The sequence below is a fragment of the Chryseobacterium arachidis genome, assembly GCF_900129245.1.
GTDB classification, from domain to species: domain Bacteria; phylum Bacteroidota; class Bacteroidia; order Flavobacteriales; family Weeksellaceae; genus Chryseobacterium; species Chryseobacterium arachidis.
Map to the genome: position 1 here is coordinate 343,274 of NZ_FQUT01000002.1, position 209,472 is coordinate 552,745.

Annotated in this window: 185 protein-coding genes, 1 tRNA gene and 1 pseudogene (1 of these 187 running past the window's edge); 105 read left to right on the plus strand and 82 right to left on the minus strand. The window is 35.3% G+C overall.

Annotated elements, in window-relative coordinates; genetic code table 11:
* A protein-coding gene (gene mfd, locus BUA89_RS05335) for a transcription-repair coupling factor (protein ID WP_072953775.1) crosses the window boundary here: on the minus strand, positions 1 to 2,045 show its 5' portion. The gene continues 1,327 nt to the left of window position 1, outside the view; 2,045 of the gene's 3,372 nt are visible here — the first part of the coding sequence; its start codon is at positions 2,043 to 2,045; its stop codon lies off the left edge, out of view.
* Between the two features lie 255 nt (positions 2,046 to 2,300).
* Here mfd and BUA89_RS05340 point away from each other — a divergent pair, with 255 nt between their 5' ends.
* From BUA89_RS05340 to BUA89_RS05435, 20 genes are all read left to right on the plus strand, one after another.
* Positions 2,301 to 2,690 carry a hypothetical protein gene (locus BUA89_RS05340; protein WP_072953777.1) on the plus strand — a complete coding sequence of 130 codons (390 nt, stop codon included), beginning with the start codon at positions 2,301 to 2,303 and terminating at the stop codon, positions 2,688 to 2,690.
* 249 nt (positions 2,691 to 2,939) lie between these two features.
* Positions 2,940 to 3,182: a hypothetical protein gene (locus BUA89_RS05345; RefSeq protein WP_072953778.1), complete on the plus strand. Its 243-nt coding sequence runs from the start codon at positions 2,940 to 2,942 to the stop codon at positions 3,180 to 3,182.
* A gap of 128 nt (positions 3,183 to 3,310) precedes the next feature.
* Entirely contained in the window at positions 3,311 to 4,810 is a 1,500-nt protein-coding gene (locus tag BUA89_RS05350; protein WP_072953779.1) for a GH3 auxin-responsive promoter family protein, read from the plus strand.
* 69 nt (positions 4,811 to 4,879) lie between these two features.
* A complete protein-coding gene (locus BUA89_RS05355; protein WP_072953780.1) occupies positions 4,880 to 5,242 on the plus strand; it encodes a hypothetical protein in 363 nt (120 codons plus the stop codon).
* Positions 5,243 to 5,334: 92 nt separating this feature from the next.
* Entirely contained in the window at positions 5,335 to 6,570 is a 1,236-nt protein-coding gene (locus tag BUA89_RS05360) for an MFS transporter (protein WP_072953782.1), read from the plus strand.
* Positions 6,571 to 6,661: 91 nt separating this feature from the next.
* Positions 6,662 to 7,324: a hypothetical protein gene (locus BUA89_RS05365; protein WP_072953784.1), complete on the plus strand. Its 663-nt coding sequence runs from the start codon at positions 6,662 to 6,664 to the stop codon at positions 7,322 to 7,324.
* Between the two features lie 29 nt (positions 7,325 to 7,353).
* Entirely contained in the window at positions 7,354 to 9,447 is a 2,094-nt protein-coding gene (locus BUA89_RS05370) for a T9SS type B sorting domain-containing protein (RefSeq protein WP_072953787.1), read from the plus strand.
* An 82-nt stretch (positions 9,448 to 9,529) separates the two neighbouring features.
* A complete protein-coding gene (locus BUA89_RS05375; protein ID WP_083531611.1) occupies positions 9,530 to 11,872 on the plus strand; it encodes a T9SS type B sorting domain-containing protein in 2,343 nt (780 codons plus the stop codon).
* A 159-nt stretch (positions 11,873 to 12,031) separates the two neighbouring features.
* Positions 12,032 to 13,627, plus strand: a complete 1,596-nt coding sequence (dnaB, locus tag BUA89_RS05380) for a replicative DNA helicase (protein ID WP_072953791.1) — start codon at positions 12,032 to 12,034, stop codon at positions 13,625 to 13,627.
* A gap of 200 nt (positions 13,628 to 13,827) precedes the next feature.
* Complete coding sequence (gene rnhA / locus BUA89_RS05385; RefSeq protein WP_072953793.1) at positions 13,828 to 14,304, plus strand: ribonuclease HI; 477 nt, start codon at positions 13,828 to 13,830, stop codon at positions 14,302 to 14,304.
* A 163-nt stretch (positions 14,305 to 14,467) separates the two neighbouring features.
* On the plus strand, positions 14,468 to 16,723 hold the full coding sequence (locus BUA89_RS05390; protein ID WP_072953796.1) for a T9SS type B sorting domain-containing protein: 2,256 nt from the start codon (positions 14,468 to 14,470) through the stop codon (positions 16,721 to 16,723).
* Positions 16,724 to 16,844: 121 nt separating this feature from the next.
* Positions 16,845 to 19,106, plus strand: a complete 2,262-nt coding sequence (locus BUA89_RS05395; protein ID WP_072953799.1) for a T9SS type B sorting domain-containing protein — start codon at positions 16,845 to 16,847, stop codon at positions 19,104 to 19,106.
* Between the two features lie 131 nt (positions 19,107 to 19,237).
* On the plus strand, positions 19,238 to 19,864 hold the full coding sequence (locus BUA89_RS05400; protein ID WP_072953801.1) for an NAD(P)H-dependent oxidoreductase: 627 nt from the start codon (positions 19,238 to 19,240) through the stop codon (positions 19,862 to 19,864).
* 30 nt (positions 19,865 to 19,894) lie between these two features.
* Complete coding sequence (nadB, locus tag BUA89_RS05405) at positions 19,895 to 21,466, plus strand: L-aspartate oxidase (RefSeq protein WP_072953803.1); 1,572 nt, start codon at positions 19,895 to 19,897, stop codon at positions 21,464 to 21,466.
* Between the two features lie 14 nt (positions 21,467 to 21,480).
* Entirely contained in the window at positions 21,481 to 22,113 is a 633-nt protein-coding gene (locus BUA89_RS05410; protein WP_072953804.1) for a hypothetical protein, read from the plus strand.
* 10 nt (positions 22,114 to 22,123) lie between these two features.
* Complete coding sequence (nadC, locus tag BUA89_RS05415) at positions 22,124 to 22,984, plus strand: carboxylating nicotinate-nucleotide diphosphorylase (RefSeq protein WP_072954294.1); 861 nt, start codon at positions 22,124 to 22,126, stop codon at positions 22,982 to 22,984.
* Positions 22,985 to 23,194: 210 nt separating this feature from the next.
* A complete protein-coding gene (locus tag BUA89_RS05420; RefSeq protein WP_072953805.1) occupies positions 23,195 to 25,771 on the plus strand; it encodes a TonB-dependent receptor in 2,577 nt (858 codons plus the stop codon).
* 94 nt (positions 25,772 to 25,865) lie between these two features.
* Positions 25,866 to 26,297: a hypothetical protein gene (locus BUA89_RS05425; RefSeq protein WP_072953806.1), complete on the plus strand. Its 432-nt coding sequence runs from the start codon at positions 25,866 to 25,868 to the stop codon at positions 26,295 to 26,297.
* A 31-nt stretch (positions 26,298 to 26,328) separates the two neighbouring features.
* The gene (locus BUA89_RS05430) at positions 26,329 to 27,321 is read left to right on the plus strand and encodes an aspartate-semialdehyde dehydrogenase (RefSeq protein ID WP_072953807.1); all 993 of its coding nucleotides are present in this window, start codon (positions 26,329 to 26,331) and stop codon (positions 27,319 to 27,321) included.
* A 205-nt stretch (positions 27,322 to 27,526) separates the two neighbouring features.
* Complete coding sequence (locus BUA89_RS05435; protein WP_072953808.1) at positions 27,527 to 28,522, plus strand: cation diffusion facilitator family transporter; 996 nt, start codon at positions 27,527 to 27,529, stop codon at positions 28,520 to 28,522.
* Positions 28,523 to 28,524: 2 nt separating this feature from the next.
* On the opposite strand, the gene BUA89_RS05440 is transcribed toward BUA89_RS05435, so the two are convergent.
* From BUA89_RS05440 to xrtF, 3 genes are all read right to left on the minus strand, one after another.
* Entirely contained in the window at positions 28,525 to 28,800 is a 276-nt protein-coding gene (locus tag BUA89_RS05440; protein ID WP_072953809.1) for a hypothetical protein, read from the minus strand.
* A gap of 232 nt (positions 28,801 to 29,032) precedes the next feature.
* Entirely contained in the window at positions 29,033 to 29,470 is a 438-nt protein-coding gene (locus BUA89_RS05445; RefSeq protein ID WP_072953810.1) for an exosortase F system-associated membrane protein, read from the minus strand.
* Positions 29,457 to 29,987 (minus strand): exosortase family protein XrtF, encoded by a 531-nt coding sequence (gene xrtF / locus BUA89_RS05450; protein WP_072953812.1) that lies wholly within the window; start codon positions 29,985 to 29,987, stop codon positions 29,457 to 29,459. The genes BUA89_RS05445 and xrtF overlap by 14 nt, the downstream gene beginning before the upstream one ends.
* A 48-nt stretch (positions 29,988 to 30,035) precedes the next feature.
* On the opposite strand from xrtF, the gene BUA89_RS05455 reads away from it, so the two are divergent.
* The 6 genes from BUA89_RS05455 (at position 30,036) to BUA89_RS05480 (ending at position 33,977) form a co-directional block, all read left to right on the plus strand.
* Positions 30,036 to 31,052 (plus strand): aminoglycoside phosphotransferase family protein, encoded by a 1,017-nt coding sequence (locus BUA89_RS05455; RefSeq protein ID WP_072953814.1) that lies wholly within the window; start codon positions 30,036 to 30,038, stop codon positions 31,050 to 31,052.
* Between the two features lie 44 nt (positions 31,053 to 31,096).
* A complete protein-coding gene (locus BUA89_RS05460) occupies positions 31,097 to 31,243 on the plus strand; it encodes a GxxExxY protein (protein ID WP_378127239.1) in 147 nt (48 codons plus the stop codon).
* Between the two features lie 43 nt (positions 31,244 to 31,286).
* Positions 31,287 to 31,697: a RapZ C-terminal domain-containing protein gene (locus tag BUA89_RS05465; RefSeq protein ID WP_083531612.1), complete on the plus strand. Its 411-nt coding sequence runs from the start codon at positions 31,287 to 31,289 to the stop codon at positions 31,695 to 31,697.
* Between the two features lie 276 nt (positions 31,698 to 31,973).
* Complete coding sequence (locus BUA89_RS05470) at positions 31,974 to 32,687, plus strand: nucleotidyltransferase family protein (RefSeq protein ID WP_072953819.1); 714 nt, start codon at positions 31,974 to 31,976, stop codon at positions 32,685 to 32,687.
* A gap of 8 nt (positions 32,688 to 32,695) precedes the next feature.
* A complete protein-coding gene (locus tag BUA89_RS05475; RefSeq protein WP_072953820.1) occupies positions 32,696 to 33,448 on the plus strand; it encodes an LOG family protein in 753 nt (250 codons plus the stop codon).
* 58 nt (positions 33,449 to 33,506) lie between these two features.
* Positions 33,507 to 33,977, plus strand: coding sequence for a DUF6702 family protein (locus BUA89_RS05480; RefSeq protein WP_228420524.1), 471 nt, complete (start codon positions 33,507 to 33,509; stop codon positions 33,975 to 33,977).
* 277 nt (positions 33,978 to 34,254) lie between these two features.
* On the opposite strand, the gene BUA89_RS05485 is transcribed toward BUA89_RS05480, so the two are convergent.
* Positions 34,255 to 35,676, minus strand: coding sequence for a M949_1556 family lipoprotein (locus BUA89_RS05485; protein ID WP_072953824.1), 1,422 nt, complete (start codon positions 35,674 to 35,676; stop codon positions 34,255 to 34,257).
* A 25-nt stretch (positions 35,677 to 35,701) separates the two neighbouring features.
* Positions 35,702 to 38,554 carry a carboxypeptidase-like regulatory domain-containing protein gene (locus tag BUA89_RS05490; RefSeq protein ID WP_072954297.1) on the minus strand — a complete coding sequence of 951 codons (2,853 nt, stop codon included), beginning with the start codon at positions 38,552 to 38,554 and terminating at the stop codon, positions 35,702 to 35,704.
* A gap of 250 nt (positions 38,555 to 38,804) precedes the next feature.
* On the opposite strand from BUA89_RS05490, the gene BUA89_RS05495 reads away from it, so the two are divergent.
* The gene (locus tag BUA89_RS05495; protein ID WP_072953827.1) at positions 38,805 to 39,995 is read left to right on the plus strand and encodes an endonuclease/exonuclease/phosphatase family protein; all 1,191 of its coding nucleotides are present in this window, start codon (positions 38,805 to 38,807) and stop codon (positions 39,993 to 39,995) included.
* A gap of 50 nt (positions 39,996 to 40,045) precedes the next feature.
* A complete protein-coding gene (locus tag BUA89_RS05500; protein ID WP_072953830.1) occupies positions 40,046 to 40,468 on the plus strand; it encodes a DUF6146 family protein in 423 nt (140 codons plus the stop codon).
* A gap of 54 nt (positions 40,469 to 40,522) precedes the next feature.
* Here the strand turns inward: BUA89_RS05500 and BUA89_RS05505 are convergent, their stop codons facing one another.
* Both BUA89_RS05505 and rho read right to left on the minus strand, forming a co-directional pair.
* Positions 40,523 to 41,119 carry a superoxide dismutase gene (locus BUA89_RS05505; RefSeq protein WP_072953833.1) on the minus strand — a complete coding sequence of 199 codons (597 nt, stop codon included), beginning with the start codon at positions 41,117 to 41,119 and terminating at the stop codon, positions 40,523 to 40,525.
* Between the two features lie 435 nt (positions 41,120 to 41,554).
* On the minus strand, positions 41,555 to 43,390 hold the full coding sequence (gene rho, locus BUA89_RS05510; RefSeq protein WP_072953835.1) for a transcription termination factor Rho: 1,836 nt from the start codon (positions 43,388 to 43,390) through the stop codon (positions 41,555 to 41,557).
* 146 nt (positions 43,391 to 43,536) lie between these two features.
* Here rho and BUA89_RS05515 point away from each other — a divergent pair, with 146 nt between their 5' ends.
* Both BUA89_RS05515 and BUA89_RS05520 read left to right on the plus strand, forming a co-directional pair.
* Positions 43,537 to 43,926, plus strand: a complete 390-nt coding sequence (locus BUA89_RS05515; RefSeq protein ID WP_072953837.1) for a DUF4293 family protein — start codon at positions 43,537 to 43,539, stop codon at positions 43,924 to 43,926.
* Between the two features lie 306 nt (positions 43,927 to 44,232).
* A complete protein-coding gene (locus BUA89_RS05520) occupies positions 44,233 to 45,153 on the plus strand; it encodes a M28 family peptidase (protein WP_072953840.1) in 921 nt (306 codons plus the stop codon).
* A gap of 33 nt (positions 45,154 to 45,186) precedes the next feature.
* On the opposite strand, the gene BUA89_RS05525 is transcribed toward BUA89_RS05520, so the two are convergent.
* From BUA89_RS05525 to BUA89_RS05535, 3 genes are read right to left on the minus strand one after another with little or no spacing between them, the layout of a single operon-like run.
* On the minus strand, positions 45,187 to 45,480 hold the full coding sequence (locus tag BUA89_RS05525) for a hypothetical protein (protein WP_072953842.1): 294 nt from the start codon (positions 45,478 to 45,480) through the stop codon (positions 45,187 to 45,189).
* Positions 45,481 to 45,483: 3 nt separating this feature from the next.
* Complete coding sequence (locus tag BUA89_RS05530) at positions 45,484 to 46,029, minus strand: hypothetical protein (RefSeq protein ID WP_072953844.1); 546 nt, start codon at positions 46,027 to 46,029, stop codon at positions 45,484 to 45,486.
* 10 nt (positions 46,030 to 46,039) lie between these two features.
* Entirely contained in the window at positions 46,040 to 48,877 is a 2,838-nt protein-coding gene (locus BUA89_RS05535; protein WP_072953846.1) for a hypothetical protein, read from the minus strand.
* Between the two features lie 206 nt (positions 48,878 to 49,083).
* On the opposite strand from BUA89_RS05535, the gene BUA89_RS05540 reads away from it, so the two are divergent.
* Together BUA89_RS05540 and BUA89_RS05545 are read left to right on the plus strand one after the other, a co-directional pair.
* The gene (locus BUA89_RS05540; RefSeq protein ID WP_072953874.1) at positions 49,084 to 50,922 is read left to right on the plus strand and encodes an ABC transporter ATP-binding protein; all 1,839 of its coding nucleotides are present in this window, start codon (positions 49,084 to 49,086) and stop codon (positions 50,920 to 50,922) included.
* Positions 50,923 to 50,945: 23 nt separating this feature from the next.
* Positions 50,946 to 51,293, plus strand: coding sequence for a DUF1801 domain-containing protein (locus BUA89_RS05545; protein WP_072953875.1), 348 nt, complete (start codon positions 50,946 to 50,948; stop codon positions 51,291 to 51,293).
* A gap of 7 nt (positions 51,294 to 51,300) precedes the next feature.
* Here the strand turns inward: BUA89_RS05545 and BUA89_RS05550 are convergent, their stop codons facing one another.
* The 6 genes from BUA89_RS05550 to rsfS form a co-directional block, all read right to left on the minus strand.
* Entirely contained in the window at positions 51,301 to 51,714 is a 414-nt protein-coding gene (locus tag BUA89_RS05550) for a hypothetical protein (RefSeq protein ID WP_072953876.1), read from the minus strand.
* An 84-nt stretch (positions 51,715 to 51,798) separates the two neighbouring features.
* Positions 51,799 to 52,452, minus strand: coding sequence for a phosphatidylserine decarboxylase family protein (locus BUA89_RS05555; protein ID WP_072953877.1), 654 nt, complete (start codon positions 52,450 to 52,452; stop codon positions 51,799 to 51,801).
* A 4-nt stretch (positions 52,453 to 52,456) separates the two neighbouring features.
* Positions 52,457 to 53,329 (minus strand): phosphatidate cytidylyltransferase, encoded by an 873-nt coding sequence (locus BUA89_RS05560; RefSeq protein WP_072953878.1) that lies wholly within the window; start codon positions 53,327 to 53,329, stop codon positions 52,457 to 52,459.
* 24 nt (positions 53,330 to 53,353) lie between these two features.
* Positions 53,354 to 53,935, minus strand: a complete 582-nt coding sequence (locus BUA89_RS05565; RefSeq protein ID WP_072953879.1) for an LUD domain-containing protein — start codon at positions 53,933 to 53,935, stop codon at positions 53,354 to 53,356.
* 136 nt (positions 53,936 to 54,071) lie between these two features.
* Entirely contained in the window at positions 54,072 to 56,084 is a 2,013-nt protein-coding gene (gene ftsH / locus BUA89_RS05570; RefSeq protein WP_072953880.1) for an ATP-dependent zinc metalloprotease FtsH, read from the minus strand.
* Positions 56,085 to 56,100: 16 nt separating this feature from the next.
* A complete protein-coding gene (gene rsfS, locus BUA89_RS05575) occupies positions 56,101 to 56,469 on the minus strand; it encodes a ribosome silencing factor (RefSeq protein ID WP_072953881.1) in 369 nt (122 codons plus the stop codon).
* A gap of 86 nt (positions 56,470 to 56,555) precedes the next feature.
* On the opposite strand from rsfS, the gene BUA89_RS05580 reads away from it, so the two are divergent.
* A complete protein-coding gene (locus BUA89_RS05580; RefSeq protein WP_072953883.1) occupies positions 56,556 to 57,272 on the plus strand; it encodes a biotin--[acetyl-CoA-carboxylase] ligase in 717 nt (238 codons plus the stop codon).
* Here the strand turns inward: BUA89_RS05580 and BUA89_RS05585 are convergent.
* The 4 genes from BUA89_RS05585 to BUA89_RS05600 are packed head-to-tail and all read right to left on the minus strand — an operon-like array spanning position 57,266 to position 60,649.
* Positions 57,266 to 58,378 carry an LptF/LptG family permease gene (locus BUA89_RS05585; protein ID WP_072953885.1) on the minus strand — a complete coding sequence of 371 codons (1,113 nt, stop codon included), beginning with the start codon at positions 58,376 to 58,378 and terminating at the stop codon, positions 57,266 to 57,268. The genes BUA89_RS05580 and BUA89_RS05585 overlap by 7 nt on opposite strands.
* A 31-nt stretch (positions 58,379 to 58,409) precedes the next feature.
* Positions 58,410 to 59,543 carry a tRNA guanosine(34) transglycosylase Tgt gene (tgt, locus tag BUA89_RS05590; protein ID WP_072953887.1) on the minus strand — a complete coding sequence of 378 codons (1,134 nt, stop codon included), beginning with the start codon at positions 59,541 to 59,543 and terminating at the stop codon, positions 58,410 to 58,412.
* Positions 59,544 to 59,549: 6 nt separating this feature from the next.
* Positions 59,550 to 59,936 carry a DUF4296 domain-containing protein gene (locus BUA89_RS05595; protein WP_083531622.1) on the minus strand — a complete coding sequence of 129 codons (387 nt, stop codon included), beginning with the start codon at positions 59,934 to 59,936 and terminating at the stop codon, positions 59,550 to 59,552.
* A complete protein-coding gene (locus BUA89_RS05600; RefSeq protein WP_072953891.1) occupies positions 59,933 to 60,649 on the minus strand; it encodes a polyprenol monophosphomannose synthase in 717 nt (238 codons plus the stop codon). The genes BUA89_RS05595 and BUA89_RS05600 overlap by 4 nt, the downstream gene beginning before the upstream one ends.
* A 178-nt stretch (positions 60,650 to 60,827) precedes the next feature.
* Here BUA89_RS05600 and BUA89_RS05605 point away from each other — a divergent pair, with 178 nt between their 5' ends.
* The 4 genes from BUA89_RS05605 to BUA89_RS05620 all read left to right on the plus strand — a co-directional run bounded on the left by BUA89_RS05605 (position 60,828) and on the right by BUA89_RS05620 (position 64,682).
* Entirely contained in the window at positions 60,828 to 61,394 is a 567-nt protein-coding gene (locus BUA89_RS05605; RefSeq protein ID WP_262487535.1) for a DUF4271 domain-containing protein, read from the plus strand.
* 12 nt (positions 61,395 to 61,406) lie between these two features.
* Positions 61,407 to 62,147, plus strand: coding sequence for a uroporphyrinogen-III synthase (locus tag BUA89_RS05610; RefSeq protein ID WP_072954300.1), 741 nt, complete (start codon positions 61,407 to 61,409; stop codon positions 62,145 to 62,147).
* Positions 62,148 to 62,293: 146 nt separating this feature from the next.
* Complete coding sequence (locus BUA89_RS05615; RefSeq protein WP_072953895.1) at positions 62,294 to 64,345, plus strand: S9 family peptidase; 2,052 nt, start codon at positions 62,294 to 62,296, stop codon at positions 64,343 to 64,345.
* Complete coding sequence (locus BUA89_RS05620; RefSeq protein WP_072953896.1) at positions 64,338 to 64,682, plus strand: hypothetical protein; 345 nt, start codon at positions 64,338 to 64,340, stop codon at positions 64,680 to 64,682. Before BUA89_RS05615 ends, BUA89_RS05620 begins: the two co-directional genes overlap by 8 nt.
* A gap of 173 nt (positions 64,683 to 64,855) precedes the next feature.
* Here the strand turns inward: BUA89_RS05620 and BUA89_RS05625 are convergent, their stop codons facing one another.
* Positions 64,856 to 65,287, minus strand: a complete 432-nt coding sequence (locus tag BUA89_RS05625; RefSeq protein ID WP_228420526.1) for an SRPBCC family protein — start codon at positions 65,285 to 65,287, stop codon at positions 64,856 to 64,858.
* Between the two features lie 261 nt (positions 65,288 to 65,548).
* On the opposite strand from BUA89_RS05625, the gene BUA89_RS05630 reads away from it, so the two are divergent.
* From BUA89_RS05630 to BUA89_RS05690, 13 genes are all read left to right on the plus strand, one after another.
* Positions 65,549 to 67,096, plus strand: coding sequence for a sensor histidine kinase (locus BUA89_RS05630; RefSeq protein WP_072953900.1), 1,548 nt, complete (start codon positions 65,549 to 65,551; stop codon positions 67,094 to 67,096).
* Between the two features lie 93 nt (positions 67,097 to 67,189).
* A complete protein-coding gene (locus tag BUA89_RS05635; RefSeq protein ID WP_027380477.1) occupies positions 67,190 to 67,876 on the plus strand; it encodes a response regulator transcription factor in 687 nt (228 codons plus the stop codon).
* A gap of 78 nt (positions 67,877 to 67,954) precedes the next feature.
* On the plus strand, positions 67,955 to 68,596 hold the full coding sequence (locus tag BUA89_RS05640; protein ID WP_072953902.1) for a hypothetical protein: 642 nt from the start codon (positions 67,955 to 67,957) through the stop codon (positions 68,594 to 68,596).
* Between the two features lie 20 nt (positions 68,597 to 68,616).
* On the plus strand, positions 68,617 to 69,312 hold the full coding sequence (locus BUA89_RS05645; RefSeq protein WP_072953904.1) for a hypothetical protein: 696 nt from the start codon (positions 68,617 to 68,619) through the stop codon (positions 69,310 to 69,312).
* 142 nt (positions 69,313 to 69,454) lie between these two features.
* The gene (locus BUA89_RS05650; RefSeq protein ID WP_228420527.1) at positions 69,455 to 69,712 is read left to right on the plus strand and encodes a hypothetical protein; all 258 of its coding nucleotides are present in this window, start codon (positions 69,455 to 69,457) and stop codon (positions 69,710 to 69,712) included.
* Positions 69,713 to 69,779: 67 nt separating this feature from the next.
* A complete protein-coding gene (locus BUA89_RS05655) occupies positions 69,780 to 72,470 on the plus strand; it encodes a TonB-dependent receptor domain-containing protein (protein ID WP_072953908.1) in 2,691 nt (896 codons plus the stop codon).
* Between the two features lie 265 nt (positions 72,471 to 72,735).
* The gene (locus tag BUA89_RS05660; RefSeq protein ID WP_072953910.1) at positions 72,736 to 73,602 is read left to right on the plus strand and encodes a helix-turn-helix domain-containing protein; all 867 of its coding nucleotides are present in this window, start codon (positions 72,736 to 72,738) and stop codon (positions 73,600 to 73,602) included.
* A gap of 90 nt (positions 73,603 to 73,692) precedes the next feature.
* Positions 73,693 to 74,112, plus strand: coding sequence for an OsmC family protein (locus BUA89_RS05665; RefSeq protein WP_072953912.1), 420 nt, complete (start codon positions 73,693 to 73,695; stop codon positions 74,110 to 74,112).
* A 354-nt stretch (positions 74,113 to 74,466) separates the two neighbouring features.
* Positions 74,467 to 75,072 carry a TetR/AcrR family transcriptional regulator gene (locus BUA89_RS05670; protein ID WP_072953914.1) on the plus strand — a complete coding sequence of 202 codons (606 nt, stop codon included), beginning with the start codon at positions 74,467 to 74,469 and terminating at the stop codon, positions 75,070 to 75,072.
* Positions 75,073 to 75,082: 10 nt separating this feature from the next.
* Positions 75,083 to 76,351, plus strand: a complete 1,269-nt coding sequence (locus BUA89_RS05675) for an acetyl-CoA C-acetyltransferase (RefSeq protein WP_072953916.1) — start codon at positions 75,083 to 75,085, stop codon at positions 76,349 to 76,351.
* An 8-nt stretch (positions 76,352 to 76,359) separates the two neighbouring features.
* Positions 76,360 to 76,785, plus strand: coding sequence for a PaaI family thioesterase (locus BUA89_RS05680; RefSeq protein WP_072953919.1), 426 nt, complete (start codon positions 76,360 to 76,362; stop codon positions 76,783 to 76,785).
* Positions 76,785 to 78,026 (plus strand): beta-ketoacyl-ACP synthase II, encoded by a 1,242-nt coding sequence (fabF, locus tag BUA89_RS05685; protein WP_072953921.1) that lies wholly within the window; start codon positions 76,785 to 76,787, stop codon positions 78,024 to 78,026. The genes BUA89_RS05680 and fabF overlap by 1 nt, the downstream gene beginning before the upstream one ends.
* A gap of 197 nt (positions 78,027 to 78,223) precedes the next feature.
* Entirely contained in the window at positions 78,224 to 79,336 is a 1,113-nt protein-coding gene (locus tag BUA89_RS05690) for a TlpA family protein disulfide reductase (protein WP_072953923.1), read from the plus strand.
* Between the two features lie 42 nt (positions 79,337 to 79,378).
* Here the strand turns inward: BUA89_RS05690 and BUA89_RS05695 are convergent, their stop codons facing one another.
* A complete protein-coding gene (locus tag BUA89_RS05695) occupies positions 79,379 to 80,134 on the minus strand; it encodes a murein L,D-transpeptidase catalytic domain family protein (RefSeq protein ID WP_072953925.1) in 756 nt (251 codons plus the stop codon).
* Positions 80,135 to 80,263: 129 nt separating this feature from the next.
* The gene (msrB, locus tag BUA89_RS05700) at positions 80,264 to 80,707 is read right to left on the minus strand and encodes a peptide-methionine (R)-S-oxide reductase MsrB (RefSeq protein WP_072953927.1); all 444 of its coding nucleotides are present in this window, start codon (positions 80,705 to 80,707) and stop codon (positions 80,264 to 80,266) included.
* 244 nt (positions 80,708 to 80,951) lie between these two features.
* On the opposite strand from msrB, the gene BUA89_RS05705 reads away from it, so the two are divergent.
* On the plus strand, positions 80,952 to 82,196 hold the full coding sequence (locus tag BUA89_RS05705; protein WP_072953930.1) for a DUF445 domain-containing protein: 1,245 nt from the start codon (positions 80,952 to 80,954) through the stop codon (positions 82,194 to 82,196).
* Positions 82,197 to 82,507: 311 nt separating this feature from the next.
* On the opposite strand, the gene BUA89_RS05715 is transcribed toward BUA89_RS05705, so the two are convergent.
* Together BUA89_RS05715 and BUA89_RS05720 are read right to left on the minus strand one after the other, a co-directional pair.
* Positions 82,508 to 83,545, minus strand: coding sequence for a quinone-dependent dihydroorotate dehydrogenase (locus tag BUA89_RS05715; RefSeq protein ID WP_072953934.1), 1,038 nt, complete (start codon positions 83,543 to 83,545; stop codon positions 82,508 to 82,510).
* Between the two features lie 574 nt (positions 83,546 to 84,119).
* Positions 84,120 to 84,815: a pseudouridine synthase gene (locus BUA89_RS05720; protein ID WP_072953936.1), complete on the minus strand. Its 696-nt coding sequence runs from the start codon at positions 84,813 to 84,815 to the stop codon at positions 84,120 to 84,122.
* 255 nt (positions 84,816 to 85,070) lie between these two features.
* On the opposite strand from BUA89_RS05720, the gene BUA89_RS05725 reads away from it, so the two are divergent.
* Both BUA89_RS05725 and BUA89_RS05730 read left to right on the plus strand, forming a co-directional pair.
* On the plus strand, positions 85,071 to 86,612 hold the full coding sequence (locus BUA89_RS05725) for a glycine--tRNA ligase (RefSeq protein ID WP_072953938.1): 1,542 nt from the start codon (positions 85,071 to 85,073) through the stop codon (positions 86,610 to 86,612).
* Between the two features lie 296 nt (positions 86,613 to 86,908).
* Positions 86,909 to 88,435 carry a hypothetical protein gene (locus BUA89_RS05730; RefSeq protein ID WP_072953941.1) on the plus strand — a complete coding sequence of 509 codons (1,527 nt, stop codon included), beginning with the start codon at positions 86,909 to 86,911 and terminating at the stop codon, positions 88,433 to 88,435.
* A gap of 23 nt (positions 88,436 to 88,458) precedes the next feature.
* Here BUA89_RS05730 and BUA89_RS05735 read toward each other — a convergent pair whose 3' ends face one another.
* A complete protein-coding gene (locus BUA89_RS05735) occupies positions 88,459 to 89,757 on the minus strand; it encodes a M48 family metalloprotease (RefSeq protein WP_072953943.1) in 1,299 nt (432 codons plus the stop codon).
* An 84-nt stretch (positions 89,758 to 89,841) separates the two neighbouring features.
* Here BUA89_RS05735 and BUA89_RS05740 point away from each other — a divergent pair, with 84 nt between their 5' ends.
* A complete protein-coding gene (locus tag BUA89_RS05740; protein WP_072953945.1) occupies positions 89,842 to 90,975 on the plus strand; it encodes a serine hydrolase domain-containing protein in 1,134 nt (377 codons plus the stop codon).
* A 171-nt stretch (positions 90,976 to 91,146) separates the two neighbouring features.
* Entirely contained in the window at positions 91,147 to 91,758 is a 612-nt protein-coding gene (locus BUA89_RS05745) for a YdeI/OmpD-associated family protein (protein WP_072953947.1), read from the plus strand.
* Between the two features lie 37 nt (positions 91,759 to 91,795).
* On the opposite strand, the gene BUA89_RS23365 is transcribed toward BUA89_RS05745, so the two are convergent.
* Together BUA89_RS23365 and BUA89_RS23370 are read right to left on the minus strand one after the other, a co-directional pair.
* Positions 91,796 to 92,488: a DinB/UmuC family translesion DNA polymerase gene (locus BUA89_RS23365; RefSeq protein WP_317043380.1), complete on the minus strand. Its 693-nt coding sequence runs from the start codon at positions 92,486 to 92,488 to the stop codon at positions 91,796 to 91,798.
* 144 nt (positions 92,489 to 92,632) lie between these two features.
* Positions 92,633 to 93,040, minus strand: a pseudogene (locus BUA89_RS23370) (Y-family DNA polymerase); the annotation flags it as partial.
* A 530-nt stretch (positions 93,041 to 93,570) separates the two neighbouring features.
* On the opposite strand from BUA89_RS23370, the gene BUA89_RS05755 reads away from it, so the two are divergent.
* From BUA89_RS05755 to BUA89_RS05765, 3 genes are all read left to right on the plus strand, one after another.
* A complete protein-coding gene (locus BUA89_RS05755; protein WP_072953949.1) occupies positions 93,571 to 97,242 on the plus strand; it encodes a FliH/SctL family protein in 3,672 nt (1,223 codons plus the stop codon).
* Positions 97,243 to 97,307: 65 nt separating this feature from the next.
* On the plus strand, positions 97,308 to 98,522 hold the full coding sequence (locus BUA89_RS05760) for a hypothetical protein (RefSeq protein WP_072953951.1): 1,215 nt from the start codon (positions 97,308 to 97,310) through the stop codon (positions 98,520 to 98,522).
* 77 nt (positions 98,523 to 98,599) lie between these two features.
* A complete protein-coding gene (locus BUA89_RS05765; RefSeq protein ID WP_072953953.1) occupies positions 98,600 to 99,259 on the plus strand; it encodes a hypothetical protein in 660 nt (219 codons plus the stop codon).
* Between the two features lie 90 nt (positions 99,260 to 99,349).
* Here BUA89_RS05765 and BUA89_RS05770 read toward each other — a convergent pair whose 3' ends face one another.
* The 5 genes from BUA89_RS05770 to dinB all read right to left on the minus strand — a co-directional run bounded on the left by BUA89_RS05770 (position 99,350) and on the right by dinB (position 107,182).
* A complete protein-coding gene (locus BUA89_RS05770) occupies positions 99,350 to 100,372 on the minus strand; it encodes a tyrosine-type recombinase/integrase (protein ID WP_072953956.1) in 1,023 nt (340 codons plus the stop codon).
* Between the two features lie 6 nt (positions 100,373 to 100,378).
* A complete protein-coding gene (locus BUA89_RS05775; protein WP_072954302.1) occupies positions 100,379 to 101,368 on the minus strand; it encodes a tyrosine-type recombinase/integrase in 990 nt (329 codons plus the stop codon).
* A gap of 7 nt (positions 101,369 to 101,375) precedes the next feature.
* On the minus strand, positions 101,376 to 102,599 hold the full coding sequence (locus BUA89_RS05780) for a site-specific integrase (protein WP_072953959.1): 1,224 nt from the start codon (positions 102,597 to 102,599) through the stop codon (positions 101,376 to 101,378).
* A 356-nt stretch (positions 102,600 to 102,955) separates the two neighbouring features.
* Positions 102,956 to 106,015 carry a DNA polymerase III subunit alpha gene (locus BUA89_RS05785; RefSeq protein ID WP_072953961.1) on the minus strand — a complete coding sequence of 1,020 codons (3,060 nt, stop codon included), beginning with the start codon at positions 106,013 to 106,015 and terminating at the stop codon, positions 102,956 to 102,958.
* 18 nt (positions 106,016 to 106,033) lie between these two features.
* Positions 106,034 to 107,182 (minus strand): DNA polymerase IV, encoded by a 1,149-nt coding sequence (gene dinB / locus BUA89_RS05790; RefSeq protein WP_072953964.1) that lies wholly within the window; start codon positions 107,180 to 107,182, stop codon positions 106,034 to 106,036.
* Between the two features lie 61 nt (positions 107,183 to 107,243).
* Between dinB and BUA89_RS05795 the strand changes: the two genes are divergently transcribed.
* From BUA89_RS05795 to BUA89_RS05800, 3 genes are all read left to right on the plus strand, one after another.
* Complete coding sequence (locus BUA89_RS05795) at positions 107,244 to 108,017, plus strand: XRE family transcriptional regulator (protein ID WP_072953966.1); 774 nt, start codon at positions 107,244 to 107,246, stop codon at positions 108,015 to 108,017.
* 37 nt (positions 108,018 to 108,054) lie between these two features.
* Positions 108,055 to 108,276 (plus strand): hypothetical protein, encoded by a 222-nt coding sequence (locus BUA89_RS22885; RefSeq protein ID WP_143152267.1) that lies wholly within the window; start codon positions 108,055 to 108,057, stop codon positions 108,274 to 108,276.
* A gap of 120 nt (positions 108,277 to 108,396) precedes the next feature.
* Positions 108,397 to 109,002 (plus strand): alpha-ketoglutarate-dependent dioxygenase AlkB family protein, encoded by a 606-nt coding sequence (locus BUA89_RS05800; protein ID WP_072953968.1) that lies wholly within the window; start codon positions 108,397 to 108,399, stop codon positions 109,000 to 109,002.
* A gap of 784 nt (positions 109,003 to 109,786) precedes the next feature.
* On the opposite strand, the gene BUA89_RS05810 is transcribed toward BUA89_RS05800, so the two are convergent.
* The 7 genes from BUA89_RS05810 to BUA89_RS05840 are packed head-to-tail and all read right to left on the minus strand — an operon-like array spanning position 109,787 to position 120,610.
* Positions 109,787 to 111,523, minus strand: a complete 1,737-nt coding sequence (locus BUA89_RS05810; RefSeq protein WP_072953973.1) for a hypothetical protein — start codon at positions 111,521 to 111,523, stop codon at positions 109,787 to 109,789.
* Complete coding sequence (locus BUA89_RS05815) at positions 111,516 to 113,132, minus strand: hypothetical protein (protein ID WP_072953975.1); 1,617 nt, start codon at positions 113,130 to 113,132, stop codon at positions 111,516 to 111,518. The genes BUA89_RS05810 and BUA89_RS05815 overlap by 8 nt, the downstream gene beginning before the upstream one ends.
* Positions 113,133 to 113,174: 42 nt before the next feature.
* On the minus strand, positions 113,175 to 114,131 hold the full coding sequence (locus BUA89_RS05820; RefSeq protein ID WP_072953977.1) for an HNH endonuclease family protein: 957 nt from the start codon (positions 114,129 to 114,131) through the stop codon (positions 113,175 to 113,177).
* On the minus strand, positions 114,124 to 116,241 hold the full coding sequence (locus BUA89_RS05825) for an AAA family ATPase (protein WP_072953979.1): 2,118 nt from the start codon (positions 116,239 to 116,241) through the stop codon (positions 114,124 to 114,126). The genes BUA89_RS05820 and BUA89_RS05825 overlap by 8 nt, the downstream gene beginning before the upstream one ends.
* Positions 116,238 to 117,596: a hypothetical protein gene (locus BUA89_RS05830; RefSeq protein WP_072953981.1), complete on the minus strand. Its 1,359-nt coding sequence runs from the start codon at positions 117,594 to 117,596 to the stop codon at positions 116,238 to 116,240. The genes BUA89_RS05825 and BUA89_RS05830 overlap by 4 nt, the downstream gene beginning before the upstream one ends.
* A gap of 6 nt (positions 117,597 to 117,602) precedes the next feature.
* A complete protein-coding gene (locus tag BUA89_RS05835; RefSeq protein ID WP_072953983.1) occupies positions 117,603 to 119,606 on the minus strand; it encodes an ATP-binding protein in 2,004 nt (667 codons plus the stop codon).
* A gap of 14 nt (positions 119,607 to 119,620) precedes the next feature.
* The gene (locus tag BUA89_RS05840) at positions 119,621 to 120,610 is read right to left on the minus strand and encodes a DNA-methyltransferase (protein WP_072953985.1); all 990 of its coding nucleotides are present in this window, start codon (positions 120,608 to 120,610) and stop codon (positions 119,621 to 119,623) included.
* A gap of 619 nt (positions 120,611 to 121,229) precedes the next feature.
* Between BUA89_RS05840 and BUA89_RS05845 the strand changes: the two genes are divergently transcribed.
* The 12 genes from BUA89_RS05845 (at position 121,230) to BUA89_RS05900 (ending at position 134,283) form a co-directional block, all read left to right on the plus strand.
* Complete coding sequence (locus BUA89_RS05845) at positions 121,230 to 121,730, plus strand: M15 family metallopeptidase (protein ID WP_072953987.1); 501 nt, start codon at positions 121,230 to 121,232, stop codon at positions 121,728 to 121,730.
* Between the two features lie 187 nt (positions 121,731 to 121,917).
* Entirely contained in the window at positions 121,918 to 122,955 is a 1,038-nt protein-coding gene (locus tag BUA89_RS05850; RefSeq protein WP_072953990.1) for a patatin-like phospholipase family protein, read from the plus strand.
* A gap of 66 nt (positions 122,956 to 123,021) precedes the next feature.
* Positions 123,022 to 123,252, plus strand: a complete 231-nt coding sequence (locus tag BUA89_RS05855) for a hypothetical protein (protein ID WP_072953992.1) — start codon at positions 123,022 to 123,024, stop codon at positions 123,250 to 123,252.
* A 107-nt stretch (positions 123,253 to 123,359) separates the two neighbouring features.
* Positions 123,360 to 123,605, plus strand: a complete 246-nt coding sequence (locus BUA89_RS23075; protein ID WP_178362433.1) for a hypothetical protein — start codon at positions 123,360 to 123,362, stop codon at positions 123,603 to 123,605.
* A gap of 269 nt (positions 123,606 to 123,874) precedes the next feature.
* Positions 123,875 to 127,978, plus strand: coding sequence for a hypothetical protein (locus BUA89_RS23080; RefSeq protein WP_072953997.1), 4,104 nt, complete (start codon positions 123,875 to 123,877; stop codon positions 127,976 to 127,978).
* 16 nt (positions 127,979 to 127,994) lie between these two features.
* On the plus strand, positions 127,995 to 128,327 hold the full coding sequence (locus BUA89_RS05870) for a hypothetical protein (RefSeq protein ID WP_072953999.1): 333 nt from the start codon (positions 127,995 to 127,997) through the stop codon (positions 128,325 to 128,327).
* On the plus strand, positions 128,324 to 131,098 hold the full coding sequence (locus BUA89_RS05875; RefSeq protein ID WP_072954001.1) for a hypothetical protein: 2,775 nt from the start codon (positions 128,324 to 128,326) through the stop codon (positions 131,096 to 131,098). Before BUA89_RS05870 ends, BUA89_RS05875 begins: the two co-directional genes overlap by 4 nt.
* Positions 131,099 to 131,115: 17 nt before the next feature.
* Complete coding sequence (locus BUA89_RS05880) at positions 131,116 to 131,466, plus strand: hypothetical protein (RefSeq protein WP_072954003.1); 351 nt, start codon at positions 131,116 to 131,118, stop codon at positions 131,464 to 131,466.
* Positions 131,467 to 131,907: 441 nt separating this feature from the next.
* On the plus strand, positions 131,908 to 132,831 hold the full coding sequence (locus tag BUA89_RS05885) for a helix-turn-helix transcriptional regulator (RefSeq protein WP_072954005.1): 924 nt from the start codon (positions 131,908 to 131,910) through the stop codon (positions 132,829 to 132,831).
* Positions 132,832 to 132,885: 54 nt separating this feature from the next.
* Positions 132,886 to 133,518: an energy transducer TonB gene (locus BUA89_RS05890; RefSeq protein ID WP_228420529.1), complete on the plus strand. Its 633-nt coding sequence runs from the start codon at positions 132,886 to 132,888 to the stop codon at positions 133,516 to 133,518.
* Positions 133,519 to 133,521: 3 nt separating this feature from the next.
* Entirely contained in the window at positions 133,522 to 133,953 is a 432-nt protein-coding gene (locus BUA89_RS05895) for a nucleoside deaminase (protein WP_072954007.1), read from the plus strand.
* 150 nt (positions 133,954 to 134,103) lie between these two features.
* Positions 134,104 to 134,283, plus strand: a complete 180-nt coding sequence (locus tag BUA89_RS05900; protein ID WP_072954009.1) for a hypothetical protein — start codon at positions 134,104 to 134,106, stop codon at positions 134,281 to 134,283.
* 34 nt (positions 134,284 to 134,317) lie between these two features.
* Here BUA89_RS05900 and BUA89_RS05905 read toward each other — a convergent pair whose 3' ends face one another.
* Positions 134,318 to 135,076: a type III pantothenate kinase gene (locus BUA89_RS05905; RefSeq protein WP_072954012.1), complete on the minus strand. Its 759-nt coding sequence runs from the start codon at positions 135,074 to 135,076 to the stop codon at positions 134,318 to 134,320.
* A 160-nt stretch (positions 135,077 to 135,236) separates the two neighbouring features.
* On the opposite strand from BUA89_RS05905, the gene BUA89_RS05910 reads away from it, so the two are divergent.
* Entirely contained in the window at positions 135,237 to 135,854 is a 618-nt protein-coding gene (locus BUA89_RS05910; protein WP_143152268.1) for a hypothetical protein, read from the plus strand.
* A gap of 40 nt (positions 135,855 to 135,894) precedes the next feature.
* On the opposite strand, the gene BUA89_RS05915 is transcribed toward BUA89_RS05910, so the two are convergent.
* From BUA89_RS05915 to BUA89_RS05930, 4 genes are all read right to left on the minus strand, one after another.
* Positions 135,895 to 137,736 carry a M1 family metallopeptidase gene (locus tag BUA89_RS05915; protein WP_072954016.1) on the minus strand — a complete coding sequence of 614 codons (1,842 nt, stop codon included), beginning with the start codon at positions 137,734 to 137,736 and terminating at the stop codon, positions 135,895 to 135,897.
* 135 nt (positions 137,737 to 137,871) lie between these two features.
* The gene (gene rnpA, locus BUA89_RS05920; RefSeq protein ID WP_072954018.1) at positions 137,872 to 138,246 is read right to left on the minus strand and encodes a ribonuclease P protein component; all 375 of its coding nucleotides are present in this window, start codon (positions 138,244 to 138,246) and stop codon (positions 137,872 to 137,874) included.
* Between the two features lie 114 nt (positions 138,247 to 138,360).
* Positions 138,361 to 139,086, minus strand: coding sequence for a tRNA threonylcarbamoyladenosine dehydratase (locus BUA89_RS05925; RefSeq protein WP_072954020.1), 726 nt, complete (start codon positions 139,084 to 139,086; stop codon positions 138,361 to 138,363).
* Positions 139,079 to 139,705, minus strand: coding sequence for a TatD family hydrolase (locus BUA89_RS05930; RefSeq protein WP_072954022.1), 627 nt, complete (start codon positions 139,703 to 139,705; stop codon positions 139,079 to 139,081). Before BUA89_RS05930 ends, BUA89_RS05925 begins: the two co-directional genes overlap by 8 nt.
* 97 nt (positions 139,706 to 139,802) lie before the next feature.
* Between BUA89_RS05930 and BUA89_RS05935 the strand changes: the two genes are divergently transcribed.
* From BUA89_RS05935 to BUA89_RS05985, 11 genes are all read left to right on the plus strand, one after another.
* Positions 139,803 to 140,432 (plus strand): TetR/AcrR family transcriptional regulator, encoded by a 630-nt coding sequence (locus BUA89_RS05935; RefSeq protein ID WP_072954024.1) that lies wholly within the window; start codon positions 139,803 to 139,805, stop codon positions 140,430 to 140,432.
* A gap of 103 nt (positions 140,433 to 140,535) precedes the next feature.
* Positions 140,536 to 141,531, plus strand: coding sequence for an outer membrane protein assembly factor BamD (locus BUA89_RS05940; RefSeq protein ID WP_072954027.1), 996 nt, complete (start codon positions 140,536 to 140,538; stop codon positions 141,529 to 141,531).
* 41 nt (positions 141,532 to 141,572) lie between these two features.
* The gene (locus BUA89_RS05945; RefSeq protein ID WP_034681463.1) at positions 141,573 to 141,896 is read left to right on the plus strand and encodes a DNA-directed RNA polymerase subunit omega; all 324 of its coding nucleotides are present in this window, start codon (positions 141,573 to 141,575) and stop codon (positions 141,894 to 141,896) included.
* Between the two features lie 122 nt (positions 141,897 to 142,018).
* The gene (gene coaBC / locus BUA89_RS05950; protein WP_072954029.1) at positions 142,019 to 143,221 is read left to right on the plus strand and encodes a bifunctional phosphopantothenoylcysteine decarboxylase/phosphopantothenate--cysteine ligase CoaBC; all 1,203 of its coding nucleotides are present in this window, start codon (positions 142,019 to 142,021) and stop codon (positions 143,219 to 143,221) included.
* Between the two features lie 36 nt (positions 143,222 to 143,257).
* A complete protein-coding gene (gene porD, locus BUA89_RS05955) occupies positions 143,258 to 144,166 on the plus strand; it encodes a type IX secretion system protein PorD (RefSeq protein ID WP_072954031.1) in 909 nt (302 codons plus the stop codon).
* 62 nt (positions 144,167 to 144,228) lie between these two features.
* On the plus strand, positions 144,229 to 145,878 hold the full coding sequence (locus BUA89_RS05960) for a DNA repair protein RecN (protein WP_072954033.1): 1,650 nt from the start codon (positions 144,229 to 144,231) through the stop codon (positions 145,876 to 145,878).
* Positions 145,879 to 145,908: 30 nt separating this feature from the next.
* On the plus strand, positions 145,909 to 146,415 hold the full coding sequence (locus tag BUA89_RS05965; protein WP_072954035.1) for a hypothetical protein: 507 nt from the start codon (positions 145,909 to 145,911) through the stop codon (positions 146,413 to 146,415).
* A 114-nt stretch (positions 146,416 to 146,529) separates the two neighbouring features.
* Entirely contained in the window at positions 146,530 to 147,993 is a 1,464-nt protein-coding gene (locus BUA89_RS05970; RefSeq protein WP_072954037.1) for a DUF5687 family protein, read from the plus strand.
* 1 nt (position 147,994) lies between these two features.
* Positions 147,995 to 148,717, plus strand: a complete 723-nt coding sequence (locus BUA89_RS05975) for an ABC transporter ATP-binding protein (RefSeq protein WP_072954039.1) — start codon at positions 147,995 to 147,997, stop codon at positions 148,715 to 148,717.
* A 21-nt stretch (positions 148,718 to 148,738) separates the two neighbouring features.
* Positions 148,739 to 149,662: a Dyp-type peroxidase gene (locus BUA89_RS05980; RefSeq protein ID WP_072954041.1), complete on the plus strand. Its 924-nt coding sequence runs from the start codon at positions 148,739 to 148,741 to the stop codon at positions 149,660 to 149,662.
* Between the two features lie 97 nt (positions 149,663 to 149,759).
* Complete coding sequence (locus BUA89_RS05985; protein WP_072954042.1) at positions 149,760 to 150,392, plus strand: NAD(P)H-dependent oxidoreductase; 633 nt, start codon at positions 149,760 to 149,762, stop codon at positions 150,390 to 150,392.
* A gap of 136 nt (positions 150,393 to 150,528) precedes the next feature.
* Here BUA89_RS05985 and hemE read toward each other — a convergent pair whose 3' ends face one another.
* The 6 genes from hemE to hemA are packed head-to-tail and all read right to left on the minus strand — an operon-like array spanning position 150,529 to position 155,722.
* The gene (gene hemE, locus BUA89_RS05990) at positions 150,529 to 151,566 is read right to left on the minus strand and encodes a uroporphyrinogen decarboxylase (RefSeq protein WP_072954043.1); all 1,038 of its coding nucleotides are present in this window, start codon (positions 151,564 to 151,566) and stop codon (positions 150,529 to 150,531) included.
* Between the two features lie 41 nt (positions 151,567 to 151,607).
* Entirely contained in the window at positions 151,608 to 152,291 is a 684-nt protein-coding gene (locus tag BUA89_RS05995; RefSeq protein WP_072954045.1) for a uroporphyrinogen-III synthase, read from the minus strand.
* A complete protein-coding gene (locus tag BUA89_RS06000; RefSeq protein ID WP_072954047.1) occupies positions 152,291 to 152,947 on the minus strand; it encodes a peptidoglycan recognition protein family protein in 657 nt (218 codons plus the stop codon). The genes BUA89_RS05995 and BUA89_RS06000 overlap by 1 nt, the downstream gene beginning before the upstream one ends.
* A 2-nt stretch (positions 152,948 to 152,949) precedes the next feature.
* Positions 152,950 to 153,531, minus strand: a complete 582-nt coding sequence (locus tag BUA89_RS06005) for a DUF1287 domain-containing protein (protein WP_072954050.1) — start codon at positions 153,529 to 153,531, stop codon at positions 152,950 to 152,952.
* Positions 153,532 to 153,552: 21 nt separating this feature from the next.
* Complete coding sequence (hemC, locus tag BUA89_RS06010; RefSeq protein ID WP_072954052.1) at positions 153,553 to 154,461, minus strand: hydroxymethylbilane synthase; 909 nt, start codon at positions 154,459 to 154,461, stop codon at positions 153,553 to 153,555.
* Positions 154,448 to 155,722, minus strand: coding sequence for a glutamyl-tRNA reductase (hemA, locus tag BUA89_RS06015; RefSeq protein WP_072954054.1), 1,275 nt, complete (start codon positions 155,720 to 155,722; stop codon positions 154,448 to 154,450). The genes hemC and hemA overlap by 14 nt, the downstream gene beginning before the upstream one ends.
* Positions 155,723 to 156,119: 397 nt before the next feature.
* Between hemA and BUA89_RS06020 the strand changes: the two genes are divergently transcribed.
* The 6 genes from BUA89_RS06020 to BUA89_RS06045 all read left to right on the plus strand — a co-directional run bounded on the left by BUA89_RS06020 (position 156,120) and on the right by BUA89_RS06045 (position 162,477).
* Positions 156,120 to 157,145: a rod shape-determining protein gene (locus BUA89_RS06020; protein ID WP_027381028.1), complete on the plus strand. Its 1,026-nt coding sequence runs from the start codon at positions 156,120 to 156,122 to the stop codon at positions 157,143 to 157,145.
* A 28-nt stretch (positions 157,146 to 157,173) separates the two neighbouring features.
* The gene (mreC, locus tag BUA89_RS06025; RefSeq protein ID WP_072954058.1) at positions 157,174 to 158,028 is read left to right on the plus strand and encodes a rod shape-determining protein MreC; all 855 of its coding nucleotides are present in this window, start codon (positions 157,174 to 157,176) and stop codon (positions 158,026 to 158,028) included.
* The gene (locus tag BUA89_RS06030; protein ID WP_072954062.1) at positions 158,021 to 158,527 is read left to right on the plus strand and encodes a rod shape-determining protein MreD; all 507 of its coding nucleotides are present in this window, start codon (positions 158,021 to 158,023) and stop codon (positions 158,525 to 158,527) included. Before mreC ends, BUA89_RS06030 begins: the two co-directional genes overlap by 8 nt.
* Positions 158,524 to 160,569 (plus strand): peptidoglycan D,D-transpeptidase FtsI family protein, encoded by a 2,046-nt coding sequence (locus BUA89_RS06035; protein ID WP_072954064.1) that lies wholly within the window; start codon positions 158,524 to 158,526, stop codon positions 160,567 to 160,569. The genes BUA89_RS06030 and BUA89_RS06035 overlap by 4 nt, the downstream gene beginning before the upstream one ends.
* The gene (gene rodA / locus BUA89_RS06040; protein ID WP_072954068.1) at positions 160,566 to 161,795 is read left to right on the plus strand and encodes a rod shape-determining protein RodA; all 1,230 of its coding nucleotides are present in this window, start codon (positions 160,566 to 160,568) and stop codon (positions 161,793 to 161,795) included. Before BUA89_RS06035 ends, rodA begins: the two co-directional genes overlap by 4 nt.
* A gap of 106 nt (positions 161,796 to 161,901) precedes the next feature.
* Entirely contained in the window at positions 161,902 to 162,477 is a 576-nt protein-coding gene (locus BUA89_RS06045) for a pentapeptide repeat-containing protein (RefSeq protein WP_072954072.1), read from the plus strand.
* A gap of 102 nt (positions 162,478 to 162,579) precedes the next feature.
* On the opposite strand, the gene BUA89_RS06050 is transcribed toward BUA89_RS06045, so the two are convergent.
* The 7 genes from BUA89_RS06050 to BUA89_RS06080 all read right to left on the minus strand — a co-directional run bounded on the left by BUA89_RS06050 (position 162,580) and on the right by BUA89_RS06080 (position 174,043).
* Positions 162,580 to 163,293 (minus strand): C40 family peptidase, encoded by a 714-nt coding sequence (locus tag BUA89_RS06050; protein WP_072954075.1) that lies wholly within the window; start codon positions 163,291 to 163,293, stop codon positions 162,580 to 162,582.
* Between the two features lie 305 nt (positions 163,294 to 163,598).
* Positions 163,599 to 164,705, minus strand: coding sequence for an efflux RND transporter periplasmic adaptor subunit (locus tag BUA89_RS06055; RefSeq protein WP_072954077.1), 1,107 nt, complete (start codon positions 164,703 to 164,705; stop codon positions 163,599 to 163,601).
* A gap of 25 nt (positions 164,706 to 164,730) precedes the next feature.
* Positions 164,731 to 168,000 carry an efflux RND transporter permease subunit gene (locus BUA89_RS06060; protein WP_072954081.1) on the minus strand — a complete coding sequence of 1,090 codons (3,270 nt, stop codon included), beginning with the start codon at positions 167,998 to 168,000 and terminating at the stop codon, positions 164,731 to 164,733.
* A 32-nt stretch (positions 168,001 to 168,032) separates the two neighbouring features.
* Positions 168,033 to 169,424 (minus strand): TolC family protein, encoded by a 1,392-nt coding sequence (locus BUA89_RS06065; protein WP_072954084.1) that lies wholly within the window; start codon positions 169,422 to 169,424, stop codon positions 168,033 to 168,035.
* An 80-nt stretch (positions 169,425 to 169,504) separates the two neighbouring features.
* Positions 169,505 to 170,854, minus strand: coding sequence for a sensor histidine kinase (locus tag BUA89_RS06070; protein WP_072954088.1), 1,350 nt, complete (start codon positions 170,852 to 170,854; stop codon positions 169,505 to 169,507).
* On the minus strand, positions 170,851 to 171,543 hold the full coding sequence (locus BUA89_RS06075) for a response regulator transcription factor (protein ID WP_072954091.1): 693 nt from the start codon (positions 171,541 to 171,543) through the stop codon (positions 170,851 to 170,853). The genes BUA89_RS06070 and BUA89_RS06075 overlap by 4 nt, the downstream gene beginning before the upstream one ends.
* A gap of 304 nt (positions 171,544 to 171,847) precedes the next feature.
* Positions 171,848 to 174,043 (minus strand): glutamine synthetase III family protein, encoded by a 2,196-nt coding sequence (locus tag BUA89_RS06080; RefSeq protein ID WP_072954094.1) that lies wholly within the window; start codon positions 174,041 to 174,043, stop codon positions 171,848 to 171,850.
* Between the two features lie 384 nt (positions 174,044 to 174,427).
* Here BUA89_RS06080 and BUA89_RS06085 point away from each other — a divergent pair, with 384 nt between their 5' ends.
* The 3 genes from BUA89_RS06085 to BUA89_RS06095 all read left to right on the plus strand — a co-directional run bounded on the left by BUA89_RS06085 (position 174,428) and on the right by BUA89_RS06095 (position 177,425).
* On the plus strand, positions 174,428 to 176,119 hold the full coding sequence (locus BUA89_RS06085; protein ID WP_072954097.1) for a DUF6909 family protein: 1,692 nt from the start codon (positions 174,428 to 174,430) through the stop codon (positions 176,117 to 176,119).
* Positions 176,120 to 176,285: 166 nt separating this feature from the next.
* On the plus strand, positions 176,286 to 176,756 hold the full coding sequence (locus BUA89_RS06090) for a DUF1572 domain-containing protein (RefSeq protein ID WP_072954101.1): 471 nt from the start codon (positions 176,286 to 176,288) through the stop codon (positions 176,754 to 176,756).
* Between the two features lie 60 nt (positions 176,757 to 176,816).
* A complete protein-coding gene (locus tag BUA89_RS06095) occupies positions 176,817 to 177,425 on the plus strand; it encodes a DUF4126 domain-containing protein (protein WP_072954308.1) in 609 nt (202 codons plus the stop codon).
* Between the two features lie 12 nt (positions 177,426 to 177,437).
* Here the strand turns inward: BUA89_RS06095 and meaB are convergent, their stop codons facing one another.
* Positions 177,438 to 178,478: a methylmalonyl Co-A mutase-associated GTPase MeaB gene (meaB, locus tag BUA89_RS06100; protein ID WP_378127148.1), complete on the minus strand. Its 1,041-nt coding sequence runs from the start codon at positions 178,476 to 178,478 to the stop codon at positions 177,438 to 177,440.
* 388 nt (positions 178,479 to 178,866) lie between these two features.
* Here meaB and BUA89_RS06105 point away from each other — a divergent pair, with 388 nt between their 5' ends.
* Both BUA89_RS06105 and BUA89_RS06110 read left to right on the plus strand, forming a co-directional pair.
* On the plus strand, positions 178,867 to 179,157 hold the full coding sequence (locus tag BUA89_RS06105; RefSeq protein ID WP_072954108.1) for a c-type cytochrome: 291 nt from the start codon (positions 178,867 to 178,869) through the stop codon (positions 179,155 to 179,157).
* Positions 179,158 to 179,180: 23 nt separating this feature from the next.
* Positions 179,181 to 179,471: a cytochrome C gene (locus tag BUA89_RS06110; RefSeq protein WP_072954112.1), complete on the plus strand. Its 291-nt coding sequence runs from the start codon at positions 179,181 to 179,183 to the stop codon at positions 179,469 to 179,471.
* 184 nt (positions 179,472 to 179,655) lie between these two features.
* On the opposite strand, the gene BUA89_RS06115 is transcribed toward BUA89_RS06110, so the two are convergent.
* The 9 genes from BUA89_RS06115 to BUA89_RS06155 all read right to left on the minus strand — a co-directional run bounded on the left by BUA89_RS06115 (position 179,656) and on the right by BUA89_RS06155 (position 186,429).
* Positions 179,656 to 180,648, minus strand: coding sequence for an enolase C-terminal domain-like protein (locus tag BUA89_RS06115; RefSeq protein ID WP_072954116.1), 993 nt, complete (start codon positions 180,646 to 180,648; stop codon positions 179,656 to 179,658).
* Positions 180,649 to 180,651: 3 nt separating this feature from the next.
* The gene (locus BUA89_RS06120) at positions 180,652 to 181,251 is read right to left on the minus strand and encodes a hypothetical protein (protein ID WP_072954120.1); all 600 of its coding nucleotides are present in this window, start codon (positions 181,249 to 181,251) and stop codon (positions 180,652 to 180,654) included.
* 25 nt (positions 181,252 to 181,276) lie between these two features.
* Complete coding sequence (locus tag BUA89_RS06125; protein WP_072954124.1) at positions 181,277 to 181,792, minus strand: tetratricopeptide repeat protein; 516 nt, start codon at positions 181,790 to 181,792, stop codon at positions 181,277 to 181,279.
* Between the two features lie 12 nt (positions 181,793 to 181,804).
* Positions 181,805 to 182,476, minus strand: a complete 672-nt coding sequence (prfH, locus tag BUA89_RS06130; protein WP_072954127.1) for a peptide chain release factor H — start codon at positions 182,474 to 182,476, stop codon at positions 181,805 to 181,807.
* Complete coding sequence (locus BUA89_RS06135; protein WP_072954131.1) at positions 182,455 to 183,042, minus strand: primosomal protein N'; 588 nt, start codon at positions 183,040 to 183,042, stop codon at positions 182,455 to 182,457. Before BUA89_RS06135 ends, prfH begins: the two co-directional genes overlap by 22 nt.
* A gap of 6 nt (positions 183,043 to 183,048) precedes the next feature.
* Positions 183,049 to 183,594, minus strand: a complete 546-nt coding sequence (locus BUA89_RS06140) for a nucleotidyltransferase domain-containing protein (protein WP_072954136.1) — start codon at positions 183,592 to 183,594, stop codon at positions 183,049 to 183,051.
* Positions 183,595 to 183,772: 178 nt separating this feature from the next.
* Positions 183,773 to 185,164, minus strand: coding sequence for an RtcB family protein (locus tag BUA89_RS06145; RefSeq protein WP_072954140.1), 1,392 nt, complete (start codon positions 185,162 to 185,164; stop codon positions 183,773 to 183,775).
* Between the two features lie 10 nt (positions 185,165 to 185,174).
* A complete protein-coding gene (locus BUA89_RS06150; RefSeq protein ID WP_072954143.1) occupies positions 185,175 to 185,663 on the minus strand; it encodes a hypothetical protein in 489 nt (162 codons plus the stop codon).
* A 31-nt stretch (positions 185,664 to 185,694) separates the two neighbouring features.
* Positions 185,695 to 186,429: a hypothetical protein gene (locus BUA89_RS06155; RefSeq protein WP_072954146.1), complete on the minus strand. Its 735-nt coding sequence runs from the start codon at positions 186,427 to 186,429 to the stop codon at positions 185,695 to 185,697.
* Positions 186,430 to 187,058: 629 nt separating this feature from the next.
* Here BUA89_RS06155 and BUA89_RS06160 point away from each other — a divergent pair.
* The 3 genes from BUA89_RS06160 to BUA89_RS06170 are packed head-to-tail and all read left to right on the plus strand — an operon-like array spanning position 187,059 to position 190,305.
* Complete coding sequence (locus BUA89_RS06160) at positions 187,059 to 188,498, plus strand: DUF4836 family protein (RefSeq protein WP_178362434.1); 1,440 nt, start codon at positions 187,059 to 187,061, stop codon at positions 188,496 to 188,498.
* Positions 188,491 to 189,138 carry an ATP-binding cassette domain-containing protein gene (locus BUA89_RS06165; RefSeq protein WP_072954152.1) on the plus strand — a complete coding sequence of 216 codons (648 nt, stop codon included), beginning with the start codon at positions 188,491 to 188,493 and terminating at the stop codon, positions 189,136 to 189,138. The genes BUA89_RS06160 and BUA89_RS06165 overlap by 8 nt, the downstream gene beginning before the upstream one ends.
* 6 nt (positions 189,139 to 189,144) lie before the next feature.
* Entirely contained in the window at positions 189,145 to 190,305 is a 1,161-nt protein-coding gene (locus tag BUA89_RS06170) for an ABC transporter permease (RefSeq protein ID WP_072954154.1), read from the plus strand.
* Positions 190,306 to 190,342: 37 nt separating this feature from the next.
* Here the strand turns inward: BUA89_RS06170 and BUA89_RS06175 are convergent, their stop codons facing one another.
* The 11 genes from BUA89_RS06175 to BUA89_RS06220 form a co-directional block, all read right to left on the minus strand.
* On the minus strand, positions 190,343 to 191,308 hold the full coding sequence (locus tag BUA89_RS06175; protein WP_083531616.1) for a M28 family peptidase: 966 nt from the start codon (positions 191,306 to 191,308) through the stop codon (positions 190,343 to 190,345).
* 44 nt (positions 191,309 to 191,352) lie between these two features.
* Entirely contained in the window at positions 191,353 to 191,844 is a 492-nt protein-coding gene (locus BUA89_RS06180) for a hypothetical protein (RefSeq protein ID WP_072954157.1), read from the minus strand.
* A 69-nt stretch (positions 191,845 to 191,913) separates the two neighbouring features.
* A complete protein-coding gene (gene scpA / locus BUA89_RS06185; RefSeq protein WP_072954160.1) occupies positions 191,914 to 194,031 on the minus strand; it encodes a methylmalonyl-CoA mutase in 2,118 nt (705 codons plus the stop codon).
* Positions 194,032 to 194,273: 242 nt separating this feature from the next.
* Positions 194,274 to 196,319, minus strand: a complete 2,046-nt coding sequence (locus tag BUA89_RS06190; protein WP_228420531.1) for a prolyl oligopeptidase family serine peptidase — start codon at positions 196,317 to 196,319, stop codon at positions 194,274 to 194,276.
* A 152-nt stretch (positions 196,320 to 196,471) separates the two neighbouring features.
* The gene (locus BUA89_RS06195; protein WP_072954167.1) at positions 196,472 to 198,205 is read right to left on the minus strand and encodes a thiamine pyrophosphate-dependent enzyme; all 1,734 of its coding nucleotides are present in this window, start codon (positions 198,203 to 198,205) and stop codon (positions 196,472 to 196,474) included.
* Positions 198,206 to 198,404: 199 nt separating this feature from the next.
* Positions 198,405 to 198,818 carry a hypothetical protein gene (locus BUA89_RS06200; RefSeq protein ID WP_143152270.1) on the minus strand — a complete coding sequence of 138 codons (414 nt, stop codon included), beginning with the start codon at positions 198,816 to 198,818 and terminating at the stop codon, positions 198,405 to 198,407.
* Positions 198,819 to 198,865: 47 nt separating this feature from the next.
* On the minus strand, positions 198,866 to 200,065 hold the full coding sequence (lysA, locus tag BUA89_RS06205; RefSeq protein WP_178362435.1) for a diaminopimelate decarboxylase: 1,200 nt from the start codon (positions 200,063 to 200,065) through the stop codon (positions 198,866 to 198,868).
* A 153-nt stretch (positions 200,066 to 200,218) separates the two neighbouring features.
* Positions 200,219 to 200,377, minus strand: a complete 159-nt coding sequence (locus tag BUA89_RS23280; RefSeq protein WP_228420530.1) for a DUF5808 domain-containing protein — start codon at positions 200,375 to 200,377, stop codon at positions 200,219 to 200,221.
* 56 nt (positions 200,378 to 200,433) lie between these two features.
* The gene (locus BUA89_RS06210) at positions 200,434 to 201,657 is read right to left on the minus strand and encodes a 3'-5' exonuclease (protein WP_072954176.1); all 1,224 of its coding nucleotides are present in this window, start codon (positions 201,655 to 201,657) and stop codon (positions 200,434 to 200,436) included.
* A complete protein-coding gene (locus tag BUA89_RS06215; RefSeq protein ID WP_072954179.1) occupies positions 201,658 to 202,008 on the minus strand; it encodes a hypothetical protein in 351 nt (116 codons plus the stop codon).
* Between the two features lie 43 nt (positions 202,009 to 202,051).
* On the minus strand, positions 202,052 to 203,578 hold the full coding sequence (locus BUA89_RS06220) for a helicase HerA-like domain-containing protein (RefSeq protein WP_072954182.1): 1,527 nt from the start codon (positions 203,576 to 203,578) through the stop codon (positions 202,052 to 202,054).
* A 254-nt stretch (positions 203,579 to 203,832) separates the two neighbouring features.
* On the opposite strand from BUA89_RS06220, the gene BUA89_RS06225 reads away from it, so the two are divergent.
* From BUA89_RS06225 to BUA89_RS06235, 3 genes are all read left to right on the plus strand, one after another.
* Positions 203,833 to 205,242 (plus strand): MBL fold metallo-hydrolase, encoded by a 1,410-nt coding sequence (locus tag BUA89_RS06225; RefSeq protein ID WP_072954186.1) that lies wholly within the window; start codon positions 203,833 to 203,835, stop codon positions 205,240 to 205,242.
* Positions 205,243 to 205,249: 7 nt separating this feature from the next.
* Complete coding sequence (locus tag BUA89_RS06230; RefSeq protein WP_072954189.1) at positions 205,250 to 205,624, plus strand: rhodanese-like domain-containing protein; 375 nt, start codon at positions 205,250 to 205,252, stop codon at positions 205,622 to 205,624.
* Positions 205,625 to 205,777: 153 nt separating this feature from the next.
* Positions 205,778 to 206,077 carry a thioredoxin family protein gene (locus BUA89_RS06235; protein WP_072954192.1) on the plus strand — a complete coding sequence of 100 codons (300 nt, stop codon included), beginning with the start codon at positions 205,778 to 205,780 and terminating at the stop codon, positions 206,075 to 206,077.
* Positions 206,078 to 206,191: 114 nt separating this feature from the next.
* Here the strand turns inward: BUA89_RS06235 and BUA89_RS06240 are convergent, their stop codons facing one another.
* Positions 206,192 to 206,944 carry a nitrilase family protein gene (locus BUA89_RS06240; RefSeq protein WP_072954195.1) on the minus strand — a complete coding sequence of 251 codons (753 nt, stop codon included), beginning with the start codon at positions 206,942 to 206,944 and terminating at the stop codon, positions 206,192 to 206,194.
* Positions 206,945 to 207,123: 179 nt separating this feature from the next.
* Here BUA89_RS06240 and BUA89_RS06245 point away from each other — a divergent pair, with 179 nt between their 5' ends.
* The 3 genes from BUA89_RS06245 (at position 207,124) to BUA89_RS06255 (ending at position 209,176) form a co-directional block, all read left to right on the plus strand.
* Positions 207,124 to 207,564, plus strand: a complete 441-nt coding sequence (locus tag BUA89_RS06245) for a DUF6646 family protein (protein WP_072954199.1) — start codon at positions 207,124 to 207,126, stop codon at positions 207,562 to 207,564.
* Positions 207,565 to 207,668: 104 nt separating this feature from the next.
* Entirely contained in the window at positions 207,669 to 209,018 is a 1,350-nt protein-coding gene (rseP, locus tag BUA89_RS06250) for an RIP metalloprotease RseP (protein WP_072954202.1), read from the plus strand.
* 81 nt (positions 209,019 to 209,099) lie between these two features.
* Positions 209,100 to 209,176, plus strand: a tRNA-Asn gene (locus tag BUA89_RS06255).
* A 95-nt stretch (positions 209,177 to 209,271) separates the two neighbouring features.
* Here the strand turns inward: BUA89_RS06255 and BUA89_RS06260 are convergent.
* Positions 209,272 to 209,472, minus strand: a 201-nt coding sequence (locus BUA89_RS06260) for a transposase (RefSeq protein WP_143152271.1), incomplete at its 5' end; no start/stop codon positions are given.

Consider the following 209,472-nt stretch of genomic DNA (forward strand, 5'->3'; position numbering starts at 1 on the left):
CCTAAATCTTTAAACTTCACAGAACTGCTCGCTAATTGATGTGTTCCTATAATAATGTCAACTTTTCCTTCTTTTAAAGCCGCCAAAGTTTCAGATTTCTGTTTTGCTGTTCTGAAACGGTTAACATAAGCAACATTTACCGGGAAATCCTTCAGTCTTTCCTTGAAACTTCTGTAATGCTGGAAAGCCAAAATGGTTGTCGGAACCAAAACCGCCACCTGTTTTCCATCTGTCGCCGCTTTGAATGCTGCACGAATCGCCACTTCCGTTTTTCCGAAACCAACGTCTCCGCAAACCAAACGATCCATCACCGTATCGGCTTCCATGTCCTTTTTCACGTCGATGGTTGCTTTTTCCTGATCAGGAGTATCTTCATAGAGGAAACTCGCTTCCAGTTCATTTTGTAAATAAGAATCGGGAGTATACGCAAAACCTTTCGCAGATTTTCTTTGAGCATATAGTTTTATCAAATCGAACGCGAGCTGTTTTACTCTTGCCTTTGTTTTTTGCTTTAAAGATTTCCAGGTTGGCGATCCTAATTTGCTTAAAACAATTTCTTTTCCGTCTGGCCCGTTATACTTTGATATTTTATGAAGCGAATGAATACTTACATATAATAAGTCTCCATTTTTATAAGTTAATTTAAAACATTCCTGAATTTTCCCATCGTTATTCACTTTCACCAATCCCATGAATTTTCCGATTCCGTGATCGATGTGAGCAATATAATCTCCTATTTTAAGAGACATCAGGTCTTTCAATGTTAATTGCTCAGATTTGGCAAACGTATTTTTAGCCTTATATCTTTGGTAACGGTCAAAAATCTGGTGATCGGTATACACCAGAATTTTATGATCATGGTCTACAAAACCTTCGTGAAGTTCAGATTTAAAACTTTTAAAAGGAAGTTCGTGCTCCAGCTCTTCAAAAATCGATTCTAATCTTTCCTTCTGTTTTTCGGTGGAAAAAGAAATCCATGTATCAAAGCCTTCGTTTTGTTTTTCTTCAAGGTCTTCAATTAATAATTCGAAGTTTTTATTAAAAGCAGGTTGTATCGACTGATCGATTTTCATTTCTGATAATTCAATCAAACCCTCAATAGGAATACTTCCGAAATCTACAGTTTTAAATTTTTTATAATCAAATAAAAATTCCTGATCAGAAATAAACAGTTCCTGCGGCGATTGGTGTGCAATATCTTTATTTAACGTCTCATATTTAACCAAAGATTTTTCGTAGAACGTTTTCAGCTTCTGCATTCCGACAATTCCGTTTCTGGAAATCACAAAACTTTCTTTCGGCAACAACTGCAATAATGAAACCCGGCTTCCCGTCACGGTAAAATTCATATTGGAAACCAATTGAAAACCGGTCACTTTATCAATTGAAAGCTGTGTTTCGATATCAAAAGTTTTAATGCTTTCCACTTCATTTCCAAAGAATGTGATACGGTAAGGTTTTTCATTCGAAAAAGAAAAAACATCTACAATTCCTCCTCTCACAGAAAATTCTCCCGGTTCGGAAACGAAGTCTGCCTGCTGAAAATTATAATGATTTAATAATTCATCCACGAAATCAAAATCAAGCTGGTCGCCCACTTTAATATGGTGCGAAATGGCTTTAAAATCTTCTTTTTTCAAAACCTTTTCCGACAAAGCTCCTGCATAGGCTACAATAACTTTTGGAGATTTACTGGATGTAATTTTATTGATAACCTCGGTTCTCAAGACCAAGTTAGCATTCTGCGTTTTTTCAATCTGATACGGTTCGAGATGCGTTGCCGGAAAATACAGAATCTTATCTTTTCCCAGCAGATCTTCCATTTCAGTATTGGCGTATAATGCATCCTCTTTATCATCAACAATATAAAGGACATGTTTTTTTTGAGTAAGGAAAAGCTCTGCCACAAAAATAGAAACCGAAGAACCTGCATTTCCCTTCACAGAAATATGTTGATTATTTTCCAATTGAATAAAAATCTCCTTTCCGAATTCTTTCTGAAGCAAGTCCGGAAGAAACTTTTCGCTGATGGTTTTTAACTGCATAAAATAATTTGGTATAAACGACAAAAGCGATTTCGGGAGTTTTCCGAAATCGTTTGATCTTCACAAAGGTAAGGATAAATATTTTGTCGAAACGAAGATTGCAGATTATTCAAAATTTAAAATAATTCTTTAAAAACCTTCCAAATCTTAATTTTTTACTAAAATTTTAAATTAAAAGTTAAAATAATTCTACAGATACCACATGGCATTTTGTTTGAATATTTTCTCATATCAAACCATTAAAGAAATATTATTATGAAAAAAGTAATTAGAATTTTAGGATTATTCCTTTTGATGTTCTTTGTAGTCACGGCCGTTTCATGTAGTGACGATGACGACCCTGCCAACAACGACTTTTTTGCGGGAACTTATAAAGGAAGTGTATCGTACAACGACAGTGACAATAACATCCAGTCCGACGACGGAAGTGTATTTGTAACCAAGATTGCAAGCGGAACCAAATATAATTTCGCTTTTTCCAACGGGATTCCCGATCTAAACGGGATCGAATTTAATAAGGAAGGGGATAATGTGTTGGTGATGGTAGGATCAACAGCTACATCTTATATCAGAATTGATAACAATGAATTAAAAATACTATACATTAAAGATGGCCGAACGTGGACTGCAAACTGTACGCGTTAACCAACTTTTCATACATATGTTAGGATCTGCTTTTCTTTTTAAGGGAAGCAGATTTTTTGTAAATCAAATGATGATTATTTAAATCAGCCTTGTCAAGGTTTTGAACCTTGACAAGGCTTAAGCCTTAGTCGCCTTCAACATTATTTAATCTTTTTTTAATCTGTAATAAACTTTAGTTAAGTTTCAAAAAGCTATTTTTTCGATCTGTTTTTTATATACCTTTGATTCAACAAAACAAACAAAGTCACTATGAAAAAATTTTTAACAGCAATGTCTATCGTATTAGGATTAGGACTTGCCAATGCTCAGCAAACTGCACCCGCCGCTTCAGCACAGATCACAAAAACAGTAAAGGCTGCCAAACCGGCCGCTCAAACTGCTAAGCCCGCAGCGAAAATGAAGAAGGACGGAACACCCGACAAAAGATATAAGGAAAACAAAAAACTGAAAAAGGACGGTACTCCTGACAAAAGGTACAAAGAAAACAAGTAACTCAACATTATAGTTGTTATTTTCATAATCAAATTTCGAAGAACCGGTGTACACTCATTCATCGGTTTTTTTGTTGCTTATTTCACAAAAAACATTTCAGATTCTTTAGTTATTTATAAATTTGAAGCATGCTAAACTTCCTAAAGAAAAATGCAGCATTGATCTGGGCGAGAAAACACGTTCAGAAAGCTGGAGAATTCAAGAAAAATGCAGAGAAAAATCAAGAAGAGCTCTTATTATCTCTGGTTAAAACTGCCCAAAAAACGCTTTTTGGAAGAGAACATGATTTCGAAAATATTAAATCCGTACAAGATTTTCAGGAAAAAGTTTCCGTTGCAGATTACGAAGATCTGAAACCTTATATTGAAAGGGTAAAGCGCGGGCAGGCCAATATTCTCTGGACAGAAACTCCCGAATATTTTGCCAAAACTTCGGGAACAACTTCCGGTTCTAAATACATTCCTATTTCTAAGGAAGGAATGCCTTTTCAGATTAAAGGAGCTCAGAGTGCATTATTCCATTATATTGCCAAGAAAAATAATGCCGATTTTGTAAAAGGAAAAATGATCTTTTTACAGGGAAGCCCCGAATTAAAGGAAGATTTTGGAATAAAAATCGGGCGGCTTTCAGGAATTGTAGCGCATCATATTCCGAATTATTTACAGAAAAACAGACTTCCAAGTCTGGAAACCAATATGATGGAAGACTGGGAAGCAAAGGTGGATAAAATCGTTGAAGAAACCGAGAAGGAAAATATGACCTTAATTTCCGGAATTCCGCCCTGGCTGATTATGTATTTTGAGAAACTGATTGAAAAACATGGTAAAAAAATCAAACAAATTTTCCCTAATCTTCAATTGATCGTTACCGGCGGCGTTAATTACGAACCGTACCGGGACAAGATGGAAGAATTGTTGGGAGGAAAAGTAGATATTGTTCAGACATTTCCTGCTTCCGAAGGATTTTTTGCGTTTCAGGATGATTATACCAAGGAAGGATTATTGCTTTTAACCAATCATGGGATTTTCTATGAATTTATTCCACTGGAAGAATATGGAAAACCGAATGCGAAAAGATTAACCTTAAAAGACATAGAGCTTAATAAAGATTACGCTTTAATTTTAACAACAAATTCAGGACTTTGGGCATATTCGATTGGTGATGTCGTGAGATTTATTGATAAAAATCCGCACAGAATTCTGGTGAGTGGAAGAACCAAACATTTCACCTCAGCTTTCGGAGAACACGTGATTGCTTTTGAAGTGGAGGAAGCCATCAAATCAGCTTTAGAAAAATATCCCGCACACATTACCGAGTTTCATCTTGCACCACAAGTGAATCCGAATGAAGGGCTTCCTTATCACGAATGGTTTATTGAATTTGAAAAAGAACCGGAAAATTTGGACTTATTTAAAAATGAATTGGATGATCAGCTAAGAAAACGCAATACATATTATGATGATCTGATTTCGGGAAATATTTTGCAGAAGCTGCATATTTCAAGTTTAAAGAAAAATGCTTTTAACGAGTATGCAAAATCTCAGGGAAAGCTTGGCGGTCAAAATAAAATACCAAGGCTTGCTAATGACAGAAAAATCGCAGAATTGTTGGAAATTTATAAACTTTAATCACATTTTTTCAATTCCGGAAACGTATATTCGAAAAAAATTATAAATTTGGAAAACTAAAAAATAATAATGAAAGCATCTGTACTTTTAAAATCATCTTTATTGACCTCTTTATTTGTAATTTCATCTTGTGCAACTACAAAATATTCAGAAGACACTGCAAAAAATGATTATTCTAATCTTGAAGCAGGAAAAATGTATACAGTAAAGATGAAAGATGGCTCAAAAAGCCAGAAAATATTATTCCGAAATGTAGATGGAGATAATTTGATTGGAACTGCCGGAAAAAAAGACAGTACAGTAGTAACAATTTCTAAAGCGGATGTTGCTTCGGTAAGAGACAACAGAAAAGCAAGAATTACAACAGGAGCCGTAATTATTGGAGCTGCAGGAGTGGCAGCATTGGTCTTCAGTGCCTCAAGAGCAGACTAATAGATGTTATCTTTCAGATTCAATTTACTTTATCTTTTAAAATAATATTATATCATAAGCCTCAAATCAATATTTGAGGCTATTTTTGTCGGATGATTTCATTTACTCCGTTAGAGACGTTGAAGAATGTCGAATTCAGAAATCTTCTTACAGGAAGATTTTTTATCGTTTTAGCCTTCAGAATGCTTGCTACTTTACTCGGATGGTGGGTATATCAATTAACAAAAGATCCTTTCTCAATCGGGCTTATCGGACTTTCAGAAGTGATTCCGGCCGTAAGCTGTGCATTATATGCAGGACATGTGATTGATATGAACGAAAAGAAAAGGCTTTTGTTAATCTGCAATTACGCTTATATTTTTTTAATTGGATTATTGTTGATTCCTGCATTTTTTAATGTTGAAATGCATTTTACCGGACACCAGATTACCTATTTTATATATACTGTGATTTTTTTTACAGGAATTGCCCGGGCTTTTATCGGGCCTATTGTTCCTTCCATGATTCCTAAGATCGTAAAAAAGGATAATTTACCTAATGCTGTTACTTTAAATCAGGCCGCATTTCTCGTTTCATCCGTTTGCGGCCATGCTATCGGCGGATTTTTAATCGGTTATTTCGGAATAAAATGGACACTGCTCGTCATTATTTCTTTGATCTTTATAGCATCTCTTTTCTTTTTTCAGTTAAATAAACAATATTCGGAATACAAAAAAGAGAATATTAACGTTATAGACAGTATGCGTGAAGGAATTTCCTATATTTTCAGGACTAAAGAAATTCTGGGAGCGCTGTGTTTGGATATGTTTGCCGTTCTCTTTGGAGGAGCAGTTGCCATGATTCCGGTCTATGCCACTGATATTCTGAAGGTGGGAGCGGAAGGTTTCGGATTATTAAATGCAGCATCTGACATCGGATCGATGTGTATTATTACGATGTTGTCTATAATTCCGTTACGCAAAAATCAGGGTAAAATTTTGCTTGCCGTGGTTACAGGATTTGGTCTTTGCATTATCGGTTTTGGATTATCAACCTGGTACTGGCTTTCGTTTATGTTCCTGGTATTAAGCGGAATGCTGGATGGGATTTCCGTAGTAATCAGAGGGACTATTGTTCAGTTGAAAACGCCGGATCATATCAGAGGAAGGGTTTTGAGCGTGAATTCCATCTTTATTATGTCGAGTAATGAAATGGGACAGTTTGAAAGTGGTCTTTCGGCAAAATTGCTGGGTGTTGTACGCTCTGTTATTTTCGGAGGAACGATGACGGTGCTTATTGCATTAATTGTAGGAAGCACCAATCCAAAATTGAGAAAAATGCAATATTAAAACAATAACTATCAATTTATTAAATAAATCTTAAAAACTTTAAATTAAGTTTAATAATTTTTTATATTTGTAGTATAAAATATTTCCTATTATGATAAAAAAACTATTCATTTTCTTTTCGTTAGGAATGGGCGTTTACAGCTTTGCTCAAACTTCTTATGAAAAGACCTTACCAGCTCAAATTACTAAGTTAGAGTCTGCCAAAAAAACCGGAGAATTTCAGCAGTCTACGGATTATTTTACCAATTACGTTTACAGTCTTTCCAGAGGTACCGAAACCAAAAAAGAAGATTGGAGAGCCTATTACTACACGGCTTTATCACTAGTGAGAAACGAGATCATTTCTCAACGAGAAGGCAATGCGCCAAAAATTGATGAAACATCAGCTTTGGCAGAGAAATATATTGCCGGAATATTTGTAAAAAATCCTAATAATGCAGAAGCAAATATTCTTTTATCACAAATCAATTTATTAAAATCGCTAAACAACCCAACAGGAGGTGCTGCTTATCTAGCGAAAGCAAAAGAATATCTGGCTAAAGCAGAAGCTGAAGACAAAAGCAATCCAAGAATTGATGTAATTAAAGGTGAAATTGCATTAAACTCTCCTGTTAAAAATGGAGGGGATCAGGAATTGGCAAAAAAATATTTCAATTCGGCCTTAGCTAAATTTAAAACTTACAGTAAAAAGTCCAATCTTGACCCAAGCTGGGGAAAAGAAGATACCAACTACTATCTTTCTATTCTTAAATAATAATCATAATCAAGATAAACTTCCCTATTATGAAAAAAATCTACCTAATATTATTACTAATTTTTTCACAAATCTTTTTTGCACAGTCTGATTGTATTACGGCAATTCCTGTATGTGGAAATTCAGACGTATCTTATTTCCCTACCGGTGCAGGTGTTGTAGATGATCAGGTGAATGCTAACGGAAGTTGCTTGCAAGCGAACGAGCACTTCTCCGTATGGTATCAGTTTACGGTTGCAACATCTGGGACTTTAACTTTTACAATTTCACCTCAAGCTCCTTTTACTGCTGATTATGATTTTGCTGTATATGGACCTAACGTAACCTGCGGTACAAAAGGCGCACCAATACGATGCAACTACGCGGGTGCACAAGCTGCTCCCAACCAAACGGGTTTACAGATTGGTTTGACGGCTAATTCCGGCGCTTGGAGCCCGGCACTGAATGTTGTAGCCGGAGAAAGTTATTATCTTATTGTGGATAACTGGTCTGGTGCCAATGCTGCAATGGCTTTTTCAATGACTTGGGGAGGTACTGCTACCTTAACTTCACCATTCAATGACCCTGCTATTCAGCCTAATCCGTTTAACCCTATCGGAATTCCGGGAGCTACACCATCAGACCCGAGAATTATACAGACATGTAATATTAATGCTCCGTACAATTTCCAAAGCCAAAGCGCTGGTCTTATTAATGGTAATCCTAATTTCTATGTAAAATATTATACTTCATCCAACGATGCCTTGGCTGATACAAACGCAATTACTGCACCTATTGTTGTAAATGCTACAGATACATATTATTATACAATTCGTTATCAGGATCCTACCAATCCTAATAATCCGACTAATAAGTGCTTCAACATCAATCAATTTAAATTTAAAGAAGTCCCTTTTAAAGCAAATAATGCTACTCTAACGGCATGTAACAACAATAAAGCGGGGGTTGCAACCTATAACCTTACTGCAACAACATTATATACACCAGACCCGGCGTACACCTATGTTACGAAGTATTACCCAACAATCACGGATGCGAATAACGGAACTAATGAGATTTTGAATCCTGGAATTTACGTTTCAGCTACCGGAGAGGTATATGCAAAAATAACAACCAACTTAGGATGTTCTGATATTGCAAAAATCACTCTAAACTTCTTCCCTGAAGTAGTTGTGAATGATGATGCAGTACTGAGATCTTGTTTCATTGAAGCAAATCCGGCTACGGCAGAGTTCAACCTTACTACGGCAACAGTAACAAGCCAGACGGGTACGAAAACCTATTTCCCTTCTTTAGCTGACGCAGTAGCAGGAACTAATCAGATTCCGAACCCTACCACATACATCTCTCCAAACGGAGTTGCGTTTGTAAAGGTAACCAACGGAAACGGATGTTATGCTGTTGCTAAAGTAACTCTTATTGTACTTCCTCCTGTATATTCTAGTGTTCTTGAAGAAAAGATAATCTGTATGGAAGATACAACAACCTTAGATGCAGGACCTGGGTTCAACGGATACAAATGGAGCACTGGTGCTACCACACAGTCCATCAGCAATGTTTCTGTAGGTACATATTGGGTAGAGCTTAAAACAGGACAATGTATTACAAGACAGACGGTAAAGGTTTATCCTTCAGAGCAACCTGTAATCTCTAATATTGATATTACCAACAACTCTTTCACAGTAAATGTTGTAGGTGGAACTGCACCATACAGTTATTCACTTGACGGAATCACATGGCAGGATTCAAACACATTCAACAATGTACCAAGAGGCGACAATACAGTGTATGTAAAAGATGATTATGATTGTGATCCTGTAATTGTAACTGTAGTCGTTCCAAACATCATCAATGTTATCACTCCGAACGGAGATGGTATCAATGACGTGATCGATTATTCAGCATTGGCAGGCAAGCAAAATCTTGTATTAAGCATCTATGACAGATATGGAGTATTGGTTGGAAAAGCTGATAAAACGACTGGATTTAAATGGGACGGAACAACAGCCGGGACAAAAGTTCCTACAGGAACATACTGGTATTCTGTTACATGGAATGAAAACGACAAAAAAAGCACTCCATTCAAATTCTCAGGATGGGTAATGGTAAAAAACAGAGAATAAATACGATCTACCATAAAGAAAACCGCTTTCTAAAGCGGTTTTTTTCACATAATAAGTTTAATATATTTATAAAATAATCCCAATGAAGAAATTATTAATGTTGGCAGTTTTATTTCTGTCACAAATAGTCTTCTCACAATCCGACTGTATCACTGCAATTCCGGTTTGTGGAAATTCAGATCTTTCATATAATTCTAACAGCTCGGGTACTATTCCTGAACAGACTTCTGCCAGCTGCTTAGCTCTTGAGCATTATTCTGTATGGTACGTTTTCACTGCAGCAACTACAGGAACTATCGAGTTTACCATAACACCTTTCACGGTTCCCGGGGTAACCCATTATGATTATGACTTTGCAGTATACGGACCAAATATTGATTGCACCACATGGGATTTCGGAAACGCAATTAAATGTAACTTCGACGGAACTACCGGGCCTACAGGTTTAAGCTCGACAATTACAGGAGACCAATGGGAAACTCCACTGGATGTAGTGGCAGGGGAAACCTATTATCTTCTTATTGATAACTACATTCCTGGTAACCCTTATGGTTTTTCATTAACATGGGGAGGAACAGCCACTTTAACATCTGCATTTAACGATCCTGCTTTAACGCCAAACCCTTTCATTACCCCAGGTACACCGGCTGCTAACCCTAGTGATCCTAATGAGATCTTCAAATGTGCATTGCCAACCATGTTTGATTTCACTACTTTAACTGCCGGAATCGTTAATGGTAACCCTAATTTTACAGTTAGTTATCATTTGACTCAAAATGATGCCGTTGCAGGAACTGCTCCTATCACAACACCAATTATGGTCAATGGAACAGACATTTATTATTACAGAATAAAATATGAAGATCCGACAAACCCTGCTAACCCAGCAAATGGATGCTTCCAGGTAGGTAGATTTAAATTTAAACAAGGAAATATTGTCGTGCAAAATGCAACACTCACTGCTTGTAACAATAACAATACAGGATTTGGATCATTCGATTTAACATCAGCGAATGTATATAACCCTACAGGTATCACAAAAAAATATTATCCTACATTAGCGGACCTTAATGCGGGAACCAATGAAATCACGAATCCTTCTAATTATTATTCTACAGCTCCAAAAACTGTTTATGTAAAAGTAACAACAAGTGAAGGTTGCGTGGGAAGCTCTCAGATCACATTACAGTTTTTACCACCCCTAACAGTAACCCCTGTTACTCTATTGGCTTGTAACAACAACAATATGGGAACCGGTACTTTTGATCTAACATCAGCAAATGTTTATCCGGCATCAACCAATGTAACGAAGAAATATTACCTTACCCAAGCAGATCTGAATGCAGGAACAAATGAAATTTTAAATCCTGCAGCTTATGTATCAGCTCCAAAAACAATTTACGTAAAAGTAATTACTCCACAAGGCTGTACCGGTTCTAATGTCATCACATTACAGTTCCACCCAGCGGTTACTGTAAACGATGCATCGATCGAAGAATGTTATATTGATACCAATGTAACGTCAGGTTCTTTTGATCTGACTTCAGTAAGTGTAAGTTCTGTAGCCGGTCATACGAAGAAATATTATAAAACTCAGGCAGATGCTATTGCTGCAACGAATGAAATATTAAATCCTGGTGCATATATTGCGACAACAAGTGTTGTCTATGTAAGAGTAATCAGCGAAAACAACTGTTTTGCTATTGCTAAAATAAGTCTGAAAGTTTTACCTCCTGTACAATCTAATGTATTAAAGGACAAAATTATCTGTATTGAAGATACTACTGTTTTAGATGCCGGACCGGGCTTTGCAGCTTATGAATGGAGCACAGGAGCAACGACTCAGTCTATCTCGAATGTATCTCCCGGAGCTTATTGGGTAAAATTAAAAACAGGAAAATGCTGGACTTTACAACAGGTAAATGTAAAAGCTTCTGTACAGCCTGTCATTACAAGCATTGATATTACAAATGATTCTTTCACAGTAATCGTAAATGGAGGAAAAGCTCCTTACAAGTACTCTTTAGACGGGGTCAACTGGCAGGATTCTAACGTATTCACAGGATTGCCGAGAGGTGAAAATAAAGTATACGTAAAAGATTCTTACGACTGTAATCCTATCGATGTTCAGGTAACCGTACCCAACCTTCTGAATGCGATTACTCCAAATGGAGACAACAAAAACGATTATATTGATTATTCTGCATTAGCCTACAAGAAAAACTTAGTGTTCACAGTGTATGACAGATATGGAAACATGCTGTACAAGGCAGACAAAATCAGAGATTATACTTGGGACGGAACTTCCAACGGTAAGAAAATCCTTACAGGAACTTATTGGTACACGATCTCATGGAATGAAAATGATAAAAACAATACCGAAACGAAATACAGCGGTTGGGTATTAGTTAAAAACATAGAATAATTTAGTTTTTAAACCGTTATTTAAATCACCTCAATTCTGGGGTGATTTTTTTATGCACCAAACGAAAGCCCTTCACACCTAATGTTTTAAAACTTATCAACAATAATTCTTGATGAGTCTTTTTTATTTGCTTTTCAAAAAAACTATCTTTGCATCATTATGGCGCAGAAAGAAACATTATCTTCTTTGACGAACGGAAACTTTGCAAGAGAACTCTCCATTGCTGACGGAAAAATGCCTCCCAATGCAGTAGATTTTGAGAGATTAGTAATTGGTACTTTTTTAATTGATAAAAAAGGGCTCGACCATTCTATCGATTTGCTAACCCCTGAAGTTTTTTATGACCCGAGACATCAGGTAATTTTTTCTACCATTTTGAAATTGTATGAAGCCAACCAGCCTGTAGATATCATGACCATCATTCAGGATCTGAAAAAATCTGAAAAACTGAATCAGGCAGGTGGTGATCATTATATTGTTGAGCTTACGATGGGAGTAAGTTCTTCCGCCCACATCGAATATCATGTCCGCGTTATTCTAGAAAAATATATTTTAAGAAGCTTAATTAATGTTTCGGCGAATGTTATCGATTCTTCGTATAAAGAATCAACCGACGTTTTCGAATTATTGGATAAAGCGGAACAGTCATTCTTTGAAATTACCAACGGGACTATCAAAAAAGGGTTCGACACAGCCAATTCATTGGTAAAGCAGGCAATTGAAACCATCAAATCTTTAAAAGATAAAGAAGGACTTTCCGGAGTGCCTTCAGGTTTCAGAGATGTTGACAAAGAAACCGGAGGTTGGCAAAATTCCGACCTTATTATTATTGCGGCACGTCCGGCGATGGGAAAAACCGCATTCCTTCTTTCGATGGCGAGAAATATAGCAGTAGGGCACAAAGTTCCGATGGCTTTATTTTCACTCGAGATGGCTTCGGTACAGCTGATTACCAGAATGATTGCTTCCGAAACAAGAATTTCTTCAGAAAAATTAAGAAAAGGAACATTAGACGATGAAGAATGGCAAAGACTGTTCTCCAATGTCTCCGAATTGGAAAATGCTCCTTTATATATAGACGAAACCCCTTCGCTTTCGATATTCGATTTCCGTGCAAAATGCCGAAGACTGGTAATGCAGCATGGGGTAAGAATAATCATGGTCGACTACCTTCAGCTAATGACCGCCGGTGGTGGCAGCGGAAAAGGAGCCGGAAACCGTGAACAGGAAATTTCCATGATTTCACGATCTCTAAAAGCGATTGCCAAAGAACTGAACGTTCCTGTAATAGCCCTTTCTCAGCTTTCGCGTAGTGTGGAAACACGTCCCGGAAAAAGACCTCAGCTTTCAGATTTGAGGGAATCGGGAGCGATTGAGCAGGATGCAGATATCGTATCCTTCATCTTCCGTCCGGAATATTATAAAATTACCGTTTGGGATAATGATGAAGAAGGACAGGAAACCTCAACAGAAAATCAGGCGGAATTAATTATTGCAAAGCACAGAAACGGTGCCACAGCCGATGTGCGTTTATCTTTCTTAAAACATTTTGCAAAATTCGGTGATATTGAAGCTGCTTTTGATGGCGGCATGGGCGGCGGGTATCCTTCAAATTACGGATCTGCAGAACCTAGCGGTTTTGATAAAATAAAAACCACAATTCAACCGGGAGCGGCGTTCGATCTTCCGGACAGTTCAAAGCTTTCGGGATCTTCGATGAATGATTTTGATGATGATGACGATTTTCCTTTTTAATAATTAAGATTAAGATATAGTTTGAACTTTTGCAAAATCTATAAAAAACTTTTAGTATTAGAGATGCCAGGCTGAGCCTGTCGAAGCCCTTATGATAAACCTTTCGACAATTTCAAGGAAGTAACACGAATACTAACAGCTTAAGAAAGTTTTAAATATCTTTTTAAATTTATCTAAAATTAATTCAATTAAATAAAACCTTGAGAATAGAAATATACACCGACGGAGCTTGCAGCGGAAACCCCGGAAAAGGCGGATATGGAATTCTCATGCGCGTACCCGAAAAGAATTATCAGAAAACATTTTCCAAAGGTTTCAGAAAAACCACCAACAACAGAATGGAGCTTTTGGCAGTCATCACTGCGCTGGAAAAACTGAAATCTACGGATAACGACATCCATATTTATACCGACAGCAAATATGTTTCGGATGCCATTAACCAAAACTGGCTGGCCGGCTGGATTAAAAGAGGCTGGAAAAATGTGAAAAATCCTGATCTCTGGCAAAAATTTGTGGTACTCTACAATCTTCACAAACCAAAAATGCATTGGATAAAGGGACATGCAGGACATTTTGAAAATGAGCTCTGCGACAAGCTTGCCGTAACTGCCGCTGCATCAGCAAATTTGGAGATCGATTCTTACTTCGAGAGTCTAGAAAACAATTCTCTTTTTTAATTTATATTGATCCTAAATTTGGTTAAAACATTTTTAATATTTCATCTTTTAACTTATCATTTATTACAAAATAACCATCATATTCGGTAAAATTAATATTGAATACATATTTATTGCTTAGGATTTAATATCTTTACACGTCTAATTTTAAGTATGTTAATAAATGAATAAAAAACTACTATCTTATTTATCCATTCTCTTACTCTGCTTTTTCGGAAAAAATTCTGCTCAGACCTATCAGCTGACAGGAAATCCCGTATCAACAACAGGATGGACAATGGTTTCTCCCACAGTAGTCGGAACCCCGGCAGATTTCATTCAGCTTACTCCCGATACCAACAATCAGTCAGGATCTATCAGGCTTAATGATCCTATTAACCTGAAATATTGTGATAAGTGGAGAGTTGAATTCGATTTCAGAATGGATTCTAACCAGACTGCCAATGGAGACGGTATCGCGTTCTGGTACCTGCAAAACCCACCGGTAGCCAGTGTATTGGGATCCGGGCTTGGAGTATCTCAAAATGCAATCGGTTTAATCGTAGGTTTCGACACGTACAATAACACAACGACTGCGGTAATGAGTAAAGTACACGTTGCTTACGGGCAGGTTGCCAACACCACCGATAACAACAACGTCGAGTTTTTCAACACGGCAGGAAGCTCTTTCCACTCTCCCGACATGAATACAACACTTCCTTTTCAGGGAACGAACTATAAGCATGTTGAAGTAACAGGAGAAACTATCGCCGGGACTCAAAACTGGATGATCAAGATTACCATTGACGGCACTGTGATCTGTAACCAGTCTTTTGCGCCTGCGGGTGCTGCTGCGGGAATGACGGTGGGATATTTCGGATTTTCAGCTTCTACAGGAGGAAACAGATCGAGACACTCTATTAAAAATGTAAAAGTTTATGTAGATAAAGTTGCTATCAACCAAGCATTAGTAACTGATACTTTCTGCCCTAACCCATCAACAGGACAAGGAACAGTAAATTTAACGACTTATCAGAATCAGTTTGTAACGAACCCAGCAAATTACACATTCTCATACAGTGTTGGAGGAACTGCGATCACGAATCCTACGAATTATCAGTTCAGTGCTAATACATCAGTTTCTGTTTTAATTAAAGATAACTCCGGAATTCTTTGTGATAACCCGGACGGGAAGATACAGCTGAATCTGTCACCATTTACAGCAACACCACAAACCCTTACGGAATGCAATAACAATAATATAGGAACAGCGACGTTCAACCTTACATCTGCGAATGTGGGTGAGCCTGCAGGATCTACAAAGAAGTATTATAAAACATTGGCAGACCTTAATGCTGGAACCAACGAGATAACAAATGCGAATTCGTACCTTTCACAGGCAGGGACCGTATATGTAAAAGTAACTACTCCTCTTGGATGTACAGGTTCTACAACCATTACACTGGCATTTTTCCCACAAATTCCTACGACAGAAGTTACTATGGAATCTTGTTTTATCGAAGGTGCGCCAACAACCGGATCTTTTGATCTTACACAGGCTAATGTAACCACTGCAACAGGCATTACCAAAGTATATTACAAAACTCAGGCTGATGCTTTGGCTGCAACCAATCCGATTACAGATCCACCGACGAACTACATTACAACCTCATCCACTGTTTATGTAAGAATCACCAACTTGGCCAACTGTTTTGTCATTGCTAAAATAAATCTGAAAGTTTTACCTCCTGTATATTCTTCAGTTTTAAGAGATAAGACTATCTGTATTGATGCAACAACAAACTTGGATGCAGGTGCAGGATTTGATTCTTATTTATGGAGCACAGGTGCCACCACACAGTCCATTACAGGAGTAGGTCCCGGACTTTACTGGGTATTACTTAAAACAGGTAAATGTACTGCAAGACAATTGGTAAGAGTAAATGTTGCCGCTCAGCCGGTAATTTCAAGCATTGATATTACGAACAATACCATCTCAATCAATGTAAGCGGAGGAAAAGCACCGTTCCAGTATTCCTTGGATGGAGTAAACTGGCAGGATTCTAACGTGTTCACAGGGCTTGCAAGAGGTGAAGTGGTAGTATATGTTAAAGATTCATACAACTGTACACCAGTACATGTACAGATTACAGTACCAAATCTTATCAATGCCATTACTCCAAACGGTGATAACCTGAACGACGTAATTGATTATACTGCGTTAGCATACAAGAAAAATTTAGTTTTCACCATCTACGACAGATACGGAAACATGCTATACAAAGCAGATAAGATCAGAAACTACAAGTGGGACGGAACAGCAGGCGGCAAAAAAGTACCGACTGGAACTTACTGGTATACCATCACTTGGAATGAAAACGATAAAAACAATACCCAAACAGTTTACAACGGCTGGGTATTGGTAAAAAATATAGAATAATCTTAAAAAGATCACTCCCTGCCGGTGAGTGGTCTTTTTTTAAGAACGCAGGTCTGATAATGTTTATTTTCAGACTCCTGATAACCAATTTTTTTTTATAATAAACTAACCAACCGATCAAATGAAAAAAACACTTCCTTATTTATTTTTTATTTTCATTTGTCTGTACGGGAAATTATCTTCCCAGACATATCAGCTTACAGGAAGCCCGGTGATCAACACTACCGGATGGGATCTTGTTTCCAATGCATCAGCAACCAGTGATTTTGTTCAGCTTACGCAGGATGTAGGAAACCAATTCGGAGTTGTAAAACTGGCAACTCCTATTAATCTTAAATATTGTGATAAATGGAAAGTAGAATTCGATTTCAGAATCGATGGAAACGGAACTACACAGTATGGAAGAGGGGATGGCTTTACATTCTGGTATTTAAGCAATCCCCCTACTGGATTTACCGGAGGTGGTGGTCTTGGGATCCCTTCAAACGCAAACGGATTAATGGTAGGATTTGATATATTCAACAATACCACGGAAGGACAGATGAGTAAAATCCACGTTCTGTACGGAACAAACAACTTACCTGCCGGCAATAACAATATAGAATATAACAACACCGCAGGAAGTACTTTTCACTCTGCAGACTTAAACCCTACGCAACCTTTTGTGGGATCTGCCTACAAACATGTAGAAGTAAACGGAGAAATGGATGCTATTAATCCTAATATCTGGCATATTAAAATACAGTTAGACGGAGTAGTGATCGCAGATCAGCCATTTACCGCATCTGGAGGAGCAGTAGGAATGACTACCGGATATTTTGGTTTTTCTGCAGCAACAGGAGGGGCAAGTGCGAGACACTCTATTAAAAATGCAAAAATCTATATTGATAAAGTTCCAATTTTAACGAATACCATTACCCCATTTGTTTGTGTTAATCCGGCAACGGGGAACGGAACTGTTGATTTAACATCTTTCCAGAATCAGTTTGTAACTACTCCGGCGAACTATCAGTTTACCTACTTCGGACCCACAGGAACACCTATTACGAACCCTACAAACTATCAGTACTCAACAGGAACAACTAACATTACCGTTGTTGTTAAAGATCCATCGTCTACTCTTTGTGATAATGGTGACGGAAAAATTGTGCTTACTCCGAGCCCGTTTGCCGCCAATGATGTTACCTTAACAGGGTGCGACAATAATAACGCAGGAGGAGCTGTATTCAATCTTACCGCTGCTGCACTATCGTCAGTTCCGGGAAGTACCGCTGTATTCTATAATACGATGTATGATCTTAATAATCATCTGAATCCGATTACCAATCCATCGGCCTATCTTTCACCGGCAGCTGTAATATATGCCCAGGTAACTACGCCACAAGGATGTACAGATGTTGCACAGGTGACACTAAATTTATTTCCTGTCGTAGTCGTTCAGGAAGCCACATTGAGATCTTGTGCTATCGAGACTAATCCGTCGACAGCCTTATTTAATCTTACAACAGCTACAGTAACCAGCCAGCCGGGAACCAAGACCTATTTCCCTTCTATGGCCGATGCCCAAAACGGAACCAATGCAATTTTGAACTTCAACAATTACATCTCTCCAAATGGAGTCGTTTATATTAAAGTAACAAATGGCAACGGGTGCTACTCTATCGCCAAAGTTAATCTGATCGTCATTCCACAGGTATTCTCCAATACTTTAGAAGATAAGATCATCTGTATGGAAGACACCACCACTTTGGATGCAGGACCAGGATTCACAGGATACGAATGGAGCACAGGTGCAACAACGAGAAGTATCACCAACGTATCAGTAGGAACCTATTGGGTAAAATTGAAGACAGGGAACTGTATCGCTACACAAACTGTAAAAGTATACGCTTCACAACAGCCTGTGATTACAAGTGTGGATATTTCCAGTACAACTGTAACGGTTTACGTAAACGGAGGAACAGCCCCTTACAAATACTCTTTGGATGGTATCAGCTGGCAGGATTCTAATGAATTTAAAAATATGCCGAGAGGAGACAGCCATATTTATGTGAAAGATGCTTATGACTGCGATCCTGTAAACATCAGCATTGTTGTTCCTAATTTAATTAATGTCATTACACCAAACGGCGACGGAGTAAACGATGCTATCGATTATTCGGCATTGGCAGGAAAACAGAATCTTGTATTCAATGTATTCGACAGATACGGAGCCAAAATTCACCAGGCAGACAAATCTAACCGATACAAATGGGACGGAACCGTGGCCGGCAGAAAAGTTCCTACAGGAAGCTACTGGTATTCTGTTTCATGGAATGAAAATGACAAGAAAAGCACTCCAATTAAATATTCAGGTTGGATTCTTGTGAAAAACAGAGATTAATTTTAATAACCATTCCACATATGAAAAGGATCACTTCAAATTATTTTGGGGTGATCTTTTTTTGTTTAATTTAGAACGAAATATTTCATTTTAAGCTTATTTAATTCGTGTTCAATTCTTAAATTTGGACTATGAATTATTTAGAGGCTTTAAGCAGACGATATTCTGTAAAAAAATTTAATAACGAAATTATTCCTCAGGAAATATTGCACAATATTCTTGAATCGGGAAAATTATCGGCAAGCTCTCTGGGTCTTCAGCCTTACGAAATCCTTGTGGTGGAAAGTGAGGAAATGAAGCAAAAATTAATTCCGGCTTTTTATAATCCGTCTCAGATTTCTACGTGTTCTCATTTAATTGTTATCAATTCTAAAAAAGTAGTTGATGATCATTATATCAACGGATATTTCCGGCACATTTCCAAAGTAAGAGAAACACCGCAGGAAAAACTGGATCTTTTTAAAAACAGCATCAACCAACATATTAATCAAAAAACACAGGATGAAATTTTCAACTGGGCAGAAAAACAGTCTTATATTGTTCTGGCGAATCTGATGTACGCTGCAGCGATAGAAAATATAGACACCTGCCCGATGGAAGGCTTCCGCCAGGAACTGATTGAAGAAATTTTAGAGATCAATCCCGACTTCGAAAAAGTAACCGTTACCCTCGCATTGGGCTACCGTTCGGAAGAAGACCATTTCCAGCACATGAAAAAAGTAAGAAAACCAAACGAAAAATTGTTTAAATTTATTTAATTATTTAGACAATTGTCTTAAACCAAGGATATGATAAAAGCGGATGTATTAGTAATCGGTTCCGGAATTTCGGGACTTTCCTATGCTATAAAAGTTTCTGAGCAGCTTCCTGATGCCAAAATAATCATTGTAACAAAGTCTGATGAAGACGAAAGCAACACCAAATATGCACAAGGCGGTCTTGCGGTAGTTACAGATTCTAAAAATGATAATTTCAATAAACATATCGAAGATACCATGCGTGCTGGAGATGGCGAAAACAAGCGTGATGTTGTAGAAATGGTCGTTACCGAAGCTCCGAAAAGATTCAGAGAAATTGTAGATTGGGGAGCTAATTTCGACATGAAAAACGGTGAATTTGCTTTAGGAAGAGAAGGCGGTCACACCGAAAACCGAATCGTTCACCACAAAGACATCACAGGTTTCGAAATCGAAAGAGCTTTACTGGAAACGGCTAAAAACAGTCCGAATATCGAAATTCTTGATCACCATTACGTCATCGATATCATTACACAGCACCACGTTCCGGGAAAAGAATTAAACGAAGGGGACATCCACTGTTATGGTGCCTATATTTTGGATGAAAAGTCTAAGTCTATTAAAAAAATTACTTCAAAAATAACTTTAGTTGCTACCGGAGGGGCGGGTCATGTTTATAAAAACACTACCAATCCTACCATCGCAACAGGAGACGGAATCGCTTTTGTAGCAAGAGCAAAAGGAAAGGTTTCCAATATGCAGTATTACCAGTTTCACCCGACCGCTCTGTACAGCAAAATGGATGGAATGTTGTTTTTAATTTCTGAAGCCGTTCGTGGTGACGGAGCTAAATTAAGAACAAAAAAAGGCGAAAAATTCATGCAAAAATACGATGAGCGTGAAGAATTGGCTTCCAGAGACATCGTTGCAAGGGCCATTGATGCCGAAATGAAAATCACCGGAGATGAATTTGTAGGCTTAGACTGCAAGGAAATGAATCATGAAAAATTTCTGGAACATTTTCCGAATATTTATAAAAAATGTAAAGATGAAGGAATTGATCCTTTCACACAACTTATCCCTGTTGTTCCGGCTTGTCATTATCTAATGGGCGGAATTGAAGTTGACAGAGACGGGCAATCTTCCATCAGAAATCTATTTGCGGTGGGAGAATGTACGAATTCCGGGCTTCACGGAGCCAACAGACTGGCATCCAACTCTTTGCTGGAAGGTTTGGTTTATGGACACAATGCTGCTATGAAAACCGTTGATCTTCTTAATGAAAATAATTTCAACTTTGATGATTTAAAAGCCGTTCCGGAATGGAATGAAGAAGGCATGAAAATCATGGATGAAATGGTCATTATTTCTTATTTAAGAAAACAGCTTCAGGAAATGATGAGTGATTTGGTAGGAATTGTAAGAAGCAACCGCCGTCTGAATATGGCTTTACAAAAACATCAGGAAATTGCTGCCGCTGTGAATGAAATTTACCACTACTCTATTCTTTCACCACAATTATCGGAACTGAGAAATTTAACAACCGTCGCTCACCTCATAATTATCCAATCTATGGAAATGACGGAGAATAAGGGGGCGTTTTACAATAAAGATTTAGCTTAATTTTCATTAAACAAATGAAACCTCTGAATTTAAATATTCTTACGACAGTCAATATTTTATTCTATTCCAGAATGATATTTTCATTGATTTGCGGTTTTACGTTATTACATTTTTGGGGAAAAGATGGAAAAATTAGCAGCTTTTCAAATCTCGTTATTCTTATCGTAATAATATTTTTAGGACTTCTTTTTGGATTGTATGGAGTAACGTTATTAAAAAAAATTGTTATTCCCAGATCCAAATATCCTTTAGTTTTAAATCTTTTATGCAATATGAGAGGTTTAGGAAAAACAGATTATTATGGAAGTTTAAAATTTGATCTAAATAATATAATTAAAGATAATAAGCTACGCTTAACTCTCTATTATGTTAATAATCCTCAATATCCAATTTTGACATTTAATAAAAATAAAATTCTTTATTATACTCAAGAATATGATTGGGATAATTTTAAATGGAACTATAAAACTATCCCTCAAGGAAGAGGAGAAAAGCAAATATTAGAATTTCAAGGTATTAATCGAAACAACACAAAAATAAAAGACAATATAGATTTTGAAAAAATAGATGCAAAAGAAAATGAAGTTCTTTTACTTTTTATAATTCATGATCTATTGTTTGGAAAAAGATCCTCCTTTTATTATTAAAATTAAAAATATGAAAAGACCATCATACGTTACAGATAAAGTTTTAAAACAGTTCATCAAAAATGCTTTGGAAGAAGACATTCAGGATGGTGACCACTCTACACTTTCTACAATTCCGAAAGAACTGGAGCAAAGTGCAAAATTGCTGGTAAAACAGGATTGTATTCTGGCCGGAGTTGAATTGGCTGAAATTATCTTTAAAACTTTCGATAAAAACTTAAAAGTTGAAACTTTCGTAAAAGATGGGGATGCCGTAAAGGTTGGAGACGTTGCTTTCATTGTAACAGGAAGTGCAAGATCAATTCTATCCACAGAAAGACTGGTTTTAAACTGCATGCAAAGAATGAGCGGAATTGCTACCCTTACGCATGACTGGGATTCCCGATTGGTCGGCACAAAAACTAAACTTTTAGATACAAGAAAAACCACCCCAAATTTCAGAGTATGCGAAAAATGGGCAGTCGCAATCGGTGGGGGAACCAATCACAGATACGGGCTTTATGATATGATCATGCTAAAAGACAATCACATTGATTATAATGGAAGCATTACGAATGCCGTAAAAATGGCTAAAGATTATATCAAAAAAAATAAAAAGAAACTGAAGATCGAAGTCGAAACCAGAAACCTTGAAGAAGTTCAGGAAGCCATTAACGCAAAAGTTGACAGAATCATGCTGGATAACATGGATGTAAAAACTATGAAGCAGGCAGTTAAGATGATCAATGGTATTTGCGAAACGGAAGCATCCGGTGGAATTACCCGTGAACAGCTAAAAGAAATCGCTTCAACTGGAGTTACTTATATCTCTGCAGGCGCATTAACACACTCAGCCTCGAATATGGATTTGAGTCTCAAAGCCGTGAAATAGCATTGAATTTTTAATAAAAATGAAGCCTTTTTGTTAAAAATTCAATAATGTGATTTTTTTCATACGAAATCTCAATTATTATTCAATGCATTGCAAATCAACAAATTAAACCTTATTAAGAACCAGTAAAAATTAACATACAGTTAATATTAGTTAAAATTAATTTCCTCAATTTTGCAGAAAATTTAAATCTAACTATTACTAACGATTATGAAATTAATCAACAAATCGATGCTAACTGCGATAATTACTTTATCTACGGCTAGCGTTTATTATGCTCAACAAGTTCAGGATACGGTATCGAAATCCAAAGACATTGAAGAGGTAGTATTAATAGGGGTAGCGGATATCGCTAAAGATAGAAAGACTCCTGTAGCAGTTTCTACAATCAAGGAAGCACAAATTGTTGAAAAATTAGGAAATCAGGAATTTCCTGAAATCTTAAACACAACTCCATCGGTGTATGCTACAAAAGCAGGAGGAGGTTTTGGAGACTCAAAATTAAATATTAGAGGTTTTAGCCAAAATAACATTGCCGTAATGGTGAATGGTATGCCAGTAAATGACATGGAAAATGGAGCGGTTTATTGGTCTAACTGGGCTGGACTTTCTGACGTAACATCTGCTATGCAAGTACAAAGAGGTCTTGGATCTTCTAAATTAGCTATTGCTTCTGTAGGAGGTACAGTAAACATCTTAACAAGAGCTGCCGACAAAAAACAAGGAGGTATCGTTTCTTTGGGAGTTGGTAATGATGATTATGTAAAAACACTATTTGCATACAATACTGGAAAATCTGCTAAAGGATGGTCTTCTTCATTCTTAATGTCTAGAACGGCAGGTTCTATGTATGCAGACGGAACTAAGTTTGAAGGATACAATTATTACTTCGCTGTAGGATATAAAAAACCTGGAGGAAAACACGATTTTCAATTTACTATTACAGGAGCTCCCCAGTGGCACAATCAAAGATCTTTTGCTATTTCAATTGCAAATTATATCAAATTCAATCCAGACCAAGATGGAACTCCAAATAGAAGATACAATTCAGATTGGGGTTACCTAAATGGAAGAGAATATTCCGCAAGAGTAAACTATTATCACAAGCCAGTAATGTCCTTAAACTGGGATTGGACAATGAATGAAAAGTCAAAACTTAACACTGTATTCTATGGATCTTTCGGGAGAGGTGGAGGAACAAATACAACGGGTACTGCAAATGGAGCAAACATGCAAAGCTTTAGAGACAATACTACCGGATTATATAACTTCGACAACATCTATGCTGCTAACCAAGCTTCAACGCCAGACAAAGGAGTTCTTATAAGAAATGCTTCGATCAACTCTCATAACTGGTTTGGTGTAATTTCAAGCTTTAATCACAAGATTAATGATAACATGAAATTCTCAGCCGGTGTTGACGCAAGATACTATTATGGTTATCACTACCAAGTAGTTAGTGATTTGTTAGGAGGATCAGGATACATTGATAAAAACAATAAAAATAATCCTGTTAATTTAGTTACTGCTACTTCTAAGGCTGAACCAACATGGAATCCTTTCGGAGGTAAAATTAATGATCTTTCTGAAAGAATCGGATATAATAATGATGGTGAAGTATTATGGTATGGTGCATTTGGACAATTTGAATATACAAACGATAAAATTTCTGCTTTTGTTCAAGGGTCAGTTTCTAATCAAGGATTCCAAAGAATTGATAACTTCATTATAGACGGAGTTACAAAATCCAAATTAGGTGAAACAATGAATACCAAAACAGGTTTCAAAAATCTATTTGGTTATAATGTGAAGGCTGGTATTAACTATAATATTAACGAACAACACAATGTATTCGGTAATATTGGATATTATGAAAAGCAACCATTCTTTAACGCTGTGTATAGAAGTAATGAGAATGTCGCATTTAAAGATCTTACAAATGAAAAAATCTTCGGTATTGAGCTAGGCTACGGATTTAGAACATCTAATTTCAATGCAAATGTCAACTTATATAGAACGACTTGGGATGATAGATATCTTAGAAGATCTAGTTTAAGAGATGTTGCAACAGGAAAAACTTTCTATGCTGAAATTAATGGATTGAATGAGCTACACATGGGAGTAGAATTTGACGCAAGTTATAACTTCAACAAATTCTTAACCCTGAACGGTATGTTCTCAGCCGGAAACTGGTACTATAGAGGTAATGCAACTGCAACTTTATTTGAAGACACAAGCAACTTACCGTTTAATTTCCCAGGTACTACAAGTAATGAAACGCAACTATATTTAGATGGTGCAAAAGTGGGTGAGGCTGCTCAAATTACCGCTGCTTTAGGAGCTACAGTAAGACCTGTAAAAAACCTAAGCTTTGATGCAACTTGGAGAAGTACAAATAATCTATATGCAAGTTTAGATACTTATAATTTTGCTATTAAAGCTAATGCTGATAGAGGTACATTGAAATTACCTAACTATAATTTATTTGATATTGGTCTTTCATACAGAATTAACCTAAATAATAAACAACAGTATTTCACAATTAGAGGTAACGTTTATAATTTATTTGATACAACATATATTGCAGAATCAAATACAAGCAACCATGTTAAACAACTGTCTGATTTTACTACAACCACAAGTGGTGGGGTAACAACAACTGCACAGCAAAAGTATGATGCTTATATGAATAACCCAGCTAACTTCTACAAAGGCTTAGATACTTCTAACCAAGTATTCTTCGGATTTGGTAGAACATGGGCAGCAACATTATCATTCAACTTCTAATTATTTAAAACATTAGATTTTATATAGATCAATCCCGGCTTTTCGCCGGGATTTTTGTTATATTTGTGGATTAGAAAAAAAGAAAAAATAGATTATGGATTTTTATAAGATTTTATTGAGTGCACACAAAGGATTTGGGTATTTAGAAATTCTTTTAGTAACCCTTTTTGTGATTGCACTTTTAACGACCATGTTCGGATTCAGTGGAAAAGTAAATAATTTCTTAAAGAAAACTACTCTTTTCACAATGATCTTCTTCCACGTTCAATTCTTATTGGGAATTATTATGTTGGTGATTAACTTTACAAAAGGCCTGGATATGGGCTCAGTAATGAAAAATGCAGATCTGAGATTCCAATATGTAGAACATCCATTTTCAATGTTGATCGCTGCGGTATTAATGACGATCGTTAACAAAAAAGTAAAAGTGAACCCTACCATTTCTTTAGGAATAGTGATTATGGGATTAATCGCTGTAGGCTTATTCGCATTCGCGTTCCCTTGGGCAAGAGTCTTTGGGGCATAAATATATTAACAAATAATTTTTAATTAAATCAATGAAAGTAGCTGTAGTAGGTTCAACAGGAATGGTTGGACAAGTTATGCTTAAAGTTCTCGAGGAGAGAAACTTCCCTATCACCGAACTAATTCCGGTAGCATCGGAAAGATCTATTGGTAAAAAGGTGAAGTATAAACAGGAAGAATTTACGATTGTAAGCATGAAAGACGCTATAGCTGCCAAACCGGATATTGCTATCTTTTCGGCTGGTGGTAGTACTTCTCTTGAATTCGCACCTCTTTTCGCGGAAGTTGGAACTACTGTGATCGACAATTCTTCAGCTTGGAGAATGGATCCCGACAAGAAATTGGTTGTTCCCGAAATCAATGCAGATGTATTGACAAAAGAAGATAAGATCATTGCAAATCCAAACTGTTCTACAATTCAGTTAGTAATGGTTTTAGGACCATTGAACAAAAAATATGATTTAAAAAGAGTAATCGTTTCAACGTACCAATCTGTAACAGGAACAGGTAAAGCTGCTGTTGACCAGTTAAACGGAGAAATCAGCGGAAACGATTCTATTGCTAAAGTATACCCTTACCAGATCTTCAAAAATGCATTGCCACATTGCGACGTTTTTGCAGATGATGATTACACGAAAGAAGAAATTAAATTAATGAAAGAGCCTAAGAAAATTTTAGGGGATGATACATTTAATTTAACGGCAACTGCAGTAAGGGTTCCTGTACAGGGAGGCCACTCGGAAAGTGTAAATATCGAGTTTGAAAATGAATTCGATCTTGATGAAGTAAGAAAAATCTTATCCGAAACTCCGGGAGTTGTGGTCATGGACAACGTGAAAAACAACGAATATCCTATGCCGCTTTATTCCGAAGGAAAAGATGAAGTTTTCGTAGGAAGGATAAGACGGGATCTGTCCCAGCCGAAGACCCTGAATCTTTGGATTGTGGCAGACAACCTGCGAAAAGGAGCGGCTACCAACGCAGTACAGATCGCAGAATATATTGTAGCAAATAACTTAGTTTAAACTAACAAAATAAAAAAGAGTCTCCAAAAGAGATTCTTTTTTTTATCAAATAATTATTCCATTGGGTGAATTTGGCTTTTATAGGTCGGAGTTAAAAAGTCCTGAAGGGACGGCCTTCTAAAGGATAGGATAAAATCCTATCAACATCAGAATTCAAACCCGGCGGCATTACCATTGAATATTCAAAAAAACATTGATCAAAAAAATGACAGCAAAAAAGATCAATAAAGACAAAATCGGATTTCAAAAACTCATCGCAGCTTTTGGAGTGATCCTTTTTATCGGAAAAATTATTGCATGGAAACTAACGGATTCTGATGCCGTTTTCTCGGATGCTATGGAAAGTATTGTGAATGTCATCAGCGCATTCATGGGGCTTTATTCCCTGCACCTTGCCGCAAAACCGAAAGATGAAGATCATCCTTACGGGCACGGAAAAGTGGAATTTGTAACATCAGGAATTGAAGGCGCCCTGATTGCCATTGCCGGCATCATGATTATCTATGAAGGTATTAACAGCCTTATCGTAGGGAAAGTCCTCAGCAAGCTTGATGTCGGAATCTGGATCATTGCTGCCACTGCCGTTATTAATTACCTTTTGGGCTATATCTCCATTAAAAAAGGCGAAACAGAAAATTCTTTGGTTTTAATCTCATCTGGCAAGCACTTACAGTCGGACACCATTACCACATTGGGAGTTGTGATCAGTTTAATTATTGTCTATTTTACTAAAATTTATTGGATCGATTCCGTTGTCGCATTGCTTTTCGGGCTTTACATTATATTCGTGGGGTACAAGATTATTCGGAAGTCTTTAAGCGGAATTATGGACGAACAGGACCCCGAGTTATTAAATGAAATTATCAGAGTCTTGGAAGAAAACCGCCGTACAGAATGGATTGACGTTCACAACATGAAAATCCAGCAATTCGGCGCCAGCCTCCACATTGATGCACATATTACCCTGCCTTGGTATTACAGCCTGCGTGATGCCCACAATGAAATGGAAAAAATGATTATCCTTTTAGCTAAAAATACCAAAAGAAGCGTGGAATTCAATTTTCATATGGACGACTGCAAACCTATCTCCTGTCCGGTTTGCCAGATTGCGGACTGCCCGGTTCGAGAAAAAGATTTTGTAAAAAGAATAATCTGGACTCCGGAAAATGTAACCTGTGCAGATAAACACACGATAGAATAAGTTTATTCTTGAATTCCCAAAGCACTTTTATAAATCCTGATTTCCTTTTGCATTTCATCCAATGCCTCCTTTTTTTCATTCAGCTCCCGGATAATATTGGCGTTTTCATTGAATGGAAGCCCCGCAGGATAATAATTGGTAAGTTCCTTCAGAAAATCATATTCCAAAGCTAAACCGATATTCCACAAAATCCCAAACTGTAACGACGGCTGTTTGAAATAATTTGCCAGAGAATTAGGGATTATCCCCATTCTTCTCGCTACCTCAGCCTGCGTCATTTTCTTCGTTTCAATTTATATTACACCATCTGTTGTGGTTTTTGAAATATCTTGATATTCGATTCGTCAGTTCGAGTATTTTTCGTAGCAAAGCGGAGAAAATGTATCGAGAACCTTTCAATAACAAAAAAAGTAAGTCAAAAGCTCAAGAACTTCTCAATACGATTTTTTTCAAAATCTCGAAGTTACGAACGGATATTATACCTATAAACTATAAATTGAAAAGTATTAGCTAAGTCGTTTTCTTCTCTATATGCTTTCTGTAATAAAACATCGGAATAATCAAGAGTAAAATTAAAGGTTGGATAACAAATCTTCTCATGTAAAAAGAAAAAAGATACCCCATCTCGAATCGGTCGTACACGCAGTACAGGTAGATTGGGAAAGTAATAATAAATATGATGCAGATTAAAATACCTCCCTGAATCGTCCACTGCTTGTTTCTGAACCAAAAGTGGATAATCACACATGAAAAAATAAGATTTAAAGCAAATCTGAAAAGGTGGCTGATGACTAATTTTCCTCCTTCAAAAGCCGGAACCGCAATATCCTTATCAGCTTCGTGGAAATATCCTAAAAAAGGATCATAAAAAAGCCTGTCTTCAAGGACTCTTACTCCTATCAGCCCAAATACACCGAGAATAACCAAAAACCAACTAAGAATTTTCATGTTTTAAGGCAAAAAATTTAATCCATATTAACCAAAGCAACACCACCGTCCCGTAGATGACCGCAGGAAATACGTAGTCGTGAGAAATTTTACTGTACTGGTTGTAATCAATCACCACCACATTAAGCCCAGCGATTCTTACCACATTCATGATGTAAAGCAGCATAAGGCCCCCCAATGCGAAAACAAATGTTTTTTTTCCTTTATAAAATGCGAAGACAAATGCCAGAAAAAGGATCATAACAGAGACCGCATTACAGCCTTCTACCATTACCGTAGGATACGTATTATTGATACGGAAGAAAACCTGCTCTCCTTTTACATCATCATACAAATCTGTAGGATACCCCAGAAAATTCATAATACTGCACACCTGCCCTGCAATGGTTCGGGAAAAAGGATCGAGCCCGGTTCCCTGGAAACTGTTCAGATAAAACTGATAGCCGAAAAGCAACACCAGATAAATGATGATGAAGCGCAGCAAAATTCCTAAAACAGGTTTAAAATCCTTTAGCATAATGCAAATATAGAAATTAGCCCGTAAATTACTATATTTGTTTCATCTATGAATCCTGAAAACGTCCAACGATTTTTTGAAAATTATACCAATAAAAAATCTTCTGAGTTCATCATTTTAGCTCAAAGCGGTTCCGCGAGAGTCAATTTTTTGGCTAAAACAGGACATGAAAAGTACATCATCACGTACAATGAAAATATTCAGGAGAACGAAAGCTTTTTATATTACTCGAAGGTTTTCTCAGATCTACACCTCAATACACCTACAATTTTTGCCATTTCTAATGACAGAAAAATATACATTCAGGAATTTTTGGGAGAGAATACCCTTTCGGAAATTATTGCTAAAGAAAATTTGTCTGAACATGTAAAATCTTTGGTAAAACAAACCCTCGAAAAACTGTATCGTTTACAAATCTCCACACAAGATAAAATTGATTTCAACCAAACTTTCGAATACGAAAGCTATGACGAGCTTCCGGTAACACACGACCTTTATTATTTTAAAAACTTCGTGGCAGATGTTCTGGAATTGGAATATCACAAGTCTACCCTGCTGAAAGAATTCAAGAAAATTGTCAGTCTCATCGAAAATCTTGAACCGAAAGGCTTAATGATTCGCGATTTTCAGGCAAGAAATATAATGGTGAATAACAAAAATGAAGTTTCATTCATCGATTATCAGTCGGCAATGCAAGGTCCGCTGATGTATGATGTCATCTCATTTCTGTTTCAGGCTAAAGCCAATTTCCCGGAAGATTTTAAAAATGAAATGCTTGAATTTTATATTCAGCAGTTTGAAAATAAAGAAACTCGAAATCAACTAAAAGACTCGGTGAAACCCATACAACTGATGAGATTTTTGCAGGTATTAGGCGCCTATGGTTTCAGAGGACTGATTCAGAGAAAGCAACATTTCATTGCAAGCATAGAAAAAGGAATTGAAAACATAACAGAATTTGCCCAAACCTGGGAACACATAAAAGATTATCCCGAGCTGGAAAAAGTGATAGGACAATTGAGTTTGGAGAAAACAAAGTTGAAAATTGAGGAGATATTGAAATAGTAAACCATTAAGATTCTTTTAAGCCGTTAAGAATATTAAGATTTATGACTAAGAAAAAAATTACACAATTATCTTATGAGATTACGGGCTTTGCAATTAAAGTTCATAAAACTCTTGGTCCAGGTCTTCTTGAAAGTGTTTACGAAGAATGCTTAAAAATTGAATTGGTCAGAAATCTTAATAAATCTTAAAACCTAAATAAACCTTAATGGTTCAAAAAAAATAAAAAAGAAAATGCTACACATCGACATACACAGTTTTTCGTATAAGAAAGGAGGAATTCCAAAGGATGAAACAGGAAACGGAGGAGGTTTTACCTTCGACTGCCGCGGAATTCTAAATCCCGGAAGAGTAGAAGAATATAAAATCCAGACCGGAAATGACATCGGAGTTCAGGAATACCTGGAAACAAAAACGGAAATGCCGAAGTTCTTAGAATTAATCAAAAGCTTAGTTTCGATTAATATCGATAATTATCTGGACAGAGGTTTTGAGAATCTACAAATCAATTTTGGATGCACGGGCGGACAGCACAGATCGGTATATTCGGCCATTAAAATTGCTCATTTTATTGAGGAAAAATACGGTGAAAAAGTGGAGATCAGCCTTCATCATGATGAACAGCACCAACTTAATCATCAATAATGAGTAATGTGCAATAAGTAATATTTTTAACTTCGTTAATTATTTACTTGTTATTATTCTTAAAGTCGGTTGTCTTTTTCGTCAGTTCGAGTGTTTTTCATAGCAAAGTGGAGAAAAAATATATCGAGAACAGATTGATCTTCAAAATTACAAATTTCTCGATACGATTTTTTTTAAAAATCTACTCGAAGAGACGAAATGCACAACAGATTTTATTTGTTATTTATATACAACACCGTTTTTATTACTCATTACCAATTACCATTACTCATACATATGAAAGCTCTAATTTTCGCAGCAGGAAAAGGTACAAGGCTGAAACCTTTTACTGATCATCATCCGAAAGCACTGGCAAAAGTGAACGAAGTTCCGCTTTTGGAAAGAAATATTAAATATTTAAAAAATTTCGGAATAAACGATTTTGTCATCAATATACACCATTTTGGAAATCAAATAGTTGATTTTTTAAACCAAAACAATAATTTCGGATGTAAAATAGAAATCTCCGACGAATCCGGAGAACTGCTGGAAACGGGAGGCGGCTTGATTTTTGCTAGAAAATTCCTCGATCATGGAGAAGATTTTCTAATCATGAACGCTGATATCCTGACCAATATCAATATAACAGAATTTGTAGAATATCATAAAAAGATAAAAGATTTTGCTACATTAGCTGTTTCGGACAGAGAAAGTTCGAGAAAATTATTATTCAATGATGATTTGGTTTTAAGAGGCTGGCTGAATGTACAGACCGGCGAACAAAGGCTTGCAGAGTTCAATAAAGGATTCAAGGCTTTGGCTTTTAGTGGCGTTCACTGTATTAATCCTGTTATCTTTGATAAAATAAAAAGAAAGGGCAAATTTTCTGTTATGGAAGAATATCTGGACCTGATGCAGACCGAGCATATCCACGGTTTTGTACACGACAGTATACTGATAGATGTCGGAAGACCGGAATCTATAACAGAAGCCGAAAAACATTTTAAATAATTTTTGCAATGGGAATTGAAGGAACCAGAGACGAAAGTTTGGTAAATCCTGAACTTGATATAAACGAAACGAAACTACAGAACAGCCTGAGACAGAAGAACTGGGACGAAACCATTACCAAAGACAGCTGGATGGTTTTCAAGGTCATGGCGGAATTTGTTGACGGCTATGAAAAGCTGGCCAAAATTGGTCCTTGTGTTTCTATTTTCGGATCTGCAAGACTGAAGCCTCAGAGCAAGTATTATAAAATGGCCGTAGAAATTGCGGAGAAAATTACCAAAATAGGCTTCGGAATCATCACCGGTGGTGGCCCCGGAATTATGGAGGCAGGAAATAAAGGCGCTTTTAATGCCCAGGGAAAATCGATCGGATTGAATATTGATCTTCCTTTTGAACAGCATTTTAACCCGTATATCAATAAATCTTATTCCATGAACTTTGATTACTTTTTTGTAAGAAAAGTGATGTTTGTGAAATATTCTCAGGGATTCGTTGTAATGCCGGGAGGTTTTGGAACTTTGGATGAACTGACGGAAGCTTTAACTTTGATTCAGACCAATAAAATCGGGAAATTTCCGATCGTTTTGGTAGGCTCTGAATTTTGGGGCGGATTATTAGACTGGTTTAAAGAAACCCTGCTCAAAGAAAAAATGATTCATGAGGAAGATCTTGACCTTTATCGTGTGGTAGATACTGCTGATGAAGCGGTAGCACACATTAAAGCGTTCTATGATAAATATTCCGTAAACGTGAATTTTTAATTGGCATATTATTTGTGACTTAAAACAGACAAGCATGATTGTAAATCTATTATTTAAGATGAAAAAATTTTTATATATATCAGGAATTTTAACATTTTTTGTGTTAATGAGTTTTGCGTATGTAGACTTTTTCTCTTCAATGACAAAAGTGGATTATCTTGACGGAAGCAAGACATTGAAGTTCACCACAAAAATGAATACAAATCATATTTCTGATGCTATTAAAATCAATCCTAACACAGCAGGATTTGAGGCAGAAGTAAAAAAATATGTAAACAATAATTTTGATGTGTACGTAAATGGCTCTCCCAAATCGATAACATTCACAGGAAGTCAGGTAAGCGGAGAAACAGTATGGGTGTATTATGAAGCCGGAGGGGTTTCAGATATCAGTACCTTAAAGATTAAAAACACGATCCTTCTAAGCGCTTTTCCTAAGCAGGTAAATATTGTTACTGTTGCTTATAAAGGAAGTCAGAAAGTCATGAATTTCCAGAGAGGAAAAGAAGTCAATGAAGTTTCTTTTTAAAAGATTAACCAATTAATACGAACCACTGCTGTTGCGGTGGTTTTTTATATTGAGTTTTTTAATATGGAAGTATACAAAAGATCAACTTTATTTAATTTATCTTAAACACAAAGTTTACAAAGTTTTTTCTACTAAATGTTTAAGTCTCATCAAGCCGTTCTCATTATAAAAGTTACTCTTATATTATTGCCTTACCTCCCTATTCTTTGAGCGGTTTGTAGATCAAATAAGAAAGACTGCCAAAGGCAGTCTTTCTATTAAATATTTCCAAGTTAAATTAGTTAACAGTAATATCATCTAATTGATATGTTGTCGTAATTCCGGAACTGTTTCCTTCATACTTAAATACTATAAATCCGTTACCTGTAAGAGAAGTAGGCAAACTGTAAGTTCCTGCCGATGTTAAAGTACCATAACCGCTTGTAGGGGTAGTAGGAATTGTAAAATTAGAAGTAATATCATTCAAAGTAGCCGTAGTAATTGAATTTCCAGGAGTATAATTTGTTGTTGTATATACTTTAAGAGCAGCTCCGTTGTAAAAACCTACATTTACTTTAAATGTTAATGTATTCGCCGCCGTAAAGTTTACAGGAACCATGAAATAGTTCGTGTATGGAGTATTTGCCGCCCCTCCATTAGCTGTCAACTGGATATATTTATTAGAGCTGAATGATTTCACCTGCCAATATCTATTACCAACATGTGCATAATTCAGATATTTAGGGAAATTATAATTATCAACAGCATAACCCTCAAAGTTCTCAGTAAATGCTCCTGAATAAGTAAGAGAAGTACCTCCTACAATCCCTTCTTCAAAACGGTCGCTTTTAAAGTTGATATCGCTAATTCCTCTAATTGCTCCTTGGTAAGTTGCATTAAAACGAGTCAAAACAAATGTAATTTCACCGCTCTTATCTGGGATTGGATATGCAGCCGGCTTAAAGAATGCATCTGTTCTAATGATTGACGTCCCCCCATAAATATCAATAATATTTCTGCTGGTATCAATATTATTTCCAGAAATATCAACACCCACTAATGGTTTTCCAATCTCAGTCTTTGTAAACTGCGCATTCTTAACTTTAACTAAAGTATTAATTAAATTACTATTACTGTCATTAAGATCAAAAAGATTTATTTCTCTAGGGACAAGAGTTGCAATTTCAAGACCTGCACCATTACAAACACCAGAAACATATCTACCGATAATAGATTCAGGGATTCTACCGATCGCATAATTAGGATCTTCTACACCAATAGTGATAGCACCCGCCGATTTTCCGATAAGCATTCCGTTTGCTTTAATTCTGATATGAGCTCCTATAGGATAATCTGTATAGTTCATAGACTTATTAAGCCCGATTGTTAAACCTACTGTCGGGTTTTCCGGCTTATCTTGGAAGGTAATTGTCTTATAGAAGTTTCCGTTTTCATCTGAAGAAACTACATATCCGTCAAAAATTACTGCAGGATGAGTTGCATCTTCAGCAGGAATTTTATAAACTGCTCCGGTATACACGTTAGAAGCCGCAGCAGGAGCCAAAGCAACTACATCAGCCATAGACATGGTAGGAGCAGCAAATTTATTATTACATACAATCTCCGGTGCATCCCATTTATCGTCGTGGATACACGAAATCTGAGCAACTCCTAATACAGCAGCTCCCAAACTAATCTTTAAGAAATTCTTTATATTCATTTTTTTTATTTCTATGGGTTATTTTTTAGAATCTAACTTGTAAGTTTACAAAATAAGAACGTCCCTGTGTGTACCAGTATTTTGGTGCAAAATTAGGATATTTGCTATTGTAATCATTTTCAAAATCTACGTTACCGTTTGAACTTCTGATCTGTTCAAAACCTCCTGTAATGTATTTTGTATTATCCAAAATATTATTAACAGATCCTGAAATCAGTACATAATATTTACCTAGCATCCAAGATTTTCCAACATTCGCATTCAAAAAGAAAGATGACGGAAGCTGAACCTGCCTCATGTAACGCTCAACTTTTGGATCATTAAGGTTTACGAAAGGTGTACTGCTGTTGTTATTTTGGATAAACTCGTCTGTTCTAAGGATCGCTGAAGGATCTAGATTGTTATCATCCATATAGTTCCAGCTCGCGCCAAACCACCAGTATTTAGGAGAGTTGTATCTGAATCCCGCAGAAAATGCTTTTTGAGCCGTTCCTCCCACTTTGAAATCCTTGATATACGCAGTTCCTAAATTAGCATAAGGAGCAGCCATTACGTCTGAAGAAATATATACATTCGGGTTGTTGGTATATTTATAATCTCCCCAGCTTGCTACCCCCTGCAATGATAAAGTTGGCAATACCTTAATATCAACACCAAGCTCGGCACCCATGTTACGCTTGTTCACATTAGACATGGTCTGTGTAACAAAGGCACTTGCCGTTTTATCTTCAGTACCACCGGTATCTGCATTATCAACACTGATTGTCAGTCCGTCTGCAAAGAATCTCTGAACGTTTGTATCGTTCTGTGTATTTACAATATAAGCTGTTGCTCTTAATTTTAAGAAAGGCGTAGACATTACATAGCTGATATCATTAGCGCTTACAACTGCATTTTTAATATTCGGTACAGAATAATTATTAGCTCTAGGATTGATGAAAATATCCTCCAAGAAAGGCGCCTGAGAAAAATAAGCTCCGTTGTAAACGAAGAAGTTTCTTCCGTTCAGTCTGTAAATAACCTGCCCTTTTAAACCGTAGTTCAAATAATTAAAGTCTTTGCTTTCCCCAAAAGAGTTATTTGGATATAAATAATTCTGGAACAATCCTTCTCTGTTGGAGGTAGAATATCCGAATAAAGCACTTGCAAAAATATCAAACTGCCCCATAGACATTTTAAGTCCTGGGTTTACTTTTACCTCCTGTCTTCTAAGAATATAATTGTAATTAATCTTATCTCCTACATGCTTTTGAGTTTCAGAATCGTTCATGTTGTAAAATCCTGAAGAACCTCTTTTATTTGAATCTGCAAAAGGGTCAACATTCAAAGCATAGTTAGCTCCTAACAAATCATTAACTTCTCTGTAATATTCAGATTTAAAGTTCTGATAAGAAACATTGAATAAAAATCTGGTATTATCATTAAAGTTATAAGTATAATGCGTTGCTGCATTAAAGATTTTATCATCACTTACATCATTTACCAGGAAATATTTTGCACTTCCGTTTGCACTGTTACGGTTAGCCGCATATAAGCTGTTCCAATTGATTTGAGTTACATCCTGATTGTTATTCATCCAATCAAGATTCGCCTGATCAAAACCTTCTTTTAGTTTTATATATGCAGCAGGATCAGTATTATTATGATAAGCATTGTAAGTAATACTGTTCTGATAATAGCTAGGTAATTTTTTATAGTACGTAGGAGAAGGATTTGTAGCGTTCTGCCAATCTAATCGTGACCCTTTATCTTTTCCGAATTGGTAAGAAACAGCAGTCCATAAGTTAGATTTTTTATTGATTTTCCAGAAATCCTGAAGCTGGAATATCGGCTGGAATCCTTTTCTCACCCTTTCACTTCTTTTTTCACCGTCTTGCCATCCCCAATAAGAGTTATAATGTACCCCTCTGTAATCATACACTTCCTGAGTGCTCGGGCTTGATGTAGATCTTCTGTAAGGAGAAGCAAAAGCATTGAAAGTCATGGTATGGTTATCATTGAATTTCTTTTCAACGCCTAAGTAGGTACCGTAAGCATCATAGAAAGTTCCTTCCTGAATTCCTTCTTCTGCCCATCTTTTAGCACCCATTACCGTAAATGCCCAACCTTTACGACTCATTCCTGAAGTATATCGCAAAGATACCCTTTGACGGTAATTTCTGTTGGTAATAGAATAGGTAGCCTGGAACCCTTTTCTGTATTCGCTGGCTTTTGTATTTTTATAAATTACACCACTGGCACCCCCGAAGGCGTATTCGGATGGTGAGTGATTGGTAGAAATTTCCGGATACCTTACAATTTCATTCAGTCCTCCCCAATTGGAAAAGTCTACATTTCCATTGTCAGATTTCACCATGGAAACCCCGTTCATCATATTTTCAGAAGTTCTTCCGTCGATCCCTCGTGGTCTGAACCAATAAAACCCTAAATCAAAGCTTGCAATTCTGTTGAAAACATCTTGGGAAGACTGTAATAAACCTACTGTAGAAGCTTGTCCGCTATTGCTGTCTTCATCGTCACTGCCTGCATTATCAATAATAGCTAAACCTTGATCCGCGCTTGTAAGTGCAGAATATAGGGTGATAGTTCCTAAATCCTTTTTCTTCTCACTGTCTATTACATCAAACTCCATTACTTTGGTTTCGTAATTTGGTTTTGTAATCACAATTTGATAATGCCCCGGCATCAAGTCTACAAACTGGAAGTATCCAATTTTGTCAGCCGTTACATCATTGTCCTTCCCTTTGAGATCTACTTCTGCCCTTTCGATAGGTTTTCCATCAGCATCCTTTAGATATGCAGAGACTGTTGTCTGTGCAAAATAGTATGAAGCTGGAAGCAAAGTAAATAAAGAGACTAATGATAGTTTTTTAATCATGAGTATATTTATTTTTTTAATACTTTTCCTGTTAATTTTCAACAGTTTAAAAGTTGGGGAGGCAAATTTAGTCAAATTTTACAATTTACAACTTTTTTAACGTTATTTTTTCTTAACACTGCAAGCTTTTAAGAATGATTATATAAAAAAACACCAATACCACAGTTTAAATTTACAAATATTTAAAATATGCTCAATTAAAAAAAAGTAAATTTGCAGATTAAATAATATTAACAATAATGCTAAGAGAATGAAGAAATTTTCGAGTTTATTTGCCATCGTTTTTTCAATAATGGCATTCTCACAACAACAAGGAAAACTGAGAAAGGTAGCTGCTGTAGGCTTTTTAAACGTAGAAAACCTTTGGGATACCATTCGCTCAGCAGATTATATAGACGGAACCAAAGATATCAAGAATCCTGCTTTTCACAGAAGCATCCCTATTGATTCTATTAAATTTTTAGAAGCAGAAAAATACGATGGACCCTGGAGTGATGGTGCTTTAATAGGCAAAAAAGCAGTTAGATATCAAAGCGGTGCAGACGAATTTACCCCCAAAAGCGGTAAAAACTACGGCACTAAAATCTACAAGACAAAATTGGCCAACGAAGCAAAAGTAATTTCCGAAATGGGTGCCCAGTACACTAAAACGGCACCGGCCGTTGTCGGTTTGATTGAGGTTGAAAACAGACAGGTCATTCAGGATCTTGTGAACGAACCTGCATTAAAAAAATATGATTACGGAATTATCCATTACAATTCCTACGATTACAGAGGGATTGATGTAGCATTGATCTATCAGAAAAGAAGATTCACTCCTACAAATTCATTAAAAAAAGAATTAAAAGTTTTTGGTGATGACGGAAAAAGAGAATACACGAGAGACATTTTAGTAGTTACAGGAATGCTGGATAACGAAAAAGTAGCATTTTTCATGAACCACTGGCCTTCAAGAAGAGGTGGTGAAGCGATCTCATTGCCTAAAAGAAATGCAGCAGCAGCTTTATTAAAACAGCAGATGGACAGTGTAAGGGCTGCCGATCCTTCAACAAAATTATTTGCCATGGGTGACTTTAACGATGATCCTGTAAGTTCAAGCTTAAAGAATCATTTAAATGCCCAGGCAAGTCCGAAAGATTTGAGCGAGACCAATCCTTATCTGAACCTGATGTACCCTTTATATAAGAAAGGTGTTGCTTCATTGGCTTATCAGGATGCACCGAATTTATTTGACCAGATTATTGTTTCCAAAAACTTAATTTCAGATCAGGTAACGAAAGAGTATTCTGTATACAAAGCAGAAATTTTTGCTCCGGCATACTTAGTGAATAAAGAAGGAAATTATAAAGGCTACCCTTTCCGATCCTGGAACGGAGACCAGTTTACAGGGGGCTATAGCGACCACTTCCCCGCATTTGTAATTCTCCAGAAAGAACCATAGATAATTTAGGCACTCATTTTGAGTGCTTTTTTATATAAATTGATAAGTTTATGAAAAATATAATCTTCTTATTAATAATTTCTCTTCTTCCATTTAATTGTTTAGCTCAAACTAATCCGAAAAATGATCAGGAAAAATCTGAAATGAAACCTTCAAAAAATGAGGATGGAGAATGGGATCTTACGGTGATCGATACCCAATTTGATAATTTTCTGAACGCTATTGCCAAACCTATCAGCCAATATTCCGAATCGTATTTGAAAACAAGAAACACGTTTTTGGTAAACGAATGGAATTCTTACTATTCTTCAGGACGATACCGAAACATCATCGAATCATCCATTGATTATGATCCGAAAGAAAATTACGGGGTAAAATTTGAATACAAATTGTATCAGGTTTTTGCGTATGTCAACTGGAAATATGGTTTAAAAATGAACGGACTTTCAGGCACCGACACAATAAGGCGTTAAAAACAAAAAGGTTCAGAGCAATTCTGAACCTTTTTGTTTATCAATAGTTAAAAATTATTTGTTGAATAATTCCTCTACCTTATCCCAGTTTACCACAGAGAAAAACGCTGCAACATAGTCAGGTCTTCTGTTTTGGTAGTTTAAATAATAAGCGTGCTCCCAAACGTCAAGTCCTAAAACCGGAGTTCCTTTAACGTCTGCAACAGGCATTAACGGGTTATCTTGGTTTGGAGTTGAAGATACAGAAATAGAACCGTCAGCATTTTTCACCAACCAAGCCCATCCTGAACCAAATCTTGTTTTAGCAGCATCAGAAAAATCAGTTTTGAATTTTTCAAGACCTCCGTAAGCTTCAATAGCAGCTTTCACGTTTCCAACAGGCTCGTTGCTTCCGCCTGGAGTTAAGATTTCCCAGAATAAAGAGTGGTTGAAGTGTCCTCCTCCATTGTTTCTTACCGCCGGTTTATCAGTACCAGTCTGGCAGATTTCTTCTATCGTTTTTCCTTCTAAGTCAGTTCCTTTGATGGCATTATTTAAATTGTCGATATATGCTTGGTGATGCTTAGTGTGGTGGATCTCCATTGTTTTTGCATCAATAGTCGGCTCTAATGCATCGTAAGCATATCCTAATTTTGGTAATTCAAATGACATAAGTTTTATTTTTAATGTTATTACTCAAATTTAGCCATAATTTAACCTATCTTCAAAAAATGAGGATTACTTTAATAAATCTTTAACATTGATATATTGATTTAGAATGAATTAAATTTTTAAATAATGAAGTTGAGGCTGAAAGATGGAGGTTTATTCTTGTCAAATCTTAATAAATATTTTTATAGTCGATAGCCACAAAGGCACAATTTATATAAAAGATACTGCTTTTAAGACGTAAGGATTTTTATCTTCGATAAAATTTAATACTGCAGAAGTTCTCATCAAAATACTCCACGACATTTTAATTATTATTTAAATTAAAAAAAAACAATTATTAAAACTTCCCGCCTCCAACATCCATCTTCCTATCTAAAAAAACCAAAAAGCACGAACATTTACTGTCCGTGCTTTCATTTAACAAAATTAAATTAATTATTTATTCATCGACATTAGGAATTCCTCGTTATTACGGGTACTTCTAATGTTTTTACTTACAAATTCCATTGCCTCTACAGGATTCATTTCAGAAAGATACTTTCTTAAAATCCACATTCTCTGAGAGGTTACCTCATCAAGAAGCAAGTCGTCTCTACGAGTACTTGAAGCTACCAAATCAATAGCGGGATAAATTCTTCTGTTTGCAATTTTTCTGTCTAATTGAAGTTCCATGTTCCCTGTCCCTTTGAATTCCTCAAAGATAACTTCATCCATTTTAGAACCCGTATCAATAAGAGCCGTTGCAATAATCGTTAAAGAACCTCCACCTTCAATTTTTCTTGCCGCTCCGAAGAATCTTTTCGGTTTATGTAGTGCATTGGCATCAACACCACCCGATAAAACTTTACCTGAAGCCGGAGTTACCGTGTTATAAGCTCTCGCTAATCTTGTAATTGAGTCTAATAAAATAACGACATCGTGTCCGCATTCCACCATTCTCTGGGCCTTCGCTAAAACAAGGTTGGCTACCTTCACGTGTTTTTCCGCCGCTTCATCAAATGTAGACGCAATCACTTCTGCATTTACACTTCTTTCCATATCGGTAACTTCTTCGGGACGCTCGTCGATCAGAAGAACCATCATATATACTTCAGGGTGGTTGGCTGCGATAGAATTAGCAATATCCTTCAACAACATCGTTTTACCTGTTTTTGGCTGGGCAACGATCATTGCTCTTTGTCCTTTTCCGATTGGCGCAATTAAATCAACGATTCTTGTAGACATCGTTGAATTATTTCCAGCCAGATTAAATTTTTCTTCAGGAAAAAGTGGTGTTAAATACTCAAATGCAACACGGTCTTTAATGAAAGCTAAATCACGTCCATTAACTTCTGTTGGTCTTAATAAAGAAAAATATTTTTCACCTTCTTTCGGAAGTCTTACGATTCCTCTTACCGTATCTCCGGTTTTCAAGCCGAAGTTTCTGATCTGTGCTGTAGAAACATACACATCATCGGGAGAAGAGATATAACTGAAATCTGATGAACGTAAGAATCCGTAATTGTCCGGTAAAATCTCCAAAACTCCTTCAATACTTACCATTCCGTCGAAACTGAACTCTTTTTTAGGTTCGTGGTGTTCCTCCGCTCTATCAGAATGTTGCTGTTGCTGCTTATTCTGATTTTGGTTCTGATTCGGATTCTGGTTTTGATTTCTATGTTGGTTTCCGTTGTTGTGCGGATTGTTGTGTTGTCCTTTTTGAGATCTGGCCTGATGCTGTTGAGGGTTGTTAGGCTTTTCTTCTGCGGAAGCAGATTCCTGAGAGTCTGTGTTTTTAGGAGCTTCTGTTTTTTCCTGAACGGTTTCTGTATTTCCTGTATTAGCAGGCGAAACTCTTTTTCTTTTTTGCTTAGTCTGTGCCGGTTGTGTTTTTTCTTCCGTCACTACTGCCGATTCAGATTTCGGTTCCTCTGGGTTATTTACATCAGAAACCTCTTTTTCAACTTCTGTTGCAGGTTTTTCTTCTGCTTTTGGTTTCGTTTCCGCCGGAGCCTTTGCTTCCGGTTTCGGCTTTGCTGCCGGTTTCTTGGGAGCAGCCTTTTTAGCAGGAGCCTTCGCAGGTTTTTCTGCTGATGTATCCTCAGTATTCATACTGGTTTCCGTGGTGTTGAAATAATCTTTTGCCACTTTGGGATTTGAAGCCTGAAAGTCAAGAATTGCAAAGATTTTGTCATTTTCAGTGCTGTTTCTTGCCACTTTAACGCCCAAATCTTTCAAGATTTTAGTCAACTCCGTTACGGATTTTGACCTTAACGTTTCAATGTTAAACATATTTAATGTAAAAAATGTAATTAATTGTGAATAAGAAAAGTAAGTCGGGAGACTGTTGTTTTCAAGTACATTCGTATAATGCAAATCTACACTTATTTTTGAATTGTGCAAAATTTATATTACTTTTGCCAAGTATTTAATATTCAATGCTACAAAGAATACAGACTATATGGACTTTTTTAGCAGTTTTGGCTGCAGCGTTCCTATTTATTACAGGGCAGGACGTTATCATTTCTGATAGCCTTCCTTTAATAAATATCGGATGTATTGTCCTTGTTTTGGTTGGATTACTGAGTGTATTCAGCTTTAAAAACAGAAAAAGACAAATTTTGCTGAACAATATCAGCATCATTATAAACGCTTTGTTGATTGGTGTATCAATTTACTGGGTACTAAAATTATCCGGAGGAATCCAAATTCCTGAGAAGGGTATTGAGCCAATTTTCCCATTGATTGCGATTATCTGTCTGCTTATTGCAAACATATATATCAAAAAAGATGAGAGGCTCGTAAAATCTGTAGACAGACTTCGATAACCTTACAACGATTTTTTGAGTGAGAACAGCTTCTTTTTAGGAGCTGTTTTTTATTTTTTGCTCTTTTTTCTGCCACGAATTGCACTAATTTTCACTAATACTTATATAAAAATTATTTCTAAGTTTAAAAAATTATGCGCAATCATCTGCGTTATCTGCTAAATCTGCGAGAATTTATAAAAAAGCCTTGTCAAGGTTTGAAACCTTGACAAGGCTATAAAAATTAGTGCATTCGTGGCAAAAAAGAAATTTCACTGCAACATTTCCGTTTAAACTGCGACAGATTATTTATAAATTTTATTTAAAATGAAAAAACTAACCTATCTTACCTTTTCACTGTTCTCCATTTTCTCTTTTGCACAGGAGGTTTCAAAAGAAAGACTACATACAGTTTTGGAAACCTTGGCTTCAGACGAAATGAAAGGCCGGGAAATCGGAACCACTGAAAATGATAGTGCCGCCAATTATATTGCCAAACTTTTCAAAGAAAACAATTTGGAGTACTGCACGGGAAATTCTTATTTAGTTCCATTTGATTATAAAGGAAAAACAGCTTATAATGTTTGTGGTGTTAAGAAAGGAAAAACCGATAAATATTTAGGCTTTTCCGGACATTTCGATCACATCGGAATGAGTAAAGATCCTAAAGACAATATCTACAACGGGGCGGATGATGATGCCAGCGGAATTACAACTTTGGTAGGAATTGCAGATTATTTCAAAGATAAAAAACCGGATTTCTCAATGGTTTTCATGGCTTTTAATGGAGAAGAAAAAGGAATGTTGGGTTCAAAAGCTATTTCCAAAGATCAAAATCTGGATAAAATTTATAATAACATGACTACCCTTTTCAATTTTGAAATGGTGGCAACAGAATCTGCATTCGGCAAAAATGCTTTATTCATGACGGGTGATGAGTTTTCTGATCTGGATGAATTATTCAACAAAAATGCAGCGAACGGTTTAAAAATAAATCCGGATCCTTATGCTTCAGAACAATTATTTTACAGGTCTGATAATGTAAACTTCGTTAAAAAGAAAATCATTGCACACTCTTTTTCAACGGTTGATATGACGAAAGTAACACATTATCACCACGAAAATGATGATATTAATGTTGTAGATTTTGATAACTTAACGCAAATTGTAAATAATTTCGGAAAGACTTTAGAAAAACTGAATCCGAAGAATTTTACTCCGAAATATAATGAGAAAGTGAAATTTTAAATAATTAAAACCGCCAAATTGGCGGTTTTAATTTTATCTGGGATATCTTCCTGATTCGTACTCTTTTATATAAAACTCAAGATTATGAGCAGTTCCAAATTCAATTATTTTTCCTGTTTTATTTTCAACCAAAAAAGGTGCACTTCCTAACAGTTTGTAAATTGAGTTTTTAGTCTCATAATAAATTTTGGAGTGATATATGAAATATATTCCGTAAGGCTTTTTAATCATTAGTTCTTCTGGAGCAATTAAAGTTTCCCCTACTTCGTCTTCAAGACTCGTAACATAATCATTTGCGATTTTTATTATTTCTTTTTCTGTAAGCATATTTTATCTCATATGTATATGATACTTATCATTGACTTTCAATCTAAAGCTATTTCCTGTAATTTCAATAAAATCAATAGGGCTATTATTCAACGTATATCTTGTTATTGAACCATTATCTGTTTTTTGATATGTTTTTCCTTCCAATTCATTTTCAATAATCTTAGAGACGTCAATATTTTTTTTAAAATTAAAAATTCGATCACTTGTATAACTGTAACCGTCCTTGTCTTTTTTTGATTGTTCTTTAAGAGTCAATATATCTTTTCTTATAAAATATTTTCCATCAACAACAGAGTAATTATTTATTATTTGTATATGATCTGACGCCTCACCATTGGAAAGCCATCCGAACCAGTAATTTTTTGGATAATGATCTTTATAACAAATAATGTAAAACTTAATTAACTCATCTGTTGAACAGATTTTTAAATATTCTTTACATTTAGCATATTCGGGTGCCCATTGTTGTTGAAAAGGATCTATTTTCCCTAACCATTTATATGGGTTAGGTAACCATAAAAAATCTAATTTTAAATTTGATATCATTATTTATATTTTATTTATTAACATATTTCGAATATTCGACATAGGGTTCCATTTTTTTCCATAATTGCTTGAATGCCTTTCCTTCATTTAAACTTGCACCTAAAACCTCCTGCATCTGTATCATATCCCACAATTCTTCTACAACCTTATCTGGTAGCCCCAAGTTCTTCATAGAATATACTGTTCCTGTCGGTCCAAATGCTCTAATTTCCAAAAGCTCACAGGTAATAAACATCCATATATCTGCTAAACTTAGTCCTGATCCATTAGGATGGAAATGTGTTATTTTAGAGCCTTTAAAATATGTACTAGGAATATTGTCCCAAACTATATAATCTGGAAACTTTTCTCCAACATGTCTTTGTTTTATATTTCTTGCATTATTTACAAGCAATCCGTCTTCCTTTGTTATTTTCTTAGCAATAATTTCTTTTTCAAAATCCTTAATTATCTTGGTTACTCCATCTTCAACACTTGAAACAGTTTTAGCGAAAATGGAACTGTAATCTTCAGTTTCTCTTAGAGTTTTAATCAGTTTATCAAGATAAACTTCTATCTTCTTTCTTCCCCTAACTTTATTAAGGATATTATTAATGAAATTTCCAACCTCTTCTTTACTTCCAGACTTTAATACAATTCCTTTATAAATTGTAGATACATCGCCTTTTATATTTTTAATAAAAAGTAAACCGGCATCCTGTAAACGAAAAGCTCCCTTGTATAATTGTCCAAATTCAACTGCACATTTTCTATACCTTACAAGTTGTAATCCTGATTTACAAAAACCTTTTATGTTTAACGAATATACAGATTTCAATAATATATTAGAAAATTTTTCGGCTGGCAACGCTTGTAGCTTAAAAGAATGAAAAATCGGCACCGCCTTTTCCATAATTTGTGGAATCTTTTTTTCTATGGCTTTCACAATTACTGGTCCGGCTGTAGCAAAAGTCGCAATATTATAAAAATTGTCCCATTCCTCTAAAAACTCACGCCCTTCAGTTGTTCTTTCTAAATTTTGCTTAAGCCCTCCTTGTATAGTAAGATCTGCGGTAGCTAAACCTAAATCCGCAACTGCTGCGTATAAAATCATTCCACTAGCTCCTGATTCTATGGTTGCAATACTTCCTAAAATCATCAGAACATCAGTTCCAATACGAATCATTTGATGCACTTTTTGCCATTCTTTCAAATCGCTGGCATGTTTTACAAATAAAGCAGGAACATTACTGATAATGCAATTTTCAAGTACATCACCTGTCTCAATATCATCATGATCCATATATTGAGAAAAAGTAACTATTTCCAAAGGATTATAATAAGATTCTGTAAATGTTACTTCATCATCCCATTCTCCAACGGTCTGAACACCAATATCGGCATCAACATTACCATAAGGAATCCATTCCCTCATTCTATTTTCAAGATAAATCTTATTCTTATGCTCTCCGGATTCTTTATAAAAAATATGACTATCTAATGAATATTCAATTTTATAATTAGTTTGCTTATCAATTAAATCTGTACCTTGAAAAAAATCTGTTTCAATATTTTCGGTATATGGTATTTTTATTTTTGAATCTTGTTCATGATCCTGAAGATGTGCTGTAATGATTGCTACAAATATGGTTTTATTATCAATCCAGTTTCCATAGGAATTTGATGATCCATTCATGACAAAAGCCCTTCCTTTGTACTCACTCTGTCCATCCATGTTTGAATAAATTCTTAAAACCAATTCGGGATCAGGTAGTAATTTATTTAAAATAAAGTTTCCTTTTATTCCTGTAAGTATTCTTATTGCGTAAGAACTTTCATCACGAAAATCCTGAGCAGGAAGAGACCACATGACTGCATTTTTCTTATCTTCCTGACTCAATTTATCATCATAATCCATGAATAGCATAAAATGCTTCCATAAAATTTCATCTGATAGTTTTAGATTTTCGCCATTTACATCAAAACCAGTTATAATAAAATCCGGTACTTTATCATAAAAGAATTTAAGTTGCTCAATCGTTCCTAAACTATTTGCTAATTGTTCAAATCTTTTAAATAAAATTACTTTATAATTGTTATATGCTTTTTCACCATAAACTCTATTTATAAATCGTAAAAAAGTATTGTATGAATCTGTTCTTAAACCAATTGCTTTATATTTATCATCAATATTTACAGTAGTTTCAACAGAAGTTGGATGACTATTCGTTTTAATGAAATCAGCTTGGGAGTAACAAATATAAAATTCATATATAATACTCTTGTTATTGATATCTATACTAATTGTATGTGTATATTTGCTTTTTGTTATATAATCTATGCTTGTATTGATGATAAGCGCCTTTTTCAACGAATCTAAAAACAAACTTTCAGATACATTCGTCAATTCTTCAGAGTTTATCTTTTGCTTTTCGGGACGATGTACAACTTCAAGCGTGTAGTTATTATCTCTTACAACTAAATTATCAGACTTAGCCATTGGAGGAATTCCTTTCTCTTTTTTAAATTCTTGCAATGCCTCTCCAGAAGTATTATATCTGGTAAAATCAAACTTATTTGATATAAAATATGTGGATCTGTCATCTAGGTCTTTAATAAGTTGCTCAACATTCAAATTCTCGTTTCCAAAGAAATCTTCTAAAGTTATTTCCTCTACTCTTTTCCCTCTTATTTGCGCCCAAGTTTTTCTGCTTATATCTTCAAATGATTTGTTGGTATTGTTTTGTAAACTTTTAATTTTTTCAATCCCATTTATTTTTTGATTAAGCAGAAAGTTTTTGTTTATTTCGACGAGAGATAATAATTTCAATTGTTCAGGATCACTCGTATCAAAATCTTCGTAATTCATTTTTCATATTTATTTTGGATTAATAATTTAATACAAAACTATTATTTCAGTGCGCCAAAAGACGTCGCAATATATTTGATGATGTACAATTGAGAAATATTTGTAACAAAACAAGACAAATGCAAACCTATTAAGTAAAGTAAAAAGACAAAGAAAAACGTCTTATCATTTAAATTACGTAATTTTGCTATCCAATTTTTCATTGAATGAACGAATATAAAAAAATACTGAAATTCGCCAGACCGCACCAAAAATATATTTTCGGAAGTTTATTCTTCAACCTATTATATTCTGTGTTTCAGATTGCTTCACTAGGAACGATTCTGCCGGTTTTAGGAATGCTTTTTGGCACTATTAAAAGTGAGAAATTTCAGTCTGCCCCCCTATATTCTGGGGATCTTGTAGATTTATTCAAATATTTAAAAGCATATTCCAATTATTATATTCAATCTTTGGTTGATGATTATGGTACGCTGAATGTTTTGGCATGGCTTTGCGTCATCACAGCGTTTATGTTTTTATTGAGAAACCTTTTCAGATATTTAGGATCTTTCCTTTTGATTAATTATCGCGTTGGTGTTACCAAAGACCTTCGTGGCGAGATGTATCGTAAGGTTTTATCTTTACCCGTTTCATTTTTTACAGAAAGTAGAAAAGGTGACATGATGTCTCGTATGTCTAATGACGTTGGCGAAGTTGAAGGAAATATTTTAGGAAGTTTAGTAGAACTCATTAACGCTCCGTTTATGTTAATCAGCACATTAATAAGTCTTTTTTTACTGAGTACTGAATTAACACTTTTTTCTCTTTTGGTTTTACCAGTAATGGGAACTATGATTGCTTTAATTGGAAAAAGTCTTAAAAAAGATTCTCACGAAGCTCAGAACGAAATGGGAACAATTTTCTCAATCGTTGATGAAACTCTGAAATCGTCAAAAGTAATTAAGATTTTCAGTGCAGAGAAAATTATGGATAACCGATTCATGGGCTCTATGAACAAATGGATCAACAGTTCGATAAGATTAGGCAGAAAAAAAGAATTGGCATCGCCGATAAGCGAATTCCTTGGATCTGTTACGTTCTTAATTATCGCATGGTATGGTGGAAAACAAATTGTCGTAGAACACAGTATTGCTCCCCAGGACTTTTTAGTATTCTTAGGAATGTTCTTCCAGATTTTACCTCCGGTAAAGAGTTTATCACAATCTATTTCTAATGTACAGAAAGGCGAAGCTTCTTTACACAGAGTATTGGAGATTCTTGAAGCCGATGTAAAAATTGAAGAAGTTGCAGAGCCAGTTTCAATTTCTACGCTTGAGAAGCAGATAGAATTTAAAAATATTGGGTTCTATTATGATAAATCTAATTTAATTCTGAAAAATTTCAGTCTTACGATTCCAAAAGGTAAAACTGTTGCGCTTGTAGGGCAAAGTGGTAGTGGTAAAACTACAATTGCCAATCTTTTAGCGCGATTTTATGATGTTTCTCAAGGAGAAATTTTAATTGACGGAATTGATATTAAGCATTTAAAACTAAAAGAATATCGCAAATTGTTGGGTATGGTAACTCAGGAATCTGTGTTATTTAATGATACGGTTTACAATAATATTTTAATGGGCAAACCAGATGCAACGAGAGAAGAAGTAATTGCTGCCGCAAAAATAGCCAATGCAGATTCGTTCATCACCAATCTTCCTGACGGTTACGATTCCAACATCGGAGATGATGGAGGAAAGCTTTCCGGAGGTCAGAAGCAAAGAGTCTCCATCGCCAGAGCAGTATTGAAAAATCCACCGATTATGATTTTGGATGAGGCAACTTCCGCTTTGGATACTGAATCCGAAAGATTTGTTCAGGATGCTTTGGAAAAAATGATGGAGAACAGAACTTCTTTGGTCATTGCTCACCGACTTTCAACCATTCAGAAAGCAGACTGGATTGTGGTGATGGAAAAAGGCGATATCGTAGAGCAAGGAACCCACCAAGAACTTATGACCCAAAAAGGAACCTATCAGAAGTTGGTTGAGCTGCAAAATTTTGAGTAAAACAACTTTAAACACACATTTAAATGAATCCTATACAAGAGTATTTCTACAGAATTGAAGAGCCTGATAGAAGTACTCTTCTTTTTTTGCGCAGAAAAATATTAGAATCAGATACAGAAAATATTACAGAAACACTGAGTTTCGGATTGCCATTCTTTAAATACAAAAAGAAAATGCTGTGTTATTTTTATTTCAGTAAAAAGCATCAAAAACATTATGTAAGTTTTTATCACGGCGATAAACTTGATCATCCGTTACTGCTTCAGGAAGGCAGAAAGAAGTTTAAAATCCTTTTAATTGATATGAATGAGGATTTGCCTTTACAATTGATTTTGGAGTTCATTGATGAAGTGAAAAAGCATATTAAGTAAAAACAGGTTATTTTTTGTAAGAAATATGTAATGTAAAACTGCCTTTATCATATTCTGATAATGAAACAACATTATTAAACTTTCTCTTTGTAATTTTTAGCAGAGAATCCTGTAATATTTTTGAATCTTTTATCCCATAATAATCAAAGATGATATCCCCTTTTTTATGAGCAAAATGATCATAGTTTTTCTCTAAATATGATACATATTCTTTAATATATATTTCTGAAGTCATTTTCCGGCAGCTCCCCGCCAATGAACATTTTAATAAATACTTGCCCTCTTTAAATCTCATTTGAAAAATATTACAGTCATCCGAAATATTTTTTTCTGTCAGAATATAATTTTCCGGCAATCCAATATCTTCCTGTTTTTTACATGCTATAAAAAAGACCAAAAGCAAAATCGTATAATATTTCATCCTGCAATAAAATTTAAAATCAAATATAATAGAAAAGACCACCTCTCCCGAAGCAGTCTTTTAATATTTTCAAAGTTTATAAACTTACTCTTTCATTCTTGCGATTACATCCAAACCACCTTTTGTAATATCCCCGATCTTACATATAATTTCTGTATCCAAAGGCAGGAATACATCCATTCTGGAGCCAAATTTAATGAATCCGAACTCATGTCCTGCTTTTGCTTTATCCCCTTCATTACAATAGAAAACAATTCTTCTCGCCACATATCCCGCAATCTGTCTGAACACTACCTGATGATTGGTTAAACTTTTCACTGCAACCGTTGTTCTTTCATTTTCTGTGGAAGATTTCTCATGCCACGCAACAAGATATTTTCCGGGATGGTATTTCTTATAAATAACTTCACCTGAAACAGGATATCGACAAATATGAACATTCAGCGGAGACATGAAAATAGAAACCTGAATAGCTTTTCCTTTGATAAATTCGTCTTCTTCTACTTCTTTTATCATCACCACTTTCCCGTCAACAGGAGCGATAACGTTTTCTCTGTGTTCTAAAATGTTGCGATCCGGAACTCTGAAGAACCAAAATACTAAGCTGTAAATTACCAATAATGGCAGGATGATCAATAAAGACCACATTTCAAGAAAATAAATAGCCAACGCTCCAAGCACGATAAATGCAATGGTAGCAACGGTAATCGTTCCTTTCGATTCTTTGTGTAGTTTCATGAGATTAAATGAATTTTTCTAAAATAAAGTACAAATATACGACAGGAACGCAAATTAAAAAACTATCCAGCCTATCTAATACTCCGCCATGCCCGGGAATGATATTCCCGCTGTCTTTTACTCCAAAATTTCTTTTCAGCTGACTTTCCACCAAATCTCCCACAGGAGCAAAAGCAGCGACTAGAAAACCTACCACCATCCAGTTTCCGCGAAGATCAGAATGATATTGTTCTACGAAATAAGATAACACTAAAGTAAGAACGACTCCGCCAATATATCCTTCCCAAGTTTTCTTAGGAGAGATTTTAGGCGCCATTTTATGTTTCCCGAAGAATTTTCCCGTTAAATAAGCAAAAGTATCACTGCTCCATATCAGGATGAACAAAAACAATACTTCCAATGAAAAACGGTCATCAAATGAAGAAAACTTAGGTAATCCTAAAGCAAAACTAAAAGGTAAAGCCACGTAAATAACCGTAAAAATAAGTTTTCCGCTGTCGTAATACAATTCGTTTGCGAACTTAAATAAAGTGACCACAGCAATCACAATCAACACCATCGCCAGAATTTCACTTATCCTGAAATCAAAATAGAAACCATGCTGGAAAAACCTTTTTGAAAAAATATAGAAAACAAAAACAATTAACGGGAAAACTACCCATTTTTCATAGCCGTTTCCGAAATTCATGATTTTAAAACATTCCCAAGAACCTACCCCCAGCAACAAAGTAATTAACCCGTAATACAGATATTCCTGCTTCACAAGATTCGGCGAAATACTGTTGATTAGCTGTGCTCCGATCGGCGTGGTACAAAGAATAATGATTGCTACATAAACAATTCCAGATAGCGTTCTTTGAATGAGATTTTTGTCCAAGGTTTTAATTTTAAAAGTTGATGCTTAATCTTCAAGCAGCAATAAAAACAGTTTTGTATTGGTATTGGAAGACGGATCCAATTTCGAGTGACCTCCACTGATAGAAGTAAGATTCTTAATATTTCCGTTTCTTTTTATTTTCCCCATTGCATCATTCAGGTTATTAACAATCTGAGAAACATTGGCCATAATGATAATTTTATTGGGAAGTCTGGAAGAATGGTAATGAAGAATATTATTATGAGAAAGCATAATTCTTCCGTCATAGGCAATCAGGTATTCGCAGGTAATGAAACTTGCATCATTTCCGCTTTGTAACTCTGGAGTATAAGGGGTTTTTACAACGGTTAAGAAATTCTGAAGATCTTTATCCCAACAGAAAACGTTGCTTATTCCTTCTATTTTAATAATTTGATTTAACGTCTGCAATGCTTCTGCTTCATCAGCACAATAATTAAAAAATCCTCCTGAGTGCGTAAACAACTGGGCAAACTTATAGTCGAGATCCGCATTCTTGAGCGAATCTCCTAACTTTTCCAGACTTTGTTTCTCTTCTTCTTCAGGCTGGTTGGTAAGTTTGCTTACAATTTTCTTGAATAAATTCAAAGTAATTTAGTTTTGGTCACTTTATACAAAAATATAAAATTAATCAGATAGAAATCCAAAAACGTGCCGATAAATATTAAAAAACCTGACAATTTTACAACTGTCAGGTTTTGTTTTATTTAAATTTCAAGAAATTTTAAAGTTGAGTGGGGCTTTCAGGAGCCTGAATCTCATTTTCACTTTCTTTCTCCTCAATTTTAATTTCTTCTGTTGGCTCTTTGGCATCAGGAATTGTATTCGTAACAGGTTTCTCAGTTAATTCCGGATCCCATGCTCTTTTCCCGAATACTTCTTCCAGATCTTCACGGAAGATCACTTCTTTCTCCAATAATTTATTAGCCAAAGCATCAAGTTTATCTTTATTCTCAGTTAAGATCTGAATTGCTCTGTCGTACTGATTTTCGATAATTCCTTTAATTTCAGCATCAATTTTCTTAGCTGTTTCTTCAGAATAAGGTTTTCCGAAAGAATATTCAGACTGGCCCGAGCTGTCGTAGTAAGAAATGTTACCAATATTAGGGCTTAAACCGTAAATCGTTACCATTGCCTGAGCTCTCTTTGTTACACTTTCCAAATCTGAAAGCGCTCCTGTAGAGATATTATTAAAGATAACCTGTTCTGCTGCTCTACCTCCTAATGTTGCACATAGTTCATCCAGCATTTGTTCCGTAGTGGTCAACTGTCTTTCTTCCGGCAAATACCAAGCTGCACCTAAAGAACGTCCTCTCGGAACGATTGTTACTTTTAAAAGTGGTGAAGCATGCTCTACTAACCAAGAAATTGTAGCATGGCCCGCTTCGTGGTAAGCAACTCTTCTTTTTTCAGAAGGCTTAATGGCTTTATTTTTCTTTTCAAGACCACCGATAATTCTGTCTACCGCATCAAGGAAATCCTGTTTCGCAACAGACTCATGGTTGTTTCTTGCCGCAATTAATGCCGCTTCATTACATAAATTAGCAATATCTGCTCCACTGAATCCAGGTGTCTGCTTTGCCAAGAAATCTCTATCTACATTTGTATCCAGCTTGATTTTCTTTAAATGAACATCAAGAATCTGCCTTCTTTCATGTAATTCCGGAAGGTCTACGTAGATCGAACGGTCAAAACGTCCTGCTCTCATCAAAGCTTTATCCAGGATATCCGCTCTGTTGGTTGCAGCCATTACGATTACGTTGGTATCTGTACCGAAACCATCCATTTCCGTTAAAAGCTGGTTTAATGTATTTTCTCTTTCGTCGTTTCCGCCTGAGAAGTTGTTTTTACCTCTTGCACGCCCGATTGCGTCAATCTCATCAATAAAGATAATCGCAGGAGATTTAGCTTTAGCCTGAGCAAAAAGGTCTCTTACTCTTGAAGCACCAACCCCCACGAACATTTCAACGAAATCTGAACCTGAAAGTGAGAAGAAAGGAACTTTAGCTTCACCCGCCACCGCTTTTGCCAATAACGTTTTACCAGTTCCCGGAGGCCCTACCAAAAGGACACCTTTAGGAATTTTACCTCCCAGTTTTGTATACTTTTCAGAGTTTTTCAAGAAATCTACCACTTCCTGAACCTCCTCTTTAGCCCCTTCCAAACCTGCAACATCTTTGAATGTTACCTGAATTCTTTCTTTTTCGTCGAAAAGTTTAGCCTTAGATTTCCCTATAGAGAAAATTTGTCCGCCCGGACCTCCTCCGCTTCCCATTTTTCTGAAAAGAAAGAAATAGAATAATCCTAAAATTGCAATCCAGATCAATGCCTGAATAAGAATGCTCACTAACGGACTCTCTCCTTCAGCATAATCCTTTGAAGTCTGCAATGCAGGATTTTGCTTTTTAACTGCATCAAACTTTTCAAGAAATAATCTAAGATCTCCATATTTAAGGCTGTAATCTGCCTTTGGAGCCATTACAAGACTTGAAAAAGGGTTTGCTTTATCGTCTTTCTGTACAGTTGCCGTTTTAGCAGCCTGTGTTAAAAATACATCAGCTTTCTGAGCCTGTTTATCAATTAAAACTCTCTGGACTTTCCCTGCCTGCATTTCTTTGAAGAAACCGTCTTCATCAATAGACTTTGCACCGCTGTCGCCCATAGAATTGGCAACAAAGAACAGCACAAGGACTACGATCATGATGGGAAAAAACCAGTTAAATCCTTTATTGTTCATTTATACTTTTTAAAATTTAATATTCACTTTCAATTTTTGTAATTTTCGCATCTCCCCAAAGTTCCTCGATATCATAATACTCACGAGTTTCTTTCTGGAAAATGTGAACTACAACCGTCACATAATCTACCAAAACCCACATTGAGTTTTCGGTACCCTCTACATGCCAAGGTCTGTCTTTAAGATCGTTTCTTACTTTTTTCTCTACACTACCTGCCAAAGCTGAAACCTGCGTATTGGAGTTTCCGCTGCAAATTATAAACGTTTCTGCTACTGAATTTTCAATGTTAGAAAGATCAAAAATCATGATATCTTCACCTTTTACATCCTGGATAGCCTCTACAATTTTATCTATTAGTGCTTGTTTTTCTGCTGTTTTATTCATTAAAAAATACTATAATCTGCAAATTTATTGTTTTTCTTTTACTTTAGCCTTACTTTTAGCCTTTTAAAGTCTTAAAGTTTTCTTAAATGAGCCAACTATTCTACCTGAAGGAATGTTCTTCTACTAATGACGAAATTGAAAAGTTTTTACTTTACGAAAATTCGGATTTTATTGCAGTACATACATTCAATCAAACCAAAGGTCGTGGTCAATACGGAAATACATGGTCTTCAACGGCTGAAAAAAATCTGGCGTATACTCTTTCTGTAAAGGCTGAAAACTTTACAGTCTCGGATTTTATGTTCAATTATTATACCGCAATTCTCATCCGGGATTTCCTTGCCAATTTGACTGAAAATATAGTGAAAATAAAATGGCCGAACGACATCATCCTTAAAAATAAAAAAATCGTCGGGATTCTGATTGAAAAGAAAAAAATTAATCAACAAAATTATTTCATCATCGGAGCCGGCTTTAATATTCTTCAGAAAAAATTTGATGAAGTGTCTAATGCAAGTTCGCTTCTCAGCCTAACAGGAAAGCATTTTAATCTTGATGATTTTACCTTAAACTTACACGAATTTTTAACGGAAAATCTAAACAAAATTCCTGCTGAACAGGAAATCATGGATCGTTTTAATGAAAATTTATTCCGGAAAGATGAAATTTCTGTTTTCGAATTGGATAAAAAGCGACAAAATGGCATTATCCGAAATGCGGATGAAAAAGGTGAATTGTGGATTGACCTTGAAAATGACGGATTAAAATCCTTTTATCATAAAGAAATAAAGCTACTTTACTGATTCGCCCTTTTGATATAAAGATACGCAGCAAGCGGGAAAAATACAATATTCGGGAACCACATCGCCAGTGCCGGAGACATGCTTTTGTTCTCTGAAACTACTTTTAAAGCCTCAAAAGAGAATACGAAAACGAATGCTAAGGAAATTCCCAAAGCTAGATTAATACCTAAGCCTCCACGTTTTTTCTGTGAAGAAAGCGATAGTGCTAAAAATGTAAGAATTACAATAGAAACAGGCATTGATGTTCTTTGATGAAGCTCATTTAAGTGCGCATTCAGGTTGCTGTTTCCTTTTTCGGTTTCCCTTTTAATGAATTTCACCAATTCAGGTGTTGTTTTATTCTGTCCCAAGAGCTCATTCGGGAAAAGTTCTTCAGGACCGTGACCATAGCTTTTCTTTAAGTCAAAGCCGTTAGCCAGTTTTTCGGTATCGTTTTTATTAATGGTTTTTTCGGTGTAAGAATTTAAGACAAAATTCTTTTTATCTTTATCCCAGAAAACATCAGAAGCCTTCAATTCGTAAGTCATTTTTCTGTTTTTATCAAACTTCTGATAAACGAATCCCGAACCTCTTTTTTCACTTTTATTCCAGGAATTGATGAAAATATATTCTGTTTTGCTAAGTTGTGCTGAAACTGGCGCAGTACCTAATATCTTCTCCTTATTCCCTGCATTATAAGTATAAGCTTCCAATTGGTTTTTCTGAATATTAGCCCATGGAAGTATAAAATGATTGATCCCTAACGACAAAATAGCAATAAACAATGAGGTCAACAAATAAGGTCTCGCAAACCTGTGAAAACTTGCGCCACTACTAATAATAGCAACAATTTCAGTATTATTGGCCATTCTGGATGTAAAAAAAATTACTGAAATAAATACCAAAATGGACAAAAACGTCATTATCAAATTAATAATCCAGAATGGATAAAAATGAATAAGAAAGTACGTAACATTTAATTTTGCATCGACTGCTGTTGCATTTTGAATTCTAGGAATTTTTGCCTGTACATCGATTACCAAAACAACTATAGACAGTAACATTAAAATGAAACTGAATGTCCCAAGATATTTTTTAATGATATATCCGTCTATAATTTTTAGCATTGCATTATTTTTTAACTTGCCATTAATTTATTTAAAGTCTTTGTCTAAGAACCGGAACCACAGAGTTTTTCCACTCGTAGAAATCTCCTGCTAAAATATGTTCTCTTGCGGCTTTTACCAAATCTAAGTAGAATGCCAGATTATGAATTGAAGCAATCTGTTTTGCAAGATATTCTTTAGAAACGAATAAATGTCTTAAATATGCTTTCGAATATTCTCTGTCTACGAAACTTGTACCAAATTCGTCCAAAGGCGAAAAATCTTTTTTCCACTTTTCATTTTTCATATTCATAACACCCTTCCATGTAAATAGCATGGCATTTCTTGCATTTCTTGTAGGCATTACACAATCCATCATATCGATTCCTAAACCAATGGATTCCAGAATATTCCACGGAGTTCCTACTCCCATTAAATATCTCGGCTTTTCTTTTGGCAAAATATCAGTAACCTCATCGGTAATTCTATACATTTCCTCCTCAGGTTCACCTACGGAAAGACCGCCAATCGCGTTACCTTCGGCTCCTGCTTCAGCAATGACTTCCGCTGAAATTTTTCTTAGGTCTGAAAAAGTAGATCCCTGAACAATCGGGAAAAGTCTTTGCTTGTAACCGTATAACTCAGGATTATTCTCTGTCCATTCGATACATCTTTTCAACCAACGGTGTGTAAGTTCCATCGATGTTTTTGCCTGATTGTATTCGCAAGGATATGCCACACACTCATCAAAAGCCATGAAAATATCGGCTCCGATCTGTCTTTGGATCTCCATAGATTTTTCTGGAGAAAACATGTGGTAGCTTCCGTCGATATGAGATTTGAACCTTGCTCCTTCCTCCGACATCTTTCTGCTACTCGCTAATGAAAAAACCTGAAAACCGCCTGAATCCGTCAAAATAGGAAGATCCCAGTTCATGAATTTATGCAGACCTCCTGCCGCCTGCATTGTTTCCATACCGGGACGAAGATATAAATGATAAGTATTTCCCAGAATAATCTGAGCTTTTATGTCTTCTTTTAACTCTCTCTGATGAACCGTTTTTACACTGGCAACAGTTCCTACAGGCATAAAAATCGGTGTCTGAATTTTACCGTGATCCGTGGTAAGTTCTCCTGCCCTTGCCTTTCCCCCGGTGGTTTTTTCTATATTAAAAAACTTTTGCATCTTACATTATCTTACCAGTGCAGGAGCATTTTGCAATTCTCCCACATTATTGTTCTTTTTCTTATCCTTTATATATTTGTCCGCCTTCGGATCTTTTTCCAATATTATCTTTTGGGCGTCTTCAGTAATTCCGTTCATTTTATTTTTAATGACATAATATTTAAAACTTTCGGAATAATCTTTAGAATTAACACCATGCAATTTAAGGATATATCGTGTGCCGGCCTCCATGTTTGAGTTCTGGTACTGCATAACTGCCTGATCATTGATGGCAAGATCCGCCATTATTTCTGCCATTGTATTTTCGGTAATAAGATTTTTGGGCTTACTGATATAGTCTCCTCCGCAGGAAACTAAAAATATCACCATAAAAACGAAGATCAGCTTTTTCATAATCTGTTGATTATTGATTTCCATTTTAAATTTAAAACTCCAAAAACCGCTTCATGAATGATTCCTCCATTCATTTTACTTTCTCCTAATATCCTGTTTGTAAAAATAATGGGTACTTCTACAATTTTGAATCCTTTTTTAAAAGCCCTGAATTTCATTTCAATCTGAAATCCGTATCCTTTTAACTTTACATTATCCAACCCAATCTCTTCCAAAACCTTTCTTGAAAAACATACGAAGCCCGCTGTTGTATCATGAATAGGAAGCCCTAACACAAATCTTACATATTTTGAAGCAAAATAAGAAAGCAAAACTCTTCCCATCGGCCAATTCACTACATTTACCCCTTTTGAATATCTTGACCCGATGGCCATTTCAGCGTGAAGGCAGGCTTCAAAAAGTTTCGGCAGGTCATTCGGATTATGAGAAAAATCGGCATCCATTTCAAAAATATAATCATATTTGTTTTCAATTGCCCATTTAAAACCATGAATATATGCCTTTCCTAAACCATCTTTCACTTTTCTGATTGATAAATGTAAATGATGTGGAAATTTCTTCTGCAAATCCTTTACCAATTCCGCCGTTCCATCAGGAGACGAATCATCCACTACCAAAATATGAAAGTCATCTTCCAATGCAAAAACTGCGGAAATAATATTTTCTATATTTTCCTTTTCGTTGTAAGTCGGAATTATGACCAGTTTTTTCATTTCAGTTTGCAAAGATAGTTTATTTAACCTTTTTATTTTATACAAAATAATCTATAATTTTGCAAAAAAAATCGAGTTGCCGTTATCACAGAATTTTATAAACCAAGTGAGAATCCCCGAAAATAACGATTGGGTGATCTTTGTATTGTTAGGCTGTATCTTTTTATACCTGTTTATGATGAACATTGTAGAGAGAGAGGCAAACCTGAAAGATTTTTTGCTTCAAAAATATTTTGATGCCAGCAATAACCTGCCCAGCTGGGTCATTACCTCGTGTGTAACCGCGCTTACCTTATCCGTCTTAATATCCCAATACATACCTACCGTTCCTAAATATGTGGCAGAACTGCAGATTTTGGGATATCAGCTGAACAAATTTGGATTTTGTTTAATTGCTGTAGCACTTTTTTATCTGGTAAAATCTTCATTAGGCTTTTTATTTTTTCAAAGTATCGGCGACGGAAAAAAATGGACTATTTTTTATTTTACCTCTACAAAATTTTACTTTATCCTGTCTTTTTTACTGATAATTTTATGCGTAGCCCACTACTATTTCCCGATAGACAGAAATAAAATATTTTTATACTATTTGTTTTTCTTTTCTTTTGTATTCATTTTTAAGATTTTTTTCTATTTATTTCACAAGAACAAGATCTTACCTGAAAAATGGTATTATAAATTTTTGTATATTTGCACCCTCCAAATCGCACCAATATTATTGCTTTGGAAACTATTATTTTTTTAACAAATGTCAATGATGAGAATAAAGTCTATATTGGTTTCTCAACCAGCGCCAAGTGAGTCTTCTCCATATCTGGATATAGCGAAGAAGGAAAAAATAAAGATTGATTTCCGTCCTTTTATCCATGTCGAAGGGGTTGACAATAAAGAATTAAGAACACAAAAGATCGACCTTACACAATACACGGGGATTATTTTCACGAGTAAGAATGCGATCGACCACTACTTCAGATTGGCTGAAGAACTTCGTTTTGCGGTTCCTGATACGATGCGATACATCTGTCAGTCCGAAGCCATTGCGAATTATCTTCAGAAACACATTGTTTACAGAAAAAGAAAGATCAGCTTTGGGGAGAAAAACTTCGCAGACCTGCTGCCTCTTTTCAAAAAATTTCCTGGTGAAAAATATTTGTTGCCGTCTTCAGACGTCCTAAGCCCGGATATTGTAAAGACAATGGAAGCATCTAATGTAGACTGGACCAGAGCAATCATGTATAGAACCGTTTGCAGCGATCTGACAGATATTAACATTAAAGATTACGACATGTTAATTTTCTTCAGCCCACAAGGGATCAAGTCATTACAGCAGAATTTCCCGGATTTCAAACAGGAAGAAACAAAAATCGGTGTTTTCGGATCCACCACTTCTGCAGCAGCGGAAGAAGCAGGATTAAAAATCGATTTAATGGCTCCTACAAAGGAAACTCCGTCGATGACAATGGCATTGGAAAAATATATTAAAGCATTACACAAGTAAGGTTTAATACAAAAAATAAAGCAACCGTCTTTTCATACAGGAAAGATGGTTTTTTTTTAAGTAAATTTGAACGAAAATTAATATTGAATAAAATTTTCTTAATATTAATTCCATTCTAAAATTATAAATAGAATTAAAACATTCGAATGAAAGCTCCACAGGCAAAAAAAATAGAAAAAATACTCGAAATACACGGCGACAAAAGGATTGATAATTATTTCTGGCTCAACGAAAGAGAGAATCCCGAAGTCACAAAATATCTGGAAGAGGAAAATGCGTATGCAGAATTCGTGATGAAGGATACAGAACAGCTTCAGGAAGAACTTTTCGAGGAAATGAAAGCCCGCTATAAAAAGGACGACGAATCTCTCCCTTATTTTTTTAATGAATATTGGTACATTGTCCGTTACGAAGACGGAAAAGAATATCCTATTTTCTGCAGAAAACATCACAGTTTAGACAACGAAGAAGAAATTATTCTTGATGTTAATATTTTGGCAGACGGACAAGATTATTTTGAAGTAGGAAGTGTTGCCGTTTCCCCGAATAATGAGCTGGCTTCTTTCTCATCCGACAATGTAAGCCGCAGAATTTACACCATCAATTTTAAAGATTTAAAGACAGGAGAAATCCTTTCAGATACAATCGAAAATACGACAGGAAAAGCAGTTTGGGCAAAGGATAATGAACACGTTTTCTATATCCGAAAAGACGACAGTTTAAGAGCTTTTCAGGTTTACAGGCATAAATTAGGCACAGATTCTTCAGAAGATATTTTAGTTTTCCATGAAAAAGATGAGACTTTTGATGTCAATGTTTTCAAGACAAAGTCTTTGGAATATATTTTCATTGCAAGTTCCAGCACCATTTCGGATGAGCACAGATTTATTCCGGCAGATAACGTTTTTGCAGACTGGAAAATTATTCAGCCAAGAATTGATGATTTGGAATATTCTGTTGAGCACTATGAAGATGAGTTTTATATCATTACCAATGCAGATGATGCTTTTAATTTTAAAATTGTAAAGGCAAAAATCGACCATTGTGAAATGGAAAACTGGGTGGACGTAATTCCTCATCGTCCTGAAGTTTTACTGGAAGGTTTTGAAATATTTAAAAACTATCTGGTTCTTGAAGAAAGAGAGGAAGGTTTATTACAGATAAAAATTATCGACGAAAAAACACAGGAATCGTATTATTTACCTTTTTCTGATCCTACTTATACCGCATACATCGGAACAAATCTTGAGTTTGATACGGAAGTTTTACGTTATGGATACACTTCTTTAACACAGCCAAGCTCGACATATGAATATAATATGAAAGAAAAAACCACCAAGCTTCTGAAACAGCAGGAAGTTTTGGGCGGAAAATTCTTTGCTGAAAATTATATTTCCGAGAGAATCTGGGCTGATTCAAGAGATGGAGAAACAAAAGTTCCTATTTCTCTGGTTTACCACAAAGACACGAAAAAATCTGCAGACACTCCTTTACTTTTATATGGCTATGGAAGTTACGGACATACGGTTGATGCGAGTTTTTCCAATGTAAGATTATCAATTTTAGACAGAGGATTTATTTATGCAATCGCTCACATCAGAGGGGGTGAATATCTGGGAAGAGAATGGTATGAAGACGGAAAAATGTTATTTAAGAAAAATACATTCTTCGATTTTATTGATGCAGGAAAGTTTTTAATTAAAGAGAATTACACGTCTTCTAAACATCTTTATGCGATGGGCGGAAGCGCAGGAGGATTATTGGTGGGAGCCGTGATGAATTACGAACCGACTTTATTCAACGGAATTGTAGCTCAGGTTCCTTTTGTAGACGTAGTTTCCACAATGTTGGATGAAACAATTCCTTTAACAACCGGAGAATACGACGAATGGGGAAATCCAAACGACGAAGAATATTATCATTATATGAAGGAATATTCTCCTTACGATAATGTAGAAGCGAAAGATTATCCGAATACTTTAATTACAACCGGATTGCACGATTCTCAGGTTCAATATTGGGAACCGGCAAAATGGACAGCAAAATTGAGAGAACTGAAAACAGACGACAATCTTTTAGTCTTTAAAACAGACATGAGCGCAGGACACGGCGGTGCGAGCGGAAGATTTGAATCTTTAAAAGAAGACGCATTGGAATATGCATTTCTACTAAAATTAGAAAATAAGAAAAATGATTAACGACGCAGAATATTGGCAGAAAGTACAACAGTTTTTCATTGAAAATTTTGATACTGAAAAAGATGCTCCGATTGAAACCTATCTGTTTTTAATAGGCCTTCAGGAATTGGGAAGCGGTCAGCAGAAATATACGAAAGATGACAAGGTGAATTTAATTCATATCGCCGTTTGCAGATTGTTAGAACCTTTCGGGTATTACAAATTTTCACATTACGACGATGATGGATATCCGCATTTTGAGGAATTGGAAAAACTTCCGGAACTGAAACCGAATGAGCAGCAGATTCTGATGAAAAAAGCGATTATTCAGTATTTTCAGGATGAAGAATTAATTTGAGAATTGATATTTTATCAATAGGAACGGGCTAAAGCCCGTTTTCAATATAACATAAAAAAGCAATCAGCTTTAGCCAAAACTTAAATGAAATCAAAAAATGGAAAGTAAAAAATTACTTTCCATTTTTTATTTATATAATTCAAAAATTTTTAAATTAATTCATTTTAAAATTCTCAAATTAAAATCTCTTCCAATTGATTAAGGCCCATTTTAAAACCTTCCTCAAAGCCCATTTCAAGCATTTGCTTCATTGCCTGTTCAGATTCAAAATGAATGTTGACCGTAACTTTTGCTCCTTCTTCCACCCCTGTAAAGCCAAACAGCCATTTCGATTCAGAAAAATCCGGATTTACGTTTCCATTTTCATCACAGAACGTATCGGTACCGTCAAAACTTCTGTGCTCCATAATCTCTCCGTATTTTACCTGAGCGTAATGCCTTTCTCCTTCGGGACCAATCATTGAATACAACCAAACACCACCTTCCTTAAAATCCTGCCTTTTTGTTTCGCATTTCCACGGTTTTGGCGCCCACCAGTGATCCAGCAATTCGGATTTTGTAAAATAATCCCAGACTTTTGAAACTTCGGCGTCATATATTTTCATAACATATACACTTAGGGAATCAAAATCTTTGTTAAAAATGATTTCAGATTTCATAATAATATTTTGTTTTAAACAAAGCTACTCCATTATATTTTCAGATCACTTTTCTTATGCCAAGAAATTATAAAATTTATAAATAAATGTTAAAAAACACTCTTTTAAGAAAAATTATACAATTTTTTGGCTCGTTTTTTGTTTATCTAGTCTTAAAATATTTAATTTTAACATTCACTTTTTTAAAAAACTCATAAAATAAAGTAAATGAATAATAAATTCATCCCAATAATATCGGTGTTCATGACGATCTCACTGATTGTTTTCGTCACGCTCCAGTTTTATTGGCTGAAAAATTATTATGGTGCCTTGGAACAGGATTTTTCCTCTAAAGTTTATTCTGCACTGGAAAGCACTTCCAAAAGCATAGAAGAAATAGAAGTTGATAAATATTTAAACGTTGATAACAAGGATTTTAGAAAGAATATTCTTGCGAGCAGCAATCAGCCAACACTGACGACTATTCAGCAGGTTGAAGATTCGGGGACACAACGACAAATTATTTATTCAAAAAATATTATTGAAAAAAGTCAGCTTCCGATTTCCAAACAAGGAGATTCGATTAAGCTGACAAAATTATATAGTGACGAAGCCGCTTATAAGATCAAAAGAGACACTACAAACCGCGAAATTCTTACGGCAGACATCAATCAGGATCTGGAAAATGGTGATTATGCCTTAAAAGAATATGCAAAAGTTTATGGAAACAATTTGCCTATCACAAAAAGAGTCGATGAGAAGGTTTTGGATTCCGTTATTGCGAAAGAACTGAGAATCAGAGGAATTTCTGCCAAGTTCGGTTATGGAATAATTGATAAGAATAATAACCTTACAAAAGTGGTCAGCAGTGATTATAAAGAGAAAAAAGAAAATAATACGTACAGTTATCCGCTTTTTACCGATCAGAAAGAAAGAACTTTGTATAGTCTAGCTTTGGTTTTCCCTAAAAAAGATGTCTCTCTGGCAATGAACAACTGGCCGATGCTTCTGGGAACTTTTCTTTCATTATTAACGATTTTAGGTATTTACATTATTTCCATCAATTATATGATGAGACAGAAAAAACTGGCGGAAGTGAAAACAGATTTCATCAACAATATGTCTCATGAGTTTAAAACGCCTTTGGCAACGATTTCCGTGGCAACAGATTCTTTGGCCAACGATAAAATCGCAACCAATCCGGATAAGGTAAAATACTACTCAAACCTTATCAAACAGGAAAATCTGAGGATGAAAAAGCAGGTTGAAAACGTTCTAAATATGTCTAAGCTTGAAAGAAATGAAGTTAAACTATTTTTAAAGGAGGCTAACGTAAGAGAACTGATCAAAAAGACAACCGAATCCTTCAACCTGATTGTTCAGCAAAGAAACGGAAAGCTTACGCAGGAATTTAATGCAACGAATTATACATTTAAAATTGATGAATTTCATATTTCTAATATGCTTGTGAATTTATTGGATAACGCTAACAAATACTCGCCAGAAGCGCCGGAAATCAGTATTAAAACAAGAAACGAAGGGCATTTGTACGTCATTGAAGTTTCCGATAAAGGAATGGGAATGGAAACCCAGAATAAAACAAAGATTTTCGAAAAATTCTTTAGAGAAGAAACGGGAAATATCCATAATGTAAAAGGACAGGGATTAGGACTTTCGTATGTAAAGAAAATTGTAGAACTCCATAAAGGACAGATCATTGTGGATTCGCACAAAGGGAAAGGAAGTACGTTTACGATCAAGCTTCCGATGGCGTAAACAACAAAAACGGCAAATCAATAAACAAAATATAAGAAGAGAAGAGTGACAAGGGTTCATTCTTAATTAAAGAATTTTTAATGAGTTAAAACTATGAGCAACAGAATATTATTAGTAGAAGACGATCAGAGTTTCGGGGCAGTGTTGAAGGATTATTTAACGATAAATAATTTTGAAGTTACTCTTGCCACAGATGGAGAACAGGGATTGAAGGAATTTACGGAAAACGAATTCGACATCTGTATTTTTGATGTGATGATGCCTAAAAAAGACGGTTTTTCTTTGGCTGAAGACGTTAAAAAAATTGATAAAAACACACCAATCATTTTCTTGACGGCAAGAAATATGAGAGAAGATATTTTAAAAGGATATCAATTGGGAGCCGATGATTACATCACAAAACCTTTTGATACTGAATTGCTTTTATATAAAATCAAAGCTATTCTTCAGAGAAGTTCTACCCTGGAAAATGAAGAGCAGGAACAATTTAAGATCAGCAATATCTTCTTTGATTCGATGTTGAGACAATTGAGAGTGGGTGATAATGAATATAAGCTTTCTCCAAAAGAAAACGAATTGCTGAAACTTCTTTGCATCCATAGAAACGACTTCATGCCGAGAGATCTTGCTTTAAGAAAGATCTGGAAAAAGGAAAACTACTTTACAGCAAGAAGTATGGACGTTTATATCGCAAAACTTCGTAAGCTGTTAAAAGATGACGAAGGGTTGGAAATCATCAATGTTCACGGAGAAGGATTCAGGCTTTTGGTGAAAAATTAGTCAAAAAATATCACTATAAATATAAAATTAGCAAAGCAATTAAAAATGTTTTGCTAATTTTGTTTTATACCAGAAGATATGAAGAATACATTTTTAGGCTTAATTGCCATTTCTATATTAACCATTTCTTGTAAAAAAGATGAAAGAGCCACTTATTTGAAGGAAGAAGCAGGTGCACAACAGCCCGCAGTTGCAGTAAATAATGCTCCTAAGGCATCACTTTTTGATCAGGCTGGAATTAAAACCACTTCCAACCCGACTCAGCTAACAACGGTTACAGCTCCGGGAATGAATCCGCCACACGGACAGCCAGGTCACAGATGCGACATTCCGGTAGGACAGCCATTAAGCTCTGCTCCGGCTCAGCAGGGAGCTCAAAATGTAGCCATCAACGCCCAACAGGGACAAACAATACAAATTGACCCTAATTCTTTACAACCCGGAAAATTTTCTGTTGATAAAAACGGAAATCCTAAAGTTGTAAAAACAGCTCCGGGAATGAATCCTCCGCACGGAGAACCGGGACATAGATGTGATATTCCTGTAGGACAGCCGCTGAATAGCAAGCCTGCTCCGGCACCTCAGTCTACACAAGTCGTTGCACAAAATACACCCGCACCCACTCCGGCACCGGCTCCTACCGGACCAAAACCGGCAGTAAACCCTCCGCATGGAGAGCCTTGGCACGACTGTGCGAAGAAAGTAGGAGAAGCTTTGTAGTCAGGTAAAGCAAAAGACCCATGATTATTTATGAGATCGAAAAGGATATCGAAGGAACAATTCATGAAGATATTCTGATGAACAGATTAGATCAATGTATTAAGCCTGTTTACAACAATTTTTTCGGTCTTGAATATCATGCATCTGTAACCTTATACGACAACACATTTCTTCCCTGCGTAGTTTTCAGACATCTCGGAAAAGCAATAGAATTAAAATTCAACAGCTTACATGCAAAGGTTTATCATGGGACAATCCAAAGAACATTATTGCATCAGGATGATGTTCAGAAAGATATTATTGAAAGAATAATTTCTCAAAATAATATCATTGATCTATCGGACATTGTAAAGATTGAAACGTGTGTATATTCTTTCCCCGAAAAACTCAGAAAAATAAAATTTAATCCTACCCATTATTTTCTTGTCAGATTTGATGACGGAAGCTTTGAAAACTTTCGGGGTTCTGAGACAGGATTTTATGAAGTTCCTTTTGGTAAAGAATTTGAAAACATAGTTGAGATATTTAGTTCTACATTAATGCTTCAAAATGGAGATATCATTGAACTGAAAAACTATATGGATTGGAAGAACAATGAAGCCAACTTTAAAAAGATACACTTTGGCAAACCTTTCTTTACCTGTTATTTTGGTGGTTCTCATGAAAAAGATTTTGAAGAAAAGCTGGCCAAAACCCGAATTAATTTCAGAGAATGATCCAGATCAATAACAAATTTCCTACCTTTGCGTCGTGAAATTCATTCAACTCTTATTAATTGTCTTTTGTCTGGGGATTTTTCTAATTCCTAAAGATAATTTCTATACTCAAATTTCACAGGAAACTTGCTGCCAATCCGGAATGGATTGTTGTAAAAACGATCACCATAAACAGCATTCTCAAGACAATCACAACAAAAAAGAACAAAAATCTTCCTGCAATGATGATTGCTGTTCGAGCTGTGTGGCTTGCTATACTTTCATAGAAACTCCGTTTTCAAAGAGTTTACAGTTGGAATATTCATATTACAAATCCAACAAAAATTTACAGTTTGAATATTCTGATCCTCATATTTCAGATCGTTTGAAAGAAATCTGGCAACCGCCGAAAATAGGTTAATTCAATCAACAGGAGTTCATTAAATTTTTAATGGACAGTTTTTTACTTAATCTAAATTTTAAACAAAATGAAATTATATATTTCCAGGATGATTCTTGGTGTATTCTTATTATCTACACAATTTATATTGGCTCAAAATCTTTCTAAAAACCAGTTCAAAGTAAAAGGAAACTGCGAAATGTGTAAAGAAAGAATCGAGAACACAGCTAAAAAAGCCGGAGCAAAAACAGCAAATTATTCAATTGATTTACAAACATTAACCTTAGAAACAGACAATACGATTTCAACAGATGATATCTTAAAAAAAGTTGCTGAAGCGGGTCATGATAATGAAAAATTTAAAGCAACTGATACAACCTACGAAGCTCTTCCGGGATGCTGTCATTATGATCGTGATTTACAGCCAAAAGCTACTGAAAATCATGAACATCACTCAAAAAAAGAGAATGAATTTTATGTAAAAGGAAATTGTGAATCGTGTAAGGCCAGAATTGAAAAGGCAGCCAAAGACGCAGGAGCAGACTCCGCAGAATGGAATGCGGAAAAGCAAATGGTAACTTTAAATTTTGATCCGAAAAAGACTTCTTCAGATAAAATTTTAAAGAAAATTGCAGACGTTGGTCACGATAACGAAAAGTATAAGTCCAGCGATAAAACTTATAAAAATCTTCCTTCTTGTTGTCTTTACGACAGAGAGATTCCTTTGGGAGAAGCTAATCCGAAAGTACATTTCGAAGAAGGTATTCAATCTGAACATTCAGGACATTCTGATCCAGGAAATTCAAATGAAGAGAATCATCAGGATCATCAAAAAATTATTGAAGGAGTTACAGTAACAGGAGGAAAATCCGCAACATCATTAAGTAAAAAAGAAGCCGGATTGGTTTTTAATATTGATAAAAAAGAATTATTAAAAGCCGCTTGCTGCAATTTATCCGAAAGTTTTGAAACCAATGCTACAGTTGACGTTTCTTTCAGTAATGCTGTGACAGGAACAAAGCAACTGAAAATGTTAGGTTTAGATCAAAAATACACGAGCTTAACAAAAGAATTATTGCCTGAAATTAGAGGATTAGCTTCGGCTTACGGATTGAATTTCATTCCCGGAAGATGGATTGAAAGCATTCAATTGACGAAAGGAGGAAGCACTGTGACCAATGGTTACGAAAGCATTACAGGACAAATTAACACGGAATTATTGAAAAATGCAGAGAAACCGGAAACTTCCTTGAATTTGTTTGCTGATTTCAACGGAAGAGCCGAAGCCAATATCACAAGCGTCTCGCCCATCAATGAGAAATGGTCACAAACATTTTTACTTCATGGAAACGGAACTTTTGGAGACACGGACATGAATGACGACGGATTTCTCGACAGACCAAAAGGGACTCAGTTAAATGCAGCTTATCTATTGAATTATAACGATTTGGAAAAATCAGGTTTGGGTTCGCATTTTGGAATTAACTTCATTAAAGACGAAAGAACTTCCGGACAAATCGGTTTTGATAAAAAAACTCCACAAAAGGATCAATCGCTTTACGGTGTCGGAATTGATATTTCAAGATTTCAGATTTGGAATAAAACGGGGTATGTTTTTAAAGGAAAACCTTACCAAAGTTTGGGTTGGATGAATCAATATACGTATCATCAACAAGATAGCTTTTTCGGATTGAGAAATTATTCTGGGAAACAGCAAACCTATTATTCAAATTTAATTTTTGAAAGTATTTTAGGAAATACCAATCATAAATACAAGGCGGGAGCGAGTTTTATGTACGATGGTTACGATGAAACGTATTTAACCAACAATTTTAAAAGAAACGAAATCGTTCCCGGAGCTTTTGCAGAATATACGTTGACAGGTCTAAAATATACTTTGGTTGTAGGAGCAAGAATCGATTTTCACAATTTGGCAGGAACTCAGTTCACGCCGAGATTGAATTTTAAATATGATTTCACACCACAAACTATTTTGAGGCTTTCTGCGGGAAGAGGTTTCAGAACTGCAAATGTTTTTGCAGAAAGTCAGCAATATTTTGCATCAAACAGAAATGTTCAGATTTTACAAAATGGAGGAAATATTTATGGTTTAAAACCCGAAATCGCATGGAATTACGGAGCAAGCTTGCAGCAGGAATTCAAACTTTTCGGAAGAAAATCCACAATTGTTGTCGACTTTTTCAGAACCGATTTCCAGGATCAGGTGATGGTAGATTTAGACCGCTCACCTCAACAATTGACTTTCTACAATCTGGATGGAAAATCTTTTGCCAATTCTTTTCAAACACAATGGGATTTTACGCCTTTCAAGAATTTTGATGTAAGATTGGCTTATAAATATTACGACGTCCAGGCAGATTATTTAGACGGAAGACGTGAAGTTCCATTCATGGCAAAACACAGAGGTTTTGTGAATCTGGCGTATTCAACCAATAAAAATAATAACGGCGGATTCTGGAGTTTTGATACGACTTTAAATTTAGTCGGAAAACAAAGACTTCCGAATACCTCTTCAAATCCTGAAGAGTTTCAGTTACCAACCTATTCTGAATCTTATGCGATTTTAAATGCACAGATCTCAAGGAATTTCAATAAAAAAATCAGAGCGTATTTGGGCGGTGAAAACCTGACTTCTTATTATCAGAAAAACGCGATCGTCGATTTTAAAAATCCTTTCGGAAATTATTTTGACGGCGGAATGGTGTACGCTCCGATCATGAAAGCGAATTTTTATGTTGGATTAGATTTGACATTTTAATTCAACCACAAAAGTCACAAAAGATGTAAACACATTAGTTTATTTAAAGTAAAATCATATTAAATAAAAGAGCACAACAGTTTTTGAAAATCTTTGATTTTCTTCTTTTGTGAACTGAATGTTTTCAGGATTTTTATCTTCTTAAGTTTTCTGATGTTTTTAGAAAAAGCTTTTGTGACTTTTGTGGTAAAAACACAAGCATGGTTTCAATAATTTAATCATTGAGAAACCATGCTTTTTTGTACCTTTATGCTAAAGTAAATCTATGTCACAGACACTTATTTTTGAAGATAATTACAAGAAATTAGGTTTTGAAACTTTTTCTGAAAATAATCTGAAAACCCTTAAAGACACGAAATATAAATCTGAAATCAAAGTTTTCTACGTTCCGGAAGGTTACGAACTGACGGTAGATTTTAAACATTATAAAACAGAAAATCCTGCTTTATTTTTCTTGACCAATCAACATTTGCAGGTTGAGAAAGGCATTAAAGAGTCTAATCTTTTATATTATAACCGCGATTTTTACTGCATCCAAATTCATGATAAGGAAGTTGCCTGTGACGGACTTCTTTTCCATAATGTTTTTGAAATTCCTTTTGTAGAGCTTGATGAGAATGAAAATTTTATCATTAAAAGTTTATTTCAAAGCATCAAAGATGAGTTGGAATGGAAAGATTCTTCCGCCGAAGAAATGATCAGAACGTATGTAAAACAAATCATTATTCGCGCTACTAGAAAATGGAAAAAACAAAATTTAGATAATGATGAAATAAAAATTCCTGGCAACGAACTGGATGTATTCCGGGATTTCAGCCGACATTTGGAAATTCATTTCAGGGAAAAACATAATGTAGCAGATTATGCAGACTTACTTCACATCGCTCCAAAAACGTTAACGCATAAATTTAAAAGTTTAAACCTTGAATCTCCCAACCAGTTTATCATCAACAGAATTTTACTGGAAGCCAAAAGACTTTTATTTTATACCGATAAGCCTGTGAAGGAAATTGCTTATGATTTAGGCTACGAAGATCCGGCCTATTTCAACCGTCTTTTCACCAATAAAATCGGAAGCACACCCACAAATTTCAAGAAAAATTACACTTCAGGAAAAAAGTACAATATTTAAGTCAATTTGTGTATTTATCCGGAGTAATTTCTGATATACCTTTGTCACATCAAAAAATAACAATATTTAAAACAACAAAAAACAATTATTATGAGACGTAACGCAACAGCCGTTTGGAACGGTACCATCAAAGAAGGAAACGGACACATCACTACTCAAAGCACTACATTAAACCAGACTCAATATTCTTTCAACAGTCGTTTTGCGGATGGAGTCGGAACAAACCCTGAAGAATTATTGGCAGCAGCTCACGCAGGATGCTTCACCATGAAATTGAGCGCAGAACTTTCTCAAGCTGGTTATACTCCTGAAGAATTGACTACAAAATCTGTGATCACTTTAGACCCAAACATCGGAAAAATCACAAAATCTGAATTGACTTTAACTGCAAAAGTTCCGGGAATTTCAGAAGAAGAATTTCAAAAATATGCGAAAATCGCTGAGGAAGGATGCCCTGTAAGTGCCGCTTTCAACTTTGAAATTACTTTAGAAGCTACTTTGGCGAACTAAGAATCAAAAAATTAAAGCACAAAGTTTGTCATTCCGTAGGAATCTAGGGGGAATTATTAGAAATATAATTGCAAAAATATCTGCTTAGATTCCTACGGAATGACAAACTAAATGAATAAATTAATGATGAGAATATCATCAATAGGAACGGGCTTTAGCCCGTTTTTTCATTCAAAACCGTCAAATTGGCTTTAGCCAAAACTTAAAAAATCAAAGATTCAACTTAATTAATCTGAACTTTTTAAATAAAATCTTAATGGTTTAATTCAATAGATCAAACAGATAATCGTTAATTGCAAAATAAAATATACCGATTGGTATATTTTTGTATATTTGCATCATAATCAGTTGAAAATGTCAAAAGCAGAAAAGACAAAACAATTCATTATCGAGAAAACGGCATCATTGTTTAATACCAAAGGTTATCTTTCCACGACTTTATCAGACATTGCAAAGGCAACCAATCTCACAAAAGGAAGTATTTACGGAAACTTCGCCAACAAGGATGAGTTGGCCATCGAAGTTTACAAATATAACTCTAGTGTGCTGAGTAAAAATATGTTAAGATCTTTCAGTGATGAATTTCCGACAACGATGGATAAACTTCATGCCTTTGTTGATTTTTACAGAAAAAACTGGCGTTCGGTTTTTTCCAACGGTGGCTGTCCGTTAATGAACGCAGCGACAGAATCTGACGATATTTTTCCAACCCTTAAAAATCAGGTTAAAAAATCTTTTGAAGACTGGTCAGGAAAAATTTCAGCGGTTATTATTCAAGGTCAGAAAAATGGAGATTTAAATGTAAAAGCTAATGCAGAGGAATATGCATCCATTTTCATCATGCTTCTCGAAGGCGGAATTCTATTATCCAAAACAACGGGAGATGAGAAATTTTTAAACCTTGCTTTAGACAGAATCACTCACATGATTGACAATGAATTAAACATACTTCCATCATAAACTTCACGCTATGGAAACAAAAAAAGTGGCAATTGTAGGATACAACAGAATTCCGTTTGCCAGAATGAATACAGCTTACACAGACAAAGGGAATCAGGATTTACTCCTTCCGGCTCTGAATGGTTTGATCGACCGTTACAACCTCAAAGGAAAACTTTTGGGTGAAGTTGCCGGAGGTGCAACAATCAAACATATTTCTGAAAGCAACCTCATCCGGGAAACCGTTATGAATACTTCTCTCGATCCTGCAACTCCCGCTTGTGATTTACAACAGGCATGTGATACAGGAATTGAAGCGGCGGTTTATATCGGAAATAAAATTGCTTTAGGTCAGATCGAAAGCGGAATTGCCTGCGGCGTTGAAGCCATGAGCAATATTCCTTTCGAATCCTCTCCAAGATTAAGAAAAGCTTTATTAAAAGCCAATAAAGAGAAATCTGTCTTTGGAAAAATCAAGCAATTATTGAGTCCGAAACTGAAAGACTGGATGCCGATTCCCTACAAAGGTCAGGAACCGAAAACAGGTTTGGTGATGGGCGGTCACACAGAAATTACGGCAAAATATTACGAAATTTCGCGTGAAGATCAGGATGAATTAGCGTTTAGAAGTCATCAAAATATGGCAAAAGCTTATGATGAAGGATTTTTTGATGATATGATAACTCCGGCTTATGGTTTAGATAAAGACAACAATCTTCGCAGAGATACAAGTTTAGAAAAATTAGCGACTTTAAAGCCAGCTTTCGATAAACAAAACGGCACTTTAACGGCCGGAAATTCAACACCGTTTACCGATGGAGCTTCCGCGGTTCTATTGGCAAGTGAAGAATGGGCAAAAGCGAATAATCTCCCAATTTTAGCCTATATCACTTTCTCTGAAATTGCAGGAATTGAATATGTTGAAAACAAACAAGATTTACTTCTGGCTCCCGTTTTTGCAGCTGAAAGAATGCTAAAAAAAGCAGGAATGAATCTGGAAGATTTTGATTATTTTGAAATCCATGAAGCGTTTGCAGCACAGGTTTTAGCTACATTAAAAATCTGGGAAAATGATGATCTGGCTAAAAAATTCGGGCTGGAAAAAGCATTAGGAAAAGTCGATCGAAATAAACTGAATGTAAAAGGCGGAAGTCTTGCAGTAGCCCACCCTTTTGCAGCAACAGGGGGAAGAATCATCGGAACTTTAGCAAAAATTTTACACGAAAAAGGAAGCGGAAAAGGATTTATCTCTATTTGTGCCGCTCGCGGACAAGGGGTAACGATGATCTTAGAAAAATAAATTGAAATATGGATAGATTAGCACAATTAAAACAATACATCGGGAAAGAATTCACCGAGTCACCTTCACCTTTTATGAAATGGCTGAATCCCATCGTCCTTTCTGTGGAAGAAGGACAATTGGAATTTCAATATACGGTAAGACCGGAATGGCTGAATCCAATGGGAAATCTTCATGGTGGAGTTACTGCAGCGATTTTCGACGATGTGATTGGAGCCACCATGTTTTCTTTAAACGAAAAAACATTCATTGTAACCGTAAATAATACCATTGATTATTTTTCAACTGCAAAAGAAAATGATAATATTGTAGCTGAAACTAAAATCATCAAAAGAGGGAAGCAATTTGTAAACGCGCAGTGCGAAATATGGAACGCAGACAAAACACGCTTAATTGCACGAGGAACCTCTAATTTATTCAAAATCAATAATTAATGAAAAGAGTTGTCATAACAGGTCTTGGCGCAGTGACGCCTTTGGGAAATAATGTTGAAGAATTCTGGAACAACAGCATCAATGGAGTAAGCGGAGCCAATACGATTACGCATTTCGATACAGAAAAATTTAAAGTACATTTTGCATGTGAGGTTAAAAATTTTGATCCGAAAGTTCATTTAACGCACAATGAAATCAAAAGAAGCGATCTTTTTTCACAATATGCAATGTATTCCACAGCGGAAGCATTGAAAGATTCCGGACTGGAACTGGAAAATATGGATCCGTTCGACACGGGTGTGATCTGGGGAACAGGACAAGGCGGAATGTGGACTTTCGAAAGCGAAGTGATGAATTTCGCAGCAGGAGACGGAACACCGAGATTCAATCCGTTTTTCGTCCCTAAATTTATTGCCAATATGGCTTCGGGGATGATTTCTATGAAATTTGGGCTTCAGGGAATCAATTATACCACAATTTCAGCTTGTGCAACAGGAAATACAGCCTTAATGGATGCTTTCAACTACATCAGATTAGGAAAGGCAAAAGTAATTGTTAGCGGCGGTTCTGAAGCGGCAATTTCTCCGGCTTCAATTGGCGGTTTCTCGATTATGAAAGCGATGTCTACAAGAAATGATGACTTTGCAACCGCAAGTCGTCCTTACGATGCAGACAGAGATGGTTTTGTAATGGGAGAAGGTGCAGGAGCTTTGATTTTGGAAGAATATGAACACGCAAAAACGAGAGGTGCAAAAATCTATGCAGAATTAGTCGGGGCTGCAATGACTGCTGATGCCTATCACATGACAGCTCCTCATCCTGATGGAGTTGGCGCGATCAAAGCCATGCAATTGGCCTTAAAAGAAGCGGAAATTAATGTGGATGATATCGATTATATTAATCCTCACGCAACTTCTACTCCGATGGGAGATTTAGTTGAATTAAATGGTATTAATAAATTATTTAAAGGAAGCAAAAATTTAGATATCAGTGCTACGAAATCTATGACTGGTCACTTACTGGGTGCAGCCGGAGCGGCAGAAGCTATTCTTTCCATTAAAGCGATTGAAAATGGAATTATTCCACCGACAATCAACCTTCACAATATCGATGAGAATATTCCGAAAGATCTTAATATTGTTTTTGGAGAAGCTAAAGAAAAGGACATCAATTATGCTTTAAGTAATGCCTTTGGATTCGGAGGACATAATGCGACATTGATCTTTAAGAAGTTTTCTTAAATAACTCTCCCGCGGATTTTGCAGATGATTAGATTTTTTAAAACTCAAACATCTGCTAAATTTGCCTGATCTGTGAGAGAAAAATTTAGTCCTTGAGATTTCCATAAAATAATTACAATCCTTGTGCTATGAGGCACAGGGATTTTTTATGTAATAAAAGTTTTCGTATGTTAGCATATACGCTACAAAATATTTTCATGAAGAAACTACACTATGTTTTATTAATTTTTATTTCAAATTTCATTTATTCTCAAAACAATTTTGAGATTGATCTTATTTCTGATCCATATATTAATGACAGTCTTATTTTGGGAGCTCCGATGACGAGAAAAGGATTTGGAGATCTGTACACATTCGATATAAAACCGAATAAAAATATTTCAAAATTTGGTTCGGATCATTCCCTGTATTTTATAAAAGTTCAAAAAGAAAATCGTATCAATGGCTTTATTGAATACCCTCAACCGGTTGCTTTTGTGTATCTGGATAAGAAGAATAAATCTGCTTTGGGAACAAAAATATTTTTTCTGGAAAAAGGAAAATATAAAATTGATCTGCCACAAGATATCAATTTCTTTGACTTTACTATAGACACCCCAACCAATAAGGAATATAGGGTTTTGCAGAAAGCATTGGAAAAATTTTATGTGAAATCAAACAATCCCTATCAGCAAGACAGTCTGGTAAGTCTGGACAAAAAACAGGAATTTCTTGCGCAATACATCAAACAAAATCCCAATTCGTATGTTGCGTTATGGGAAATTGTAAATGATTATACAATGTACAACTACCACCCGGATTATTTGAAAAACATGAATTTATTTTCAGCAAAATTCAAACAAAACAAATTATACAAGGGCGTCGAATCTCATTTAAAGGCAGAGCAATCAACTTCTATCGGACAAAAGATTCCTGATATTTATTTTGATAAACAGAATAAACTGACTTATGAAGATTTCAAGAAACATAAATTAACTTTTATTGATTATTGGTCTACCACGTGTGCTCCATGCATAAAAGGTATGCCTGAAATCGTGAATCTATATCATGATTACAAAGATAAAAACGTAAATTTTATTACCATTACGGACGAAAGCACCACCAAAAGAATGGAATTGGCTACATCTATTTTAAAGAAAAACAATGCCGACTGGACCAATTTCTTTGATGTGAATAAAGATTTCCAAAAGAAATTAAATGCTACAGGCTATCCTCTCCATTTAATTATCGACGAAAATGGAAAAATAATTGCGAGGATCAGAAACAATATTGAAGAAGCCAGAAGTATCATAAAAGAATACCTACAGTAGTATTTAAAATAAAAAAGCAGTCCGTAACAGACTGCTTTTGTTTTATGCTTTCAACCATTCCGATTTGGAAAGGTAATTCTGATCAGGATAATAAATAAAAAGGCAATTTCTTCCTTTTATTGTATTAATGATCGGTTGCGTAAGATCTCTTGGAACAGCAGGACATCCCCAACTTCTTCCGATCCTTTTATGCATGGCTGCAAATTCTTCACTTACATAATCTGCACCGTGCATGACGATGGCTCTTTTGTAAGCCGCATCATTAAAGCCTTTATCCATTCCCAACAGTCTTAAAGAATACCCGTTGTCACCATTATAAGTAGCATCTGTGATATAAAATCCGAGGCTGCTTTGCAGTGAGCTGTTCGTATTTGAGAAATTAGTGGCAAATTCTTCTCCTGTATTTTTCCCGTGGGCAACAAGAGAGTTGAATAATACTTTTTTTTCTTCTGTGTCAATTACCCAGAGTCTCTTCGTATTAGAAGACATTGAAAAATCGCATACCGTTAAAAGATGAGCGTTTTCGTTAAGCAAACCAGCTTTCTTCAAATTTTCAAAACCTGTTAAAGCTTTGAAGAAAACTTCTTCGTTAAGTTCATGCCCCTTTTCAAATGGAATTGATTTGTACAACTCTTCTGATGAAGATACCGAGTTTGTCGTCTTTTCCGATTTCGCTTCCGCTACTTTCTCTACTTTTTTTGTACTGATTTCGTTCTTCACGATTGCCTTTTTTGGAGACAAATAGAACGAAGTAGTTACCATGTAAACAATACCTAATAAGCTATAAAATCCTTTCATTCACTATTATGTTAAATCCAATTGCGAGGGCAAATTTATAAAAACATACTTACGAAAACATAATAACTCAAAAAAGTTTAACTCAATTTAAGAAACTTTAACTTACTGATATTCTGAAAGAAATACAATTTATTTTTGAGAATCTCCTACAAATTCCAAGCTTATAGAATTCATGCAGTACCGCAGCCCTGTTGGTTTTGGGCCATCATCGAAGACATGCCCCAGATGCGAATCACATCTTTTGCACAACACCTCTACCCTATCCATTCCGTAAGCTAAATCTCTCTTGTAATAAACCCCTTCTTTGTCTGCCTCAAAAAAACTTGGCCATCCGCAGCTGCTCGAAAATTTTGAATCGGAACGGAATAAATGATTTCCACAAACGGCACAATAATAATCCCCCAATTCATCAAAATCATTATACTTCCCTGTAAAAGCTCTTTCTGTAGCAGCTTCCCTTGAGATGGCATATAAATCCGGAGCCAATATTTTTTTCCATTCGTCATTGGAAATATCTAATTTTGAAGTATCTGTTCGGGAATAGTATGGATTGTTTTTTGCTTCGTTTTCCATAGAAATATTTTAAATATTTTTAATTATTTACATTAAACCACAAAAGTGACAAAAGCTTCTATTAAAATTTATTATTTCAAGAATAAGTTCATACAAGAAGAAAATCAAGATTTTTCAAAAATTAATATGCTCTTCTTCTCAGTATAATTTAAACTTTGAAATAAACTTGCAGGTTAAATCTTTTGCGACTTTTGTAATAAGAATAAATCATAAGTTCACCACCAAATTTACTAAATTTGAGCATATGAATGATGAAGCCAAAAGAAAACAGCTAAGAAAATACAAAGCATTCGCCACCGGATTATTCCTGTTGATGGCGATTGTTTTTATCATCACTACGATCTTGCAAAAAAATAACGATTCTCACTGGATCGGTTATGTACGTGCGTTTTCCGAAGCGGCAATGGTAGGTGCTTTGGCAGATTGGTTTGCTGTGACTGCGCTTTTCAGCCATCCGCTTGGATTGCCGATTCCACACACGAATTTGATTGAAAACAGCAAACAGAGATTAGGCGATAATCTTGGAAGTTTTGTGGTCAATAATTTCCTATCGCCACAGAATATCCGGCCTTATATCCAGAAGCTAAAAATTTCAGGTTTTGTAGGAGAATGGTTGGGAAAAGAGAAAAATCAGGAAGTTTTGATTAAAAACCTTTCGGATATTGTTTTAGATATATTAAATAAATTAGATGATGCTACGGTGAGCCAATTCATCAGCAAAAAAGTTTCTGAAATGACCGACGGCATCAAACTCAATAAAATTGTGGGAAATGGAATCGGATATATCTTAGAGAAAAACGATCATCAGAGAATCATTACCAATCTTTCTTCACAGATTAAAAATTATATTCTTGAAAATGATGAAATGATCAAAGACCGTGTGAAAAAAGGCAGTTATACCTTCATTCCGGCTTTTGTCGACAATAAAATTGCAGATAAAATCGCGAACGGACTTTCCGATTTTTTTAAAGAAATTGAAGAAAATCCTGAACATGAACTGAGGCATTTAATTACACAAAAAATCTATGAATTTTCCAACGATTTAAAGGAAGATCCAAAATGGGAAAATGAATTTGCAAACATCAAAAATGATCTTTTAAAAGGTGATAAACTGAGTGAATATTCAAATGACATCTGGATTTCCATTAAAAATACATTGACGAAAGAACTTCAGGAAGACGAATCTTCATTAAAAAATTATTTATCTAAAAATTTGAATGAATTTTCACAAAATTTAAAGACCGACGAAAATCTTCAGAATAAAATTGATGATTGGGTTCGTGTCACTGCTTATAAATATATTCTGAAAAATACCCATCAATTTGGCAACCTCATTAGCTCGACGGTTGGAAACTGGCAGGGAAAAGAATTAAGCAAAAAACTGGAACTGGAAGTCGGAAAAGATCTCCAATTCATCCGGGTCAACGGAACTTTGGTCGGCGGATTAGTCGGATTGATAATTTATACGATTGCTCATTTTTTCCTTTAATAAGTTATTTCTCTTTTAAATAATGTCTTGTCATTCTGAATATAAACTGAAGGTTTACGAACGAAGTTCAGAAGTGAAATGAAGAATCTCTTAATCATAAATCATATTTTCCTTTCGTCGAAATGACAGACGGACAAAGTTTTTGCAATAAAAAAGAGAACTCAAAGCTCTCTCTATTTTTTCTTAAAAGATTGGGATAGAAATCTTCGGTTCCAATTCTCATTTCTTTCATTACAGGAAATAAAAATTTCAATACTGAAATAAGAAATATATTTAAAATGGCTAAGATTATAATATTCATTGCTTGAAAATTATTTTGGTAAACGGCTTGCTCTTTTTAAAATTTCTTTATTGATATCATTAATCAGTTCCGGACCTTCGTAGATGAAACCTGTATATAACTGAACTAAAGTCGCTCCTGCATTCAGTTTTTCGATGGCATCTTTTGCAGAATGAATTCCACCCACTCCGATGATCGGAAAAGCTCTGTTGCTTTTTTCCGAAAGATATTTGATCATTTTTGTGCTTCTCTCACGAATCGGTTTTCCGCTTAATCCTCCATTTCCGATTTGTGCTAAAACTTCCGGTGACGTTTTCAGCCCTTCTCTATTCACTGATGTATTGGAAACTACAATTCCGTCGATCTCCGTTTCAGCAATAAGCTCAATGATTTCGTCTAATTGGTTATTATTCAAATCCGGAGCAATTTTCAGTAAAATCGGTTTCTGTACAGCTTTTGATTGGTTGATTTTTTTAACTTCGGTAATCAGCTCGCGCAGATATTCTACATCTTCCAGTTTTGCATGACTTCCTACATTCGGGCAGCTTACATTCAGTACAAAATAATCTACATAAGGATGTAGCCCTTCAAAACAATCAAGATAATCCTGAGTATAATTTTCCGGCGCCGTATCTGTATTTTTTCCGATGTTTCCACCGATGAGGATTTTTCCTTTGTTTCCTTTCAGCTTTTCGATCGCAGCCTGTAGTCCATCATTATTAAAGCCCATTCTGTTGATGATTCCACCATCTTCAATCAATCTGAATAATCTTTTCTTAGGATTTCCGGCCTGCGCTCTCGGAGTTACCGTTCCGATTTCTACAAATCCAAAGCCTAAATCTCCTAATTCATTAAAAAGAACTGCATTTTTATCGAAACCGGCAGCCAGTCCTACAGGATTTTTAAACTTCAAACCGAAAACTTCTCTTTCCAGACGTTTATCTTCAATGGGTTTTGGGAAAAATAATTTGGTAAGAAATCCAAAATTCTTTAACATTGAAAAAGTAAAGTGATGAACCTCTTCAGGATCGAATTTAAAAAGAATCGGACGAATGAGCGATTTGTACATTGAAAAAAAGTTTTACAAAAATACTCATTTTAAAATTAATGGTTGGTTACCCTATGATATTTTATGAAAAAATGTATTATCAATGGTATCTATAAAACTACATCTTTATAGTCAGTAAAATCTGGGAAATCGTTTTTTGACGCAAAGGTCTTATTCTATAATAATATATAAGTGAGCAAATTAGTAATCAACAAGTTGATTTGATGAAGCTATGTTTTCAAGCTTCGCGAAACAAATTTATTTGTCTTTGCCTTTCTAAAAATCAAAACTTCGGATAATTAAATCTTTGCGTTTAAATTATGAAATGTATTTATAAAACCAAACATCTGCATAATCAGTAAAATCTGCGAGATTATTTTTTGACGCAAAGGTCTTATTCTACAATACACAATATATAAGTAAGCAAAATAGTAATCAACAAGTTGATTGATTGAGCTCTGCGTCGCTTCGAGTAACGAAGCAAAGCGGAGTGTATCGAGAAGTTTTTAGACTAAAGTTCTCGATACATTTTTCTTCATTTTATTACGAAAAACACTCGAACTGACGAAAACTTCCTTACCTCTCAAAATAAAATCTAAGAATATGCACTCAAATCTAATTTCAAAAGATCCCCTACTCTTTTAAACTCATCATCTATAGTAGCATTTACCATAATTCTTTCATTAGAAACAGGATGATTAAAAATCAATTGATGAGCATGAAGAGTCATTTTGTTGATTCCAAATGTCTGCAGCCACAATTTGTTTTGTTTGTTGCAGCCATGCTTCCGGCAACCTAAAATAGGATGCAAAATATGTTTAAAATGCTTTCTCAGCTGATGAAATCTTCCCGTTTCAGGGATTGCTTCGACCAGACAGTATCTTGAAGTCTGATGTTTTAAAAAAGGTAAATCTATTTCTGAAGTCTGCAAACGACGATAATAAGTAACTGCATTTTGCTTGACTTCATTTTCATTCACCAAATCATAATCGATGGTTTCTTCTTCCTTTGCCCAGCCCCGGAGAATGGCGATATATTTTTTTTCGACCACTTTTTCCTCAAATTGAGTGCTCATCATTCTCAGTGTATCTTTATCTAAAGTAAACAATAAAACACCCGAAGTTTTCCGGTCTAAACGATGCACCGGATAAACTTTACGCCCTATCTGCTTCCTCAACTCCTGAATAGCATATGTATCGGCTTCACCTGAATAAAAGGATTTGTGAACCAATAATCCGCTGGGTTTGTTGATCGCAATAAGATGTTCGTCCTGATAAAGAATTTCTAACATGCAGCAAAAGTAGATATTTTCACCCGATCTTTAGCCCTGATTGAGCGGCATGTTTGAGCTTTTTCTTTAGTTTAGGCTGCGGCGGCTTTGCCGCCGCAGCCTAAACTAAAGAAAAAGCGAGTAGCGAAAGCAGGTTCCCGGCTCCTAAAAATTTAAACTATCAATATTTGTCCGCTTCTTAACAGCTTTTTTTGTTGAATTTCATAGAATTGGAATTCAAATTCATATTTTTGCACTTCAGACGTTAAAAAAATTATGGCAAAGCAAGAAGATGTTTTCAAGAAAGTGATTTCTCACGCTAAAGAATATGGTTTTATTTTCCCTTCGAGTGAGATCTACGATGGTTTATCCGCTGTTTATGATTATGGACAAAACGGTGCCGAATTAAAAAATAATATCAAACAATATTGGTGGAAAGCGATGGTACAGCTTAACGAAAATATTGTCGGCATTGATTCGGCAATTCTGATGCACCCAACCACATGGAAGGCATCGGGCCACGTAGACGCTTTCAACGATCCATTGATTGACAATAAAGATTCTAAAAAACGTTTCAGAGCAGACGTATTGGTAGAAGATTACTGCTTAAAAATAGAAGAAAAAGAGAAAAAGGAAATCGAAAAGGCAGCAAAAAGATTCGGTGAGTCTTTCGATAAAGATCAGTTTGTTGCAACGAATCCAAAAGTGTTGGAATACAGAGCAAAAAGAGAAGCGATTCTTTCAAGATTGGCAAAATCTCTTGAAAATGAAGATCTTGCTGATGTAAAAGCTTTAATTGAAGAATTGGAAATTGCTGATCCCGACACTGGTTCTAAAAACTGGACAGAAGTAAGACAGTTCAATTTAATGTTCGGAACGAAATTAGGAGCTTCTGCCGATTCTGCGATGGATCTTTATTTGAGACCGGAAACAGCGCAAGGTATTTTTGTAAATTTCTTAAACGTACAGAAGACTTCCCGTCACAGACTGCCTTTTGGGATTGCTCAAATCGGAAAAGCGTTCAGAAATGAGATTGTTGCAAGACAGTTCATCTTCAGAATGCGTGAATTCGAACAAATGGAAATGCAGTTTTTTGTGGCTCCGGGAACAGAATTGGAATTCTATGAACAGTGGAAACAAAAACGTTTGAACTGGCACAGAGCTTTAGGTTTGGGGGATGAAAATTACAGATTCCATGATCATGAGAAATTGGCTCATTATGCCAATGCTGCAGCGGATATTGAATTTAATTTCCCTTTTGGTTTCAAAGAACTGGAAGGTATTCACTCAAGAACTGATTTCGATTTAAAAGCACACGAAGAATTCTCAGGAAGAAAACTTCAGTTCTTCGATCCTGAAAGAAACGAAAACTATGTTCCTTATGTTGTGGAAACTTCAGTAGGTTTAGACAGATTATTCCTTTCTATTTTCTCTCACTGCTTAAGAGACGAAGTATTGGAAGACGGTTCAGAAAGAACAGTTCTATCTTTACCTCCGGCTTTAGCGCCAATTAAAGCAGCAATTCTTCCATTAATGAAGAAAGACGGTTTAGCTGAATACGCTGAAAAAATCTTTGACGATTTGAAATATGATTTCAATTTATTCTATGAAGAAAAAGACGCGATCGGAAAACGTTACAGAAGACAGGACGCGATTGGAACGCCTTACTGTATAACCATCGATCACGATTCTTTAACAGATCACACCGTGACCATCAGAGACAGAGACACGATGGTTCAGGAAAGAGTTCAGGTGTCGGAATTGAGAAGAATTATCGATGAAAAGACAAGTTTCAGAAACTTACTTTCAAAAATATAGACAGAAAGCCTTGAGAAATCAGGGCTTTTTTGTTGATTTGTTATTTTTAAGTTTTGCCTAAAGCCAATTGTATACATTTTATTTGAGCGAACTAAAGTACGCCCCCTATTGAATTATTGAATACTTTTGATTTTCCTTTATATGTTCTAAAATATTTCCAATTTAATTCAAACTCTAATATGACTAATAGGCTATATTCTTGAATAATTCTCAGCAAAAATTCAGCGTAAAAATATTTTCTTCAAGACATTCAAAATATGAGTTAATTGATTATTTTTGAGACTCAAATTGAAACCATGAAAAAAATAACGTTATTAATGTTTGGCCTTATCCAGACATTCGCATATTGTCAGACACAGGATTTGGCTTCTCTGGCTTCCGGGAAAAACATAGGAATGAATGCTTTGTTTGATACAAAAGATAATCTTTACGGCTATGTTTCTATTTATTCCTATGGAAATACCGATAAAAAAACACAGAAATTTGAGTATGTTATTTTAGATAAAAACCTCAACCCTGTTGCCAATAAAGAATTTGAGGCAGGGCCTTTAGTTTCCAACTATTTCGGGTATGTGGACTTCAAAGGACAAATCATTCTTCGACCTTCGGATTTCCATTATCTGCAGGCTTTTGCCAAAGATGCCGCAGCTCCTGTTTCTATGGTGATCGACCCTAAAACCAATACCGTAAAGCCCAAAGTATATTACGATTATCAGGAAGACGGAACTTTCAAGGAAATCACGCAGCCTAAAACTTTTAAAGAAGAAAGAAAAGAAAACCGTGCGGAGAAAAAGGAAAAAGGCTACAATTATGTTTCTGCTGTCGGAGAAATTAAAGAAGGCGGTTATCTTGCCGTTGAATACAATGATTATGGTAAATATGTCAACAAAAACAGTCTGATAAAATTTGATGATAATAAAAAAGAACTTTGGAGATACAGCTACAATACAATTGGTGATAAAAAAGTATTTTCGGATCTTACCATTCTTGAAAAAGATGAAAACCGACTGTACGGAATTCTAAGAAAAGTAAATGATGACGATAAAACGTTTTCTCTTCTGGTTATTGACATGAAAACAGGGAAAGAACTTTCCAATAAACCATTGACCGGGCTTTCACCGGAAACCATCTATAATATTGATGTCCTTAATTCAGGAGGTGGAAGAATTGATAATGATAAAACATTTGATGACAAAGTGGTTTATTTAGGCAGAAATTATGAAAAAGGAGACAAAGGATTTGCACGTCTGATGCTGGATAAAAGCAGCTATAATGTTGATCTTAAAACATTAAGCTATAAGCCGGATCTGTCTAATCATATTCCAAAATTAAGCGCAGACGGAGGAGTGGAGAACGGATACTATCTTCAGACAAAAGATGTGTATTTCATGAGTGACGGAAGCGTGGGAATTCTTTCAGAAAAGTTCAAGCCGGCAGGGCAGTATAATGCGCCTAAAACGACAGATTTGGTATACATCAATACAGATAAAAATTTCAAGGTAAAAGATGTTCAAGTTTTTGAAAAAGAAAAATCCAAATGGGTAAACAGCGATTATCTTTTTTCTCAATATTTAAATGAAGGCAAGGATGTTGTGTTTTTCTTCCGCGATTATCAGAAAGACCAGGTGACCAAAGAGAAAAAATGGAACCTTTTTATTAATACAATTATCGATGGTAAATTCAAGCAGGAAGTTGTTCCTATTTCGGAAAAGGACAATTACAGCGTAACGCCTTATGTTGCAAAAGAAGGTTATATTTTGCTTCGTGAATATAACGAAAAGGAAAAATTCAACAAAGTTCGTCTGGAAAGACTGAATTATTAAAATGACAGAATCCTGACCTTCGGTCAGGATTCTGTCATTTGATAGTATTCTGCAATATTTTTTATTTCATCAAGGCTCAGATTCCACATAAAGTTCAGGAATTGCTGATAACTTTCACTTTGGTTTTTCGGGTCTACTCTATCCAGATATCGGTTTAAATTATAATTTTTTCTGGCTTCATAAATTTTAGTGAAACATTTCCCGAGCCAGCTTTTATAATATTTTTCCTCTTCATTATCTTGCAAAAACTGCAGACTTACATAAATTCCTACTCCATAATCTTCAGAATGATAAAAATTCGGAAGCGTTTCCATCCTTGCTATTTTCTCCAGTGCGGCATACGACTCTGATGCTTTTTCATCAGCAGCTTCAGTTTTCAGTTCTGGGAAAAGCTTTTTAAGATGATTGATTCTCAACGTAATTTCCGGATGCGATTTTAAGGAATCTTTATCCAGCTTTTCTTTAAAATTATTGTAGTTGTACAGTGAAAAATCCTCTTTTTTCAGCCATTTATCCTTGAATTCCTGCTTGGGAAGATTGAAGTATTTTTTGTAGGTTTCCACTTTCAACTCCCTTGGAGAAATCGTGTCAAAATCTTCAAGCCTTTTTAATGTATTGATGAATTCCGCTTTCTTAAAATCGCTGTTTTTAAAAACAACGTAACCCAGAGAATCTGCCTGCATTTCCTGCTTTCTGTTTTCGGCACCTTTTCGGTAAATTCTGTTTTTCAACACATCAAAAGCCCTCTGATTACGGTTTTCTTTATTTGATTTTATTGTCTGAACCACCACTCTGTCCATCTGATCCTGATCGATGATATTCAAAAAAACTTTCAGGGTATGTTCTGAAATTTTATGACCCAATTCGTGAGAAATGACAGCGGCAAGCTGATCATCATTATTTAGCCAGTTGAAAAGCCCCATATTGATCACAAAGGTTCCGTCTGCAAAACAATAGGCATTCGGTGTATTGTCTTTCGCAATAAGAATTTTTAAATTTTGAGGAATCTGGGGATTATTCTTGCGCAAACGTTCAATTAAGCTTGTTACCTTAGCATCGAATACAGAATTGAAAACAAAGTCTTTTTCTTTTACTTTTTTCTCAAAATCTTTTTCAAACTCTTTATAAATTTTTGATAATTCGTTGCCTCTCTTCCCGGAATAATCGGTTTTGCTTTTTTTAATCAGGTTTTCATTATTGGTGGCAAAGTTTCTCAGAAAATCTTTTCGCTGTGCATAATCTGCCGTATCCATCGGCTTATATATCTGTCCGAAAGAAATTACAAAGGCAGAAAGAAACAGAAAGGAAATTAGTTTTTTCATTATATTTTCATCAAATAACAACAAAAATAAATAATTCGTCTCATGTTCTTAAAATTATTTTAAATTTGTTTAAGACCTGTTCACATGAAAGCTTTAAAATATATCATAGGCGGCGTTGCAGCCACCGTAGCAGTTACTTATATTTTGGGATATGATTATCTCTTCAGCGGCATTTCAAAAACTTATCTTAAAGGAAAGTCGAGTGCATACATTGATGACGGAACACTGTTTCCCAGCAATATCATTGCGACCAGAACCCCGAAACTGTGGACAGAAGATCCTCAATACAATCAAAAGAAACTGCCCGATCTTATTGTTGAAGATTTAAAGAAATCCAAAACGGCTGCCTTTGTGGTTATTAAAAACGGGAAAATCCTGCACGAACAATATTGGGACGGCTACAACCAACGTTCTCCGACTAATTCTTTTTCCATGGCAAAAGCCGTTACCGTCATGCTTTTGGGGAAAGCTTTGGAAGAAGGAAAAATTAAAAATATAGACGAAAAACTGTCTGATTTCTATCCTGACTTCAGAGCAAAAGAATTCGGAAGAGATGTGACCTTAAAAAACCTTGCCCAAATGGAAGCCGGACTCGACTGGAATGAAGATTACAACAATCCGTTTCTACCCAACGCAAAAGCTTACTATGGCAAAAGTCTTGTGAAAGCCACTTTTTCAAGAGATTTTAAAGAACAGCCGGGAGAAAGATTTGAGTATCAAAGTGGTTCAACACAGCTATTGGGTTTTGCTTTAAGAAAAGCTTTAGATCAAACATTGTCCAGTTATTTATCCGAAAAATTCTGGATTCCGCTAGGGATGGAACAAAATGCCAAGTGGAGCACCGACGACAACGGAATGGAAAAAACGTACTGCTGCATTCATTCCAACGCGAGGGATTTTGCAAAATTGGGGCAATTGTTTCTGGACGACGGAAAAGTAGATGATCAACAGATTTTAAATCTCGACTTTATCAATCAGATGAGAACTCCGACGGAAAAGTCTAAGGATATTTATGGAATGGGATTTTGGATTAATAATGATAATCCGATCAAGCATTACTATTTTCTGGGACTTCAGGGGCAATATATTATCATGGTTCCGGAATACAATATGGTGATTGTGAGAACGGGAAGCTACGCGAATAATCCTAAAAACGACCGGGGCAGACCGGATCAGGTAAAGTTTCTGGTGAATGAAACAGTGAAGTTTTTTTCTTAAAATGATTCAATTTTTCCACAGATTTCACGGACTTGTACATTTTCATGTTTATTTCATTTGTAATTTAAAAAAATTATGCTCAATCATCAGTGAAAAAGTGAAATTTATGGGAGAAAAAATAAAAAAATTACTTTATTGAGCGAAAATTAAAAATATGTCATTTTAAGAATCATGGAAAAACACAACTCAAAAGTTGATGAATATATTGAGAAATCCCAAGATTTTGCAAAACCCATTTTAACTTACCTTCGTGAAACGATTCATGAAGCCTGTCCCGAAGCCGAAGAAGCCATTAAATGGAAATTTCCAACCTTTATGTATAAAGGAAAAATCCTCTGCTCAACGGTTTCTTTCAAACAGTACTGCAGCATGGGATTCTGGCTTCATGATGAAATGACCACCCTGAAAAACCTTAAAACGGATGTTGAAAAAACAAATATGTTCAGTCTGGGAAAAATTACCAAAATCGAAGATCTGCCTTCCCAAACTCAGCTGAAGAAAATGATTTTTGAGGCCATGGAACTTACCGACATGGGAGTTACGCTAAAAAAGGCAGCCCCATCGAAAACAGAAATTGAAATTCCCGATGAGTTTCAAAATATTTTACAGCAAAATAAAAAAGCATTGGAAATATTCGAAGCAAAATCGCCTTCATTCCGAAAAGAATACATCACCTGGGTTATTGATGCAAAAACAGAAGGAACAAGAAATAAAAGAATACAGCAAGCCGTCGAATGGATCTCTGAAGGCAAGGGCAGAAACTGGAAATATGAGAAAAAATAAATCTTAATTTAGGAAGCAGCAAATTTAAACTAAATATTTAGTGGAACCGGAAATTGGCCTCTTTTAAGGTATTATTTTTCAGAAAAGCTTCGTATTCAGGAGAAAGCTGTTTTCTCCCAAACGTGTTTTCACCGCTCATACTTCCGAGGCGGACTTTATCTTTTCCGAATTTTTTATTCATCGCATCCATTGCTTTCATTACCGGTAAATGCTGGTTTTGGGTATCTTTTTCAAAAAGATTGATCAATCGTTGATCTTCCGGTACGAAATCATTTACAATAACACCTGCTTTTTTGTAGTGAAATCCTTCTTTATAGATCGCCTCAAACAATTCATTCACCACTCTGCCAATTAAAATAGACGAGTTTGTAGGATTGGGAAGAATCTGAGTTTTGGCATTTCTATATTCCGGCAAATCTTTTCTGAAGCGATTGGTCTGAACAAAAACCGTCACCATTTTACAGCAGGTGTTTTGTTTTCTCAGCCTTTCTGAGCAATACATCCCGAAAGTTTCCACCCGTTCACGGACATCCTCTTTTTTGGTGAGCATTTCCATGAAACTCCTGGTAACCGCAATTGATTTTTTCGGAGAAGGCATATCCAATTCCAGCTGGCGAATTCCCTTTAATTCATTCACCATTCTTACCCCGTGAATTCCCATAATTTTCCGAACCCACATTTCCGGTTTTTGCAATAAATCCCAGGCTTTGAAAACACCGTTGTCGTGCATTGTTGCGGTAAGTCGACGACCGATTCCCCAAACATCACCGATATTGAGCCATTTTAAAGCTTTTTCAATTTTTTCAGGAGTGTCTAAAATATAAACTCCGTTAAACTGTTGAGGAAAGTCTTTTACAATTCTATTGGCAACTTTACATAAAGTTTTAGTTGGCGCAATGCCGATGCTTACAGGAATATTTTCCTTTTCAGCAATCTCTTCCTTTATTTTAAGGCAGTAATCAAAAATATTAATGTATTTAAAGCTTTTAAGGTCTAAAAAAAGTTCATCGATCGAGTAAACCTCATAGTCAGACTTATCCACATACGCTGTGGATATCTCTATAACACGCTGACTTTTAAAATTATATAATTCAAATTTTGCAGAAAAAGATTGCACATTATATTTTTTGAAAAGTTCTTTATATTTAAAAGCCGGAGCCGCCATCGGTATTCCCAGATCCTTCGCTTCCTTACTTCGGGACACAACACAGCCATCGTTGTTGGAAAGTACCACAACGGGTTGGTTTTCGAGTTCCGGATTGAGCGTTCTCTCGCACGAATTATCGAAAGCTTTTGATAAATCAGCTTATCAAAAGTTAATTCTTATCAAAAGTTAAAATCAAAACAAACTAAATGTCAACAACTTAACGCATGTTTTTTTTATATTACTTTTGATAATATAAGAAAATCACTGTCAAATAATCTAATAATTTTCATTTAGTTTGGTACATAAATTTGATATTTATACTTTTTGTTTATACATATATCACGAATCCAACAATAAAAATTTTCGCAGTTAAAATTATAATATTCACAAAAACCACTTTCAAAAACTTGGTTCCAAATTAAATATCAAAATCTCCAAATTTCTTCTAAAATTTTTCAATAAAATCATAACACGACAAGTTCTGTCGCTTCTCTGATGGATATTTGCATTATAGAAAACACAGAAAATGAAACTAGATATTAAAAATTCCGGTGGATATACTTAGCCTGAAAACCACCTAAAAAAATAAGGCTAAAACCTGAAGTTACTCTAATAAAAAGAGCCTTCAAATCTTAACCTTTATAAAATCAAACAAATTTACAAAAATGTCAACAAACAATAATGCGTCACAGACGCTATTCAGATTCGTGAGTTTAAGAAATCCACAGCTTACTGAAACTAAAAGAAGAAATTTAGGATTTATCCATCGCCCTTCGGGAGCAAAAGGTATTTTCGATGATGCTGTAGCATCAAGAGGAAATAAAACCTTAAAACTTCAAGCTTTATCATCTAAAACCTCGGATTTTGCACCTTCAGCTTTTAAAACAGAAAAAGAATTAGAAACAGGAATGTTTGGACATCTTCTAATAATCGGAAGAAAAATATCAAAAAAAGAAACTCTTGCTAAGTGGGATTGGGAATATACTAAAGAATATTATAGCTCCTTAATTGATAGCAACAAGGAACTTACAACAGATGCTATAAAAATCTTCGAACATCTTTGGAATAATCTTACCTATCAGGTTATCACCCAAAAGGATTTTTATGTAAAAGAGGCAATTACCCATATTTTAAAAGCGATTCATATCGGGTTTGCACAGAATATAGAGATCAATGATGATGTTTTAAAAGCTAACGGAACTAAAAAACCTTTGGATAATGCACTTATCGCAAAAATAGTGATGCCTAAAGAATTGTTTTTAGAAGAAGACAATACTAATTCAGGTGTTTCTTTAATTGCAAAAGCAGTTTCCAATGATGCAAAAACACTTTCTGAAAAAGACTCTGAAAGAATAAAATCCAATGCCAAAAACGATTTAGTGGTTACACAAGCTTTGCTGAGAAAGGAAAAGTTAGAAAAGCTGAATTCGGAACTGGAAAAAATACAAAAATCATATCATAAATCCCAATACAAGGCGTATCAAGACAGCCATGCGAGATATTTGGAAGAAAACAGAGAGCGTATGGCAGAATATGAAAAGCTTTCGGAAGAAATAGACCGTCTGATAGACCTAAAAGCTTCTGACGAAGAATTGCAAAAACTGTATGAACGTCTAAAAGAACTGGAAGTTCCTGCATTTGAGTTTTCTTATAAAAATGAAATTAATATCACGGATCTTCAGGGAAAACTCTCTTCCGAATCTTTTGATTTGTTTATGGAGTTGTGTGCTGCTCAGGAAGTGAACGAAGTTTTTTATTCTAAAATTCCGGCAAATGCCAAACAGGAAATTGTTTCTGATACTGAAATGAGAATCGGTGTACAAGCTCTTCAGATTGATGACAGCTACCAAACTTACAATGATGTAATCGCCCATGTTGAGAATAATATAGGGCAAGCGACACAAACTGCATTGGAAAATTCAATTTTGGAGCAGACACAGTACACCAATGTCGGAGGTGCATTGATACCGGTGGGAAGCTCTTTGACAAGAACTCACCTTGCTTATACTTTGGAAGCAAAATGGTATAGATCTGTTTTTGTTCCTAATAACGGATTTATTAATTTTTCTTTTGAAGTTGAAGATGGTTCTTGGGGAGTTGCCAATGCTAAAATTACATTGGAATCCAACACAGGCAATCACGAAGAAACCGTAAGCAATATCAATGTTGTTAACGGTGTAGTAAGTTTTCCTGCTATAATGGTCAATAAATTTTCTTCGATTTCCAAACTGAGAATTGATATTTATTTTAATAACGGAAGAGAAGCCTATCTGGAATTACTAAAAATTCCGAATAATCAGCTATTCACAGGATTGCTGACTTTAAAGCCGGGAAGAGAATTGGAATCTACAGAACAAATTCAGGAAGAAACAAAAAGAAAAAACTTCGGAATTAAAAGATTAGGAATTGCCGATTATCTGAAAGTGGTTCAAAGTGTTCATGCCTATGTTCCGGGAGAAGTCTCGAATATCGAGAATGTTATGGCAAGCGAACTGAGACACAAATCTTCTGTTTCCAGAGAGTATTCTGAAGTTACTGATACAACATCTAAATCAGTAGAAACTGAAAAAGTGTCTGATACTTCCAAAACATCAAGAACAGACATGCAGACAGAAGTTGCGAAGGAACTCGATAAGCAACAGAGCATTACCGCTTATGCTCACTTTAGTTATGATTCGGGATATAAACTGGATATCGGATCAGATTATGCCAACAATACCGCACAGCACGACAGTACGAGACAGGCGATGATGAAATCTCAGGAAATTACTGAGAGAGCGATGGAGCGTGTTCTTACAAAGATTAATGAAGAAAGAGTTCAAAAAATTATCAAAGAATATACAGAAACCAATGTACATGAATTTGATAACAGAGGAAAGGCTTTAACAACCAACGAACCTACACAGCACATCACCGGAGTATACCGTTGGATTGACAAAAAGATGAAGAACCAGATTTACAACTATGGTAAACGAACCATGTTTGAATTTATGGTTCCTGAGCCCGCAAAACTGCACCGTTTAGCATTTGCTGTTTCAAAAGGTCAGACACTTACTGCTCCCATAGATCCGAGAACTGCTCCTGAACCGTGGAATATGGCAAGTCCAAAAGCCGCAACAAAAGAAATGCTGACACATTGGGCACAGATTTATGGTGTTCAGTTAACCGATCTTCCGAAAGATACTGTAGAAGTATATCAGGAAATTAAAGGAGCTCCAAATTCTACAGGTTCATTCGGTGCTGTGGGAACTCCTATTAATATCACACAGAATTATGCTGCTAAAGACATGAAAATCCAGTATTATATGGACAGAAACTCTTTATGGCACAACAGTAATTTCTATTGCAGTAACGGAAAAGGTGGAGAAAGAGATCTGAGCTTTGGCGGCAAAATCAACCAGGGAACGGTTTGGGAAAATGGTTTAAACCTTGCCGGAACTTTCAACTTTTTGTACAGAGGGAGAAATATTGAAGATGTAACGCTGAATGTAACATTGTACTGTAAACTTTCGGATGCCTTTATGCTTCAATGGCAAACTGAGAACTTCAATGCAATTATCAAAGCCTACGAAGAAGCTTACAAGAAATTTTTGGAAGAACAGGCAAGATTGGATGCTGAACAGAAAGAAAAAGAAGCAGAAGCAAAAGATAAGCAAGGAACTTTCTACCGATACATGGAGCATGATGTGCTGAAACACAATTGTATAGCATACTTGCTGCAGGATTACTTGAATGTTCTTGGACAGAACTTTACAGATGGAGACAGAATGGAAAACTTCCAGGTATTCTTAAACGAAAATCTTGATAAATATACTGCTCTTGCAAAGTTTATGGAACAGGCGTTTGAATGGGAAATCATGGATTATACATTCTACCCATATTATTGGGCAAACCGTAAAATGTGGCAGGAAATGTATGTATCAGAATCTGTAGATCCATTGTTCAGAAGTTTTTTACAGGCAGGAATGGCGAGAGTAATCGTAACGATAAAACCAGGCTTTGAGGATGCCGTAAACTTTTTCCTGACAACAGGTAAAATCTGGAACGGTGGCGAAGTTCCTGTAATTGGTGACCCAATGTACATGAGTATTGTAGACGAAATGCGTCAACCTACAGGAGAACCGCAAGGTAAATACTGGATTACCAGAATCCCTACTACGCTGACTATTCTTCAGGACAAATCTACAGGACTTCCGGTAGAGCAACCGCTTCCGATTTTCCCTGAAGATAATCCTGGAAATTGTGAGAATCCTCTTGAATTGGAAACTGAAACAAGTTTTGCTCACAGAGATGTACAATTATCTCATGGTACTGTTGCGGATAGCACATTAGACTAAATTGATCAACGAATGGCGGTGTACTGCCGCCATTTCTATTTTTTTAACAATTAAAATTTGAAAAAATGAGTACAGTAAAAGCATTAGGATTGCCCAATAAAATAAAAGCGTTGGGGCTGGGAAATGCAGAGAATAATATATTAAAAGTAGGGCAAGACAAAAAAGAAGTCTCTGGCAATGATTTTATACCAATTATCAGTTTAGATAAATCATATAAAGATCCTAAGAAAAAATATCGTGCTGTCTATAAAGGAAACGTTGGAGGCAAGAAAACCATATTGTCTGAACACCTAAGTAGTAGAACGCAATTATTAGAAGAAGTGAAAATTACTGTCCCAACAGAAATTAGATTAAATGTAAGCCAGGGAAATTCTAAAGCTAACGATAAGGAAGGAACAGTAACTGTTGTATCCAATGGAGTAATGTTTAATGATAAAGACAACAAATATGATAAAGGAGATTTAAGGTCTAGTTCAATTATTAAAGATGTAAAATATAATAATAGTTTCACAATTCAAGTTAGTCCACAGATGATACAAAAAGGTGCTTACATTGATTTTTTTGCAAATGATGATGATTGGCTATTCTATTCTGTTTCAAATGTTCATTGTGGTCGCATTGCAATCTCAAATACCTCTAATGTGGGTAAAAAACTCACAGGAAATATTGAAAATTCTAAGGTAGCAAGTGAATCTCAAAAATTATCGGATAATTACACGTACAATAATCCAGAAAAGTCTTTTCAGGTAGCAAATATATACCAAAATCCAAAAGGAATGTGTTTTGCAGTTTCTATGGCAAGAGTATCAAAAGCATTTTCAGATGTAGGTATTAATAGTGCAATAAAGGTAGCTACATCAGGTGACGATTATATCTATTCTGGAACGGTTACCAGTAATATCCCAGACAAATACTTCGGATATGGCGTTGGGGGAGCTTTAGCTAAGAATGGATATGCAGACTTGGTAACTACAGAGGAAATTTGGCAAGGCAGATTAGAAGAAGGAGCAATGTTACAATATTGGAATAATCCAAATAAAAAAGATTGGAAAAATTTAAAAGAAGCTATTAAATTCAGTATTGGTAAACCGAAACAAAATTGGCATCCAGATTTTGCTGCTGGACATTCGGTAATATTCAAAGGTTACATTTTTGATGAGAAGGACAACATCGTTGCTTTATGGTGCTACGATTATTCTGGAACTCAAAGAAGATTTGAGAAAGATGATATTGATCATCCAAAACTATTTGTAGGAGCTAATTTAAAAGATAAAAAATAATAATTTTGTTCTGTATTTTAAAATACAGAACATTTTTATATAAAAACGCTTATCTTAGTTTTTAAAATATTTAAGATATGAAAACACTTTTTAAAACCGTTTTGGTAATTCTAGGGTTAATTATATACTCTTGCAATGATAAAAAAGTTCAAAATAAAGAGATCACTTCAAGTAGTTATGATACTCTTGAATCTCCTCCATCCAAACCTGAATACTTAAATGATAAGAAAAAATATGTATTACCTAATATAGCTAATATTACTGTTGAAGACCTTAATCCTGTCTTTTTAGAACTATTAAGAGACAAAAAAATATTAAGAACTGAAAATTTAGATAAAAATAAATCTTTTATTAATGGATCTGCAAGAAACACTTACAATTTATACTACAAAGGGAAATTTCCTGTAAGAGCGGGAGAATATAAAAATGAAGGGGATTTTATGTTATATGATTTTATTTATGCTAATGATAATCAATACATAATTGCTCATGATAATTTGAAAAATGAACTGAAAAAGTTAAATAATAGTAATAATCATGAATATTTTGATTATTTTAAGGGAGTAGGTTTTGTTTATTTTTTTGATAAGGAGAAAAGTAAAATTTCATTAGTTAGTTTTTCAAGAGTTAGTGGAAATCATGAGTATGAAATAATAAAAAAATTTGTGGATAAACATAAAAATGAATTTGATGAAATAATTTTTGCAGATGCAACAAATATTGAAATAATAAATTAACAATAATGCGTTATACTTACTATATTATTAGATATAAAAAAGCTGGTATAAGAGACTGTATAAAAAGAAACTGACGTTTTTCACATTTCTTTATTTTGATAAAAAAATGTATAAAAAATCTATCTCATCATCATTTCCTTCCCAAGAACCAAGTTTTCCTTTTTCTGGGATTACATCTTGGTAAGCAGCTTCAAGAGCATCTCTTTTTTGTTTTGAATCAGCTCTTGCATATCTTTCCGTAGTTTGTACACTTACATGTCCTAAAATATCTCGAATGTAAACAATATTAACTCCACTTTGTAAAAGGTGCATTGCTTTAGAATGCCTAAACACGTGAGGACTAATAATTGAGGGAATCAGTTGACTATTAACTGCTCGAGCACTTTCTGCATATTTCTTTAAAATATAAGTTACACCTGCCGTAGTAAGCTTTCCTCCTCCTCGATTAAAAAATAAAGGGCTAAATTGTTTTTCAGGCCTAAGCAAATGATTCTCTTTAACATATTGTTCTAACAAGTTAATTTGTTCTTTCAGCAAAGGAATGTCTCGTTGCTTATTACCTTTACCTGTTACTCTTATATGATAAGGATATTCAAACCTTACACATGACGGGCTTAAATCTACAAGCTCCTGAACCCGCATCCCACTATCATATAATAGCGCAAGCATAGCCAAGTCCCGTCTAGAAGCCAAAGTTTCCTTAGACGCTTGTTCAAGTAATAAATTTATACCTTCTACAGACAAGTAATTCATTACTTTTGAAAATCCTTTTTTACTTTTAATTGATCGGATATTTTGCCACTCAGCTAATCTATCTGGTACTTCATATTGTAAATATTTACAAAAAGAACAAATGGCTCCGTAACGATTATTTCTTGTTGAAATGGAATTTTTGCAATGTATTTCAAGCCACATTAGGAAATCTTCTATGGATTGCTTATTTAAATGTTTTAATTCTAATTTATGAGGAGGAATACCCTTTACTTTACTCATAAATGTCACCAATAGATTAAAGCTTTTTTTATATGCTTTTATAGTATTGGATGAAGCTCCATAATTTCCAGCAAGATATTTATGGAAAAAACTTTGTAAGTATTTTGCAAAATCTGTCATAGCTAATTAATTTTGAGTGATTTTTGGAAAAATTAAAAATGTCGGATGTTCTAGCTGTATTATTCCAGGAAACATTTCGTTTGTCAGCCTAACATAATTATTGGTTGACCTTGGATCGTTATGACCTAAAAACACAGAAATCATAGGCAATGCACAATAAACATCTATGTTATTACGCACCATCTTTGCCAGGCTATGAACAGCAGCGGTATGTCTTAGATCATGAATTCGTGGAGGATTTCCTCCCGACTTTGAAGATATTCCTGCTGTATTTAAAATTTCACAAAACCAACGTCTAACACTTTCTCCCAGACAGCTTTTTCCTCTTTGTGTAATAAAAAATGGTGACTCAGGTAAAAGAATTTTTTCTATAGGATTTTTGTCTCTAAATTCTTTGTACTGTAGCAATACTGGTAATAACGAATCATTTATTGCTGCGAGTCTTTGAGTATTATTTTTAGAATCGTTTATTACTATTGTTCTTTTCTCAAAATCGATATCTTTATTTTTAATTGCTAATGCTTCACCAATTCTTAGCCCTGTACTATAGAGCAATCGAAGCATTGCCGGCATAGTAAAAATCATGGTTTGTGAATATTGATAACTGATCTTTAAAGAATTTGATAGCAAAAATATAGTTTGAATTTCTTCGTGGGTAAAAATATATGGAATATAATTATTTTTTGCTCCTTTTCTATAGGGAAATGGTACATAACAGTCTATTCCTAAATCACGCATATAATTACCTAGTTGAATCCAGGCATTGTACTTCATGTATAAAGACCGATCACTATCATTAGTTCTGGTTTTTCTCCATTTATTTACAATCTCTTCTCTTATAAAATGGTCTTTCATGTTATAATCATTGCAAAATTTATCGATCTCTAATAAAGTCCATTTAAGTGCCGATGAATTATATCCCTTAAGCCTTCTCTCTTTTAAAAACCCCTGAATATAAGGCGCTAGCTTACTTGTATATACAAATTTTTTATCCATATTTATTTTATTTAAAATTTGCTTGTAAGTAAAAATTATCATCAACCATGGGCACGTCTAAAGAACATTCAAGTAAATTTTCCATACTAATATGTAAATAATCCATTGTTACGCTTGTATTCGAATGCCCTAATGTATCTGAAATTATTGATATTGGAACTCTATTCTTCAATAAGTTTGTTGCTAAGCTATGTCGTAGTGCATGACTGCCGTGCTTTCTAGTACTATAATTAATACTGGCTTTTTTCAAATAATGACGGATATTATTATAAAATGCACCACTTGTCATCGTTGTATATGGGCCAAGCCCTCTCAGAAATATATCCTTTGATTTTATCTTAGGCCGACCATTTTTGATGTAATCAATTAATGCTTCCCCAATATCTACCAATAAAGGTAATTCAATAGGGACTTTTGTTTTGAATTGCTCCAAGCGAATTATATTATTCTTCCAATCAATATTGGAAAATTTAAGATATCTGATATCAGAAGATCTTAACCCCAGTCTAGTTGCTAATAAAATCATAGCATAATCCCTTTTGCCTTTTGATATGGTTCTATTTATACTTTGCTCAAGCCGTAAAATCTCATCAGCTGTAAAGTATGTTTGGATTTCATTTCTTACTCTAATTTTTAAATGATCTAATATCTTTGAAGTGCGACGATCTATCACCCCCTCATCATGAAGCTTTTTTAGTGCTGCCCTTAATATTATTGCACTGTGATCTTTGCAATTTTTTACGGATGACATAAAATCAAGGATTTTTTCAGCAGTAATATCTTTTAATTTTAATATCTTTTCATACTCCATTCGTTCACAAAATTTGTAAAGACTTCGATAATAATTATTTCTTGTATTCGTCTTTAATTTTTTTTCAATGGCATATTTCTCTAAAAAATCTGTAAAATAATAACCTAGCTGCCCTGGAAATGGCGCATCATACTTTGTTCGGGAAATTTTTAATATCCAACGTTCCTGAAGCATCCCATTTAGCAGTGTAACGTAACGTGCATCATAATGGTGGTACTTACGCTTCTTGATAATCGTATTCCTATATTTTAAATAGGTCTCTCCTAATTCCGGTGTATAAATCTCAGTTGATTTTTCTTTCATGTATGCGAGAAGCTTGTTGTATTCTGTAGATAAGCGTTCTGTCATACTGCTCGAATATATATTCTCTTTAATATACGTTTCAAGCTGTGAGTGTAGTTCATGAATGTTTTTGTTCATAAGTATTGATATAAAGTTTAACAATAATTGATTAAGTATTGGAAACTGAGTATCGTTATCACTCTATATCAATTTGATAATTAAATTTTTCACTAAAAATTTAATTAAGATATTTTTTTATTTAGCAATATTTTTTATATTTGCTAAAGAAAATAAGATATAGGGGACAAAAGAATTCTCTTTTTTCCATATAGATTATTACCGAAAAAATCAAAATCTGTTAGTGGCTGAATACTTAACAGATTTTTTTATTTAGACAAACTTATGAAAAAAACACAAAACTCAATAACTTTTTATTAAAAAAAGCCATTTACATAATATATATTATGAATATTATATATATTATGAATATTATGTTATTTTTTATCAAAAGTAAATCTTGGTAATTCAATCTCATGAATTTGCGGATAAGGTTGCCTAGAAGTCATACTTACATCTTCCTTAATCTGTCTATGGATATCATATTGTTTTTCCTTATCATAAGAATAACGTGGATCAGGAATCATTGGCATCTTTGCCATCTTGTGAATAGTAATGGTAGGGAAATGATAATCGACTTCTACAATTCCCAAGAGCAAATAGCAGCCTCCTCCCTGAAAACCATATTGTTTCAGACTGTCTGGAAAATGGGCTGTATCAAAATAATCTCCGTTCGCATCGATCCAGGTCCCGAAATACATTTCTCCTTTTTTCGTCGGGACATGCTTTCTGGCAATAAGGTAAGCCAGCATTTTCACCTGCTTTTTATGGAATTTCAATAAATCATTTACGAAAACAGAACCTCTATATTTGGTCTGTAGCAAATCAAATGGACTACATGAAACTGGAAAACCAATCAATTCAATTTCATCAAAAGCATCCTCAAAATTTTCTCTTTTGAGTTCAGGAAGCTTAAACTCTTGGACAGGTTCTTCAATCAACATTAAACCTCGATTCTCCGGTTTAAAATTCACCAATAATACTCTTGCCTCCACAAGAAGTTCATTTTTTTGTTTCCCTGTAAAGCGAAATGCTCCGATAAAAATTAAGGTCTGAATCGTTTCAATACCTATCGGAATCCGTTTGATAAAGTCTTGTAAAGATTTATAATCTCCATTTTTTTCTCGTTCATCAACAATTCCGTGGGCAATTCTTGTCTCTAGCCCCTCCAAAAGCATCAACCCTAAAAAAATAATTTTATCCTTTAAAGTAGTCTGAAATTCACTTGAATTCACACAAGGCACTTGGACATTTCCTCCCGACATTTTCGCTTCATGGATATATACTTCTGTACGGTAAAATCCTCCCTGATTATTGATTACCGAAACCATAAATTCCAGTGGATAATATACTTTAAGATATAAACTTTGATAGCTTTCCACAGCATATGAAGCCGAATGTGCTTTACAGAAAGAATAGCCTGCAAAAGATTCGATTTGTCGAAATGCTTCAATAGTAAGAGCCTCCGAATGCCCTTTTTCTCTGCATTTTTTAAAAAAATTGGCCTTTACTTCCTGAAGCTTTTTAATGGAGCGACCTTTTCCACTCATTGCTCTTCGAAGAATATCGCCATCAGCTAAAGATAAACCTCCAAAATACTGAGCGATCTTGATCACATCTTCCTGATAGACCATGATTCCGTACGTTTCTTTTAAATTTTCTTCAAAAACAGAATGAAAATATTCAAATTGATTTGGATGATTGTGCCTGAAAATATATTCCCGCATCATTCCACTTTGTGCTACTCCCGGTCTGATAATAGAGGAAGCTGCGACCAATATTCTGTAATTATCACATTTTAATCTTCTTAAAAGTCCGCGCATCGCAGGAGATTCTATATAAAAACAGCCGATAGTTCTTCCGATAGCCAAATATTCATTAGCTTTTTCTTCATCTTTGGAAATTCTCGTATCACGGATATCAACATCAATTCCTCTTGTTTTTTTAATTAGTTCTACCGTATCCTTTATGGTTCCAAGACCTCTTTGAGATAAAATATCAAATTTTTCCAACTTAATATCTTCCGCCACATTCATATCGAACTGAACGATAGGAAATCCTTTGGGCGGCATTTCGAGTGTAGAATAATTGGTGATAGGTTCTTCAGAAATCAAAATTCCACATGCATGCATACTTCTTTGATTAGGAAACCTTTCAATCAGCCTGACATATTTATGGATTGTTTGGACAACAGAATTCGTTTCGTGAACTTCCATTGGCTTTTTCGTCAGGTCGTCCAGCTCATCTTTAGGCAGTCCAAAAGCTTTCCCGACTTCTCTAAATCTTGACTTGTATTTGAATTCCACGTTCGTTCCGCAGAAAGCAACATGGTCTTTTCCGTAACGATTGAAAATATATTCCAGAATTGTATCTCTATTCTGCCAGCTCCAATCAATATCGAAATCCGGAGGGCTTTTTCTGTTAAGGTTTAAGAATCTTTCAAAATATAGATCAAGTTCTAAAGGACATATATCCGTAATCCCGATACAGTAACTGACAATTGAATTGGCTCCGCTTCCACGTCCTACATGCATAAACCCCATTCTATTGCTATATCGCACAATATCCCATGTAATCAAAAAGTAAGAACAAAAGTTGAGTTCATCAATTACTTTCAGTTCTTTCTCTACTCTTATTTTTGCGATTTCATGATCTTTACCATATCGCTTTTTCAATCCCAAATACGCTAATCTTCTCAAAAGCTTTACGTCAGATTCTTTGGACTTAGTATAGTATTGTTTGTTCTTAACTTTTTCAAAATCAAATTCAAAACTACAGGCATGCAGGAGTTTTTTTGTATTTTTTATGATCTCTGGATATCTTTGAAAAGCCTCAATAATTAAATCTTCGGATTTAAAATACTCCGATTTCCCGCAAATATCCTGTTCAGACAATTTTGACAGTAAGGTATTATTATCAATAGCCCTTAGGATTCGATGAAGATTATATTCTTTTTTAGTATTGAAAGTAATAGGATGAAGAACCACCATTTTCGAAACCAACCTATTAAGCTCTGGACGGATCAATAAGTTCAATTGCTCTTCCTGTACTCCAATAAACTCATTTTCTTTTAGCTTTAAAGGAATATTATCTATTGGATAAACAACAAAAACATTTTCAAATACGGGAGCAACTTCAGAAAGCTCACTTCCATTGCAATTATAATCCGTCAACACTTTATTGACTTCACCAATTCCTGAGAACTCTTTTGCAATAGCAATATAAAGAAGTCTATTATCTTTTCTAACTTCAATTCCGGCAATAGGTTTAATTCCTACTTTTTCGCATTCTTTCTTGAAATCATAAATAGCAGTAATTGTATTGATATCCGTCAGTACCAATTCTTTGATACCCAAAGAATGTGCCTGCAGTACCAATTCTTCTACCGATAAAGTACCGTAACGAAGACTGTGGAAAGAATGACAATTTAGAAACATAATAGAAAAGTTTATAAGTTATTTTCCAAAATCAAAACCAGATGCTCTACCGACTGCATCAACGCCAAATCTATTCTTCAAATAATCCATCGTCTGGTATAAACTCATCTGTTCTTCAGTATCTTCAAACAGATTCATCTGATGATTACCGTGAACAAGCCCTGTAAACCGCAATCCAACCAATCTTAATCTCATTCTTCTTGTATAGACCTGATTGAAAAGTTCCAGAGCAACCCTCGAAAGTGTATGATCCGCTGAAGTATAGGCTACTTTATGCTGTTTTGTTTCCGTATCGAAATTGGCATAGCGTATTTTGACAACCACTGTTGAAGTTAGCCATTTTTCCTGTCTTAATTGATAAGCCAATTGTTCAGCCATTCCTGACATCAGTCTTTTCAGTTCCATGATATCCATTGTATCATTGGTAAAAGTTCTTTCCGTTGAAATCGATTTTCTTTCAGAATAAGGAACCACAGGATTCTCATCAATCCCATTAGCCTTTTTCCAAAGTTCTTTTCCATTGACTCCAATCATTTGCTGAAGTACCAGTACCGGCATTTCAGCTAAAGTATGAATGGTGCGAATACCAATCCTTGATAACAATTGAAAAGTTTTATCACCAACCATCGGAATTTTTTTAATAGATAAAGGGTTTAAAAATGGTTGAACTTCCATTTCTTTAATTTCTAGTCTTCCCAAAGGTTTTGATTCTCCTGTTCCAATTTTTGAGACGGTTTTGTTTGTAGATAAGGCAAAGCTTATAGGAAGTCCTGCTTCTTTTTTTACTGCCGCTGCAATTTCCTGAGTCCATTGATAGCATCCGAAAAATTTATCCATTCCGGTAAGGTCCAAATAGAATTCATCGATACTTGCTTTTTCCAGCACAGGTACTTTTTCCTGAATAATTTCAGTTACAGTATGCGATAAATTAGAATACAGCTCATGATCTCCACGAATCACTTTAGCATCTGGGCATAATCTGAGAGCCATTCGAATCGGCATCGCCGAGCGAACTCCAAATTTCCTTGCTTCATAGGAACATGACGCAACCACTCCACGGTCTCCACCTCCTATAATAAGGGGGATTCCATCAAGTTGAGCATTATTACGCCTCTCGCAGGATACAAAAAATGCGTCCAAGTCCATATGTACAATCGCACGATTCACTTTACAAAATTAGATACTATTTGTATCATTTTTTATATATTTGTAGATACAATTTGTATCAATGTCAATTTTTTCAGATAACATAAGGTTTTTAAGAACTCAGAAAAATTTATCACAGCAGGAACTTGCGGATCAAATTTTAATGAGCAGGGTGCGTTATTCTAAATATGAGGACGGACGTTCGGAAGCTCCTTATGAGCTGCTCATCAGAATTTCGAAATATTTTAATTTAAGTATTGATCTGCTTCTTACTGTGGATATTAGGAAATATCCACTAGAAGATGTATTGAAACTACCGGACAACAGGATTGTCCTGCCAGTGGTCGTAGATCAATTGGGAAACAACAGTATTGAAATTGTACCTCAAAAAGCATCCATGGGATACTTGTCCGGCTACAGCGATCCAGAATATATCGAAAGCTTACAGAGAATCTCATTACCTTTCCTTACAAATGGAAAATACAGAGCTTTTCCAGCTCAGGGAGATTCGATGCCACCATTTAAAGATGGCTCTTACATTATCGGAAAGTATGTTGAAAATATTGATGACCTGAAAGCAAATAAAAGTTATGTTTTTGTGACTTTAAATGATGGCATTTCTTATAAAAGATTTACCTCAAGAAATAAGAAATCAATAACTGTTGCTGCTGACAATTCATTTTACAAACCTTATGATATCCCCTTAAGAGAAGTTGTTGAAATCTGGCAATATGCATCAGGAATTTTTCCCGAAGACTTTGAACCTGATAATTTTGAAAACTATAATTTTAAACATATGTTCCTTGAAATTAGAAGAGATATTCAAGAATTAGATCAAAAGCTTTCAAAAAAATAAATCTTTCATATGCAATCATTTATAAAATATTAAGATTATGTTTATCTCTTATTATGATTTTCAGAACTTACCAGACCGTAAGGCGCAATATGATTTTACTATTGCTCATGGACTTTTTATCAATGAACGAATCACTTCCCAATCAAAATATATTCTTTATAAGGTTTCGAGCTTTTCGGTGGAGCTTATTTATGATATCGCTCATGATAAAATCATTAGTATAAACGTTTTTGAAAATAGTTCTTCCCACACAAAGTAAAATCAATTTATAAAAAATCCTGTTCTATTATACATACAACAGGATTAAAAACACAAATGATGAAAAAAAATCCCGTATCAACGGGGTAAAACAAATATAATATTAAAAAAGAATACAGCAATGAGCCAGCTGAGTTTATTTGATACGGAAGAATTTTATGAATTCCCAAAAAATCTTTTGGAATACAAAGAGAATTTTCTAAGCGAGGAAGAAGCTGACCAGCTAAAAAATAAGCTACTGAAAACAGCACCTTGGGAACAACGTACTCAAAAAATGTATGATAAGATGGTATTGACTCCACGTTTGACAGCTTGGTACGACGATACAAAATCTTACAGTTCTGAAGAAAATAGAAAACCGATAAATCCTTGGATTCCTGATCTTTTAGCATTAAAGCAGAGAATAGAAAATGAATTTGGCTATCAATTCAATGGTGTTTTACTGAATCTTTATAGAGATCACAATGATTCTGTTGCTTGGCATCGAGATAAAGAACGCAAATATGGGAAACGACCAATTATTGCTTCAATAAGCCTTGGACAAACAAGAAATTTTGACTTTAGAAAAGTAGATCATCATCAGAGCAAATACAGCCTTCCTCTTCCTAATGGATCATTATTAATTATGAAGGGTGATTTACAAGAGCACTGGGAACACAGAATCGCTAAATCTACTATTCCAATGAAAGAACGTATTAATTTAACTTTTCGTTTGCGAACTACATAATCCAAATAAAGAGTAGCCCTAAAGATGCTTTATTTACAATACTTTTTTATTCTTTAAGAATAGACGACGGTTATTTTTATTATATAACTTTTTAATTTTGATTTTATATATTTGTCTATAAATTAAAATAACGTCAAGCGTAAGCTATCGTTTTGGTACATAAAGCCGCGAACTTTAAAATGATAACCAAAAATGATAGACTTACGCCCATGCTTATACGGCGTGGGCTAAGTCTTTCTGGTTATCGGGTACTTCGCGGCACCTATGTACGGATTGATATTAGTTCCACGCTTTTTATTAAATAGGCATGATACAAATTTTGACCGTTACAACCCAGCAAGAAGAAGGAGGAGCATTATTTCTAAAAATAATTTTGTTCGTCTATTTCATTCCTTCAATGATAACTTTACTACGCCTTCCAGTTCTAAAGTTTAAATTTCTAGTCGTATTATTAATCAATGCATTCTTTGGTTGGACAGTGTATGGTTGGTGGCTGTCATTTATAAAAGCAGTATCTAGTAGAAAAGGATTTTAATGTAAGAATATTAAGCAAGCAATTATAGAATGATAAAGGTAGTTTTAAAAGTATCCGAAAGCGAAATTAATCATATATTACGCAAGCTCGCAAAACTGGGAATTAACAATATAAAAATTAAAAAGAAACGGGAAAAATTAAATCTTTTTCGTTATAAAAACACATTAAAAGATACCATTAATAAGTTGAATGAATGATAATTAAATTTTATATAAGATTAAAAAGTAAGCTTTGACATAAGAATTTATTTTAATAAAAAGTGGCTGCATAATTAGAAAAAAGCACATTTAGCCTCACAAACATTTCATCAAGACTATCATAAATTTGCCAACAAGTATTAGCGTAGTTATTAGAGATGGAATTAGGCTGTACTCCTAAATCTGTCAGCGCTTTATTAAGCCTTGCTTTGGAATCATTTGTTTTATGAGCATCTAACTGTCTAATGCTATTCATAGCTGACAGTTTTAATAATGGATTAAAATTTTTATTTTCTAAAACTCTCCCTACAATAATCTCCTTATTAGTCAAAGGATGTAAACCACTTTCGTCCGCAACTATAATATAAGCTATAATAAGTTCAAGCAACTTTATGCTTCTCAGCTTCTCAGTATCTGAGGCAGGGAAACCTAACATATCTACAATTTTACGTAGAGGCTTTTCTTTCAAATTTTCTCCTAATATGATATATAATTTTTTACATCGGGATATAAATTGTTCTTTAGAAAAGTATTTTAAATCTACATGTTGAGCAATAGCATTAAATTCAGAAAATCCCGACCATCCCGTATATTCAACACGTTCTTCATCCAAACTAATTAAATCTTTTGCTAGATAGTTGAGTTCTAGCAATCCGTTAAATAGATTAGTTAATATTCGTCCAAACAAAAAGAACTTCCTTGTCAAACGTTCTGCTTTTCCAGCAATGTTCTCGCCTTCAATAATTTCGGATGGATGAATCGAAAATTTATTCCAATAGTCAATTACTGTATATCCATTACCTTCGTATAATTTTTTGATTTCAATTTTAATCGCATTTTTTCCAACACGATCACAATGTGTTACTGCCCATTGATTTCTATAGCTTACACTTCCAGACAAAGGATGAACTTCATAATCTTCGTCTGTTTCATATACTGCCAATACTTTATCAGAAACATATACATATTCAAACGGCATTTCATGTCTTGCCCGCCATTCTGTTACCAATCCGTCAATTCCTTTCCAATAGTGCCCTGCAACTGTTTCTTCTTTCTCGTTATTCCCACTATTTTCTAATAAAAGTTTGAAGCCATTTATTTCTAAGCGAGCTGTATCCTTTTTGTTGTCAAATCTGCTAATCCTTATTTCTAATTGATTAAATTCTTCTATAAAGTGTTTTTTATTTTTAAGCAGTGTGGAGATTTCTTCGTCTATTGCGATATCTCTTTTTATGGTGAATATCTGTACAGCAACTTTCTTTCTATACGCTAAATAAGTCTCTAAATAATCTTTTTTAATTTTCACATAAGCATCGGAATAGGTTGGGAATTTATATTCAGAAAGAGGTTTAATTTTTACTACATCATATTCAGGCTCTTTTAAGTCATCCCATAAAATTTCACTATCCAACAAACGTGGTGATAATTTAAAGGCACTTAAAAAGCCCTGATCAACCATGAATGTGCTATGATTACCAGAGCACCAAGAAACAACTAAAGGTTCTGCTTTACTTAGTCCTGAAGATTTAGAAAGATATAATGAAAATGAAGGTTTATATTTATAGCCTTCTCTATAGTATGCTCCAGATAGATTTACATAAGGATTAACATGTGATGATTTTATTTTATTAATTAGACTTGGCGAAACTAAAGCAGTATTGATATTAGTGGTTTCCTTCAATCCATTCTTATCAATTGTTTTAAGCTCTGCAACAGTAATATACTCTCCTGTTTGGGTGTCAAACAGATTTCCTATTAGTTTTGATATAATTTTATCCTTATCAAACATCAATATTTTCAATATTTAAATTAATTCTCTCTGAAAGCATAGAATGAGTAAATTCTCCATATATACCTTCGATAAAGCCCCATTTGAAAAGTGAATTATTGAGATGCAGATGATTACGTCGAATTTCGTCTATGCATCCCCGAATAATTGTTTGATGTGAGATGTTTTCAAAAAAGCTTTCCCATAAGTCTAGAGTTGGTAGAAAATCATACAGATATCTGCATTGGTCAAAAACAAATACATTAGAGTACATCCAAGTATTTTTTGCCTTGTATTTTATTCCCATAGTTTTTTCTGTATGTGCAATATAAGGATGTCCATAGATACCTAATAACAATTCAATTAATAAATTTTTCATTGGTATGTCACATGTCAAATTCATATTTCTATCAAAGAAATCAAGTCTAGTAATTATTTCCTTTAGACCTTCTCCACAAATATTATGAATAAAGGTTTTAAAACCAGAATCTACTTCTTCAAAACGTTTTAATAAGCTACCTATATACAAAGCATCCTCTATTGTCATCTTTTTTCGATTACTATTGATAAACTGACGTAAAGTATGATCCTTGGATAAATTATTATTTATTAACCTAACCCAATTTAACAGTGGATAATCATCAATCGAAAGTATGTAATGCGGTATTTCTTTTAATATCTCATCAGAATTATTTGCATTTATATTATCCGATTTTATAATTTTCAACTCTTTTTGGAGCAACTGTTCATTAAGTAGATGATTGCTTTGAACAGATCCTAAAGAAGATAATTGCCACATTGGAATTATTTCTGATGCTATTGTTGGTATAAAATGTGTTAAAAAAGTATCATAATAAGAGTCTAAATGTTGATTTATAAAACTACTATATAATGGAAATGAAGATGATTTTTCTAATGGACTCATTCCGAATTCATCATCTACTGATGGAACCTCATAAAATTCCTTTGTTGCAAACCAGGTAGCCAATATATCACCCCAATTATAATTATCACCGGGTTCTGCAAAATTTGTAATAAACGTAGATAAGCCCGTTAGTCTTTTATTTACAAAAAGTTGCTTAATTATTTCAAGTGGTGACTGTTGTGTCGAAAGAATTGGAGTACAAGCATCAAAATACACTATGTCAAATTCGTGATTTGTTAATTCAAAAAATTCAGCCAACGATCCACGGTGTAATTTGATGTGAATTTTATTTTCAATTAATGATTTTAATGCTTCTTTATATATTTTCTTATCTGATTCGATAGCCCAGATATTTTCAAGGATAATTCCATTATTACATAAAATTTCTATATCGTTAGATGGCTCTGGTCCAGAAAGATACAATACTTTCAATTCACTAGCCAATTTAGATTTACATTTTTCTTTATAAAATTTTAACCAATTATTTCTTTCACTTGAAAAAAGCCAATTGTATTGATTGATATATTCAAAATTTTTGTTTCCAAGAAATTTGAAGAACATTTTATTAAAATGGTCTGTTATTTTAATAAAATGTTCTTGAGAAACTAGAAAACTACTGTGCCGTTCGTCTGTTAGTGATTGAATAGCATGCTTAACCAGCTTTTCACGAGCCTCATTTTTTAGATTCTGTTTATAAGTCTGCATGATTGAATTTTGTATGAAATCCTATCTAACTAATTATACGGGTTAAATAAATTTTGCCTCGTCAAAATATTTGTCAATTATATACCTTGCTAGAGCTGCATATTCTTGGTCAGGATCTTTATATTTTTTCAAAATTTGCATTTCTTCTCTCATAATGCCTTCGAACCAAGTACGTTTTTCTTCATCTCCCTCAATATTATCATTAAAATTCTTAATCGCATTTTCAACTCTTTTGATTTGAGCTTTTATTTGGATTATTTTCTCAGATCTGGCTATTACCAAATTTAATCGATGCAATGCATAAACTCTAATTGACTCTCCTGCCTTTTGTTGCTCAAGATCACTAAGCCCATCGTTTACTATAATTGCTCCGTTGTCATCATATTTAAAATATCGACTCACATTCGTATCCAGACAAGGGTTAAGCAATAATCTTTCAGTTTCTTCAAGGTTAAAAGCTTGGAGGTATTGTGCTCGATTGGCAAAGTATAAAGAACCATGACTGTGATTTAATCGATGTGTCTCACTAACAAGTGGAAATTGATCAAGCTTACCAAGTACACTTTCTTCAATATCTCCATCATTATTAATTTCATGAGTATTGGTTTGGTTACAAAATGGACAAGCGAATAATAAGTTTTCCCATTCTGCTGCTAACCAATAATAACCAGGTTTTGAAGGTTTAGCTTCTTGTATTTCCCCTTTTGGTCTAAAGTGTTCAATATCGCCATTATATATTGTTATAATCTTACTTTCGCAATATGCGCACTTACCTTGAAACATTTCCAAAAGTGTTTTGCGCACGCATTTATCCTTGTAAACTGAATAGCCTTCTTTGATCCTCGCTCCACGCGCTCCCGTTTTCTTATAAGTTGTTTGATGATTAGTTACATCACTAAAATATAGAATGGCATCTTTTGTTTCTATCACTCCATCACTTTCCGGATCGACATCAGTTTTAAGAATATCTGGACAATCACGCCTTTGTATATTAATCATATGCTTCTAAGTTTAGAGTTTTCCAAACTTCTTTAACCCTGCGAATTGTTTCTGCCTTTAACTCTTCTCTGTTTAAAGGATTTTTATCATAAGCAATCTTTTCGGCTAATAGTTTATCGATAACATGATACAGCAACTCTTCTCTAAGCGACGATCCTAATTGTTGCTTGTTTCTAAGCTCATCTTTTAGCGTGTTTATCTCCCTACGCTCTTCAGGTGTTACATTTTCATTTTTTGCTAACAATTCGTAATACCGATTGAATTTTGCTTCTATCTCGGGATCGACAAGACTGCTTAATCCAAAAAATTCAGATGCTAAGATTTGATCTACCCTTAAGGAAGCAGGGTCGGGTAATTCTGTATTAGAAATAACTTGATTGTCTATATTTCTAAGCAACAATATTTCTTTCCTCTCTGCTCCTCTTAAACAGAGTGGGTGGTGTGTGGAAATAATAAAGTTGATATTAGGAAACACTTCTCTCAGCTGTCTAACAATCCTCATTTGCCACCTTGGGTGTAACTGATTGCCTAATTCATCAATTAACACAATTCCTGACATTACTTTCATATCTGATTGTGCATCAGAAAGTTTCATCATTATATCAATAGCTAGAGTAATGGTACTTTTATAACCATCACTTAATTCTGCAAACAATGTTTCAGAATTACCAAGAACGATTTCTCCATTCTTTATGGAAAGATTAGTGTCTGATTTATCGTGTGGTAATAATTGCTTTATAGAAATAGCTATACGATCAAAAAAATCAACATCATTTCTATGTATTGACCTCAACCATTTAGTTACATCATTTAATGCTTTAGTTGGCTTGAATAGATTTTGATAGCTTATTTTTGAAGTATCTTTTGGTGAACTACTTTCAATCTCATCAACTGAAAGTCGCAATGAACCATAACCAATTAGGTAGGAATTAAAACTACCTGATTGCTCTACCGTACCAGTTTTACGTACCAGTTTAGTGTAGATAATATTTTCGTTGTTTCTTTCTTTGATTGTAATTTCAGCAGTTCGTTTACCTTTCTTAATCAATGATGGAATTAATGGTTCAATGAGCTTTCTGTCTAATTTTAAACCAACTGCAATCGCTTGAAGAATTGAACTTTTTCCTACTCCATTTTCTCCAAGTAAAAACAACCAAGATTTTTTGTTTAACTCGTCTTCTTTAAAATCAATTTTTAAATCATCAATGGATTTAAAGTTTTTGATATGAATGTACTCTATTGGGAAGTAGTCACTTTTTATAAGATCTTTCCATAATCCTTCTCTTTTAGCTGTTTTTTCTTTTTCTCTAAACCAATTATCGTCTGTTTGAAAATCCTCTAAACCGATTATTTGACCTAAAAAAGGCGTAGTATCTAATTCATTTAGTAGTACCCATCTTTTGTAAGAAAGAAATTCTATACTTGGATCTTCAAGCTCATAAATATTTGCAAGATATTTTTTGATTGCATGATTTTTGAGTTGTTCTCCATTAATCAAAGACTCCACTACATCAATAATTTCGCTTCTGGCTTTTCTTCTTCCCTCTATTAAATTTGTTCTATTTAGTCTTAATAATTCGATAGTTTGATTACCTTCATCTGTTAAAGCATCAATATTACCGGAATCACTGTATAAATAGTTTAAATGATTACCAGGTTCATCTAAATACGGATTTAGAAGCATTCGATGTTCTTTTTCATAATCATCATTTTCATTCAATGCTCGTCTCCCTTTTATTGGAAAATAATTTCCTTTATACTGATTGCATTCCTTACAACAATAAATCAAATTATCCCATTCAAAGGTTAACCACCAATATAAATCCTGATGAAATTCGTTTTTATCTCTTACTCCATTATTGGGCCTATATCTATCAACAGTTCCTAATTCTGGGTAATCTATTTTAATCTCGCAATAACCACACTTTCCGTAAAACACTTCATGTAAATATCCTTTAAGCTCTTTATCTATTTCTGCATTAAAAGGCCAGTCGTAACGTTTTTGGCTTCTGTTTTTAGATACAAAAAACTCTTCCATTTTTTCAACAGCTAAATCAACCGTTTCCGAATATAGAAATTCGGGTGCTTTTTGTTTTTCTATCTTAATCATCTTCCCATATTTTTTTTAGCAAACCGTTCCAATATATTTGAACTTGGATGGTTTGTTAGTGATATAAGTTTATTGGCAACGGCAACCGGAATTAGTGCATTTTCGTATATATCACACCTGAGCTTATCTACATTCATAAGTACTTCTTCAATATTTTTTAAATCGGTAATCTCGGGCTGATTGTAGTATGTTATGTGATTTTCTACGGGCAATGTCAGAACATACACTCTTTCATCAAAAGATTTATAAATAAACTTCCCGCTGTAATACGATGTACTGCCGTATTGCTGTTCTTTGTGATTGCCCACTTGTATGTAAGTATAGATATGTTCATTGTTTAGTAGAAAAACTTGACCAGGATTCAGTTTGTCTTTAATTTGTCTCGCATGATCTACAAACGCACCAGAAGTTTCAACTCCAATCAAATTAATCTTATTGTTTTTGTTAAGATAAGTCAGCAAGGCCTGCATTGGTTTATGCATATTAGCTGTTTCTCCCCCAAAACTTAATGGTCCATCTTTTACAAACAAAAACCGATTTACTAACCCGTCCTGAATTTCCAGTAGGCTTTTGATAGTATGGATAATAAAGAAACTTTCCGTAACACTTTCTAAATAAGTTATAATACCTGATGCATCAGCATTTTCAAACTTATCAACTTTCTCAAATAGCCTGAATACATCGGTAATCAATATTTCTTTATTGCATTTATCGTGTGTACACCTCCATGAGTAATTTTTAAAGTCTATTTTGTCTTTCTCTAAAACAATGTTATTAGTTCCACAATGAGGACACTGAGAAAGTTTGTAGTTGTTTTTGGTTGAAGTGGGATTATATTGCTCAAATATAAACCAATACAATGTTGCTAGGATTGATGTTTTACCAGAATGTGTTTTTTTGAAAAATTCGTGAATAGCTTCTCTGACGGTTGTCCGAAAATCAATATCTTTTTTTAGTGCAACATTCTTAGTTGGTAAAACAAATTTTTCTCTTTTTATTTCCTTCAATTTCTTTATGTCAGATGGGGATACAAAAGGCTTCATTTCCATTTCATCTAAATCGGCACTTTTAATAAGCAATGAGCCAAATTGAAAAAAAGTAATTAATGAAGAAGGAAAGGTTTTTTTTACTGGAATAGTTGTGCTTTCTCCATCAACAGCTACAATAAATTCAATAGTATTTTCCTCTGGATAAATAATATCATGCTTAAGAGCATCATTCAATTCAACATCCTCTGCTTCAACAGGAATTTCACAGTTATTTAAATATTGTTTTACTTCCTCATCGTTAATAATGTAACTATGAGAAATTCGGCTACCTCGTTCGAAACTATTATTTGTGTACTCGTTTGACATACTTCTTTAATTAAAAAGTCCGATTTGAACAGGAACAACAAAAGGGTTGGAGTAGGTTTTCATTCGAACAAATCCCTTGTCATTTTTTGCACTAAACTTGATTAAGGCATCTGCAAAATCACTAAAATCATAAAATTTACGTAACTCTTTTACTTCATCTTCATTATTTAAGTGAGCTATAAACCAGTTCTGTGTATTTTTCAAAATGTTTGAGCTAATTGAACTCACTTCTTGTGTAGCGTACACCATTCCTAGGTTAAGTTTAGCACCTTCCTTAGCTATTCTATTATAAATTTGACTTAAATCTTTATCGTCTTTCTTTGGAAAAAGGTTGTGTGCTTCCTCAAAGTAAAACTGGATAAAGTTGTTTGGTTTAGCGTCAATAAAATTACTCATAGATGAATTGAAAATTGCTCTACAAATCTTTTCAGAATATAGATTTTGAATTTCAGGATCTCCTTGAGATAAATCGACAATAACGATTTTACCTTCTCGTAAAAGCTTTTCAATTTCATTTTCAAACAAAATTATGGCAGTTGGAGAATGATACTTAATTATTGGCTTTAGCTTAATGTAGCTGTTTATTGGTCCTTTTTCTCCAGGTTGTCTATACTGAGAAATAAATCTGAGCAAAGCTTTTAAATCGTTATCTGCCCATTCGTGTCCTTTTTTACTTTCATAAGTTTTCAGATAATCCCACTCTTTATAGTTTTTCCAAACCTGGGTAAACCACATTGTTGCTTGCTCATAAGTAATGCCATTCACGGGAGTTATAGAACTACCTTCAAGAATCTGGTCGTCGATACCCTCTGCTTTCCCTTGAAATTTAATGCTATTTGTTCCAGACAAGGGAAATCCAGCTAATTTCAAACAACATTTATAAGCTGCAAGCTTTCTGTAATAATTGGTTAACTCAGAATTGTCCTCTGGTTTTTCTAAATTAACCCCCAGAAAGTCCTCTACATAATCAGACTGTTTTCCGAATTGTTTGAAATAGCCTCTTATCAATTCTTGTCCTGCAATAACTTCTTTATAGAAATTAATTTTCAGTACCTTAAAATTATCTTTCTCCAATACACTATATCTAGCAGTAGCATCATTTTTATATTTTTCGAAAATCGCAGTTCCATCTTGCAAGTTTTTATTGGCATATTCACCATTAATATCAAAAATGATTTGTCCTACTTTTTCTTTAGGAATTTCATTTTCATTATATGGGTTGATATCTTCTTGAAAGGTTCCTGTTGAAGTATTAATCGTAGCTTTAATTGAAAGTTCTTGAGTAGCCTCGATTAATTTTTTAACTGTGTTTGATTTACCTGTTCTCGTCATCCCAAACAATGCAGTTCTTTTTCCCAATATATCTTTAGTGTGCATATATACTTTTTCATCCGTACTTGCACTTTCAGAATAATTCTTTCTGCTTGAACTGTAGCGAACTGTTCCTATTTGAAAATTAGAATCTGGTTTTAATGGTCCATCATTATCCCTAAGATTTACAATATATTTGAGATATTTACCCGATGGTTTATAAACTTTATATAAATGTGGAGAATAAAAATTTTCTAAATCTGCTCCAAACTCTATTTTTTCATCAGCAGTTTTATAAAATGTCCCAAGTATAGAGCATTCCATCCCAGAGCAGCTAAACTCAAATCTGGTAAATTGATCAATTTGCCTATTTTTTCCAGCTGTCTTAAGCTCTTCTTTAAAATATTCTATTCTTGAACTAATTACACTGCTGTCACTTGGAATAGGACAAGGTCTCAATGCTCTTAATAATAATGCTTCATGTACAATTTCTTCTCCAAAGTCGTTTTCATAAAATGCTAATAGAAAACAACCTTGAGCAATACCTCCAACGTTGTATTTCCAATCATCACATGTTAATAGACTTGTTTTGTCGTAGTCTATTTTAAAAGGATTACCTACAAAATTTTTGGAGTCTTTTCCAACCTCAAAAATATCGGTTTTAGCAATTTTTTCAAATTCATCCCTTAAGTTTTCCATAGTTATAGTAGTTTTTATTTTAATGGTGATTTTAAATCAGGATCGCTAAACCTAATAATGGCTTGTTCAATATAGTCTTCTTTAATTTCAAATGATATCCACTTACGGTTTAATTTTTCTGCACAATAACCTGTAGTGTTACTTCCAGAAAATGGATCAAGAACCAAATCTTCTTCATCTGTCAAAAATTGAATAAAGAAATTTACCAGTCCGCCAGACATACGAGCTGGATGTGGCATAATTCCTTTCTCTCTACAAGTTTTTAGAAAGTAGCCATTAGAATTGGTATTTGAAAAACTCAATACACTATGAGGTAATCTAACTTCTCTATTTTCATCCAAAGCTTCCATTTCAAAAAAGTTATGAGAAATACTTCCTCCATTATCTTTTAGAAATCCTTTTTCACTTATTTGATGTTCTGATGGGCGTTTACCGGCATTATAGGATTGCTTTTTTAGCAATTGTTCCATACTTTTACTGTAGGGACGTAATACTTTGCTATTATCTGCTTTTGGGAAATCATTTTTAGCAATCCACCAAACGTGTGTATAACTGTCAACTGTTCGTAATCTATTAACAGTTACCCATTGAGCTGGCGAAGGCAGTTTCGACGGGTTATAGCAAATGAATTCTTGAATTAATCTAAGATTAGCTTCAGGATGCTTAACCATTCCTAAAAGACATTCTAGATGTAATAATGATTGAACAGGTCTCTCTGGTTCCCAAGCATTTCCAATCTCTATGACCAATGAACCATTATCAGCTAAAAGATCGGAAAATATTGGTGCTAATTTTATAAACCAATCTTTATATTCTTCCCCTTTTTCGTTTCCATATTGCTTTTTGTTATTAAGAGGAAATGGAGGTGAAGTAACTATAAGATTTACTTTACCTTTCAATTTGGCTAATTTTTTATCATTTTTCAATAACTCAAGCGAATTCCCTACTATAAGTTTACCAAGCTTGGATTTATATTTTTTATTTTGCTTTATTTCATCTAACATAAAAACCTATTTATAGTATATATTCTTAACTCTCTAAGGTATACTACTTCCTTAAAAAATTATTGATAATTAATTAAAATATTTAAACCTTCAAAATTAAGTAATATAACTTCCACATAATCTAGATATTTGATAATTGTGATTAACTATCAAAAATACCTAAATCTTAAAAAAATTAAATACGGTTTTCCGTAAAATGCAAATTATCGAAAAAGTTAGTAAAAATCCCCTAAAAAAATATCCGTATAAATACGGATAATGTGAAATTTATGGATATCGAAGATTCATTTTAGTTATTATAATCAAAACATTCTTATCACAATCAAGCTTATTAATCAATTGATTAAACAAGAAGTCTTAATCATCTATTGATAATAATTAACTTTTGATAACAGGAAACAAAGAAATTATTGCAGTCGACCGGAGCGTACACGATAAAAAATTTAATTATTTCAATAGACAAAATTATAACTTTAAAAGGAGATCAATACAGTGAAATAAAATTTTAACATTAAATATTACAAACTGATTATCAAACCTTTAATTTATTTTAAATACGTCAAGTTTTGTCGTTCCCGACTCTTAGCTTTGTTTTCCAAAAACACTAAAAATCGACAATATGGACAAAGTGACTTTACAGAGAATTGAAAAACTTCACCATTCAGTAAGAGAAGAAGTGAAGCAGATTATTAAGGAATGCGATGAAGCATTAACGGGAAGAGCAAAGGTGAGAATCACGCAAGGTTTAAGAAGCTTTGAAGAGCAGGAAAAACTCTATGCGATCGGGAGAATTACCTCCGGAAAAAAAGTAACGAATGCCAAAGCCGGACAAAGCATCCACAATTATGGACTTGCCGTGGATATCTGTATGATCATTGACGGAAAAACCGTAAGCTGGGACACCGCAAAAGACTGGGATAATGACGGAGTTGCCGATTGGTACGAATGTGTGAAAATTTTTGCTAAACACGGTTGGGACTGGGGCGGAAACTGGAAAACCTTTAAAGATCTTCCACACTTTGAAAAGAAGAATATTTTAACAAAGAAAGGATTGGTGAAAACGAGATGGAGAACATTGGCTAAAATGCCTAGAGATAAAGAAAATTATTTGGTGATTTAATTCTCTTTTATTTGAATTTATTTTTAATACGACGAGTTTTGTCGCTTCCCCGATCTATCTTTGCTTTAAAGAAACACACCAAAGCAATCATTATAAAAAGTTAAAACCAATAGTCTATTCTTCGGAAAACTATTGGTTTTACTTGTCTAAAATTGCCACACATTTCTTAAAAACCAAGTATAGAAACATGAAAAAGACAACCATTCTTTCTTTGGACGGGGGCGGAATCAGAGGCATTATCACATGCATCATTCTGCGCTACATAGAAGAGCAACTGCAGTTTTATGATAAGCCTGGCGCAAAGCTTGGCGATTATTTCGACTTCGTTGCGGGAAGCAGTACAGGAGGACTGATTGCGTCTATTATTCTATGTCCCGATGAACACCGAAAAGCAAAATATTCAATCCAGAAAGGGCTAGAATTGTATGCTGAAAAAGGTGGCGACATATTTCAGGTTTCCTTTTGGGAGCGTTTGGTGAATCCGTTTGGATTACTGAATGAAAAAATCTCACAGGAAGCACTTGAAAAGAATTTGACTGACTTTTTTGGAAATTTAGAATTAAAAGAATTAATAAAGCCTTGTTTAATAACAAGCTATGACATTGAAAACAGAAGAGCAAAATTGTTCAATTCGTGGAAAGCAAATTTGAGCACCGATAATTTTTATGTAAAAGATGTTTGCAGAGCGACCTCAGCAGCGCCTACGTACTTTTCTCCGGTTCAGATTAAATCGATGTACGGACAGATTTTCAGCCTGATCGACGGCGGAATGTTTGCCAATAATCCGGCACTCTGTGCGTATGCTGAAGCAAGAAAAATCCCTTTTGCAGAAGTACTGAAGAACCATCAGAAAGCAAATCATCCGATTGTAAATGATATGATTATTGTATCGATCGGGACAGGAATTGAGGCAAGACCCTATTCATTTAAAAAACTACAAAAAGCCGGAAAAATCGGTTGGGTGAATCCCATTATTGACATTTTAATGTCAGCCAATGCAGAAACAGTTGACTATCAATTAGGTCAGATGTTCCAGACGTTAGGATTGAGAAATCAGAAAAATTACTATCGACTAAATCCTTCGTTGAAAAACGCTTCCCCCGCAATGGATAATGTAAGAAGATCAAACATTGAAAGTTTAATTCAAGCCGGACTAAGCTATATCGATGATAACAGAGAAATGCTGAACCAGATTGTACAGAAATTAATCAAAAACAAAATATAAGCTTTTAACCTTATAATTAATCAATATAAGCTTTTTTGATTATATTTAAATAGCAAAAAGACTACAATGAATAACAACATGAAGGCAACTTTAGCATCAATTATTATGAGCACATTATTTTTCATCGCTAGTTATTTCATTTTGTATCTTTTATTTGATTATTTCAATCCTCCCATTACAGAAGACGGCCATAAATATATGCCAATCGGAAATGTTTTCTATTCAGGAATTACGGCTTTTACAGCGACTATTTTGTTCTTCATCATCATTAGAAAATATATAAAAAGAAAGTTATAATTTTTTTCTAAAATATTTAAAACACGTCAAGTTTTGTCGCCTTCTGCTCCTATCTTTGGATTATAAACAAAGCACAAAAACAATCATTAAAAACTTAATTATACCATTTGAATTCTACATTGATCAATGCTGGACAGCCGGAAACATGTTCCAATTTTAACACCAAAATTCAGACACAAAACATGGAAACACCCAATCACAATCCAGATATACTCTTTGATGAAGACCTCTACACCATAGAATGGAGCGACATCGAAAACGCAGAGATGGACTATGAAAATTATCTCAACGACATTGAAAATTTCTTCCACCAGGATTTCGAAAATGACATTCTTGAAGAAGAAGTTTATTAACTAAATTTTAAGTACACAGTTCTGTTGCTGTTCGGCATCATCTACCACAAATCCTTTAATGTCTCATCCTTTGAATTCACCATTCACAAAATGCTGGACAGCCGGAACTGTGTTTAAAATTCGACACTAAAATATCACAGAAATAAAAAGAAATATAAACACCAAGGTGGAAAATTTTGTCTGAAAACCACTTGAAAAAAATTACTGACTCAAAGTTTTCTTATAAAAGAAACTTTTAAACAACCTTTTAAAACCAAAACAATCACAAAATGGCAGAAAATGAAAACCCAGCAACGCCGATTGCAGAAAACACACCAACACAAACATTATTTAGATTTGTAAGCTTAAGAAGTCCACAATTATCCGATGAAAAAGAACAGGATAAAAGATTTATCTTTATTCATGAACAAGCAAAGGCCAATGGACACTTTTACATTCCTGTAACTACAGGAACAGGGAGAAAAAGACAGCTTTTATTAACTCAGGCTGCAAGCTATCAATCATCTTCAGAATTTATTTCTAAAAATAACCCGTCTAATAATTTAAATACTTTCAAAACTACTTATAAGGCTATTTATGATTTTGCGGTTTGGTTAGCAAGAAATAAAAATACATGTACTTATGCAGAGTTTCATACTCAAAGAGGGTTAGCTATTACTATAAATACTACATTTCCAACCGTTACTACGCTATGGGATAACCTCATTTATCAAGTCGTTACTCAAAAAGATTTTTATATTAAAGAAGTTATGATGCAGGTGATTTTAGCATTAAGTACATTTCTAATTAGTAACGAGGAAGAAATGAAAACTGTGTTAAATTCAAGAATTGTCCTTCCTAAAGAGATGATGATGGACGATGATGCTTCTCTTACATCAGGTATTGTTTCAAAAGCTGCCGGCAATACAGTAAAGGAAACCGCTCCTACTGAAGAAATGAGAAAGCAGCAGGAAGTGTCTTCCGCAAAAACTAAACTTAGCAGAATTGAAGGCTTAAAGAAAAACCTTGCTGTTATTGAAAAACAGTACAATAAAGAGTATCAGGCAGAATATAAAGCACAGGATGAAGCATATCAGGCAAGAATAGCTCCGATTATGCAGGAGTATAATGCTGCTTTGGCAGCGGCAAAGGAAGAGTATTGCGGCATCAGACCTCCAGGAACAGTATATGATCCTAATGACCCTTGTCAGCAACCCAAAGAGGTTCCTGCTCCTAAACTTCCTGCATTTGAATTTAATTTCAGAGACGAAGTAAGCTCTGAATCTTTAAATCAATCCTTAAAGCCAGAAAGTTTTGATACTTTACTTGATGTTTTGGGGTACACATTCACACCAGAACAGATAGGCGATAGTTTCGCTGCGTTACAAAGCAGCGCTGATCTTGATATATTGCTTGAGGGAAGGAACACTTTTGCTGAACTTCAGGCTGTAATTAATGAAAATGTAGAAAGGCTCAACAATACTATCATTGAAAATACGCTAAATAATGAGGAAACCTACGCCAGTATCGGTGGAGTTATTGTTCCCGTAGCCAGAACAGTTTCAGTTCCATTTACCTATCAGGTTTGTACAAAATTGATGTACAAGCAGTATGTATTGGATTTAGCGTTGAATGTGCCGGATTCATCGTGGGAAGTCAATATGATTTCTTATCAGGTCACTCCTGCCGGAACCTCTACAACAATTGACCAAAGCTATTATGTAAAATCCAGATCCGGAAATACTATTTTCCTGAATGATTTATTCAGTCCAGGATTGGATTTAAATAATGTTCATGACTCCATGTTAAGAGTAAAAGTAGTTTTTACCAACGGACGAGTGACAGAATTTGTAACACCTGTCAGTGTGAGAACCTGTACTTCTGGTAAATTTGAGTTGGAAGTTGAAGAAGGAGAATCTCCGGAAGTCATTATTGATGACGAAAATAACTTTATTCCTTCAGGATTTGGCTTCAAAAATATTGGTATTGCTGATTATCTTAAAGTCGAACAAAGTACTCATGCCTACGTAGAAGGAGAAGTTGCCCACATCGAAAACGTGATGGCCAGAGAATATCGTGAAAAATCTACCCGAAGATTAAGAAGAAGCGAAAATACAACCACAACATCTTCCGATACAGAAAGAGAGCAGCTTACGGATACTACGACAGCCAATCGTTTTGAAATGCAGAATGAGATTTCAAAGATGGCTCAACAATCCAAAGATGCAAACGCGCAAGCCTTCTTTAATACAGAAGGAACAATGGGAACAGTAAATTTTCAGGCCGGTGTCTCCGGCGGATTTGCTAGTCATAATTCAAAAGAAGAAAGTACAAGACAAGCTGTTACACAATCTCAGGACATTACAGCAAGAGCCATGGACAGAATTGTAACTAAAGTACATGAAGAAAGAATTGAGAAAATCATTGATGAATTCGAAGAAACAAATTCTCATGGCTTAGATAACAGAAAGGGTGATAAACATGTTGTTGGCGTTTACAGATGGGTTGATAAACTGATGAAGAATCAGATCTACAACTATGGGAAAAGAATGATGTTTGAGTTTATGATTCCTGAGCCTGCTAAGTTACATTTATTAGGCATGAAGAATGTTAAAACAGCAGATCAAATAGATCTAATAAAACCTGAAGATCCAAGAAAATCCCAGACAATGCCTTTGTCCGATTATTCGGGTTTAGAAAATGAAGCTATTTTAAAATATTGGATTAGTAAATATAATGTAGAAGTTGAATTTCTTGAAAAAGAAATTATCGAAAGTTTCTCGTTTTCAGAAAAAGGTTTGGGACATACATCTAGTGATGAAGGATTTGGAAGATGGTCTGGTTCTTATCATAAGGAAATTGAGCTTAAAGAAGGCTATATGTTGAAAAACTTAAAGGGTCAAATAGCTATGGGACCTCTTCATTGGGGAAGCCACCCATCTGTAGGATATTTTAGCTTACTTGTCTGCGGCACATTGCATAACGTTGGTAATACCAATATTAGTAGTACTTGTACAATTAATTCTTCTTTTGGATTAGATAACGGAATTAGAAAAAATATTGCAATTGCATTAAAATCCTGGGATGTAGAAACAATTTCCGGCTCATTAGTGGCAACTTGTCAACTCACACCTGAAACGAAAAAGCAATGGCAACAAAAAACATTTAAAGCAATTATTGATGCTTACGAAGAAGCGTTAATCGAATACAACAACAAACTTTCTGAAGAGAATAATAAAGCTGTAGTGATTAAAGACTCCAATCCAAATTTCTACAGACAAATTGAAAACACGATATTGCGTAAAAACTGTATCTCTTACATGACAGACAGAGCAACCGGTTCTACCCATGGTTACGGACTTTCAGGATTAACACAGGGAAATACCTTTACTGATTATGAAACCGTTCTTTCTTCTGATTTGGATAAATATACTGCCTTCGTAAAATTTATGGAACAGGCTTTTGAATGGGAAAATCTATCATATTATCTATATCCTTATTATTGGGGAAATAAACAAAACTGGGTAGAGTTATATCAATCAGAAAATACAGACCCTTTATTCCGAAATTTCCTACAAAGCGGTATGGCAAGAGTAGTCGCTACGGTTCGTCCGGGATTCGAAGATGCAGTACAGTTCTATCTGGCAACCGGAAAAATCTGGAACGGCGGCGAAGTTCCTGTCATCGGAGACGAACTTTATTTATCAATCGTAGACGAACTGAAACAGCCAAAAGGAGAAAAGCAAGGAAAGGCTTGGTTAACAAGACTTCCGACAACTTTGAATATTCTTCAGGCAGAAAGCATTGGTTTAAAAGTAGCTCATGCGCTACCATTTACTACAGAAAACCCAAAAGACTTTGAAGTTCCTTCTGAAGTGATTACTGAGGATAAGTTCAATTTTGAGAAAAATGATAGTGTTTTAGGAGGAAATCAATCAGAAGAAAAATGGATTGAAATTACTTTTAATACTATGGATAAATACTTTAATATTGGAGCAATGGATGATGGAGGTGTTTTTCCAAGAGTATATGAATGTTTAGGGAATACTATTACTATTGATAGAGATGCTAGTTGGACCGCAGGGCAGCTTACGACAGTCTTTTATAAAGTTTTAGCTAATGAATTATCATTAATAGATGGTGTTAAAGCAACACCAACTGCAAGTAATGGATTAACATTTAAAATAGATATTAATAAAATTAAGACGTTTGTGTTCAAAAAACCTGATATTGATCATGAATATGGATTGTTAAAATTTATTACAGATGGTGATACCTATCTGAGAATTTTATCTCCAACTATCTATACTGAAAGAATTTTAGATAAAGATAAAATAGCTCTCTCTGTAGGTGATCTTACTGATAAGGCACCTCTTTCTAAGTTTTTACTTTAATTTAAAACTTTTAAGCATGAGCCAAGTTAAACACGAGGCTATCTGGCAGCACGATCAAGTGCTGCCTTATATTCTCACGACTTTAAAAGATAAGGTTGAAGAAATTACTCCTGTGGAAAAAATTTTTCTTTTTGGAAGCAGAAGCAGAGTTCCCCTAGAAAATTGGAAGGAATTGGAAGGGAAAGACTGGGATGTATTGGTTCAGGCCAAATTCAAACTCAAAAATGCACAGGTTCTGGTTGATAAAAACTATCACCTTGATTTGTTGGTTTTGGATGAAGAAAAAATCAAGACTTACTATTCAAACAATCTGAAAATGATTTATCCGGAAAATGAACTCAAAAAATGACAATATCGGCAGAGCCTAAAAACTCTGCCTTTTTTAACCTTAAAAATCACAAAATGAGTTTAGAAATATTAAACAATAAGAATAATAGCTTATTTGATTCTAAAATTTTATCAATTGATAAGCCTTCTGGGATTTTAGAAAATGTTAGAGGAATGAATCTTAATGAAATTTCTTACGAAAACAAATTTGGACTTAGCCAAAAATGTATCGAGACAAAAGATGATTTCTATTCTGAAAACATGGATTTGAATAAGTTATTGAACGATTTAAGCAACCGAACGAATGAGAACTTCTTTTTCTTTTATCAAAAATATGCATTAGTAAACCCAAATGTATATTTAGGAAGTAGTCCGTCAACTATGACTCCTATAACAACTACTTACACCCCACCAAAGTATTTTGAATATATCAAAGGAAATGAAAAAATATCTACCACATTAAAAGTAGAACTCAACAAAAGAGCCTGTTTCATAAACTTGAAAAATTGGGGAACTGTAGTTCATCTCGATCCTGAAAAAGAAGAAATAGAATTTCGTTTAGAATTTGTTTATACCGATTATTTAGATAAAAGAGTTTTTAACACTAAAACAGGGAAATATGATATTGATAAAAAATATAATTCGATTATTATTTCAACTTCTGACACGAATGGCTTCGTAGCACTATCTGAAAAATTAAAACTAGGTAATGATGCAAAAAATGACATCATCACACTCTTTGTAGAAAAAATAAAAAGTACTGAGAATCCAGCTTCTCTAAAGTTTCTATATGAAAAGATGCCAGATTTTGTAATAGAAAATCTACTCTCTAAGTTAGAAGGAAAGTTTAGCAATGAAACGAATATTACCATAAATAAGAAGACTGGTAAAACCAGCTCTTCAAGCTCTGCAGAAAAACTTATTTGGAAACACTTGGAAAAATTGGTCAACGACGATGATCGAGGTCTTTTTAGTTTTACAAGAGATTCTAGCGGAGCCTTATTAAACTTGCTGAAAGTTTTCCGAAAGAGTCAGTTCCTTTTCGAGAGTTTTAAAAATGATCAGGCCTTAGTAAAGCGTATTTTCGAAAATCTGGATAGTACCTCAATAATCAGTGGAAAAGATTGGAGTAACAAAACTTTATTCGCTAATTTTATTACTGCTCTTTGTATTGATAATGCTTTTGAAGGATTAAGAATTCTCAATAAAGAATTTATAATTGGTAAAGATTATTCCGTTTCCTCCGGCAGTATTTTTCAAAGTGAAAAAAACAATGAGTTTTTTCTTCAGCAGTTAAAAAAAACAGTAGAAAAAGTAAATGTCAATGCACACGAATCATTAAATGAATATACAAGAATAAGTCTTCAAGAAGCCGACGAAGGAAATCTTTATCATCCAATGGATATTGTATATATCAATTACGCAGATATCAAAGAGTCTCCTTTTCCGTTTGTATCTGCTATTACTATTAAAGCTTTTGCAGAAGAAAGAGATCAGCAATTAAGAGCAGATGCTTTACGAATAGGTTTTGATGTATTAGCCATTGTTTTAGCAGTCGCATTTTTCCCGGCAGGAGGTGCAGTAGGAATTGCTGCGGAATATATAGGAATTGGCCTTGCCTTAGCAGATATTGGTATTACACTCAAACGAGAAGATATTATGTTGGAATCGGGAGGAAAAGAGTTCTTAGAATACTGGGAAAAAGTCTATTTGCTAGGTGGATTAGCTTTAGCATCTGCTGCTATAGTAGAGCAGGTTTTTGCTAAAAGTGTATTTTGCTATCTTGAAGCATTGAAAAATGCAAGGCCTTTGCCTTTTTTGGAAGCTTACCAAAAAAGCTTGGGCAAAATTCTTCTGGAGCGAGAAATTCTTACATTTGCAGGAAACACATTGAAACCCAGTACAGAAATAAGCATAAATATTTTAGCGTATAACAGTAAGGAAATAGCAAAAGCAACAGGAAATATTTTTGATTCATCTAAAAATTTATTGCCATTATATGAAAAAGGAGCTATTTTAGTAAAAATCGGAGAAAATGAATATGCTTTAGTCTATAAAGGAGAAAAACTGATACAGGCAACCGCTAATGATAAAAAGCTTTCAGAATTTTACCGAAAGCTAAAGAAGAACCAAAAACGGTTGGCTGAGTTTTTAGAAGAGAATAGAGGAGGGAATAACAGTCAAAAATCGATAATTGCAACAGACGATATTGAGAAAGTACAAACTTTTAAGACACTGGAAAATAAATATGCAGGAAAAACCATTGAAAAACCATTTGAAAAATTAAGTGAATTATTGCCTTTGTTTAACCATATCTCAGTAGATAAAGAGATAATTCAAATAGGATTTGAAAATTGTGCTGATGTCGTAGATGCAATAATAAATTTCTTGAAAAATAAGAAAATACGGAAGGCAAATCCATCTGGCTTTGAATCTTTTGAGAAAGTTGCAGCCAAGTATGGAGGAGGTTATTTTCAGCAACTAAATCCAGCAACTATAAATGGAGTTTTTGAAACCCCACTAGAGCGATTGAGGGCATTAATAAAGAATGATGATATAGCTGTTATTTATGGTGTTCATGATTTGAATCGTATAACAAAAAGTACAGAAGGGCACTATTTTATAGGTGTGAAAAAGGATGGAATACTGCATTTATTTGACGGTCAAACCGGAGAATATCTCGAGCTTAGTAGTACAAAGACACCAGAATTTCAAAATTTCATTCGAAGCAAATATCGTAAAGAATTTAAATCCACAGAAGGAGGAGGCTTTAGATATTTAATAGTAAGATAAACAATAAAAAACAATTTATGTTAACAGACCAAGAAATGCTAAAAATAGCAGAACGCTATTTGAAAAGCAAAGGAGAACATTTTGGAGGATCGGATATTGAAGTAGTAATATTGACCGAAGAGACGATCAAAAAACCGTATGGCAATATTTATCGTTATCAATCCAAAGAATATGTATTAACCGGAAATTTTAACAAATCATTGGCAGGACACTCTCCGTTTTTAGTTGAAAAAAAATCTGGCAGGGTAGTTGGTTTTGGTACGGCAGGCTCCTTAGAAAGTTATATAAAGGATTATGAAAACGGTGCATTAGTACCTGCATTAACTCGTTATTGGTATCCTGATGAAGATCGATTTGATTATAAATAAGATTTTACTAAGCTGATACTATTTTAAAAGAAATCATCAATTACTACAATGAAATACTGGCAACTACAAGTTTGTTTGGCAAATGAATTAAATATTTTTGAAAAGTACATTGGAGAATTTGACATAATTAAGAGAGGGCAAGAAACTGTACCAGCGAATATTGTGTTACAAGCTTTATCAGATAGTAAAGAAAATTTAATAATTCTGTCTATAATTATTTAAGATCTTCCATAACAAGTGAAAATTTTCTAAAAGAAACCAACAATAAAATTATAGAAAAAATTACCATTTTAGAAGCTGATAAAAGATATGGTGAGATAATTACAGAAGTTTTTGATTATGATTCAGTAGAATTAAAACAATAAAATTTCCCCACAAAAAAAATAAAACACGACACCTTTTGTCGCATTAAGCCCATATATTTGTCTTAGAAAAATAATTATGAAAAAAGATTTTTACCTGACAAGATATGCCTTAATTATAAAAAGATTAGAAAGTTCTCCGGCTACCTATTCGCAGCTGGAGGACTATCTACTCAACTCTTTTGAATTTCAGGATGCGGATATTAAGAGCTACTCGATCCGTACTTTGCAAAGGGATATCCGGGAAATTTCAGATCTTTTTAATCTTTCTATTCACAACAAAAAAAAGGGTGACAATCGTTATTATATCGAAAGCCGCCCCATCATGGAGGTGGATGAATACAACCAGAAACTTCTCGAATCTTTTCAGGTAAGCAATGCCATGAATACCCATCCGGATTTTGCCGATTTCATTTTTTTTGAAAGCAGAAAGCCAACCGGTGTTGAACATTTTTACGACCTTTTCTTTGCCATCCGAAACAGGAGAATCGTTTCTTTTGAGCATTATAACTATAAAAATAAGCTGATGACCTCGCGAAAAGTTCATCCTCTGGCGTTAAAGGAATCCAAAGACCGATGGTATCTGATTGCGATGGATACAAAAGACAAAATTTTAAAATCTTTCGGACTCGACAGGATTAATTATCTGGATGTCAACGAAAAACAATTCAGAGAAAAATACAAATATAACTTTAGGGAACATTTTAAAAATGCATTCGGCGTCATGAATCTTGCCGAGCAAAAACCTCAGCAGATTATCCTTAAATGCAGCAGACATCAGGGAGAATATATCAGAAGTTTCCCGCTTCATCAGTCACAAAAGGAGACCAAAGAAACGCCCGAAGAAATCTTTTTTGAGTTCTTTTTGCACCCTACATACGACTTTATGCAGGAAATCCTTTCTTACGGAAAAGAGGTACAGGTTTTGGAGCCGAAATCTTTAGTTGAAGACATTCGCAAACATTTGCAGGAATCTTTAAATAACTATTTGGAAAACCATTAATAAGGAAAATATTTTTCAGATTTTTTTGATTACATTTACATAAATATATCAAAAGTGAAAGCCCTTTTTCCTTACATTTTCTGCCTTATTTCTTCTTTATGCTTTTCACAGCAGACGGAAGAATTCAGGTCTATAAAAGGTTACTACAATCAGCACAGATCTATGCTCGGTAAAGAGTTTAAGAAAAAATTTGATGCCGAAGCCGATAACTTTCACAAAGCTTCCATCAAGCTGGATTATATGCTGTTTATGCAGAAAATGGATAGCATCGAGAACATTGCGTTGATAGGTGCTCTTCTGAAAACAAAAAATTTGGAAGATTTAGGGAATCTTAATCTGATAAAAAATAATGCTCCTGTTCAGGCACCCGTTGCTGCTTCTGTTGTCATCGATAAAGCCGCAGATTATCCCGGCGGAATGAATGAACTGAGAAAAGAAGTCGCCGAACTTTTTTATTTAGAAGGAGTTTATTCCGATATAAAAACGGTAAAAGCCAATGTCGCTTTTATTGTGGAAAAAGACGGCAGCATTACCAATGTTGAGGCTCAGGGAGATAATTTTACCTTCAACAGGCAAGCAGAAATTGCTTTATATTCCGTTACCCAAAAATTTACTCCGGCAATCATCAACGGAGGTCCGGTAAGATACCGCTTCAGACTTCCTTTAACCATGAATATTGAAGATTGATACATGTTTACCGACGAATACTTTATGAAAATGGCGTTGTACGAAGCCGAAATTGCCTTGGAAAAAGATGAGGTTCCTATTGGATGTGTCATAGTTTCCAATAACAGAGTGATTGCCAGAGCACACAATCTTACAGAAGCGTTAAATGATGTTACTGCCCATGCCGAAATGCAGGCCATTACTTCCGCAGCTAACTTTTTAGGCGGAAAATACCTAAAAGACTGCACTTTATATGTTTCCTTAGAACCTTGTGTGATGTGTTCCGGAGCTCTTTCCTGGTCGCAGATCTCAAAAGTCGTGATCGGAGCACGAGATGAGCAGAGAGGATTTATCAATAAAAAACTTTCCCTTCACCCAAAAACTGAAATTATTGTCGGAGTTATGGAACATGAATGCTCTTCGATTGTGAAAGAATTTTTTAAGTCTAAGAGATAACCCGGGCAATAATCTATCATTATTTACATCTTATCATTGAAAAGCCAATCCAAACGGATAATAACAAAAAATATAGAAATAATTCTATAATAATCACTTCGTATTGAATTAATTAATATATTTGATTAAAATCAAACTAAAATAATCATTATGAGAAAGTTATCAAGAAAAGAGACTGCAAAAATCAATGGAGGTATTGGAGTTAACCAATGCTACTACATAGATGAGAATGGTGTAAGAAAACTTGGATGCAGAATTGAACCTTGGCAAGATTTTAACGGGGAATGGATTTATCCGCTTCCTGGCCACGATTGTCAATCTTGTTTTTAATTTATAAAAATAGCCAGCCTTTAAGGCTGGTTTTTTATTGATCTTTTCCTAAGAAATACAACCCTTTCAATGTATGAAGCCTGTCCATCACATGGATTTTCTTCGTTAAAGGTTTATACACATGAGAAACACCTCCCGTTGCAACTACAAAACAATCATCATTTACCTCATCATTAATTCTGTCGATGAAACCTTCCACCATTCCTAAAAAACCGTAGACCATTCCGCTCTGCATACAGCTTACGGTGTCTAAACCTAATACTTTTTTAGGTTTTACCAACTCAATTCCGGGAAGCTGAGCCGTCTGACTGACTAAAGAATTTAAAGCTGTAATAATTCCCGGAGCAATAATAACTCCCAATGTTTCACCTTCTTCCGCCACACAGCTTGCTGTAAGTGCCGTTCCGAAATCCAGTACAATTTTCTTTCTGTCCGGATACATATTGTGAGCCGCTACAAGATTAGCATAAATATCGGTTCCCATCTGTTTAGATTTCGCCACAACCCCCGACGGTGTATTTCGGTCTACAATTATAGGATTAAGATCGTGGATCTTTTTAATAGCTGCATTTACCACCTTGGTAAGCTGTGGTACAACGGATCCGATGATCACTTTATTGATCTCTTTAGGCTCTATTTTATAGGTCTGATACAGCATCGACATCTGAACATATAATTCGTCCGGAGTTCTGTAAGGTTTTGTATTGATTACCCAGGAAATATCGCAGTTGTCATCATTAAAAAGTCCGAAACGGATATTGCTGTTTCCTATATTGATTACGATTGAATTCATGTATTCTTCTTTTCGAGAAAGGAAAATTGTTTTCCTTTATTTTAAGGCTCTAAATTTACAGATTTTAACAAAAACAACTCCATTATCTCCCACAAAATTCTTTGTCCTTCTTAAACAATTAATTATATTTAAAAACTCAAAACACTTCAAACCCACTTTCATGAAAAAACTGGTTGTCGCATTATTCATTTTCTTTAGTATTCATACTTTTTCGCAGACTGCTTCGGCCGCAAAGGAAGTATTCGAAAAAATAAAAAAAGAATCGAAGATCGACGGAAATGATAAAACCATCTACAACATCCTGAATGAATTTTATGATAAAAACCTTCAGGCAGAGAACGACGAAATGGGCCCTGATACGGTAGAAAAAATTCAGAAGCTGGCATCTGATTCTGAAACTAAAAACCTGCATATTCTGATGCTTTTCTTAATGTATCAGCAGCACATCAGCCAAACTGCCATGGTAGGTAAAAAACCCAATCCGGAATTTCAGGTGGCAACAATAAAACTGCTGGAAGAAGAAACAAAAAATGTTTACGGAAAGATTCCTGCCATTATCTACATTTACCAATATGAAGCATTAGACAATTCCGATAAAAAAGCTGAGGCAAAAGCTATAGCAGTTCAGGGTTTAAAGGAATATCCGGATTCCGTTCCGTTAAAAGTTTATACCTATATCAGTACAAAAGATCCATCTATTAAAGACGATTTAGTGAAAAACCATTCTAATCACTGGATGGTAAAGCAATTTGATATAAAAAACATAAAAAATCCCTAAAGAAAAACTCTTCAGGGATTTTTTAATATCATGATAAAATTTATTTCACTTCCACAAAATTGTCTGCAGTATTCACATCCGCCATTCTTTGGCTGAAATCAATCCCCAATACCGAAAGCTGATCTTTTGTATAAGGGATCGTAATTGAATATTCCTTCTGTGTCCAAGGCCAGTATGGCATTGTTTTGAACTCGCCGTAAGCATCTTTTTCTTTCCAGCTATGCGTCATATTCAATGGAATCTGATAATTTAATATCTTTTTGTCCTTTGTCATTACACTGAAATCAACCGGCATCGGAACCTGCCCATTATTTATCAAAGTAATGGTTGTAGATTTGGCATCGTATTTCACATCCTTGATTCCATAGTCGATGGTCTTTGTGGTATTGATCCAATAGTTCTGGAACCATTTAAGATCCATCCCCGAAACTTTCTGGGCAATATGCAGGAAATCCCTGTCAGAAGGATGTTTCAGTGCCCATTGGTCATAATATTGCCTCAAAGTCTCTGCCAGATTTTGTTCTCCCATAATATATCCCAACTGAACCAGATACAATTCTCCTTTTACATAAGAAGCATAGGTGTAAGACGTGCCGTTATCATGATGATCGCCCAACCAGATGGCGGGCTCTTCAATACCTTTTTTAATAAAATTTCTGTAGGCGTTGATCGAGTTAACAAACGGATTCGGAAGCTCTTTCTGTGGCGGGAAAAGCTGATTCATTACATAGCCTTCTGCATAGCTCGTAAAACCTTCGTCCATCCAGGGGCGCATCGGTTCGTTGGTTGCCAGCATCTGCTGATACCATGAGTGGGCTCCTTCATGCGCCATTAAGCCCATCAGCCCTTCCATATTTTTAGCTTCCCCTAAAATCATTGTACACATCCCGTACTCCATTCCTCCATCTCCTCCTTGGATAAAGGCATACGTAGGATAAACATATTTTCCGAAGTGAGTATTCATCAATTGGAAATACTTGGTTACATAAGGCTGAGCCTCTTCCCAAACTTTTGTTTTATCGTTATTTTGATATACCAGAAAAACTTTAGGACCTTGTGGAACATCAAAGCTTTTCACAATATAGTCTCTGTCTGCAGCCCATGCAAAATCCAGAATATTTTTGGCAGTCCATCTCCAGGTTGCTTTGTTCTTATCCGACTTTATCTTTGCATTGGCATCGTAGCCTTTCACTTCAGAAGGATTTTCAAGAATTCCTCCTGCCCCAACTATATAATCTTTATTAATTTTAATAGTCACATCAAAATCCGAAAATGGTGCATGAAATTCTCTTCCGATATAGTCGAAAGTTGCCCATCCGTCGTAATCATATTCTGCAATTTTCGGGTACCATTGCGTCATTGTCATATCAACTCCTTCCCTGTTGTTTCTTCCGCTTCTTCTGATCTGCTGAGGGATAACCGCATCCCATTCCAAGGTAAATGAGGTTGAAGAATTAGGTTTAATCGGCTCTGCCAGATACACTTTCATCACAGTCTCCTGAATTTCAAACTTCAGTGTTTTTCCGTTCTGTTTAATCCAGTGAATATTTTGAGCGCCTTCTTCATCTTTCGGAATAGAAGCCAATCTCGAAATTCCGTCTTTCTGCAATCTAGAATCACCGTTTTTTCCCTGTCCGGCAACCCTCTGATCCATCATGGAATTGGGCTTGAATGCATTCCAATACAGATGAAAGTACACTACATTAAGCTGATCCGGAGAGTTGTTGGTATATTCCAACGTTTGATTTCCCTGATACGTAAACTTTTCAGCATTCACATCAATATCCATTTTATATTTCGCACTCTGCTGATAATAAGCTCCCTGCTGAGCCTGAAACTGAGAAATGATAAACGCAAAAATGATTGCAACCGATTTTTTCATTTAAAATTTTATTTTTCTAAAGATAGTAATTAAAACAAAATCTTAATCCGGCACTACAATGATGCCCGACTGAATTTTGTATTCCTTTGATTAAATTTATTTTTAATTGTTAAAACACCGATAAATTAAGATAAATCACGGTTTTTTCTGAGCCTGACACAGTTTTATAAATCGCTCTTCCACCTGTTGATATTTTTGTGGCATTTCGGAAGACGCCCAAAATATCATGGCCATTGTTTTGTCCCCGAAAGCTTCCTTAAAAAGATCTTTGTTTAAACGGTAAGATTCTCTCAAAAGTCTTTTGATACGATTTCTGTGAACCGCTTTTTTAAAGTATTTCTTCGAAACCGAAACGGTAAACTTGGTGTTTTCGACAGGGGCGGTCGGCTTATTTTTAAGGATAATAATCCTCAAATTCCCATTCGTTCTCCATTTACCTTTTTCAAAAAGTAAAGAGATTTCGGTATTTTTCTTGAGTTTTTCGGCTCTGGGATATTTGAAGTTTGTCATTTACGGAGGGTAAATATAGTATTTGTTTTTTATGTTTTTCCCACAGATCTCACAATCTCAGACAAAAATATTTGAGTAATCGTTGAAAACCTGTGGAATTTGTGAAGGTATTTTTTATTTTTTATCCAATAAATGATTGATTACTTCTGCCGCTGTATATAAACCAAAAATCGCAGGCATATAGCTTATCGTGCCATAAAAAGATCTTTTATAATTGGTTCCGTCTGTCATTTTCAGGCTGTCTTCATCCTGGATATCATTGGCAAAAACACAACGAACCCCTTTATCAATCTTTACTTTTCTTAATCTTTTTCTGATCTGTCTTGCCAAATGACAATGTTCCGTTTTGCTGATATCTCTTACCAACACCTTACTCGGATCGGTCTTTCCACCCGCTCCCATTGAACTTACAATTTTTATCCTTCTTCTTTTAGCCGCAATAATTAAGCTTAGTTTTGGAGTTACACTATCGATGCAGTCTAAAACAAAATCAAATTTATCAGAATCAAGCACTTCTTCCATTCTTTCAGGATTCAGAAACTCGTTGATTTTGGTTAATTTAAGATCCGGATTGATGTCTAAAAGTCTTTCGGCAACCACTTCAACCTTATGTTTTCCAACGGTAGAATGTAGGGCTGGTAATTGTCTGTTAATATTGGTAATATCAACGGTATCACCGTCTACGATTGTCATTTTTCCGATGCCGGCCCTAGCCAAAAACTCAGCTGCAAAAGAACCGACTCCGCCTAATCCTACAACCAAAACAGTTGCCTTATTCAATCTTTCTAAACCTTCTTCCTTGATGAGAAGTTCCGTTCTTTCCAACCAGTATTTATCCATTTTTTATCGTCTCTAAATTTTCTACTATTTGTTTATTTAAATCTTCCAAAGAAATTCCCTTTATTTCAGCTGCTTTCAGATACAGTTCTTCGATATTGAAATCGTCATTATCGGTTTCCAGAAAGAATTTGTTTAAAGGAGTAATTTTCAAAGTATTCTGCAAAGATAAATTATACAAAACCGCTTTTCCAAAACTCAGATAAAAATTATTCTTCAATAAATCTTTTGCAATACTTTCCTTTTTATTAAAACCGTGAATAATCATCGGCTGTTCCGCATACTTTTTAAAAGAAATTACTTCATAAAACTTTCGGACACAATGGATGATGACAGGTTTTTTGATCTCATTGGCGATTTTGATCTGTTTTAAAAAAACTTCCTCCTGAATTTTCTGATCAATCTCCACAAAAGAATCCAGACCACATTCTCCGATAGCAAAACAGTTTTTAAACATCATGCTTTGCATCCAGCCAAACTGCCCGTCAATATTATTCACATCAATATCTTTAGGGTGAATACCTATTGAAAACGGAAAATCAGGCGGAATCTGTTCAATATCCAAATTGTAAATTCCGTTTCTGACATTTTTCTTATGATGATGAAAATCAAAAAAATCCATTTTCAAAAATACTGTTTATTTAGATTTAATATAAAATTCTTAAACGAACGTTTATAAATATGTTAAAAATTTCTTAACTTTACTCAAACTGCTCTTCATGAAAAAAAAATTTACAGAAAAACAAATCCATATTTTAGACATTGCCGAAGAGTTGATTGCCAAGAAAGGATATGAAGGAACATCGGTAAGAGATATCTGTTCCAAGGCTAACATCAATGTGGCAATGATTTCTTATTACTTCGGTTCCAAGGAAAAAATGATGTCTTATCTTTACCAATACAGGGTATTGAAAACCAGGGAAACTTTTTCGGAATTTGCAGACACGATTAAAGACGGCAAGCCGGAAATGCAGCTGAAGGAGATTATAAAATACATCGTTGCCCAACTTTTTAAATACAATTATTTTCACGGTTTCGTTACCCAGGAGCTTCGCCATACCGAAAACCTGAAAGACGAACTGCTGGATTTTTATCAGCTTTTTGTAAAAAAACTGGATGATGTCATTAAAAAAGGAGTGGCATCCGGAGTTTTTACCTTTACCCCAAAACCAGAAGATCTTCTTACCACTATTTTGGGATCCACCCTCTTTGTGATCCGCAACAGGAATTTTTATGAGCTTTACGTTCCCAACAAAAGTGAAGAAACCTATTCCAAAGAAGCGGAAAGAAAAGTGAGAATGAATCTTTTAATGACCGTTTTTGCGATTTTAGGATACGCTGCAGACTAAAATTACGTTAAATAATCATAAAAAAAAATCTATTGGCAAAAAAGTTATATTTTTGCAAATTAGTAAATCGGCTGTGTAATCCGAAAACTGTTGAATTTTATATATGAAAAAATATATTTTAGGTATTTTTACTGTAGCAGTATTATCTTCATGCGTAAGCAAGCAGGAAAGAGCAATGAAGAGTGCAGATAAGAATTTCATCTTGAAAGCAGCTAACGACAATTTCGCTAAAAAGAAATGGAAGAATGCTCTGGCTCTTTACGACAGACTTGCCAATCTTGTTGCAGGAACTGATGATTTTCCAAATGTCGGGTTCAATACAGCCTATGCCAATTATTATGATAAAAACTATAAACTGGCAGGACATCAGTTTAAAAACTTCGCTGTAAGCTTCCCTAAAGATCCGCGTGCAGAAGAGGCAGCTTATATGTCCGCTCTTTGCTATTACGAAGGCTCGATGGACTATAACCTGGATCAGTCGACCACACAATCGGCGATTAACGAGCTTCAGGACTTCCTAAATAATTATCCGAATTCGGAAAGATCTAAAAACATCAACACCCTAATTGATGAATTGTCTTACAAGCTTGAGTTTAAAGCTTATGAAAATGCAAGACAGTATTTCAAAATGGCAGAATACAAAGCAGCAAATGTCGCTTTGGAAAATGTATTGGAAGATTTCCCAAGTACAAAACTTCGTCCACAGATTTATGATTATATCGTAAAATCCCGTTATGAACTGGCAAGTAAATCGGTGTATGATCTGAAGGACGAGCGTATCGAAAGCGCATTGGCCTTTACGAGACAGATCGAAAAAGAAATGCCCAATACAGAAGTTGCAAAAACGGCTTTAGATATCAGACAAAAACTAGAAAAAGAAAAGAAAGATTTTGTAGTTGTAAAAAAACAAACTGAAGAAAGAATAGCTGCTTTAACAGAAAGACAGAAAAAACTGGAAGCGCAGAACGCAGATAAGGCAAAAACTGAGCAGCAGGTAAAAGATCAGATCGATGCTGAGAAGAAAGCAATGCAGATCCAGAGGGACAGTGCGGCACTTAGCACCCCTCCACCGGCAGCCACTTTCAAAATTCAAAGATAATTCGTAAATTTGCGAACTTAAATAAAATTAATATTCTCAAAATGAGTGTAAAAGATACAAAAGCAGAAGTAAATACTATTACTTACGATAAGGATAAGATTGAAGACAAAGTAGGCTCAATCTACGAAGCGATTGTTATCATGGGAAAAAGAGCAGAGCAGATCAATGCTGAAATTCGTACAGAACTTCACAATAAGCTAGACGAGTTTGCTGTTCACAATTCTACATTAGAAGAAGTTTTCGAAAACAGAGAACAAATTGAAATCTCTAAACATTACGAAAAACTTCCAAAGCCAACTTCTATTGCTATAGAAGAATGGTTGAACGAAGACGTATACTTCAGAAAAACTGAAGAAAGAAAATAAAAACCAGCTTGTGTTTTTTATATATGAAGGTCATAAGGGAGTAATTTCTTTTATGACCTTTGTTGTTTAAACGGGTTTGTGAGAAAAAATAAGTATTTTAGTATTTTAAAAATTAAAACTACATGAGTCTTTCCGGTAAAAAAATTCTCATCGCGATTTCCGGAGGAATTGCAGCTTATAAAATTCATTTTCTGATCAGGGATTTTGTAAAAAAAGGGGCAGAAGTTCAGGTGATCATAACTCCTGATGCAGAAAATTTTGTAACCAAGTTGAGCATTTCCACTTTGTCTAAAAATCCCGTTTATTCGGATTTTTATGGCGATAACGGAACCTGGAACAGCCATGTGGAAATGGCGCTGTGGGCAGATGTAATGGTTGTTGCACCTTGTACAGCCAATACTTTGTCTAAAATGGTTCACGGAATGTGCGACAATCTGGTGATTGCAACCTATATGTCTGCAAAATGTCCCGTATTTATAGCTCCTGCAATGGATCTGGATATGTATGTGCATCCTTCTACCAAGAAAAATCTGGAATTGGCTGAAAGTTTCGGACACATTATTATTCCTGCAGAAAATGGTGAACTGGCAAGCGGATTGATTGGACAGGGAAGAATGTCTGAGCCGGAAACAATTGCAAAAACTATTGAAGATTTTTTTGATTCAACGGTTGAAAAAACTTTAGAAGGAAAAACAGTTTTAATTACAGCCGGGCCAACCTATGAAGCTATTGATCCGGTAAGATTTATCGGAAATCATTCTTCAGGAAAAATGGGCTTTTCTTTGGCAGAAGAGGCTTCAAAAAGAGGAGCGAAGGTCATTCTAATTTCAGGACCAAGTTCTCAGAAAATCAACAGTAAAAATGTTGAATTGCATCAGGTGACTTCAGCAAAGGAAATGTTATCTAAAGTTTTCGAATTTTATGATACAATAGATATCGGAATTGCAAGTGCCGCCGTTGCAGATTATGCTCCGAAAGACGTTGCGAAAGAAAAGATCAAGAAAAATGATGATAATTTAACCATCGAATTGATCAAAAATCCTGATATTCTCAGAACCATGGGCGAAAAGAAAACCCATCAGTTTTTAGTTGGTTTTGCCTTGGAAACTCAGAATGAAGAAGAAAATGCAAAAGGCAAATTAGAGAAGAAAAACTTAGATATGATCGTCTTAAATTCCCTTCGCGATGAAGGCGCAGGTTTTAAAAATGACACCAATAAAATAAAAATATTTACCAAAACGGAAAAAAAGGAATTCAACCTGAAATCTAAAGATGAGGTTGCAAAAGATATTTTGAATTTCGTTGAGTCTCAACTTTTAAAATAATTTTAATAAATTTCCGTTCTCAATCTTTACTAGAAAATGAAAAAATTTTTAAGCATATTTTTACTTCTGTTTGTATTCAACTTAAGTTTTTCTCAGGAGTTATTAGCAACGGTTCAGGTGAATTCCCAGCAATTAGGAGGAAGTAACCAGGCTGCATACAAAGCATTGGAGAAAAGTTTAAGAGATTTTATTAACAATACGAGCTGGACAGGAAAAAGACTTCAGAATTTTGAAAAAATAAAGTCAAATTTCGCTATTGTCATCAGCGCAAGAGAAGGTAATAGATTTACGGGAAGTATCGTGATTCAGGCAGTTCGTCCTGTTTTTAACACAACGTATGAATCTCCGTTACTGAATCTCCAGGACACACGATTTTCTTTCGATTATGTTGAAAATGAAAATCTTATTTTTAATGAAAGACAGTTTTCCGGTAAGAACCTAATTGATGTTATCAGCTTTTACGTCTATGTCATTTTAGGAATGGATGCAGACAGCTTTCAGTCGATGGCGGGAACGCAGTGGTACCAGAAAGCCCAGCAGATTGCTCAAAACGGAGAATCTCAAAACACTTACGACGGCTGGAAACAGATTAACGAACCGAGAAGCCGCTCTATCCTGATCAAAGAAATCATGAGTCCGAACTGGAGCCAATTGCGGGCGACAATCTATTCCTATCACAGAGCAGGAATGGATAATTTATTCAATCAGGATCAGACACAGGCTAAAAAGGTAATCTTTGATGCATTAATGCAGTTAAAACAATACGAAAATTCTTTCCAGCAGGCTTATTTCTTCAATCTTTTCATGGATACTAAAGCGGATGAGATCTTTAATGTCTTTAATTCCGGAAACAACGGAGGTATCGTTTTGGGTGATCTTAAAAACGAAATGATTATTCTTTCTCCAAAGAATACCGAAGCCAGATGGAACAAATGGAAACAGTAAGTTAACTTGAATGCTGAAATCTAAAGTTCTATATTTGCAATAGCCAAACAATTGCTACACCAATGCTTTCGAGAATTTACATTAAAAACTTTGCGCTGATTGATACCCTTGAGGTATCGCTAAAAAACGGCTTACAGGTCATCACCGGAGAAACCGGGGCGGGAAAATCTATTATTTTAGGGGCGCTCCGACTGATCCTTGGTGAAAGAGCAGATGTAAAATCGATCTCAAAAGCCGAAGAAAAAAGTATTGTTGAAACAGAGTTTTCTCTCAACAATCAGTTCAAAAAATTCTTCATTGAAAATGATCTGGATTATGAACATCAGACCATTATCCGAAGAGAAATTCTGCCTTCCGGAAAGTCAAGAGCCTTTATCAATGATGTTCCGGTAACATTGGATATTTTGAGGGAATTATCTTCTCAGTTAATTGATATCCACTCACAATTTGAGACATCTAACCTTTTTACTTCAGAATATCAGTTTAAAATTATTGACGGGCTTTCTGAAAACAAACAGCTGATCAATGATTATCAGCATGAATTTTCAGACTTTCAAAGCCTGAAAACGCAGCTTAAAAAACTTCAGATACAGCTTTCTGAGAACAGAAAAGAAAGTGATTACAAAGAATTTTTATTAAACGAGCTTGAAGAACTGCATTTGGACAATGTAGATTACGAAGAACTTCAGAATCAGCTTTCCATTCAGGAAAATGCAGAAATGATTTCAGAAAATCTTGCACAGGTTCTGTCGAGATTCCATCAGGAAGAAGTTGGAATTTTATCTTTCTTTAATGAAGCTAAAAATAAACTGTCAAAGATTGCAGAAGTTTCCAGCAGCTTTGCCGAGCTTGATGAAAGGCTGGAAATGGCTTTTGTTGAACTGAAAGATATCATTTCCGAGCTTGAAGATGAAGCAGAAAGAATCGAGGTTAACCCTGAAAATTTAGCTTTGCTAATCGAATTAAACAACAGGATCAATAATCTTTTTGTGAAACACAATGCTGCTGATATTACTGAATTAAAGGAAATCAGAGATCAATTGTCAGGCGAACAGCAAGGCGCTTCAGAATTGGAATCTCAAATCGAAGAGATCGAAGAAAATATTTCCAAAAAAGAAAAAACACTTCAGAATTTAGCCGAAAAACTATCCAAAAACAGAAAAAAAAGCGTTCCTGTTTTCATTAAAAAAGCAGAAACATTGCTTAAAAAACTAGGTCTTGAAAAAGCAAGAGTTGATATCGAACTACAGGATTCTGGAGATTTTAATCAATTTGGAAAAGAAAATATTCAGCTTTTATTTCAGGCGAATTCCGGTTTTCCATTAAAGCCGATTCAAACCGCAATTTCGGGTGGAGAAAGATCAAGAGTGATGTTGGCGGTAAAGAAAATCATTGCGGAAAGTGATGAGCTTCCGACCTTAATTTTAGACGAAATCGATACCGGAGTTTCAGGAAAAGTGGCCGAGGAAATCGGAAATCTGATGCGCGAAATGTCGACAGATATGCAATTGATCGTCATTTCTCACTTGGCGCAGGTTGCTGCAAAAGGGAATAACAATTATAAAGTTTTGAAACAAGACATTGCCGGAAAAACTCAGTCAACCATTGTTCCGTTAAGTGATGCCGAAAAATTAAACGAAATTGCACAGTTGCTTTCAGGAAGTAAGATTACGGAAGCGGCTTTGGCGCAGGCGAAAGAGCTCATAGGATAAACTTTTGATTTTAGATTTACTAACCTCTAAATGGAAAAAAATCAACTTTTAAAATTAATTTATGAAGAAATTGATTTTGTAGAAGGGGAAATTAAAGAAGATAAAATCATTTGGAAGGATATTTTCGGAGGTGAGAATTCTGTTTCCAAATTTAATATCGTCTTTCGAAATAATCAATACGCATGGTATGAAATGAATGAGGTCGGAAATGATAAACTTAAAATAAAAATAAATCCAAATTTTATTCTAGAGTGGAAAGTTCCCGTAAATTCCATGGGGGTTTCTTACAGGGGCTGCAGATTTATAGATTTCTGTCATAATTTTTTAATACTCGTTTATGCAGATAAACATCGTGATCAATTGGTTTTTATCAACACTGAAACATTTACATTAGATAAGATACGTTTAGATCTAGAAAGATTTAGAGTGGAATTGAAATCCGATGAGTTAGTTATAAAAGACTTTTTAAGTGGAAGTCACAGATATTTAATCAGAATCGGTGATGGAAATTTTACGAAGCAAGTCATTACAAGTTAAATGATTTGCAAAATATCTTTAGCTTTCTATATTTTAATTCTAATTTTTGTCAATCGGGACAATTAATTCTGTAACATTTTTATCCTTATATTCACTAATATAAAAAAGATAACAATGTTTATAAAATTCCTGAGACTAGAAATTAAGAGTTTTTTTAGAGGTAGTTCTTTGGGCATCAACCTCGCCATGAAGATCCTGCGCTTTATTGGAATTTTGTATTTCATGGCCTGCCTGGTCGGAGGTGCTTTTCTGGCATTTTACTACATCCGGGAAGAGATGAATATGGATCCTGTTAAAGTCGTTTCAAAATTCTTAATCATCGCCTGGACGGCAGACCTGATCTTCAAATACCTATGGCAGGAAATGCCGACACAAAATATAAAGCCTTTTCTCACCTTGAATATTTCTAAAAAAACATTGGTAAATTACATGCTGGGCAAAACATTCCTGTCCGCTTTCAGCTGGCTGAATTCACTGTTTTTTATCACGTTTTCTGTAATTGCTTTGTTTTATGGGTATAATATTCCGGGTACTTTTGCCTGGCTTGTCGGAGTTTCATTACTTTTTTATTTAAACAATTTTATTAATATTCTTTTTAACGATAAGGAAAATATAGCCATCGCCGTCGGTTGTCTCATTGCAGCTGTGGCAGGATTGGCATATTATAACATTATTCCGGTCCTCAACTATTCCGAGGAATTTTTCTACAGTTTTTATGAAAAACCTTATTTTGTCGTAATTTCCGTTCTCCTGTTTTTTGCTTTATGGAAAGTCAGCTTTAGGCATATTTACCAGGTTTTTTATTTGGATGAAGGTCTGGAAGCAAAGAAAACAGTAGGAAGGACAGAAAATATCGCTTTCCTGAATAAATACGGAGCCATCGGAACTTTCATTAATAATGACATTAAAATGTTGAGACGAAACAAGGTAACAAAAGGGGTTCTGCTTGGAAGTGTCATGTTCCTTTTTTATGGAATGTTGATGTTTTCTTCACCGATCTATAAGACTCCTGCCATGATGATGTTCATGGGACTGTTTGTTACCGGAGGATTTCAATTCATGTTCGGCCAGAGGGTTCCGGCTTTCGATAGTTCTTATTATCCTTTAATGATGACGCTGAATGTGCCTTATAAAGAATATTTAAAGGCAAAATGGTGGCTGATGAATATTGTAACTGTTTTTTCAATGATTCTGGCAGTATGCTACGCCTATTTTGGCTGGAATATGTATCTTACTTTCTTTGCTGCCGGAATTTACAATATTGGAGTGAATTCCCAGTTTACGCTTTGGTCCGGAGCTTTCAACAAAATGCAGATCGATCTTAATGCTAAAGAAAAAAGGTTCGGGCAGAAAAACAGCTTTAATATGAAATCTCTATTGCTGCTGATTCCTAAAATGCTTCTCCCGATGATTGTTTTCGCACTGATGCAGCGCTTCTTCGATATTACAGCTGCAGTAATCAGTATCGCCATTTTAGGATTCATTGGGTTTTTATTAAGAGAAAAGATCTTCGATATCATTGTAAAGCATTACAAAGTAGAAAAATACAGTACATTAAACGCATTCAAAAAAGATTAATATGATCACGATTAATAATTTATCCAAAACTTACGGTAATGCAACCGTTTTACATATAGAAAACCTTGAAATTCCCAACGGTGAAACATTCGGCTTGGTAGGAAATAACGGAGCGGGAAAAACGACGCTTTTCAGCTTAATGCTGGATCTGATTCAGGCGACAACCGGATTTGTAAGCATCGATGGAATTAAAGTCAATGAATCTGAAGCATGGAAAAATAAAGTCTCCGCTTTTGTGGATGATTCTTTTCTGATCGGCTATTTAACACCGGAAGAATATTTTTATTTCATCGGAGAACTGAGGGGGCAGAATAAAGCTTCTGTTGATGAGTTTGTAAAACAGTTCCACGATCTTTTTAATGGCGAAATTTTGAATTCCGGAAAATATGTCCGTGATCTGTCAAAAGGAAATCAGAAGAAAGTAGGAATTGTGGGGGCAATCATCGGAAATCCTGAAATAATTATTCTGGATGAGCCTTTTGCGAATCTGGATCCTTCTACGCAAATCAAGCTTAAAAATTTAATTAAAGAATTATCTAAACAGGATGGCGTGACTTTCCTTATTTCAAGCCACGATCTTTCGCATACAACAGAAGTCTGCAACAGAATCGTGGTGGTAAACAAAGGTCAATTGGTAAAAGACATTCAGACCAATCCGGAAACGCTGAAAGATCTTGAACAATATTTTGCGGATCAGGTTTCTTTTCCTTCTGAAGTTGTTTAATTTAAAATAAAACTGATAATAATGAATATCGAATCTCAAAATGTGACTGATTATCCCAACAGCAATACGATTTTCATGGTTTGGAGATTGATAGATGATCCAAAACTTAAGGGAACTTTCCAGCAATTATGTGCTCTGGTTTTAAATTTAAATAATTCCGTTTTCAACAGGTTTCCCGACAGCAGAGCAAGCTGCGTCATGGGAATTGGCCATAATGCATGGAATATTTTAGATCTTCCAACCCCGCTTCCGAAAGAGCTGGTGAATTTTGAAGAAATAAAAGGGGTAAAACATACCGCCGTTTCTACGCCGGGAGATTTACATTTTCATTTAAGAGCGGATGACAAAAGCATTATTTTCGATATGGCTATTGAAATTTCAAAATTATTAACGCCTGTTGCAGAAAGTATCTTGGAAATTCATGGTTTTAAATATTGGGATGACCGCTCAATTCTTGGTTTTGTAGACGGAACAGAAAACCCGCATAATGAAGACCGTGATTTCTTCGCTAAAGTTGGCGATGAAGATGTGCAGTATAAAGGAGGAAGTTATCTTTTTACTCAAAAATATCTTCACAATATGAATGCCTGGCGAAGCCTTTCCACAGAAGATCAGGAAAAAGTTATCGGAAGATCAAAAGAAAATGATATTGAAATGTCCGATGAGGTGAAGCCTTCAAATTCTCATATTGCTTTGGCGAATATCGGAGATGATTTGAAAATAGTTCGGGACAATATGCCTTTCGGAAATCCTTCTATTGGTGAATTCGGAACATATTTTATTTCTTATGCGAATAGTTTTTCTACTACAAAAAAAATGCTGACCAACATGTTCATTGGCGATCCCGCCGGAAATTATGACCGTATTCTGGATTTCAGCACTGCAGTTACCGGATCGCTTTTCTTTGTTCCGACAAGAAATATGCTGGATGACTTTTCGGGTTAGAAATTTAATTATAGATATTAACAATTTTTCAAATTTAAAAATCTGTAATGGTTATTTATCATGCATAAGCTAATTTTGCGTAGTCAAAATTTAATGTATGGAATTAATTGAAAAACTGAACTGGAGATTTGCTACCAAAGCAATGAACGGTCAGAAAGTACCACAGGAAAAAGTGGATAAAATATTGGAAGCCGCTAGACTAGCACCAACTTCAAGTGGTCTTCAGCCTTTCGAAATCATCGTGATTACCAATCAGGAGATTAAAGAACAGATTAAGCCCCACGCATGGAATCAGCCACAGATCACGGATTGTTCGCACCTTTTGGTTTTTGCAGCCTGGGATAATTATACGGAAGAAAGAATCAATAATATGTTTGATTTGACGAATGATATCAGAGGTTTTAAGAATGAAGGCTGGGAAAATTACAGACAGATGCTGTTAGGTATGTATCCTCAGAGATCTGCAGAAGAAAACTTTACACACGCTGCAAAACAGGCTTATATCGGATTTGGTGCGGCTATTATTGCTGCTGCGTTCGAGGAAGTGGATTCTACGCCGATGGAAGGTTTTGTTCCAGAAGAAGTGGATCAGATTTTAAATTTAAAAGAAAAAGGTCTGAAAAGCGTTCTGTTATTGCCATTAGGTTACAGAGATGCTTCAAACGACTGGTTGGTAAACCTTACGAAAGTAAGAAAACCGAAAGAAGATTTCGTTACAGAAATCAACTAATTATTAATTATTTTACTCATAGAAACAGCCTTTCAGAATTTGAAAGGCTGTTTTATTTTATGGATCAAACCTTATAGGTTTTAAAAACCTATAAGGTTTCTTAAAAAGCTTCTTTAAGATTCATCAAAACCAAGAATTAAAACTGAGTACTCGGTTTCCAATCCACCACCGCTCGGATAAATGCTTCCGCATTTTCCAAAGGAATATTTGGTAAAATTCCGTGTCCTAAGTTGGCAATATATCGGTCTTTTCCAAAACGGTTGATCATTTCTGTCACCATTTTCTTGATGGTTTCAGGTGTAGAATGTAATCTTGCAGGATCAAAATTTCCCTGAAGTGTCATCGTGTGATTGGTCAATGTTCTTGCAAATTCCGGCTTGATCGTCCAGTCAACTCCTAAAGCTGAAACCGGAGACTGTACCATATCTTCTAAGGCAAACCAACATCCTTTTCCGAAAACGACAACGTGAGTTAGTGGGCTTAAAGCTTCAACGATCTGGTTGATATATTTCCAGGAAAACTCCTGATAATCAGCCGGAGAAAGCATTCCGCCCCAGGAATCGAAAACCTGAACGGCAGAAACCCCTTTTTCAACTTTTCTTTTCAGATAAGCAATCGTAGTATCTGTAATTTTCTGCAATAACAAGTGAGCCGCTTCCGGTTGCTGAAAACAGAAAGATTTAGCAATATCAAAAGCTTTACTTCCTTTTCCTTCTACACAATAACAAAGAATTGTCCAGGGTGAACCCGCAAAACCGATCAATGGAATTTCATTGTCTAATTTCTGTAAAGTCAGTTCAATCGCATCAAAAACGTATCCTAAAGTATCATTCACGTCCGGAACGGCAACATTCTGTACATCTTCCATCGTTCTGATCGGATTATCCAACCACGGACCCACGCTTTCCTTCATTTTGAAATCGATTCCCATCGCTTGCGGAACCACCAAAATATCGGAGAACAAAATCGCAGCATCCAAAGGATATCTTCTTATCGGTTGTACAGTGATCTCGGAAGCCAATTCCGGAGTCTGACATCTTGTGAAGAAATCATATTTGTCACGCAGTGCAATGAATTCCGGCAAATATCTTCCGGCTTGTCTCATCATCCAAACGGGTGGTCTTTCTACGGTTTCTCCGCGAAGTGCTTTTAAATACAGGTCGTTTTTAATCATAATATATTAGACTGATATTGCCAAAAAGACAATGTAACTATTCAATTTTTGTTTACAAATTCCTTTTTTATTAAATCCAGAAGAGAGATCAGATTGTTTCCTTCTGAAGTAAAAACCGATTGTGAAGTATATTTTCTCAACTCGCCGGAAGTGGTTTCCCCGATCGAAAAAAGCATCAAATCCTGAAAAGAATTTTGTTTTGCAAAACTACGAACTCCGCTCGGACTAAAAAAGACGGCAGCATGATATTTTTCAGTTATCAACGGATTGATTTCCTCGGTGTTGTAAACCGTAATTTTTTTATACTTGATATTTTGAAGTGGAAGCTCTTTATCCAGCACACTTATAGCTAAATTTCCACAGAAATGCAAAAATGTTTCATACTGACAGTGATGCGTGATGAATTTCGATAATGTTTCGGCATTTTTTAACACTTTAAAAGTTCCGAAGCCGTGTTTTCTGAGTTCGCGTTTTGTTTTTTCGCCCACGCAATAAATTTTATTGTAGTTCTTTGCCGTGAAATCTTCATTAGGTTTAAAACCATTTTTAAAAAATGAGGAAACTCCATTCACGCTTGTAAAAATCAGCGAATAATTTTTTAAATCGAATGGATCTGTTTTGATAGAATTTGTTTTAATTACCTCAATACAATCCGCCAGAATATCTTCTCCCAATTCTTTGGAAATTATCTTTGGATCTATATTTTTGGTAAATAAAATTTTCATTAAGGCTTATCTTTTAAATGTAAATCGGCGACCTGAAGTCTTACTTTATTCATGAACTCTTTTCCGGGATCTTCTTTTGCAGTGAAATAATTAGGATCTGATTCCTTCCAAAGTTTAGAATTTCTGAAAATCCCATATTCTGAATGTCCGATGAGATATTCAATTTTATATTTTTGAGTTAAATATCGCACTAATTGCACATTGGCTGCGATTTGTTTATCTGTGAGTGGTTCTTTTTTGCTTCCGATATTTTCAACTCCGATAGCGCAGTAATTTAATCCAATCGTATGTCTTGCAAATTGTGTCGGTTCCATCAGTTGATAAATGGTTCCGTCCCTGTCAATGATAAACTGCGAAGAAACATTTAATGTACTTTGTTTTTTCAAAGTACTTCTTCCGCTTTCCAGATTTGTTTTGTTAAAATATTTAAAGTTGCTTTCCACATTTCCTCCCGCAGTGTAATGAAGGACGATCATTTTGGGAACAATTGTCGGCGTTTTTTGAACCAAACCATGATGATCTTTCAAATATTCTAAGCTCAAGCGAACTCTCTCCGCAGAATAATTGATAGGCTTATTAATTATTTTGGGTTCGTTTTTTTGTCCATTCACTAAACCTATCATCAATACGAACAAAAAGCAAATAATATTCTTCATATTTATTTCTGATACTGATAATGTCCTGTGATTGTAAATTTAAATAAACAGTCTTCGATAACCTGTCCCGCTCCAATGTTATGTACAATTAAATATCTTTTTCCGTCCGCAGATTTTTTATTGACAACAATTCCGATGTGTGTTAAATTTCCGGGCAAAATCCATGTGACAATATCTCCCGGAACATACAGCTCAGGTTTTGTTTCAATAGATTTTGATTTTCCGAATCTGGTAAAGAAAACCTGAAGGTTGGGAACTCTGCGGTGATCGATATTGGTGTCCGGCTTTTTCAAACCCCAGTTTTTAGGATATTTTGAAAAATTTTTCGCCATATCTTCATGAACTTCCTTTTGCAGATCAATTCCTAATTTTCTGTACGCCCGGATCACAACATCCGTACAAACTCCTTTGTCAGACGGAACGTCTCCATTCGGATATTTTAAAGTGAAATAGGCCGGATCGTAAGTAACCTTATCTTTTGTAAGACTTACTGCCGCGTTAGAAAGTTTTTGGGCAAACTGATTTTGTGCTTTCGAAACAAAAACACATAACATAATAATAAGGACAGTGAAGTACTTTCTCATTATTTTGGAAATTTAAAAGAATTAGATCTGATTTTTAATTTCCGCCATCAATTCTTTTCCGCCGTTTTCAAGAACAGCTTTTGCGAATTTTTTTCCGAAATTTTCTTCTTCATTGTAGACAAAACTTTCATCTGTTGCGATGCAGTTTTTCCCGTCTAATGAACAAAGTGCCGCTTTGAAACGGATCTGATCGTCAAAGATTTCAGCGAAAGCTCCGATTGGTGCTGTACAGCCTCCTTCCAGCGTATTCAGGAAGTTTCTTTCCATTTCTACGCAGATCTGAGTAGGTTTATGATTGATTGAACTTAAAATTTCGTTGATCTCTTTTTTGTCTGAATGTCCTGCAACAGCGATGACACCTTGCGAGGGAGCCGGAATTAAAAACGGCAACATTTCATAATCAATGTCCATTTTCATTCTTTTGATTCCTGCCAAAGATAAAATTGTAGCATCAAAATCACCTTCTTCCAGCTTTTGAAGACGTGTCTGAATATTTCCGCGAATATCTGAAAATTCTGCATGCGGGAAATTTTTAAGCCAAAATGCTCTTCTTCTTAAACTGCTGGTCGCTAATTTAAGCTCGTGGAATTCTTTATTTCTTGCCGATTCTTTTCTGATTAAAACATCCTGTGGAAAATCTCTTTCTAAGTAAGCAACAATTTCTAAATGCTCAGGAAGATTGGTCGGAACATCTTTTAAAGAATGCACAGCGATATCGATCTCGTCATTTAATAATGCGACATCAAGATCTCTCGTAAAAACTCCGGTGATTCCTAATGCGTAAAGCGGTTGAGTAAGATTTTTATCCCCTGAAGAGACGATAGGAACGATTTCCGTTAAATAATTGTTGTTTTGAAGGTGTCTCGCAACTTCTCGAGCCTGCCAAAGTGCCAATGCAGAATTTCTTGTTCCGATTCTAATGCTTTTCATTGAATTCGTTGTTTGGTTGTTCAACTAATATTTCGTGCATTAATTTACTAATTTCTTCGGCTTTTAACGGATTATCGATGATATATTTTGCAAAACGGTTGGTAATTTTCTGGATCATTTTATCCGAAAGTTCCATATCCGTGATGTTTATGTATTTATTTTTTCTGTAAAAATTGTGCATTTCGTTGCGTTCCATATTTTTTAAAACCGCTTTGAAATGGTGAATGTTTGGTGCCAGCTTTCTTTTTTTCTCCCATTCATGAAAGTCTTTCGACATTTCCTTGATTATTTTTTCTGCCTTCGGAATCTCTTTTTCTCTTTGATGAATGGTTTCCTGGATCTGTTTTGAAAGCTCATCAACATCAATCAGGGTTATATTTTCAAGCTCCGTCACGTTTTTATCAACATTATGAGGAATTGAAAGGTCGATCACCAACATTTCTCTTCCGTTGGCAAAGTGGGATTTATTCACAATCGGCTGTTTGGCTCCCGTTGCTACAATCAGAATATCAGTATTGCTTAATTCCTTATCAAAGTCAGCATAGTCGATATGAGGAATATTATATTTCTCTGAGATTTTGGCTGCGGTTTCCTGAGTCCTGTTAGCAATTTTAATTTTTGGCTGATAGACATGCTTTACCAGATTTTCCACTGTGTTTTGTCCGATTTCACCAACACCCAATAAAAGAATATTCTTTTCAGCAATTCTTTTCTGATTGTTTAAAATGTAATGAACCGCCGCATAAGAAACAGAAGCTGCCCCATTGGAAATTCCCGTTTCATTTTTAATCCTTTTGGAGATCTGAATGGCAGAATTAATCGATCTTTCTAAAAAAGGATTCGAGTTTTTTCTCTCCTTCTTAAAACGGGCATACGCTTTTTTGATCTGTCCAATGATTTCAAAATCACCAATGATCTGGCTTTCCAGACCTGCCGCCACTCTGAACAAATGGGTTAGCGCTTCTTCTTTGGTCAGAATATTGGCAAACTGAAGAAAATCCATCAGATTTACTCCGATAGTTTTACAATACTCTTCTGCTACCAAAAGGTAGTTGGGAGAAGTTGTATAAATTTCGGTTCTGTTACAGGTAGAAACCACAAAAGCATCCCCCAGATCTTCATTATGAACCCGGGAAACAAAATTTTTAATATTTTCATCAAAGAAAGCAAACTTACCTCTCGTTTCTACATCAGCTTTTTCGAAACTGATGGAAAGTACGGCAAAATTAGAAGTCTGATGTATATTGGAGTACTGTAACATAAGCGGGGCAAATTTACGCTTTTTTTAGTGAATCGTCTTCTGATACTGTATATGATAATTATCGTAAAAAACTATTTTGGGATGGTTCTAAATAAATTTTTAATTGTTATTAAAGTTAAAATTTTTGCTTCATTTTTAACACTTCAAACTTATCATTAAAATAAAAAGAACATAATTCCAAAAACAACAAAAAGATGCATCTTCAATTTCCTCTCTGTTTACAGGAAAAACGCTTCAATCTGAATTTAAATCAGGCTCTGTAAATACTTAAAGTAAAAGTTAATAACACTACACAAATTTTAATAAAATTTTAACCAAATTATCTGCTTGCGAAATTTCTTTAGACGTCTTAAATTTATATCTTTGTAACTCTTTAAAAAAATCAGAAGTAAAAAGTATGAGTTTATTCGATATGTTTACGCAAGAGATTGCGATAGACCTTGGTACTGCCAACACCCTTATCATCCATAATAATAAAATTGTTATAGATCAGCCGTCAATTGTTGCAATTGAGCGTTCTACGGGGAGACCGATTGCCGTCGGGGAACAGGCAAAACACATGCAGGGTAAAACTCATGAGGATATCAAGACGATTCGTCCGTTGAAAGATGGGGTAATTGCAGATTTCCATGCTTCTGAACATATGATTAAAGAATTTATCAAAAAAATCCCTGGAATTAAAGGTAAATTCATTCAGCCAGCGTTGAGAATCGTGATCTGTATTCCTTCCGGTATCACTGAAGTTGAAAAAAGAGCGGTAAGAGATTCAGCACAGAAAGTAAATGCTAAAGAAGTTCGTTTGATTTACGAGCCAATGGCAGCAGCAATCGGGGTTGGAATTGACGTACAAAAACCTGAGGGTAACATGATCATCGACATAGGTGGTGGTACTACGGAAATTGCTGTGGTTGCTTTAGGAGGTATCGTTTGTGACAAATCTGTGAAAATTGCAGGTGATGTATTCACCAACGACATCGCTTATTACTTGAGAACTCACCATAATTTATACATCGGGGAAAGAACTGCGGAGAGAATTAAAATTGAAGTGGGTTCTGCTGTGGAAGATCTTGATGTGGATATCGAAGATATTCCGGTACAGGGTAGAGACCTTATCACTGGTAAGCCAAAAGAAATCATGGTTGGATACAAAGAGATTGCAAGAGCATTAGACAAATCGATCATCAGAATTGAAGATGCGGTAATGGAAACTCTTTCTCTTACACCTCCGGAATTGGCAGCCGATATCTACAAAACAGGTATTTATCTTGCAGGTGGTGGTGCACTATTGAGAGGTCTTGCGGACAGATTACACAAAAAGACCGGTCTTCCTGTATTTGTTGCAGAAGATCCGTTGAGAGCTGTAGTTCGAGGAACAGGTATTGCACTTAAGAATATGGATAAATTCAATTTCTTAATTAAATAATTTTAACTTTTTACGACTTTATATCTGAATGGGATTTTTGCTGAGATTATTTTCGAAGAATGCACTTTTTGTCTTCTTTATATTCCTGCAAATCATTGCTCTTGTTCTGATATTCTCTAAAAACGCCATGCAGAGATCCTGGATTGCAGGGCAATCGGCCGCGTTGAATTCATGGGTTTCAGGGTATATCGATGAAGGGGTTTCTTATCTTAAATTAAAGCAGATTAATGAAGATCTTGTGGCACAAAACAAGTCTTTGATGGTTGAGCTTTATGGGAAACAGGGAGCAGCAAATCCAAAATTCAGGAAAGTTCATGATACGTTGGGCGGTGGACAGATCTATACATTTGTAGATGGTGAAATTGTTTTCAACAGCATCAACAGAAGAAACAATTATTTTACAATAAACAGAGGGAGAAGAGACGGCGTGTTTCCGCAAATGGGAGTGATGGCTCCGAAAGGTATTGCGGGAATCGTTATTAATTCTACCGATAGTTATGCGTTGGTTCAGTCAGTTTTAAGTGTGAACAGAATCAGAATCAATGCAGCGCTTAAAAATTCGGGATATTTCGGAACCTTAACATGGAACGGAGATAATTCAAGAGTAATGCACTTGGCAGATATTCCTAAATATGTGGCCTTAAAAATTGGTGATACTGTCGTTACAGACGGTAAATCAGCTATTTTTCCTAAAGGCGTTCAGATTGGTACCATAGCGGGGTATTCCGTAGATAATAAAACAGGATTCTGGGATATTTCAGTTGAATTAAGCGAAAAAATGGGAGCTTTAAGTAAAGTTTACGTGGTGAAAAACCTTAAGAAAGCTGAAGTTCAAAAGATACAAGACACAATGCAGGCTGTAATAAAAAAAGAAAATGATTAGCAGGACATTATTTACGGACATATTAATCATGATTTTCTTGGTTGCATTACAAATTTTTGTATTGAACAGAATCACCATTTTCGGGAAGTACACTCCGGTGCTGTATCCTGTGTTTGTCATGTTTTATCCTTTTTTCAGAAATAAATTTCAGTTTTTAGCTTTAAGTTTTCTGATTGGCTTGTCCATTGATATTCTTCTCTATTCGGGAGGGATCAATGCCTTTGCAACAACGTTGATCGCCTATTTCAGAACCTTGATCTTCAGAACTTCTACAGATACTTCTACAGATTTTTTCTCTTTCCAGTCCCTTCAATGGGCGCAGTTTTTGCTGTTTCTGTTCTCGAGTATCTTTTTACACCAGCTTTTAGTACAATATATAGAGTTCTTTAAGTTTAGTAGATTTTTTGAAATATTACTTAATGTATTGGTAACTAGTGTAATTTCGTTTATATTTATAGTTATTTACGCATTAATATTTAAAATCAAACAGAAAGTTTGAACACACGTTATTTAAAAATTTTTTCGGCTCTTGTTGTTATCGCCCTGATATTCGTGGCGAGAATTGCCTATTTACAGCTTTTTACAGATCGTTATGCCTTAAATGCAGCCAATACTTCCATTAAAATTGAATATATCATCCCGCAGCGTGGGGTAATTTTCGACAGAAACGGTAAAATTATGGTAGGAAACCAGCCTGCCTACGAAATTTCTTTTACTCAGGCTTTAATGCGACCTGACTTTGATACATTGGCTTTCTGTAATTTGATGAAAATCACAAAACCTGATTTTATCAAGACGATAAACAATATTAAACAAGAAAAATATTACTCCAAACTAACTCCGATGACTTTTATGAAAAATTTAAGTCGTGAAGATATTGCCAGAGTTCAGGAGATTATATTTAAATATCCTGCATTCAGTATTGTTTCAAGGCCTCAGCGTCAGTATGAAGTCTCCACTTCCGGAAACCTTTTGGGCTATACAAGTGAGGTAAACGAAAGGGAGATCAAAAAAGATTCAGCATACTATTTACCCGGGGATTTCATCGGAAAAACGGGGATCGAAAAGGCCTATGAAAAGGAACTTCGCGGGGTAAAAGGAATGAAATACATCCAGAAAGATATTAAACTTCGAAATGTCGGTTCCTATAAAAACGGTTCTTTAGATAAAGATGTTATTACCGGAAAGGATATTACATTAACCATCGATTATGATCTTCAGAGAATGGCAGAAGAAATGCTGGTGAATAAACACGGTGCAATCGTAGCCATAGACCCGAATAACGGTGAAGTTTTAGTAGCTGCAACAGGCCCTGATATCGACCCGAATCTTTTCACAGGGCCCAACAAGTCTAGAAACTTATATGCTTTATCAAAAGACACAATCTACGAGAACAAGCCGACTTTCGACAGATCTCTTCAGGCGGCCTACCCTCCCGGCTCAACCTTTAAACTGTTAACAGCCTTAGCAGCAATGCAGATGGGCGTGATGGACGAAAATACAATTTTCCCTTGTGGTGGTGGATTTTATTACCGCGGGAAAAGAATTAAAGGTCATGGTGGTGCAGATCCGTTGATCCCTTCTATACAAGTTTCCAGCAATTGTTTTTTCACGTATGCGTTTATTGCGATCATTAAAAAATACCCAAACAATCCTTCAAGAGGAGTTGATGAGTGGAAAAAGATTATGAGCAGTTTCGGAGTCGGAGAATTCCTGAACAATGATTTTGCGGTTGGAGCCAAAGGCAGAATTCCTTCCGGAGATTTTTATGAAAAAAGATTTAAAGCCATGATTAAAGCCAGCGGCTCTAAAAGAACTGACTTTAAGAATTGGGACGAAATGTCTACGGGAGCTATCTACAACGGTATGGGACAGGGAGATGTACTCGTTACGCCGCTTCAGTTGGCAAATTATGTTTCCGCAATTGCAAACAAAGGATGGTATTATACACCGCATATTGTAAAAGCTATCGATGGAAAACCCAATCCGGATCCTAGATTTAAAGTAAGACACCAGACATTAGTTGATAAAAAGCATTTCGATCCTGTATTGAAAGGGATGGAAGCCGTAGTTTTAAGAGGAACAGCCCATAGCCTGAAATCCAATGATTTTACGATGTTGGCTAAAACAGGGACCGCACAGGTTCCACAAGGAAAAGATAATTCTATTTTCGTATTGATTGCGCCTGCCGAAAAACCCAAAATTGTCGTTGTTGCCGTAATGGAACATGCTGGTTTTGGAGCTACCTGGGCAGGACCCGCTTCTACAGTAATTGCAGAAAAATACATTACCGGAGATCTTAAACGTGAAAATCTTTATAAAAAGATGACCGGTGCCAGCTTCATGCCTGAATACAAAAGGCAGTGGATTGCCGATCTAAAAAGGAAAGGCCTTTACAAAGATCCTTCCTTAGACTCTGTAACACGAAAAAGAATAGAAGACAGCCTCAAAGCTGTTAAAGAGCAGAAAGCAAAGCTTCAGAAAAAAATAGACGAAGAAAAGATCCAAAACGCTAAAAAATCAAAACCTGTTAAGCAATGAAATGGACTGAAGGAATAGATAAGTTAGGTCTTGGGTTGTATTTCCTGCTTTGCATGTTTGCAATTGCCAATATCTACAGTGTCGATCAGAAATTAGGAGAAAAACAATTAATTTTCTTCTGTATTTCTTTGTTTGTAGGATTAATCATTTTTGTAGGAAGAAGCAAATTCTTCGAAAACATGTCGGGAATTATTTATATCGGCGGCGTTTTACTGCTAATCGGACTTTTCCCTTTCGGAAAGGAAATTCTCGGACAGAAAAACTGGTACAAATTCGGAAGCTTTACGATGCAGCCCGTAGAATTTGCGAAGATAGGAACCGCATTAATGCTTGCCAATTATGTGTCCGGGCCTGAATTTAATTTAAAAAACAGAAAATCTTTACTCACAACATTAGCCATTGTAGGAATTCCGGCGGCAGTTGTACTGGCAATTCCCGACGTAGGGTCAATGTTGGTTTTTATCGCTTTTTTTATTGCTTTATATCGTGAAGGACTCAGTGGAGTTTTATTTGGAGTAGGATTTCTATTTGCCGGTGTCTTTCTGATCTCATTAGCTGTCAATCCTATCTGGGTTGCCATCACTATTGTTTTGATTATTGGTGGCTATATCGCAATGAACTACTATAAAATGTCCTGGAATGTCATCTCTATCTCAAGTATTGCAGGTTCTGTAATCTTGTTGTGTGGCCTGGCTTTCGGTTCTCCTTATATTTTAGAAAAACTGCCGAAACATCAGAGAGAAAGGATTGAAGTTCTTTTTAAAGGTGAAAAAGCATTCAGGGATACTTCGGGATACAACTTACTATATTCAAAAACTGCGATTGGCTCCGGAGGACTTTTAGGAAAAGGATATCGTGAAGGCTCTGTTACACAGGGCAAATTCGTTCCGGAGCAGGAAACTGATTATATTTTCTGTACCGTAGGCGAAGAATGGGGATTTGTGGGAAGTACCATTTTGATTCTTGCTTACATGATTTTTATAGGACGAATCTATTATCTCGCAGAACAGCAGAAATCCGGGTTTAACCGTGTTTTCGGATATTGCTTTGCCTCGATCCTTCTCATGCACTTTACGATCAATTTAGGCATGGTTATGGGGCTTTTCCCAACGGTTGGGATTCCGTTGCCATACTTTAGTTATGGAGGAAGTTCTTTACTTGCCTTCTCCATAATGACTTTTATTTTCTTTAAATTAAATTATTCGGATAAGAATAGTTTGGTATAAAGGATTGAAGCTGGAAGTTGACAATTACTCTTTTTAAAACTTTACTAAAATCAATCTGCGAAATCAGCAAAATCAACGAGAGAAAATACTTAAATCATAAAACCTTATGAAAGAAGCGTACGTCTTAGATCAGACTTTCGAAAATGCAGATTTTTCCCAAATTCAAAAGGGCGAATACGAAAACTGTACTTTCTTAAACTGCAGTTTTGAATATGCAGATCTTTCGTTTTTTAGTTTTAATGATTGTAAGTTTATCGGATGTAATCTGAGCATGGCAAAACTTGTTTCAACAGCTTTCCGTGATGTCACTTTCAAAGAATGCAAAATGTTCGGGCTTCATTTTGATGACTGCAATGAATTCGGAATGTCATTCCGCTTTGAAGGTTGTTTATTAAACAATTCCATCTTTTACAAAACAAATATTAAAAAGACTTTATTTAAAAATTCAAAATTAACAGAAGTCGATTTTGCCGAATGCGACCTGTCAAATTCCGTATTCAGCCATTGTGATTTTGCCGGTGCTGTTTTCGACAGAACTAACCTTGAAAAAGCAGATTTTAGAACATCGATGAATTACTCCATAGATCCTTCTCAAAACAGGCTTAAAAAGGCTAAATTTTCACTTTCTGAAATCTTAGGTCTTCTTCGTCAGTTTGATATTGAAATCGATAAAAACAGCTAATTACAGAATTTTGAATCCAGACCAATAACAGTCGTTAAACAGTAAAACAAAAAAACCATCAAGAATCTTGATGGTTTCATTATTTAAATCAATTATTTAAAATTAAAAACTTGTTCCGTTCGATGCAGGAGTGGTTGTTGCAAGATTGTTGTAAGCTTCTCCGTTTTCATTGATGACTCTTTTTCCGAATCTGTATTTAGGCCCCCAATAAGAGTCATTCAGTGAAGAAACCATTACCCCTTTTGAAGTAGCTGCGTGAATGAATTTTACTTCACCTTCCTCAGTTACGCTTTCCACGATTCCTACGTGAGAGATTCTTCTTCCGTGAGAAAAGAAGATCAAATCTCCTTTCTGAAGGTTTTCTTTCTCGACTTTCTCTCCTTCTTGAGACTGAGAAGCCGCTACTCTAGGTAAGCTAAGTCCCGCTGCTGCACCGAAAACTGAAAGAACAAAAGCCGAACAATCGATTCCGTTTCTTGTCATTCCTCCATATCTGTAAGGAGTTCCAAGATAAGTTTCGGCTTCAGTTAAAATATTGTCGATTGTTTTATTGTGTCTGATTGCTTTTGCAATCTCAGAATTTTTAATAGAATTTTTTGCGTTTGCTATAGAAGCGGTCTTTTCTGCTATGAATGCGTTGATTAATTTCTGCTTATCCTGCTCCATTTTGCTCATTTCTGAGGAAGCTAGTTTGGCATCTGTTTTGTATTCTTTAGCATAAGTTGCTGGTTTTGAAACTACGTAGTTTGTAACACACGATTGTAACGATACTGTAGACACTAAAGCAACTAAATAAAACAAAACTCTTTTCTTCATATATATTTGATTATCGTGTTAAATAGGATAGTATATTTTCAAAAGCATTACAAAAATATAGAATCCGACCAAAAGAGCCCAGATATGATAATTGTCAGGTTCTTATTTTAACACATTTTAACATATTATTTAGGTATGTTAAAAAAAAACAAACCGCAGCCCCCTATTTTAGGTGTGTCTGCGGTTTTTTTTATTAAGATTCTTTAACATAATTATTATAGATGATTCCTATTAAAGGATTTTTTCTAATTGATGCTAAAGAAAAGCGAGTCCTAAATTTTGTTAATAAAACTTTGATTATTAGCCTATTTAAGCAGTTTAACTCTAATATTCTGTCCATCACGAATTTCTTCGGATGCATTCTTAACAATTACATCATTTGTAGAAATATTTCCGATGACTGTTGTGACTTCTCCATTAGCAATCCCCGCCGTTACAGGAACCCAATGTGCAATGTTTTTTTCAACTTTAATAACGAAAACACCCAAAGTGGAATTTAAAACTGCTGTGGAAGGAACAGACAAAGATTTATTGTTTTCACTTAAAGGTAAAATCACGTTGGCAACCATTCCGGGCAACAGTCTTTTGTCTTTATTATAAACGTCCATTTCCACCCATTGAGAACGGAGTTTGTTGTCTAAAGCTCCTGCAAATCTTGCCACTTTCGCGGTAAAAGTTTCTCCCGGAATAGATTGAATGGAGAATTTAATATCCCCATTTTTATTCAATAATCCAGTATAAGATTCAGGAACATTGACTACCAAACGTAATCTATCCTGTTGAACCAAACTGAACATCGGCAAATCCGAACCTTTTCCCGAAGGTCCTACATAAGCTCCTGCACTCACATTTCTCGTCGCAATATTCCCACTGAATGGCGCCCTGATCTGCAGATAATTTTTAACATCGGCAACTTCATGATAGGAGGCTCTTGCGGCTTCCAGTTGTGCTAAATCCGACTTTTGTGCTGCCAAAGCCTGTTCCAAATCAAGCGCAGAAATCGTTCCCGGAGTTTTGCTGGTTTCTTTTAAACGATCGTATTTCGCTTTACTCGCAATGTACAATGCTTCTTTTGATTTTAAAGCCGATGAAGCCGCGCTTTGCTGAGAATTGATTTCCGGAGCTTCTAGTGTTGCCAATAATTGTCCGGCTCTCACTTCATTTCCGACATCAACGTATAATTTTTTAACGAAACTGCTGATCTTAGCATACACATCAACTTTCTGATAAGGTTGCAATTCACCCGGAATCGCCGTTGATGACGAAAAATCTGCTTGAGAAGGATTCACCGCTTCTATATCCGGAGAAGATGGCTCTGCTAATTTTTTGGCTTCTTTTTTTTCCTCATGTCCGCAACTTTGTAAGCTGAAAACCAATATTGTCGGAATTAAATATTTATATAATCGATTCATATTTTATTATTAATAGTTTAGGTTATTATTTTACAATTTCAGGCATAAAGTGAATACTTTCTTCGTCTTCCGGATCAAGAGAAACACTTTGAGTAGTCGCTTTTCCTTGTCCCCAGGCAAATGCTAACGGAAGAACGAACAGAGCGGCAAAAGTAGAAGCAATCAAACCTCCGATTACAGCTCTTCCCAACGGTGAAACCTGATCTCCGGCTTCTCCCAATCCCAATGCCATCGGAATCATTCCCACAACCATTGCTAAAGCGGTCATTACGATTGGTCTTAACCTCAACGCTGCGGCTTCTCTTGCGGAAAGTAACGCATTTCCGTTATGTTTTCTTAATTGTTCTGCGTTCGTAATCAACAATACGGCATTCGAAATCGAAACTCCGACCGACATGATGATTCCCATGTACGATTGTAGGTTAAGCGTTGACCCACTGATCATTAATAAAGCTAAAGATCCCACCAAAACTGCAGGCGCTGTTGCCAGTACAACCGCAGAAACTTTGAATGACTGGAAATTCGCGGCCAACATCAAGAAAATCACAACGATTGCGATAATTAAGCTGCTTTGTAAACTGCTCAGGGTTTCATTTAAAGTCTGGCTTAAACCAATCATTTGAATATTTAAACCTCTTGGAAGTTCACCCATATTATCAATTACTTTTTGTACATCTTTTGAAGCCGTTCCTAAATCAGTGTGGTTAAGATTGGCAGTCACTGTTAAAGTCGGCATTGCTCCCAAGTTGTCGGTTTCTCCGTAGGTGAAGCTGTTTTTAATGGTTGCAACGTCACCCAAATTCGGTCTGTTGGAGTTTTTCTGCAACGGAATTCCTGCGATTTCTTCTTTGCTGTTCATCTTGTTTTCAGGAATCTGAACTTGCACGTTGTAGCTATAACCTCCTTTTTCATCCGTCCAGATATTTTTTTCGGTAAATCTTGATGAGGATGTTGAAGCTACCAAAGAGCGAGAAACATCGGACATATCAACTCCCAGTTGAGCAGCACGAACACGATCAACATTGATATCCAGCGCGGGATATTTTATAGATTGACCAATCTGAACATCTCTCAAATATGGAATCTTCTTTAATTCTTCTACGATTTTTTTAGCATAATTTTCATTTACGCTTTTATCTCTTCCCGATAGTCTCACTTCAATCGGAGTCGGAGAACCTTGACTCAGAATTTTTTCCGTTAATTCAATCGGTTCGAAAGATAATTTCATGTCAGGATTGATGTTTTTCGCTTTTTCCCTGATTTTATCTTTTAAATCATCCATATTGGTGTGATAATCTTCATTTAAACCAACCTGTAAAACCATTTCATGAGAACCCGCCATCCAGAGGTAAATCGGGCTTACCGAGAAAAGAGTAGGGTGTGTTCCTACATACGCAGAAGTAATGGAAACATTGCCTTTTCCGACAATTTCTTTAATTCCGTCTAATAATTTTAAAGTCTGAAGCTCGGTTTTTTCAATTCTTGTCCCGTCCGGAACTCTCATTCTTACCTGAAATTGTGTTCCGTTCACCTGCGGTAAAACATCTCTTCCGATACTGTTTAGAAATAAAGCAATCATTCCTATCATCAATAATATATAAGCCGAAACCACCATTTTACGATAAGGCATAATTCTGTCTAAAAATTTCAGATAGCGGAACCTTACTTTTTCAAATAAACTAACTTTTCCGTCACGGTTACTGTCTTCATTCTGAAGTAAAATTTCTTTTTGGCTCCAGGTGTCGTTTTCATCACTCAACCCGGCAGCTTTTAATTCTTCGGAATCTGATAAAGTGTGGCCGTCTTTTGCTTTGTGATGTTTCACTTTCATAATCCAGTTGGCCATGATCGGAACGAAAGTCTGTGCAAGAAAATAAGAAACAATCATACTGAAACCAATTGCTAAAGCCAATGGTAAGAATAATGATCCCGGAATTCCGCCCATCGTAAATGCAGGAGCAAAAACCGCCAGAATACAAAATAAGATCAGCAATTTCGGAAAGGCAATTTCTTTACAGGCATCCCAAATGGCGAGAGATTTGGGTTTTCCCATGTCCAAATGTTGGTGAATATTTTCTATGGTAACGGTACTTTCGTCGACGAGAATTCCAATGGCTAGAGCGAGTCCACTCAACGTCATAATATTGATGGTCTGTCCGAAAAGATTTAAAAATAAAACCGCCGAAATAATGGAGGTCGGAATAGTGAGAATTACAATCAATGCTCCTCTGATGTCGCCGAGGAATAAGATGACCATTAATCCTGTGAGAACTGCTCCGATAGTTCCTTCACTCAATAAACTTTTAACGGAATTAATTACATAAGTTGATTGGTCAAATTCAAAACTGACTTTCACATCATCCGGAAGATTAGACTGGATTTGCGGTAACTGCTTTTTCAGATTCTGAACAACATCCCAGGTTGAAGCATCGGCACTTTTAGCAATACTCAAATAAACCGAACGACGGCCGTTCACTAAAGCATAACCGGAAGTCATATCCGCTCCGTCGGTAACAGTCGCAACATCTCTTAAATAAAGATTCTGAACGCTGCCTTTATACAAAGGAATATTTTCAAAGTCTTTTACATTTTTAATCATCGTATTGGTCGGAGTAATGTAATATTTGTCTCCGATTCTTACGTTTCCGGAAGGTGCAGTTTGGTTGTTTAATCTTAATGCTTCTACGAGCTGATCAGGTGTCATATTATGCTGACGGAGCAAATCTGGATTGGCATTAATGACAACCGTACGAATATTTCCACCAAAAGGCGGAGACGAAACAATTCCGGGAATTGAGGTGAATGTCGATCGCACATACACGTTTGCGAGATCGAGCAATTCGTTGTTGGATCTTTTATCACTACTTAAAACCAATTGCCCGACCGGAAGGGTAGAAGCATCAAAACGAATGATAAAAGGAGGGTTGGAACCCGGTGGAAATGCAGCTTGAATTCTGGTTGAAAAAGAGTTCAGTTCTGCTGCAGCTTGGGCCATGTTAGTTCCGGGATAGAAATTAATTTTCATTAACGTCAGTCCCTGTATATTTTTGGTTTCAATACTTTTAATTCCGTTCACGAAAAGGAAAATATTGATGTATTGTTTAGCAAAAAACGCTTCCATCTGCTGTGGGGTATAGCCACTGAATGGGTGGGAAACATAGATTACCGGGAGATCTAGTTTGGGGAAGATATCGACTTTAATGGAGTTTACAGACCGTATTCCGAAGAAAAACAATCCGGCAACGATCACTAAAATCGTAATGGGTTTTCTTAATGCAAATCTTATTAAATTCATTGAGATAATGTTGATTATAATTGATATTAATCTTACAATTCGTTTTCAAAAACAGTGAAGTCACCCAGCGCGGCTGCTTTTAATAATAAAGCATTCCAGACGTTGCTAATGGCGATATCTCTGTCGGTTTCGGCTCTTACCAATGCGTAAATGGCTTGTGATAAATCGACAAGATCCGTCAGACCATTTTTGTATAAAACCGATCTTTGGATGTAAGCGTCATTGGCAGATTTTAACTGAACAGGAACCTGGTCGTACACCGTGATGGCATTTTTCCATTTGTTTTCAGATAAATCCAATTGGGCTTTTAATTGTTGTTCAGCCAAATCATATTCATGTTTTAAACCTTGGCTTACATAATCCTGCGCGCTGATTTCTTTTGATAGTCGATAGGTTCGAGTGAAATTCCACGAAACGCCGAGTCCAAGTAAATAATTGCTTCTCGTCGGATGAATTCCGTCCCAGTAAGATGTGGAATAATCATTCTGATTCTGAGCATAACCGTTTCCAAATCCTGAACCCCTTGTCTGGAATATTCCAACCATTGAAAATGACGGATAATATTGCGTTTTCAGGAATTGTTTTTCCTGTTCGCTTACATTGATTCGGCTTTTGTATAAAGCCAACAACGGATGACTTTCCAAAGAAGAATTAGTTTCAATCGGAAAATCAGTCGGAATTCTTCTTAATAAAGTACTGTCCAGCACAAATTCCTGAGTCGGAATTCCCAACAATTGAGCTAATTTGTTTTCCTGTTCCTGTTCTTTGTCTTTCGCTTTGGTATAGGTGATCATTGCATTGGCATAATCGGCTTTTGCAAGAGATAAATCTACTCCTGGAACGATTCCGTTTCTTTCTTTTACCTCAACAATTCTTCTGATTGTGTCGGTTCTTCCGAGATTTCGTGCATAAGAAAGCTTTAATTTTTTAGCCGCTAAAACGTTTAAATAAGCTGCTGCCACTTTTACTTTGTGCTGGAAAATCTCATCAGACAAATCTTTGGTATCTCTAAGATTTTTGGATTCTGCAACCTTTACCCTTTGCTTGGCTTTTCCGAAAGAGAAAAATTCCCAGTTGACATTGGCCAAGTACAGCGCTCCAAATGCTGCATTCCAGTTTTGTTCAGGCAGTGGAAGCCCTGAAGAGGCAACCCCGTAACCGCCGAATCCGTACAAAGGACCGTTTTGTCCGTTTACTGTTCCGAAATCCTGTTGTAGACTGATGTTGAGGTTGGGCAAATATTGCCGTTTTGCCAGTTCTATCGATTCCTTTGAAGACAATCGGTAAGATTCTTTGGCTTTAATGGTTCCGTAATTTTGAACAGCGGTTTCCAGTGCAGACTGCAGCGTGAGAACTTCCTGCGCTTTTGCTGTGTTGACAAAAAAAACGGATGATAAGGCGAGAATAAAAATTCTTGAAAGCATCTAACGTATTTTTCTTTTTTCAAAGTAAAAAATACATTTTGAAGCAAATTTGAAGTTGAAAAAAATAATACAAACCGCTTTTATTCAGCAAAGTTTACTATTTGCTCTACGCTTTCAAATTCAAGGTTGTTTTCTTCGGATTTATGTAAAATGTAAGGTTTATTAATTTCTTTATGGTCGAAATAAACGGTAATTGAATGCCATCCGTCGGCAAAATCATATTGAACGAGAAAATTATTCACTTCGCAGATTTGTTTTACGATAGACAATCCTAAGCCGATGCTTTCTTGGGACTGGTTACTTTTTTTAAATCTTTTAAATAATTCATTTGTGGGAACATCGGGTGGAAGTCCGGTATTGCTGATCTGAAAGTAACTTTTGGTAAGATTTATTTCAATTTTACCACCTTCCAGATTGTGTCGGATTGCGTTGGAAAGAAGGTTGCTCAATAAAATTTCTGCTAAAGTCGGGTGAATTTTAACATAAACATTCTTTTCGCTATTTCTGTTTAACGTAATATTTTTCAAAGCCAAATGATCGTGATAAGCACACAGCGCTTCTTTTTCAACGGTGCAGAATTTCAATTCTTTATTTGTTAAAAACTCGTTGTTGTTTAATTTTGTTAAAAGAATTAATGATCGGTTGATTCTGCTTAATTTATCAATGGAATTCTGAATGTCTGTTAATAAAATCGCTTGATTTTCATTAATTTCCGTTTCCGCTAATAATTCAATCTTACTTTGAATAATGGCTAAAGGAGTCTGAACTTCATGGGAAGCATTTTCCGAAAATTCCTTAACGGAAGCATATTCTTCCAAGGCTTTATCGGTCATGGTTTTCAGGAATTCGTTTAATTTTTTAAACTCTTTCGTGCTTGTCGGTAAAAGTTCCAGCCTTTCCTTTTTCTGGATACTAAATTTTTGAAGTCCGTCGATCGCGTGGTGGAAAGGTTTTAATATGAATTTAGATAAAATCCTTGCGGTGATAAAAACGATGGCTGTAATTAATAATAATTTCCAGAAAAGGGCGATCAGCATTCCGCCCATAATCTCTTTGGTAGCGGTAATGTAGGTATATGAAGAGATTTTGTAAATCTTGTTATCAATGTTTGCAAAAGAATTGATCTGGATTTTACATTCATTCTTAGAAACGCCATTGTCTTCAAGGCAGGTGTGAATAATTTCCGGTTCCGCAGGAAGATTTTTGCCGTTTAAGACATTAATGGAAATAGGAAGTCCTTGAGTTGAATTCGCCGGGGTTTCTCCTTTTTTTATCTGATTAATTACATAATTATTGACGGTTTTGAGCCTTTCAATCTCAACATTATCCAGTCTTTTTTTGATGCTTGTGTAGGAAATATACATGCTCACAGGAGTGACCAGTAAAATAATGGCGATAAACCAGACCGATATTTTGTTAACTAAATTCATGAACCATTATATTTTAAAGCATTAAACTTGTAGCCCAAACCGTAAATCGTTTCGATGTAATCGTTTCCGTTTGCGGAAGCGATTTTTTTTCTGAGATTTTTAACGTGCTGATAAACAAAGTCAAAATTAGCCAAATTATCCGTATAATCCCCCCAAAGATGATTGGCGATAGATTGTTTCGATAAAACGCGGTTTTTATTCACGAGAAAATACAATAGCAATTCAAATTCTTTTTGAGTGACTTCCAGCCTTGTTTCGTTGATCGAAACTTCGTAAGTGTCTGTATTTAAAATGATTTCATTAAATCTTACTTCATTATAGCCGTCCATTTTATTTCTTCGGTAAACGGCTCTTAATCTGGCGTGTAATTCCGGTAAGTGAAAAGGTTTTGTGATATAATCGTCGGCGCCTTTTTCCAATCCGTTTATTTTGTCATCTAAAGCATTTTTAGCGGAAATAATGAGAATTCCGCTGTTGATCTTTTCAGTTTTGATGTAATTTAAAATATTCAATCCGTTTCCGTCGGGCAACATAATATCCAATAAAATACAGTCATACGAATTAAAGGTAAGGCGTTCTAAAGCTTCGTTGTAACTGTAAGCGCATTCGCAGATATAGTTCTCGCCTTCGAGGTAAAACTCCATGCTTTTAGCGAGTTCTTTATTGTCTTCGATGATCAGGATTTTCATAATTGAAGCAAAATTAAAATTAAATTTTGTATGAATTTTGAAGTTGTGGAAGTCTTTGTCTATTAATGTTTTAAATTAAATTTTAATTTAGTTAAAAGATCCAACGCCACTTCGAGTAAATTTTTGAAAAAAATTGTATCGAGAAGTGATTGGTTAACCAAAGGTTCTCGATACATTTTTCTTCATTTCATTACGAAAAACACTCGAACTGAAGGAAGGTTTGAACATCAAAAAATCATATTAAACAAAACAAAAACTCCCCGATCAATCGAGGAGTTTCACTAATATGGAACTTTACAAAATGCTATTTTGTAAATAACATTTCTCTGTATTTCGTCATTGGCCAAAGTTCATCATCCACCATCATTTCCAGGTCGTCAGAAGCTTCTCTGATGACGTCGAATAGAGGTTTTACCTTGTTGCAATATTCTTCTGCCTGTAATTGGCTTTCTGATGTTGCTTTTGCTGCTTCTCTGGCTTTGATCAAATCTTCAACGCCTAGTTTAATTTTAGATACATTTTCAGAAATGCTCGTAATTAAACTCATCTGTTCTTTTGCTAGAGACTTGAATTCTTTTTCTCCGAAAATATCTTTAAGACCTTTTACGTTCTCGATCAATCTGTTTTGATAATTTAAAGCGGAAGGAATGATGTGGTTTCTTGCGATATCACTTAAAACTCTTGCTTCAATATCGATTACCGTAGAATATTTTTCTAATTTGATCTCGTTTCTTGCCTCAACTTCTCTGTGTGTGAAAATTCCCATTTCTTCGTAAAGAGCTAAGAATTTTTCATCCATTTCCTGCTTCAAAGCTTCAGGAGTGGTTTTCAGGTTATTTAATCCTCTTTTTTCGGCTTCCAAAGCCCAGTCTTCAGAGTATCCGTCTCCTTCAAACATGATATTTTTACACTGCTTGATGTATTCTCTCAATACGTTGAAGATCGCTTCGTCTTTCTTAAGACCTGTTTCAATTAAAGCATCAACTTCTTTTTTGAAATCAGCCAATTGTTTTGCTGCAATCGTGTTCATTACTGTCATCGATTCTGCACAGTTTGCAGAAGAACCTACTGCTCTGATCTCGAATTTATTTCCTGTAAATGCAAATGGAGAAGTTCTGTTTCTGTCGGTGTTGTCCAACAAAATTTCAGGAATTTTGCCAACTACATTTAATTTTAAATCTGTTTTTTCGTCCGGTGAAAGTTTCCCTTCCGTTACTTTTTCAAGCTCTTCCAAAACTCTGAACAACTGGCTTCCGATGAATACGGAAATAATTGCCGGCGGAGCTTCGTTTGCGCCTAATCTGTGGTCGTTGCTTGCAGATGCGATGCTTGCTCTTAAAAGGTCAGCGTATTCGTGAACCGCTTTAATTGTATTAACGAAGAACGTTAAGAACTGTAAGTTTTTCTTAGGATTTTTTCCCGGGCTTAAAAGGTTTTCACCTGTATCCGTTGCTAAAGACCAGTTGTTGTGCTTTCCGCTTCCGTTTACTCCTGCGAATGGTTTTTCGTGGAATAAAATGTGGAAATGGTGTCTGTGAGCGATTCTTGCCATTACGTCCATCAATAAAGAGTTGTGGTCAACAGCAACGTTCACTTCTTCAAACATAGGAGCCAGCTCGAATTGGTTTGGAGCTACCTCGTTGTGTCTTGTTGTTACAGGAATACCCAATTTCATACATTCAACTTCCAATTCTTTCATGAAATTCATTACTCTTGTAGGAATTGAACCGAAATAGTGGTCATCCAATTGTTGTCCTTTCGCCGGAGAGTGTCCTAGCAAAGTTTTCCCTGTTAAAACTAAATCCGGACGAGATTGATACAATGCTGAATCAACTAAAAAATATTCCTGCTCCCAACCTAAAGTAGGAGTTACTTTTGTTACGTTTTTGTCGAAATACTGCATTACGTTGGTTGCAGCTTCGTCTACCGCGTTCAATGCTCTTAAAAGAGGGGCTTTATAATCTAAAGTTTCTCCGGTATAAGAGATAAAAATTGAAGGAATACATAATGTAGTTCCCATAATAAATGCCGGAGATGTAGGATCCCAAGCTGTATAACCTCTCGCTTCGAAAGTGTTTCTGATACCACCATTCGGGAAAGAAGATGCATCCGGCTCCTGCTGAATCAATAAGTTTCCGCTGAATCTTTCGATAGCTCTACCACCCTCAATTGGAGTGAAGAAAGAATCGTGCTTTTCTGCAGTAGATCCTGTTAATGGCTGAAACCAGTGTGTGTAGTGAGTAACTCCTTTGCTCATTGCCCAGTCTTTCATGGCTACCGCAACCTGGTCTGCGATGTGTCTTTGGATTTTACTTCCTTTTTTCACAGCATCCATGATTGATTGGAATGCTTCTTTCGTTAAATATTCTCTCATTGTTTCTTCTGAGAAAACATTCTGACAGAATAATTCTGACAATTTTACAGGAACTTCAACAGAGTTATCTTTTCTAAAGTCCTTGAATGGTAAAGTTTCTAACGCTTTGAATCTTAAAGTTGACATATTAGGTTTAATTTTACGGTGCAAATTTACAAAAAAAATGAATTGAAAATATTTTTACCCTTAAAATTTAAGGGGTGTTGTAGTTTTTTTTAATATAAATTAAATAATTAATTAATTTTTTGCCAGGGGTTGATGTTATTTAGAAAGGCTAAATCTTTAGGAAGGATATTGTATATATATTAAGGTATATTAGAATAATTAAAATTTAATATTAACAAAACTTATTCTGAAAAGTATTTCAATGCATTATTCAAAATCTTAATTTTAAGATCAGAAATAGTAACGAAATTAAATAAATATTTTTAAAGTGTTGATTTCCATATTGATAAATATGTTAAAAATATTTTCCGTAACTTAGCAGACTTTTTATAAATATTTTAATATATGACAAATTCTAGAGCAAGAGAAACCACCGAGGCTATTGAAAGACTATATATATCTATGAGACATTTGTTTTATAGAGGTTTTTTCAAACCGGGCGGAGTTTCGGGAGAAAGCATTAGAAGTTTGTTGAAGACGATCAATCCCGAAATTTACGGCACCATGAGTATTCCGAGCAAAGTGGAACTCGATGGTTTGATGTATGTTTTAGACAGACTTCCAGAAGGTATTGAAGAATGTGCTTTCATTCATTTGACTTCAGATGAAGGTTTTGATAAGGGAAGTTTTGAGCCGATCGTTCCTAAAAAAAGAAGAAGAAACTGTTACAGAATAGACGAACACCAGATGAATATTGAGGTTCTTTTGGGTCGTTCGGAAATTTACGATATTCTTACCCACCTTACCTTTTTATTTATTGAAGCAGATAAAGTTCGTGATCTTGCTTTTATTCAGGATGAAAACTGGAAGCCAACAAGAGCTTTCAAGATCATTGAAGAGGTGGTGAAGGGTGAGAAAAAATTCAGCAGAAGAGAAAAAGAAGTTGCCCTGATTCACTTGTCTTCTTTAATAGGAAGAACTTTTGATGAAACTCTAAAGGCATACAATACTTTTGGTGATGATGAAAATCCTGACCGTTTGTTTAAAATCATCTACAATCTTGCAAAAGTGAGCCTGGAAGATGCAAAACAGACAAGAGAAAGAGAAATTCATTTCAGCGCTATTTTAAAAGAAAGAGTGGGACATCACTATTTTGGAGAAAAATGGGCTAATAAAGTGAAGGAAGTTTTATTTGAAAATAATCTTCACATGAGACCGCTTCACATCATTTCCGCCAATATGCATTCGGTAAAAAACATGCTTTACGCGAATGATGCCTTAAAGAAAAAAGATCATAAAGAGGTAGATTACAAATTGTACGGGGAAATTTCCGATAAAAAAGAGCTTCGTGACAAGGTATCAAAATACGCACTGGACGAAGGAATGATCTATATTAATGATAAAAGCGGAAGTAATATCGATGTTCAGATCATTGATTTAAGCAAAACCAACCTTAAAAACACGCCATTCCACGATATTAAGTTTGGAGGGGACGATGTGATTATGGTTTTCGATTATGCATTCGGAGAACAGGCGTATGAAATAATGGATGAATTGTTAAGACCTTACGAGCATAAAGGTGAGGTATACATGATGAAGGTAAAATCTGTTTCCATTATGGGTAAAGCGGGAATTCTTGCCGGCGGAAAAGGAGATATCATGATTCCGACATCGCATATTTTTGAAGGAACAGCCGATAATTATCCCTTTGAAAACGCCTTAAAGCTGGAAGATTTCCATGATGATGAGCTGAAAGCATTTGAAGGTCCGATGATTACGGTTTTGGGAACATCACTTCAGAACAGAGACATTCTTTCTTATTTTATGAACACTTCCTGGAAAGCCATCGGTCTTGAAATGGAAGGAGCACATTATCAGAAAGCAATTCAGGTGGCGTCGAAAATCAGACATCATATTACTCCGGATCTGTTTGTAATGTATGCATATTATGCTTCGGATAATCCTTTGGAAACGGGAAGTACACTTTCTTCGGGAGGTTTGGGATTAACGGGAGTAAAACCGACATACCTCATCACTTTAAGAATCCTGGAAAAGATCTTACAGAGCGGAAAAAAAGAAGTTTCTGCGAAAAAATAATCTGATTATTTTAAATAATAATTTAATCCTTCAAGGTCTTGAAACTTTGAAGGATTTTTTTGTCATACTAATTTTCTTTGTACTAAACAGCCTTGTCAAGGTTTGATAGAGTCTGTTGCAAAAATTCAAGAATAAAAAATAATTATCTTTAGAAAAATTAAAAACAATGAGCTCAACATCACAATTAGCCAAAAGATTTCGGGAAGTTATACTGGATGGTTTATGGATTGCGAATACCAATTTTAAAGATCAGTTAAAAGAGGTAAACTGGGAGCAGGCAACGGCTAAAATAGGTTCTTTAAATACAATTGCCATGCTTACTTTTCATATTGATTATTATATCGCAGGATTAATAAATGTCTTTGAAGGTGGTGATCTGGAAATAAGAGATCAATATAGTTTCGATTTTCCCCCGATTGAATCTCAGGAACAATGGGAAGGACTTTTACATAAGCTGTGGGAGGATGCCGAAAAGTTTGCCAATCTATTAGAACAAATGCCCGCTTCTAAGATGAATGAAGTTTTCTTTGATGAAAAATACGGAACTTATCTCAGAAATATTGATGGAATGATTGAGCATGCGTATTATCATTTGGGGCAAATTACTTTGATTAAAAAACTTTTATCGGGTTATTAAATATTTTAATAGATGAAAGTATAGATTTTGTAATTTTATAACACAAATCTGAAAATGAATATGTTAGAAAATGTTCCTTTTTTACCTTTACTATTGAGTGCCTTTATAGGAATCGGCTTGGCGGCAGCAACAGGCTTCAGAGTTTTCCTTCCGATGTTCGCTGTAAGCTTAGCGTCCTACTTCAATTGGATTCCTATGAGCGAAAACTTCGAATGGCTGGCCGGACTTCCCACATTAATTACTACCGGAATTGCGACCATTGTTGAGATTTTGGCGTATTATATTCCTTTTGTAGATCATTTATTAGACACCATTTCGGTTCCCTTGGCAACAGTGGCTGGTTCCGTATTATTTGCCAGTCAGTTTGCAGATTTGGGAACATTTCCCCAATGGGCACTCGCTTTGATTGCCGGCGGGGGGACAGCAGCTACAATAAGCTCCGGATTTGCAGGGATTCGGGCAGCATCCACAGCAACTACAGGCGGATTGGGAAATTCTGTAGTTGGAACCACCGAAACAGCAGGTGCTGGATTAATGGCATTTCTGGCAATGGCTGCCCCTGTAATAGCCGCAATTTTCGCTATCGGTATCGTAATATTTGTGATATTTTTTGGGCGAAAAATATGGCGGAAATTTAAAAGTAGGGGAAATAAAGTCAGTGACGTTTAATATTCAGAACCATTACTGCGACAGATCCTGAGATAAAAACTTTTCAACAAATAATTTTGCTTCAGTACTCGGATTGGAAACCATAGTCGAAGCATTTTTTTTGTGCTGAAGATATGCTTCTTCAACGGTATTGCTTTTCTTCATTAAAGACAAAATATATTCCTGAACCCAATATTCAAAGCGTTTTTCACTTTGCTGGGTTCTTACTTCCTCAAATCGGGTGGTTTTCTTTTTAAGGCTGATAAAATCATTTATTTTATCAAAAACATCAGTTAACCCTTCATTATCTAAAGCCGAACCCAGCAAAACAGGAATTTTCCAGTCTTTTTCTTTCGGCGGAATAAAATCTAAGGCTCTTTTTAATTCCAATCTGGTATTTTTTGCTTTCTGAAGATTTTCTTTATCTACCTTATTAATAAAAATTACATCTACCATTTCCATAATCCCACGTTTGATCCCCTGAAGCTCGTCGCCACCGCCAATTATTTTTAAAAATAAAAACACGTCGGTAATATCTGCCACCAAAACTTCCGACTGTCCCACTCCAACCGTTTCAATTAAAATATAATCATAACCTGCTGCTTCACAGATCAACATGGTTTCAAAAGTTGTGTTGGCAACACCACCCAAAAATCCGGAGCTTGGAGAAGGACGAATGAAAGCATTTTCTTCTTTCGCCAGTTCTTCCATTCGGGTTTTGTCACCCAAAATGCTTCCTTTGTTGATTGCCGAACTCGGATCGATCGCCAAAACAGCGACTTTTTTATCATTCGCAATAGCCAATCTTCCGAAATTTTCTATAAAAGTTGATTTTCCTGCACCCGGAACTCCCGTCACGCCCACTCGGATTGAATTTCCCGTGAAAGGCATGATTTTTTTTAATAATTCCTCGGCTTGAAGTCTGTGTTCGGCTTTTTTACTTTCGACTAATGTAATGGCTTTTGCGATCAGGCGCTTGTTTCCTGATCGTATTCCTTCTATTAGCTCTTCTGTAGAAAATTTCATTGATTCAAAAATAAGGATTAAAGAGTGAATGGTCAATAGTGAATTCATTTCATTTGTCAATTTTTTTTAATGCTGAAAATTGACTTTTTTCTTACAAAACTTGCCGTTGGAATTTAAAGGAAAATTCTATGAAGTGATGACTGGAAACCTTAGCCCCGATTGACGCGACATCCTTTTTTTGTAGGGGAAAGAGTAATGGCAAAAAAAGATATAGCAGAAAGCGGGATTAAGCTTCTAAAAACTGTAATGATAAAATTGTTTTAATCACCATTCAAATGGAGTGGGAATTTTCACTCATTTTAAAAATTCACAATTTACAAGTGAAACGGATTTCACGATTCACACTACTATTTATTTGTATCTCTTCTAAATTATCTCCCATTTTAACGACGAGAAAGGGAATTTCCTACATTTGTTTTAATCAAATAGTTAAAACATGAAAAAAGTAATCGCTGTAGCATCATTCACTGCTATTTTGTTGGCATCTTGTACACCAAAAGCAACAACGGCAGCTACTCCGGTAGTTTCTAAATCTACAGCAGAACAGATCGCTCAAGGAAAAACCATCTTCGAAAACTCATGCGGAAGATGTCACAAATTACCGGATCCAACATCTCACAATTCTGTACAATGGGTAGGAATCATGAATTCGATGGCTCCTAAAGCGAGACTTACGGATGAACAACATCAGTGGGTTTACGATTATATCGTTTCTGTGAAGAAATAATTCACTTTAAACAAGATATTATTATGAAAAAACTGATTTTGAGTATGATTCTGGGTGCTGCAGCGATGGTAGTAGCGTGCGGACCGAAAAGTGTAGCCGTAACCGGACCGAAATACACCTCATCTGAACAATTGGCTCAGGGAAAAACTATCTTCGAAAACTCGTGCAACAAGTGTCACAAACTACCCGATCCTGCAAAACACGACGACCAAGGATGGATCAATACTCTTAGCAGAATGGCTCCAAAAGCCAAGTTGAGCGACGACCAGCACCAAATGGTTTATGATTATCTGATATCTGTAAATAAAAAATAGGCTTCTTTTGAAGTCTATTTTTGTTTTGATTCTTCTTTTATATTTTTAACACAAAAAACGCGAAGTTTTTTGATTTTTAATCTGTTTATTTTTCGTTCGCAAGAGCATTTCATTCAGAAAATGAAAGTACCAAGAGAAAAAATTGACAAGTGAAACGAATTGACCATTCACAATTCACTGTAAATTACTTCATTTCAATTCCCAGACCTGGTTTTGGGGATAAAATTATTTTTCCGTTTTCCACAAAATTTCCTGATGCATAATCATTTGAAATTAAATTAGCTCCGTCTAAATCTACATAATCAACGAGACCCGTTAAGACACAACCAGCCGAAATTCCGACGGTGGATTCTGTCATGCAGCCGATCATGATTTTGTAGTTTAATTCACGAGCTTTTTTGATCATTTCTAAGGCAGGCGTTAATCCGCCACATTTCATTAATTTGATATTGATGCTTTTGTAATAAGGAATTAATTCTTCCAAAGAATCAATATTCTGACAATCTTCGTCTGCCATCCAATTGGCAAAACTTTCTTTTTTAAGAATTTTATAGTTGTCAATTGGTCTCGGTTGTTCGAGATAGGAAAATTTTTGAACCTCAACATTATTTTGAAGCCAAATACAATCTTCGTCAGTGAAACTTGCGTTGGAATCTAATGCAATATTTTTGTTTAATTGTAAAAGTTTCTCAACATCAAATTTATTTAAACCTTTGCACTTTACCTTGAATTTATTCCAATCGCTTTTGTTGATTTTTTCGATTTGATGATCGATTTCTCCGACAGAAATGGTGATGGAGCTTTCCACTAAATGATCTGTGGGAATATTATTTAATTCAATAAAACTTTTATTTTCTAACTTTCCGAAAAGATCCCAATACGCACAATCCAATGCAGAAAGCAAGAATGGATGAAGATCTAAATTCAATAAAAATTTAAAAAAATCTTTTGGATGATTGATTTTCTGAGCTTCAATCTGGGTTTGAATTTCTTTTAATTTTAAGACAAAACTTTGAAGATTAATTTGATAATAATCGATCACCACACATTCTCCATAACCTTTACAGTTTTGATGAGATAATTCTATAAGTAATGCTTCTCTTTTATCGTAATTCCCGTAAGCAATTGAAAATGTTTCTTTTAAGCATAGTTGTTTTGTTGTGAAATTTATCTTCATATCTTAACTTACCCAATGATCAAATGACTTTATTTCCTTCCACTCCCCATTGATTTTTTTATAAAGAGCTGTATATCCGGCTGCATCTAAAATTCCACAAGACGTAGAATTTTGAACAACGCACATTGTTTTATCTTTATTAAAAAATGGAACAGAATATGATTTTATACACTTATTTTCATATTTTTTATAAAATTCAGTCCAAAAATCACTGATTTTATTTTCATGCATTTTTTGGAGTTCCTGACCTTCTATACATTTTGACTTACTTCTTATTTTACTTTTATTAAGTCTAAAACTCAAATCTATTTTCTCCTGATTTTTGTAATAAGCAGAATCATTCTCTAAAAAGATAGAGTCATATTGTAAGTCAACACCTAAAGGTTTGGGTTCATTAATATCTTTATTAATTCTAGCAGGAAATAATTTGGTAGTGTAAATAAACCGGTTGGCATCAGCAGTCATACTATCATTTTTAATCAATTGATTTAAGACCTCATATTTCAAATCTAAAGTTTCATCTTTTGGAATAATTTCTTTTTGCTCTTCACTCGTTTTACAGCAAATCAATAGCAATAGAATTACGAATAAATAGTTTCTCATAAATTAAATTTACAAAAAAGGAGACTTATTCCGTCTCCCTCTTCTTTTTTATTTTATTTTTCTTCGGCATTTTTGATTTGATAAATTTCTTACGATCCTTTACCACATTCAAACTATGTTCATTAAAACAATACTTTGCAGCTTCATCCAAAAATTTCAAAGCATTATTAAAACTTCCTCTCTTTTCAGAAAGTAAAGATCTGTAAAACCATAAATTTGATTTATCTATCCCTTTGATTTTCAATGAATATTCGATCAATTTTTCGGCTTCCTGATAATCTTCATTATCCAAAAGACATTTGATGTAATATTGTGGTGTATTGACATTATTCACATCACACAACATTGCTTCTTCAAAATACAGTTTGGCTTTTTCGTAATCAGAAAGCATTTCGCTATAAATTCTTCCCATCAAACATAGACTGTCTGCATCTTCCGGATCGTACGACAGCGCATAATTCAATGCCTCCAGACATTCCGGAAGACTGTATGGATAGTTATCCAAAGCTTCGAAGTAATATTTATTTTTAGTTAAGGTCATTTTTGTAGTTTTTTAATTCGTTTTTGAGTTGATTTCTCTGTTTTTGAAAGATTTTTCCTGATAATTCTTTTTAAAATCTGTTCCCGAAAAAGTACGGATCGGGCTTCCGCGCTGAACATTCAGATGATTGTTCCACGTTTCCTGCATTCTTTTTTGAAGCTGAATAATATTCTGTTCCAAGACTTTTTCTTTCAATCTTGTAATCGACAGTTTTTTATTCTCCAATTGCGAACGAGAATCCTGTACGAAAACACTTTGCCCCGTCGGAACGTGCGTTGCACGAACCGCAGTGTTCACTTTATTCACATTTTGTCCGCCACTTCCCTGACTTCTCGTCGTTTGAAACTGAATATCTTTTTCATTAAAATTGATTTTCTCCAAACCTTCCAGTTCGAAAATTCCGATAAACCAATTGCTTCTTTTATGCAGTTTCCGGAACGTACTCCTTCCTATCCAACAAATGCTTCCTAACCAATTTTTTAAAAATTCATTTACATTTTTTGATTTTAAAAGAAGGGTTACGGATTTCAATGTCAGGTTTTCATCGCCGTTTTCACGGTGGATAATTTCGTAGTCTATTTTATTATTTTTTGCTTCCTCAAGAAAGACCTTCAGTACTTTTGCAACTACCCACTGACATTCCAAAGGTCCTCTTCCCGAGGTTATTTGTATGAGTTTTTCCATTTTTGTAAAATTTTTAAGATTGCCTCTCTATTTTTGGCTTCTTTAATAAATGTTGGTAATCTTTCTACCATCCGCATTCGGTAAGGCAGTCTTGTTCTTAAATCTGATGAAACATAGTTTTCCATTTCTAAAAGATGTTCCCGATTTTTTGCCCAGAATAACTTTCCTTTAAAATCTGTCTGAAAATAATATGGACAGCCAAAAACCGGGTCGTGAATCAAACCTTCTTCCTTTATTGAGCTGTTGAGATATTTCTCTGATTTGGGTTGAATCTGAAAAGAAGAGTCACATTCATCACATTTTACGGCAACATTCTTAGGTTTCTCTTTCAAATTGCCTTGCTCATAGCGAATTGAATGCCCACAAATCGGACAATTGAGTTTCACAAATGCTTTATAAACCACCAAATCCAATCCTTTCTTTTTCAAATTACAATGATTACATTCCAATGTTACCGTTTTATAACTGTGTTCGTTTTTCACGACTGCATCTTCTCCGCAATCCGGACAGACTACGAGAATGCTTTCATGATAACCGAAATATTCTTGTTTATATTTTTTTTTCATTTCAAATTATTTTGGCATTTCGCTTAATTTAGAATGACCAACAGGATTTATTCCTTTCTCCAATAAATCTTTTGCAGCCATCACTGCCCAACATTTATCGCTGGAATGAATGTTTCTGTAAAATGAAAGTAAAACATCTGGTTTAACAACCGTAAATCCGTTTGCTTCAACAGTTTTCAAATCATTTCTTTCAAAGAAATCAATGGTAATCCTGTGAAACTTTCCGTTTTCCATTTCAATTGTCTTCTCATATCTGCGGAAATTTTCTTCACTCGGAAGACGATCGTATCTCGTCCAGACTTTCTGAAAACCCTCCTGCTGAAGAATTATAACAACCTCAGCAACATTTTCTTTCTTTACGAAAACATCAATATCCTTATGATCATGAGCGTGTTTGTATTCCGTATGACCGATTTCAGACATAAAATGCCACGCCCAACCTCCTGAAATAATAACTTTATCTTTTAATTTTTCTAAAATTTCCAGTCCGCTTTTAATTCTAAATTCCGGCCAGACTTCACCGTATCTTTTTGTATTATGTGGTGCTCCCATTTTTTGATTTTTAATTTTTTTGTCATTCTAACGGAGGAAAAATTTCTTTCCTTATTCTTCACTTTTCGCTTTCCTGTTTCAAAATGACTGTTTTTATTAAACCTAACAGGTTTTAAAAACCTGTTAGGTTTGAAGCCAGTTGAAATCTATCAACTAACAACCACAACCCATCAACCATTTATCTATCCATTCTCACAATTCTCGGTTGAAAAGTTCCCAGAATATCCACCAATTCACTTTGAGCGTTCATCACATCGTTGATGTCTTTGTATGCCATTGGTGCTTCTTCGGTATTTCCGCCTATCAACGTGACATTTTTGAGTTTTAATTCTTTTTTAATGTCATTTTGAGTGAACAAACTTCTGCATTCTCCTCTTGAATGCGCTCTTCCCGCTCCGTGAGAAGCTGAATTCAAAGAATCCGGATTTCCTTTTCCGCGAACGATGAAACCTTTTGCCGTCATCGAGCCGGGAATCATTCCCAATTCATTTTCATTCGCGGGAGTTGCCCCTTTTCTGTGAACAATCACTTCTTTTCCGTTGTGAATTTCCTTCCATGCGAAATTGTGGTGATTTTCGATTCTGGCTTTTACTCTTCCTCCGATCGCTTTCACCAATCTTCTGTGAATATCATCGTGGCAAGCTGAAGCGTAATCTCCTGCCAAATTCATGGCCGTCCAATATTCTAGACCTAGATGCGTACTCAAATCCAGCCAGGCAAATTGTTGAGCTTCTTTTGGCAACGGACATTGCTCTGTCGCCACTCTCGAATAATACTGAGCGATTTCCGCACCCAATCCTCTTGAACCGCTATGCGAAAGAATTCCGAGATATTTTCCTTTTGGAAGTCCGATTTGCTCGTCTTCTTCCGTGATTTCCACTTCTCCGAATTCCACAAAGTGATTTCCGCCACCGGAACTTCCCATTTGCTTGATGGCTTTTCCTTTCAATCTTCTCAAAATCGGAATTAAATCAAACGTATCTCTATCGAAAATTTCATGATCGACGTGAGATTTATGCGTTTCGTACATTCCGAATTTTGTATGTTCAGCAAGAGCTTTTTCATATTTATCTCTCGCTCCGTCAAGATATGAAATTGGCGTATCTAAAATACTGAGCGACATTCTGCAACCGATATCCATGCCGACTCCAAAAGGAATCACAGCGTTTTCTACAGCAAGAACACCACCGATTGGAAGTCCGTAACCGCTGTGTGCATCGGGCATTAAAGCACCTTGCGTTGAAATTGGTAATTTCAAAGCCGTGTACAGTTGGTTTTTTGCTTCATCCGAAATATTATTTCCGAAAATATTGAAAGTTGCCCGGCTAGTGTTGAGCATTCTTTTTTCTGTTTTCTTGGATGAAAGCAAGGCTTCTGCAATTTGCCCGAAGGTTAGATCATTTTCGAACTGTTGCGGATTTTGCAGGATTTCCTTTAAAAGAGATTTCACATGATGGATATTTTTCGTTGCAAAATTTCTTTTCATGACTTCCAAAGCGATGTTGACACTCTGATTGTTTGGATAGCCTATTTTTAATATATCTTTTCCTTTAAGTTTTAAATTTCCCATTGTTTTTGTTTTAATGATCTTCCCAGACAACAAGGCATTTTTTATCCTGCCAGAATTTTTCTAATGTCATGTTGGGATTTCCGGTTACTTTAATGGTAAGAGGACTAAGTCTTACACTCAGTTTGTGAGATCTGGATCCATAAGTTCCTATATCTACTACCTCATTACCTTGTAACTCAAGATTTTTATTTTTTAAATATTTATAAATTGCAGGAACTTGTAAATCAGCACCTCCTGTTATTTCCGAATGTGGATTTCTCAGCGTTTTAGCAGTCTGAATGAGTTCTTCCAAATCTTTCGGATAATTGGCAAAATGCTCTTCGTAACTTTTATAATAAATCGTTTCCAAAGCATCTTCCTGTGTGACAAATTCATGATCAATAAAATATCCGATCTGCCAGTTTTCACCATATTTTCGGTTCCATTCCTGTTGGCGTTTCTGCTGCTGTTTTATATTTCCTGCCTTTCCTATTTTACGTTCTACAACTTTCCAAGTCATTTCTACATTTTTAATTGGTATTTGAAAATTGTTATTTATCTATTAACATTTCTGCAATCTCTGTTGCAGACCTTTTGTAATGAAAGTATTTTCTGCTGTTCAGCGGATCACGTTTGTATTTATCTCTCCATTTATCGGATTTACCATATATGTTTTTACAAATAATTCCAGTGACTTTGTTTTGATTTAAATAGGATTCCAATCTATTATATTCTCTTTCTAAGTCTGAATCTAAAGGCTTGTAATGTGTAATGATATTAGGCTTTACTCTTAATACAAATCTCCAGGGTTCGATAAATTCGTAGTATTCTTTGACTGATTTTCTGATTGGGCAATAATCTTCTTTTTTTATAAAGTACTGTCTTTCTCTTTCCGTTAGTCCGAACTTTGGATTGTTCCATTCCCACGGATAAACATTCGCTATTTTTTGTTCTTTCTCTACATAAATTCTTCGTCCGGATTTTCTTTTCCTTTTCAAAAATTTTCGGGTTTCGGAATACATTTCTGTGTTGATTTTCTTTAAAAGTTCTTCAAAGAAATTTCCATCTTTTGAGCGTTGCACATCATCTCTTACAACAAAAAATCTTACAAATCCTTTCTGATAAGGTTTCTCCAAAGGAACTAGTGGAATATTCCTTCTTAATTTCCAAAGTTCTCTACTCCGTTTATACTTTTTCCTGATCTGCTTTTCTACATCTTTTCTTATTATTCTTTTTCTGCTTCTCAGACTCCGCAGTCTGAAAAACATAAGGTTATCTTTTTCCATTAAATTTTGAAATTAGAGGTGAAGCATTAAAAGATTTACTTAAATACATCACGTTAAATCTTACTCAACTAATATTTTAGTCGATTCTATTCAAACCTCATAGGTTTTTGAAACCTATGAGGTTTATTTAAGCGGTAACCTTTTCCTAGCCCCGATTGCAGCGACATCCTTTTTTGTTGCGGCCGCAGCGAAGCGGAGGCCGTAATGAAAAAGATACAGCGGAAAGCGGGATAAAGCTCCTAAAAAACTTTATTCGAAAAGATTCCAAAAAATTTTATAAAAAAGATTTCGGGGAAACTGATTTGAGTTTGAAATATTGCGCAATAAAAAACCCGAAAATCTTACGACTCCGGGTTTTGATATTTCGTTGTACTATTATTCTAAGCGTATACCAAACCACGAAGTCTCGCCTTTGCAAAAGGCAATCCTACTGTTGAATGTAGATTAAATTTGAACATTGCTTCGTTGTTTTTAAATGGTTAAACTTGATTTTCAGCTGCAAAGATATACAATTTTCCGAATATCAAAACTTTTTTTTAATTTTTTGTTATTTCACTCCTAATGAGACATATTCGATTCAAAATGTTATATTTGCTTTCTTATACTTAATAATTATGAAAAACACTTTAATGAGATCATTATTTTACGTCTTTGCATTTGCAATTCTTTTTTCCTGTAATTCTAACAAGAATAATGACATTCTTAACTACACAACTGACACCACATTGGGGCTTTCCCGAGTGAATCTGAAGTCAATTTCAGATAAAATTCCTGTTGACAAGATTTTAAAGGAAAAGAAAGATATCAAAGACGACGAAAAATTTTTTCTACAGTTGGTGAGCAAACCAAAAGAATCCGGAATTGATACGGATAAACCCCTTTATTTTATTATCGATCAGGGTAAATCTACTTCCGATCCTGATGCAAAAGCTTTTTTCTGGATCAGCGATAAGGCAAAATTCCAGAAAAGCATGTCTGATCTTACAAAAAGTAAGGTAACGATAGATGCTAAAGATTATATTTATGTTGACGGAAAATTAACGGGCAGCATCAAAGGTGACTTGGCAATCGTATCAAGTGAAAAATCGTACAATCCTTACGCAGGATACGGAGGAATGGGCGGTTCTGTGGACAATGCTCCGAAGCTTAATGAGAAATATTTTACAGATTTCTGGGCAAGAAAAGGAACGTCAAGCACGACAATTAAAGATCAGGTTAACCAATCTTTAGTTGATAATAAGGACATCAGCGGATGGGCAAATCTGGGTGCTATAGCCAGCTACGTTTCCAAAGGATATATTGAGACACTTGCTGTCAATAAGTTGATCAAAGATTCCGGAATTGGTTTTGATTTTAATTTTGACAAAGGAACTTCTGAAATGGATACGAAAACATTCTTCAACAATGATATGAAGAAGATCGTTGAAAAATATTACGATAAAAATAAAGTAAACTACGATCTTGTAAAAAATGTTGAATTGGATAATGCAAAATCTTTCACAGTAGGATTTTTCAGTTTAGATTTCATGAGATATCTGATCAAAGAAGCTGGTTTTGAAGCTACAGTAAACAATTATTTAGCATCAACAAACAAAACGTTAGAAGATATTACTTCTACATTCACAGGAGATTACGCTTTTATCGATTTTAAAACAACAGCTGCTGCGGATACAATGGAGTATTATCAGCCAAGAAATAATGCATTGGTTTTAGGATTTGATCCAAAGAAAAAAGATAACCTTACCACTCTGCTTCAAGGGCCTATCGGACAAAGCAAGAAATATATGATCGGAGCAAATGAAGTGATCTTTTCCGACGATAATAACGTTATCTATCAGTTCCAGAACAAAAAGGCCGGAAAAAATTCTAAACTTGATAAAAAATCTGGTGTAACAGCTTACTCATGGTCAGACGGACATGATTACAATGAAAAAGAAAATGCGACAGTAAAAGTTGTCAATCTGATTAACGAATCTAAAGAAGACGGCGGAAACCTGGTTTCTAAAACCGTATTTACTTTAGATAAAAAAGACGAAAACTCGCTGTATTATTTGATAATGAATGGATAATATTGTTTTAGAACATATTTCACCAAAATATTTCACTCCCAGAAATATCGAACAATCTGAGATCTGGAACAGAACTGTTTCTTTTCAGAAAGGAAATAAATTCCTGATTGTCGCACCTTCCGGGAGTGGAAAATCTACGCTTGCTACTGCAATTCTGGGTACGCATTTTCAATACGAAGGCAATATAAAATACGACCAACAGGTTGTGAAAAACCTTCATCTTGAGAAAATTGTTGAGCACAGAAAAGACGACGTAAGCCTGCTTTTTCAGGATGTAAGATTAATTAAAAACCTTACCGTTTCTGAAAATATTCTGTTGCGTGTTTTTAATAAAGACCAAAAGAAATTCATTCCTAAAATGGAAGAATATGCAGAAAAGCTGGGAATTCAAAACCTTTTACAGAAAAAAGCGGAAAACTGTTCTTATGGAGAAAGACAGAGAAGCGCAATTGTTAGAAGTTTAATCAATCCTACAGATTTTCTGATCTACGATGAATGCTTCAGTCATCTGGATCTGAACAATAAAAAGATCGCTTTTTCATTGATCAACGAGGTTTCCCAAGAAAGCGGAAGTTCAGTCATATTTTTTGAACTGAATGAATTTCCTTTTGAACATGATTATCAAATTCTTCATTTATAAAAGCGTATGAAGAAGATTTTTAACTCAATCATCCTTTATGCAGGTTTATTTATTGCATTTATTCTGGTGCTTTCCTGCCTGCAATTGTATGAAAATGCCAACAGGCTTTTCGGAAATAAAAGTAGTGACAGCAATTATTGGCTGACTTTCAGTAAAAAAATTACACCTGATAATATCGGAAGAAAAGAACTTCTCGGCTTTAATGAAAATGACATTGCCAAGCTGAAAAAATGGGAGGAAATTAAAAATGTTTATCCTTTTTCGGCTAACGAATTCAAAGCTTCTGCAAACGGCGGCGATTTTATTCCTTTTTATACGGATCTGTATTTTGAAGGACTGGATCTAAAAGCAATTGACGCACCATTAACAGAAGAAGAATTTCAGGTAAAAGGCGACGAAATTCCCATTATTATTTCAAGGGAATATCTGAATTTGTATAACTACGGATTTGCTTTAAATCAAGGCTTACCACAGATTTCGGAAGATTTTGCCAAGAAAATTGAGGTGAACATCAATATTACCGTTAATAAGCAAAACAAAACGTATAAAGGACGAATGGTAGGACTTTCAGACAGGATTCATTCTGTTTTGATTCCTAAAAAATTTCTGGATTCTTTGAATTTGGTTGAAAAACCTCAGCTTGCCAATCAACCGAAAATCTACAATCGTGTTTTGGTTCAGGTAAAAGATTCCGGCGACGAAGGTTTGATCTCGAAAATGAAAGAAAACAATTACGAATCTAATCAGGAAAGCCTGCGTTCTGCAAAGATAAAATCTAAGCTTTTCCTTGTTTTAAAGGCGATTGCGGTTTTAGGGATTTTCATTTTTGCATTATGCCTTTATATTATTGTAAGCTTTATTAAAATTCAGTTTTTAGAAAAGCAGGAAGAAGTTTCCATTAAAAACAGCTTGGGGTATTCTCCGAAAAAGATGGTGAGCGATATCAGCAAACGTTTCAGCATCAATTTAATGATTGTTTTGATTCTGAGTTTAGCCTTCATTGCAACAGGACAGTATTTCCTTGCCAAATCCAATGTTTCAAACGGGCTATTATCAATGTCAATTAATCCATTACTTTGGACGGCAATTATAATAATTCCGGTCTTGGTTTATTTCTTTGTGAAAGAACTTATCTATCGTTGGCTGATAAAATCATGGAAAATATAAATAAGAAGGACTACCCATATTGGTAGTCCTTTTTTAATTATTTCAGATGAATCAAGCTGATAAAAATAGCATCAATTACTTTTGTCATCCTTTGCAAATCGAGCGTTTCTAAAGTATCTGTGGGCTCGTGATAATTTTTATTCCTAAAAAATGAGGTATCTGTGATCATTAAGGCCGGATAATCAAACTTCCAATAATTCAGATGATCGGAAAAATCTACTCCTTTTACAAACTTTGGAGCTGGAAAAGTTTCGGTTTTTATTTGTTTTGATTCCTTAAAATGAGCAATAAAATTTCGCACAAATTTCCCGGAACCACTAAATCTTTTAACCAAAGTAATAAAATTTCCCTTATCTCCATAAATCCATGAAAGTGCACCGACCGGAAAGCTCTGGGAATTTTTTTCATCTTTAAAATAGCCTATCATTTCCACACTTGCCATCCCGTACACCTCAATATTATTGTCTTTAAGATATTTTGCATGGATATAACTGCCCATATTTTCAGTTCTGAAAAACGGCGGTTCCTCCAGCGTATAAGCTACCAGATCAATTCTGTAATTCGTTTTTTGTCCTTTCAGCATTCTGGCTAATTCCAAAAGAGCCGTTACTCCTGTAGCGTTATCATCCGCACCTTTCTGATCCCCACAAACATCATAATGAGCCCCAATAATAATTCTTTTCTGATGTTCGGTTCCAAAAGAACAGATCACATTTTTATAAGTTCTGCCATTCACTTTATACTCCTGAAAAGTAGTTTCATCGGCATATTGATTAAAGTTTTTAAAAATATAATCGGCAATAGAATTCAGCTGTTCCGGATTTTGATGATTCCGAAATTTTGGAGTTTCAACAAGGGCATGCAAATGTTGATTAACTAAATTGATATCCGCCGTGACACTCGTTTTATTCAAATCAACTTTCTCTTTAAAAGTTCCGGACAGAAAAAGCGCTACAAAGCAAAAGCCTACAAGAAGAAAAAATTTCCCTCTCGTAGGCTTCATTATATTTTTAAAATTCATTGTGTATGATAAATGGTTAATTGAGTTTAATCTTTTGAACCCAAATCATCCATCGTATCTTCCATCCCTCTGCTGTTTGGGCTATATGTTCTTTCAGGATCAAGGAAATAAATATTGTGTCTTGCTTTTGCAATGATCCCGTTGTACTCCTGCTCGGTCATTCCATCAGGAATATCTTTCTGCTGATCCGAAGGTTTTCTATATACTTCAAGAGCTCCTTTTTCATCAAGAACAGCTTTTGCCAGTTTTGCTCGCTCGAGGTCATCTGCATAGACAACAACATTGCTTTTCCCGACACTGTGTGTTCTGTAAGCATTCAACATTTCGGCGTCGTGGGCAAAAACATAATCAAAAAAACCTTTCGTCTGCGCGTCTTCCTGATAATCATCAAGTCCCGTTTCAACATTTGATCTGGAAACAATAATATCTGCTTCGTTAAATCCTTTTTCTCTTAAATCTTTTTTAATTTCCTCTGTATCTACAGTCTGCGGAAATACTGAAACTACTGTATAAGCCATAATATTTTGTTTTGTGGTTATGGCTTACAGTACAAAAGCTGTGCAACTTATGTTTTGAAAAACGTTAATTTAGTTTAAAAATTTCTCCAAAATATCTACCGCACACTTCGGAAGATTTGTTCCGGGGCCAAAAATAAAGTCGGCTCCGTTGGCATACAAAAATTCATAATCCTGTTGTGGAATTACGCCACCCACAACGATCGTAATATCATCTGCACCAAGCTTTTTCAATTCGTCAACAACCTGCGGAACCAATGTTTTGTGACCTGCCGCCAAAGAAGACACTCCCAAAATATGAATATCATTTTCAACCGCCTGTTTTGCCACTTCTTCCGGTGTCTGGAATAACGGCGCCACATCAACATCGAAGCCCATGTCTGCAAATGCTGTTGCTACTACTTTTGCCCCTCTGTCGTGACCATCCTGTCCCATTTTTGCCACCATTAATCTTGGCCGGCGACCTTCCTCTTCCTCAAATTTCTGAGTAAGGTGTAATGCTTTTTCAAAATATTCGTTTTTCCCTGCATTCATGGCATAAACTCCTGAGATTGTTCTGATGTTGGCTTTATATCTTCCGAAACTTTCTTCCATGGCATCGCTCATTTCTCCCAGCGTCACTCTTCTGCGAGCTGCTTCGATACACAATGCCAAAAGATTTCCTTTCCCGGTTTTTGCGGACTCTCTGATTTCATTTAAAATCTGTTCTACCGCTTCGGAATTTCTGTTTAATTTAATGGACTCTAATCTTTCGATCTGCTTTCTACGAACTTCCGTATTATCAATATCTAAGATTTCAATAGCTTCTTGTTTTAAAGCTGATTTGAATGAATTTACACCGATAATAAATTCTTCACCACTATCAATTTTTGCCTGTTTCCTTGCCGCAGCTTCCTCAATTCTCATCTTTGGAATTCCGGCTTCGATGGCTTTTGTCATTCCGCCTTCCTGCTCCACCTCATCGATGTATTTCATGGCCTCTTCAATCATTTGCTGAGTTAAAGATTCCACTAAATTACTGCCGCCCATCGGATCTACGACATCGCAAATTCCACTTTCCTGCTGAAGAATAATCTGTGTATTTCTCGCAATTTTAGCCGAATAATCTGTTGGAAGCGCAATGGCCTCATCCAAAGCATTCGTGTGCAAAGACTGAGTTCCTCCCAACGCTGAAGACAATGCTTCAATTGCTGTTCTGGTAATATTATTAAAAGGTTCCTGTTCTGTTAAAGACCAACCCGAAGTTTGGGAGTGGGTTCTTAAGGCTAAAGATTTTGGATTTTGAGAATTGAACTGTTGCAACAAATTAGCCCAAATATATCTTGCTGCACGCATTTTTGCGATTTCCATGAAGTGATTCATTCCGATTGCCCAGAAGAAGGATAATCTTGGCGCGAAATCATCGACATTCATTCCTGCTTTTATTCCTGTTCTTACATATTCCAGTCCGTCTGCCAATGTATAAGCCATTTCCAGAACGGGTGTTGCTCCGGCCTCCTGCATATGATATCCTGAAATAGAGATTGAATTGAATTTCGGAATATTTTGAGAAGTATATTCGAAAATATCAGCAATGATTTTCATGGAAGGTGCAGGTGGATAAATGTATGTATTTCTCACCATGAATTCCTTCAAAATATCATTCTGAATGGTTCCTGAAAGTAAATCCTGAGAAACGCCCTGCTCTTCTGCCGCCACAATGTAAAAAGATAAAATAGGCAAAACAGCCCCGTTCATCGTCATAGAAACTGAAATCTGATCTAATGGGATTTCATTAAATAAAATCTTCATGTCCTCCACAGAATCAATCGCAACTCCTGCTTTTCCAACGTCACCAACCACTCTCGCATGATCCGAGTCATATCCTCTGTGTGTCGCCAGATCGAATGCTACCGAAAGCCCTTTCTGCCCAGCCGCCAAATTTCTTCTGTAAAAAGCATTGGATTCTTCTGCTGTGGAGAAACCTGCATACTGACGAATCGTCCACGGTTTCTGAACATACATTGTAGAATACGGACCTCTTAAATAAGGTTCAATTCCCGGAGAACCATCACTGATGGTTTTATTCTTTATATCTTCATCTTTATACGCTGATTTCAGTTGCAATCCATCTTTTTCAAAGAAGTAGATTTCCGTATTTTTTTCAGTTATATTAAATTGAGGAGTTTTATTTTTAACTTCCCTTCTCATATGTTCAGATTTATTAGATGGCTAAAATTACACATTTTTGAAATAATAAATTTGAGTTAATTTTTAGTTGATTTTTTAATTTTTAGCCACAATGATTTCGGATTTGAACACATGATTATGAAGATTGTTTTGAAGAATAAGTTTCGGCTAAAGTCAATTAAATTGTTTAAAATAAAAAAACGGACTAAAGCCCGTTTCTATTGATATTCATCTTTTAAAATATCACTCTCAATATATTTAAGCTATTTTCCAACCTTTTTAATCCCCATTTCATACAAAGCAAAAGAAAGCAGATCTGCATTTTCGCCTATCACCTGCTCTGTTGATCTTCCCGCTCCGTGGCCCGCATTTTTCTCAATTCTTAATAAAATCGGGTTATTACAAGCTTGTTTTTCCTGTAATTCCGCACCAAATTTGAAAGAATGTGCCGGAACTACTCTGTCGTCGTGATCACTTGTAATAATCATTGTGGAAGGATAGCATATTCCTGCTTTTACGTTGTGAACCGGAGAGTAAGATTTTAAATATTCGAACATTTCTTTACTGTCTTCCGCCGTTCCATAATCGTATGACCAACCTGCCCCGGCTGTGAATTTGTTGTATCTTAACATATCCAAAACCCCTACTCCAGGGAAAGCTACTCTTGCTAAATCAGGACGCATTGTCATCGTTGCTCCGACCAACAATCCTCCGTTCGATCTTCCGGAAAGCGCCATAAATTCTTTTGAAGTATACCCTTTACCCTGAAGATATTCTCCAGCCGCAATAAAATCATTGAATACATTTTTCTTGTCCATTTTAGTTCCTGCATCATGCCATTTTTTTCCGTATTCACCACCACCACGAATGTTTGGAACCGCATAAATACCTCCATTTTCCATCCAGATTGCATTTACTACAGAGAAAGCAGGCTGTAAGCTGATGTTGAAACCTCCGTAAGAATAAAGAATTGTAGGATTTTTCCCATCAAGCTTGGTCCCTTTTTTATAGTTGATCATCATCGGAATTTTCGTTCCGTCTTTTGAAGTGTAGAAAACCTGCTCGGAAACATAATCATCAGGGTTGAATTTCACTTTTGGTTTCTGATAAACTTCTGATGCTCCGGAATCTGCATTGAATTTATACGTTGTTCCCGGTGTGATATAATTGGTAAATGAAAAATACAGTTCTTTTTCTTTTTCCTTACCTCCAAATCCTGAAATATTTCCTTTTCCTGGAAGTTTAATTTCACGAACTAATTTTCCCGTTCTGTCGTATTGTTTTACCTGATCAATCGCGTCGATCATGTAAGTTGCGAAAAAATATCCTCCTCCTGTATTGATTCCCAAAACATTTTCTGTCTGAGGAATAACATCTTTCCATGTTTCAGGGGACGGATTTTTAATGGTTGTTTTTACCAGACGCATATTTGGAGCATCTTTATCTGTGAAAATATAAAGATCATCGCCCTGAGTATCTACAATGCTTACATTGATATCAAAACCTTTGTTAATCTGAACAAAATCACCGCCGTTTTTTAAATCTTTAATGTACAATTCGTTCCCGTTCGTTGCATTAGCTGCAGAAATAATTAAATACCTCTGATCTTCGGAAACCCCTGCGCCTAAATATCTTCTTGGTGTTTTATCACCACCAAAAATCAATTGATCTGCGGATTGTTTTGTTCCTAATTTATGAAAATAGACTTTGTGCTTATCGGTCATTCCGGAAAGTACGGTTCCTTCTTTCGGTTTATCATAACTTGAATAATAGAAGCCTTCATCGCCCTGCCAGGAAATTCCACTGAATTTAACATCAAACAACGTTTCATCAATTTGTTTTTTTGTAACAGCGTCTATGATAATGATTTTGTTCCAGTCGCTTCCGCCTTCAGAGATAGAATACGCCGCTAAATTTCCTTTTTTATTAAAAGACAACTGAGAAAGCGAAGTCGTTCCTTTTTCTGAAAATTTGTTTGGATCAAGAAAAACTTCCGTAGCTTTTGTTTTATTATTTGTTCGATACAAAACCGACTGCGCCTGTAGTCCGTCGTTTTTATAATAATAGGTATAATCTCCTTCTTTGAACGGTGCTGAAATTTTTTCATAGTTCCAGATATCTCTCAACTGATTTTTAATTTCATCTCTGAAAGGAATTTTTGAAAGATAGTTCTGACTGTGTGCTACTTCTTCATCCACCCATTTTTTTGTAGCCTGAGAATCGTTTTCCAAGTCTCTGAATGGATCTGCAACTGCGGTTCCGAAATAGGTATCTGTCTGTTTTCCTTTTAGTGCTTTAGGATAGTTCATTTTTTGCGAATACAATGTAGCCGAAAACAAAACTCCGGCAGTTAATAAAATTGGTCTGAAATTCATAGTACACTATTTTCTCAAAAATAAGGAATCTGAATTAAATAGAAAAAAGCCACTGGAAAACAGTAGCCTTTTTAGTTTTGAGCATTTTACAACAACCCTTTAATATGCTTATAATTCGTTTTTACCGTATCCAAAGCTTCCTCCATTTTTCCGCCAAGCATAAGCTGCGCCATAGATTTTGTCATGCCAATAACCTGATCAAATTCGATTTTGGGAGGCAATGCCAATGCATTTGGATTGGTGAAAATATTTAACAGATATGGCCCGTTATAGTCAAGACATTCTTTAATGGCAGCTTCCACTTCTTCAGGTTTGTGAACATTTTTCCCGGGATATCCCATGGCATGGGCAATCATTGCAAAATCAGGATTAATCATATCTGTCTCATTGTCCGGCATTCCGCCCACTTCCATTTCGAGCTTTACCATTCCCAGCGCTCTGTTGTTGAAAACAATTAATTTTACAGGCAATTTATATTGGAAAATAGTCGCCATATCTCCTAATAACATTGATAATCCGCCATCTCCGCACATTGCAATTACTTGTCTTTCCGGATGAGCTAAAGAAGCGCCAATCGCCATGGGCATTGCATTTGCCATCGAACCGTGATTAAATGAACCTAACATTTTTCTTGCACCCGTTCCTGTAATATATCTTGCACCCCAAACACAGCACATCCCTGTATCAACCGTGAAAATGGCATCGTTTTTAGCTAATTTATCTAAAGTATAGGCTACAAATTCGGGCTGAATGGCATTTTCCGTTCCCGAATCTTTTACATAAGTCAATTGAGTTTCCTTTACTTTTCCATAGAATTCTAATTGCTGATTCAGGAAATGAATATCCGTTTTTTCTTTTAACAAAGGTAATAATGCTTTAATAGTTTCCTTCACATCACCTGTTAACCCTAACTCTAATTTTGCCCTTCTTCCCAATCGCTCAGGGCTTTCATCAATCTGAACAATTTTATTTTTAACAGGCATGAATTTCTGGTATGGAAAATCGGTTCCCAAAAGAATCAGCAAATCTGCTTCATGCATTGCGTGATAAGCTGAAGGCAGACCTAGCAGACCCGTTAGCCCTACTTCATTAGGATTATTCGGCTGAATTGCCATTTTCCCACGGAAAGAATATCCTACAGGAGCTTTTAAATATTTCGACAACTCTATAACTTCAACATTTGCGTGTTCAGCACCGATTCCGCAATAAATGGTAACTTTTTCGCTCTCATTAATTAAACCTGCCAATTGAGCCAATTCATCATCAGAAGGACGAATAATTGGATTTGTTTTAAATATTTTATTGGACGTAGCAGCTTCCTCAGCATCCAACTCGGAAATATCCCCCGGAAGACCAATTACCGCTACTCCTTTTTTGGAAATCGCATGCTGAATTGCCGTTTGCACAGTTCTTTGAACCTGCTCAGCCCTTGTAATCATTTGGTTATAGTGACTGCAGTCGTCAAATAATTTTATGGTATTGGTTTCCTGAAAATAATCCATTCCCATTTCTTCACTCGGAATCGTAGAAGCAATCACCAACATCGGAACATGAGAACGATGCGCTTCATAAACCCCATTAATTAAATGAACGTGCCCGGGACCGCAACTTCCCGCACAAACCGCAAAACCATCGAGTTCTGCTTCTGCCGCCGCCGCATAAGCACCAACCTCTTCATGCCTCACATGAATCCACTCAATGCTGCTTTTTTTCACGGCAATATTCAGATGATTGAGACTATCTCCCGTTACCGCATATATTCTTTTTACATTTGCATTTTCGAGCATTTCAACAATTTGCTCTGCTACATTTTTAGCCATAATAATATTTTTGATGGTTGTTTGGACTTGGAAAATTGGATAGGAATGAACTAAATATCTCTTTCAAGACACTTATTCTTTATCAAATTTAGGGAATAATAAATGTTTTAGATACTTCCCGACATTAAAATTTCCTTATAAAAGCAAAAAAAAAGACCCTGCAGAAAGCAAAGTCTTTTCTATTATTTTTCAAAGTTTATCATCTGTTATCTGCCGTTAAATTTACTCTGTCATCAAAAGATTTATATCCTCTTGAAAAGCTTAATCCAACAGAAACATTCTCTTTTTTTCCAGATGTAAATTGCTTTTTCATTCTTGAAAAATCCCTTTTCACTTCTCTTTCAAAAGTTAAATCAAAAATTTCGGGATAAATTTTCACGTTTGAAATATTACCTTTTTCATCAACGGAAAAATCAAGTTTAAAATCACCTAAGACCTGATAAGCATTGGCGGTATACTGTAAATTTCCCGCTAAATCCTGCTTAAATTTATCAAGCCCGTTAGGATAAACTTTTTCTATCTGATCTTTATCAGCCTTAACATCTATTTTTGTCTGCTGAGAAAAGGCTGAAGCAAAACTCATTATTGCCACTATCGAAAGTATTTTTTTCATAAAACATTGATATTTTGTTCTATAAAGATACTTTTTTTGAGGAAAATTTACAATACTTCAATCTGATTTCTCAAAAGATCTTCAAATTCGTCTCGTTTTCTTATTAAATGGGCTTTACCGTCTAAGAAAAGAACTTCAGCAGGCTTTAATCTTGAATTAAAGTTCGAACTCATTTCGAAACCATAAGCTCCTGCATTATGGAATACCAAGGTATCCCCCTCTCTTACTTCATTTAGCTTTCTGTCCCAGGCAAAAGTGTCTGTTTCACAAATATTTCCTACAACCGTATAAATTCTCTCTGCCCCTTTTGGATTAGATAAATTTTCAATCTGATGATAAGAATCGTAAAACATCGGACGGATTAAATGATTGAAACCTGAGTTTACTCCAACAAAAACCGTAGCCGTTGTTTGTTTGATAACATTAGCTTTCACCAATAAATATCCACTTTTTCCAACCAGGAATTTCCCCGGTTCAAACCATAGCTCAAATTTTTTACCCGTTGATTTTGAAAATTCTGAGATTACTTTTTCCACCTTTTTACCCAACGTTTTCACGTCTGTTTCCTCTTCGCTGTCCTGATAAGGTATTTTGAAACCGCTTCCCATATCCAGATACTTCAGATTTGGAAAATGTTCCGACAACTCCAGCATAATATCCAATGCCTGCAGGAAAACTTCGGGATCTTTGATCTCGCTTCCTGTATGCATGTGAAGCCCTTCCACATTTAGGTTGGTAGACTTCATCACTCTCTCGATGTGGCGAACCTGATGAATGGAAATACCAAATTTACTATCGATATGACCTGTTGAAATTTTATAATTTCCACCCGCGAAAATATGCGGATTGATTCTTACTAAAATCGGGTATGTATTTCCGTATTTATTCCCGAATTGCTCAAGAATAGAGATGTTATCGATATTAATATGTACTCCGAACGTCATTGCCTCCTCAATTTCCGCTAAGTCTACACAATTTGGAGTAAATAATATTTTTTCTTTCGGGAATCCTGCCTTAAGACCAAGCTTTACTTCATTAATCGAAACACAATCCAAAGAAGCGCCCAAGTTCTTGACATACTTCAGGATGTTGATGTTTGTCAGTGCTTTCGCTGCATAGAAGAACTTTGTGTGTTTTAAAAAAGAAGATGTAAGTTTCTCGTATTGAGTTTTAATAGATTCCGCATCATAAACATACACCGGCGTACCAAATTCATTGGCAATCTTTAGCAAATCTTTTGAATTCATAATAAATTAAGTAAAACTTCTTTTTTGATTAAGAAAGTGCAAAGGTAGTGAGAAATTGTTTATAATTTAAAATCAATCATATAGAAGATTATACTTAAATTTTTAATTAAAAAGAATAAAAAACTTTTAATCTTTCTAAAAAAGCATTTTATTCTATCCTTTCAGCCAATTTCCAATTAAAATAGTTAGAGTTAAAATTATTAAAAACGTAATGACGGAAATAGGATTTGCAAAATTCACGGTCCATCCCAGACCAAATTTCTTCGGTGGAAACAGTCTCTTATCTTCTTTGTTGTAATAGAAGTTCCCCAATTTCCATGGAGAAAGATTCTTTTTTTAAATGATCCGTCATCTTATGATGATTACTATTATTTCGGTAAGGGAAGAGTCTCGAAATCACCTCTTAATAAAGCCAATTGCAGTTCATTCACCAAATCCGATGATTGAAACTGCAAATCAATTTTTAACTTAGACAGCTTGCTTAATGTCTGAATTTGTGTAAACAGTTCATAAAAACCGTACGAAACCACTTTGCCGTTTTCTATTATTAAAAACAGTTTTTCGCCTAATTTTCTGCCTTGTCCCAACCAAAGTTCATTTCTTTTTTTAAAATCAATTTTTTTCTTGAAAACTTCAATGTCATTATATTCATCAAGCTTTGTAATAAACTCAACCGCTTTTGCTCCCTGTGTGAAAGATCTGAATTTCAGAATGGGTTTTTCAACTTTGTTCAGCTTATTTTTTTCAACAAGATATTTGTCGTTTCTGTAATAAAGACCAAATGCCAACGGATCTCTTTTCTTAATACCTTTAGAGTTAAGAATTAATTTAGCAATAATATCAGTTCCCGTAAGTTCATAATTGATCTGCTCAACATCTTTTTGAATGGTTTCCCATTTTTTAGACTTGGAATTGAAAACCTTTTTCGAAAATTTATTGATATCCTGAACATGATCGGAAAAAATTATTTTTCCGGCTTCATTCTGAAAATAGACAAATCCTTTTTCGTTCGGAAGATCCTGCGTTAACTCTTTGATTTTATTGATGTACGTCTTCGCATTGGTTTCATCGTGTTGCTTCTGAATAATTTCGTTTTCAGTATCTTTCGAAATCAACAGCTTAAACAATTCCAATGTTGCACGGGCATCTCCTTCCGCCCTGTGATGATTTGTAAGAGGAATTCCTAAAGATTTCACCAGTTTTCCGAGAGAATAGCTTACCTCATCAGGAATAAGTTTTTTAGCTAAAGGAATTGTATCTAACGTATTGATTTTAAACTCATAACCAAGCCTTTGAAAGGATTGGCGAAGCATTCTGTAATCGAAATCAATATTGTGCCCTACCAATGTTGTACTCTCCGTAATTTCAACAATTCTTCTTGCAATTTCATGAAATTTCGGAGCCGTTTTAACCATTTTAGGAGTAATATTGGTAAGTTTCTGCACAAAAGGAGTAATATCGCTTTCCGGATTTACAAGTGAAATGAATTGATCTACAATCTTCTGACCATCATATCTGTAAATAGCAACATCAATAATGCATTCTTTCCTGTAACCTGCACCATTACTCTCTATGTCAATTATTGAATACATTTAAATTTTTACAACTTCTTTTTTAATTTTTACAATATTCATCATCAAAAGCCCCATACTTAATGATATTAAGCTGATAACATAACCCATGCCATACATCCAGAACGGTTCTGTTTTATTTTGCTGAATCCACTGCAAATTAGATATAAAAACAGCAACCAGAATATAGAAGCAGATTAGAGAAATAATTCCTCCAAAAATTTTGTACATCCATTTCCTGTTGACTAATAGAGGCAATCCTGCTAAAATAAGAAAAATTAAATCAATAAAACGAAAACCGACATGAATACTGTCCATAATTAAATTAAGGGCAGCTAACACGATAAAGTAAAATGATGCCAGTTTTTTCATATTTATTCCTATAATTCCCAAAAATTACAAATTTATCACCTGCTTACCTTCTTCTTCCGCCCAGACCAAGCATCCCTAAAATAGCTTTTGCCCCTTCACGCATTAATGTACTGGTAAAAGTTCTTCCCGCCTTACTTTGCAACACCTGTTCGAGCATTCCAGGCTCTTCTTTTACCGGCTTTATTTTTTGGCCGGGAGCAGCCTGCTGAGCAGCCTGTTCCATTCTGCTGACTAAAATTTCGTAGGCAGATTCATTATCAACCACCTTTTCGTATTTAGCAACTAAGGCAGAATTATTGGTCAATGCCGTGATTTCCGCATCATCCAGAACATCCATTCTTGATTCCGGAGAAATTAGATAGGTATGCACCAGCGGTGTCGGAATTCCTTTTTCATCCAAAGCCGTCACAAACGCTTCCCCGATTCCTAAATTCTGGATTAAAGTAGAAGCATCGTAAAATTCAGTGGTAGGATAATTTTCTACCGCTTTTGAAATTTCTTTCTTATCTTTTGCCGTAAATCCTCTCAACGCATGCTGAATTTTTAATCCCAACTGAGAAAGCACTGCTTCAGGAACATCGCCCGGAATCTGTGTAATAAAATAAATACCGACACCTTTTGAACGGATCAGTTTTACCATCGTTTCGATCTGAGAAACCAACGCTTTTGAAGATTCATCAAAAATCAAATGCGCTTCATCAATAAACAGAACCAGTTTCGGTTTTCCACTGTCTCCTACCTCCGGGAAAGTCATATAGATTTCGGCAAAAAGCGACAACATAAACGTTGAAAACAATTGCGGCTTACTTTGGATATCAGCAACTCTAAGAATATTCACAACGCCTTTTCCGTCTCTTGTTTCCAACAAGTCATGAACATCAAAGCTTAATTCCCCGAAGAAACTTGCAGCACCCTGCTGTTCCAATGCAACGATCGATCTTAAAATTGCCCCTAAAGAAGCAGATGCGATTGAACCGTAGTTTGATGAAAGCTCAGCTTTTCCCTGAGCATTTTCTGTGACGTATTGCAGAACTTTTTTAAGGTCATTCAGATCAATTAAAGGCAATCCCTTATCATCACAATATTTAAATACAATAGACATAATACTTTGCTGGGTATCATTCAACTGTAAAATTTTACTTAATAAAACAGGTCCGAACTCTGTAACGGTTGCTCTCAGCTTCACCCCTCTTTCTCCTGAAATCGTCATCAGCTCCACAGGAAAAGCCTGAGGATTGTAAGGAAGCTGTGTTTTTGCGTATCTCTCCCGAATGGCGGGATTCTCTGTCCCCGCCTCTGCAATCCCCGAAAAATCTCCCTTAATATCCAGCACCAGAGAAGGAATTCCCTGATGAGAAAGCTGTTCTGCAAAAACCTGTAATGTTTTTGTTTTTCCAGTTCCGGTTGCTCCGGCAATAAGACCGTGACGGTTAATTGTCTTTAAAGGAATCGTAACGTTGACTTCAGGAACTACTCCCCCGTTCAACATTCCTTTTCCTAATATAATGTGATCTCCTTTCGGAGTGTATCTAGCATTTAATTCTTCGATAAATTGTGTTTTGTCTGCCATTTGATTTTTTTAACAGTTAAATATAAAAAGTTTACAACGAAAATACGGCTGTCATCACGATTTTATTTCAATGGGAAATATAAAATTATCTTTAGCTTCACATTTAAATTTTTGAATTTTAGAATGCTAATTGAGTCCGTCTGTATTTATAGATTAATTCTATTAGTATAGATTTTTTTATTTTAGCTTGTTTTAAAAAAATAAACACGATTTTTGTATTTCAAATAAAACATTAAAACGGATACAATCACATCATGAAAGTTGAACAAATATATACAGGATGTCTGGCTCAGGGCGCATATTATATCGTCTCTGAAAATGAAGCGGCAATTATTGATCCACTAAGAGAAGTAAAACCCTATCTGGATCGTTTGGAGAAAGACAATGTAACATTAAAATATATTTTTGAAACACACTTCCATGCAGATTTTGTCTCGGGACATTTGGATTTAAGCCAGAAAACAGGAGCCCCGATTGTTTACGGACCAACCGCACAACCTGAATTTGAAGCTACCATCGCAGAAGATAACCAGATTTTCGAAATCGGAAAAGTAAAAATAAAAGCTCTACATACGCCTGGGCATACATTGGAAAGCACCACCTACCTTCTGATCGATGAAAATGGTGTTGAAACAGCGATCTTCACAGGAGACACTCTGTTTTTAGGCGATGTCGGAAGACCCGATCTTGCCCAGAAAGCAGGAAGTCTTACCCAGGAAGATCTTGCAGGAATTTTATACGACAGTCTTCATGCTAAAATTTTGCCGTTAGACGACAGCATCACCGTTTATCCGGCTCATGGTGCAGGGTCAGCTTGCGGAAAAAACATGCAGAAAGAGACGGTTGATATTTTAGGAAACCAAAAAAAGACAAACTATGCTCTTAATCAACCGGATAAAGAATCTTTCATTAAAGAGGTTTTAGACGGATTAACGGCTCCACCAAAATATTTCGGGATGAATGTTGCTCTAAACAAAGGCGGTTACGAAAGTCTTGATACCGTTATGGATAAGGGGTTAACGCCAGTTTCCGTTGAAGATTTTGAAGCGTACGCAGAAGAAACCGGAGCATTGATTTTAGACACAAGAAGCCCGGGCGAATTCCACAAAGGTTTTGTTCCAAACTCTGTAAATATTGGTTTAAAAGGAGATTTTGCCCCTTGGGTTGGAACCCTGATTGTTGATGTAAAACATCCTTTATTATTAATTGTTGATGAAGGAACTGAAGAAGAAGCCATTACAAGGTTAAGCCGAGTGGGATTTGATCATGTTCTAGGCTATTTAAAAGGTGGATTTGAAGCATGGAAAAACGGAGGAAAAGAAACCGATGAGGTGAAAAGAATTTCTCCGGCAGAATTTGCAGAACAATTCAACAAAGACTCAAAGGTAATCGACGTAAGAAAACCAACAGAATATTCTGCAGAACACATTGATAATGCCTACAGCAAACCCTTGGACACAATCAGCGATTGGGTACATACCATTGATGACTCTGAGCATTTCTTTCTTCACTGCGCTGGAGGCTACAGAAGCATGATTGCAGCAAGCATCCTTAATTCACACGGAATCAGGAACTTTACAGAAATCGAAGGAGGGTTCAACGGAATTAAAAAAACAGAAAAATTCCCGACTTCTGATTTTGTCTGCCAATCGAAAATAGTTTAAAAACAAAATGAAAGGGAAAATTTTTGGAATCATTCTTGCATCAAATTTTCTAATAAGTGCCTGTAAAACAGCAAACGGCACAGAATCCCCAAAGGCCAACATCAAAGAAGTTATCAACAGTTCAGATGTAGTTTTGGTGGATGTAAGAGTTCCGGAACAGTATGCGGAAGAAACAGTAAAAAATGCCATAAACATTCCCTTAGCCGAAATTCAGACTAGCGCTGAATTGTTGAAAGGAAAAAAGGTCGTGGTATTTTGCAATAAAGGAATTCAGGCTGATCAGGCAGTGGAAATTTTAAAGAAAAACGGTGTAGAAGTTTACGATGGTACAAGTTTACAAAACGTAAAAGCCATTCAGAACGAAAAATATGCAGGAAAATAATTAATTATAAATCAAATCACACTTTAGTTTACTGAGAAAATAAGCATCTTTAAAGACACAAAGTTTCGACACTTTCGAATCATTCTTTTAAGTGATTTTAAATTTCAGCTTTACCTCTTTCTAAACTAAAGTGTTTCTAATAAAAACTCAGCTATGTCACAAAAATTTCAGGAAATTATAGATTCCGAAAGACCGGTTTTAATCGACTTTTTTGCAACCTGGTGCCAACCATGTAAAGTGCAGTCTTCGGTTTTAAATACAGTAAAAGAAAATGTAGGGGAAGGCGCAAGAATCATCAAAGTAGATGTAGACCAATACCCTGCTTTAGCCAGCCAATATGGTGTCCGGGGTGTTCCGACGCTTGCGATCTTCAAAAAAGGAGAATTACTCTATAAAGAAAGTGGTGTGCACGATGTGAATACACTCACACAACTTTTACAACAATATGCTTAAAACTGTGATTTTTTCACAGTTTTTTTATGCTCCAACAGTTTTCACGGATATTTATAGATGGTTGAGTATATTTTTCTGTATAAAATCTAACATCTGTGAAATCTGTGGAACAAGCTATAATTCAATCGAAAAAGAATCGCGATCATTCAAAAATTGGAAGTGATTTCTGAAATCTTTCAATTCTTCTATATTTAATTCTGCAGTTACCAGATTTCCGTTTTTCTGCGAAATTTCTGTTCCATCCGCAAAAAAACAATGTGAACTTTCCTGATAGAAAAGATTATTTCCATCCGTCCCGATTCTGTTGAGTCCGAAAACATAAGACAAATTCTCAATCGCTCTTGCTTTCAGCAAATGTTCCCAGGCTCCTACCCTTTTTTCAGGCCAGTTGGCCACGTATAAAATTGCATCATAATCATTATTATTTCTCGCAAAAACAGGAAAACGAAGGTCATAACATACCTGCAGCAATATCCTGAATCCTTTATAATTTACAATCACCCTTTCTTTCCCTGGAGTATACACTTTGTCCTCTCCGGAAAATGAGAACAAATGTCTTTTATCATAAAAATCGACCCGAGAATCCGGCTGAACAAAGTACATTCTGTTGTAAAAATTTCCTCCATCTTCCACCGGAGCACTCCCACAAAAAGCAGCATTTTTTTCTTTTGCCATTTTCTTTAAGAACTCCAGCGACTCCAGATTTCTGTCTGAAACTTCTTCCGCCTCCATACAAAAACCTGTTGAAAACATTTCAGGCAAAAGGAAAATATCACCTTCCAGATTCTGTAATTCTTTTTCTATAAATTGAAAATTTTCCGTTTTATTTTTCCAGATAATATCTAAATTCAGTCCTGTGATCTTCATAAAGTTGGTTAAAAAACTTCAATAAAAATACGATTTTCCTGCAATTTCGGTTCTATTTTTGATAAAGATATTTCAGTAAAATTTAATCATAAAAGAAAAAGATTTTTTTTAATACTATCAAACTTATGTATTAAATAATATCTTTTGTAGAAAGTTGTAATTAGTAAAAAGTAAAATTTATGAAGAAATTGGTTTTTACGTTCCTACTTATTTTTGCGGGAGCAGCCACAAATGCACAAGCCTGGACAGGAAAAGGAGATCAGAAAATCAACGCGGGGCTGAGTGCCTGGGGATATGGGACAGGAATTACAGGAACCTATGATTACGGTTTAAATAATTTAATTTCCGTGGGAGCCGGTCTCAACGTTTACTTTGATAATTACAAAGACAATGATGATGAAAACCGCGCTTTTGTTTTCGGAAGAGTTAATTTCCATTTGAAGGAAGCTTTGCAATTACCTGAAAAACTGGATATTTATCCGGGCGTTGATGTAGGCGTTGTCGGAAGAAATTTTGGATTAGGGGCTCATATCGGTGCCAGATACTTTTTCAGCGAGAGAATAGGGGTTTTTGCGGAAGTCGGAAACAATGGCAGTCTTGGCGTTTCGATTAATTTGTAAGCAATCATCACATTATATGACAAAGCTTCTCGTTTCGGGGAGCTTTTTTATTTGGCATAGTTTTGATAATTGTTACCTTTGCAAATTAAACATAAAAAGCATTAATGGAAATAGCAATCAAACTGTTTCAATTTATATTGAGCATTTCTATCCTGGTAATCCTTCACGAACTTGGGCATTTCTTACCCGCAAAATGGTTTAAGACCAAAGTTGAAAAATTCTATCTTTTCTTCGATCCGTGGTTTTCTTTGGTAAAGAAAAAAGTAGGTGAAACCGAATATGGTATCGGGTGGCTTCCTTTCGGAGGATATGTAAAAATCGCCGGAATGGTAGACGAAAGCATGGATACCGAACAATTGAAACAGCCCGCTCAACCTTGGGAATTCCGCGCAAAACCGGCTTGGCAGAGATTGATTATTATGTTGGGAGGTGTTACGGTAAACTTTTTCCTGGCTTGGTTAATTTACAGCTGTCTTTCGCTTTTCAATGGTGAAATGTATACGGATCTTACCAAGTTCAATAATGGGATTGGCGTAACAGAAGCAGGCAGAAAAATGGGGTTTCAGAATGGTGATAAAATCATTACTATCGATGGAAAACCAGCTGAAAGACTGGAAAACGCTTCTATCAATATTCTTTTGGGTGATAACGTTACAGTACTTAGAAACGGTAAAGAAGTTACTTTTCCGGTAAACAAGGATGGTGTTGCTGAAGTATTAAAACAAAAAGAAGCGAAGCTTTATATCACTCCAAGATTCCCTATGATTATTGATTCTTTGGCAAGTCCGACAGCAAAAGTATCTGGCTTGACAAAGGGAGATAAAGTAGTTGCAATTAACGGAAAACAGACTCCTTTCTTTGACGAAGTAAGTACTACTTTATTAGAAAACAAAGGAAAAACAGTCAATATTGAAGTTTTGAGAAACGGAAAACCAGAAACAGTTTCTGCATCTGTAGGCAAAGATGGGAAATTAGGAGTAAGTGTTGATCAGAAAGCAATAGCTGATGTGATGACAGATAAAAAATATTCTTTCGGAGAGGCTATCCCAAGAGGTTTTGAAAGATCTATTGAGGCATTGACCATGCAGGTAAAGCAGTTTAAAATTATGTTTAATTCTAAAATTCAGGGGTATAAAAATGTAGGCGGACCGATTGCTATTGTAAAAAATATGCCTGTAGACAGAGCTGCTGACGGAAGCATCGGTATCAACTGGCCTGCTTTCTGGAGCTTCACAGCAATGTTCTCTGTTTGGTTAGCTTTCTTAAACCTAATTCCTATTCCAGGATTGGATGGTGGACACGTAATTTTCACATTATATGAAATGATTGTTGGAAAACCTGTTCCTCAAAAAGTATTGGAGAACGCACAGATGATAGGAGTTATCTTCCTGTTAGGCTTAATGTTAGTGATCTTTGGTAGTGACATCTTTAAGATCTTCGCAGGGAAATTATAATATTTTTACAAAAATTTAAAAAAATATTTGCAGGGTATAAATATTCGTCCTATATTTGCACCACTTAAAAACAAAGGACATTCCTCCTTAGCTCAGTTGGTTAGAGCATCTGACTGTTAATCAGAGGGTCGCTGGTTCGAGCCCAGCAGGAGGAGCCAAAAAGACTTACAGAAATGTAGGTCTTTTTTTATGTTTATTTTTGTACAAAAACATATTTATGCCGAAAAAAGGGATCAAGTACAAAACTTGTGGACTAAGCAAAAAGTTTTGATAATCTGAACAGGAAAAACGATTTATCTCTTACTCCTCGTAGCTGCATTCTGAAGTTTTTTATTTTTGCATTAAAGGATTCTGCTGAAGCGTTAGTGCTTCTCTTCTCAAAATAATTAAGAATATCGCTGTAGTGGCGGGTAATCGTTCTTTTTAAGGTAGTGAAAGATTTAAAGCCTGATTC

Coding starts and splice junctions, on each gene's coding strand:
- BUA89_RS05620 (WP_072953896.1), top strand. CDS start 64,338: ATGATTAACGACGCAGAATATTGGCAGAAAGTACAACAGTTTTTCATT.
- BUA89_RS05470 (WP_072953819.1), top strand. CDS start 31,974: ATGAAAGCTCTAATTTTCGCAGCAGGAAAAGGTACAAGGCTGAAACCT.
- BUA89_RS05465 (WP_083531612.1), top strand. CDS start 31,287: ATGCTACACATCGACATACACAGTTTTTCGTATAAGAAAGGAGGAATT.
- BUA89_RS05830 (WP_072953981.1), bottom strand. CDS start 117,596: ATGTCAAACGAGTACACAAATAATAGTTTCGAACGAGGTAGCCGAATT.
- BUA89_RS05775 (WP_072954302.1), bottom strand. CDS start 101,368: ATGGATAAAAAATTTGTATATACAAGTAAGCTAGCGCCTTATATTCAG.
- BUA89_RS05800 (WP_072953968.1), top strand. CDS start 108,397: ATGAGCCAGCTGAGTTTATTTGATACGGAAGAATTTTATGAATTCCCA.
- tgt (WP_072953887.1), bottom strand. CDS start 59,543: ATGCAAAAGTTTTTTAATATAGAAAAAACCACCGGGGGAAAGGCAAGG.
- BUA89_RS05825 (WP_072953979.1), bottom strand. CDS start 116,241: ATGATTAAGATAGAAAAACAAAAAGCACCCGAATTTCTATATTCGGAA.
- BUA89_RS05765 (WP_072953953.1), top strand. CDS start 98,600: ATGAAAACACTTTTTAAAACCGTTTTGGTAATTCTAGGGTTAATTATA.
- BUA89_RS05940 (WP_072954027.1), top strand. CDS start 140,536: ATGAAAAAATATATTTTAGGTATTTTTACTGTAGCAGTATTATCTTCA.
- BUA89_RS05600 (WP_072953891.1), bottom strand. CDS start 60,649: ATGAAAAAACTGGTCATAATTCCGACTTACAACGAAAAGGAAAATATA.
- BUA89_RS06045 (WP_072954072.1), top strand. CDS start 161,902: ATGAAAGAAGCGTACGTCTTAGATCAGACTTTCGAAAATGCAGATTTT.
- BUA89_RS06005 (WP_072954050.1), bottom strand. CDS start 153,531: ATGAGAAAGTACTTCACTGTCCTTATTATTATGTTATGTGTTTTTGTT.
- BUA89_RS05455 (WP_072953814.1), top strand. CDS start 30,036: ATGAATCCTGAAAACGTCCAACGATTTTTTGAAAATTATACCAATAAA.
- BUA89_RS06065 (WP_072954084.1), bottom strand. CDS start 169,424: ATGCTTTCAAGAATTTTTATTCTCGCCTTATCATCCGTTTTTTTTGTC.
- BUA89_RS05770 (WP_072953956.1), bottom strand. CDS start 100,372: ATGACAGATTTTGCAAAATACTTACAAAGTTTTTTCCATAAATATCTT.
- BUA89_RS05585 (WP_072953885.1), bottom strand. CDS start 58,378: ATGCTAAAAATTATAGACGGATATATCATTAAAAAATATCTTGGGACA.
- BUA89_RS06165 (WP_072954152.1), top strand. CDS start 188,491: ATGGATAATATTGTTTTAGAACATATTTCACCAAAATATTTCACTCCC.
- BUA89_RS05695 (WP_072953925.1), bottom strand. CDS start 80,134: ATGAAAGGATTTTATAGCTTATTAGGTATTGTTTACATGGTAACTACT.
- BUA89_RS05795 (WP_072953966.1), top strand. CDS start 107,244: ATGTCAATTTTTTCAGATAACATAAGGTTTTTAAGAACTCAGAAAAAT.
- BUA89_RS05635 (WP_027380477.1), top strand. CDS start 67,190: ATGAGCAACAGAATATTATTAGTAGAAGACGATCAGAGTTTCGGGGCA.
- BUA89_RS05885 (WP_072954005.1), top strand. CDS start 131,908: ATGAAAAAAGATTTTTACCTGACAAGATATGCCTTAATTATAAAAAGA.
- BUA89_RS05550 (WP_072953876.1), bottom strand. CDS start 51,714: ATGAAATATTATACGATTTTGCTTTTGGTCTTTTTTATAGCATGTAAA.
- BUA89_RS05645 (WP_072953904.1), top strand. CDS start 68,617: ATGATTATTTATGAGATCGAAAAGGATATCGAAGGAACAATTCATGAA.
- BUA89_RS05755 (WP_072953949.1), top strand. CDS start 93,571: ATGTCAACAAACAATAATGCGTCACAGACGCTATTCAGATTCGTGAGT.
- BUA89_RS06110 (WP_072954112.1), top strand. CDS start 179,181: ATGAAAAAACTGATTTTGAGTATGATTCTGGGTGCTGCAGCGATGGTA.
- BUA89_RS06070 (WP_072954088.1), bottom strand. CDS start 170,854: ATGAATTTAGTTAACAAAATATCGGTCTGGTTTATCGCCATTATTTTA.
- BUA89_RS23365 (WP_317043380.1), bottom strand. CDS start 92,488: ATGCACGACAACGGTGTTTTCAAAGCCTGGGATTTATTGCAAAAACCG.
- BUA89_RS06075 (WP_072954091.1), bottom strand. CDS start 171,543: ATGAAAATCCTGATCATCGAAGACAATAAAGAACTCGCTAAAAGCATG.
- BUA89_RS05365 (WP_072953784.1), top strand. CDS start 6,662: ATGATAAAAAAACTATTCATTTTCTTTTCGTTAGGAATGGGCGTTTAC.
- BUA89_RS05555 (WP_072953877.1), bottom strand. CDS start 52,452: ATGAAACTACACAAAGAATCGAAAGGAACGATTACCGTTGCTACCATT.
- BUA89_RS05630 (WP_072953900.1), top strand. CDS start 65,549: ATGAATAATAAATTCATCCCAATAATATCGGTGTTCATGACGATCTCA.
- ftsH (WP_072953880.1), bottom strand. CDS start 56,084: ATGAACAATAAAGGATTTAACTGGTTTTTTCCCATCATGATCGTAGTC.
- dnaB (WP_072953791.1), top strand. CDS start 12,032: ATGGCGCAGAAAGAAACATTATCTTCTTTGACGAACGGAAACTTTGCA.
- BUA89_RS05985 (WP_072954042.1), top strand. CDS start 149,760: ATGGAATTAATTGAAAAACTGAACTGGAGATTTGCTACCAAAGCAATG.
- scpA (WP_072954160.1), bottom strand. CDS start 194,031: ATGAGAAGGGAAGTTAAAAATAAAACTCCTCAATTTAATATAACTGAA.
- prfH (WP_072954127.1), bottom strand. CDS start 182,476: ATGGAAAAACTCATACAAATAACCTCGGGAAGAGGACCTTTGGAATGT.
- BUA89_RS05490 (WP_072954297.1), bottom strand. CDS start 38,554: ATGATTAAAAAACTATCATTAGTCTCTTTATTTACTTTGCTTCCAGCT.
- BUA89_RS05745 (WP_072953947.1), top strand. CDS start 91,147: ATGGAAAAACACAACTCAAAAGTTGATGAATATATTGAGAAATCCCAA.
- BUA89_RS05960 (WP_072954033.1), top strand. CDS start 144,229: ATGCTTTCGAGAATTTACATTAAAAACTTTGCGCTGATTGATACCCTT.
- BUA89_RS06160 (WP_178362434.1), top strand. CDS start 187,059: ATGAGATCATTATTTTACGTCTTTGCATTTGCAATTCTTTTTTCCTGT.
- BUA89_RS05810 (WP_072953973.1), bottom strand. CDS start 111,523: ATGTTTGATAAGGATAAAATTATATCAAAACTAATAGGAAATCTGTTT.
- BUA89_RS05480 (WP_228420524.1), top strand. CDS start 33,507: ATGAAAAAATTTTTATATATATCAGGAATTTTAACATTTTTTGTGTTA.
- BUA89_RS06220 (WP_072954182.1), bottom strand. CDS start 203,578: ATGGCAGACAAAACACAATTTATCGAAGAATTAAATGCTAGATACACT.
- mreC (WP_072954058.1), top strand. CDS start 157,174: ATGGGATTTTTGCTGAGATTATTTTCGAAGAATGCACTTTTTGTCTTC.
- BUA89_RS05975 (WP_072954039.1), top strand. CDS start 147,995: ATGATCACGATTAATAATTTATCCAAAACTTACGGTAATGCAACCGTT.
- BUA89_RS05815 (WP_072953975.1), bottom strand. CDS start 113,132: ATGCAGACTTATAAACAGAATCTAAAAAATGAGGCTCGTGAAAAGCTG.
- BUA89_RS05410 (WP_072953804.1), top strand. CDS start 21,481: ATGAAACCTCTGAATTTAAATATTCTTACGACAGTCAATATTTTATTC.
- BUA89_RS05880 (WP_072954003.1), top strand. CDS start 131,116: ATGTTAACAGACCAAGAAATGCTAAAAATAGCAGAACGCTATTTGAAA.
- BUA89_RS05730 (WP_072953941.1), top strand. CDS start 86,909: ATGAAAAAAATAACGTTATTAATGTTTGGCCTTATCCAGACATTCGCA.
- BUA89_RS05520 (WP_072953840.1), top strand. CDS start 44,233: ATGAAAAAACTAACCTATCTTACCTTTTCACTGTTCTCCATTTTCTCT.
- BUA89_RS06200 (WP_143152270.1), bottom strand. CDS start 198,818: ATGAAAAAAATACTTTCGATAGTGGCAATAATGAGTTTTGCTTCAGCC.
- BUA89_RS06225 (WP_072954186.1), top strand. CDS start 203,833: ATGAAAGTTGAACAAATATATACAGGATGTCTGGCTCAGGGCGCATAT.
- BUA89_RS23080 (WP_072953997.1), top strand. CDS start 123,875: ATGGCAGAAAATGAAAACCCAGCAACGCCGATTGCAGAAAACACACCA.
- BUA89_RS05425 (WP_072953806.1), top strand. CDS start 25,866: ATGGATTTTTATAAGATTTTATTGAGTGCACACAAAGGATTTGGGTAT.
- BUA89_RS06190 (WP_228420531.1), bottom strand. CDS start 196,319: ATGAACTATCCTAAAGCACTAAAAGGAAAACAGACAGATACCTATTTC.
- BUA89_RS05595 (WP_083531622.1), bottom strand. CDS start 59,936: ATGAAAAAGCTGATCTTCGTTTTTATGGTGATATTTTTAGTTTCCTGC.
- BUA89_RS06135 (WP_072954131.1), bottom strand. CDS start 183,042: ATGAAAAAAAAATATAAACAAGAATATTTCGGTTATCATGAAAGCATT.
- BUA89_RS05965 (WP_072954035.1), top strand. CDS start 145,909: ATGGAAAAAAATCAACTTTTAAAATTAATTTATGAAGAAATTGATTTT.
- lysA (WP_178362435.1), bottom strand. CDS start 200,065: ATGAATTCAAAAGATTTGCTAAAGATTGCCAATGAATTTGGTACGCCG.
- BUA89_RS06240 (WP_072954195.1), bottom strand. CDS start 206,944: ATGAAGATCACAGGACTGAATTTAGATATTATCTGGAAAAATAAAACG.
- BUA89_RS05900 (WP_072954009.1), top strand. CDS start 134,104: ATGAGAAAGTTATCAAGAAAAGAGACTGCAAAAATCAATGGAGGTATT.
- BUA89_RS05925 (WP_072954020.1), bottom strand. CDS start 139,086: ATGGATAAATACTGGTTGGAAAGAACGGAACTTCTCATCAAGGAAGAA.
- BUA89_RS05625 (WP_228420526.1), bottom strand. CDS start 65,287: ATGAAAATATATGACGCCGAAGTTTCAAAAGTCTGGGATTATTTTACA.
- nadC (WP_072954294.1), top strand. CDS start 22,124: ATGAAAAGACCATCATACGTTACAGATAAAGTTTTAAAACAGTTCATC.
- BUA89_RS05895 (WP_072954007.1), top strand. CDS start 133,522: ATGTTTACCGACGAATACTTTATGAAAATGGCGTTGTACGAAGCCGAA.
- BUA89_RS05720 (WP_072953936.1), bottom strand. CDS start 84,815: ATGTTAGAAATTCTTTATCAGGACGAACATCTTATTGCGATCAACAAA.
- BUA89_RS05340 (WP_072953777.1), top strand. CDS start 2,301: ATGAAAAAAGTAATTAGAATTTTAGGATTATTCCTTTTGATGTTCTTT.
- BUA89_RS06000 (WP_072954047.1), bottom strand. CDS start 152,947: ATGAAGAATATTATTTGCTTTTTGTTCGTATTGATGATAGGTTTAGTG.
- BUA89_RS22885 (WP_143152267.1), top strand. CDS start 108,055: ATGTTTATCTCTTATTATGATTTTCAGAACTTACCAGACCGTAAGGCG.
- BUA89_RS06115 (WP_072954116.1), bottom strand. CDS start 180,648: ATGAAGATAAATTTCACAACAAAACAACTATGCTTAAAAGAAACATTT.
- BUA89_RS05530 (WP_072953844.1), bottom strand. CDS start 46,029: ATGATATCAAATTTAAAATTAGATTTTTTATGGTTACCTAACCCATAT.
- BUA89_RS05580 (WP_072953883.1), top strand. CDS start 56,556: ATGAGCCAACTATTCTACCTGAAGGAATGTTCTTCTACTAATGACGAA.
- BUA89_RS06090 (WP_072954101.1), top strand. CDS start 176,286: ATGAGCTCAACATCACAATTAGCCAAAAGATTTCGGGAAGTTATACTG.
- BUA89_RS05705 (WP_072953930.1), top strand. CDS start 80,952: ATGAATGATGAAGCCAAAAGAAAACAGCTAAGAAAATACAAAGCATTC.
- BUA89_RS06120 (WP_072954120.1), bottom strand. CDS start 181,251: ATGAGAAACTATTTATTCGTAATTCTATTGCTATTGATTTGCTGTAAA.
- BUA89_RS05875 (WP_072954001.1), top strand. CDS start 128,324: ATGACAATATCGGCAGAGCCTAAAAACTCTGCCTTTTTTAACCTTAAA.
- BUA89_RS06050 (WP_072954075.1), bottom strand. CDS start 163,293: ATGAAGAAAAGAGTTTTGTTTTATTTAGTTGCTTTAGTGTCTACAGTA.
- BUA89_RS05780 (WP_072953959.1), bottom strand. CDS start 102,599: ATGAACAAAAACATTCATGAACTACACTCACAGCTTGAAACGTATATT.
- BUA89_RS05445 (WP_072953810.1), bottom strand. CDS start 29,470: ATGAAAATTCTTAGTTGGTTTTTGGTTATTCTCGGTGTATTTGGGCTG.
- BUA89_RS05650 (WP_228420527.1), top strand. CDS start 69,455: ATGGATTGTTGTAAAAACGATCACCATAAACAGCATTCTCAAGACAAT.
- BUA89_RS06150 (WP_072954143.1), bottom strand. CDS start 185,663: ATGACTTGGAAAGTTGTAGAACGTAAAATAGGAAAGGCAGGAAATATA.
- rodA (WP_072954068.1), top strand. CDS start 160,566: ATGAAATGGACTGAAGGAATAGATAAGTTAGGTCTTGGGTTGTATTTC.
- BUA89_RS06085 (WP_072954097.1), top strand. CDS start 174,428: ATGACAAATTCTAGAGCAAGAGAAACCACCGAGGCTATTGAAAGACTA.
- BUA89_RS06195 (WP_072954167.1), bottom strand. CDS start 198,205: ATGGCTAAAAATGTAGCAGAGCAAATTGTTGAAATGCTCGAAAATGCA.
- xrtF (WP_072953812.1), bottom strand. CDS start 29,987: ATGCTAAAGGATTTTAAACCTGTTTTAGGAATTTTGCTGCGCTTCATC.
- BUA89_RS05785 (WP_072953961.1), bottom strand. CDS start 106,015: ATGTTTCTAAATTGTCATTCTTTCCACAGTCTTCGTTACGGTACTTTA.
- BUA89_RS05535 (WP_072953846.1), bottom strand. CDS start 48,877: ATGAATTACGAAGATTTTGATACGAGTGATCCTGAACAATTGAAATTA.
- rseP (WP_072954202.1), top strand. CDS start 207,669: ATGGAAATAGCAATCAAACTGTTTCAATTTATATTGAGCATTTCTATC.
- hemA (WP_072954054.1), bottom strand. CDS start 155,722: ATGTTACAGTACTCCAATATACATCAGACTTCTAATTTTGCCGTACTT.
- BUA89_RS05675 (WP_072953916.1), top strand. CDS start 75,083: ATGGAAACAAAAAAAGTGGCAATTGTAGGATACAACAGAATTCCGTTT.
- BUA89_RS05850 (WP_072953990.1), top strand. CDS start 121,918: ATGAAAAAGACAACCATTCTTTCTTTGGACGGGGGCGGAATCAGAGGC.
- BUA89_RS05460 (WP_378127239.1), top strand. CDS start 31,097: ATGACTAAGAAAAAAATTACACAATTATCTTATGAGATTACGGGCTTT.
- BUA89_RS05835 (WP_072953983.1), bottom strand. CDS start 119,606: ATGGAAAACTTAAGGGATGAATTTGAAAAAATTGCTAAAACCGATATT.
- BUA89_RS05935 (WP_072954024.1), top strand. CDS start 139,803: ATGAAAAAAAAATTTACAGAAAAACAAATCCATATTTTAGACATTGCC.
- BUA89_RS05660 (WP_072953910.1), top strand. CDS start 72,736: ATGTCACAGACACTTATTTTTGAAGATAATTACAAGAAATTAGGTTTT.
- BUA89_RS05670 (WP_072953914.1), top strand. CDS start 74,467: ATGTCAAAAGCAGAAAAGACAAAACAATTCATTATCGAGAAAACGGCA.
- porD (WP_072954031.1), top strand. CDS start 143,258: ATGAAAAAATTTTTAAGCATATTTTTACTTCTGTTTGTATTCAACTTA.
- BUA89_RS05870 (WP_072953999.1), top strand. CDS start 127,995: ATGAGCCAAGTTAAACACGAGGCTATCTGGCAGCACGATCAAGTGCTG.
- BUA89_RS05820 (WP_072953977.1), bottom strand. CDS start 114,131: ATGATTAATATACAAAGGCGTGATTGTCCAGATATTCTTAAAACTGAT.
- BUA89_RS06060 (WP_072954081.1), bottom strand. CDS start 168,000: ATGAATTTAATAAGATTTGCATTAAGAAAACCCATTACGATTTTAGTG.
- BUA89_RS05395 (WP_072953799.1), top strand. CDS start 16,845: ATGAAAAAAACACTTCCTTATTTATTTTTTATTTTCATTTGTCTGTAC.
- BUA89_RS05540 (WP_072953874.1), top strand. CDS start 49,084: ATGAACGAATATAAAAAAATACTGAAATTCGCCAGACCGCACCAAAAA.
- hemC (WP_072954052.1), bottom strand. CDS start 154,461: ATGAAAAGCATTAGAATCGGAACAAGAAATTCTGCATTGGCACTTTGG.
- BUA89_RS05930 (WP_072954022.1), bottom strand. CDS start 139,705: ATGGATTTTTTTGATTTTCATCATCATAAGAAAAATGTCAGAAACGGA.
- BUA89_RS05390 (WP_072953796.1), top strand. CDS start 14,468: ATGAATAAAAAACTACTATCTTATTTATCCATTCTCTTACTCTGCTTT.
- rsfS (WP_072953881.1), bottom strand. CDS start 56,469: ATGAATAAAACAGCAGAAAAACAAGCACTAATAGATAAAATTGTAGAG.
- BUA89_RS05715 (WP_072953934.1), bottom strand. CDS start 83,545: ATGTACAAATCGCTCATTCGTCCGATTCTTTTTAAATTCGATCCTGAA.
- BUA89_RS05435 (WP_072953808.1), top strand. CDS start 27,527: ATGACAGCAAAAAAGATCAATAAAGACAAAATCGGATTTCAAAAACTC.
- BUA89_RS06140 (WP_072954136.1), bottom strand. CDS start 183,594: ATGGGAGCACCACATAATACAAAAAGATACGGTGAAGTCTGGCCGGAA.
- BUA89_RS06080 (WP_072954094.1), bottom strand. CDS start 174,043: ATGTCAACTTTAAGATTCAAAGCGTTAGAAACTTTACCATTCAAGGAC.
- msrB (WP_072953927.1), bottom strand. CDS start 80,707: ATGGAAAACGAAGCAAAAAACAATCCATACTATTCCCGAACAGATACT.
- BUA89_RS05915 (WP_072954016.1), bottom strand. CDS start 137,736: ATGAAAAAATCGGTTGCAATCATTTTTGCGTTTATCATTTCTCAGTTT.
- fabF (WP_072953921.1), top strand. CDS start 76,785: ATGAAAAGAGTTGTCATAACAGGTCTTGGCGCAGTGACGCCTTTGGGA.
- BUA89_RS06145 (WP_072954140.1), bottom strand. CDS start 185,164: ATGGGAAATTTAAAACTTAAAGGAAAAGATATATTAAAAATAGGCTAT.
- BUA89_RS05545 (WP_072953875.1), top strand. CDS start 50,946: ATGAATCCTATACAAGAGTATTTCTACAGAATTGAAGAGCCTGATAGA.
- BUA89_RS05905 (WP_072954012.1), bottom strand. CDS start 135,076: ATGAATTCAATCGTAATCAATATAGGAAACAGCAATATCCGTTTCGGA.
- BUA89_RS05485 (WP_072953824.1), bottom strand. CDS start 35,676: ATGAATATAAAGAATTTCTTAAAGATTAGTTTGGGAGCTGCTGTATTA.
- hemE (WP_072954043.1), bottom strand. CDS start 151,566: ATGATTAAAAACGACCTGTATTTAAAAGCACTTCGCGGAGAAACCGTA.
- BUA89_RS06030 (WP_072954062.1), top strand. CDS start 158,021: ATGATTAGCAGGACATTATTTACGGACATATTAATCATGATTTTCTTG.
- BUA89_RS05350 (WP_072953779.1), top strand. CDS start 3,311: ATGCTAAACTTCCTAAAGAAAAATGCAGCATTGATCTGGGCGAGAAAA.
- BUA89_RS06155 (WP_072954146.1), bottom strand. CDS start 186,429: ATGGAAAAAGATAACCTTATGTTTTTCAGACTGCGGAGTCTGAGAAGC.
- BUA89_RS05500 (WP_072953830.1), top strand. CDS start 40,046: ATGAAAAATATAATCTTCTTATTAATAATTTCTCTTCTTCCATTTAAT.
- BUA89_RS05375 (WP_083531611.1), top strand. CDS start 9,530: ATGAAGAAATTATTAATGTTGGCAGTTTTATTTCTGTCACAAATAGTC.
- BUA89_RS06235 (WP_072954192.1), top strand. CDS start 205,778: ATGTCACAAAAATTTCAGGAAATTATAGATTCCGAAAGACCGGTTTTA.
- BUA89_RS05855 (WP_072953992.1), top strand. CDS start 123,022: ATGAATAACAACATGAAGGCAACTTTAGCATCAATTATTATGAGCACA.
- BUA89_RS06105 (WP_072954108.1), top strand. CDS start 178,867: ATGAAAAAAGTAATCGCTGTAGCATCATTCACTGCTATTTTGTTGGCA.
- BUA89_RS05970 (WP_072954037.1), top strand. CDS start 146,530: ATGTTTATAAAATTCCTGAGACTAGAAATTAAGAGTTTTTTTAGAGGT.
- BUA89_RS05640 (WP_072953902.1), top strand. CDS start 67,955: ATGAAGAATACATTTTTAGGCTTAATTGCCATTTCTATATTAACCATT.
- BUA89_RS05475 (WP_072953820.1), top strand. CDS start 32,696: ATGGGAATTGAAGGAACCAGAGACGAAAGTTTGGTAAATCCTGAACTT.
- BUA89_RS05615 (WP_072953895.1), top strand. CDS start 62,294: ATGAAAGCTCCACAGGCAAAAAAAATAGAAAAAATACTCGAAATACAC.
- BUA89_RS05910 (WP_143152268.1), top strand. CDS start 135,237: ATGAAAAAACTGGTTGTCGCATTATTCATTTTCTTTAGTATTCATACT.
- BUA89_RS05370 (WP_072953787.1), top strand. CDS start 7,354: ATGAAAAAAATCTACCTAATATTATTACTAATTTTTTCACAAATCTTT.
- BUA89_RS05845 (WP_072953987.1), top strand. CDS start 121,230: ATGGACAAAGTGACTTTACAGAGAATTGAAAAACTTCACCATTCAGTA.
- BUA89_RS06020 (WP_027381028.1), top strand. CDS start 156,120: ATGAGTTTATTCGATATGTTTACGCAAGAGATTGCGATAGACCTTGGT.
- BUA89_RS06210 (WP_072954176.1), bottom strand. CDS start 201,657: ATGTATTCAATAATTGACATAGAGAGTAATGGTGCAGGTTACAGGAAA.
- BUA89_RS05945 (WP_034681463.1), top strand. CDS start 141,573: ATGAGTGTAAAAGATACAAAAGCAGAAGTAAATACTATTACTTACGAT.
- nadB (WP_072953803.1), top strand. CDS start 19,895: ATGATAAAAGCGGATGTATTAGTAATCGGTTCCGGAATTTCGGGACTT.
- BUA89_RS05840 (WP_072953985.1), bottom strand. CDS start 120,610: ATGTTAGATGAAATAAAGCAAAATAAAAAATATAAATCCAAGCTTGGT.
- BUA89_RS05420 (WP_072953805.1), top strand. CDS start 23,195: ATGAAATTAATCAACAAATCGATGCTAACTGCGATAATTACTTTATCT.
- BUA89_RS06055 (WP_072954077.1), bottom strand. CDS start 164,705: ATGAATCGATTATATAAATATTTAATTCCGACAATATTGGTTTTCAGC.
- BUA89_RS05665 (WP_072953912.1), top strand. CDS start 73,693: ATGAGACGTAACGCAACAGCCGTTTGGAACGGTACCATCAAAGAAGGA.
- BUA89_RS05605 (WP_262487535.1), top strand. CDS start 60,828: ATGAACATTGTAGAGAGAGAGGCAAACCTGAAAGATTTTTTGCTTCAA.
- BUA89_RS05505 (WP_072953833.1), bottom strand. CDS start 41,119: ATGTCATTTGAATTACCAAAATTAGGATATGCTTACGATGCATTAGAG.
- BUA89_RS05355 (WP_072953780.1), top strand. CDS start 4,880: ATGAAAGCATCTGTACTTTTAAAATCATCTTTATTGACCTCTTTATTT.
- BUA89_RS06180 (WP_072954157.1), bottom strand. CDS start 191,844: ATGGCTTATACAGTAGTTTCAGTATTTCCGCAGACTGTAGATACAGAG.
- rho (WP_072953835.1), bottom strand. CDS start 43,390: ATGTTTAACATTGAAACGTTAAGGTCAAAATCCGTAACGGAGTTGACT.
- BUA89_RS05440 (WP_072953809.1), bottom strand. CDS start 28,800: ATGACGCAGGCTGAGGTAGCGAGAAGAATGGGGATAATCCCTAATTCT.
- meaB (WP_378127148.1), bottom strand. CDS start 178,478: ATGAATTCACTATTGACCATTCACTCTTTAATCCTTATTTTTGAATCA.
- BUA89_RS05400 (WP_072953801.1), top strand. CDS start 19,238: ATGAATTATTTAGAGGCTTTAAGCAGACGATATTCTGTAAAAAAATTT.
- BUA89_RS05995 (WP_072954045.1), bottom strand. CDS start 152,291: ATGAAAATTTTATTTACCAAAAATATAGATCCAAAGATAATTTCCAAA.
- BUA89_RS05690 (WP_072953923.1), top strand. CDS start 78,224: ATGAAGAAACTACACTATGTTTTATTAATTTTTATTTCAAATTTCATT.
- BUA89_RS05740 (WP_072953945.1), top strand. CDS start 89,842: ATGAAAGCTTTAAAATATATCATAGGCGGCGTTGCAGCCACCGTAGCA.
- BUA89_RS06215 (WP_072954179.1), bottom strand. CDS start 202,008: ATGAAAAAACTGGCATCATTTTACTTTATCGTGTTAGCTGCCCTTAAT.
- BUA89_RS05525 (WP_072953842.1), bottom strand. CDS start 45,480: ATGCTTACAGAAAAAGAAATAATAAAAATCGCAAATGATTATGTTACG.
- BUA89_RS05345 (WP_072953778.1), top strand. CDS start 2,940: ATGAAAAAATTTTTAACAGCAATGTCTATCGTATTAGGATTAGGACTT.
- BUA89_RS06230 (WP_072954189.1), top strand. CDS start 205,250: ATGAAAGGGAAAATTTTTGGAATCATTCTTGCATCAAATTTTCTAATA.
- BUA89_RS05735 (WP_072953943.1), bottom strand. CDS start 89,757: ATGAAAAAACTAATTTCCTTTCTGTTTCTTTCTGCCTTTGTAATTTCT.
- BUA89_RS06095 (WP_072954308.1), top strand. CDS start 176,817: ATGTTAGAAAATGTTCCTTTTTTACCTTTACTATTGAGTGCCTTTATA.
- BUA89_RS05680 (WP_072953919.1), top strand. CDS start 76,360: ATGGATAGATTAGCACAATTAAAACAATACATCGGGAAAGAATTCACC.
- BUA89_RS05515 (WP_072953837.1), top strand. CDS start 43,537: ATGCTACAAAGAATACAGACTATATGGACTTTTTTAGCAGTTTTGGCT.
- BUA89_RS06125 (WP_072954124.1), bottom strand. CDS start 181,792: ATGACCTTAACTAAAAATAAATATTACTTCGAAGCTTTGGATAACTAT.
- BUA89_RS05655 (WP_072953908.1), top strand. CDS start 69,780: ATGAAATTATATATTTCCAGGATGATTCTTGGTGTATTCTTATTATCT.
- BUA89_RS05760 (WP_072953951.1), top strand. CDS start 97,308: ATGAGTACAGTAAAAGCATTAGGATTGCCCAATAAAATAAAAGCGTTG.
- BUA89_RS06245 (WP_072954199.1), top strand. CDS start 207,124: ATGAAGAAATTGGTTTTTACGTTCCTACTTATTTTTGCGGGAGCAGCC.
- BUA89_RS06175 (WP_083531616.1), bottom strand. CDS start 191,308: ATGAAGCCTACGAGAGGGAAATTTTTTCTTCTTGTAGGCTTTTGCTTT.
- BUA89_RS05610 (WP_072954300.1), top strand. CDS start 61,407: ATGAGAATAAAGTCTATATTGGTTTCTCAACCAGCGCCAAGTGAGTCT.
- BUA89_RS05360 (WP_072953782.1), top strand. CDS start 5,335: ATGATTTCATTTACTCCGTTAGAGACGTTGAAGAATGTCGAATTCAGA.
- BUA89_RS05430 (WP_072953807.1), top strand. CDS start 26,329: ATGAAAGTAGCTGTAGTAGGTTCAACAGGAATGGTTGGACAAGTTATG.
- BUA89_RS05980 (WP_072954041.1), top strand. CDS start 148,739: ATGAATATCGAATCTCAAAATGTGACTGATTATCCCAACAGCAATACG.
- rnpA (WP_072954018.1), bottom strand. CDS start 138,246: ATGACAAACTTCAAATATCCCAGAGCCGAAAAACTCAAGAAAAATACC.
- BUA89_RS05495 (WP_072953827.1), top strand. CDS start 38,805: ATGAAGAAATTTTCGAGTTTATTTGCCATCGTTTTTTCAATAATGGCA.
- coaBC (WP_072954029.1), top strand. CDS start 142,019: ATGAGTCTTTCCGGTAAAAAAATTCTCATCGCGATTTCCGGAGGAATT.
- BUA89_RS06170 (WP_072954154.1), top strand. CDS start 189,145: ATGAAGAAGATTTTTAACTCAATCATCCTTTATGCAGGTTTATTTATT.
- BUA89_RS05725 (WP_072953938.1), top strand. CDS start 85,071: ATGGCAAAGCAAGAAGATGTTTTCAAGAAAGTGATTTCTCACGCTAAA.